General features: G+C 67.4%; 152 protein-coding genes, 2 tRNA genes, 1 pseudogene and 2 riboswitches. Of the genes and pseudogenes, 87 read left to right on the top strand and 68 right to left on the bottom strand.

Features of this window, described 5'->3' with window-relative positions; all coding sequences use genetic code 11:
• The first annotated feature begins 231 nt into the window (after positions 1-231).
• From VSR71_RS24160 to VSR71_RS24215, 12 genes are all read left to right on the top strand, one after another.
• On the top strand, positions 232-1,896 hold the full coding sequence (locus VSR71_RS24160) for a GMC family oxidoreductase (protein WP_342916455.1): 1,665 nt from the start codon (positions 232-234) through the stop codon (positions 1,894-1,896).
• Positions 1,897-2,264: 368 nt separating this feature from the next.
• A complete protein-coding gene (locus VSR71_RS24165) occupies positions 2,265-3,041 on the top strand; it encodes an ABC transporter ATP-binding protein (RefSeq protein WP_342916330.1) in 777 nt (258 codons plus the stop codon).
• A 16-nt stretch (positions 3,042-3,057) separates the two neighbouring features.
• Entirely contained in the window at positions 3,058-3,777 is a 720-nt protein-coding gene (locus VSR71_RS24170; protein ID WP_342913476.1) for an ABC transporter ATP-binding protein, read from the top strand.
• Between the two features lie 88 nt (positions 3,778-3,865).
• Positions 3,866-5,074, top strand: a complete 1,209-nt coding sequence (locus VSR71_RS24175; protein WP_342916331.1) for an ABC transporter substrate-binding protein — start codon at positions 3,866-3,868, stop codon at positions 5,072-5,074.
• Positions 5,075-5,293: 219 nt separating this feature from the next.
• Positions 5,294-6,178, top strand: coding sequence for a branched-chain amino acid ABC transporter permease (locus VSR71_RS24180; RefSeq protein ID WP_342916332.1), 885 nt, complete (start codon positions 5,294-5,296; stop codon positions 6,176-6,178).
• On the top strand, positions 6,178-7,224 hold the full coding sequence (locus VSR71_RS24185) for a branched-chain amino acid ABC transporter permease (protein WP_342916333.1): 1,047 nt from the start codon (positions 6,178-6,180) through the stop codon (positions 7,222-7,224). Before VSR71_RS24180 ends, VSR71_RS24185 begins: the two co-directional genes overlap by 1 nt.
• A 339-nt stretch (positions 7,225-7,563) precedes the next feature.
• On the top strand, positions 7,564-8,118 hold the full coding sequence (locus VSR71_RS24190) for a hypothetical protein (protein ID WP_342916334.1): 555 nt from the start codon (positions 7,564-7,566) through the stop codon (positions 8,116-8,118).
• Positions 8,119-8,186: 68 nt separating this feature from the next.
• Positions 8,187-8,945, top strand: coding sequence for a sulfite exporter TauE/SafE family protein (locus VSR71_RS24195; RefSeq protein ID WP_342916456.1), 759 nt, complete (start codon positions 8,187-8,189; stop codon positions 8,943-8,945).
• A gap of 321 nt (positions 8,946-9,266) precedes the next feature.
• The gene (locus VSR71_RS24200; RefSeq protein WP_342916335.1) at positions 9,267-10,415 is read left to right on the top strand and encodes an ABC transporter substrate-binding protein; all 1,149 of its coding nucleotides are present in this window, start codon (positions 9,267-9,269) and stop codon (positions 10,413-10,415) included.
• Between the two features lie 216 nt (positions 10,416-10,631).
• The gene (locus VSR71_RS24205; RefSeq protein ID WP_342916336.1) at positions 10,632-11,684 is read left to right on the top strand and encodes a branched-chain amino acid ABC transporter permease; all 1,053 of its coding nucleotides are present in this window, start codon (positions 10,632-10,634) and stop codon (positions 11,682-11,684) included.
• A gap of 3 nt (positions 11,685-11,687) precedes the next feature.
• A complete protein-coding gene (locus tag VSR71_RS24210; protein WP_342916337.1) occupies positions 11,688-13,532 on the top strand; it encodes an ABC transporter permease subunit in 1,845 nt (614 codons plus the stop codon).
• A gap of 20 nt (positions 13,533-13,552) precedes the next feature.
• On the top strand, positions 13,553-14,296 hold the full coding sequence (locus tag VSR71_RS24215) for an ABC transporter ATP-binding protein (protein ID WP_342916338.1): 744 nt from the start codon (positions 13,553-13,555) through the stop codon (positions 14,294-14,296).
• A gap of 256 nt (positions 14,297-14,552) precedes the next feature.
• On the opposite strand, the gene VSR71_RS24220 is transcribed toward VSR71_RS24215, so the two are convergent.
• Positions 14,553-15,491, bottom strand: a complete 939-nt coding sequence (locus VSR71_RS24220) for a LysR substrate-binding domain-containing protein (RefSeq protein WP_342916339.1) — start codon at positions 15,489-15,491, stop codon at positions 14,553-14,555.
• A gap of 179 nt (positions 15,492-15,670) precedes the next feature.
• Here VSR71_RS24220 and VSR71_RS24225 point away from each other — a divergent pair, with 179 nt between their 5' ends.
• From VSR71_RS24225 to VSR71_RS24340, 24 genes are all read left to right on the top strand, one after another.
• Positions 15,671-16,666 (top strand): tripartite tricarboxylate transporter substrate binding protein BugE, encoded by a 996-nt coding sequence (locus tag VSR71_RS24225; protein ID WP_342916340.1) that lies wholly within the window; start codon positions 15,671-15,673, stop codon positions 16,664-16,666.
• A gap of 3 nt (positions 16,667-16,669) precedes the next feature.
• Positions 16,670-17,539 carry an N-formylglutamate amidohydrolase gene (locus tag VSR71_RS24230; protein WP_342916341.1) on the top strand — a complete coding sequence of 290 codons (870 nt, stop codon included), beginning with the start codon at positions 16,670-16,672 and terminating at the stop codon, positions 17,537-17,539.
• A gap of 220 nt (positions 17,540-17,759) precedes the next feature.
• Positions 17,760-19,718: a tRNA uridine-5-carboxymethylaminomethyl(34) synthesis enzyme MnmG gene (mnmG, locus tag VSR71_RS24235; protein WP_342916342.1), complete on the top strand. Its 1,959-nt coding sequence runs from the start codon at positions 17,760-17,762 to the stop codon at positions 19,716-19,718.
• Positions 19,719-20,441: a 16S rRNA (guanine(527)-N(7))-methyltransferase RsmG gene (gene rsmG, locus VSR71_RS24240; protein ID WP_342916343.1), complete on the top strand. Its 723-nt coding sequence runs from the start codon at positions 19,719-19,721 to the stop codon at positions 20,439-20,441.
• Positions 20,442-20,526: 85 nt separating this feature from the next.
• Positions 20,527-21,300: a ParA family protein gene (locus tag VSR71_RS24245; RefSeq protein ID WP_342916344.1), complete on the top strand. Its 774-nt coding sequence runs from the start codon at positions 20,527-20,529 to the stop codon at positions 21,298-21,300.
• A 20-nt stretch (positions 21,301-21,320) separates the two neighbouring features.
• Positions 21,321-22,235, top strand: a complete 915-nt coding sequence (locus tag VSR71_RS24250) for a ParB/RepB/Spo0J family partition protein (protein ID WP_342916345.1) — start codon at positions 21,321-21,323, stop codon at positions 22,233-22,235.
• A 321-nt stretch (positions 22,236-22,556) separates the two neighbouring features.
• Positions 22,557-23,060, top strand: a complete 504-nt coding sequence (locus tag VSR71_RS24255) for an ATP synthase subunit I (protein WP_342916346.1) — start codon at positions 22,557-22,559, stop codon at positions 23,058-23,060.
• A 243-nt stretch (positions 23,061-23,303) separates the two neighbouring features.
• The gene (atpB, locus tag VSR71_RS24260; protein ID WP_342916347.1) at positions 23,304-24,170 is read left to right on the top strand and encodes a F0F1 ATP synthase subunit A; all 867 of its coding nucleotides are present in this window, start codon (positions 23,304-23,306) and stop codon (positions 24,168-24,170) included.
• Between the two features lie 78 nt (positions 24,171-24,248).
• A complete protein-coding gene (gene atpE / locus VSR71_RS24265) occupies positions 24,249-24,515 on the top strand; it encodes a F0F1 ATP synthase subunit C (protein ID WP_010811268.1) in 267 nt (88 codons plus the stop codon).
• A gap of 99 nt (positions 24,516-24,614) precedes the next feature.
• The gene (locus VSR71_RS24270) at positions 24,615-25,085 is read left to right on the top strand and encodes a F0F1 ATP synthase subunit B (RefSeq protein ID WP_029046523.1); all 471 of its coding nucleotides are present in this window, start codon (positions 24,615-24,617) and stop codon (positions 25,083-25,085) included.
• Between the two features lie 2 nt (positions 25,086-25,087).
• Positions 25,088-25,633 (top strand): F0F1 ATP synthase subunit delta, encoded by a 546-nt coding sequence (locus VSR71_RS24275; protein WP_342916348.1) that lies wholly within the window; start codon positions 25,088-25,090, stop codon positions 25,631-25,633.
• 38 nt (positions 25,634-25,671) lie between these two features.
• Positions 25,672-27,213, top strand: coding sequence for a F0F1 ATP synthase subunit alpha (gene atpA, locus VSR71_RS24280; RefSeq protein ID WP_115688486.1), 1,542 nt, complete (start codon positions 25,672-25,674; stop codon positions 27,211-27,213).
• A gap of 74 nt (positions 27,214-27,287) precedes the next feature.
• Positions 27,288-28,163, top strand: coding sequence for a F0F1 ATP synthase subunit gamma (gene atpG, locus VSR71_RS24285; protein ID WP_342916349.1), 876 nt, complete (start codon positions 27,288-27,290; stop codon positions 28,161-28,163).
• A gap of 33 nt (positions 28,164-28,196) precedes the next feature.
• Positions 28,197-29,600: a F0F1 ATP synthase subunit beta gene (gene atpD, locus VSR71_RS24290; RefSeq protein ID WP_342916350.1), complete on the top strand. Its 1,404-nt coding sequence runs from the start codon at positions 28,197-28,199 to the stop codon at positions 29,598-29,600.
• A gap of 96 nt (positions 29,601-29,696) precedes the next feature.
• The gene (locus VSR71_RS24295; RefSeq protein ID WP_029046528.1) at positions 29,697-30,113 is read left to right on the top strand and encodes a F0F1 ATP synthase subunit epsilon; all 417 of its coding nucleotides are present in this window, start codon (positions 29,697-29,699) and stop codon (positions 30,111-30,113) included.
• 760 nt (positions 30,114-30,873) lie between these two features.
• Positions 30,874-31,314, top strand: a complete 441-nt coding sequence (locus tag VSR71_RS24300; protein ID WP_342916351.1) for a CoA-binding protein — start codon at positions 30,874-30,876, stop codon at positions 31,312-31,314.
• A gap of 57 nt (positions 31,315-31,371) precedes the next feature.
• Positions 31,372-32,322 (top strand): alpha/beta hydrolase, encoded by a 951-nt coding sequence (locus VSR71_RS24305; protein ID WP_342916352.1) that lies wholly within the window; start codon positions 31,372-31,374, stop codon positions 32,320-32,322.
• A 102-nt stretch (positions 32,323-32,424) separates the two neighbouring features.
• Entirely contained in the window at positions 32,425-33,522 is a 1,098-nt protein-coding gene (gene hemE / locus VSR71_RS24310; RefSeq protein WP_342916353.1) for a uroporphyrinogen decarboxylase, read from the top strand.
• A gap of 521 nt (positions 33,523-34,043) precedes the next feature.
• A complete protein-coding gene (locus tag VSR71_RS24315) occupies positions 34,044-36,341 on the top strand; it encodes a primosomal protein N' (protein ID WP_342916354.1) in 2,298 nt (765 codons plus the stop codon).
• Positions 36,342-36,533: 192 nt separating this feature from the next.
• Positions 36,534-40,523 carry a trifunctional transcriptional regulator/proline dehydrogenase/L-glutamate gamma-semialdehyde dehydrogenase gene (gene putA, locus VSR71_RS24320; RefSeq protein ID WP_342916355.1) on the top strand — a complete coding sequence of 1,330 codons (3,990 nt, stop codon included), beginning with the start codon at positions 36,534-36,536 and terminating at the stop codon, positions 40,521-40,523.
• Positions 40,524-40,702: 179 nt separating this feature from the next.
• Positions 40,703-41,854 carry a branched-chain amino acid ABC transporter substrate-binding protein gene (locus tag VSR71_RS24325; protein WP_342916356.1) on the top strand — a complete coding sequence of 384 codons (1,152 nt, stop codon included), beginning with the start codon at positions 40,703-40,705 and terminating at the stop codon, positions 41,852-41,854.
• Between the two features lie 161 nt (positions 41,855-42,015).
• Positions 42,016-43,974, top strand: coding sequence for a tetratricopeptide repeat protein (locus VSR71_RS24330; RefSeq protein ID WP_342916457.1), 1,959 nt, complete (start codon positions 42,016-42,018; stop codon positions 43,972-43,974).
• 159 nt (positions 43,975-44,133) lie between these two features.
• Positions 44,134-45,357, top strand: a complete 1,224-nt coding sequence (locus tag VSR71_RS24335) for a cation:proton antiporter (RefSeq protein ID WP_342916357.1) — start codon at positions 44,134-44,136, stop codon at positions 45,355-45,357.
• The gene (locus tag VSR71_RS24340) at positions 45,357-46,472 is read left to right on the top strand and encodes a YbdK family carboxylate-amine ligase (RefSeq protein ID WP_342916358.1); all 1,116 of its coding nucleotides are present in this window, start codon (positions 45,357-45,359) and stop codon (positions 46,470-46,472) included. The genes VSR71_RS24335 and VSR71_RS24340 overlap by 1 nt, the downstream gene beginning before the upstream one ends.
• A 102-nt stretch (positions 46,473-46,574) precedes the next feature.
• Here the strand turns inward: VSR71_RS24340 and VSR71_RS24345 are convergent, their stop codons facing one another.
• From VSR71_RS24345 to VSR71_RS24380, 8 genes are all read right to left on the bottom strand, one after another.
• A complete protein-coding gene (locus VSR71_RS24345; protein WP_342916359.1) occupies positions 46,575-47,408 on the bottom strand; it encodes an alpha/beta hydrolase in 834 nt (277 codons plus the stop codon).
• A 10-nt stretch (positions 47,409-47,418) separates the two neighbouring features.
• Positions 47,419-47,892 carry an OsmC family protein gene (locus VSR71_RS24350; RefSeq protein WP_342916360.1) on the bottom strand — a complete coding sequence of 158 codons (474 nt, stop codon included), beginning with the start codon at positions 47,890-47,892 and terminating at the stop codon, positions 47,419-47,421.
• 26 nt (positions 47,893-47,918) lie between these two features.
• A complete protein-coding gene (locus tag VSR71_RS24355) occupies positions 47,919-48,656 on the bottom strand; it encodes an MBL fold metallo-hydrolase (protein ID WP_342916361.1) in 738 nt (245 codons plus the stop codon).
• Between the two features lie 111 nt (positions 48,657-48,767).
• A complete protein-coding gene (locus VSR71_RS24360) occupies positions 48,768-50,144 on the bottom strand; it encodes an L-serine ammonia-lyase (RefSeq protein ID WP_342916362.1) in 1,377 nt (458 codons plus the stop codon).
• Between the two features lie 152 nt (positions 50,145-50,296).
• Complete coding sequence (gene gcvP, locus VSR71_RS24365; RefSeq protein WP_342916363.1) at positions 50,297-53,227, bottom strand: aminomethyl-transferring glycine dehydrogenase; 2,931 nt, start codon at positions 53,225-53,227, stop codon at positions 50,297-50,299.
• 99 nt (positions 53,228-53,326) lie between these two features.
• Positions 53,327-53,707 (bottom strand): glycine cleavage system protein GcvH, encoded by a 381-nt coding sequence (gcvH, locus tag VSR71_RS24370; RefSeq protein WP_133097832.1) that lies wholly within the window; start codon positions 53,705-53,707, stop codon positions 53,327-53,329.
• A gap of 99 nt (positions 53,708-53,806) precedes the next feature.
• Positions 53,807-54,934, bottom strand: a complete 1,128-nt coding sequence (gene gcvT / locus VSR71_RS24375; protein WP_342916364.1) for a glycine cleavage system aminomethyltransferase GcvT — start codon at positions 54,932-54,934, stop codon at positions 53,807-53,809.
• A 94-nt stretch (positions 54,935-55,028) separates the two neighbouring features.
• Positions 55,029-55,153: riboswitch (glycine riboswitch) on the bottom strand.
• 21 nt (positions 55,154-55,174) lie between these two features.
• Positions 55,175-55,261, bottom strand: a riboswitch (glycine riboswitch).
• A 126-nt stretch (positions 55,262-55,387) separates the two neighbouring features.
• Positions 55,388-55,615, bottom strand: coding sequence for a glycine zipper 2TM domain-containing protein (locus tag VSR71_RS24380; protein ID WP_342916365.1), 228 nt, complete (start codon positions 55,613-55,615; stop codon positions 55,388-55,390).
• 275 nt (positions 55,616-55,890) lie between these two features.
• On the opposite strand from VSR71_RS24380, the gene VSR71_RS24385 reads away from it, so the two are divergent.
• The gene (locus tag VSR71_RS24385) at positions 55,891-57,987 is read left to right on the top strand and encodes a UvrD-helicase domain-containing protein (protein WP_342916366.1); all 2,097 of its coding nucleotides are present in this window, start codon (positions 55,891-55,893) and stop codon (positions 57,985-57,987) included.
• Between the two features lie 222 nt (positions 57,988-58,209).
• On the opposite strand, the gene VSR71_RS24390 is transcribed toward VSR71_RS24385, so the two are convergent.
• Positions 58,210-58,713, bottom strand: coding sequence for a hypothetical protein (locus VSR71_RS24390; protein WP_342916367.1), 504 nt, complete (start codon positions 58,711-58,713; stop codon positions 58,210-58,212).
• A gap of 256 nt (positions 58,714-58,969) precedes the next feature.
• On the opposite strand from VSR71_RS24390, the gene VSR71_RS24395 reads away from it, so the two are divergent.
• Both VSR71_RS24395 and VSR71_RS24400 read left to right on the top strand, forming a co-directional pair.
• Entirely contained in the window at positions 58,970-59,725 is a 756-nt protein-coding gene (locus VSR71_RS24395; protein ID WP_342916368.1) for a response regulator transcription factor, read from the top strand.
• 5 nt (positions 59,726-59,730) lie between these two features.
• The gene (locus tag VSR71_RS24400) at positions 59,731-60,852 is read left to right on the top strand and encodes a sensor histidine kinase (protein WP_342916458.1); all 1,122 of its coding nucleotides are present in this window, start codon (positions 59,731-59,733) and stop codon (positions 60,850-60,852) included.
• Here the strand turns inward: VSR71_RS24400 and VSR71_RS24405 are convergent.
• Positions 60,838-61,959: an ABC transporter substrate-binding protein gene (locus VSR71_RS24405; protein ID WP_342916369.1), complete on the bottom strand. Its 1,122-nt coding sequence runs from the start codon at positions 61,957-61,959 to the stop codon at positions 60,838-60,840. The two genes, VSR71_RS24400 and VSR71_RS24405, sit on opposite strands and share 15 nt — an antisense overlap.
• Before the next feature lie 182 nt (positions 61,960-62,141).
• Between VSR71_RS24405 and hemN the strand changes: the two genes are divergently transcribed.
• Complete coding sequence (gene hemN / locus VSR71_RS24410; RefSeq protein ID WP_342916370.1) at positions 62,142-63,638, top strand: oxygen-independent coproporphyrinogen III oxidase; 1,497 nt, start codon at positions 62,142-62,144, stop codon at positions 63,636-63,638.
• Between the two features lie 68 nt (positions 63,639-63,706).
• Here the strand turns inward: hemN and VSR71_RS24415 are convergent, their stop codons facing one another.
• The gene (locus tag VSR71_RS24415) at positions 63,707-64,567 is read right to left on the bottom strand and encodes a c-type cytochrome (RefSeq protein ID WP_342916371.1); all 861 of its coding nucleotides are present in this window, start codon (positions 64,565-64,567) and stop codon (positions 63,707-63,709) included.
• A gap of 455 nt (positions 64,568-65,022) precedes the next feature.
• Between VSR71_RS24415 and VSR71_RS24420 the strand changes: the two genes are divergently transcribed.
• Positions 65,023-65,098 (top strand) — tRNA-Arg (locus VSR71_RS24420).
• A gap of 60 nt (positions 65,099-65,158) precedes the next feature.
• Here the strand turns inward: VSR71_RS24420 and VSR71_RS24425 are convergent.
• Complete coding sequence (locus VSR71_RS24425) at positions 65,159-66,910, bottom strand: diguanylate cyclase (RefSeq protein ID WP_342916372.1); 1,752 nt, start codon at positions 66,908-66,910, stop codon at positions 65,159-65,161.
• Between the two features lie 315 nt (positions 66,911-67,225).
• On the opposite strand from VSR71_RS24425, the gene VSR71_RS24430 reads away from it, so the two are divergent.
• A complete protein-coding gene (locus VSR71_RS24430; RefSeq protein WP_342916373.1) occupies positions 67,226-68,053 on the top strand; it encodes a MipA/OmpV family protein in 828 nt (275 codons plus the stop codon).
• Between the two features lie 38 nt (positions 68,054-68,091).
• Complete coding sequence (arfB, locus tag VSR71_RS24435) at positions 68,092-68,496, top strand: alternative ribosome rescue aminoacyl-tRNA hydrolase ArfB (protein WP_342916374.1); 405 nt, start codon at positions 68,092-68,094, stop codon at positions 68,494-68,496.
• Positions 68,497-68,532: 36 nt separating this feature from the next.
• On the opposite strand, the gene htpX is transcribed toward arfB, so the two are convergent.
• Both htpX and VSR71_RS24445 read right to left on the bottom strand, forming a co-directional pair.
• Positions 68,533-69,411 (bottom strand): protease HtpX, encoded by an 879-nt coding sequence (gene htpX / locus VSR71_RS24440; protein ID WP_135706121.1) that lies wholly within the window; start codon positions 69,409-69,411, stop codon positions 68,533-68,535.
• A 147-nt stretch (positions 69,412-69,558) separates the two neighbouring features.
• Positions 69,559-69,990, bottom strand: a complete 432-nt coding sequence (locus VSR71_RS24445; RefSeq protein WP_342916375.1) for a hypothetical protein — start codon at positions 69,988-69,990, stop codon at positions 69,559-69,561.
• Between the two features lie 111 nt (positions 69,991-70,101).
• On the opposite strand from VSR71_RS24445, the gene VSR71_RS24450 reads away from it, so the two are divergent.
• From VSR71_RS24450 to VSR71_RS24465, 4 genes are all read left to right on the top strand, one after another.
• Complete coding sequence (locus VSR71_RS24450; RefSeq protein WP_342916376.1) at positions 70,102-70,563, top strand: Cd(II)/Pb(II)-responsive transcriptional regulator; 462 nt, start codon at positions 70,102-70,104, stop codon at positions 70,561-70,563.
• 92 nt (positions 70,564-70,655) lie between these two features.
• A complete protein-coding gene (locus VSR71_RS24455; protein WP_342916377.1) occupies positions 70,656-70,853 on the top strand; it encodes a hypothetical protein in 198 nt (65 codons plus the stop codon).
• 199 nt (positions 70,854-71,052) lie between these two features.
• Positions 71,053-71,505, top strand: coding sequence for a nucleoside diphosphate kinase regulator (rnk, locus tag VSR71_RS24460; RefSeq protein ID WP_342916378.1), 453 nt, complete (start codon positions 71,053-71,055; stop codon positions 71,503-71,505).
• Positions 71,506-71,781: 276 nt separating this feature from the next.
• Positions 71,782-72,195 (top strand): hypothetical protein, encoded by a 414-nt coding sequence (locus VSR71_RS24465; protein ID WP_209761404.1) that lies wholly within the window; start codon positions 71,782-71,784, stop codon positions 72,193-72,195.
• 215 nt (positions 72,196-72,410) lie between these two features.
• Here VSR71_RS24465 and VSR71_RS24470 read toward each other — a convergent pair whose 3' ends face one another.
• From VSR71_RS24470 to gcl, 7 genes are all read right to left on the bottom strand, one after another.
• A complete protein-coding gene (locus VSR71_RS24470) occupies positions 72,411-75,593 on the bottom strand; it encodes a multidrug efflux RND transporter permease subunit (RefSeq protein WP_342916379.1) in 3,183 nt (1,060 codons plus the stop codon).
• Positions 75,594-76,032: 439 nt separating this feature from the next.
• Complete coding sequence (gene ypfJ, locus VSR71_RS24475) at positions 76,033-76,902, bottom strand: KPN_02809 family neutral zinc metallopeptidase (RefSeq protein ID WP_342916380.1); 870 nt, start codon at positions 76,900-76,902, stop codon at positions 76,033-76,035.
• Positions 76,903-77,341: 439 nt separating this feature from the next.
• Positions 77,342-78,805 carry a pyruvate kinase gene (gene pyk, locus VSR71_RS24480; protein WP_342916381.1) on the bottom strand — a complete coding sequence of 488 codons (1,464 nt, stop codon included), beginning with the start codon at positions 78,803-78,805 and terminating at the stop codon, positions 77,342-77,344.
• A gap of 74 nt (positions 78,806-78,879) precedes the next feature.
• Complete coding sequence (locus VSR71_RS24485) at positions 78,880-80,202, bottom strand: glycerate kinase (protein WP_342916382.1); 1,323 nt, start codon at positions 80,200-80,202, stop codon at positions 78,880-78,882.
• 67 nt (positions 80,203-80,269) lie between these two features.
• Positions 80,270-81,190: a 2-hydroxy-3-oxopropionate reductase gene (locus VSR71_RS24490; RefSeq protein WP_063240898.1), complete on the bottom strand. Its 921-nt coding sequence runs from the start codon at positions 81,188-81,190 to the stop codon at positions 80,270-80,272.
• Positions 81,191-81,281: 91 nt separating this feature from the next.
• The gene (gene hyi / locus VSR71_RS24495; RefSeq protein WP_342916383.1) at positions 81,282-82,064 is read right to left on the bottom strand and encodes a hydroxypyruvate isomerase; all 783 of its coding nucleotides are present in this window, start codon (positions 82,062-82,064) and stop codon (positions 81,282-81,284) included.
• Between the two features lie 84 nt (positions 82,065-82,148).
• On the bottom strand, positions 82,149-83,933 hold the full coding sequence (gene gcl, locus VSR71_RS24500) for a glyoxylate carboligase (protein ID WP_342916384.1): 1,785 nt from the start codon (positions 83,931-83,933) through the stop codon (positions 82,149-82,151).
• Between the two features lie 285 nt (positions 83,934-84,218).
• Between gcl and VSR71_RS24505 the strand changes: the two genes are divergently transcribed.
• Complete coding sequence (locus VSR71_RS24505) at positions 84,219-84,959, top strand: hypothetical protein (RefSeq protein ID WP_428979457.1); 741 nt, start codon at positions 84,219-84,221, stop codon at positions 84,957-84,959.
• Between the two features lie 14 nt (positions 84,960-84,973).
• Here the strand turns inward: VSR71_RS24505 and VSR71_RS24510 are convergent, their stop codons facing one another.
• Positions 84,974-86,188, bottom strand: a complete 1,215-nt coding sequence (locus VSR71_RS24510; RefSeq protein ID WP_342916385.1) for a M20 aminoacylase family protein — start codon at positions 86,186-86,188, stop codon at positions 84,974-84,976.
• Between the two features lie 43 nt (positions 86,189-86,231).
• Entirely contained in the window at positions 86,232-87,545 is a 1,314-nt protein-coding gene (locus VSR71_RS24515; protein ID WP_342916386.1) for an MFS transporter, read from the bottom strand.
• 374 nt (positions 87,546-87,919) lie between these two features.
• Between VSR71_RS24515 and VSR71_RS24520 the strand changes: the two are divergent.
• The 3 genes and pseudogenes from VSR71_RS24520 to VSR71_RS24530 all read left to right on the top strand — a co-directional run bounded on the left by VSR71_RS24520 (position 87,920) and on the right by VSR71_RS24530 (position 90,248).
• Positions 87,920-88,869, top strand: a pseudogene (locus VSR71_RS24520) (LysR family transcriptional regulator).
• A gap of 63 nt (positions 88,870-88,932) precedes the next feature.
• A complete protein-coding gene (locus VSR71_RS24525) occupies positions 88,933-89,853 on the top strand; it encodes a LysR family transcriptional regulator (RefSeq protein WP_342916387.1) in 921 nt (306 codons plus the stop codon).
• Positions 89,854-89,873: 20 nt separating this feature from the next.
• On the top strand, positions 89,874-90,248 hold the full coding sequence (locus tag VSR71_RS24530) for a DUF2784 domain-containing protein (protein WP_342916388.1): 375 nt from the start codon (positions 89,874-89,876) through the stop codon (positions 90,246-90,248).
• Between the two features lie 10 nt (positions 90,249-90,258).
• Here VSR71_RS24530 and VSR71_RS24535 read toward each other — a convergent pair whose 3' ends face one another.
• The 5 genes from VSR71_RS24535 to VSR71_RS24555 form a co-directional block, all read right to left on the bottom strand.
• On the bottom strand, positions 90,259-91,095 hold the full coding sequence (locus VSR71_RS24535) for a crotonase/enoyl-CoA hydratase family protein (protein ID WP_342916389.1): 837 nt from the start codon (positions 91,093-91,095) through the stop codon (positions 90,259-90,261).
• A gap of 55 nt (positions 91,096-91,150) precedes the next feature.
• Positions 91,151-91,936, bottom strand: coding sequence for an enoyl-CoA hydratase-related protein (locus tag VSR71_RS24540; protein ID WP_342916390.1), 786 nt, complete (start codon positions 91,934-91,936; stop codon positions 91,151-91,153).
• 51 nt (positions 91,937-91,987) lie between these two features.
• Positions 91,988-92,791 carry an SDR family oxidoreductase gene (locus tag VSR71_RS24545; protein ID WP_342916391.1) on the bottom strand — a complete coding sequence of 268 codons (804 nt, stop codon included), beginning with the start codon at positions 92,789-92,791 and terminating at the stop codon, positions 91,988-91,990.
• A gap of 605 nt (positions 92,792-93,396) precedes the next feature.
• Positions 93,397-94,089 carry a GntR family transcriptional regulator gene (locus tag VSR71_RS24550; protein WP_342916392.1) on the bottom strand — a complete coding sequence of 231 codons (693 nt, stop codon included), beginning with the start codon at positions 94,087-94,089 and terminating at the stop codon, positions 93,397-93,399.
• Between the two features lie 47 nt (positions 94,090-94,136).
• Positions 94,137-95,543 carry a C4-dicarboxylate transporter DctA gene (locus VSR71_RS24555; RefSeq protein ID WP_342916393.1) on the bottom strand — a complete coding sequence of 469 codons (1,407 nt, stop codon included), beginning with the start codon at positions 95,541-95,543 and terminating at the stop codon, positions 94,137-94,139.
• 395 nt (positions 95,544-95,938) lie between these two features.
• On the opposite strand from VSR71_RS24555, the gene VSR71_RS24560 reads away from it, so the two are divergent.
• Together VSR71_RS24560 and VSR71_RS24565 are read left to right on the top strand one after the other, a co-directional pair.
• Entirely contained in the window at positions 95,939-97,207 is a 1,269-nt protein-coding gene (locus VSR71_RS24560; RefSeq protein WP_342916394.1) for an allantoate amidohydrolase, read from the top strand.
• Positions 97,208-97,260: 53 nt separating this feature from the next.
• Positions 97,261-98,529, top strand: coding sequence for a M20/M25/M40 family metallo-hydrolase (locus tag VSR71_RS24565; RefSeq protein ID WP_342916395.1), 1,269 nt, complete (start codon positions 97,261-97,263; stop codon positions 98,527-98,529).
• 85 nt (positions 98,530-98,614) lie between these two features.
• On the opposite strand, the gene VSR71_RS24570 is transcribed toward VSR71_RS24565, so the two are convergent.
• Positions 98,615-99,190, bottom strand: a complete 576-nt coding sequence (locus VSR71_RS24570; protein WP_342916396.1) for an N-acetyltransferase family protein — start codon at positions 99,188-99,190, stop codon at positions 98,615-98,617.
• Between the two features lie 179 nt (positions 99,191-99,369).
• On the opposite strand from VSR71_RS24570, the gene arsC reads away from it, so the two are divergent.
• Positions 99,370-99,729 (top strand): arsenate reductase (glutaredoxin), encoded by a 360-nt coding sequence (gene arsC, locus VSR71_RS24575; RefSeq protein WP_209761383.1) that lies wholly within the window; start codon positions 99,370-99,372, stop codon positions 99,727-99,729.
• Between the two features lie 82 nt (positions 99,730-99,811).
• Here arsC and VSR71_RS24580 read toward each other — a convergent pair whose 3' ends face one another.
• From VSR71_RS24580 to VSR71_RS24595, 4 genes are all read right to left on the bottom strand, one after another.
• Complete coding sequence (locus VSR71_RS24580; protein WP_342916397.1) at positions 99,812-100,045, bottom strand: hypothetical protein; 234 nt, start codon at positions 100,043-100,045, stop codon at positions 99,812-99,814.
• A gap of 210 nt (positions 100,046-100,255) precedes the next feature.
• Positions 100,256-100,912 carry an exonuclease gene (locus tag VSR71_RS24585; protein WP_342916398.1) on the bottom strand — a complete coding sequence of 219 codons (657 nt, stop codon included), beginning with the start codon at positions 100,910-100,912 and terminating at the stop codon, positions 100,256-100,258.
• Between the two features lie 4 nt (positions 100,913-100,916).
• Positions 100,917-101,567 (bottom strand): MBL fold metallo-hydrolase, encoded by a 651-nt coding sequence (locus VSR71_RS24590; protein WP_342916399.1) that lies wholly within the window; start codon positions 101,565-101,567, stop codon positions 100,917-100,919.
• Positions 101,564-101,875 carry a hypothetical protein gene (locus tag VSR71_RS24595; RefSeq protein ID WP_342916400.1) on the bottom strand — a complete coding sequence of 104 codons (312 nt, stop codon included), beginning with the start codon at positions 101,873-101,875 and terminating at the stop codon, positions 101,564-101,566. The genes VSR71_RS24590 and VSR71_RS24595 overlap by 4 nt, the downstream gene beginning before the upstream one ends.
• Here VSR71_RS24595 and VSR71_RS24600 point away from each other — a divergent pair.
• Complete coding sequence (locus VSR71_RS24600) at positions 101,862-102,626, top strand: septal ring lytic transglycosylase RlpA family protein (RefSeq protein ID WP_342916401.1); 765 nt, start codon at positions 101,862-101,864, stop codon at positions 102,624-102,626. The genes VSR71_RS24595 and VSR71_RS24600 overlap by 14 nt on opposite strands.
• A 100-nt stretch (positions 102,627-102,726) precedes the next feature.
• On the opposite strand, the gene rsmI is transcribed toward VSR71_RS24600, so the two are convergent.
• Complete coding sequence (gene rsmI, locus VSR71_RS24605) at positions 102,727-103,635, bottom strand: 16S rRNA (cytidine(1402)-2'-O)-methyltransferase (RefSeq protein WP_342916402.1); 909 nt, start codon at positions 103,633-103,635, stop codon at positions 102,727-102,729.
• A gap of 15 nt (positions 103,636-103,650) precedes the next feature.
• On the opposite strand from rsmI, the gene VSR71_RS24610 reads away from it, so the two are divergent.
• The 18 genes from VSR71_RS24610 to VSR71_RS24695 all read left to right on the top strand — a co-directional run bounded on the left by VSR71_RS24610 (position 103,651) and on the right by VSR71_RS24695 (position 117,610).
• Complete coding sequence (locus VSR71_RS24610; protein WP_342916403.1) at positions 103,651-104,046, top strand: YraN family protein; 396 nt, start codon at positions 103,651-103,653, stop codon at positions 104,044-104,046.
• A 53-nt stretch (positions 104,047-104,099) separates the two neighbouring features.
• Complete coding sequence (locus VSR71_RS24615; RefSeq protein ID WP_342916404.1) at positions 104,100-104,687, top strand: phosphoheptose isomerase; 588 nt, start codon at positions 104,100-104,102, stop codon at positions 104,685-104,687.
• Positions 104,688-104,749: 62 nt separating this feature from the next.
• Entirely contained in the window at positions 104,750-105,589 is an 840-nt protein-coding gene (locus VSR71_RS24620) for a BON domain-containing protein (RefSeq protein WP_342916405.1), read from the top strand.
• Positions 105,590-105,750: 161 nt separating this feature from the next.
• The gene (locus tag VSR71_RS24625; protein WP_342916406.1) at positions 105,751-106,158 is read left to right on the top strand and encodes a c-type cytochrome; all 408 of its coding nucleotides are present in this window, start codon (positions 105,751-105,753) and stop codon (positions 106,156-106,158) included.
• Positions 106,159-106,171: 13 nt separating this feature from the next.
• Positions 106,172-107,437 carry an NAD(P)/FAD-dependent oxidoreductase gene (locus VSR71_RS24630; RefSeq protein WP_342916407.1) on the top strand — a complete coding sequence of 422 codons (1,266 nt, stop codon included), beginning with the start codon at positions 106,172-106,174 and terminating at the stop codon, positions 107,435-107,437.
• A gap of 161 nt (positions 107,438-107,598) precedes the next feature.
• Complete coding sequence (locus VSR71_RS24635) at positions 107,599-108,492, top strand: EamA family transporter (protein WP_342916408.1); 894 nt, start codon at positions 107,599-107,601, stop codon at positions 108,490-108,492.
• A 128-nt stretch (positions 108,493-108,620) separates the two neighbouring features.
• Entirely contained in the window at positions 108,621-109,037 is a 417-nt protein-coding gene (locus VSR71_RS24640; protein WP_342916409.1) for a metalloregulator ArsR/SmtB family transcription factor, read from the top strand.
• Between the two features lie 107 nt (positions 109,038-109,144).
• On the top strand, positions 109,145-110,494 hold the full coding sequence (gene soxC / locus VSR71_RS24645; protein ID WP_342916410.1) for a sulfite dehydrogenase: 1,350 nt from the start codon (positions 109,145-109,147) through the stop codon (positions 110,492-110,494).
• Positions 110,478-111,533 carry a c-type cytochrome gene (locus tag VSR71_RS24650; RefSeq protein WP_342916411.1) on the top strand — a complete coding sequence of 352 codons (1,056 nt, stop codon included), beginning with the start codon at positions 110,478-110,480 and terminating at the stop codon, positions 111,531-111,533. The genes soxC and VSR71_RS24650 overlap by 17 nt, the downstream gene beginning before the upstream one ends.
• A gap of 120 nt (positions 111,534-111,653) precedes the next feature.
• The gene (locus VSR71_RS24655; protein ID WP_035826540.1) at positions 111,654-111,980 is read left to right on the top strand and encodes a c-type cytochrome; all 327 of its coding nucleotides are present in this window, start codon (positions 111,654-111,656) and stop codon (positions 111,978-111,980) included.
• 209 nt (positions 111,981-112,189) lie between these two features.
• Positions 112,190-112,645 carry a thiosulfate oxidation carrier protein SoxY gene (soxY, locus tag VSR71_RS24660; protein WP_063240926.1) on the top strand — a complete coding sequence of 152 codons (456 nt, stop codon included), beginning with the start codon at positions 112,190-112,192 and terminating at the stop codon, positions 112,643-112,645.
• 59 nt (positions 112,646-112,704) lie between these two features.
• Positions 112,705-113,016: a thiosulfate oxidation carrier complex protein SoxZ gene (gene soxZ / locus VSR71_RS24665; RefSeq protein WP_209761369.1), complete on the top strand. Its 312-nt coding sequence runs from the start codon at positions 112,705-112,707 to the stop codon at positions 113,014-113,016.
• Between the two features lie 105 nt (positions 113,017-113,121).
• A complete protein-coding gene (locus VSR71_RS24670; protein WP_342916412.1) occupies positions 113,122-113,586 on the top strand; it encodes a DsrE family protein in 465 nt (154 codons plus the stop codon).
• Positions 113,587-113,665: 79 nt separating this feature from the next.
• Positions 113,666-114,493, top strand: a complete 828-nt coding sequence (gene soxA / locus VSR71_RS24675) for a sulfur oxidation c-type cytochrome SoxA (protein ID WP_342916413.1) — start codon at positions 113,666-113,668, stop codon at positions 114,491-114,493.
• Positions 114,494-114,512: 19 nt separating this feature from the next.
• The gene (gene soxX / locus VSR71_RS24680; RefSeq protein ID WP_342916414.1) at positions 114,513-115,175 is read left to right on the top strand and encodes a sulfur oxidation c-type cytochrome SoxX; all 663 of its coding nucleotides are present in this window, start codon (positions 114,513-114,515) and stop codon (positions 115,173-115,175) included.
• 5 nt (positions 115,176-115,180) lie between these two features.
• The gene (locus tag VSR71_RS24685; protein WP_342916415.1) at positions 115,181-115,681 is read left to right on the top strand and encodes a TlpA disulfide reductase family protein; all 501 of its coding nucleotides are present in this window, start codon (positions 115,181-115,183) and stop codon (positions 115,679-115,681) included.
• Between the two features lie 57 nt (positions 115,682-115,738).
• Positions 115,739-117,460 (top strand): thiosulfohydrolase SoxB, encoded by a 1,722-nt coding sequence (gene soxB / locus VSR71_RS24690; RefSeq protein ID WP_342916416.1) that lies wholly within the window; start codon positions 115,739-115,741, stop codon positions 117,458-117,460.
• 74 nt (positions 117,461-117,534) lie between these two features.
• A tRNA-Ala gene (locus VSR71_RS24695) sits at positions 117,535-117,610 on the top strand.
• Positions 117,611-117,698: 88 nt separating this feature from the next.
• Here the strand turns inward: VSR71_RS24695 and VSR71_RS24700 are convergent.
• On the bottom strand, positions 117,699-118,067 hold the full coding sequence (locus VSR71_RS24700; protein ID WP_342916417.1) for a calcium-binding protein: 369 nt from the start codon (positions 118,065-118,067) through the stop codon (positions 117,699-117,701).
• Between the two features lie 232 nt (positions 118,068-118,299).
• Complete coding sequence (locus VSR71_RS24705) at positions 118,300-118,551, bottom strand: hypothetical protein (protein ID WP_063240934.1); 252 nt, start codon at positions 118,549-118,551, stop codon at positions 118,300-118,302.
• A 163-nt stretch (positions 118,552-118,714) separates the two neighbouring features.
• On the opposite strand from VSR71_RS24705, the gene VSR71_RS24710 reads away from it, so the two are divergent.
• Positions 118,715-119,683, top strand: coding sequence for a cation diffusion facilitator family transporter (locus VSR71_RS24710; protein WP_342916418.1), 969 nt, complete (start codon positions 118,715-118,717; stop codon positions 119,681-119,683).
• A 401-nt stretch (positions 119,684-120,084) separates the two neighbouring features.
• On the opposite strand, the gene VSR71_RS24715 is transcribed toward VSR71_RS24710, so the two are convergent.
• Positions 120,085-120,720: a DNA-3-methyladenine glycosylase I gene (locus VSR71_RS24715; protein ID WP_342916419.1), complete on the bottom strand. Its 636-nt coding sequence runs from the start codon at positions 120,718-120,720 to the stop codon at positions 120,085-120,087.
• A gap of 115 nt (positions 120,721-120,835) precedes the next feature.
• Between VSR71_RS24715 and VSR71_RS24720 the strand changes: the two genes are divergently transcribed.
• Complete coding sequence (locus VSR71_RS24720; RefSeq protein ID WP_342916420.1) at positions 120,836-121,192, top strand: DUF2314 domain-containing protein; 357 nt, start codon at positions 120,836-120,838, stop codon at positions 121,190-121,192.
• 22 nt (positions 121,193-121,214) lie between these two features.
• Here the strand turns inward: VSR71_RS24720 and VSR71_RS24725 are convergent, their stop codons facing one another.
• Both VSR71_RS24725 and VSR71_RS24730 read right to left on the bottom strand, forming a co-directional pair.
• A complete protein-coding gene (locus VSR71_RS24725) occupies positions 121,215-122,216 on the bottom strand; it encodes a hypothetical protein (RefSeq protein ID WP_342916421.1) in 1,002 nt (333 codons plus the stop codon).
• Between the two features lie 159 nt (positions 122,217-122,375).
• The gene (locus tag VSR71_RS24730; protein ID WP_342916422.1) at positions 122,376-122,732 is read right to left on the bottom strand and encodes a hypothetical protein; all 357 of its coding nucleotides are present in this window, start codon (positions 122,730-122,732) and stop codon (positions 122,376-122,378) included.
• A 281-nt stretch (positions 122,733-123,013) separates the two neighbouring features.
• On the opposite strand from VSR71_RS24730, the gene VSR71_RS24735 reads away from it, so the two are divergent.
• Entirely contained in the window at positions 123,014-123,898 is an 885-nt protein-coding gene (locus VSR71_RS24735; RefSeq protein ID WP_342916423.1) for a class III extradiol ring-cleavage dioxygenase, read from the top strand.
• Between the two features lie 29 nt (positions 123,899-123,927).
• On the opposite strand, the gene VSR71_RS24740 is transcribed toward VSR71_RS24735, so the two are convergent.
• The 5 genes from VSR71_RS24740 to VSR71_RS24760 form a co-directional block, all read right to left on the bottom strand.
• A complete protein-coding gene (locus tag VSR71_RS24740; protein WP_342916460.1) occupies positions 123,928-125,055 on the bottom strand; it encodes an MFS transporter in 1,128 nt (375 codons plus the stop codon).
• A 205-nt stretch (positions 125,056-125,260) separates the two neighbouring features.
• On the bottom strand, positions 125,261-126,556 hold the full coding sequence (locus tag VSR71_RS24745; protein ID WP_342916424.1) for an MFS transporter: 1,296 nt from the start codon (positions 126,554-126,556) through the stop codon (positions 125,261-125,263).
• Positions 126,557-126,711: 155 nt separating this feature from the next.
• The gene (locus VSR71_RS24750; RefSeq protein ID WP_342916461.1) at positions 126,712-127,119 is read right to left on the bottom strand and encodes a VOC family protein; all 408 of its coding nucleotides are present in this window, start codon (positions 127,117-127,119) and stop codon (positions 126,712-126,714) included.
• A gap of 8 nt (positions 127,120-127,127) precedes the next feature.
• The gene (locus VSR71_RS24755; RefSeq protein WP_209761355.1) at positions 127,128-127,478 is read right to left on the bottom strand and encodes a GFA family protein; all 351 of its coding nucleotides are present in this window, start codon (positions 127,476-127,478) and stop codon (positions 127,128-127,130) included.
• Positions 127,479-127,508: 30 nt separating this feature from the next.
• Complete coding sequence (locus tag VSR71_RS24760; protein WP_342916425.1) at positions 127,509-127,928, bottom strand: GNAT family acetyltransferase; 420 nt, start codon at positions 127,926-127,928, stop codon at positions 127,509-127,511.
• A gap of 131 nt (positions 127,929-128,059) precedes the next feature.
• Between VSR71_RS24760 and VSR71_RS24765 the strand changes: the two genes are divergently transcribed.
• On the top strand, positions 128,060-128,671 hold the full coding sequence (locus tag VSR71_RS24765; RefSeq protein ID WP_342916426.1) for an HD domain-containing protein: 612 nt from the start codon (positions 128,060-128,062) through the stop codon (positions 128,669-128,671).
• 82 nt (positions 128,672-128,753) lie between these two features.
• On the opposite strand, the gene VSR71_RS24770 is transcribed toward VSR71_RS24765, so the two are convergent.
• Positions 128,754-132,359, bottom strand: a complete 3,606-nt coding sequence (locus VSR71_RS24770; protein WP_342916427.1) for an indolepyruvate ferredoxin oxidoreductase family protein — start codon at positions 132,357-132,359, stop codon at positions 128,754-128,756.
• 341 nt (positions 132,360-132,700) lie between these two features.
• Between VSR71_RS24770 and VSR71_RS24775 the strand changes: the two genes are divergently transcribed.
• On the top strand, positions 132,701-134,002 hold the full coding sequence (locus tag VSR71_RS24775) for an NYN domain-containing protein (protein WP_342916428.1): 1,302 nt from the start codon (positions 132,701-132,703) through the stop codon (positions 134,000-134,002).
• A 105-nt stretch (positions 134,003-134,107) separates the two neighbouring features.
• On the opposite strand, the gene gspF is transcribed toward VSR71_RS24775, so the two are convergent.
• From gspF to gspG, 11 genes are all read right to left on the bottom strand, one after another.
• Positions 134,108-135,325 carry a type II secretion system inner membrane protein GspF gene (gene gspF, locus VSR71_RS24780; protein WP_342916429.1) on the bottom strand — a complete coding sequence of 406 codons (1,218 nt, stop codon included), beginning with the start codon at positions 135,323-135,325 and terminating at the stop codon, positions 134,108-134,110.
• Between the two features lie 17 nt (positions 135,326-135,342).
• Positions 135,343-136,884 (bottom strand): type II secretion system ATPase GspE, encoded by a 1,542-nt coding sequence (gspE, locus tag VSR71_RS24785; protein ID WP_342916430.1) that lies wholly within the window; start codon positions 136,882-136,884, stop codon positions 135,343-135,345.
• An 8-nt stretch (positions 136,885-136,892) separates the two neighbouring features.
• Positions 136,893-139,322, bottom strand: a complete 2,430-nt coding sequence (gspD, locus tag VSR71_RS24790) for a type II secretion system secretin GspD (protein WP_342916462.1) — start codon at positions 139,320-139,322, stop codon at positions 136,893-136,895.
• A 34-nt stretch (positions 139,323-139,356) separates the two neighbouring features.
• Positions 139,357-140,199 (bottom strand): type II secretion system protein N, encoded by an 843-nt coding sequence (gene gspN / locus VSR71_RS24795; RefSeq protein WP_342916431.1) that lies wholly within the window; start codon positions 140,197-140,199, stop codon positions 139,357-139,359.
• A complete protein-coding gene (locus VSR71_RS24800) occupies positions 140,199-140,774 on the bottom strand; it encodes a type II secretion system protein M (RefSeq protein ID WP_342916432.1) in 576 nt (191 codons plus the stop codon). The genes gspN and VSR71_RS24800 overlap by 1 nt, the downstream gene beginning before the upstream one ends.
• A 52-nt stretch (positions 140,775-140,826) precedes the next feature.
• Complete coding sequence (gene gspL / locus VSR71_RS24805) at positions 140,827-142,305, bottom strand: type II secretion system protein GspL (RefSeq protein WP_342916433.1); 1,479 nt, start codon at positions 142,303-142,305, stop codon at positions 140,827-140,829.
• 207 nt (positions 142,306-142,512) lie between these two features.
• Positions 142,513-143,556: a type II secretion system minor pseudopilin GspK gene (gene gspK / locus VSR71_RS24810; protein WP_342916434.1), complete on the bottom strand. Its 1,044-nt coding sequence runs from the start codon at positions 143,554-143,556 to the stop codon at positions 142,513-142,515.
• On the bottom strand, positions 143,553-144,260 hold the full coding sequence (locus VSR71_RS24815; RefSeq protein ID WP_342916435.1) for a PulJ/GspJ family protein: 708 nt from the start codon (positions 144,258-144,260) through the stop codon (positions 143,553-143,555). The genes gspK and VSR71_RS24815 overlap by 4 nt, the downstream gene beginning before the upstream one ends.
• Positions 144,238-144,642, bottom strand: coding sequence for a type II secretion system minor pseudopilin GspI (gspI, locus tag VSR71_RS24820; RefSeq protein WP_342916436.1), 405 nt, complete (start codon positions 144,640-144,642; stop codon positions 144,238-144,240). Before gspI ends, VSR71_RS24815 begins: the two co-directional genes overlap by 23 nt.
• On the bottom strand, positions 144,639-145,136 hold the full coding sequence (locus tag VSR71_RS24825; RefSeq protein WP_342916437.1) for a GspH/FimT family pseudopilin: 498 nt from the start codon (positions 145,134-145,136) through the stop codon (positions 144,639-144,641). Before VSR71_RS24825 ends, gspI begins: the two co-directional genes overlap by 4 nt.
• A gap of 27 nt (positions 145,137-145,163) precedes the next feature.
• On the bottom strand, positions 145,164-145,637 hold the full coding sequence (gene gspG, locus VSR71_RS24830) for a type II secretion system major pseudopilin GspG (protein ID WP_342916438.1): 474 nt from the start codon (positions 145,635-145,637) through the stop codon (positions 145,164-145,166).
• Between the two features lie 206 nt (positions 145,638-145,843).
• On the opposite strand from gspG, the gene VSR71_RS24835 reads away from it, so the two are divergent.
• From VSR71_RS24835 to VSR71_RS24855, 5 genes are all read left to right on the top strand, one after another.
• Positions 145,844-146,296: an Rrf2 family transcriptional regulator gene (locus VSR71_RS24835; protein ID WP_342916439.1), complete on the top strand. Its 453-nt coding sequence runs from the start codon at positions 145,844-145,846 to the stop codon at positions 146,294-146,296.
• Positions 146,297-146,390: 94 nt separating this feature from the next.
• A complete protein-coding gene (locus VSR71_RS24840) occupies positions 146,391-147,611 on the top strand; it encodes a globin domain-containing protein (RefSeq protein WP_342916440.1) in 1,221 nt (406 codons plus the stop codon).
• An 88-nt stretch (positions 147,612-147,699) separates the two neighbouring features.
• Positions 147,700-148,419 carry a type II secretion system protein N gene (locus VSR71_RS24845; RefSeq protein ID WP_342916441.1) on the top strand — a complete coding sequence of 240 codons (720 nt, stop codon included), beginning with the start codon at positions 147,700-147,702 and terminating at the stop codon, positions 148,417-148,419.
• Positions 148,420-148,573: 154 nt separating this feature from the next.
• Positions 148,574-149,173 (top strand): EF-hand domain-containing protein, encoded by a 600-nt coding sequence (locus tag VSR71_RS24850; protein ID WP_342916442.1) that lies wholly within the window; start codon positions 148,574-148,576, stop codon positions 149,171-149,173.
• A gap of 418 nt (positions 149,174-149,591) precedes the next feature.
• A complete protein-coding gene (locus VSR71_RS24855) occupies positions 149,592-150,086 on the top strand; it encodes an Lrp/AsnC family transcriptional regulator (protein ID WP_010813460.1) in 495 nt (164 codons plus the stop codon).
• 95 nt (positions 150,087-150,181) lie between these two features.
• Here the strand turns inward: VSR71_RS24855 and VSR71_RS24860 are convergent, their stop codons facing one another.
• A complete protein-coding gene (locus tag VSR71_RS24860) occupies positions 150,182-150,880 on the bottom strand; it encodes a GNAT family N-acetyltransferase (protein WP_133097733.1) in 699 nt (232 codons plus the stop codon).
• Positions 150,881-151,212: 332 nt separating this feature from the next.
• Between VSR71_RS24860 and VSR71_RS24865 the strand changes: the two genes are divergently transcribed.
• Together VSR71_RS24865 and kefC are read left to right on the top strand one after the other, a co-directional pair.
• Positions 151,213-151,767 carry an NAD(P)H-dependent oxidoreductase gene (locus VSR71_RS24865; RefSeq protein ID WP_342916443.1) on the top strand — a complete coding sequence of 185 codons (555 nt, stop codon included), beginning with the start codon at positions 151,213-151,215 and terminating at the stop codon, positions 151,765-151,767.
• On the top strand, positions 151,764-153,578 hold the full coding sequence (gene kefC / locus VSR71_RS24870) for a glutathione-regulated potassium-efflux system protein KefC (protein WP_342916444.1): 1,815 nt from the start codon (positions 151,764-151,766) through the stop codon (positions 153,576-153,578). Before VSR71_RS24865 ends, kefC begins: the two co-directional genes overlap by 4 nt.
• A gap of 36 nt (positions 153,579-153,614) precedes the next feature.
• On the opposite strand, the gene VSR71_RS24875 is transcribed toward kefC, so the two are convergent.
• The 7 genes from VSR71_RS24875 to paaA form a co-directional block, all read right to left on the bottom strand.
• Positions 153,615-154,232: a TetR/AcrR family transcriptional regulator gene (locus VSR71_RS24875; RefSeq protein ID WP_133097731.1), complete on the bottom strand. Its 618-nt coding sequence runs from the start codon at positions 154,230-154,232 to the stop codon at positions 153,615-153,617.
• An 11-nt stretch (positions 154,233-154,243) separates the two neighbouring features.
• Positions 154,244-155,035: a DUF1835 domain-containing protein gene (locus VSR71_RS24880; protein ID WP_342916445.1), complete on the bottom strand. Its 792-nt coding sequence runs from the start codon at positions 155,033-155,035 to the stop codon at positions 154,244-154,246.
• 233 nt (positions 155,036-155,268) lie between these two features.
• Positions 155,269-156,357: a 1,2-phenylacetyl-CoA epoxidase subunit PaaE gene (gene paaE / locus VSR71_RS24885; RefSeq protein WP_342916446.1), complete on the bottom strand. Its 1,089-nt coding sequence runs from the start codon at positions 156,355-156,357 to the stop codon at positions 155,269-155,271.
• A gap of 27 nt (positions 156,358-156,384) precedes the next feature.
• Positions 156,385-156,945 carry a 1,2-phenylacetyl-CoA epoxidase subunit PaaD gene (gene paaD / locus VSR71_RS24890; protein WP_342916447.1) on the bottom strand — a complete coding sequence of 187 codons (561 nt, stop codon included), beginning with the start codon at positions 156,943-156,945 and terminating at the stop codon, positions 156,385-156,387.
• A 31-nt stretch (positions 156,946-156,976) separates the two neighbouring features.
• Positions 156,977-157,822, bottom strand: a complete 846-nt coding sequence (paaC, locus tag VSR71_RS24895; RefSeq protein ID WP_342916448.1) for a 1,2-phenylacetyl-CoA epoxidase subunit PaaC — start codon at positions 157,820-157,822, stop codon at positions 156,977-156,979.
• A 9-nt stretch (positions 157,823-157,831) separates the two neighbouring features.
• Positions 157,832-158,119 (bottom strand): 1,2-phenylacetyl-CoA epoxidase subunit PaaB, encoded by a 288-nt coding sequence (paaB, locus tag VSR71_RS24900; protein ID WP_342916449.1) that lies wholly within the window; start codon positions 158,117-158,119, stop codon positions 157,832-157,834.
• A 52-nt stretch (positions 158,120-158,171) separates the two neighbouring features.
• A complete protein-coding gene (gene paaA / locus VSR71_RS24905) occupies positions 158,172-159,188 on the bottom strand; it encodes a 1,2-phenylacetyl-CoA epoxidase subunit PaaA (protein WP_342916450.1) in 1,017 nt (338 codons plus the stop codon).
• 226 nt (positions 159,189-159,414) lie between these two features.
• Here paaA and VSR71_RS24910 point away from each other — a divergent pair, with 226 nt between their 5' ends.
• The gene (locus VSR71_RS24910) at positions 159,415-159,885 is read left to right on the top strand and encodes a universal stress protein (RefSeq protein WP_342916451.1); all 471 of its coding nucleotides are present in this window, start codon (positions 159,415-159,417) and stop codon (positions 159,883-159,885) included.
• 67 nt (positions 159,886-159,952) lie between these two features.
• Here the strand turns inward: VSR71_RS24910 and VSR71_RS24915 are convergent, their stop codons facing one another.
• From VSR71_RS24915 to VSR71_RS24925, 3 genes are all read right to left on the bottom strand, one after another.
• Positions 159,953-160,231 (bottom strand): DUF1488 domain-containing protein, encoded by a 279-nt coding sequence (locus VSR71_RS24915; RefSeq protein WP_029046679.1) that lies wholly within the window; start codon positions 160,229-160,231, stop codon positions 159,953-159,955.
• Positions 160,232-160,705: 474 nt separating this feature from the next.
• Positions 160,706-161,950: a nucleoside recognition domain-containing protein gene (locus VSR71_RS24920; protein ID WP_342916452.1), complete on the bottom strand. Its 1,245-nt coding sequence runs from the start codon at positions 161,948-161,950 to the stop codon at positions 160,706-160,708.
• A 56-nt stretch (positions 161,951-162,006) separates the two neighbouring features.
• Positions 162,007-162,393 carry a DUF488 domain-containing protein gene (locus tag VSR71_RS24925; RefSeq protein WP_342916453.1) on the bottom strand — a complete coding sequence of 129 codons (387 nt, stop codon included), beginning with the start codon at positions 162,391-162,393 and terminating at the stop codon, positions 162,007-162,009.
• Between the two features lie 336 nt (positions 162,394-162,729).
• Here VSR71_RS24925 and VSR71_RS24930 point away from each other — a divergent pair.
• Positions 162,730-162,998: hypothetical protein (locus VSR71_RS24930; RefSeq protein WP_342916454.1), on the top strand; the 269-nt coding region annotated here is incomplete at its 3' end.

A 162,998-nucleotide genomic window follows, 5' to 3' on the forward strand; every position in this document is an offset into this window, starting at 1 on the left:
CGCGAACGCCCCCATCAGGCCCTGAAATACAAAACGCCCGATGATGTTCATCGGGCGTCTGTTTCCACCGGGCGCTAGCCGCCGAATGGCGCTACCAAAACCTGTCAACCTATGTCAGGACTTGACATGGACAAAAAGTTACCCGCCCTTTAGGGCGGAACCGGGCGCATCCAACACCACCAGATGCCAAGCCGTCAGGCACAGAAGAGCAAAATGCAAACCAAACCCGCCATGGAGACATTCGACTACATCATCGTTGGCGCCGGCTCGGCCGGCTGTGTCCTGGCAAACCGCCTGACCCAGGACCCTGACATCAACGTCCTCCTGCTGGAAGCCGGCGGCAAGGACGACTATCACTGGATCCACATCCCGGTAGGCTACCTGTACTGCATCGGCAACCCGCGCACGGACTGGCTCTACCGCACCGAAGCGGAGGCCGGCCTGAATGGCCGCTCCCTTGGCTACCCCCGCGGCCGCGTGCTGGGCGGATGCTCGTCCATCAACGGCATGATCTACATGCGCGGCCAGCGCGAGGACTACGACGACTGGGCCCGCCTGTCCGGCGACGATGGCTGGAAATGGGACAACGTGCTTCCGCTGTTCAAACGCTGCGAAGACCACCACCGTGGCCCAAGCGAATTCCATGGGGCCCACGGCGAGTGGCGTGTCGAAGCGCAGCGGCTGCGCTGGGACATTCTCGAGCGCTTTGCGGATGCGGCGGAACAAGCCGGCATCCCGCGTACCGAGGACTTCAACCGGGGCGACAACTTCGGCGTCGGATACTTTGAAGTGAACCAGCGCCGCGGCATCCGCTGGAACACCGCCAAGGCCTTCCTGCGCCGCGCGTCGGAGCGCCCGAACCTGACCATCGTCACCGGCGCGCAAGTCAGCGCGCTCACCTTCGACGGGCGCCGCTGCACTGGCGTGCAATACCTCGGCGGCGGGCAGCCGCATGCCGCGGCTGCGCGGCATGAAGTCATCCTCTTCGCTGGCGCGGTCAATACGCCACAGCTGCTGGAGCTGTCCGGAATCGGCCAGCCGGAACGGCTGCGCGCACTCGGCATCGACGTACGCCACGCCTTGCCCGGTGTGGGCGAAAACCTGCAGGACCACCTGCAGCTGCGTACCGTGGTCAAGGTCAACGGCGTGCGCACGCTCAACACGCGCGCCGCCAGCCTGTGGGGCAAGCTGTGCATCGGCGTCGAATACGCCTTCAACCAGAGCGGGCCGATGAGCATGGCGCCGTCGCAGCTGGGGGCCTTCGCGCGCTCGGATCCGTCGCAGGCGCGGCCGAACGTGGAGTATCACGTGCAGCCGCTGTCGCTGGACAAGTTCGGCGATCCGCTGCACGCGTTCAATGCCTTCACCGCCAGCGCCTGCAACCTGCGGCCGACGTCGCGCGGCAGCGTGCACGCGCGCAGCGCCGATTTCCGCGACGCGCCGGTGATTGCGCCAAACTATCTGTCGACCGATGAGGACAGGCGTGTCGCCGCCGATTCGCTGCGGCTGACGCGCCGCATCGTGGCATCGCCTGCGCTGGCGCCGTACCAGCCCGAGGAGTACCTGCCGGGCCCCGCATTCCAGACCGACGAGGAACTGGCCGAAGCCGCCGGCAGCATCGGCACCACCATCTTCCATCCCGTCGGCACCTGCAAGATGGGACGTGGCGACGACGGCATGGGGGTGGTCGATAACCGGCTGCGGGTGTTCGGCATCGAGGGGCTGCGCGTGGTCGATGCCTCGGTGATGCCGCTGATCACGTCGGGAAATACCAACTCGCCCACCATCATGATTGCCGAGCGCGCCAGCGACATGATCCGCGAAGACCGCCGGCGCGGCGCGGGGGCAGCGGATGTGATGGCGCCAGCCCCACAGGCCGCGGCGGAAAGTGCCTGAAAGCGGCAGGCGCAGGCTGTGCAGCATGGGAAATCGGGGCGGGAAAGGGAGCAAGCGCCAGGTGGCGTTTGCTGATCATGTGCGCCTGCAAAAAAACTGACACTTGGTTCATGTTTCATAGTGCAAACCCCGATGTTTTGCGATGCAACAGGCGCACACAATAGACGCCTCGGAGGGTGGGGGCAGCAGCACATTGTGCTGGTCTCGTTCTCCGGCGGGAGCCGCCCCGCAAAACCATAACCAAGACACCGCAGCACGCCGCGACCACGGACGTGCATGACGGATGCGGCACATGGCCTACAGGCCGGTTCGGACCATCAGTCAGTGCCGGGCATCACCCGGCGTACAACGAAGGGCGGGCAGGAGACATGAACCAGCAGGAAACCATCCTGGAAACGCGGAACCTCACCAAGGAGTTCAAGGGGTTCACCGCGGTGAGCGACGTCAACCTCCGGGTGCGTCGCGGCTCGATCCATGCATTGATCGGCCCCAACGGCGCAGGCAAGACCACTTGCTTCAACCTGCTCACCAAATTCCTGGAGCCGACCACCGGCACCATCGTATTCAACGGCATCGACATCACCCGCGAAAAGCCCGCGCAGATCGCGCGCCGCGGCGTGATCCGTTCGTTCCAGATCTCGGCGGTGTTCCCGCACCTGACGGTGATGGAGAACGTGCGCATCGGCCTGCAGCGACAGCTCGGCACCGCTTACCAGTTCTGGCGCAGCGAGCGCTCGCTGAATGTGCTCAACGACCGCGCCATGGAGCTGCTCGAGCAGGTGGGGCTGACCGAGTTCGCGCAGACGCTGACGGTGAACCTGCCATACGGGCGCAAGCGCGCGCTGGAGATCGCCACCACGCTGGCGATGGAGCCTGAATTGATGCTGCTCGACGAGCCCACGCAAGGCATGGGCCACGAGGACGTGGACCGCGTCACGCAGCTGATCAAGAAGGTCTCCGCCGGCCGCACCATCCTGATGGTCGAGCACAACATGAGCGTGGTCTCGTCGATCGCCGACAAGATCACCGTGCTGCAGCGGGGCGCGATCCTGGCCGAGGGGCCCTACGCCGAGGTGTCGAAGGACCCGCGCGTGATGGAGGCCTACATGGGCACGGCCGATGCCGAGCTGCAGGGCGCGCACTGAAGGGGGGGACGATACGATGAGCACGAACAACACTCCCGCACTCGAAATCAAGGGCCTGCAGGCCTGGTACGGCGAATCGCACATCCTGCACGGCGTCGACCTCACGGTGAACCGCGGCGAAGTGGTGACGCTGCTGGGCCGCAACGGCGCCGGGCGCACCACCACGCTGCGCGCGATCATGGGCCTGACCGGCGCGCGCAAGGGCTCGATCAAGGTCAACGGCAACGAGACCATCGGCCTGCCGACGCACAAGATCGCGCACTACGGCATCGGCTACTGCCCCGAAGAGCGCGCGATCTTCTCCAGCCTGTCATGCGAGGAAAACCTGCTGCTGCCGCCGCAGCTCAAGGGAACGGATTCCGGCATGAGCGAGGCCGAGATCTACGACATGTTCCCCAACCTGAAGGAGCGCCGCCAGAGCCAGGGCACGCGCCTGTCGGGCGGCGAGCAGCAGATGCTGGCGGTGGCGCGCATCCTGCGCACCGGCGCCAACCTGCTGCTGCTCGACGAAATCTCGGAAGGGCTGGCGCCGGTGATCGTGCAGGCGCTGGCGCGCATGATCCGGATGCTCAAGCAGAAGGGGTACACGGTGGTGATGGTGGAGCAGAACTTCCGCTTCGCCGCGCCGCTGGCCGACCGCTTCTACGTGATGGAGCACGGCAGCATCGTCGAACGCTTCGATGCCGGCGAACTGCAGGCAAAGATGCCGGTGCTGCATGAACTGCTCGGGGTCTGATCCCGGGATCTGACCGATACCCGGATCGTTGATTGCTGTTTGGCAGGAACGGGTGGCGCATCGCCGCCGCAAATCAGGAGACAAAGAGATGAAAAAGACTCGGCTCGCGGCCGCGATGGCGGCTATTGCCATGGGTGCGGTTTCGTTCGGCGCTGCCGCGCAGGTATCCGGCGACACCGTGAAGATCGGCTATATCAGCGACATGTCGGGCCTGTACGCCGACATCGACGGCCCCGGCGGCCTGGAAGCCATCAAGATGGCGATCGCGGACCACGGCGGCAAGGTGCTGGGCAAGCCCATCGAGATCGTTTCCGCCGACCACCAGAACAAGGCCGACATCGCCGCCTCCAAGGCGCGCGAATGGATGGACCAGCAGGGCCTGGACATGCTGCTGGGCGGCACCAACTCGGGCACCGCGCTGGCGATGAACAAGGTTGCTTCGGAGAAGAAGCGCGTCTACATCAACATCGGCGCCGGCACCGCGCGCCTGACCAATGAAGAGTGCTCGCCGTATACGGTGCACTACGCCTATGACACGGTGGCGCTGGCCAAGGGCACCGGCAGCGCGGTGGTCAAGCAGGGCGGCAAGTCGTGGTTCTTCCTGACCGCCGACTACGCCTTCGGGCACTCGCTGGAAAGCGACACCGCCGCGGTGGTGAAGGCCAATGGCGGCACGGTGGCGGGGCAGGTGCGCCATCCGCTGTCGGCATCGGACTTCTCGTCGTTCCTGCTGCAGGCGCAGTCGTCCAAGGCGCAGATCCTGGGCCTGGCCAACGCCGGTGGCGACACCATCAACTCGATCAAGGCGGCCAAGGAATTCGGCATCACCAAGACGATGAAGATCGCCGGCCTGCTGATGTTCATCAATGACATCCACAGCCTGGGTCTGAAGAACACCGAAGGCCTGCTGATGACCGACAGCTGGTACTGGGACATGAACGACGACACCCGCAAGTTCGCCAACCGCTTCTTCGGCAAGATGAAGAAGATGCCGAGCAGCCTGCAGGCCGCGGATTATTCGGCAGCCAGCAGCTACCTGAAGGCGGTGGAAGCAGCCAAGACCGACGATCCGGACAAGGTCATGGCCGAGCTGAAGAAGATGAAGATCAACGACTTCTACACCAAGGGCTATATCCGCCAGGACGGCCGTGGCATCCACGACATGTACCTGATGCAGGTGAAGGCCGCGGCCGAGTCGAAGAAGCCGTGGGATTACCTGAAGGTGGTGGCGACCATCCCGGGCGACCAGGCGTTCACGACGTTGGCCGAGTCGAAGTGCGCGTTGATCAAGAAGTAACCGTCAGCGGGACTGCGACGGTTTGCTCCCCTCTCTCGCTTGCGGGAGAGGGGCAGGGGGAGAGGGCAGGCGACGGCAGGAGCGATGCCGGCACAAGTGCCGCGGCGTGAAGAGCGCCCGCGCCAGTGTCGAGATTCGTAGCCCCTTCCGCGCCGGCCCTCTCCCCCAACCCCTCTCCCGCGCGCGGGAGAGGGGAGTCACCACCAGCAATTGACGCTCATGGACATCTTCGGAATTCCCCTGCCTGCCATGCTTTCCCAGCTGTTGCTGGGGCTGGTGAACGGCGCTTTCTATGCGATGCTGAGCCTGGGCCTGGCGGTCATCTTCGGCCTGCTCAACGTCATCAATTTCGCGCACGGCGCGCTCTTCATGCTGGGTGCGGTGCTGGCCTGGATGGGCATGGAGTACGCCGGGCTCAACTACTGGATCATGCTGCTGCTGTCGCCGCTGGTCGTTGCCGCCATCGGGGTGGTGATCGAGAAGACCATGCTGCGCTGGATCTACAAGCTCGACCACATCTACGGCCTGCTGCTGACGCTGGGGATCACGCTGGTGATCGAGGGCATCTTCCGCTCGGTCTATGGCGTGTCGGGCCTGCCGTACCAGACGCCTGACCTGCTGCAGGGAGCGACCGACCTGGGCTTCATGATCCTGCCGAACTACCGCGCCTGGGTCGTGGTGGCGTCGCTGGTGGTGTGCTTCGCCACCTGGTACGTGATCGAGAAGACCAAGCTGGGCGCCTACCTGCGCGCCGGCACCGAAAATCCCAAGATGGTCGAGGCCTTCGGCGTCAACGTGCCGCTGATGGTGACACTGACCTACGGTTTCGGCGTGGCGCTGGCTGCGTTTGCCGGGGTGCTGGCCGCGCCGGTGATCCAGATCTCGCCGCTGATGGGCCAGAACCTGATCATCATCGTGTTCGCGGTGGTGGTGATCGGCGGCATGGGCTCGATCATGGGGTCGATCCTGACCGGCCTGGGGCTGGGCGTGGTCGAGGGCCTGACCAAGGTGTTCTATCCTGAAGCATCGTCGACCGTGGTGTTCTTCATCATGGTGATCGTGCTGCTGCTGCGCCCGGCCGGGCTGTTCGGGAAGGAGAAGTGATGAGCGCACCAACCACATCATCGACGCAGCCCTCGGTGGCTGCCAACGCGGGCCAGGCAGGAAAGGGACAGGGCGTGCAGAAGAAACTGTTGTACGGATTGCTGCTCCTGGCGCTGATCGCCGCGCCGCTGGCGGGTGCCTATCCGGTATTCGTGCTCAAGGTGCTGTGCTTCGCGCTGTTTGCGTGCGCGTTCAACCTGCTGATCGGCTATACCGGGCTGCTGTCGTTCGGCCATGCGGCGTTCTTCGGCGGTGCCGGCTACGCGGCCGGCCATGCCATGAAGGTCTGGGGCGTGACGCCCGAGATCGGACTGATCCTGGGCACGGCCACCGGCGCGCTGATCGGCTACGTGGTCGGCTCGCTGGCGATCCGCCGCCAGGGCATCTACTTCTCGATGATCACGCTGGCGCTGGCGCAGATGCTGTTCTTCATCTGCCTGCAGGCGCCGTTCACCGGCGGCGAGGACGGGCTGCAGGGCATCCCGCGCGGCAAGTTGTTCGGCGTGCTGCCGCTGTCGGATGACCTGACGCTGTACTACGTGGCGCTGGTGATCATCGTCGCGGCCTTCGCGCTGATCGTGCGCACGGTGCACTCGCCGTTCGGCCAGATCCTGAAGGCGATCAAGGAGAACGAGCCGCGCGCGATCTCGCTGGGCTACGATGTCGACCGCTTCAAGCTGACCGCCTTTGTGCTGTCGGCGGCGCTGTCGGGGCTGGCCGGCTCGATCAAGGCGCTGGTGCTGGGCTTCGAGACCCTGACCGACGTGCACTGGTCGATGTCGGGCTCGGTGATCCTGATGACGCTGGTCGGCGGCCTGGGCACCTTGTCGGGCCCGATCGTCGGCGCCTTCGTGGTCGTGGCGCTGGAGAACAAGCTGGGTGACATCGGCAGTTTCCTGGCCTCGGCCACCGGCCTGCAGTGGTTCAACACCCTGGGCGAGTCGGTGACGATGGTGACCGGCGTGATCTTCGTGATCTGCGTCCTGACCTTCCGCCGCGGCATCATGGGCGAACTGCTGGCCCGGTTCGGCCGCAAGCACGAGTGATCGTGGGGCGACATGCTCGTTTTTGGGGCTAGGGTTTTTTCTAGCTTGTCCTCGGTGCACCGCTTCGTTACATTCCATATACGGTTTTCGCAGGTTAAATGGAGGCGGAAGCGAGGAGACGACAGGCGCGCACCCGGTGTCGGGTAGCAGCGTTATAAAATAAAGGGCGTTGCCGGGTGATCCTCGGCAACGCTTTTTTCATTGGTGCTTTGCCCGCGGCGGCGAGCCCTGAATCACCCACCTGTGTGGTATTCGCCTTATTTTGAGGCGTCCATGCCGGATCGGCATCACCCCGGTCCCCACCGCATGCGACAATGCGGGCGCTTTCCGTTGCCCGCCATGCCTGCCTATCCCCCCGATTTCCAAGATCCGCCGCATCCGGCCGGCTCGGGTCGTCCCGACGCGACGCCGCAGCTGCCCGCGCCGCAGTTGTGGGTACGCGCAGGCCAGAGTGCCGATGGCGCCATGCTGGAGGCCTGGCTGGCAGCCGTGCAGCCGTTGCCCGTGCCAGCGGCCAGGGCACGGCGGCTGATGCTGGACGAGCTGCTGGCGCAGTCCGGCCGCGGGATCTGCCTGCTGGCCCATGGCGCCGCGCCGGACGATGTGCTGGCTTGCCTGCCGGTGGCACTGATGCCAAGCCTGGAACTGGCCGGTCTGGCCGCCCTGGTCACGGAATGGTGGGTACGCCCCGCCATTGGTGGCGGCATGGTGCGCGCCTGCCTGGACGCCAGCTGCGACACGCTGGCCGACTGGGGGCGCGCCCATGGCATCCGCCATGCGCTGCTCGCCCCGGCGCTGGCCGGCGCGCACGGCGGCGCGCCGCCCGGCTTTGCTCCGCATGCCAGCGGCATGTGGCTGCGCAATCTTGTGCCGACGGCCAAGGTGCTCGGCTGAGCCGGCACTGGCACGCCCCGGCACCCCGTTTTTTCTCCCCCCGTTTTTCTTTCCCCGTTCCTGCAATGATGGAGTTCGCATTCCTGGCGGTTGCCGCCTTTCTCGCCGGCATGATCGACGCGGTCGCCGGCGGCGGCGGCCTGGTCCAGATCCCGGCGCTGTTCTCCGCCTATCCCGGCATGGCACCGGCAACGCTGCTGGGGACCAACAAGGTTGGCTCGATCGCCGGCACCGCCAACGCAGCGCTGCGCTATGGCCGCAGCGTGCGCATCTACTGGGGCGCGACCGCGCCGGCGGTGGTGGCGGCCTTTGTCTTCTCGATGGCCGGCGCGTGGGTGCTGACCATGATCCCGGCCGAGCCGATGCGCAAGGCGCTGCCGTTCATCCTGGTGACGCTGCTGGTGTATACGCTGGCCAGGAAGGACCTGGGTGCGGAGCATGCGCCGACGCTGAAAGGCGGCCGCGAACGATTCGCGGCGTTGCTTGCCGGCGCGGTGCTCGGCTTCTACGACGGCGTATTCGGACCGGGCACGGGCAGCTTCCTGATGATTGTGTTCGTGCGCGTATTCGGCTATGACTTCCTGCACGCCGCGGCGTCGACCAAGCTGGTCAACCTCGCCACCAACCTGGCGGCGTTGCTGCTGCTCGCCAGCAAGGGCCATATCTGGTGGCAGCTGGGGCTGGTGATGGCGGTGGCCAATGTTGCCGGCAGCCAGGTGGGCAGCCGGCTGGCGCTGCGGCATGGCAGCGCGTTCGTGCGCAAGGTGTTTATCGTGGTGGTGAGCGCGTTGATCCTGAAGACGGCTTGGGATGCGTTTGCGCGCTGAGCGGCTGAGCGGCTGAGCGCGGCGCTTGATGCGGGTTAATCCTGCTTTTCGCGTCAAGTCGCTGTGATAGACTCGATTCGCATTCCCGACCGCTCGGTCGGCGAATGACAGAAGCGTCAATTCCGGGGGAAAGGGCCGGTTCGCCAGGGCGAGCGGTTCTCGGCGTGGACGGGAAATGGGGAACGGTTTGTCATCGTTCCTGGCAGTAGCGCAGGTGCCGGCGATGTGCCTGCGCAGACCCGAGGGGTCAAAAAAATAATGGGCATCCGCCGGTGGACGCCGGACGGATGCCTTTCCGTTTCAGGAACCGAAGGAGACAAGATGGATTTCAAGCGCGCCAGCCTGCTGGCAATCGCGGCGGCCTGCCTGGCTGCCGGCGCCGCCCAGGCACAGGTCAAGGTCGGGGTCACGGTGTCGGCAACGGGGCCGGCGGCTTCGCTGGGTATTCCGGAGAAGAACACCTTCACGCTGATGCCGAAGGAAGTCGCGGGCAAGAAGATCGAGTACATCGTCCTGGACGACGCTTCCGATACCACCACCGCGGTCAAGAACACCCGCAAGCTGATCAGCGAAGACAAGGTCGACGTGGTGGTCGGTTCCACCGTGACGCCGAACTCGCTGGCCATGGTCGACGTGGTAGCCGAGAACGATACGCCGATGATCACCATGGCTGCCTCGGCCCGCATCATCGAGCCGATGGATGCCAAGCGCGCCTGGATCTTCAAGACGCCGCAGAACGACTCGCACATGGCTACGGCGATTGCCGAGCACATGGGCAACAACAATGTGAAGACGGTGGCGTTCATCGGCTTCGCGGATGCCTACGGCGACAGCTGGGCGCAGGAATTCGCCAAGGTGGCGGAGATGCGCAAGATCAAGGTGGTCGCCAACGAGCGCTTTGCCCGCACCGATACTTCAGTGACCGGCCAGGTGCTGAAGATGATGAGCGCCAATGCCGACGCGGTGCTGATCGCAGGCTCGGGTACGCCCGCGGCGCTGCCGGCCAAGACGCTGAAGGAGCGCGGCTACAAGGGTAAGGTCTACCAGACTCACGGCGTTGCCAACGCCGACTTCCTGCGCGTGTGCGGCAAGGATTGCGAAGGCACGTTCCTGCCTGCCGGCCCGCTGCTGGTGGCCGAACAGTTGCCCGACAGCAACCCGGTGAAGAAGCCGGCCATGGCCTACAAGACCGCCTACGAGAAAGCCTTCGGCGGCCAGGTCTCGACCTTCGGCGGCCATGCCTGGGATGCGGGCCTGATCCTGCAGCACGCCATCCCCGAGGCGCTCAAGAAGGGGCAGCCCGGCACCAAGGAATTCCGCAAGGCCCTGCGCGACGCCATGGAGCAGACCAGGAACCTGCCGGTGTCGCACGGCATCATGAACATGAGCGCCACTGACCACCTCGGCTTCGACCAGCGCGCACGCGTGATGGTGCAGATCGTCGACGGCAAGTGGAAGCTGCTGAAATAAGCCGCTGCACTAGCTTCCCGAGAGACAGTGAAGCTGGGGTGAAGCAGGGCGCATGGGTGATGCCATGCGCCTTTTTTTCTGCCGCACCGCCATACCTAGGGTTGCCGAGTATTTCCGCAATGGGCAACCCGTTTACCATTTCGTAAATCCCACCGCGCGCAGCACCCTGTCGGCCCCCTTCGAAGCAGGCAGGTATTTCAACGATACGGGGAGACAATGGACCTATCTATCGCCGCCATCCTGGCGCAGGACGGCATCACCTCGGGCGCGATCTATGCGCTGCTGGCACTGGCCCTGGTGCTGGTGTTCTCGGTGACGCGCGTCATCTTCATCCCGCAAGGGGAGTTCGTTGCCTACGGCGCGCTGACGCTGGCCGCGATGCAGGCCGGGCACGCGCCGCAGACGACCTGGCTGCTGCTCGCCATGGGCGCGCTGACGTTCATCTATGAAACCGTGACCGTGCTGCGCAGCGCCGAGCTGCGGCGCACGCTGGGCCAGCGGCTGGCGGTGCTGGCCGGCAAGTACCTGGCGTTCCCGCTGGCGGTGCACTGGGTGGTCCAGCAATACGGCGCGCAGCCGCTGCCGATGCTGGCACAGATCGCGCTGACGCTGCTGGTCATCATCCCGCTCGGGCCGATGCTGTACCGCCTCGCTTACCAGCCGCTGGCCGAGGCCAGCACGCTGGTGCTGCTGATCGTATCGGTCGGCGTGCACTTTGCGCTGGTGGGGCTGGGGCTGGTGATGTTCGGCGCCGAGGGCTCGCGCACCACGGCGTTCTCGGATGCGCGCTTCGAAGTGGGCGCGCTCAGCGTCTCGGGCCAGAGCCTGTGGGTGGTGGGCGTGTCGGCGCTGCTGATCGGGGCGCTGTACTTCTACTTCGAGCGCACGCTGCAAGGCAAGGCGCTGCGCGCGACCGCGGTGAACCGGCTGGGCGCGCGCCTGGTCGGCATCGGCACCACGCAGGCGGGGCGGCTGTCGTTCACGCTGGCCGCGGCAATGGGCGCGCTGTGCGGCGTCCTGATCGCGCCGCTGACCACGGTGTACTACGAGTCGGGCTTCCTGGTGGGTCTGAAAGGCTTTGTCGGCGCGATCGTCGGCGGGCTGGTGAGCTATCCGGTCGCAGCGCTGGGTGCGCTGCTGGTGGGCCTGCTCGAATCCTATTCGTCCTTCTGGGCCAGCGCGTTCAAGGAGGTCATCGTCTTCACACTGATCATTCCGGTGCTGCTGTGGCGCTCGCTGACGAGCAAGCATGTCGAGGAGGAGGAATAAGCCATGACCATGCTGACCGACAAGCAAGCGGCGGCCGTGACCGGCGCCGAGGCCGGCAGCCGCGCGCGGCTGAACCGCAACCGGCTGCTGGTGCTCGCCTTCATCGTGGTGCTGGCGCTGCTGCCGGTGCTGCCGACGCCTGAATTCTGGATCACGCTGGGCAACTACATCGGCCTGTACAGCATCGTCGCGATCGGGCTGGTGCTGCTGACCGGCGTGGGCGGCATGACATCGTTCGGGCAGGCCGCGTTCGTGGGGCTGGGCGCATACAGCACCGCGTACCTGACCACCCAGTTCGGGCTGTCGCCGTGGTTCGGGCTGCTGGTGGGCCTGGTGATCACGGTGGCCTCGGCCTATGTGATCGGGCTGATCACGATGCGCATGTCCGGCCACTACCTGCCGCTGGCGACCATCGCGTGGGGCCTGTCGCTGTTCTTCCTGTTCGGCAACCTGGAGTTCCTGGGCAAGTACGACGGCATCAACGGCATCCCCGTGCTGTCGTTCTTCGGCATCGAACTGCAGTCGGGGCGCTCGATGTTCTACCTGATCTGGGCAGTGGTGCTGCTGGCCGTGCTGGCGATGCAGAACCTGCTGAACTCGCGCCCGGGCCGCGCCATCCGCGCGCTCAAGGGCGGCGGCGTGATGGCCGAGGCGATGGGTGTCAATACCGCGTGGATGAAAGTGGTGATCTTCGTCGTGGCGGCAATCCTGGCGTGCGTGTCAGGCTTCCTCTACGCGCACCTGCAGCGCGCGGTGAACCCGACGCCGTTCGGCCTGAACTACGGCATCGAGTACCTGTTCATGGCGGTGGTCGGCGGCGTTGGCCACGTGTGGGGCGCAGTATTGGGTGCGGGCATCCTGACCATCCTGAAGGACGTGCTGCAGGGCGTGCTGCCGAAGCTGCTCGGCGCCAACGGCAATTTCGAGATCATCGTCTTCGGCGTGCTGCTGGTGCTGTTGCTGCAGTACGCGCGCGATGGCATCTGGCCGTTCCTGCGCCGGCTGTTTCCGTCGGGCCCGGCGGTGCTGGCGCCGGCGCAGGCCGAAGCGCTGGCCGTGCGCCGCAAGCCCGAGGCGGGCGAGCTGATCCTCGACGTGCGCGCCGCGCGCAAGGAGTTCGGCGGGCTGGTCGCGGTCAACGATGTCTGCTTCCAGGTGCGTGCGGGCGAAATCATCGGCCTGATCGGCCCCAACGGTGCCGGCAAGTCCACCACCTTCAACCTGGTGACGGGCGTGCTGCCGGTCACGCGTGGCGAGGTGCGCTATAGGGGCGAGGTAATCTCCGGCCTGCCATCGCGCGAGATCGTCAAGCGCGGCATTGGCCGCACCTTCCAGCATGTGCACCTGCTGCCAACCATGACGGTGCTGGAGAACGTTGCGATCGGCGCGCACCTGCGCGGCGACTTCCGCGCGCAAGGCGGTGTCTCGGCGGCGATCCTGCGCATGAACAAGGCCGAGGAAGAGAAGCTGCTGTTCGAAGCGAAGCGGCAACTGGAACGCGTAGGCCTGGCCGACTGCATGTACATGGAAGCGGGCAGCCTGGCGCTGGGACAGCAGCGCATCCTGGAGATCGCGCGCGCCCTGTGCTGCGACCCCGCGCTGCTGCTGCTCGACGAGCCGGCCGCGGGCCTGCGCTACAAGGAGAAGCAGGCGCTGGCCGACCTGCTGCGCAAGCTCAAGGGCGAAGGCATGAGCGTGCTGCTGGTCGAGCACGACATGGACTTCGTGATGAACCTGACCGACCGGCTGGTGGTGATGGAATTCGGCACGCGCATCGCCGAGGGTGTGCCCGAGGAAGTGCAGAAGAACCCGGCGGTGCTGGAAGCCTACCTCGGTGGCGTGGAATAAGCGTGGAGTAAGGAGCCGATATGAGCCTGATTTTGGAAGTGAAGGACCTCCACGTCCGCTACGGCAAGGTGGAAGCGGTGCACGGCGCCAACCTGAAGGTGGAAGCCGGCAAGATCGTGACGGTGATCGGCCCGAACGGCGCCGGCAAGTCCACGATGCTCAATGCGATCATGGGGGCGCTGCCCGTCAATGGCTCGGCAAGTGGCGCGGTCAGCTATCTTGGCCACGACATGGCGGGCATTCCCGTCGAGGGCCGCGTCGCGCGCGGCATGTGCCTGGTGCCGGAAAAGCGCGAGCTGTTCGCATCGATGACGGTCGAGGACAACCTGTTGCTGGGGGCGTTCCGCCGCAAGCGTGCCGGCGAGAAGAACTACCTGGACCAGATGGACGTGGTCTACGACCTGTTCCCGCGCCTGCGCGAGCGTGCGCGCCAGGATGCCGGGACGCTGTCGGGTGGCGAGCGCCAGATGCTGGCGGTGGGCCGGGCGTTGATGGCCAAGCCGCAGTTGCTGATGCTGGACGAGCCCAGCCTCGGGCTGGCGCCACTGATCGTCAGGGAGATCTTCCACATCATCAGCAACCTGCGCCAGACCGGTGTGGCCACGTTGCTGATCGAGCAGAACGCCCGGGCGGCGCTGCAGGTGGCCGATTATGGCTATGTGATCGAGACCGGGGATATGTCGATGGAGGGCCCGGCAGGCGAGTTGGCGGCCAACCCGAAAGTGATTGAAACTTATCTTGGATTGGCAAAAAAGGCCGCTTAATCCGTAAGGATGATAGCCAGATGAATGAGGGCTCGCTTAGGCGGGCCCTTTTTCATTTCTCGTGTGAATAACTTTGGGGATAAGTGGTCTGGGAGGCCTGTTTTTTGATGTCCAGCGGCGTAGCGCAGGGTTGGGTACGCTTTGATTTTCCGGATGGATGAATGCTGCACCGATTTAGTTTCGATTATTCATCACACCGATGTTTGTCGAAGAACTATTCGGCGGATGGATTTGTCTTCTTCTATTTCAATATCAGTTAGTTTTGCGGCGAATGTTGTTGCGTGTCTTGCATAGCTTCCTTCTGCGCGGTCTCCAACAGCCAATCGCGGAACAGGTTTAACGCCGGATGGTCACGCCGCTCCCGCGGAGCGCACAAGAAATAGCCCCGCTGCAGCGAAATCGGCAAATCAAACGGCGCGAAAACACGTCCTGCAGCAATTTCGTCTCTCACCAGGCATCTCTGCAACACGGCGACGCCCATGTCGGCGCGAACAGCCTGGATCAGGATCGACACCTGGTCGAACGCTGTGGATAACATCGGCGCAGCGGTGGGTACGCCGGCCGCTCGCAGCCAGTTTTGCCAGTTGGCCGGCGCCGACGTGTGGTAGAGCAGGGGCTCCTGCAACAACTCCGCCGGCGTCTGCCAGCGGCCGGCCTCGCGGCGAGCGCGGGCGCGGCCCGGATGGCAGACCGGAACCATTTCACGCCCGATCACGTAGTCGACCTGCAGACCCGGCCACTTGGCCGCTTCGCCCGCCAGGATGGCGGCGTCGGGAGTGGCACCCGAGAGATCCTCATCGCGCTGGTAGGGAACGAAGTCGAGGTGGATTTCCGGATGGCGCCGATGGAAGTCCGGCAGGCGTGGCACCAGCCACACGCTGGCCAGCGTCGGCACGACCGACAGCGTCAGTCGGTGGCGCCGGTCGCCAGCGAGGAGGGCCGCACTGGCGTTTTCGATCGCGGCCAGCGGTTCGGCCACGGCATCCAGCAGTTGCTGGCCGGCATCGGTCAACATCAGCCGATGTGCATTGCGCTGGAGCAGCGGCTGGCCGAAGTGTTCCTCGAGCCGGGCGATTGCCCGGCTGATCGCGCCCTGGGTGACGCACAGCGTGTCCGCGGCACGGGTGAAGCTGCCCAGCCTTGCCGCGGCGGCAAAGGCATGCAACTCGGACATCGACGGGGAACGCAGCCGCATGGCGCAGGGTACAGCGCAGGAGAGGGGAGGGCAGAACCTGCGGTGCGCCACAGTTTTGACCGGGACGTGGGCAGGATGATCTTTGGTAATGCAAACGTGCAATATAGTCGTTTGTGCGCAACCGGTAAACGCCTGACACTCGCTCGGTTCTTTCGCATAAAACAACAGGAGAAAGCCTCATGAACCGAGCCACGATGACGCGCCGCCAGCTGATGCTGTCGGGCGCCGCAGCTGCCGCCACGCTGGTGTTTGCCGGCAGCGCCTTCGCGCAGGCCAACTATCCGACCCGCCCGATCCGTTTGATCGTGCCGTTTGCCGCAGGCGGATCGACCGACCTGTCGGCGCGCCTGGTGGCCGAATTCGCCGGCCGCGAGCTGGGCCAGTCCATCGTGGTCGAGAACAAGGGCGGCGCCGGCGGTTCGCTCGGCATGGAACAGGTGGCCGGCTCGGCACCGGACGGCTATACCATCGGCATGGCCACGGTCAGCACGCACGGTTCCAACCCGGCTGTGTACCCGAAGCTGAAGTACGACCCGATCAAGGACTTCGCCCCGGTGACCAACGTGGTGGCCATCCCTAGCGTGTTTGCCGTGCACCCGAGCGTGCCGGCCAAGACCATGCAGGAGTTCATCGCGCTGGCCAAGGCCAACCCGGGCAAGTACAGCTTTGCCTCGCCGGGTGCCGGCTCGCTCGGCCACGTCAACATCGAGAACTTCATGATGCTGGCCAAGATCGACCTGCTGCACGTGCCGTACAAGGGCGCCGGCCTGGCGCTGAATGACGCCGTGGCGGGGCAGGTCAATGCCATCACCGACAACCTGTCGTCGACGCTGCCCCACGTGAAATCCGGCAAGCTGCGCGCGCTGGCGGTGTTGGGCGCGGCACGTTCGGCCCAGTTGCCGAACGTGCCGACCTATGCCGAGCTGGGCTTCAAGGACATGGGCGAGGGCGGCTGGTTCGGCATCGTCGCCCCGGCCGGCACGCCGCCGGCGATCGTCAACAAGCTGAACCAGGCCATCCACAAGGCGATGCAGAACCCCGAGTTCAAGCGCAAGGTGGAAGAGTCGGGCGGCACGCTGGTGCCGACCACGCCGGATCAGTTCAAGGCGCAGATCCAGCAGGCGATGGCGCGCTATGCCCGCGTGGCCAAGGCGGCCGAGATCAAGCTGGACTGAGGCATGGCTGAAGCGAACAACCAGGGCGCGTTGCCGCCGGTCATCGTGCGGCTGCCAGAAGGGGAGGCACTGCCGCTGGTGTGCGACTCGCCGCATAGCGGCACCGTGTATCCGGCGGATTTCGGCGCCGCGATCCCGACGGCCCGGCTGCGCGGCGGTGAAGACACGCACGTCGATTCGCTGTGGGCCGCGGTGCCGGCCGTCGGCGGCACGCTGCTGGCGGCGACTTTCCCACGTGTCTATATCGACCCGAACCGGATGGCCGACGATATCGACCCGGACCAGCTGGACGGGACGTGGCCCACGGCCCTGGCGCCGGGACCGAAGACCAGCCTGGGCTACGGCCTCGTCTGGAGCCGGATCGATGCGAGCACGCCGATCTACGACCGCCGGCTGTCCGTGGCGGAGGTGCAGGGGCGTCTGGATCGCTATTACCGTCCGTACCATGCGGCACTCGCCGAGGCGGTGGAGGGCGCATACCGGCGCTTTGGCGCGGTATGGCACCTGAACCTGCACTCGATGCCGAACAATGCCTACGAGCGCCTGAAGATCGACAGCCCGCACCCGCTGGCGGATTTCGTGCTGGGGGACCGGGATGGGACCACCTGCGAGCCGGGGCTGGTCGACCTGGTCGAACGCGAACTGCGCGGCATGGGCTACACGGTAGCGCGCAATGACCCGTACAAAGGCGTCCAGTTGATCGCCCAGATCGGTCGGCCGGCCGAGCGGCGCAGCAGCCTGCAGATCGAGATCCGCCGCCCGCTCTATATGGACGAGGCGACGCGGGAGCGGAATGCCGGGTTCGATACCTTGCAGCGTAACCTCGGAAAGCTGGCGGAGCAGGTGGCAGCTTATATCCGCGCGAGCGTCTGAGCAGGTTGTTCCACGTGAAACATTGGCCGGGCCTTGTGCCCGGCCTTTTTGTTTCACGTGGAACATCGTGGCATCTCAGCGTCGCTTGGCGGCCACGCGCAGGTATCGTCCACGCCATGTTTCACGTGAAACATCGTGCCGGCCGAAAAGCCGCCAGTCGAATGCCGCTATAATTTCGCATTCTCGCATTTTCCCGCCAGCCTCCCGGAGGAGGTGTCCCATGCTTTACCCAAAAGAATTCGATGTCATTGTCGTCGGTGGTGGTCACGCCGGCACTGAAGCAGCACTTGCGGCCGCGCGCATGGGCTGCCAGACGCTGCTGCTGACCCACAACATCGAGACGCTGGGCCAGATGAGCTGCAATCCGTCCATCGGCGGCATTGGCAAGGGGCACCTGGTCAAGGAAGTGGATGCGATGGGCGGCGCCATGGCCGCCGCCACGGACGAGTCCGGCATCCAGTTCCGCATCCTCAATTCCAGCAAGGGGCCGGCGGTGCGCGCCACGCGCGCGCAGGCGGATCGTGTGCTGTATCGCAAGGCGATCCGTACCCGCCTGGAAAACCAGCCGAACCTGATGCTGTTCCAGCAGGCAGTGGATGACCTGATGGTCGAAGGCGACCGGGTCGTCGGCGCCATGACGCAGGTCGGCATCGCCTTCCGCGGGCGGGCCGTGGTGCTGACCGCTGGTACTTTCCTGGACGGCAAGATCCACGTCGGCCTGGACAACTACACCGGCGGCCGCGCCGGCGATCCGGCGGCGGTATCGCTGTCGGCGCGCCTGAAGGAGTTGAAGCTGCCGCAGGGCCGCCTGAAGACCGGCACGCCGCCGCGCATCGATGGCCGCACCATCGACTTCTCGGTCATGGAAGAGCAGCCCGGAGACCTGGATCCGGTGCCGGTGTTCTCCTTCCTGGGCCGTCCGGAGCAGCATCCCCAGCAACTACCTTGCTGGATCACCCATACCAACAGCCGTACGCACGACATCATCCGTGGCGGTCTCGACCGTTCGCCGATGTACACCGGCGTGATCGAAGGGGTAGGGCCGCGCTACTGCCCGAGCATCGAGGACAAGATCCATCGCTTTGCCAGCAAGGAAAGCCACCAGATCTTCCTGGAACCGGAAGGTCTGACCACCAACGAGTTCTACCCGAACGGGATCTCGACCAGCCTGCCGTTTGACGTGCAACTGGAACTGGTGCATTCGATCCGCGGCCTGGAGAACGCGCATATCCTGCGCCCGGGTTATGCCATCGAGTACGACTACTTTGATCCTCGCGGCCTGAAGTCATCCCTGGAGAGCAAGGCGATCCGCGGCCTGTTCTTTGCCGGCCAGATCAATGGCACCACCGGCTATGAAGAAGCCGCCGCGCAGGGCCTGCTGGCTGGCATCAATGCTGGCTGCTACGTGCGCGAACGCGATGCCTGGACACCACGCCGCGACCAGGCCTACCTGGGCGTGCTGGTCGACGACCTGATCACGCGCGGCGTGACCGAGCCGTACCGCATGTTCACCAGCCGTGCCGAATTCCGCCTGAGCCTGCGCGAGGACAACGCCGACATGCGGCTGACGGAAATCGGCCGTGAACTGGGTGTCGTTGACGATGCGCGCTGGGATGCTTTCAACCGCAAGCGCGACACTGTTTCACGTGAAACAGAGCGCCTGAAGAGCACGTGGGTGAACCCGGCGATGCTTCCGCCGGAAGACGCCGTGCCGCTGCTGGGGAAGGCGATCGAGCGCGAGTACAGCCTGGCCGACTTGCTGCGCCGGCCGGAAGTCCGCTATGAGTCGCTGATGACGCTGCAGGGCGGCCGTTATGCGCCCGAAGCACCGCTCGACCTTGATGCCATGTTGTCCGAGCAGATCCGTGAGCAGATCGAGATCGGCATCAAGTACCACGGCTATATCGCCCGCCAGGCTGCCGAGGTCGACAAGCTGGAAGCCAATGAATCGACCCGCCTCCCCGAAAATCTCGACTACACCGAGGTACGCGGATTGGGTTTCGAAGTCAGCCAGAAGCTGAACCAGCACCGCCCGGAAACGCTGGGCCAGGCATCGCGCATCTCGGGCGTGACGCCCGCGGCGATCTCGCTGCTGCTGGTACACCTGAAGAAAAAGGGACTCGGCCGCGCGCGCGTCGAGCCGGCTGCCGCTGGCGGCAACTCGGAAGAGGCGGCCTGAGTGGCAGGCGCTCGACACACCACGACGGACGACGCCACCCAGCGTCGTCGCCTCGAGGCCGGCCTCGCCGAGATCGGACTGGTGCTGGCACCGGCACAGATCGACAAGCTGTTCGATTACCTCGCGCTGCTGCGCAAATGGAACGGCGTCTATAACCTGACCGCAATCCGCCATCCTGATGAGATGCTTACGCATCACATGCTGGATTCGCTCGCGGCAGTACCGGCCCTGGCGGCCGCCGCGCGTTCTGCAGAGGTGGGTACGCTCGCGCAGGGCAGGGTGCTGGATGTCGGTTCGGGCGGCGGCATGCCCGGACTGCCGTTGGCAATTGCGTGTCCCGACGTGTCGGTGCTGATGGTCGACATCGTGCAGAAGAAGACCGCGTTCCTGACGCAGTGCCGCGCGCAGCTTGGCCTGGCCAACGCCGCGGCACACTGGGGCCCGGTGGAGAACCTGGAGGACACGGACGGCTTTGCCGTGATCACCTCGCGCGCCTTTGCCGAATTGACCGACTTCGTGAACCTGTCGGGCCAGCTGCTCGCGCCGCGCGGCAAGCTGATCGCCATGAAGGGCGTTTATCCACAGGCCGAGCTGGACCGGATGGAAGCCGCCGGGCTGATGGCCCACTGGCAAGTCGATGACGTACCGCGCCTCACGGTGCCGGGACTGGACGCTGAGCGCCACCTGGTGGTGCTGTCGCGGCGCGCAGGCGCGCACGCATGACTTACGCCGCGGCGCTGCAAGAAGCGTCGCGAACTGCCGGCCACGAGGCTGGCCGGATGATTTGAACCAGGAGCCTCAGGAGCATATGGCCAAGGTATTCGTGATTGCAAACCAGAAGGGCGGGGTGGGCAAGACCACCACCACGGTGAACCTCGCCGCCGGCCTGGCCGCGCAGGACCAGCGCGTGCTGCTGGTCGACCTGGATCCGCAGGGCAATGCCTCGATGGGTTCGGGCATCGACAAGCAGGCGCTGGAACACAGCGTGTACCAGGTGCTGGTTGGCCTGGCCAGCATCCCGCAGGCGCGCCAGAAATCCGAGACCGGCAGGTACGACGTGCTGCCGGCCAACCGCGAGCTGGCCGGCGCCGAAGTCGAACTGGTCGAACTCGATCACCGCGAGCGTCGGCTCAAGCAGGCCATCGATGAAGTCGACGACGAGTACGACTTCGTGCTGATCGACTGCCCGCCGTCGCTGTCGCTGTTGACGCTGAACGGGCTGTGCGCGGCGCATGGCGTGATCGTGCCGATGCAGTGCGAATATTTCGCGCTCGAAGGGCTGTCCGATCTGGTCAACACCATCAAGCAGGTGCACGCCAACCTGAACCGCGAGCTCAAGGTGATCGGCCTGCTGCGCGTGATGTTCGACCCGCGCGTCACGCTGCAGCAGCAGGTGTCGGCGCAGCTCGAATCGCACTTCGGCGACAAGGTGTTCAAGACCCTGATCCCGCGCAACGTGCGCCTGGCCGAGGCGCCGTCTTATGGCATGCCGGGCGTGGCATTCGATCCGTCATCCAAGGGCGCCAAGGCGTACCTGGACTTTGGCGCCGAGATGATCGCGCGCGTCAGGCAGCTGGGCTGAAGCTGAAGGAGGCATCGACCATGAGTACCGCAAAGACGCCGGCAAAGAAGAAGGGCCTGGGCCGTGGCCTGGAAGCGTTGCTGGGCGGTCCCGCCGAGATCGTCGAGACCGCGAAGCAGGAGGGCGCGCCCAGCGTGTTGCACGTGGACCAGTTGCAGCCGGGCAAGTACCAGCCGCGTACGCGCATGGATGAAGGCGCGCTACAGGAGCTTGCCGCAAGCATCCGCGCGCAGGGCCTGATGCAGCCGATCCTGGTGCGGCGCGTGGCCGAGCCGGATCGCTACGAGATCATTGCGGGCGAACGCCGTTACCGCGCGTCGAAGCTCGCGGGCCTGGACAAGGTGCCGGTGCTGGTCAAGGACGTGGCCGACGAAGCCGCGGCCGCGATGGCGCTGATCGAGAACATCCAGCGTGAAGACCTGAACCCGCTGGAAGAAGCGCAGGGCATCATGCGCCTGATCCGCGAGTTCAAGTTTACGCACGAGCAGGCCGCCGAGTCGGTGGGCCGCTCGCGCAGCGCCGTGTCCAACCTGCTGCGCCTGCTGAACCTGGCGGCGCCGGTGCAGACCATGCTGATGGCGGGCGATCTCGATATGGGCCACGCACGCGCGCTGCTCGCTGTCGACGGCGCGAACCAGATCACGCTCGCCAACCAGATCGTCAACAAGCGGTTGTCGGTGCGCGAGACTGAAAAGCTGGTGGCGTCCACGCTCAAGCCGTTCGACCTGAAGTCGCTCAAGCAGAAGGGCGTCAACAATATCCGCGACGTGGCGCGGCTGGAAGAAGAGCTGTCGGATTCGTTGGGGCTGTCGGTGCAGATCAAGCTGGGTGCGCGCGGCAAGGGCCAGCTCACCATCCACTTCAGCGACAACGAAGCGCTCGATGGCGTGCTCGCGCGGCTGCGCGAATCGAGCGAAGGGCAGCAAGCCGCCTGAAATAGCGGGCGATAACCGGCCATTGCAGGGGTAACTGTTGCATCGATGCAGCAGTGGCCGGTGCGATTATCGGTATACGTGAGGCGTAGCCGCTAATCCTCCATCATGCGCAGGGTCCGCTGCGCAATCCAATTACGTCAAACATCATTGCGGCGCAATTTTTGCGAAGCCATCATGCAATCGTGATGGCAACCGTTGTGCACAACGCACTGCAAGCTAACTGTAAGCAGATTGACGCGAATCAGTAGTTCCCCTTAAAATCGTGCGGTTTGAATTCTGGTCGGGCCGATAAGTTCCGGCCTGGAATGAGGCAGGCAGGTAGTGGTTCGAGACCGTCAGCAGCGCAGCGCCAGTTCCCGTCAGGAAGATGACTGGGACGACTGGAAAGAAGGCGCAGACCGTGAAGAGGAAGCTGTCGATCCGCTGTCGCACGCCGATGCGGTGAAGCTGTTTGGCGAACACGCGCTGCGTCCTTCGCGCATGACCCCGGGCAAGGTTGTCCTGGCGCAGGTGATCGTTTCCCTGCTGTCGGCATTGTGCTGGGCGTTGTTCGGGAAAGAGGCAGGGCCGTACGGCTGGTCAGCGTTGTTCGGCGGCATGGTGTGCTTCGTGCCGAGCGGATTCTTCGCATTCCGGCTGTGGGTGGCGCGGGATCGTGCATCGGTCGGCGGGTTGGTCCTCGGCGAGGCGATCAAGGTGTTCGCCACCGTGGTCATGCTGGTGCTGGTGGTGGTGCTGTACCGGGATCTGCGTTGGGTGCCGATGCTGGTCACGTTCCTGCTGGCGCTCAAGACTTACTGGGTGGTGGCCCTCGCGATGCGCTAGGCCGCTGCACAAGACAGGTGCTTCATCCGGAGGTGGGGCACCGAAACGGAATATCAAGATGTTTCCGTGGCGGTTTCACTGTGGTTTCACAGCGGTGACACCGGACACGGTCAAGGTTGGAAGCCCGCTTGCATCGCGGTGACCGGCGAATCCGCCGAAGGCTATGCAAGACGCGTACCGGGCGCCGCACAGGAGTAGCGGCGCGCGGCCCGAAGATTTCGCAATATACCGTTCGATTCGACAATGGCAGAAGCTACCCAAAGCGCGGAACACGTGCTGACACCCTCCGGCTATATCGCCGAACACTTGCAGAACTTGAACTCGGTCGGCGGCAAGCAGGCGTCGGTGGTCGATTTCTCCGTGATCAACTATGACACGGTGTTCTGGTCGGTCCTGTGCGGCGCCATCGCCGTGCTGTTCCTGTATGCCGCCGCGCGCCGCGTCACCTCGGGCGTGCCGGGCCGCTTCCAGGCTTTCGTTGAAATGATCGTCGAGATGGTCGACGACCAGGCCAAGGGCATCATTCACGGCGACCGTTCGTGGATTGCTCCGCTGGCACTGATGGTGTTCTGCTGGATCACCATGATGAACGCGATCGACTTGATCCCGGTGGACTGGGTCACCGGCCTGAATCATGTCCTGGGCATCTTCCACATCCATCTGCCCCACCACCGCGCGGTGGCCACGGCCGACCTGAATGGCACGCTGGGCATGTCCTGCGCCGTGCTGGTGCTGATGATCTACTACAGCTTCAAGATCAAGGGCGCGGGCGGCTTCATGCACGAACTGTTCTCGGCCCCGTTCGGCGCCAAGTGGTACCTGGCCCCGTTCAACCTGGTCCTGAACATCATCGAATTCCTGGCCAAGGCCGTTTCGCTCGGCATGCGGTTGTTCGGCAACATGTACGCCGGTGAACTCGTGTTCCTGCTGATCGCGCTGCTGGGTTCCATCTGGACGTTCAGTGCTGACCTGTCGGCACTGGGCTTTGTCGGCCACGTCCTTGCCGGCGCGGTCTGGGCGATCTTCCACATCCTGATCGTTCTGCTCCAGGCTTTCATTTTCATGATGCTGACGCTGGTGTACATCGGCCAGGCTCACGATCACCACTGATCGCCGCAGGCTTAAAGTTTTAGGTTTTTGGTTTTTTGATTTTTTGGTTCTAAGTCTCTCTAAATTAAAGGAGTCGTCATGCAAGAATTTCTCGCCAACATCCAGGGTCTGACCGCCATCGGTATCGGCATCATCATCGGCCTGGGCGCTATCGGCGCCTGCCTGGGTATCGCCCTGATGGGTGGCAAGTACATCGAAGCCTGCGCACGTCAGCCTGAGCTGATGAACCCGCTGCAAACCAAGATGTTCCTGCTGGCTGGCCTGATCGACGCGGCATTCCTGATCGGCGTGGGTGTTGCAATGCTGTTCGCCTTCGCCAACCCGCTGCTGGCTGTCATCAAGTAATTCTTTTCGGTCTGCATGATGCTGACGGGCGGCGCGGGCCACCAGCCTGGCCGCCTTTTGTGCATTTATCTGTAGTTTGATTACCGAAAGGAACACACCATGAATCTGAACGCAACGTTTTTTGCGCAGATGGTCGTGTTCTTCATCCTGTGGTGGGTTGTTGCCAAATTCATTTGGCCGCCGCTGGTGAAGGCGCTCGACGAACGCGCAACGAAGATCGCCGATGGCCTCGCCGCTGCCGAGAAGGGCAAGGCCGAGCTTGAACTCGCCAACAAGCGTGTGGACCAGGCCATGGCCGAAGCCCGCACCGAAGGCGCTCAACGCGTCGCTGACGCCGAGAAGCGCGCCCAGCTGACGGCCGACGAGATCAAGCAGAACGCCCAGGCAGAAGCCGCACGCATCATTGCCCAGGCCAAGGCCGATGCCGAACAGCAGGTTACCCGCGCGCGCGAAGAACTGCGCGACCAGGTCGCCGTGCTGGCCGTCAAGGGTGCCGAGCAGATCCTCAAGCGTGAAGTGAACGCGCAGGTCCACAGCGACCTGCTCAATCAACTCAAGGCTGAGCTCTAATCATGGCTGAAACCGCAACCATTGCCCGTCCCTACGCTGAGGCGCTGTTCCGCGTCGCCAGTGAATCGAGCGCAGGCAACCTGGGTGCATGGTCCGAGCTGGTGTCGGAAATGGGGCAAGTTGCCGCCAATGCCGACATGAAGGCGGTCGCCGACGATCCGAACGTTCCCGGCGACAAGCTGGCCGAACTGTTCCTGTCGGTGCTGAAGTCCCCGGTCAGCGACGAGGCACGACGCTTCGTCAAGCTGCTGGTGGAGAACGGCCGCCTGTCGGTGATGCCTGACATCGCCGAACAGTTCCATGCGCTCAAGAACGCCCGCGAAGGGTCGTCCGACGTTGAGATCATCAGCGCTTTCCCGCTGGAAGATGGTCAGCTGAACGACCTGGTCGCCGCACTCGAACGCAAGTTCGGCCGCAAGCTGTACGCGCAGGTGGCGGTGGACCCGTCCCTGATCGGCGGCGTCAGCGTCAAGGTTGGCGACGAAGTGCTCGACACCTCCGTGCGTGCGCGCCTGGCAGCCATGCAAACCGCGCTGACCGCCGCTTGAGCGGCCGTCCGACGGATTGAAGAATTAGGAGCATTGTGATGCAACTGAACCCCTCAGAAATCAGCGAGCTGATCAAGACCCGCATCTCGGGTCTTGGCGCCGAAGCTGAAGTGCGCAACACCGGCACGGTGATTTCCGTGACCGACGGTATCTGCCGCGTGCATGGCCTGTCTGGCGTGATGCAGGGCGAGATGCTGGAATTCCCCGGCAACACCTTCGGCCTCGCGCTGAACCTCGAGCGCGACTCGGTCGGCGCCGTGGTGCTGGGCGACTACGAACACATTTCCGAAGGCGACACGGTCAAGTGCACCGGCCGCATTCTGGAAGTGCCGGTGGGCAAGGAACTGCTGGGCCGCGTGGTCAACACGCTGGGCCAGCCGATCGACGGCAAGGGCCCGATCAACGCCAAGGAAACGGACGTGATCGAGAAGGTGGCCCCGGGCGTGATCGCGCGTCAGTCGGTGAGCCAGCCGGTGCAGACCGGCCTGAAGTCGATCGACTCGATGGTGCCGATCGGCCGTGGCCAGCGCGAGCTGATCATCGGCGACCGCCAGACCGGCAAGACCGCCGTCGCTGTCGACGCGATCATCAACCAGAAGGGCAAGGGCATGTACTGCGTGTACGTCGCCATTGGCCAGAAGGCTTCGACGATTGCCAACGTGGTGCGCAAGCTGGAAGAGCACGGCGCGATGGAATACACCGTCGTCGTGGCTGCTGCCGCTTCGGACTCGGCCGCCATGCAGTACCTGGCCGCCTACGCCGGCTGCACGATGGGCGAGTACTTCCGCGACCGCGGCGAAGATGCGCTGATCGTTTATGACGACCTGACCAAGCAAGCCTGGGCCTATCGCCAGGTGTCGCTGCTGCTGCGCCGCCCGCCGGGCCGTGAAGCTTACCCGGGCGACGTGTTCTACCTGCACTCGCGCCTGCTGGAGCGTGCTGCCCGCGTGAACGAAGACTACGTCGAGAAGTTCACCAACGGTGCCGTCAAGGGCAAGACCGGTTCGCTGACCGCGCTGCCGATCATCGAAACGCAGGCCGGCGACGTGTCCGCGTTCGTGCCGACCAACGTGATCTCGATTACCGACGGCCAGATCTTCCTGGAAACCGACCTGTTCAACGCCGGCATCCGTCCCGCTATCAACGCCGGTATCTCGGTGTCGCGCGTGGGTGGTGCTGCACAGACCAAGGTGGTGAAGAACCTGTCCGGCGGTATCCGTACCGACCTGGCCCAGTACCGTGAACTGGCTGCTTTCGCGCAGTTTGCTTCGGACCTGGACGACGCCACCCGCAAGCAGCTCGAGCGCGGCCGCCGCGTGACCGAACTGCTCAAGCAGGCGCAATACCAGCCGCAGCAGGTGTGGCAGCTGGCCGCGTCGCTGTTCGCAGCCAACAACGGCTTCCTCGACAACGTGGAAGTGAAGGACATTCTGCCGTTCGAGAAGGGCCTGCACGACCATCTGAAGACCAAGTACGCCGACCTCGTCAACCGTATCGAAGACACCAAGGTGCTGTCGAAGGAAGACGAGCCCGCCCTGCGTGCCGCGATCGAGGATTTCAGGAAGTCCGCCGCGTTCTAACCGCGCAATTCCCCGACACCGCCGCCGCGCCTGGCTGACGCCGGCGCGGCGCTGGTTCGGACGGAGAGGAAGATATGGCCGGAACGAAAGAAATTCGAACCAAGATCAAGAGCGTGCAAAACACGCGCAAGATCACCAAGGCGATGGAAATGGTCGCCGCATCCAAGATGCGCAAGGCGCAGGAACGGATGCGCAGTGCCCGTCCCTATGCCGAGAAAGTGCGCAACATCGCGGCGCACCTGGCTTCGGCCAACCCCGAGTTCAAGCACCCGTTCATGCAGGAGCGCGAAGTCAAGCGCGTCGGCATGATCGTGGTCACGACCGACAAGGGGCTGTGCGGCGGCCTGAACACGAACGTGCTGCGTGCGGTGACCAACGAGCTGAAGAGCCTGCAAGGCCGCGGCGTGGATGTGCGAGCCACTGCCATCGGCAGCAAGGGCATGCAGTTCCTGAGCCGCATCGGCGCCAAGGTGGCCTCGAATGTGGTGCAGCTCGGCGACACCCCGCACCTGGAAAAGCTGATCGGCGCGATCAAGGTCCAGCTCGACGCATTCACCAACGGTGAAGTCGACGCGGTGTACCTGGCGTACACCAAGTTCATCAACACGATGAAGCAGGAACCGATGGTTGAGCAGCTTCTGCCGCTCGCCGCCGACAAGCTGTCGCAGACGGAAGAAGAGAAGCGCGCCTACTCGTGGGATTACATCTACGAGCCTGACGCGCAGACCGTGGTGGAAGAGCTGTTGGTCCGCTACGTCGAGGCGCTGGTGTACCAGGCCGTGGCCGAGAACATGGCGTCCGAGCAGTCGGCGCGCATGGTGGCCATGAAGGCAGCATCCGACAATGCGAAGAACGTGATCGGCGAACTGCAGCTGGACTACAACAAGACCCGGCAGGCAGCGATCACCAAGGAACTGTCGGAGATCGTCAGCGGCGCGGCAGCGGTCTGAGGCGTCAAGAATTCAAGCTATCGGAGATACGAAATGAGTATCGGAAATATTGTGCAGTGCATCGGCGCCGTGGTGGACATCGAGTTCCCGCGCGACGCGATGCCGAAGGTGTACGACGCGCTGGTGCTGGAAGACAGCGGCGAAACGTCGTTCGCCGAGAAGGGCCTGACGTTCGAAGTCCAGCAGCAGCTGGGCGACGGCGTGGTGCGTACCATTGCCCTCGGTTCGTCGGACGGCCTGCGCCGCGGCATGGCGGTGAAGAACACCGAAGCGCCGATCTCGGTGCCGGTGGGTCAGGGCACGCTGGGTCGCATTATGGACGTGCTGGGTCGCCCCATTGACGAAGCTGGCCCGATCGCTTCCGAAGAGCGGCGCGCGATTCACCAGAAGGCGCCGAAGTTCGACGAACTGTCGCCTTCCACCGACCTGCTCGAAACCGGCATCAAGGTGATCGACCTGATTTGCCCGTTCGCCAAGGGCGGCAAGGTGGGCCTGTTTGGTGGCGCTGGCGTGGGCAAGACCGTCAACATGATGGAGCTCATCAACAACATCGCCAAGCAGCACAGCGGTCTGTCGGTGTTCGCCGGCGTGGGCGAGCGTACCCGTGAAGGGAACGACTTCTACCACGAAATGAAGGAATCCAACGTGCTCGACAAGGTGGCCATGGTGTTCGGCCAGATGAACGAGCCGCCGGGCAACCGTCTGCGCGTGGCACTTTCCGGCCTGACCATGGCCGAGAAGTTCCGCGACGAGGGCCGCGACATCCTGTTCTTCGTCGACAACATCTACCGCTACACGCTGGCCGGTACCGAAGTGTCGGCACTGCTGGGTCGTATGCCTTCCGCCGTGGGCTACCAGCCGACGCTGGCTGAAGAAATGGGCAAGCTGCAGGAGCGCATCACCTCGACCAAGACTGGCTCGATCACCTCGATCCAGGCCGTGTACGTGCCTGCCGATGACCTGACCGACCCGTCGCCGGCAACCACCTTCCTGCATCTGGACTCGACCCTGGTGCTGTCGCGTGACATCGCCGCGCTCGGTATCTACCCTGCAGTGGACCCGCTCGACTCGACCTCGCGTCAGATGGACCCGCAAGTGGTTGGCCAGGAGCACTACAGCGTCGCGCGCGCCGTACAGCAGACGCTGCAGCGCTACAAGGAACTGCGCGACATCATCGCGATTCTGGGCATGGACGAACTGTCGCCGGAAGACAAGATGGCCGTGAACCGCGCGCGTAAGATCCAGCGTTTCCTGTCGCAGCCGTTCCACGTGGCCGAAGTGTTCACGGGTTCGCCGGGCAAGTACGTGCCGCTGAAGGAAACCATCCGTGGTTTCAAGATGCTGGTGGATGGCGAGTGCGATCACCTGCCCGAGCAGGCGTTCTACATGGTCGGCTCGATCGACGAAGCCTTCGAGAAGGCCAAGAAGCTCCAGTAAGCCTTGTTTCGATGCCCCCGCAACCGCGGGGGCGGCGGTGCATCGCGCGAAGCGGTGTAGCCGTCAGAAGCGAAGCGATTGGAGAAAGGATCAGATATGGCAACCATTCTTGTAGACGTCGTCAGCGCGGAAGCGTCGATCTTCTCCGGCCAGGCGAAGTTCGTGGCGCTGCCGGGCGAGTCGGGTGAGCTGGGCATCCTGCCGGGCCACACGCCGCTGATCACGCGCATCCAGCCGGGTGCGGTGCGCATCGAGAAGGAAGACGGCAGCGAAGAGTTCGTGTTCGTTGCCGGCGGCATTCTCGAAGTGCAGCCCAAGCACGTCACCGTGCTGGCCGACACCGCTATCCGCGGTGGCGATCTGGACGAAGCCAAGGCCCAGGAAGCCAAGCGTGCGGCCGAAGAGCTGATGCAGAACCAGAACAGCGACCTCGACCTGGCACGTGCCCAGAGCGAGCTCGCCGTGGCGGCTGCGCAGCTGGCTGCCATTGCCCGCCTGCGTCGTAAGAAGTAAAGAATCAGCAGTCCCGTCGCGTTGTTGTTTTTTCGATGCGACATTTAAAAAAGGCAGCCGCGAGGCTGCCTTTTTTGTGGGCACAGCGATATGCTTTCGTCCTGCTTGGACAAAAAAAAGCGCGCGGGCCGGGGAGGCTCCGCGCGGACGGGAAAATCCCTTCGAGGGGTCAATTCGAAGGAACGGGTTCGGTCCAGGTGACAATCAATGCGCATCGGATACCTGGTATCCGCTACAGGCTGCAAAGGCCACGCGCTAAAACGGTCTTCCTGGTGTTCCGGTCCAGCGGCAATTTTGCTGGATCGGAAAATCGGGTTGCTGCAAGAAACGCTACAAAAAAGGCTTTCTTCACCACGCCCCTTTTAGGTCTGCACAGCAATCTTTGCTGGGGCGCCGCACCCCGAACAGCGGGTGTGTCAATGCATTGTGGGGGAATCTCCCCGGCATGGCAGTAACAAAATGTATCGTTTTGCAAGAAGTTGAAAGCCGCTGCCGCCGACGGCCGCCGTGCGCGCCACTTTTACGCAAATTGCGATCAAGTTCGCCGCTGTAACGTGCCTATAGCGTATCATTCGCGGCTTGTTTTTCGTGTTCGCTCTCGCACCATGTCCATGTGGCGATTCGCGGTTACGATTTGATACGTCCGCGGCGCTAGCCCGCCTCCTGCCGACGGAAGCGCCATGGTTGTCCCCGGTTATCCTGCAGTTGTTCAGCCGTTATCCCAAGACTTATCCCGCAGTTATTCACAGCCGGAGCCGCAATGCACCCAGAGATGCAGCCAGCGATACATGCCATGCTGGCGATGAAGACTGTGGCCGTGGTCGGTCTGTCTGACCGGCCGGAGCGCGCCAGCCATGAGGTGGCGGAGTTCCTGCAGGGCCACGGCTTTCGTATCGTGCCGGTGAATCCAAGCCACGCCGGCGAGCGCATCCTGGGCGAAACCTGTCACGCCAGTCTGCAGCAAGCCGCCGAGGCGATGGCCGCCAGTGGCGCACGCATTGAGTGGGTCGACATCTTCCGCCGTGCCGAGGACACGCCCGGGGTGGTCGATGACGCCATCGCCATCGGTGCGCGCGGGGTCTGGCTACAGCTTGGCATCGTCAATGACGAAGCCGTGGGCCGCGCTGCCGCGGCGGGACTGCTCGCGGTCCAGGACTGCTGCAGCAAGATCGAGCTGACGCGCGCACTGGCGCTGCGCTAAGTTGCGCCAGGCAGCGCCGGCACTGGCCCGTTTTCGTTTTTACAAGCCCTCGCAACCATGGCCATCGATCCCGAACTGACTGCCTACTATCGCCGCCTGGCCGAGCGCTACGCCGGCGTGCCCGCGCCTGCCGACGCCGCAGCGCGCCGTGCCCGCTTCGCCGAGATCGCCGCGGCTTCGCTGCTGCCGGACCCCGAGGGCATCGCCGTACAGGACCTGCAGATTCCTCTGGACGGGCGCACCCTTGGCGCACGACTGTTCCGGCCGCAGGGCGAGGACCGGCAGCGGCTGATCGTGTACTTCCATGGGGGTGGCTGGGTCATCGGCTCGCCGCAGACCCACCAGACCGTGGCGGCATTGCTCGCCGCGGATACCGGCTGCGCGGTGGTCAGCGTCGACTACCGGCTGGCGCCCGAGCATCCATTCCCCGCGCCTTGCGACGACGCGGTGGAGGCAGTGGCGTGGCTCGCGGGCCAGCGGCAGACACTGGATCTGGCGCCAGACTTCCTGGCGCTTGCCGGCGACAGCGCGGGTGGCCATCTGGCCGCGCAGGCCGCACAACAGCTCAACGGCGGCGACGCGGTGCGGGTCGACGCCCAGCTGCTGATCTACCCGGTCGCGGCGCCGGTACTGGCCACGGAAAGCTACCGTGCCTTTGCCGACGGTCCCGGCCTGACGCGCGACGAAATGGCCTGGTTCTGGACCCAGTTCATCGGCGCCGAGGCCCTCGCGCAAGGGGCGGCGCATGCCGACCCGCGCGTGCACCTGATGGCCGCAGCGCCGGTTCGGCCGCCCGCGACGGTGATCCTGGTCGCGGCCCACGACGTGCTGCGCGACGATGGACTGGCCTATGCCGACTTCCTGGTGCGCCACGACGCACCGGTGGTTACCATCGAGGCCAGCGGCATGGTCCATGGCTTCGCACGGCTGCAGCCCGAAGCCCAGCGTGCGCGCGAATGGATGCGGCGTGCCGCCGGTGTCTTCCGCGATCTGCTCGACGACGCCTGAGCGTGGCCACGGCGCATCACGTGCGCGCCAGGAGTACACCCGGAGCGTACCCTGAAGCGCCGGCGCGCGCCGCCCATCCCTTAGAATGGCGGTCTTACGAGGATGACCATGACCGCACTGCAGAACGATACCTTCCTGCGCGCGCTGCGCCGCCAGCCCACCGAATACACGCCGCTGTGGCTGATGCGCCAGGCAGGCCGCTACCTGCCCGAGTACAACGCCACGCGCGCGCGCGCCGGTAGCTTCCTCGGGCTGGCCAAGAACCCGGCCTACGCCACCGAGGTGACCCTGCAGCCGCTTGACCGGTATCCGCTGGACGCGGCCATCCTGTTCTCTGACATCCTGACCGTGCCCGATGCAATGGGCCTCGGCCTCTCGTTTGCCCAGGGCGAAGGCCCGCGCTTCGCGCATCCGCTGCGCACCGAAGCCGACGTGCAGCAGCTGGCCGTGCCCGACATGTCCTCGCTGCAGTACGTGTTCGACGCGGTCAGCGAGATCCGCCGGGCGCTGGTGCAGGATGGCCGCCAGCGCGTGCCGCTGATCGGCTTCTCGGGCAGCCCGTGGACGCTTGCCTGCTACATGGTCGAAGGCGGCGGCTCGGACGACTTCCGCAAGGTCAAGGCGATGATGTATGGCCGCCCGGACCTGATGCACCGCATCCTCGAAATCAATGCGCAGGCCGTCTCGGCATACCTGAACGCCCAGATCGAGGCGGGCGCGCAGGCAGTGATGATCTTTGACACCTGGGGCGGCGCGCTCGCCGACGGCATGTACCAGGCATTCTCGCTGGCCTATATGCGCCGCGTGCTAGTCGGACTGAAGCGCGAGCACGCTGGCGAGCAGGTGCCGGCGATCGTCTTTACCAAGGGCGGCGGACTGTGGCTCGAGGCGCTGGCCGATACCGGCGCCGACGCGATCGGGCTGGACTGGACCGTCAACCTGGCCGAGGCGCGCCGCCGTACCGGCGGGCGCGTGGCCTTGCAGGGCAATATCGACCCCACCGTGCTGTTCGCGCCCGAGGCGGCAATCCGCGAGCAGGTGCGTGGCGTGCTGGACAGCTACGCGGCGGGCGGCGGCAGCGACGGCCACGTGTTCAACCTTGGCCACGGCATCTCGCAGTTCACCCCGCCCGAGCATGTCACCGTGCTGGTCGATGAAGTACACGCCTACAGCCGCAAACTGCGCACCGCGCAGAAGTGACCCGGGTGATATACGCCGAAGCGGCGGGGCTCGCGGCGCCCCGCGCTGCAGCGAAGCGCGCCGGCGCGCGGCCGGTGATCCGGGAGCCGCGCCGTTACGCCTGTCAAGTTAACTTTTTTGCCACCATTCGCCAAAAAGGTGCCCGGAGTTGATTCTCGGGGCTTGACTTATGCACACCGATAGGTTTGCCGCAGTGCAAGGCAGGGTAACGCCTTAACCTATCCGGGGGATGTTTGCAAGGTCTTGATTTTTAAGGATTTGGAAGATTTGCAAAGCGTGGCCCGATGCCAGTGGATCCCTTGATCTTCGGGCCTTCCGGGCGCCCGCGAGCGACTTTTCAACAAAGTTATCCACAGGGGCGGTGTAATTAGTGGAAAACCAGTCATCTATCATCGACTTAGGGCCACATTTGAAGTTTTACTTTAAGTTGATGTTGCGCCGCACCCAAAAACGCCTGTGCCCGCCGGGCTGCCGCCCCATGCACAGCGATTGCGCAATTGGCGTGCACCAGGTCAGGTCCGATGGCGGACGATAGCGGCGCCACCGCCATATTGAGCGGCGACCCCGCCATCGCTCTGCCGATCGTGCGCGTGGCCCTGGATACGCCTGCCGACGATTGTTTCGACTACCTGGCGACGCCGGAGATCGCCCCCGGCGACCTGGTGGTGGTACCTTTTGGCCGCCGCAGCCTGGTTGGCGTAGCCGTAGAGCGCGCTGCCGCCTCCGATGTGCCGCGCGACCGGCTGCGCCCGGTAGCGCAGCGCCTGGACTGGATGCCGCCGCTGCCGCCCGACTGGATCGCGCTGGCCGCGTTTGCAGCGCGCTACTACCAGCGCCGCGTGGGTGAAGTCATGCTGCCGGCGCTGCCGCCGGCGTTGCGCGAAGCCGACAGCTGGCCAGGCCTGGCACAGCGTGCCCGCACCGACGAATACCGCGTGTTGCCCGAGCATGTGGATAACTTGCTGGCCGCCGTGCCGCCGCGCGCCCGCAGTGTGCGGGCGCTGGCGCAGGCGCTCGCCGAACGCGCTGCCGCCGGCACGCCACTGGCGCTGGCCGATGCGCGCGCGCTGTGCGCGGCGGCACCGGCCCGGCTGGCCGAATGGCAGGCCGCCGGCTGGGTCGAAGGCGATCGCGCCGCCCGGCCGTTACTGCCGACCGCGCCGATGCAGGCGCCGTCCGCAGCACCCGCCTTGCACGACGAACAGCGCGCCGCCGTGCAGGCGATTGCAGAAGCGCAAGGTTTCGCTCCGTTCCTGCTGCACGGCGTTACCGGCAGCGGCAAGACCGAGGTCTACCTGCACGCCATGCAGGCCGTGCTGGAGCGCGACCCGCACTCCCAGGTGCTGATGCTGGTCCCCGAAATCAACCTGACGCCGCAGTTGCAGACGCGCATCGCCGCGCGCTTCCCGCACCTGCCGCTGGCAGTGCTGCACAGCGGCCTGGCTGACCAGGAGCGCAGCCTGCAATGGCTGGCCGCGCACCGCGGCGAGGCCCGTATCGTGCTCGGCACGCGCATGGCCGTGATGGCGTCGCTGCCGGGGCTGGCACTGATCGTGGTCGACGAGGAGCACGACACGTCCTACAAGCAGCAGGAAGGGCTGCGCTACTCGGCTCGGGACCTGACGGTGTGGCGCGCCAAGCAGCGTGGCATCGCGGTCGTCCTCGGTTCCGCCACGCCGTCGATGGAAACCTGGTGGCGGGCAGGGCAGGGCGCCTACCGCAAGCTGGTGTTGCGCGAGCGCGCCCAGGCCGATGCCGCGCTGCCCACCGTGCGCCTGGTCGACCTGAACCATGAACGCCAGCGCCAGCGCGCGCTGTTCGAAGGCCTGTCGGTGCCGCTGCTCGAAGCGATCGATGCCCGGCTGGCGCGCGGCGAGCAGAGCCTGCTGTTCCTGAATCGCCGCGGCTACGCGCCGGTGATTGCCTGCGACAGCTGCGGCTGGCTGTCCGGCTGCCCGCGCTGCTCGGCATACCTGGTCCTGCACCGGCCCGAGCGGCGCCTGCGCTGCCACCACTGCGGGCTGGAAGCCCCGGTGCCGCACCACTGCCCGGACTGCGGCAATGTCGATATCGCGCCGCTTGGCCGCGGCACCCAGCGCATCGAGGAAGCGCTGGCGGCGCGCTTCCCGCAGGCGCGCATCGCGCGCATCGACGCCGATTCCACCCGGCGCAAGGGCAGCGCCCAGGCGATGTTCGACGAAGTCCACGCCGGCGAGGTCGACATCCTGGTGGGCACCCAGATGGTCGCGAAGGGCCATGACTTCCAGCGCGTGACGCTGGTTGGCATCGTGCACCCGGACGCCGCCATGTTCAGCCACGATTTCCGCGCCGCGGAGCACCTGTTCGCGTCGCTGATGCAGGTGGCGGGGCGCGCCGGACGCGCCGGGTTGCCGGGCGAGGTGCTGATCCAGACCCGCTACCCGGACACCCCGGCATTGCAGGCGCTGATGCGCCATGACTATGATGGATTCGCGGCCAGCCAGTTGCGAGAGCGGCGCCAGGCCGGGTTGCCCCCGTTCTGCTTCCAGGTGCTGGTCACCGCCGAGCATGGCGAACTGGAGCGGGCCCTGCAGTTCCTGCAGGCAGCGCGGCGGCAAGCCGATATGTGCCAGTTGGCGGCCGAGGTGCAACTGCACGACCCGGTGCCGATGTCGATGGTGCGCATCGCCAACCGCGAGCGCGCCCAGATGCTGGTCGAGGCGACCGCCAGGCCAGCCCTGCAACGGTTTATGGCTGAGTGGGTGCAGACTTTCGCAGAGGTAGGAACGGAGGTGAAAGGGGTGCGCTGGCAGCTGGAAATCGACCCGCTCCGGATATGAGCAGGCGGCGCCGGAACTGCATGGGTGCAACCCGTCTTTCAGGGTTAACTCTAGGGTTGCACTGGGTTGCACCTTGAGGTTTTTCGGGAGTAAGATCGCGCCAGCTCACAGGCTGCGGCCGGTCATGCGTCCATGCCTGCGGCATTGGCGCGGCAGTACCGGCGGCGCCCCAGTTTTCGGAGAACTGCCCGCATGGCCACCACCACTCTCGGCGTCAAGCTCGACGACGCCTCGCGCGATCGCCTCAAGCGAGTCGCCCAATCCATCGACCGCACGCCGCACTGGCTGATCAAGCAGGCTATCTTCACTTACCTGGAGCAAGTCGAGCGGGGGCACCTGCCGCACGAGACCAGTGCCGCCGGCTTGGCCGACACCGATGGGGCCGACGCCTCCGACCCGGTCACCGCCGACGGCGCGCCGCAGCCGTTCCTGGAATTCGCCCAGAGCATCCAGCCCCAATCCGTGCTGCGTGCCGCCATCACCTCCGCCTACCGCCGTCCCGAGACCGACTGCGTGCCGGTGCTGCTGGAACAGGCACGCCTGCCGCAGCAGCAGGCCGAGGCCGCCATCAAGATGGCCAAGACGCTGGCCACGCGGCTGCGCGAGCAGAAGGTCGGCACCGGCCGCGAAGGCCTGGTGCAGGGCCTGATCCAGGAATTCTCGCTTTCGTCGCAGGAAGGCGTGGCGCTGATGTGCCTGGCCGAGGCCCTGCTGCGTATTCCCGACAAGGCCACGCGCGACGCGCTGATCCGCGACAAGATCAGCGGCGCCAACTGGCAGTCGCACCTGGGCCAGAGCCCGTCGCTGTTCGTCAACGCTGCCACCTGGGGCCTGCTGCTGACCGGCAAGCTGGTTGCCACGCATACCGAATCGGGCCTGAGCAAGGCGCTGACTCGCATTATCGGCAAGGGCGGCGAGCCGCTGATCCGCAAGGGCGTGGACATGGCGATGCGCCTGATGGGCGAGCAGTTCGTCACCGGCGAGACCATTTCCGAGGCGCTCGCCAACGCGCGCAAGTACGAGGCGCAGGGCTTCCGCTACTCCTACGACATGCTGGGCGAAGCGGCCATGACCGAGGCTGACGCCGTGCGCTACCTGGCTTCGTACGAGCAGGCCATCCACGCCATCGGCCAGGCCTCGCGCGGCCGTGGCATCTATGAAGGCCCGGGCATCTCCATCAAGCTGTCGGCGCTGCACCCGCGCTACAGCCGCGCCCAGCACGAGCGCGTGATCGGCGAGCTGTACGAGCGCCTGAAGTCGCTGACGCTGCTGGCGCGCCAGTACGACATCGGCATCAACATCGATGCCGAGGAGGCCGACCGCCTGGAGATCTCGCTCGACCTGCTGGAACGCCTGTGCTTCGAGCCCGAGCTGGCCGGCTGGAACGGCATCGGCTTCGTGGTGCAGGGCTACCAGAAGCGCTGCCCGTTCGTGATCGACTACCTGATCGACCTGGCCCGCCGCAGCCGCCACCGCTTGATGATCCGCCTGGTCAAGGGCGCCTACTGGGACAGCGAGATCAAGCGCGGCCAGGTGGAAGGCCTGGAGGGCTATCCGGTCTACACGCGCAAGGTCTACACCGATGTGTCGTACGTGGCGTGCGCGCGCAAGCTGCTGTCGGTGCCGGACGCGATCTATCCGCAGTTCGCGACGCACAACGCGCATACGCTGTCGGCCATCTACCAGATCGCCGGCCACAGCTACTACCCCGGCCAGTACGAGTTCCAGTGCCTGCACGGCATGGGCGAGCCACTGTACGACCAGGTGGTCGGCCCCACCGCCGACGGCAAGTTCAACCGCCCGTGCCGCATCTACGCGCCGGTCGGCACGCATGAGACGCTGCTGGCCTACCTGGTGCGCCGCCTGCTGGAGAACGGCGCCAACACCTCCTTCGTGAACCGCATCGCCGACGACACCATCTCGCTGGACGAACTGGTTGCCGACCCGGTTGCCGTGGTCGAGGCCATGCACCGCGACGAAGGCACGCTGGGCCTGCCGCATCCGCGCATCCCGTCGCCGCGCACGCTGTACGGCAAGAGCCGTCCCAATTCCGCCGGCATCGACCTGGCCAATGAACACCGGCTGGCGTCGCTGTCGTCGGCCTTGCTGGCGGGCACCAGCGAGCGCCAGGTCGCCGAGCCGATGCTGGGCGCCGCGCTGGTCGCCGATTCGCAGCGCTCTGCCGACGCCATCACCACGCCGGTGCTGAACCCCGCCGACCACCGCGACGTGGTCGGCCAGGTCACCGAAGCCAGCCAGTCTGACGTCGACGCCGCGCTGCAGGCCGCCGTCAATGCCGCGCCGATCTGGCAGGCCACGCCGCCGGACGTGCGCGCCGCCGCGCTGGAGCGCGCCGCCGACCTGATGGAAGCCCAGATGCAGTCGCTGATGGGCATCATCATGCGCGAGGCCGGCAAGACCTTCTCCAACGCCATTGCCGAAGTGCGCGAGGCGGTGGACTTCCTGCGCTACTACGCCGCCGAGATCCGCCGAGGCTTCGACAACGAGACCCATCGCCCGCTGGGCCCGGTGGTGTGCATCAGCCCGTGGAACTTCCCGCTGGCGATCTTCACCGGCCAGGTCGCCGCGGCGCTGGCCGCCGGCAACCCGGTACTGGCCAAGCCCGCCGAGCAGACCCCGCTGATCGCCGCCGCCGCGGTGAAGCTGCTGCGCGAAGCCGGCGTGCCAGCCGGCGCGGTGCAGCTGCTGCCGGGCCGCGGCGAGACCGTCGGCGCCGCGCTGGTGGGCGATGCCCGCGTCAAGGGCGTGATGTTCACCGGTTCGACCGAGGTCGCCCGCATCCTGCAACGCAATGTCGCCGGCCGCCTGGACGCCGCCGGCCGCCCGATCCCGCTGATCGCCGAGACCGGCGGCCAGAACGCGATGATCGTCGACTCGTCGGCACTGGCGGAGCAAGTAGTCGGCGACGTGGTCAACTCGGCCTTCGACTCGGCCGGCCAGCGCTGCTCGGCGCTACGCGTGCTGTGCCTGCAGGAGGACGTGGCCGACCGCGTGCTGGAAATGCTCAAGGGCGCGATGCAGGAACTGACCATGGCCAACCCGGACCGCCTGTCGACCGACGTCGGCCCGGTGATCGACGAAGAGGCGCGCGCCAACATCGTGCGCCATATCGACGCCATGCGTGCCAAGGGCCGCCGTGTGCACCAGGCCGATCCCAACGCCGCGCAGGGCGCCAGCTGCCGCAATGGCACCTTCGTGCCGCCGACGCTGATCGAGCTGGACAGCATCGAGGAACTGAAGCGCGAGGTGTTCGGCCCGGTGCTGCACGTGGTGCGCTTCCCGCGCGCGGCGCTCGACACCATGGTCAGCCAGATCAACGGCACCAACTACGGCCTGACGCTGGGGATCCATACCCGCATCGACGAGACCATCTCGTTTATCGTCAGCCGCGCCCATGTGGGCAACCTGTACGTGAACCGCAATATCGTTGGTGCGGTAGTGGGGGTCCAGCCGTTCGGCGGCGAGGCGCTGTCGGGCACCGGCCCCAAGGCGGGCGGCCCGCTGTACCTGCACCGGCTGCTGTCGGTGTGTCCGCAGGACGCGGTGGCACGCAGCGTGCGCGCGGCCGACGGGACCAACCACGCCGAGACGGTTGGCCCGGACGATGAGGCGGTGCGCGCCGCCGACGCCTTCCGCAACTGGGCCGGCACCGAGCTGCCCGCGGTCGCCGACGCCTGCGCGCGCTTTGCCGAGGCATCGCCGTCGGGCCTGGCGGTAACGCTGGCCGGCCCCACCGGCGAGCGCAACACCTACACGCTGCTGCCGCGCGAACACGTGCTGTGCCTGGCCGCGCAGGAAGGCGACCTGGCGCTGCAGCTGGGCGCCGTGCTGACCGTCGGCGCGCGCGCCGTATGGCCGGAAAACCCTGCTGCGCGGGGGCTGTTTGCGCGCCTGCCCAAGGAAGTACAATCGCGCGTCCGCATGGTGGCTGACTGGACCGCCGCGGACATCGCCATCGATGCGGTGCTGCACCACGGCGACTCCGACCAGCTGCGCACGGTGTGCGAGCAGGTGGCGGCGCGCCCGGGGCCGATCATCGGCGTGCAGGGACTGGCGCAAGGCGAGCCGACCGTCGCGCTCGACCGCCTGCTGATCGAGCGCTCGCTGTCGGTCAACACCGCGGCCGCGGGCGGCAATGCAAGTTTGATGACGATCGGCTGAGGCATTCTCGGACGCGCGTCTTGTCGAAGCGCGCACCGGTGGCGGCGATCCCGCCCCGGCGCGCACACCAAGGAGGGCGCGGCACTGCCAGGCCGCGCCTGGAAAAATACGCCGCTCAGGGCGCCATACCGGCACCACCGCGGCACAGAGTGGCACCAATTGGGACCCAAGGAGATCTGATGAGCTCGACATTCCACAAGACGGCACTGACCGTTGCCCTGACCCTGGCCGGCCTGACCGCCGCCTCCGCCGCCTTCGCGCAGGCACAGGAAATCAAGCTGGGCTACGCCGGCCCGATGACCGGCGGCCAGGCCCAGTACGGCAAGGACATGCAGAACGGCATCGTCCTCGCGATCGAGGACATGAACGCCACCAAGCCCAAGATCGCCGGCAAGGAAGTCAAGTTCGTGCTGGTCTCCGAAGATGACCAGGCCGACCCCAAGACCGGTTCGGTGGTCGCGCAGAAGCTGGTCGACGGCGGCATCCAGGGCATGCTCGGCCACTTCAACTCGGGCACCACCATTCCGGCGTCGATGGTCTACAACCGTGCCGGCATTCCGCAGATCGCCATGGCGACCGCGCCGGAATACACCAAGCAGGGTTTCAAGACTACCTTCCGCATGATGACCTCCGACACCCAGCAGGGTTCGGTGATCGGCGCCTTCGTGGTGAAGAAGCTGGGCGCGAAGAACATCGCCATCGTCGATGACCGCACCGCCTACGGCCAGGGCCTGGCCGACGAGTTCGAGAAGGCCGCCAAGGCCGCCGGCGGCAAGATCGTGCGCCGCGAGTTCACCAACGACAAGGCGGTGGACTTCAAGGCCGTGCTGACCAACATCAAGCGCAGCAACCCGGACATCATCTTCTACGGCGGCGCCGAGACCCAGTCCGCGCCGATGGCCAAGCAGGTCAAGGAACTGGGCATCAAGGCCCCGCTGGTGTCGGGCGAAATGTCCAAGACCGACAACTTCCTGAAGCTGGCTGGCCAGGCTGCCGAAGGCACCGTGGTGTCGCTGGCCGGCCTGCCGCTGGACCAGATGCCGGGCGGCGCCAACTACGAGAAGAAGTACGAGAAGCGCTTCGGCTCCAAGGTGCAGACCTACTCGCCGTATTCGTATGACGGCGCCACCGCGATGATGACCGCGATGGTCAAGGCCGGTTCGGCCGATCCGGCGCGCTACCTGCCGGTGCTGGCCGCGACCAGCATGCAGGGCGTGACCACCAAGACGCTGGCCTATGACGCCCGCGGCGACCTGAAGGACGGCGGCATCACCGTCTACAAGGTGGTGGGCGGCAAGTGGACCGTGCTGGAAACGGTTGGCGGCAAGTAAGCAATCCATGCTCGCCAGGCAAGACGCCACCCTCGGGTGGCGTTTTGTTTTTTTGCAAAGGCTTAAGAATGCGGCCACCGTGCCGATGGTTGTCCGGATGCGGATCGCCCTCATGGCGCATAATCCCGCACTCGCTTACCAAAATGCAGAAGGAGCAGTACGTGTCCGTGCCGGAAGTCAGCTACGACCACGCCATCGAGCTTGCCAACCAGGGCCGCTTTGCCGAAGCCCTGCAGATCGCCGACCAGCTCGCGCAGGCCCGGCCCGAGGTGGTCGATTTCGTCACGCTGCGCGCGCGGCTGCACTTTGACAACGGCGATGCCGCCGCGGCGCTCGCCGTGCTGGACGAGGCACTTGGGCGCCTCGACAGCCTGCCGCTGCAGCCGCCGCACCGCTGGGCCTCGCGCGGCGTGATCGCGCACCGCTACGGCGCCATGCTGATGAGCCTGGGCCGCGACGCCGAGGCGCGTCCGTGGCTGCATGAGGCCGCGCAGCGCAGCGGCTTGCTGTCGGGCGAATGGCCGGCGCATTTCCACGCCGGCCTGGCCGCGCTGCGCATGAACGACATGGCTGGTGCGGCGCGCTACTGGCACGATCTGATGTTCCGCAATCCCGACCTGGGCGCGGAGGACATCGCGCCGCTGGTGCGCGACTACATTGCCCGTGCCGAGGCCGCCGGCGTGCCGGTGGAGCCACTGATGCGCGTCTGCCTGGGTCGCGTGGCGCTGGACAACCCGCATTTGCTGCAGCTCGACGCCGATGCCGGCGACGCGCTCGCCGCCGACCAGGCCGCCCGTGTGCTGGCCGAGCATCCTGAGCATCCCGAGGCGCGCCGGCTGCGCGCGCCGCTGCGCTGGGGCGTGGGCGACACGCAGGGCGCGCTCGACGACCTGGCCGTCTACCTGCGCCAGGTGCCGGACCCGCAGGCCCAGGTACGCGAACTGGCCTGGCGCCATCAATTGGCCAAGGCCGGCGCGCAGGATGCCGAACGCGAGCCCTGGCTGCGCTTCGCCATCACTGACAAGTCCGACGACGGCGCCGCTTACTACCGCGCCGCCATGGCGCTGGGCGAGTTCATCGACGAAGTTCCCGCTGCCGAGGCGGCGCTGCGCCCCGCGCTGGTGGCCGCGTGCCGCCGCGGCGTGACGTGCGACGACCAGTATTTCGCCACGGGCCAGGGCGATGCCGCCGGGCACGGCGGCAATGCCGATCCGCACGTGTATTCCTTGTTGTGCCGCCTGCTGGCGCGCAGCCTGCCCGCCGACGCCGCTCACCTGGAAGAGCGCATCGCGCTGCATCGCCAGGGCATGGCCGCCAGCGAGTTCATCGACCACTGGATCGACCTGCTCGACTGCCATGCCGGCGCGGGCCAGCACGGCAAGGTGGTCGAGCTGGCCGGCGAAGTGCTCAACCGCTATCCGCTCGAGCGCAACCCGGCCGATGTCACCTGGGCCTTCAGCCGCCTGATCGCGGCCTGGAAGGCCATGGGTGGCGCCGAACCGGCCGAGGCCGCGCGCGCCGCGATGGCGCACATGGACGCGCGCCTGGATGCGCTGCCGGTGGAGGCCCGCAGCGAGGCCGCCCACCCGATGGCGCACGCGCGTGCGCACTTTGCCGCGCTGCTGCAGGCGCAGATGGCGCGCATGGACGAGCATGACCGTGCCGACGCGCTGGCCGAGATCGAAGCCCAGCAGCGCCGCGCGCTGCTGGTCGAGGATGCCTGGCTGTACAACCGCTTCGGCCTGCTGTGGCGCGAGCTGGGCGATCCGGAGCGCGCGCTGCCGATGTTCGAGCAGGCGGTCGCGCTGACCGAGGGCGATGCCGAGGACCAGGCCGGTCCGCGCGTCCAGCGCGGCCTGGTCCACAACGCCGCGCGGCGCCATGAAGCGGCCATGGCGGACTTCGCCGCCGCCTTTGCCGTGCGCGACGACTGGGATGCCGAGGTTTGCCTGCGCGTGGTCGAGTCGGCACTCGGGGTGCAGCAGCGCGAGACGGCGCTGGCTTATTTCGACAAGGCGCGGGCACGTGGCGCCGCGCAGGGCGCCACGCGCACTTTGTATGCGCAAGTGGAGACGGCGCTGAAGTCCACCCGCCCGCGCTGGAAAGTCTGGGGCGTCTGAAGCGCCGCACGGGGATCCGGACCCGCTGGGTTCCGCACAAAATGTAAAAAACGCCATCCGGAAGATGGCGTTTTTTATGAGAATTTGACCGAAGTTCGCAATGCGTTTGGTGCGGTGTCGGACAATCACTGACATGGATTGTGATGTGCTTACATTACCATGTCGACCATGAACGGACTGAGCCAACTATTTCCTACACTCCCCCTCGCCCCAGGCGGCTTGTTTTGGGTCGGACTCGCGCTGGTGGGCGCGGGCCTGGCGGGGGAGATCAGCCGCCGCTGGCTGCGCTGCCCGCGCATCGTGGGCTATGCCGTGGCGGGGCTCTTCGCCGGCATGCTCGGGCGTGGCGTCGTCGACGAGAACATGATCAACCAGACCCGTATCCTGATCGATATGGCGCTGGCGCTGGCCCTGTTCGAACTCGGGCACCGGCTGTCGCTGACCTGGCTGCGCGCCAACCGCTGGCTGCTTCTGACCAGCGCCTTCGAGAGCCTGCTGACCTGGGGACTGGTGGCGGCGGTGCTGCAATGGATAGGCGCCTCGCCCGGCGTGGCGATCCTGGCCGGCGGCATTGCCGTCAGCACCTCGCCCACCATCGTGCTGCAACTCAAGAACGAACTGCGCGCCGAGGGCCAGGTCACCGAGCGGCTGATGGCAATGGCGGCGCTGAACAGCATCTACGCCGCCGCGATCGTGCAGGTGACCACCGGCTGGCTGCATTCCGAATACGGCAACCTCGGCGCCGCGCTGCTGCACCCCCTCTACCTGCTGGTGGGTTCATGCCTGCTGGCATGGGTGGTGGGCAAGGTCGGCCACGTGATCTATGAGCGCATGTCGGCCGACGACCACTACAGCTTCCTGGTGCTGGTGGGCCTGGTTCTGTTCACGCTGGCGCTGACCCGGGTACTAAAATTGTCGATGCCGCTGACGCTGCTGCTGGCCGGCGTGGTGTTCAAGCACCAGGACAGCCAGCCGCATGTGTGGCCGCCGCACTTCGGCAGTGCCGGCAGCCTGCTGATCATCGTGATGGTGGTGTCGCTGGGCTTGCCGCTGACCGCGCATGACTGGGCCGTGGGCGGCGTCTATGCCATCGTGCTGGTGCTGCTGCGCCACCTCGCCAAGTTTGCCGGCGTGGTGTCGCTGGGATCGTTCTCGGGCCTGAGCATGCGCCAGTGCATGGCACTGGGGCTGGCGCTGGCGCCGATGTCGGGGCTGGCCTACCTGCTGATGAGCGATGTGGCGCGCATCTACCCCGGCACCGGACAGCCGCTGGCCGCCATCATCCTGTGCGCGCTGGCGATCGAACAACTGCTCGGTCCGGTGCTGGCAGCGTGGGCGCTGCGCTTCGCCGGCGAATCCCGGGCCAATGGAGGAGGGCGCTGATGTCGCTCGAATCGTTCAAGCAATCCGAGGCGCTGACCTTCGGCGTGGAGCTGGAGCTGCAGCTGGTCAACCGCCACGACTATGACCTGGCGCCGTTTGCGCCCGACCTGCTGCGCGCGCTCAGGGGCGCCGAGCATGCCGGCGACATCAAGCCGGAGATCAGCCCGTCGATGATCGAGATCAGCACGGGCATCTGCCACAGCTACCAGCAGGCGCTGGACGAGCTCACCACCATGCGCGACCTGATGGTGGCGGCCTCGCGCTCGCTCAACCTGGGCATTTCCGGCGGCGGCACGCATCCTTTCATGCAATGGGCCGACCGCACCATCTCGGACTCGCCGCGCTACCAGTACATTTCCGAGCTGTACGGCTACCTGGCCAAGCAGTTCACCGTGTTCGGCCAGCACGTGCATATCGGCTGCCCGAGCGCGGACGAGTCGCTGTTCCTGTTGCACGCCATCGGCCGCTACGTGCCGCACTTCGTCGCGCTGGCGGCGTCGTCACCGTATGTGCAGGGTGTCGATACCGGCTTTGCCTCGGCGCGCCTGAATTCGGTCGCGGCATTCCCGATGAGCGGGCGCGCGCCGTTCCTGCTGACATGGGACGCCTTCACCGCGTACTTCGAGAAGATGCGCAATACCGGCGTGATCGAGAGCATGAAGGACTTCTACTGGGATATCCGGCCCAAGCCGGAATTCGGCACCATCGAGGTCCGCGTGATGGACACGCCGCTGACGGTGCAGCGCGCCTGCGATATCGCCGCCTATATCCAGATGCTGGCGCGCTACCTGCTGCTGTCGCGTCCGTTCATGCCGCAGGAAGATGATTACCTGGTGTACACCTTCAACCGCTTCCAGGCGTGCCGCTTTGGCCTGGACGGCGAATACGTGCATCCCAACGAGCTGACCCGGATGCCGATCGCGGACCATATCCTGTCGATTTGCGATGCGCTGGTGCCGCATGCCGAGGCGCTCGGTTCGCTGCCGGCGCTGGCCAATATCCGCGCCCTGGCCGAACGTCGCGACGGCGATGCCGAATGGCTGCGCCAGACCGATGCCGATGCGCGCAGCCAGCGCGAGACCGTGCGCAAGGCGTGCGAGCGCTGGGCGGCGTAAGACCGCCCGGCCCCTGCGCTTTCGGCACTTACTTCACGCTGTAGAGCCGGGCAGGCCGGTTTCGATGCGCGCACCGCGGGTGCCCGGCAGCGCACGCGCGGATCAGCGGGACGCGGGCGGCGTCAGCAGGAATGCGAGCGCGTTGCGCCACCATGCCTCGTCGACATATCCGGTCCAGTCGTTGTGCCCCGCGTGGTCGATCACCGCCAGGCGGCGGGGTTCGTCCAGCGATTCATAGAGCGCCTTGCCGAGCCGGGGCGGCACGATGCTGTCGCGCTCGGCCACAACCACCATGACCGGGCGGCCAAAGGCGGCCAGGTGGGTCACGCTGTCGTAACGGTCGCGCAGCAGCCATCCGGTCGGCAGCCATGCATAGTGGTGTGCGGCGACGTGGGCCAGCTTGTCCCACGGCGTGATCAGCAGCACGGCGTCGACCTGCTCGCGCTGGCGCGCCGCGGCGGCGGCCGCAACACCGGCGCCGAGCGATTCGCCGACCAGCAGCAGCGGGCCGTCGAATTGGCGCCGGGCCTGCGCAATCGTCTGCCCGGCATCGTCGACGAAGCTGCGCTCGCCAAGCGCGCCGTCGCGCGGGCCATAGCCGGGGTATTCGGCCAGGATCACACGGATGCCCAGCCGCGTCAGCACGCTGGCGTAGTAGCCGCGATGGCCGGCGTGCCCGGCATTGCCGTGGAAGACGATGGCGGTCGCGCGGACGGGACCGTGCGGCTCGGCGAGCAGGCCGCGAAAATCATCCGGGCCCGGCCATGCGCGCAGTCCGGGCGCGACCATGTCGTCGACCGAGGCCTTGTCGGGAAAGTACAGGAAGCGATCCTGCAGCATCAGGACGGACCCAAGCAGGACCACGCCTGCCAGCAGCCAGCGCAGCAGGCGCCGCGCCGACGCGGGCCGTGCCGCGGACGGCGCGGTTGCCGGCATGGCGGGCGGGCTAGGCGCCGGCGAGCACCGGTTCGCACCGCACCTCGGTCCGGACCGAATTGGCGATAAAGCAGGCATCGTGCGCGGCATGGTGCAGGCGCTCCAGCTCGTCGCCGGTGGGCTCGCGCTCGCCGGAGAATGTGACCTGGGGGCGCAAGGTCACCACGGTCATCGCCATCTGGCCGTCGCGGTTCTTTTCCATCACGCCGGTGGCGGCATCGACATAGCGGTCGACGACAAAGCGCTGTTTCGCCGCCAGCGACAGGAACCACAGCATGTGGCAGCTGGACAGCGATGCGATGAACATCTCTTCCGGATCGACCGCGCTGGCATCCGACATCGGCAACGGCACCACATGGGGCGACGACGAACCCGGGACTTCGGCGCCGCCGTCGAAGCGCAGCACGTGCCTGCGGCTGTAGCGGTTGCCGGTGAATTCCTGCCCCTCGCGTTGCCACAGGACTTCGGCGGTATAGACAGACATGCGGTGACTCCCAAGGTTGGAATGCTTCAGGCGCCGTGCGGCACGCTCTCGCCGTCGCGCAGGCCCAGGCGCTGGTTGGCTGGCACCGCGATATCGATCAGCCTGGGCCGGGGCAGGTTCAGCTTGCGCATCATGTCGATGAACTCCTCGCGCGTGCGGCCGGATACGCGGCTGTTGTGTGCGCGCTCATGGCCGATGGTCGAGGAGGTCTGGCCCTTGTAGTCGTGCGCGGGATAGACCCGGGTGTCGTCGGGCAGCGCGAACAGCTTGCGGGTCAGGCTGTCGTACAGCGTGCCGGCGTCGCCCGACTGGAAATCGGTGCGGCCGCAGCCGTCGATCAGCAGCGCATCGCCGGTAAAGACGCGGCGCACGATGCCATCGGATGTGGGCTCTTCCCACAGGTAGCTCATGCTGCCGGCGGTATGCCCGGGCGTATGGATTGCGCGCAGCACCTGCTTGCCGAATGCGACAGTGTCGCCGTCGATCAGTTGCTTCTGTGCCGGCTTGATATCGCAGCCCGATGGCGCCGCGGTGTGCGCGCCGGTCTGCATGGCGAGATGGCCGGCGGAGGTGATGTGGTCGGCGTGGGCGTGGGTTTCGATGACCCAGGCCAGGTGTGCGCCGGTGTCCTTTACCAGCGCCAGGTCGCGTTCGAGCTGGTGGTCGACCGGGTCGATCAGCAGCGCGTCCTTCGTTTCCGCATCGATCAGCAGATACGTGAAGGTCGACGAGGTATCGTCAAAGAGCTGGTGGAAGGTCTGCATGGCGGGCCCTCTTGTTCTGCAGTCGGGGAATGCCGCCATGATACGCCGCGATGGATGCCCATTGGGTGCGCAATCGGTGCCTTCCGGCACCTCTCACTTGTTTATGGGAGGTCAGCACTCCACGATATTCACCGCCAGTCCGCCGCGCGCCGTTTCCTTATATTTCGTCTTCATGTCGGCCCCGGTCTCGCGCATGGTCTTGATCACCGAATCGAGCGATACGTAATGCGTGCCGTCGCCGCGCAGCGCCATGCGTGCCGCGTTGACCGCCTTGACCGACGCCATCGCATTGCGCTCGATGCACGGAATCTGCACCAGCCCGCCGACCGGGTCGCAGGTCAGGCCGAGGTTGTGTTCCATGCCGATCTCGGCCGCGTTCTCCACCTGCGCCGGACTGCCGCCGAGCACCGCGGCGAGCGCGCCGGCGGCCATCGAGCAGGCCACGCCAACCTCGCCCTGGCAGCCGACTTCGGCCCCGGAGATCGACGCGTTGAGCTTGTACAGCAGCCCGATCGCGCCCGCGGTCAGCAGGAAGTCGACCACGCCCTGCTTGTTCGCACTCGGCACGAAGCGGTCGTAGTAGTGCAGCACGGCGGGGATGATGCCGGCGGCGCCATTGGTCGGCGCTGTCACCACGCGCCCGCCCGCCGCGTTCTCTTCATTGACGGCGATGGCGTACAGGTTGACCCAGTCCATCACCGACAGCGGATCCGACAGCGTGCGCTCGGCGCGCTCGGTCAGGCTGCGGAACAACTCGGGCGCGCGCCGCTTCACCCTGAACGGCCCCGGCAGTTCGCCATCGGTGCGGCAGCCGCGCGCGACACATGCCTGCATCACGTCCCAGATATGCAGCAGGCCGTCAATGACCTCCTGCTCGCTGCGCCACGTCAGTTCGTTTTCCAGCATCAGCCGCGCAATGCTCTTGCCGCTGGCCTGCGCCATTTCCAGCATGTCCTTGCCGCTGCGGAACGGATGCGGCAATTGTTGCGCGGCTGTGAGCACCTGCGTGTTGGGTGCGCCCGCGGTGACCACGAAGCCCCCGCCCACCGACAGGTAGCGCGCTTCGCGCAGGCTTGCGCCGCTGCTGTCGAACGCATGGAACTTCATGCCGTTGGGATGCTCGGCCAGTGCCTCGCGACGGTAGAACGCGATGTGCTCCTTCTCGACGAAGGGCACGATATGGCGTCCCAGCAGCGACAGCTCGCGGCTCTTGCGCAAAGCCGCGAGTCGCTTGTCGATGGAATCGGGGTCGACGGTGTCGGGCGACTCGCCCATCAGGCCGAGGATCACGCCCTTGTCGGTGCCGTGGCCCTTGCCGGTGGCGCCGAGCGAGCCATACAGCTCAACCCGCACGCTGGCCACCTGCGGCAGCAGGCCGTCGCGCTCCAGCCCCTGCGCGAACATCAGGGCCGCGCGCATCGGGCCCACGGTATGCGAGCTCGACGGGCCGATGCCCACCTTGAACAGATCGAAGACGCTGACTGCCACGGAATGTCTCCAGCAATGGGATGGCCTTTGCAGAGGCTCTTTTTAGGCGGTCGGAGTACGGCAACGGACACCGCCGCAGGCGGTCCCGTCATCTTGAGCATAGTGCCACGGCCGGGCCTCCGCGGACGCGGCGGCACCGGCCTGTGTGCGCGTCAGTCGACCACGTAGTCGCTGACCGGCACGCAGCTGCAGAACAGGTTGCGGTCGCCATACACGTTGTCGGCACGGCCGACCGGCGGCCAGTATTTCTGCGTGCGCAGCGACGCCACCGGATAAGCGGCTTCCTCGCGCGTGTACTTGTGGGTCCACTCGTTGGCGGTCACCACCGCGGCGGTGTGCGGCGCGTGCTTGAGCGGATTGTCCTCGCGGTCGAAAGTACCGTCGGCGACGCGGCCGATTTCCTGGCGGATCGCGATCATCGCGTCGATGAAGCGGTCCAGCTCATGCAGCGCTTCGGACTCGGTCGGCTCGATCATCAGCGTGCCCGGCACCGGGAAGCTCATGGTCGGCGCGTGGAAGCCGTAGTCCATCAGGCGCTTGGCCACGTCTTCGTTGCTGATGCCGGTTTCCTTTTGCAGCGGGCGCACGTCCAGGATGCACTCGTGCGCGACCAGGTCGTGCTGGCCGGTGTACAGCACCGGGTAGTACGGCGCCAGGCGCTTGGCCACATAGTTGGCCGCCAGGATGGCGTTCTCGGTGGCGGCGGTCAGGCCGGCCGAACCCATCATCGCGATATACATCCACGAGATCGGCAGGATGCTGGCCGAGCCGAACGGCGCCGCCGACACGCCGCCGATGCCGCGGTCGTCGCGGCGATAGCCGACGCTGTCCTGGTTGGGCAGGAAATCCGCCAGGTGCGCGCCGACCGCAACCGGGCCGACGCCCGGGCCGCCGCCGCCGTGCGGGATGCAGAAGGTCTTGTGCAGGTTCAGGTGCGACACGTCGCCGCCGAACTGCCCCGGCGCGGCGGTGCCGACCATCGCGTTCATGTTGGCGCCGTCGACATAGACCTGGCCGCCGTGCTTGTGCACGATCTCGCAGATCTGCTGCACGCCCTGCTCGAACACGCCATGCGTGGACGGGTAGGTGATCATGATCGCAGCCAGGTTCTTGCTGTGCTGCTCGGCCTTCTTCGCCAGGTCTTCCAGGTCGACGTTGCCGTTTTCATCGCAGGCCACCACCACCACCTTCATGCCGGCCATCTGCGCCGACGCCGGGTTGGTGCCGTGCGCCGACGACGGGATCAGGCAGATGTCGCGATGGCTTTCGCCGCGGCTGGCGTGATACGCATGGATGATCAGCAGGCCCGCGTACTCGCCCTGCGAGCCGGCGTTGGGCTGCAGGCTGACCGCGGCGTAGCCGGTGGCGGCGCACAGCATGGCCTCGAGCTGGTCGATCATCTCGCGGTAGCCCACGGTCTGGTCCAGCGGGGCGAACGGGTGGATCTGGCTGAACTCGGGCCAGGTCACCGGGATCATCTCGCTGGTGGCGTTCAGCTTCATCGTGCACGAGCCCAGCGGGATCATGGTGCGGTCCAGCGCCAGGTCCTTGTCGGCCAGCATGCGCAGGTAGCGCAGCATCTCGTGCTCGGCGTGGTGGGTGTTGAACACCGGGTGGGTCAGGTACTCGCTGGTGCGCGCCAGTGCCGCCGGGAAGGCATCATTGGTGGCTGCTTCGAGCTTGTCGAAATCGAGGCCCGCCGGCAGCGGCTTGCCTTGCGTGAAGATTTCCCACAGCGCAACCACGTCGTCGCGGGTGGCGGTCTCGTCCAGCGAGATGCCGACGCGGGTGGCGCCGGCATGGCGCAGGTTGATGCCGCGCGCGGTGGCGGCGGCGTGGATGGCCTCGGTGTTGAAGCCGGTTTCCAGCGTCAGCGTGTCGAAGAAGGTGGCGTTGGTGCGGGCGAAGCCGAGCTGCTCCAGGCCGGCGGCCAGCGTCGCGGCCAGGCGATGCACGCGCTGCGCGATGCGCTTCAGGCCTTGCGGGCCGTGGTACACGGCGTACATCGACGCCATCACCGCCAGTAGCACCTGCGCGGTACAGATGTTGGAGGTGGCCTTTTCGCGGCGGATATGCTGCTCGCGCGTCTGCAGCGCCAGGCGATACGCCTTGTTGCCTTGCGCGTCGACGGTCACGCCGACCAGGCGGCCCGGCATCGAGCGCTTGAACGCATCCTTCACCGCCATGTAGCCGGCGTGCGGGCCGCCAAAGCCCAGCGGCACGCCGAAGCGCTGCGAGTTGCCCACGGCCACGTCGGCACCCCATTCGCCCGGCGCCGCGATCAGCGTCAGCGCCAGCAGGTCAGCGGCAGCCACCACCAGGCCGCCGGCGGCGTGCACGGCTTGCGCGATGGCGCGGTAGTCATTGATGTCGCCGTTCACGCCCGGGTACTGCAGCAGCACGCCGAATGCGCCCGCGGCTGCGGCGTCGGCGGCGGGGCCGACCTTGACTTCGATTTCCAGCGGCAGCGCGCGCGTGCGTACCACTTCCAGCGTTTGCGGCAGCACGTCGTCGGCGACGAAGAAGATGTTCGAGTCGTGCTTGTTCACGCGCTGCAGCAGCGTCATCGCTTCGGCGGCGGCGGTGCCTTCGTCGAGCATCGACGCATTGGCGATGTCCAGGCCGGTCAGGTCAGTGACCATCTGCTGGAAGTTCAGCATCGCTTCCAGGCGGCCTTGCGAGATTTCCGGCTGGTAGGGCGTGTAGGCGGTGTACCAGGCGGGGTTCTCGAAGATATTGCGCAGCACGACCGCGGGCGTGACGGTGTTGTAGTAGCCCTGGCCGATAAAGCTCTTCAGCACGCGGTTCTTGCGCGCCAGGCCGCGCAGTTTGGCCAGTGCCGCTTCTTCGCTCAGCGGCTCGGTGAATTCGCCCATCGGCATGCCGTCGCGGCGGCGGATGGCGGCGGGGATGACGGCATCGATCAGCGCGGCGCGGCTGTCATAGCCGAGCACCTTCAGCATGTGCTGCTGTTCGGGGGTATCGGGGCCGATATGGCGGGCGGCGAAGGCGTCGCGCGCCTCCAGTTCGGCCAGCGTGGGCCGGTTACCTTGGGCGGCGTTCATGGGAAGCGGGGCGTTCATTGGCAAGAACCTCGTGGGAAGCGCTGCGGCAGGTGGTCAGCCGTGCCGCGGCGCTGCAAATGCTGTGTGTCGATCCCGCGCGCGGGATCGACCGGGCGATCAGGCGCCGACGCTGGCCTTGTACGCGTCGGCCGACATCAGGCCGTTGACGTCGTCGCTGTTGGCCGGCTTGAGCTTGAACAGCCAGGCGTCGAAGGCATTGGCATTGACGCTTTCCGGCTCGGCCGTGGCGGCCTCGTTGACGGCGATCACTTCGCCGGCCACCGGTGCATAGATGTCGGAAGCGGCCTTCACCGATTCCACCACTGCCAGCGCGTCGCCGGCGCCGACCGACTTGCCCACTTCGGGCAGTTCCAGGAAGACGATGTCGCCCAGCGCGTCTTGCGCGTGGTCGGTGATGCCAATGGTGAGCGTGCCGTCGGCTTCGACGCGCACCCACTCATGCGACTCGGTGTATTTGAGGTCGGCGGGGAAATTCATGAAGGTTCTCCGGATTCAGATCTGTTTCTTGTTGGGTGATGCCTGCCCGGCAACGCTGCCGGCAGGCGAGGGCGACCGTTGGGTGAGCGGGTATTTCCCTTAGCTCACGAGTGCCTTGCCATTACGCACAAACGGCAGTTTAACCACAGTCGCGTTGAGTTTGCGGTCACGGATCTCCACCTGCACGGTGTCGCCGACATTCACGCCCTGCGGCAGGCGCGCGAACGCGATCGATTGCGACAGCGAGGGGCTGAAGGTGCCGCTGGTGATCTCACCGTCACCGGCGGGGGTCAGGACCTTCTGGTGGGCGCGGAGGACGCCGCCTTTGTCCCGCAGGATCAGGCCGAGGAATTGCTGGCGCGAACCGGCCGCGGCCAGCGCCGCCTTGCCGGTGAAGTCGCGCTCGCTTTGCAGGTCAACGGTCCAGGCCAGGCCCGCGTCCAGCGGCGAGGTGCTGATATCCATGTCCTGGCCGTACAGGTTCATGCCGGCTTCCAGGCGCAGCGTGTCGCGTGCGCCCAGGCCGGCCGGGCGTACGCCCGCGGCATTCAGTTTTTCCCACAGGCCGGCGACGCTGGCGGCCGGCACGACCAGCTCGAAACCGTCTTCGCCGGTGTAGCCGGTGCGCGCGACCATGACCTCGCCGAGTGCGGGGTCCTGCACCACGACAGCGTTGAAAGGCTTGAGCGCATCGGAAAGTTGGGTCGACGGGAAGGTGCTCCACACCTTGGCGCGGGCGTTGGGTCCCTGCACCGCCACGATCGCCAGCGGCTGCGCGCCCGCGGGCGCAACATCTTCGCGGCGCGGGGTGATGGTCACGCCGCTGCCGGTGGCATCATTGCGCGCGCGGATCCAGTCGATATCGCCGACCGCGGTGCTGGCGTTGACCACCAGGCGGAAACGGTCCTCGGCAAAGAAGTAGACGATCAGGTCGTCGATCACGCCGCCTTTTTCGTCGAGCATGCACGAATAGAGCGCCTTGCCCGGCGTCTGCAACTTGTCGACGTTGTTGGCCAGCAGGCCGCGCAGGAAGGCGCGGGTATTGGGACCGTTGAGATCGACCACGCACATGTGCGACACGTCGAACATGCCCGCGTCGGTGCGCACGGCGTTGTGCTCTTCGATCTGGGAGCCGTAGTTGACCGGCATGTCCCAGCCGCCGAAGTCGACCATGCGGGCGCCGAGGGCGCGGTGGATGGCGTTGAGGGGCGTGGCCTGGAGCGTCATGGAATCCTCGGGGCAATGTCGGGTTGCGAAAACAAAAAAGGGCCATCCGCCGCAACGATCGCTACGCCAATATGGCAAGCAATCCGCTGCGGCGGATGACCCCTCTGTCCTCGATACCTGAGAGATTACGAAGCGGATCCAGTGGACCCTGTCCTCGCGCGCCCCTTCGGTGGGCACGCTCGCCACGAATGGCGGGTGCCGCTCTCCAGAGTGCGGCATGCATCGTGTGCATGTTGCATGCCGATCCGAACGGTCCGTGGTGCCTGAGAGTTTTCGGGTGATACCCCTTCGGCGGCGCAGTTCTGCGCGCTCTCCCGGTCGGATGCGCGCAATTTACGGGAGGCCCCGGCCTTTGTCAAACCAGGCCGGACGGCCGCCCGCGGCTGTACCCATTCCTGCGCCCCGCCGCCAGGGGCGAACTGAAGCAGGGACTGAAGCGAGGTGTCGGAAGACTTACTTTTTCTTGTCGTCGGTCACGACGTTACCAATCACGCCGCCAACGGCCGCGCCACCCAGCGTACCCAGTGCGCTACCCTCGGTCAGGACGGCGCCGCCTACGGCGCCCGCGCCCGCGCCAATGGCGGTATTGCGTTGCTTCGGGGTCATGTCCGCGCAACCGGCGAATGCCGAGACAGTCGCGCCGATCAGGGTCACCTTCATCATTGTCTGCAAGGTTTTCATTGTTGGCTCCGAGTGATGGATATTGCATGTCCTAGACACGCCTGGACATGACAGTTAGAGCCTGGCGCGCGTTCATTGGCTCCGCCCTTTACGAAGTGTTACGCCAGTGACACAAGGAGGGCCGACGATGCGGCAAGCGCTGACTGACCGGCCTGCGGCCAGCGTGTTAACATCGACGGCTTTGCCGCCGGGGGAGTGTGCTGCCTATGTGCTGCCCATAGCGCGCGCCTAGCATTCGCCCCATCTATCCGCCCAATCTCCCGACCGTCCTTCGCATGAGCCACGGCCTGAATTCCGCCCAATCCGAAGCCGTCCGCTACCTGGACGGACCCTGCCTGGTGCTGGCCGGGGCGGGTTCGGGCAAGACCCGCGTGATCACGCAGAAGATCGCGCACCTGATCGAGGACAAGGGCTTCGAGCCGCGCCATATCGCCGCCGTCACCTTCACCAACAAGGCGGCCAAGGAGATGCAGGAACGCATCGGCAAGCTGATGGAAGGCAAGACCACGCGCGAGGGCAAGCGCATCCCGCTCAAGCAGCTGACGGTCTGTACCTTCCACTCGCTGGGCGTGCAGATCCTGCGCATGGAGGCGGAGCATGTGGGCCTGAAGCCGCAGTTCTCGATCATGGATTCGGACGACTGCTTCGGCCTGATCCAGGAGCAGCTGGGCACCACCGACAAGAAGCTGATCCGCGGCGTGCAAAGCACGATCTCGCTGTGGAAGAACGGCATGGTCGATCCCGAGGCCGCGATCGCGCAGGCCGCCAATGCCGACGAGCACCAGGCCGCGCTGGTCTACCGCAACTACGTCGCCACGCTGAATGCATACCAGGCGGTGGATTTCGACGACCTGATCCGCCTGCCCGCGGAACTGTTCGCGCGCAATGAAGCGGTACAGCTCAAGTGGCAGAACCGGCTGCGCTACTTCCTGGTCGACGAATACCAGGACACCAACGCCTGCCAGTACCAACTGCTCAAGCTGCTGGCGGGCGGCTCGCACCTGCGCGCACCGGCCTTCACCGCGGTGGGTGACGACGACCAGGCCATCTACGGCTGGCGCGGCGCCACGCTGGACAACCTGCGCGGGCTGCAGACCGACTTTCCCGACCTCAAGGTGATCAAGCTGGAGCAGAACTACCGCTCCACAGTGCGCATCCTGGAAGCGGCCAACGCGGTCATTGCCAACAATCCCAAGTTGTTCGACAAGAAGCTGTGGAGCGAACACGGCATGGGCGATCCCATCGCCATCCACCCGATGAATGACGAGGAGCACGAGGCCGAGTCGGTGGTGTTCCGCCTGTCGGCGCACAAGTTCGAGCGCCGCGCGCAGTTCCGCGACTACGCCATCCTGTACCGCGGCAACCACCAGGCGCGGCTGTTCGAGCAGATCCTGCGGCGCGAGCGCATCCCCTACGTGCTGTCGGGCGGCCAGAGCTTTTTCGACAAGGCCGAGATCAAGGACATCTGCGCCTATCTGCGCCTGATCGCCAATCCGGACGACGATCCCGCCTTTATCCGCGCGATCACCACGCCGCGCCGCGGCGTCGGCAACACCACGCTCGAAGTGCTGGGCACGTTCGCCGGGCAGGCCAAGGTGTCGCTGTTCGAAGCGGCGATGATGGGCGGCATCGAAGGCAAGCTGCAGCCGCGCCAGCTGGAGCCGCTGCGCGTGTTCTGCGAATCGATGGTGCGGCTGGCCGACCGCGCGGCCAAGGATCCGGCTACCGAAGTGCTTGACGACCTGATGGCCGGCATCCACTACGAGGCCTACCTCTACGACAGTTTCGACGAGCGCCAGGCGCAGTCGCGCTGGACCAACACGCTGGAGTTCCTCGAATGGCTCAAGCGCAAGGGTACCAAGCCGGAAGCGGCCGAGGGCGAGGAAGCCACCGGCTACGACAACGCCGACGGCTTCGGCAGCGAAGGCAAGAATTTGCTCGAACTGACGCAGACCGTGGCGCTGATGAGCATGCTCGAAGGGCGCGAGGAAGATCCCGACGCCGTGCGGCTGTCTACGCTGCATGCCTCCAAGGGGCTGGAATACCCGCACGTGTTCCTGGTCGGCGTGGAAGAGGGCATCCTGCCCCACTGCCGCGAAGACGACGACATGACCGACGAGAAGATCGAGGAAGAGCGCCGGCTGATGTACGTCGGCATCACCCGCGCGCAGCGCAGCCTGCAGATCAGCTGGTGCAAGAAGCGCAAGCGTGCGCGCGAGACCTACTCGTGCCAGCCGTCGCGCTTTATCGGCGAGATGAAGCTGGAAGAAGCGCCGGCGCCCAAGGACGAAACCCCGGCGATGAGTCCCAAGGACCGGCTCGGCGCGCTCAAGGCGCTGCTCGGCGGCCCGGGCAAGACGGCGGCAGGCTGAGGTTCGGTACAAGGCCGATACAAAACCCTACCAGGCCGACAAGACCGCGCGCGCCGCGGTCCTTAGCATGACGGTTGTGCCGCCTGCGCCTTTCACCGCTGTGCGGCTTTTGTGGCGGCACGGTCTGCCCGGGTCGTGCCGCTCCAGACATCACGTCTGGTTTTTCCCTGTAATTGGCCCCCGCCGTGCCAGCGTGCGGGGGCAATTTTTTTGGCGCGGCGCTCAGCGTCCCTGCGGCGGCGGTTCGCCGTGCGGCGGCGCCATCATCGGGTCCGGCGGCAGGCCGAGCCAGCGCGCGCCACCGGGCGCACCACGCAGGCGCTGGCGCTGGGCCGCGTCGAGGCTGTCGTCGAGCGCCAGCCAGCGTTCGCGCACGGCGCGCCGGTCCTGTTCCAGCGCCTGGTGCAGGCGGTCCATGGCTTCGACGCGCGGCCGCAGCGGGCCGTCCGGCGCCGTGTCGGCGGTCTCGCGCAGGAAGCGCGCGCGCAGTTCCAGCGCATGCGCTTGCGCCTCTGCCGCGGCGCTGCGCGCGGCCTGCCAAAGCCTGGCCTGGGCCGCGTTCAGGCCGAGCGACTCGGCCGTGGCCGGGGCAGGCATGGGCGGCGGCATGGCGCTGTGCGGCCCGGGGCCGGCTTGCAGGGCGATGGCCGGCGTGGCCGCCAGGGCGGCGCCGCATAGCGCCAGCCCGCACAGGCTGGTCCGCAGCCGTGAAGTCATGATGGACATGGAGCTCTCCTGTCGTGGTTTCGAAGCCGCTCCATGCTAGGGAAGGCCGCGCTGCATTGCTTGAGCACTTGGTCTGCGCCCGATTGCAATGGCGTACATGGCGGCCCCTTCGGCAACACTGCGTATCAGGCCTGATACAAAGCCGGCATAGTGCCGCCACCCGCCGCTGGTAAAGTGGGGCACCGCACGCCTCCGGCATCGGCACACCGTCGCCTGGTCCGCCCGGCCGCGTCGCCAGATGCCGTTCTCTTCGCTTATGGAATTCACTCCGCCGCTTCCCATCCGCCTGCTGATCGTCGACGACGATCCACAGATCCGCGCCATGCTGGCCGAGTACCTGTCCACCTTCGGCATGCATGCCGACGGGGTCGAGGACGGCACCGCGATGCGCCAGGCGATGGCCGCCACGGCCTATGACCTCGTCATTCTCGACCTGTCGCTGCCGGGCGAGAACGGCCTGACGCTGTGTCGCGAACTGCGCGCGCAGACCCATGTCGCCGTGATCATGCTGACCGCGCGCGCCGAACTGGCAGACCGTGTGGTCGGGCTGGAGGTCGGCGCCGACGACTACGTCACCAAGCCGTTCGAGATGCGCGAACTGGTGGCGCGCATCCATACCGTGCTGCGCCGCAGCCGCGCCCATGGCGGCAGCGCTGGCCCTGGCGTCGATGGCCGCCGCGCCGCTTCGCCGTCGGGCCACGAACTGCGCTTCGGCGACTGGCGCCTGAACACCACGCTGCGCCAGCTGGTCGACCGCGACGAGGTGGTGGTGCCGCTGTCCAATGCCGAATTCCGCCTGTTGCTGGCCTTTGTCGAGCAGCCCAACCGCGTGCTCGACCGCGAGCTGCTGATCAACCAGGCCCGCGGACGCGGACTCGACGTATTCGACCGCAGCATCGACCTGCTGGTCTCGCGGCTGCGCCAGAAGCTGCGCGACGATCCGCGCGACCCGGCGCTGATACGCACCGTGCGCGGCGAAGGCTACGTCTTCAGCGCAACGCCGGAGGGGTGAGCCCGATGCCCGGCAGCGGGCGCCTGGCGCGCTACGACTCGATGTTCCTGCGGCTGTTCGTGGCGATGGCCACGATCATGCTGGTCGTCCACCTGCTCGGCATGACGGTGATCGAAAGCCTGTTCCCGCGGCCGGGCATGGAACGCGTGCTGCGTGATGGTCCCGGGGGGCCGCCGCCGCCCGAAGCCTGGCGCCACGGGCCACCGCCCGACGGCGCTCCGGGCCGGCCGGCGGCGGCGGGCGCTGCGCCACACCGCCCGCCGCCGCCGCGCTGGCCGTGGCCACCGCACCTTGGCATGGTGATCCAGGTGGCGGCGATGGTGGCGGCCGCATGGGTTGGCGCACGGCTGCTGGCGCGCCCGGTGCAGCAGCTCGCCAGCGGCGCCGGCAGGCTGGCGCAGGACGTGCATGCGCCGCCGCTGGACGAGACCGGCGGCCCTGCCGAAGCGCGTGCCGCCGCGCAGGCGCTGAACCTGATGCAGCAGCGCATCCGCACGCAGCTTGCCCAGCAGTCGCGCTTCCTGGCCGCGGTCTCGCACGACCTGCGCACGCCGCTGACGCGCATGAGCCTGCGCATTGAACGCATCGATGCCGGCGAGGTGCGCTACCGCCTGCGCCAGGATCTCGCCGAAATGAACGGCCTGATCGACGCCACGCTCTATTACCTGCGCGACCGCGACGAAGCCAACGGCCCGCGCCAGCGCGTGGACGTGCTCGCCCTGCTGCAGGCGGTGGTCGACGACGCCGCCGACACCGGCCATGAGGTCGCCCTCAGCGGCCAGGCGCAGCCGCTGAGGGCGTGGCCCTCGGAGTTGCGGCGCGCGGTGGTCAACCTGGTCGAGAATGCGCGGCGTTATGGCGGCGCGGCCAGCATCGTGCTGAGCGACAGCCCCGCGCGGGTGCTGATCGATATCTGCGACGACGGTCCCGGCATTCCGGAAGACCAGCTGGCGCGCGTGATGGAGCCGTTCTACCGGCTCGAATCGTCGCGCAGCCGCGCCACCGGCGGAGTCGGCATGGGCCTGTCGATCGCCGCCGACATTGCCGCGCGGCATGGCGGCGAGCTGGTTTTGTCCAACCGTCCCGAAGGCGGCCTGCGCGCGCGCCTGTCGCTACCGCGCGCCTGACACCGCCAGCGTGACGTACTGCGAACCGCGCTGGCCGTGGCTGAAGTCAAGGGTAAAGTCCCCCACGTCGACACGGCCTTGCAGCGCGCGGCGCAGCTCGGCGGCTCCGCTGGCGCGCACGCCGGCCAGCGCCCGCGCCAGCCATGCGGCGCCGATATAACCGGCCAGCGTTGCCGAGGACGGCGGCTCATCCAGGTATTGCTTCATGCGCGCCACGTGCTCCCTGACCACGCGCAGCGTTGCCTGTTGCGGACCGGGCGCGACCTGGGTCAGCACCATGCCGCCTGCGTAGCCGGCGCCCAGGATCTCGCGCGCGGCCGTGGCACTGACCGACGACAGGCCGACCAGGAAGCCATACCAGCCCTGCGCTGCCAGAGCACGGCCCAGGCCGGCATAGGCCAGCGTATCGCCCGCCACGATCACGGCGCCGGGGCGGGCGGCTGCAATGCGTCGTGCCGCGGCGTCGGCACCCGGATCGGCTTTGGGATCGAGCGGCACCGCGCGCGTGCCGGTCTGCGCCTCCAGCCGGGCCAGCGACGGCGTGGCGAAGTCCGGCGCCACGGCCAGCGCCATCGCGCTCAGGCCATAGCTGCGCAACTGCCGCACCGCGGCGTCGAGCTCCGCCTGGTAGTCGGCGCGGGTGAACCAGATGTTGTCCCCGGCCAATGCCAGGCCTGACAGCGGCGCGACAATCTGCACGCCGCGCCGGGCCAGCTCCGTCGATGACGCCAGCGCCGGCAGCAGGCGGTCGCTGGCGCCGAAAAGCAGCTCGGCGTGCTCGCTGTCCGCCAGCGCCACCGCCTGTGCCAGCGCACGACGCGGATCGGGATCGGCGTCGCGCACCACGTGGGTGATCCGTACCGGGCCATTGGCGGCATTGGTCGCGTCGAACAGCACCTTGGCACCGGCCAGGTAGTCGCGCGCCAGGTCCGCCTGCGCACTGCCGCGGTCGATCAGGTGGCCCACCACCACGGTGCGGCGCGCCGGGGATTGGGCCAGCAGCGGTGCAGCGGGCAGCGCCAGGGCCGCTGCACCGGCCGTCAGCAGGCGTCGGCGCAGCGGTAGGTACGGCGGGGAACTCGGGGGCAGGGTGTCCGGCATGGGCATCGCGCAATAGGAAAGGGGCGCAACTCGCGCCGGCGCGCAGCGTATCCGCCACGTATGACAATCGTGTGACGCCGGGCGCCCACGCGAGTGTGCCCTGCCGGCGCTGCGCTTGACGACGGTCAACGCAACGCGCGGCGTGCAGTCCTAGCATGGGCTGTCAAAAACCGTTCCCCCGCGCCCCCATGAACCCGCTTGCCATGACTACCCCTGCGTCCGACCGCCGCGCGCTGTCGGACTTTCGCGCTCTCGCCGGCCGCATCGACGGCAACGGCCCGCGCTACACTTCCTACCCGACTGCCGACCGCTTCAGGAACGGCCCGGACCTGTCGCTGTACCACGACGCGCTGGCCGCCTGCCGTGCCGATGCGCCCGCGCCGTTGTCGCTGTACCTGCATATCCCGTTCTGCGAGAACATCTGCTACTACTGCGGCTGCAACAAGATCATCACGCGTGACCACGGCCGCAGCGCCCGCTACGTCACGTACCTGGGCCGTGAGATGGCGCTGCTGGCCGCTCAGCTCGGCACGCGCCGGCGCGTGCTCCAGTCGCACTGGGGCGGCGGCACGCCGACCTTCCTGGATCCCGCCGAAATGCGCCGCGTGATGGCGCTGCTGCACGAGCATTTCGAACTGGCGCCCGATGGCGAGCACTCGATCGAGATCGACCCGCGCCGCGTCGATGATGCGCGCATGGCGCTGCTGGCCGAACTGGGCTTCAACCGCGTCAGCCTGGGTGTGCAGGATTTCGATCCCGAGGTGCAGCAAGCCATCCACCGGATCCAGCCGTACGAAGAGACCCGTGCCGTGGTCGACGCCGCGCGCCGGCTGGGCTTCCGCTCGGTCAGCCTCGACCTGATCTACGGCCTGCCGCACCAGACCGCCGCGCGCTTCGGCCGCACCATCGACCAGGTGCTGGCGCTGCGGCCCGACCGCCTTTCGGTCTACAGCTATGCGCACCTGCCGCATGTGTTCAAGCCGCAGCGGCGCATCGACGAAAGCGCGCTGCCTGCGGCCGGCGAGAAGCTGGATATCCTGGTTTCCACCATCGAGCGCCTGACCGCCGAGGGCTATATCTATATCGGCATGGACCACTTCGCGCTGCCCGACGACGACCTCGCCGTGGCGCAGCGCGAAGGCCGGCTGCAGCGCAACTTCCAGGGCTACTCCACGCACGCCGGGTACGACCAGCTCGGCCTCGGCATCTCGGCGATCGGCGCGGTGGCGGGCCGCTACGTGCAGAACGCCCGCACGCTGGACGAGTACTACAGCGCGCTCGACCACGGCCGCCTGCCGCTGGCGCGCGGGGTGGCGATGACTGCCGACGATCACCTGCGCCGCGAACTGATCGGCGCGCTGATGTGCAATGGCGTGCTGGATATTCCCGCGCTCGAGCGGCGCCACGGCATTGACTTCAGCGCCGGCTTCGCGCCGGAACTGGCTGAACTTGCCACCCTGGCGGCCGACGGCCTGGTGCAGGTAGAGCCCGCGCGGATCACGGTCACGCCGCTGGGACGCCTGCTGGTGCGCCGCGTGGCGATGGTGTTCGACCGCTACCTGCGCGACGATGCCGCCCGCGCCGCGCTCGCCGGGCCCGAAAACCAGGGCACGCCCCAGGCCGCCAACGACGGCGCGCAACCGATCCGCATCGTGCCGCGGGCGCGCTACTCGCGCGTCGTGTAACCGCCGCCAGGCATAAAAAAAACGCCCGCGAATTTCGCGGGCGTTGTTGTCTGCGGCGCAGTCGTGTCTTACTTGGCAGCGTTTGCCATGTAGTCCGACGCGGCGATCACGTCGGCGTCCGGGCCGGCGTAGCCACCCTTGGGCGGCATCACGCCCTTGCCCTTCAGCGCGTAGTTGTGGACCGTGTCCATGCCTTCCTTCAGGCGCGGCGCCCAAGCGGCCTTGTCGCCGAACTTGGGCGCACCTGCCACGCCGGCGGCGTGGCAGGCGGCACAGACCTGGTCATAGACCTTCTTGCCGACGTCGGCCGACGCAGCAGCCGGCGCGGCAGCGGCTGCGGCCGGTGCCGGCGCAGCCGCAGCAGCCGGCGCGGCAGCGGCCTCGGGCGCCGCGGCGGTGGCCGGTGCCGCGGCAGCCGGTGCGGGCGGCTCGGGGAACTTGGCGCCACCGGCGTCGGCCATGTAGACCACGGCGCGGGCCAGTTCGTAATCGGTGTAGTCGTCAGGCGTGCTGCCGGCGCGCGGCGGCATTGCGCCCTTGCCGGCCAGCACCGACTTCATCAGACCGTCAAAGCCCTGGCCGATACGCGCGCTCCAGTCGCCGGCAGTACCGTACTTGGGCGCACCCGCCGCGCCCGTGGCGTGGCAGGCCGCGCAGATTTCCTTGTAGACCTGTTCGCCGGTCTTGAATACGCGCGGTGCGTTGGGATCCTTGATTTCGAGCGACGCGACCGGCTTGATGCGGTCGTTGACGGCTTCCGCGGTGCTGACAGCGCCGGCACTTTCAGTGGAGCCATGTCCCACAAAGTTGACCAGCAGGGCGATCACGAGGATCGGTACCAGGAAAGCCGCGATCACCACAGCGATCAGCTGCTTGGGTGTCTTGATGGGAGACTCGTGTTCGTGGTGTTCGTTGTGGACGTCGCTCATACAGAACTCTCAGTTTTGCAGGAAACCTTCTGGCCGCTCACCCTCGGCTTGCTTTATCTGGCCCTTGTCTGACCACTACCTGGCCCGCAAGGGGCCCGACAGAAGTCCGCCCCATGCTGCCTCGCGGCCATTGCCTGACTTGGGTCTGTCGCTATTTGCGCACTTCGGACGGTCTCCCGGGCCGGGCCCCGGATTGTCGCCGAATCCAGATCGCAAAGCCTTGATCCTGGTCGACTTCGTGAGGGGCACGATTTGACGCAAATAGCTGGCGATTATAGCCCCATTCCACCCTTCGCCAGTGCCAAAAGCGGCGGTTGCGAGACGTATGGCAGACCCTCCGGAGTGCCCCGCATGGACGGCGCGGGGCAAACGCGGTATCCTATGCGACTTTCCTGCGGCGGCATTCGCGCGCTGCACCGCTGTACCTGCAATACCGGTTGAAAAACCGTCTCTGTGCGCCCGTAGCTCAATGGATAGAGTACTGCCCTCCGAAGGCAGGGGTTGCTGGTTCGATCCCAGCCGGGCGCGCCAATCCCATCCGGATTCCCGCTTTTCCGCGACGAACGAACAGCAGCCATGTTCTCGCGGCACTCAGGCCGTCGGCGCAGGGGCGGTCCCGCTGTCACCCACCGGCTCCGGCACGCGGTCGTCGCTGACTACCCGGTTGCGGCCCGCATTCTTGGCGGTGTAGAGACGCCGGTCCGCCACCATCAGCATGGTGTCGAGGTTGTCGGTGCCGTCGGCGCCCAGATCCGATACGCCGATGGAGACCGTGAACTGGATATTGCCCTTGCCGGTCGCATCCGCTGCGGGCTCGCAGACGGCTTGCCCCAGGATCTTGCGCAGCCGCTCGGCGGCCTCGGCCGCTTCCGCGATGCTGGTGCGCGGCAGCAGCACGGCGAATTCCTCGCCGCCGATGCGCGCCGGCACGTCGATGGCCCGCACGGTCGCGCGCACCACGTCGGCCAGCTTCTTCAGCACGCGGTCGCCGCTGGCGTGGCCCCAGTTATCGTTGATGCGCTTGAAGCGGTCGATATCGATCATCAGCAGCGACATCGGCATCTTGTTGCGCAAGCTGTGGTTGTGCTCGATGGCAAAACGCGCCTCGAACACGCGGCGGTTGGCCAGCCCGGTCAGCGCATCGGTCTCGGCCAGCTCGCGCAGCGCTTCGCCGCGGGCGAGGTAGTGCGAGAACAGCTTGCGGAAGCCCTGCAGCGTGACCCACAGCAGCACCGCCAGCGACAGCGCGCTGGCCGCCAGCACCGCGCTCAGGTGCGAGGCGGTGCGCAGCAGCAGGTCCGGGGCGGAGAAGTAGTCCACCAGCATCAGGTTGCTGCTGCCGATGCGCTGGAACATCAGGCGGCTGCCGTCGCCAAGGCGCAGCGTGCCGGAACCGCGACTGAACATCTCCCTGGGCGTGGCTTCGCGCCAGGAGGGTGGGATGACCGCGGCAAATTTCTCGTCACTGCTGACGTTGCGCGTGCTGGCGCCGACCAGGCGGCCGTCGATATCGATCAGGAAGCTGCGCACGCCCCTGCGCGTGGTGCTGGTCAGGTAGGCATCCAGGCTGCGCTGTGAAATGCCCGAAATCGCCACGCCGCGGAACTGGGCGTGCAGGTAGACCGGCAGGCTGACTGTCAGGTACACGTCGCCGCTGCCATCGGCAGCCGGCACCATCTGCCAGCGCAGGGCGCGATCGGGGTTGTTGTGCGGCAGGTGCTCGCGCATGAAGCCTGCCTCGTCGACGCGACGCAATACGGCGGCTGTGCGCGCAGGCGGCACCGGCGGATGGGCGACAAAAAAGCCATTGGTCGAGACGTACATGAGCTTGCGCGTGACCAGCGGGTTGACCGGCTCGGCGCTGAGCAGATGGCTGAGGCCGCGTGCGACGTACAGCCCCGGCAGCAGGTCTTCATCGCGGCGGTAAAAGCTTTCCATGCCTTCCAGCATCCGGGGGCCGACGCCGAGCAGCACCGCATCGCCTTCCGGTGCCGGCAGCTGCCACAGGTCGTCGTTGCGGTGCGCGTAGGCGGCTTGCAGCGGCGGGTCGGCTTCGACCGCGTGCGGACCCATCTGCAGGCGAATCAAGTGCTGGGCGAAATTGCGCACGCTGCGCAGCCGTTCGGTCTCGACGTTCAGCACCGAACTGATGCTGGCCACCTGCAGTTGTTGCGTTTGCTGCAGGTTCTGCACCTCATGGTCGCGCAGCACCACCAGGCCGCGCGCGAAAATTACCAGCAGCAGCAAGGAAGCGGCGGCAAAGGATAGCACCACGAAGCGTTGCGGCGCGCGCACTGCCTGCTCCCAGAGGCGATCGAGCAGTGCGGAAAGGCGGGGACGCATGAATGACTCCACTCCAGGGGGTTCCTGAATCCGTGCACGCAGCCTACTGCATCAGCGATCGGGTTCGTGGGGCGCGGAATTCAGCGAAAGCTGAACTCATCATGTGCCATCCGGAATAAAAGGCAAAGGACGTCGATGAGTCATTGCTAAATGACGAATGATCGAGGCTGCAAAGCATTGATATCGCCACTGCCGGCATGGATGTCGACGCGCACTTAATTCCCGCCGCGAAAAGTTTCATGACGGTCCCGCCACCCTGGCCCATGGCCATGCTGATAGATTCAGCCGACCAACTTTCGTCCCGAATGCCATGCCATGGTTATCTCGACAAGCCTCCTGCGACGGCTGCGCGGCGCGTTAGCCGGCATTGCGCTGGCAGCGGCTGCGCACTCGGGCGAGGCCGCGCCGGTAAGCCTGCCAGGATCGCTGCCAAACATGGTGGGCCTCGGTGTCGGCTCCACCACCGAATTCGCCGGCGGCAAGGACCGCATGATCGGCGTAGTGCCCGGCGTACGCTACGTGACCCCGGGCGGGCGGTTGCTGGAATGGTACGGGCCGTATGCGCAGTTCAATTTCGGCGGACTGACCGGTTTCCAGTGGGGTCCGGCGGTGGGGCTGCGGCTGGGCCGCAACAACGTCGACGATCCGGTGGTAGCGCAGGTGCACGAGATCGACACGACGGTGGAGGCGGGCGGGTACATCGGCTATGAATACCTGAACCCCGGCAGCGTCCCGTGGCGGCTGCGCGGCGGCATCAACGTGATGACCAATGCGGGAATCGTTTACGGCGGCAGCCGCGTCACCGCCACCGGCACCTTCTGGATGCCGCTGCACCGGCGCGTCTATGCGGGCATGGGTCTCGGCGCGACCTGGGTCAGCGGCAGCTTCAACCGTACCTACTTCGGCGTAACGCCGGCAGACTCGGCAGCCAGCGGCCTGCCCGCCTACAGCCCCGGCGGCGGGCTGGAGCAGTTTACGGGCTGGCTGGCGATGATCTACCAGTTCGACAAGCACTGGTATGGCGGCGCGATGGTCTACGCACAACGGCTGGCCGGCGACGCGGCCGACAGCCCCATCGTCACGCAGCGCGGCACGCGCAACCAGATCACCTATGGCATCGGCCTGGCTTATTCGTGGCGCTAGTGCGGTCCGGCGGGTGGCCGGCTTGCTATGATGCAGCCATGGTCAACGAGTTAGTCATTCCCCACCACGAATACCTGATTACCGCGATCCGCGCGCAAGGCGCGGGCGGGCAAAACATCAACAAGGTATCGAACGCGGTGCACCTGCGTTACGACGTAGGGGCATCCTCGCTGCAGCCTGACCACAAGGAACGCCTTCTGGCCTTGCACGATCACCGCATCACGCGCGACGGCGTGGTGGTGATCAAGGCGCAGCAATTCCGCAGCCTCGAGCAGAACCGCGACGAAGCAGTGCGGCGCCTGCATGAACTGGTGCGCAGCGTGGCCACGCCGCCGCGCGTGCGGCGGGCCACGCGTCCGACGCTGGCATCGCGCCAGCGCAGGCTGGAAGGCAAGAGCCAGCGCAGCCAGGTCAAGGCGCTGCGCGGCAGGGTGTTCGACTAGCCTCGCTTGCGAGGCCAGCCTCAGGTCAGCATCAGGTCAGCGCGCCGACTGCAGCGCAGCAATGCGTTCTTCGATCGGCGGATGGCTGGAGAACAGCGCCATCCACGACTTGCCGCCGGCAATGCCCATGGCCTGCATGTTCTGCGGCAGTCCGTCCGGCTCCAGGCCGCCCAGGCGGCGCAACGCCGAGACCATCGGCGTGGGCGAACCCATCAGGCCCGAGGCGCCGGCATCGGCGCGGAATTCGCGCTGGCGCGAGAACCACGCCACGATGATGCTGGCCAGGATGCCGAACACGATCTCGCAGACGATCACGGTCACCATGTAGCCGATGCCGGGGCCGCTCGATTCCTCGTCGTTCTTGCGCAGCATCGAATCGACGAAGTAGCCGACCACGCGCGCCAGGAAGATGACGAAGGTGTTGACCACGCCCTGGATCAGCGTCAGCGTGACCATGTCACCGTTGGCCACGTGCGCGACCTCGTGCGCCAGTACCGCCTCCACTTCCTCGTGCGACATCGATTGCAGCAAACCGGTGGACACCGCCACCAGAGAGCTGTTTTTGGTCGCGCCGGTGGCGAAGGCGTTGGGTTCGCCATCGTAGATCGCCACCTCGGGCATGGGCAGGCCGGCGCGCTGCGCCAGCTTTTCCACCGTCTGCACCAGCCACAGTTCGGTGCTGGTGCTCGGGTGGGTGATGACCTGCGCGCCGGTGGACCACTTGGCGATGGTCTTGGACATCAGCAGCGAGATAAAGGAGCCCCCAAAGCCCATCAGCGCCGCAAAGGCCAGCAGCATGCCCAGGTTCAGGCCGTTGGCGGTCAGGAACCGGTTCACGCCGAGCACGCTGGCGGTGATGCTGAGGACGATCATGACGGCGATGTTGGTCGCCAGGAAAAGCAGTACGCGTTTCATGTGTGTATGGAATGCAGTCGAGTGCAATCGAAGTGGAGCAACGGTGGAGCAACTACGGCGGGGATGCGGACTAGCCGCAAGCGCGCACCGCACCCTCGGCACGGCGCGCAGGAAACGGCGGACGCGGACAACCGCGGCCGCGCACGCTCAGGCGCGCGGCGGGCGGGGCTGCAGCGGCAGGTCGGGTTCGGGCAGTGGGGCGCCGGCGTAGCGCGGGGGGCCGGCGCGGCCCGCCCACGCTGCAAGGCGCAGCGGAGATGCGGGCAGCAGCTGCTCGGCAAGGTCGGCGCCGGGCTGCGGTTGCGGCTCGGGGGATTCGGAGGCAGGCGCAGAATCTGCCAGGACGAACTGCTCAGCTTGCACGGCATCGCCGGCGACGTCGTCGGCTGCGCTTGCTGCCGTCGTGGTGGCAGACGCCGCCAGTCCGTCGCCGATCGTACCCGCGGCGTGCGCGAGCGCGCCCGCCCAGCCCGGAAGGGGCAGGAAGGCCAGCATCATGACCAGCAGGAGAAGCCGGAGCGAACGCAATTGGGGGACGACTTTTCGGTAGGTGTTGAGGGATTCTACAGGATGCGCCATGACGTCGGCGCCGGTTCGGCACGCCGCTGCAACGTTGCGCAGACTGCCCTACACTAAGCAAAACCCTGAAGCGATTACAGGGATTTGGCCATCCATGACAGGATTTCCACCATGCGTATCGGCGAACTTTCCCGTACCAGCGGCTGCGATGTCGAGACCATCCGCTATTACGAACGCGAGGGGCTGCTCGACGCCCCGCGGCGCGAGGCCAACGGCTACCGGCGCTATGACGACGGCCATCTGGTGCAGCTGAATTTCGTGCGCCATTGCCGCTCGCTCGGCATGAGCCTGTCGGACGTGCGCAGGCTGCGCGAGTTCGAGCGCAACCCGTCGCAGGACTGTGACGACATCAACACGCTGCTGGACCGGCAGATCGCGCAGATCCATGCGCAGCGGGTGGCGCTTGAAGCGCTGGAAGGGCAGCTGCGCGCACTGCGCGAGACCTGCCATCACCACAACCACCAGCCCGCGAGCGAATGCGGCATCCTGCAGAACCTGCAGCAGGCCGCCGCCGGGGCCGCCTGTGAATGCCATGCTGGCGCGCACGACGCCGGGCATGCCGCCAATGGGTGAGGTACGCGGGCCCACCGCTGTGCTACGATGGCTGTCACCGTGATTGCACCACAGCGGTGCACGAGCCCGGGCGGCGCCTTGCATAGTAAGCAATGACTTACCTTGCCGGCCTTACGGCCAAATGGCTGCCGCACACCACTCTTTTCTGCATGACCGTGAACGATCGCCTGACGCCGATGACCGACGCGCCTGTCCGCCTGCAGCGGACCGGCCGCCCGCGCGCGTCCGCGTTCGCCATGTCCCCCCGCCGGATCAGCGCACCGCCTGCATCCGCCCGGTTCCCAGCCTGACTCTCCCCCACAAGGGGCCCGGGCCGAACCGGGCCCGAGCCAGCCTCTCCATGGTTGCCGGCGACTGACACGCCGTCGCCGGCACCGTTGATATTCGCGCTGCTGCGCAAAGCCAAGACCTGACCGCCTCACCGCGCCGTCGCCTGCCACTTGTCATGCGGCCGGGCCGCGCCAACCCATGACTGCCGGAGCATCCGCCATGAAGGCCACCAAGAAGCAATCCGCCAAATCCACACAATCCACCCAGCTGGCGGCACCGTCGCTGTACCTGACCGAACTCGATGTCACGCGCCTGGAGCGCATCGCCAGCCGCGCCGGCTCGACCCAGCTCGAAGACATGCTCGACAGCCTGCTGGCGCGCGCCACGATCGTCGCGCCGGACGAAATCCCGACCGATGTGGTCACCATGAATTCCCGGCTGGTGTGCACGCTACCGGGCGATCCGTCGCCGCGCAGCTGGACCCTGGTCTACCCGGATGCGGCCGATTTCGACGCCGGGCGGCTGTCGGTGCTGTCGCCGGTGGGCCAGGCGTTGCTTGGCGCACGTGCCGGACAGACCGTCGGCTACCGCCTGCCGGACGGCCGCGAGCAGCAGGTGACGATCGGCGAGATCGCTTTCCAGCCGGAAGCCAGCGGCCAGTACACGCTCTGAGGCCGCCGCGCCCGCGCAGGCGCGTACCTGGCGTGCAGCACGGGCCACACGCACGTCGCGCTGCGTGCGTGCAACTGGCGATCCAAGGACACCGTTTATCGGCAAGCGAGTCGTTTCACGACTCGCAACGCACCATTCGTCGCAGCGGCATTTCTGCTTGCCCGCACTTTGACTAATCTTCAGTCCGTGCTCGCATAGCAACATAGATTGCCGGGCGGTCGGAATTTCACCCCGGCCAAGAATAAGACAGACGAAATCAGTTGAAGGAGTCCCGAAATGATCGCCAGACGTATCCTTGGCGGCGCGCTTGTGTTCGCGGCAGTGGCCGCGTCCGCTGCGGCGTTGGCTGCCCCCGCCACCAGCAAGGTCGGCAAGTTTGATGTGTATGCCGATGCGCTGCGCGCCGGCAAGTACGACGTGTACACGGACGGCGCCAAGCAAGGCAAGTTCGATACATATACCGATGGCGCCCGCACGGGCCGCTTCGATGTGTATTCGGAAGGCTCGCGCCAGGGTGGCAAGTTCGACACCTTCACCGAAGGCACGCATAGCTTCAGCGGCGAAATCTCCAAGCAAGGCAAGTTCGATACCTTCAGCGAAGGTACTCACACCTTCAGCGGCGATATCGCTGACCGCGCGCTCGACAACTCGCGCACCGGTGACGGCTCGCTGTACGGCTATCGCGTCTGAGCCGCGCCCGAACGCCTGACCTTTCCGGTCTTCACCCGACCTGAAGCGGCCACCACGGTGGCCGCACGTTTTCTCTCCCGCCTGCCCGGCCGACCTCCTCCTCCTTCTCTCTTCGCCTGGCAGGCGTTTTTCTCCCGCTTTTCTCCCTTCCCCACTTACCCGATTACCCGATTACGCTGATGGCACGCCCACGGCTGCGATAGCCTGCGCGCGTCTCATGCCGTCGGTGGCTGCGTGGCAGCGCCGTCTTGCTGCTCTACGTGCTGGTCCTCGTGCTGGTCCTCGTGCCGGTCCGCCTGCGCCTTCGGCGGCCTGCGCGCGATCGCCGCGTACAACAGCGGCACCGCCAGCGTACCCAGCACCGTCGCGCCCAGCATGCCGCCCAGCACGCCGGTGCCGACCGCCTGCTGCGCGCCGGCACCGGGACCGGTGCTGATGGCCAGCGGCACCACGCCCAGCACGAAGGCCAGCGAGGTCATCACCACCGGCCGCAGGCGCTGGCGTGCCGCGCGCCCGACAGCCTCCACCACGCTCATCGCGCTGGTTCCGCCCTCGCGCCGCAGTTGCTCGGCGTACTCGACGATCAGGATCGCGTTCTTGGCGGCCAGCCCCATGATCACCACCACGCCCACCTTGAAGTAGACATCGTTGGGCATGCCGCGCAGCCAGATCGCCGCGGCGGCTCCCATCAGGCCGGTCGGCACGATCGCAATCACCGCCAGCGGCAGCGTCCAGCTCTCGTACAGCGCCACCAGGCACAGGAAGATAAACAGCAGCGACAGCGCGAACAGCCACGGTGCCTGCGTGCCGGTCTGCTGCTGCTCGAAGGCGCGCCCGGTCCAGCGCACGTCGTACTCCGGCCCGAGCCCGCGCACCAGTTCAGTCAGCCGTGCCATCGCGGCGCCGGTGGTGTGGCCCGGTGCGACTTCGGCATTGATGCGCACCGAGCTGAAGCCGTCGAAGCGCTCCAGCGTGACTTCGCCATGCCCCCATTCGAGCGAGGCAAACGCCGCCAGCGACACCATCGCGCCCTGGGCATTGCGCACATGCACCCGCGCGAGATGCTCCGGATGCATGCGGAACGGCGCATCCGCCTGCAGGATCACCCGGCGCACCCGGCCCTCGCGCGCGATCTCGTCGATATAGCGCGAGCCCAGCGTGGCCGACAGCGTGTGGTGGATCGCCTCGGCCTCGACACCGAAGCTCTCCGCCTTGCGGTAGTCGATCTTCAGGTCGAGCGCGGGTACCGGCTGGCCGGTGGTGGCGCGCACTTCGCCCAGCACCGGGTCGGCCTTGGCACGCTCGATCAGCTTGTCGCGCGCGGCGAACAGCGCTTCGCGGCCGACCGGCTGGCGCGCCACCAGGCGCATGTCCAGGCCGCCGATGCTGCCCAGTTCCGGCAGCGCCGAACTGTTATAGGCGAACAGTTGCGCCGCGCCCCGGCCCGGCCACGCTTCCAGCCCGGCCGACAGCCGCGCCAGCACCGCGTGCGCATTGTCCTTGCGTTCGCGCGCCTTCCAGTCGGTCAGGCTGATGAAGACGCTGGCGCGCTGCTCGCCGCTGCCGCCGCTGGACCAGCCCAGCACGGCGAACGTGGAATGCACCGGGAAGCGCTCCTGCTGCATCCATTGCTCCAGCGATGCCACCAGCCGGCGCGTATCGGCCTGCGTGCTGCCGGCCGGCAGTTCGACGTCGACCACGATCTCGCCGGTGTCTTCCTCGGGCAGGAAGCCGCTCGGCATCTTCCACAACGCATAGCCGCACGCCAGCGTCAGTGCCAGGTACACCGCCAGCCAGCGCATGCGGCGCCGCTGCAGCGCGGCGACCCAGCCGGCATAGCGTTCGGTGAAGGCGGCGAAGCGCGCATCGAACCACGCCAGCGGCCCGCGCGCCGGCGCCGCGCTGTGGCGCAGCAGGCTGGCGCACATCGCCGGCGCCAGCGTCAGCGCAAAGAACAGCGAGAACGCGATCGACACCGCCAGCGTCACGGCGAAATGCCGGTAGATCACGCCCACCGCGCTGCCGAAGAACGCCATCGGCACGAACACCGCGCACAGCACCAGCGTCACCGCCACCAGCGCGCCGGAGACTTCGCGCATCGAGCGCGCCGCGGCCTGCATGGCGTTGACGCCGTCGGTGCGCATGATGCGCTCGACGTTCTCGACCACGACGATGGCATCGTCGACCAGGATGCCGATCGCCAGCACCACGCCGAACAGCGTGATCACGTTCAGCGACAACCCCAGCGCATACAGGCAAGCGACCGTGCCCAGCAGCGACACCGGCACCACGATGCAGGGGATCAGCGTCGCGCGCAGGTTGCCGAGGAACAGGTACAGGATCAGGAATACCAGCACCGTGGCTTCAGCCAGCGTCAGCAGCACGCGCGAGATCGATGCCTGCACGAAGGCCGCGCCGTCGTACGAGATCTGGTAGCGCACGTCGCCCGGGAAGCCGCGGCTGGCCTCGTCCAGCGCCGCGCGCACGGTGCGCGAGGTCTGCAGCACGTTGGCGCCGTCGGCCAGCTTCAGGCCGATCGAGGCGGCGTTGCGCGTGTTCAGCGTCGAGCCGTAGCGATAGTCGCTGGCCGCCAGTTCGACCCGGGCCACGTCGCGCAGCAGCACCGCCGAGCCGTCGGCCGCGGCGCGCACCACGATGCGCTCGAAGGCCTGCGGATCGCTCATCGGCGCGGGCGGACGCACCACCGCCTGGAACGGCTGCCCCGGCACCGCGGGCGCGGCGCCCAGCTGGCCCGGTGTCACGTTGCCGTTGCGCGCGCGGATCGCGGCTTCGACGTCGGCGGTGGTGAGGTTGTAGGCGTTCAGCTTGTCGGGATCGAACCAGATGCGCAGCGCGTACTCCGCCCCGTACGGCTCGGCCTTGCCGATGCCGGGCAGGCGGCGCAGCAGCGGCAGCACCGAGCCCGCGGCGAAGTCGCCCAGCGCGGTCTCGTCGAGCTGCCCGCTGTCCGAGACCAGCGAGACGTACATGAAGGCGCTGCTGCTGGCCTGGTCGACATACACCCCGCCGCGCCGCACCGCCTCGGGCAGAAGCGGCTCGGCCTGCGCCACGCGGTTGCGCACGTTGACCTGCGCCAGCTGCGGGTCGGTGCCCTGGCGGAAGCCGAGCGTCACGGTCGCGGTGCCGCCTTCGCTGCTGGAATCGAGATAGAGCAGGCCGGGGATGCCGTGCATCTGCTGCTCCAGCACGGCGGTCACGCGGTCTTCCACGGTGCGCGCGGACGCGCCCGGGTAATCGGCGTAGATGATCACCGTGGGCGGCGCCACCGCCGGGTACTGGGCGATGGGGATGCGGTTCAGGGCCACCAGGCCGGCGACGACGGTCAGGATGGCCAGCACCCAGGCAAATGCCGGGCGCTTCAGGAAAAACGACGCCATGTCAGGTCAGGGCTTGCACGGGCGCACGGTAGCAACAGATCGGCCGTGGCTCCGGTGCGGTTGGAACGGAACGGCTTTCGGGTGGAGACGCCGCCATCGACAGCATGGGCGGCAAGCGGCAGCGACATGGCGGCGCGGCTTGCCGCGCGGCGGCGGCACTGGCCATGCTGGCCGTGCCGGGTGTCGTGGTGCCGGTTCAGTCAGGGGGCGCCTGGCCCGTAGACCGGGTCCGGCGCGGGCCGCGGCGCATAAGGGGCCCGGCGGAGAGGGCCCGGCGCTGCGGCGCAAGGGGTCAATGAAGCTTCAGAGACCGGCGCCGGCGACTGGCCGTCGTGATGCGGCCTTGGCGGCGATTATAGACACGGAAGCGGGCGCGGGACAACGCAAGCGTCACATCGCCGCACCCCTCCGGCGTTGGGGTGCCCATGGGGCGAGGGCTTCAAGGCTGGCGCGCGGCGAAGGTGTCGCACTTGCGGACGTCGCCCGACTCGATGCCGCGGCGCAGCCAGCGCACTCGCTGCTCGCTGGAGCCGTGGGTAAAGGCCTCCGGCACGACATAGCCTTGCGACTGGCGCTGCAGCCGGTCATCGCCGATGGCGGCGGCGGCCTTCAGGCCTTCCTCGATATCGCCCGGTTCCAGCAGTTGCTGGTTGGCGCGCTGCGCGGTGGCGGCCCAGACGCCGGCCAGGCAGTCGGCCTGCAGTTCCATGCGCACCGATAGCTGGTTGGCCTGCGCCTCGCCCATGCGGCGGCGCGCGGCGTCGACCTTTTCGGACACGCCCAGCAGGTTCTGCACATGGTGGCCGATCTCGTGCGCGATCACGTACGCCTGGGCAAAGTCGCCGCTGGCGCCGAAGCGCTTGCGCAGTTCGTCATAGAAGGCCAGGTCGATATAGACCTTCTGGTCGCCGGGACAGTAGAACGGGCCCATCGCGGACTGGCCGGTGCCGCAAGCGGTCGGCGTGGCGCCGGAGAACAGCACCAGCGTCGGCGGCGCGTAGCGGCGGTTCAGTTCAGTCTCGAAGATGTGTTGCCAGGTGCGCTCGGTATTGCCCAGCACCTTGCGCGTGAAGACCGTCAGCTGGTCAGTGGCGGGCGGGCGGTTGGCCTGCTGTTGCTGTTGTTGCTGGCCCGAGCCTTGCAGCACCGATGCGCCCTGCATGATCAGCATCGGGTCGATGCCGAAGAAGTAAGACGCGGCCAATGCGACGATGACCGTGCCAATGCCGATCGACTTGCCGCCCAGCCCGCCGAATCCGCCGCGGCGGTCTTCTACGTGCTGGCTTTCGGCTTCGTCATCGAGGCGCATGTTGCAGGCTCCTTGTGGGCAAAAGTGATGGGGATCCCGGGGAAAGCCGGGTGGAAGTCAGTATAGCAATGGGCGTGGCGGTGGTTTTCTCCCACTCCCGCGCGCGGGAGTGGGGTCGGGAGGAGGGCGGGGGGGCAAAGGCTTACGCCCCGTGGATTAGAACCGAAGGCCTTGCTTGATGTGGTGCCTTGCTAGCCCACCCCTCACCCCAACCCTCTCCCCATGAGGGGAGAGGGAGAACACCTTGCTTAGGCTAGTTCGGGCGGGCCGGGTGCGCCCAGAACCGCTCGCGCCGTTCTATGTTCCCGGACAAAAAAAACACCACCCGATCACCCTGGAGACGGGCAACGCGGGCGGTGTGCGGCAAATATAAGAAACCGGGCTTGCGCCCGGTCCGGTCACTGCCTGAACGTTCCGGGACGGAACGCTGGTGAGGGGGCTAGGCCAATGCGGCTTCCCGCGTGGACGAAACCGTGGCCACCGCGCTGGCGCCGACTTCCGCCACGCGCAGCAGGTTGGTCGTCCCGCCCTGGCCGAACGGCATGCCGGCCGCGATGGTGACCTGGTCGCCGGGCGCGGCGTAGCCTTCCACCAGCGCCGCGCGCGTCGCGGCTTCGACCATCTCGTCGACACTCTGCACGTCCGGGCTCACGGTGGAATGGATGCCCCACGCGATCGCCAGGCGGCGCGCGATCTCCAGGTTGGGCGTGATGCTGACGATCGGCGCGCACGGCCGCTCGCGCGCGGCGCGCAGCGCGGTGGCGCCCGACGACGTATAGGTCACCGTCGCCGCCGCGCCGATGATCTGCGTGACTTCGCGCAGCGCGGCGCAGATCGCATCCTGGCGCGTGTTCAGCGGGGTCTCGTGCTGTGCGTCGAGCAGGTTGCGGTACAGCGGGTCGCGCTCGACCTCGGTGACGATGCGGTTCATCATCGACACCGCCTGCACCGGGTAGCGGCCGTTGGCCGACTCGGCCGACAGCATCACCGCATCGGCGCCTTCGTAGATCGCGCTGGCCACGTCCGACGCTTCGGCGCGCGTCGGCACCGGCGAGTCGATCATCGATTCCAGCATCTGCGTGGCGATCACCACGGGTTTGCCCAACTGGCGGCACACGCGCAGGATGCGCTTCTGCACGCCGGGCACGCGCTCGGGCGGAAGTTCCACGCCCAGGTCACCGCGCGCCACCATCACCGAATCGGACACGCGCACGATCTCTTCCAGCTCCTGCAGCGCGGCCGGCTTCTCGATCTTGGACAGGATGCCGGCACGGGTGCCGACGATCTCGCGCGCTTCGACGATATCGGACGGACGCTGCACGAACGACAGCCCGATCCAGTCCGCGCCCAGCGACAGCGCGAAGTCCAGGTCCTTGCGGTCCTTCGCCGTCAGCGCGGGGATGGGGATCACCGCGTCGGGCACGTTCACGCCCTTGCGGTCGGACAGCGTGCCGTTGTTGGCCACGCGCGTGGTGATGGTGCCGGTGGTCACCGACTCGATTGCCAGGCGCACCTTGCCGTCGTCGATCAGCAGCGACTGTCCCGGCTGCGCGGCTTCGAACAGCTCGGGGTGCGGCAGGTAGACGCGGGTGCCGTCGCCCGGCGTGGGATCGCTGTCGAGCACGAACACGTCGCCGGTGCGCACCGCGACCTTGCCCGCGGCGAAGGTGCCGATGCGCAGCTTGGGGCCCTGCAGGTCGGCCAGCACGGCGATGGGGCGGCCGGTCTCGGCTTCGACCTGGCGCACCGCGTCGTAGCGCGCGCGGTGGTCGTCATGCGTGCCGTGGCTGAAGTTCAGGCGGAACACGTCCGCGCCGGCCTCGAACAACGCGCGGATCAACGCGATGTCGGTGCTGGCGGGGCCGAGCGTGGCCACGATCTTCGCTTTGCGCTGGCGTCTCATGATGTCTCCTCTTCCATTCTCGGTAGCGGCGCGTCGGCGCCGCGAGTCAGTCGGTACTACGTTGGCGGCGATCGTCAGACGATCAGGATCGCGCGGAAATCGTTCACGTTGGTACGGGTCGGGCCGGTGACGATCAGGTCGTCCATGCCGGCGAAGAAGCCGTAGCCGTCGTTGTTCTCAAGGTGCGCGCGTGCATTCAGTCCGCGCGCGGCGGCGCGGGTCAGGGTGTCGGGAGACAGCAGCGCGCCGGCGTTGTCTTCGGAGCCGTCGATGCCATCGGTATCGCCGGCAATCGCATGCACGCCGGGCAGGCCGTCGAGCGCCACCGCCAGCGATAGCAGGAACTCCGCGTTGCGCCCGCCGCGGCCCTTGCCGCGCACGGTCACGGTGGTTTCGCCGCCGGACAGCAGCACGCACGGCTTGCTGAAGGGCTGGCCGCGCTGGGCGACCTGGCGCGCGATGGCGGCGTGGACTTCGGCCACTTCGCGCGCTTCGCCTTCGATGCAGTCAGACAGGATGTGGGCCTCGAAGCCCAGTTGGCGCGCACGCGCCGCGGCGGCTTCCAGCGATTGCTGCGCGGTGGCCAGGGTCACGCTGCGGTGGCCGCTGAAGCGCGCATCGCCCGGCTTGGGCGTCTCGCCGGCACCGCTCTCCAGGTGCGCGCGCACGTTGGCGGGCACGTCGATGCCGTACTTGGCGATCACGGCCAGCGCATCGGCGCAGGTGGTCGCATCGGGCAGCGTCGGGCCGCTGGCGATGAGGGTCGGGTCATCGCCGGGAATATCGGAAATCAGCAGCGTTTCCACGCGCGCCGGGGCGCAGTGCAGCGCCAGGCGTCCGCCCTTGAGCGCGGACAGGTGCTTGCGCACGCAGTTCATCTCGCCGATGCTCGCGCCGCTCTTGAGCAGCGCCTTGTTCACCGATTGCTTGTCGGCCAGCGACAGGCCCGGCGCGGGCGCGGCAAGCAGCGCGGAACCGCCGCCGGAAATCAGGCACAGCACCAGGTCGTCGGCGGTCAGGCCCTGGACCAGTTCCACCATGCGCTGCGCGGCGCGTGCGCCGGCTTCATCGGGAACGGGGTGGGCGGCTTCGACCACTTCGATCCGCTTGCACTCGGCACCATGGCCATAGCGCGTCACCACCAGGCCCGACAGCTCGCCTTGCCAGTTCGCCTCGACCGCCTGCGCCATCGCGGCGGCGGCCTTGCCCGCGCCGATCACCACGGTACGGCCCTTGGGCGGCGTGGGCAGATGGGGCGGCAGGCAGTGGCTGGCGCTGACGGAAGCGACCGCGGTGTCGAACAGGTCGCGCAGCAGGGCGCGCGGCGCGAGCTGTCCCGGAGTGGCTGCTGCGCGCTGAGGCGACAGCAGGGCGGCTTGTGGTTCGGTGGCAAGCATGAAGAATCCTGGTACTGACGGGGAAAGCGATTCGTCCCCGCTAGGCGGGGACGACGGGGGCAGCTGCTTACTTGGCGTTTGCGATCTGGTGGTTAGACATGATCTCGATCGCGCGGCACAGCGCCGAGTGGTCCTGCTTGCCCAGGCCGTTGGCGGAGCAGGTGTTGAACAGCTCCTGAGCGGTGGCGGTGTTGGGCAGTGCCACGCCCAGCGCCTTGGCACCCTGCAGCGCCAGGTTCAGGTCCTTCTGGTGCAGTTCGATGCGGAAGCCCGGGTCGAAGGTGCGCTTGACCATGCGATCGCCATGCACCTCCAGGATGCGCGAGGCAGCAAAGCCGCCCATCAGCGCCTCGCGGACCTTGGCCGGATCGGCGCCGGCCTTGGAGGCAAAAAGCAGGGCTTCGGACACGGCCTGGATGTTCAGCGCGACGATGATCTGGTTGGCCACCTTGGTGGTCTGGCCGTCGCCATTGCCGCCCACCAGCGTGACGTTCTTGCCCATCAGCTCGAACAGCGGCTTGACCTGGTCAAAGGCCTCTTGCGGGCCGCCGACCATGATCGTCAGCGATGCGGCCTTGGCGCCGACTTCACCGCCCGACACCGGTGCGTCCAGGTACGAAGCCCCCAGCTTGTTGATGCGCGCGGCGAAGTCCTTGGTGGCGATCGGCGAGATCGAGCTCATGTCGACCACGATCTTGCTGTAGCTGGCTTCCTTGCCGGCGGCCTTCAGCGCGGCGGCAACGCCCTTGTCGGCAAACAGCACGGCCTCGACGTGCGGCGTGTCCGGCACCATGATGACGATGATGTCGGCGCGCTTGGCGACTTCCTCGGCGCTGGTGCAGACGGTCACGCCTGCATCGACCAGCGCTTGCGGGGCCGGGTTGACGTCATGCACGAACAGCGTGTGGCCGGCGGCGCGCAGGTGGCCCGCCATCGGTGCGCCCATGATGCCCAGGCCGATGAAGCCGACGTTGCGTTGGTTTGCCATATTGATGTCTCCTTGCTTGAGAGTAAGTCTGTCTTGGTTCGAGTAGGTGGTAACGGGTTACCGCGGGGTTACCGCGAGGTTTCCGCTTGGCTTACTGCACGCCGTGCGCGGCGCGCCAGCCCAGGCCGGCTTCGGTCGTGGTCTTCGGCTTGTATTCGCAGCCGATCCAGCCGGTGTAGCCGATCTCGTCCAGGAACTTGAACAGGTACTGGTAGTTCAGCTCGCCCGTGCCCGGTTCGTTGCGGCCCGGGTTGTCGGCCAGCTGCACGTGCCTGATCTTCGGCAGGTTGGCCTTGATGGTGTTGGCGATCTCGCCTTCCATCCGCTGCATGTGATAGATGTCGTACTGCACGTACAGGTTGGGCGCGTTGACCTGGTTGATCAGGTCGACCGCCTGCTGCGTGCGCGACAGGAAGAAGCCGGGGATGTCGAAGGTGTTGATCGGCTCGACCAGCAGGTCGATATGCTCGGCCGCCAGCGCGCTGGCGGCGAAGCGCAGGTTTTCCACCAGCGTTTCCTGGGCCTGTTCGCGCTTGACGTTCTGCGGCAGGATGCCGACCAGGCAGTTCAGCTGGCGCACGCCCAGCACCTTGGCGTACTTGATGGCTTCGCCCACGCCGTCCTGGAACTCGCCGACGCGGTCCGGGTGGCAGGCAATGCCGCGCTCGCCCGCGTCCCACTTGCCGGCGGGCAGGTTGTGCAGCACCAGGTCGAGCTGGAAGCGGTTCAGGCGGTCAGCGATCTGGTCCGCGTGGAACGCATACGGGAAGAGGAATTCCACGCCGCGGAAGCCCGCGCGCGCGGCTGCTTCGAAGCGGTCGAGAAAGCCCACTTCGTTGAACAGCATGGTGAGGTTGGCCGCAAGTTTGGTCATTTGTCATCTCCTGTGACTTGGTTTTTGTGCGCCATCCCCGCTGGCGCGGGGATGGCGTTCTGGTCCTGCAGGGGCGGGAAGGTCTTACGCCGTTTCCACTTCTTCGGTCAGGATGGCCTCATCAGCGTCCTCGATATCCTCGATCGGCTCGAACTCGTTGATGTTGTCGATCTCGGTGCCCATCGCGATATTGGTCACGCGCTCCAGGATCACCTCGACCACCACCGGCACCGAGAACTCGGCCATCAGGTCGCGCGCCTCGGCGAAGGCGGGGGCGATGTCTTCCGGCTTGAACACGCGGATCGCCTTGCAGCCCAGGCCTTCCACCACCTTGACGTGGTCAACGCCGTAGCCGTTCAGCTCGGGCGAGTTGACGTTGTCGAAGGCCAGCTGCACGCAGTAGTCCATCTCGAAGTTGCGCTGCGCCTGGCGGATCAGGCCGAGGTAGGAGTTGTTCACCACCACGTGGATGTACGGCACCTTGAACTGCGCGGCCACGGCCAGTTCTTCGATCATGAACTGGAAGTCGTAGTCGCCCGAGATCGCCACCACGTCCGAATCCGGCGAAGCGGTCTTCACGCCGATCGCGGCCGGGATGGTCCAGCCCAGCGGGCCGGCCTGGCCGCAGTTGATCCAGTGGCGCGGCTGGTTGACCGACAGGAACTGCGCCGCGGCGATCTGCGACAGGCCGATGGTGCTGACGTAGCGCACGTCGCGCGGGAAGTACTGGTTCATCTCGCGGTACACGCGTTGCGGCTTGACCGGCACGTTGTCGAAGTCGCTCTTGCGCTGCATGGTGCGGCGGCGCTTCTGCACGTCGGCCACCCACGACTTGCGGCACGGCAGGCGGCCGGCCATCTTCATTTCACGGGCGACTTCGACGAACAGCTCCAGCGCGGCCTTGGCGTCGGAGACGATGCCCAGGTCCGGACCGAACACGCGGCCGATCTGGGTGGGCTCGATATCGACGTGCACGAACTTGCGGCCCTTGGTGTAGACATCGACGCTGCCGGTGTGGCGGTTGGCCCAGCGGTTGCCGATGCCCATCACGAAGTCCGAAGCCAGCAGCGTCGCGTTGCCGTAGCGGTGCGAGGTCTGCAGGCCGACCATGCCGGCTTGCAGCGGGTGGTCGTCGGCCAGCACGCCCCAGCCCATCAGCGTCGGCACCACCGGCACGTTGACCAGCTCGGCGAATTCGACCATCAGCTCCGAAGCGTCAGCGTTGATGACGCCACCGCCGCACACGATCAGCGGGCGCTCGGCCGCGTTGAGCATGGCGATGGCCTTTTCGATCTGGGCGCGCGAGGCGGCCGGCTTGTACGGCTGCAGCGGCTGGTAGGTCTCGGGATCGAATTCGATCTCGGCGACCTGCACGTCGAACGGCAGGTCGATCAGCACCGGACCCGGGCGGCCCGAGCGCATGATGTGGAAGGCTTGCTGGAACACTTGCGGCACCAGTGCCGGCTCGCGCACGGTCACGGCCCACTTGGTCACGGGCTTGGCGATCGACTCGATGTCGACGGCCTGGAAGTCTTCCTTGTACAGGCGGGCGCGCGGGGCCTGGCCGGTGATGCAGAGGATGGGGATCGAATCCGCCCAGGCCGAGTACAGGCCGGTGATCATGTCGGTGCCGGCGGGGCCCGAAGTGCCGACGCAGACGCCGATATTGCCCGGCTCGGCACGGGTGTAGCCCTCGGCCATGTGCGAGGCGCCTTCGACGTGGCGGGCCAGCACGTGGCTGATGTTGCCCGACTTGCGCATCGCCGAGTAGAACGGGTTGATCGCCGCGCCCGGCACGCCGAACGCCGTGGTCACGCCTTCCTTCTCCAGAACCGCGATGGCCGCGTCGATTGCTCTCATCTTTGCCATGATCTTGTCTCCAATGGTGGTGGGATTCGCATTGGAGTCGATCCTATTCCCCCAACCCGCCCGGGATAAACAGAAGGACGATCAGTTGATTCGATACTTCGGGTATGGAATGTGGCCTTGGAAGCCTGATGAGACGGTCGTCGATGGGACGCCAGCGTATGCAATTGGATATACGGTGTGATGAAGCGGCCACGCTGCGCAGAGGCAGGTACGCGCCGGCCCCGCCCGTCGCTGTGGCTATCCGGCAGGTGCCTGAGCGGTGAAAATGGCGCCATCCCGTTGCCCATGCCGACCATGTATTCCAGGCTGCCGCCCACCTACGAACTGCTTGAAGCGCTCGGCGCCGCCAGCGCGCCCGCGCCGTCATCGGAAAGCACCGGCGAATCGGCCGGCGGGCTGGCCCGTCTGCTGTGGATCGGATTTATCGTCGCGCTGGTGGCAACCCTGCTCGGCGGCGGGGCGCTTGCCGTGTGGCGGCTATGGCTGAAGCACCCGGTGCCGCCGTGGTCGCTGCGCGCGTTCGAGGCATTCCTGGCCGCGGCGGCAGCCTGCTATGTGGGCGCCGGGCTGGCGCGCACGCCCCCGCTGCTGGCCAGGCTGCGCAACCCGCTGCGCTGGCAAGCCCGGGAAATGGATCGCCAGCGCGCGGCCGAAGACGCGCTGCTGCGGCAACTGGCGCGCATTCCGCCGGCACAGCTGGAAGCGCGCCAGCGGCGCGTGGCCCTGCAACTGCGGCTATGGGAAGGGGCCGCGCGAACCGTGGGCCTGCTGCTGGCGCTGGCGCCCGCCGCGGTGGTGCTGGGCAGCGCCTGGCGCGCCTTGCCGCGTCCGGAGCAGACGGTGCCGACGCTGCTGTGGGGCTATGGCGTGATGCTGGTCGCCGGCGGCGCCAGCTACCTGTACCTGCATGTGCAGTGCAGCCGGCCGCTGCGGCGGCTGGCCTACGTGCTGGGCGAAGCCGCGCGGATGAATGCCGAACTGGATGCGCGGCGCGCGCAACGCGCCGCCGCCCGGCAGGAGGCGTGAGCAAGCGGGCGGGATCAGGCTGCGGCGAGATAGGTCTGCACCAGCCGCACCCAGGCCGCCGCGCCCAGCGGCAGCACCGCGTCGTTGAAGTCGTAGCCGGGGTTGTGCACCATGCAGCCGCCGAATTCGCCTTCGCCGTTGCCAAGGATCAGGTAGCACCCTGGCACTGCATTGAGCATCCACGCGAAGTCCTCGCTGCCGTTGAGTCCCTTCGGGGCCTGCGTGACCACATTGTCGGCGCCGACCAGTTCGGTGCAGACGCGCTGAGCCAGCAGCGTTTCGGCTTCGGCGTTGACCATCGGCGGCGTCAGCTGCCGGTAGTCGATCTCCGCTTCCACGCCGTGCGCCTGCGCGGTCAGTGCAACGATCTCGCGGATGCGCTGCTCGACCAGCGCGCGCGTCTCGGGCCGCGCGGCGCGCACGTTGAGCCCCAGCGTCACGGCTTCGGGAATCACGTTGTGCGTGGCGCCGCCACGGATAAAGCCGACCGATACCACCGCGGTATCGTCCGGCGCGACATTGCGCGCCACCACCGTCTGCAGCGCGGTGACGATGGCCGCCGCCGCTGCGATCGGGTCGCGCGCGCGGTGCGGCATCGCGCCGTGGCCGCCGACGCCGCGCACGGTCACGTCGGCCACGTCCGACGACAGGCTCACCGGCCCCGGCAGCACCCGGAACGAGCCCGCCGCCACGCCCGGCATGTTGTGCAGCGCGAAGATCGCATCGCACGGGAAGCGCTCGAACAACCCGTCCTCGATCATCGCGCGCGCGCCGCACAGGTTCTCTTCGTCGGGCTGGAAGATCAGGTTGAGCGTGCCGTCGAAGTCGGGCTTGCCGGCAATCGCCCTGGCCGCCGCCAGCAGGATCGCGGTATGGCCATCGTGGCCGCACGCATGCATTTTTCCGGGTACCCGGCTGGCATAGGGCAGGCCGGTCGCTTCGGTGATCGGCAGCGCGTCCATGTCGGCGCGGATGCCGAGGCGGCGCGTGCCGCTGCCGCGTTTGAGCTGGCCCACCACGCCGCTCTTGCCAATGCCAGTGTGGACCTCGTAGCCCCATTCGGCCAGCAGCGTCGCCACCAGCTTGCTGGTCGCGCCGACCTCGAAGCCCAGCTCGGGCTGTGCATGGATCTGGCGGCGGATGCCGACGAAGGTTTCGGCGTCGATGCCGATGGCCGGCAGCAGGTGCGGCAGGTACTGGAATGGCTGGAGCGTCGGTGCGCGGGTCATGGGATCGGTCTCCGGAAAATGTGCAGGGTTCAGTGGGCGCGGCTCAGTGGATGCGGTTCTCGCGGATGCGCAGCACCGCGAGCAGCGTGATCACGCCGCAGACCAGCATGTAGAGGGCGGGCGACATCGGGTTACCGGTGCGGGCCAGCATCCACGTGACGATAAATTGCGACGAGCCGCCGAACACAGTCACACCCACGCTGTAGATCACCGACAGGCCGCTGGCGCGCACGCCGGCGGGCAGCATCTCCAGCATCATCAGGAACATCGGCGTGGTGCCCAGGTTGACCAGCGCGGTCAGCAGCGCCGACACGCACAGCACCAGCGGCACGCTCGGATAGGCATTGATCAGCCAGAACGCCGGATACACCGCCAGCATGCTGAGCACCAGCGATGCGACCACCAGCGGCTTGCGCGCGACCAGGCGGTCAGCAAGGCGGCCGGCGAACAGCGACACCACCGTCAGCGTCAGCCCGGTGACACAGCCCGACAGGAACGACAGCGACGCCGGCATATGCAGCACGCGGATCATGTAGGTCGGCATGAAGAACACCACCAGGTACATCGTCGCGGTGCCGGCCGTGGTCGCCAGAATGCCTTTGAGCACGGTGGACCAGTGGTTGCGGAACAGTTCGCCGAGCGGGCTCGGCGCGTGGGCGTCGGCCTGGTGGGTTTCGTCGAGGTGCGCGCGGATATACAGCCCCACCGGCGCGATCAGCAGGCCGGCCAGGAAGGGCAGGCGCCAGCCCCAGCTTTCCAGCGACGCGGCCGGCAGCACGGCATACAGCGTGGCGCCGGTCAGCGCGCCCAGCAGCGCCGAAATGCCCTGGCTGCCGAGCTGCCAGCTGACGCGCCAGCCGCGGCCCTTGACCCCGCCCGCCTCCATCAGCATCGCGGTCGAGGCACCGATCTCGCCGCCGAGCGAAAAGCCCTGCAGCAAGCGGCCCGCGACGATCATCAGCGAGCCGGCGATGCCGGCCGACGCATACGGCGGCGCGAGCGCGATGCACAACGTGCCCAGCACCATCAGGCCGATGGTCAGCGTCATTGCCGCCTTGCGGCCGCGTCGGTCGGCGTAGCTGCCGATCACCACGCCGCCGAGCGGGCGCATCACGAAGCCGATGCCGAAGGTGGCCACCGCCAGCAGCAGCGAGCCGTAAGGACTGTCGGAGGGAAAGAACAGCTTGCCGATCAGCAGCGAAAAGAAGCTGTAGACGGTGAAGTCGAACATCTCCAGCGCATTGCCCAGCGAGCACGCCGCGATCAGGCGGAACTGGCTCTGGTTGCGAGGTGTGCTGGCGGTGCTGGCGGGGGCGGTCGTTACGCTGGCAGGCGTCGCAAGGGTGGCGTCGTTCATGCAAGGTCTCCACGAACTGGTGGGGGGCTGCACGCACGGCGGACCGGTGTTGTCGGGGCCCGGTGAGCAGGAGCGGCTCGCGCGGCAGTCAGGTTGGCAACCTGTGGCGCTGAGTATTCAGGCAAACGGCCCGGGACAAAAAATCATATATTTTCATCCTGATAACCAGATCGAATCACCGTCATAACCGGTGTCGTCACGGTATCGGGAAAACTACTGAAGGATGCCGGCAAAGCCTTGGCCGGAGCGGGGAATGGCCGGAAGTGCGGCCCGCGACGCGCGTCGGCGATTGCGCCCGCGGATGGGGCGTGTTGCCCCGCGCCGGGGCCTCCGGCACGGCAATGCACGGCATCCTGAAACAGGAAACGGAAACGATGAAGCTGCACCAACTGCGGGTCCTGCTGGCCGTGGCCGAGCACGGCAGCATTCATGAAGCGGCGCGCGCGCTGCATATCTCGCAGCCGGCGCTGTCCAAGGCCATCGCCGAGCTGGAGCGTGAGTTGGGCGTGACGCTGCTGTCGCGCTCGGTGCGCGGCGTCAGCCTGACGCCTACGGCCTGGCGCTGGTCAAGCGCGCCAGCGTGGTCGAGCAGGAGCTGCGGCACGCATTGGAAGATATCGAATCGATCCGCGGCCATGCCGAGGCCGAGCTGAACATCGGCTTTACCGCGGTGGCTTCGAGCGGCCCGCTGCCCGCGGCCATGGCGGCGTTCCGGCAGCGCTTCCCCAACGTTGCGCTGCGCGGCTTCGAGCTGCGCCCCCAGCAGATCCAGGAAGGCCTGCGCGAAGGGCGGCTCGACCTGGGGCTGATCTCCACCAACAGCGGCCCCGGCTCGGCCTCGCTGCAGTGGGAGCCGCTGTTTTCGGTCGGCATGAAGCTGGCGGTGCGCGCCGGCCATCCGCTGCGCCGCACGCGCCGGCTGCGGCCGCTGCTGGACGCCGACTGGCTGGTGCTCGACCCGGTCGACGACGCCGGCAGCCCGCTCGCCAGCCTGATGCGGCTGCACCGGATGGAGATGCCGCGCCGCGTGGTGCAGAGCGCATCGAACCTGCTCGGCCTGCAGCTGGCCACGCGCACCGACCTGATCAGCATGTGGTCGGACTTTGTCTTCCACGGCACCGGCGGCCCGCTGCAGCTGGCCAGCGACCAGCTGGTGCCGCTGCCGATCCAGGACGAGCTGCCGGATTTCCGCGTGTTCCTGGTCTATCGCTCGGTCGACCTGATGACGCACGCGTGTGCCGAATTCAGCCGTGAAGTGCGGCATTGTGCCCGCGAGCGCCGCGATGCGCCGCCCGCCATGCGCCGGGCCCGATCCGCTTCATAAGCGCCGCCGGGATGCCACGGCGGCGCCGATGCCGCACAATGGCGCCCGGGAGACTGATATCCGATGGACAAACTCAAGCAAATCGAAGCCTTTATCGCCGTGGTGGAGCACGGCAGCATGGCGGCCGCGGCGCTGACGCAGAACGTCACGCCGGTGATGATCGGCCGCCGCATCAACGCGCTGGAAGCGCGTATCGGCGTCAAGCTGCTGCACCGCTCCACGCGCCGCATCGCCGTGACCGAGCAGGGCGCGGTGTTCATGGAGCAATGCAAGAAGGCGCTCGCCGACCTGGACCGCGCCGAGATGCTGATCGCCGAAGGCAAGCACAAGGCCACCGGCCACCTGATCGTGTCGGCGCCGGCCGCGTTCGGCCGCAAGCACGTGGCGCCGCACGCGCCGGCCTTCCTGGCCGCGAACCCGGAAGTGCAGATCTCGTTCAACCTGACCGACCGCGTGGTCGACCTGGTGCGCGAGGGCTATGACGTGGGCATCCGCATCGGCGGCGCGATCGACCCCAACTTCGTCGCGATCAAGCTGGCGTCGAACAAGCGCGTGGTGTGCGGCACGCCCGCGTACTTCGCCAAGCATGGCGTGCCGCAGACGCTGGACGACCTCGAGCACCACAACTGCCTGGCGTTCAACCTGCAGGGCGGCCAGCAGCGCGGCTGGTACTTCAGCCAGAACGGCAAGGCCGTGACGGTGCGCGTCAACGGCAACCTCGACTGCAATGACGGCGAGCTGCTGCACCGCTGGACCGGCGAGGGACTCGGGCTGGGCTGGCGCTCGACCTGGGAAATCCTGCCGCAGCTGGAGAGCGGCGAGCTGATTACCGTGCTCGACGAATACGCGCTGCCCGACTACGACATCCTCGCGGTGTACCCGCAGCAGCGCCCGGTGCCGGCCAAGATCCGCTTCTTTATCGAACACCTGAAAGCGCAGTTCGCGCGTCCCGGCTACTGGATGGCCGGCGGCAACGGCGACTGAGGGCCATTGCGCGCGATGCCATGGCAGCCTGGCTGGCCGATCTCGTCGTCATCGTGCACGGGCTGTTTATCGTGTTCGTGGTGGCCGGCGGCCTGCTGGTGCTGCGCTGGCCGCGGCTGGCATGGGTACACCTGCCGGCCGCGGCGTGGGGCGTGATGATCGAGTGGTCCGGCTGGATCTGCCCGCTGACGCCGCTGGAGAATGCGCTGCGCCGTGCCGCGGGGGAGGCGGGCTACGGCGGGGGCTTTGTCGAGCGCTACCTGTTGCCGCTGATCTATCCGCCGGGCCTGACGCCTGCCGTGCAACTTTGGCTTGGCCTGATTGTGCTGGTGGTCAACGTGGCGGTCTACGCGGCGGTCTACGCGAGGTGGTGGCGCGGCCGGCGCCACCGTTGAGCGGAAGGCTTCAATGCGCCGGGTCAAAACGCGGCGCGCGTTTCTCCATGTTGGCCAGCACCGCCTCGCGCTGGTTGGGCGAGCCGACCAGGCGGTCCTGCTCGTCCGACTCGGCCTGCAGGATGGCGGCATTGTCGCCGCGCTCGACCACTGCCATCAGCCGCTTGGCGGCGCGGATCGCATCGGGATTTTTCTGCGCGACCTGGCGCGCCGCTGCCAGCGCCGCGGCGCGCGGGTCGTCGGCGACACAGGTGGCGAGTCCCAGCTCGCACGCTTCGGTGCCGCTGAGGACGCGCGCGCTGTAGATCAGCTCGCGCAGCACGTCGGGGCGCACCAGCCCGCGCGTCAGCACCATGCCGGCCATGTCGGGCACGAGGCCCCACTTCATCTCCATCACCGACAGCTTTGCATCGGGCGCGACGTAGCGCACATCCGCGCCCAGCGCCACCTGCAGGCCGCCGCCGAAGGCCACGCCGTGCACCGCCGCGAACACCGGCACCGGCAGCTCGCGCCACACCATGCAGGCATATTGCGGGCGATTGGAAATGCCATTGGTGCGCTTGCCGAGCCGTCCGCCGCCGATGCTGTCGCTTTCGCTGCCGCCACCATCGCCGGACAGCATGCCGGCCATGCGGCCCATGTCCAGGCCCGCGCAGAAGGCGCGGCCTTCGCCCGACAGCACCACGGCACGCAGCTCCTGCGTGCGCGCCAGTTGCTCGCCGGTCTCGATCAGCGCGTCGAACATCTCCTGGTCGAGCGCATTCATCTTGTCGGGACGGTTCAGGCGGACGTCGGCGACGCCGCCTTCGATGGTGACGATGATCCGTTCATTGCTGCTGGCGCTCATGCGCGGGCTCCTTGGGTTGGCGTGCAGGGTGTGCTGCAAACGGCGAGGACGCGGGTCAACGACCCTTGAACAGCGGCTTGCGCTTCTCCATGAAGGCGGCGACGCCTTCCTTGCAGTCTTCGCTGCGGCTGGCGCGCGACTGCAACGTGGCTTCGACTTCCAGCTGCGCGGCGAGGTCGTTGCCGAAGCTCTGGTTCAGCGCTTCCTTGATCATGCCGTAGGCGAGCGTCGGCATGCCGGCGAGATGGTGCGCGAGCTTGCCGGCTTCGTCCTGCAGCGCGGCATCGTCATGGACCTTCCACACCAGGCCGATGCGGTGCGCTTCCTCGGCATCGATCTTCTCGGCCAGGATGGCCAGCGCGCGGGCGCGCATCTCGCCGGCATAGCGCGGCAGGAAGTAAGTGCTGCCGGCATCGGGGATCAGGCCGATCTTGGAGAACGCCTGCAGGAAGGTGGCCGAACGGCCCGCCAGCACCACGTCGCCGGCCAGCGCCAGGCTCATGCCCGCACCGGCGGCCACGCCGTTGACCGCGGTGATGACCGGCTTGGGCATCTGGCGCAGCGCCAGGATGATGGGGTGATAGCGCTCGCGCAGCATCTGGCCGGAATCCTGCAGGCCGTTGCCGCCACCCTGGCGCGCGGCCAGGTCGGCGCCGGCGCAGAAGCCGCGCCCGGCGCCGGTGATCAGCACCGCGCGCACTTCGGCATCCGCCGCGGCGCGGTCCACGCCTTCGCGCAGTTCGCGCATCAGGTCGGCGTTCATCGCGTTGAGCACGTCCGGGCGGTTCAGGGTCAGCGTCGCCACGCCTGCGCCGGATTGGTAAAGCACGGATGCTGTCATCGTCGGATCTCCATGAATCGTTGTAGTTGCTTCTGTGGTTTGGGTCTTGTATCAGCGCATGGGCTTGAGCGCATCGGCCGACGCGTCACCCAGCTTGCTGCCACCGTCGCAGTCAAGGATGGTGCCGGTGACGAAGTGCGCGTTGTCGCTGCTCAGGTACATGGCGGCATCGGCGATATCGTCCTTGGTGCCGTAGTCGCGCAGCGCCAGGCGGGCCTTGTAGCGCGCCTCCACCTCCGGCGTCGGCGCCAGCCGCGCCATGCCTTCGGTATCCGCGATCGGGCCGGGCGAGATGCCGTTGACGCGCACGCCGGCCGGGCCCCACTCCATTGCCAGGCACTTGATCAGCATGTTGATGCCGGCCTTGGCGGCACAGGCGTGGGCCTGGAACATCATGGCGTTGACGCCCTGCGGCGCGGTGATGGCGATCAGCGACGCGCCGGGCTTGCTCAGGTAGTCGAAGCTGGCGCGGAATACGTTGAAGGTGCCGAGCAGGTCGATGTCGACCACGGTCTTGAACGCATTGGCCGACATGCCGACCACCGGCGCGAGGAAGTTGCCGGCGGCGCCGGAGATCACCACGTCGATCGGGCCGAGCTCCTGGCGCGTGCGCGCCAGTGCGGCCTCCACCGCGGCATAGTCGCGCACGTCGGCCGCCATGCCGATCGCGGTGCCGCCCGCGGCGGCGATGCCGTCGGCGGCAGCCTGGATGCGGTCCTCGGTGCGGCTGATCAGAGCCAGCTTCGCGCCGGCGCGGGCGAAGCCGTGCGCGATGCCGAGGTTGATGCCGGATGAAGCGCCGGCGATGAAAACGGTTTTGCCGGCAAAGGCGTCTGCGCGAAAGGCACTGGGCATGGGTCGTCCTCTTGGTCGTTGGTCAGGCAATGCGAAGGGTGGCCGCATCCGCAGGCAGGGGCCTGCGGATGCGGCGCTCAGGAAACGAAAACCGGCAGAGGGGGCGAACGCAGGCCGGACGGCCGCGCTGGGGCGGTGCGATCACGCATGATGGGTCTCCATGACGGTTGTTCTGGTGCGCGTCCGCGGCGATGTCGCGGCGCAGGCCTCTGTGTTGGGCCCTCGCGATCCTAACCCGAAGCACGCATTCGGTTATTGCCGCTTTTCGTCGGCGAAGGGAGTGCGTCAATGTGCGCGACCCCGCACGGCATCGTGGCCGCGGGCGGTTGCGCAAGTGATTGGCCGGAAAGGGAAATTGCCGCACCGCGGCATCGTCCGCGAGGGCCCGCGGGGCAACGATGCTCGGCGCCGCAAAAGCCAGCCCTCGGAAAAAAGAAAGCCCGCACACCGTTGCAGCGTGCGGGCGGCCTTCCGGCGATGATGCGCGAAAGGCGGAGTGCTCATGAAGTGCGCCCCCGCGTCTTCATGGCGAGGACAAGTGTGCCCGGAGGCGGCGCAAGCCGCTTTGACTCACGTCAAGCGCTGGCCAACGGCCAGCGCTGGTCCTACGCCAGCAGCGCCGCGACCAGGTCCTTGCCTCGCGCCGCCGGCGCGGTTTCCTCGAAATGCAGCGCGCTTTCGACATGGCTGAGGTGGTCCACCATCAGCGTGACGGCGCGCTCGGCATCGCCCGCGCGCGCCGCCTCGATGAATTCGCGGTGCTCGTCCGACGAGCACGCCGCATCGCGCCGGGACTGGTACAGCATGGTGATGACCGCGCTGCGTGCGGACAGCTCGCGCATCATCTCGGTCAGCACGCCGTTGCCGACCACCTCGGCCAGCACGATATGGAAATCGCCGAGCAGCCGCGTACGGATCTGCGCGTCGTTGCCGCCGAGTGACTTGCGCTCGGCGGCCAGGTGTTTGTCGATGCGCTTGTAGTCGGCCGCGGTTGCCCTGGCGACGAACTCGCGCGCCAGCGCCGCTTCCAGGATGCGCCGCACGGCGAAGACCTCGCGCGCTTCTTCCGCGCTGGGCTTGGCGACGAACGCCCCCTTGTCCGGCACGATCTGGATGACCTTGTCCTTGCTCAGCATCAGCAGCGCCGCGCGCACCTTGGTGCGGCTGACGCGGTAGACGCTGGCCAGCGCCTCCTCGCGCAGCTTGGTGCCGGGCGGGAGGCGGTGCGAGACGATCGCGGCGACGATGTCGTCGGCGATCGCTTCAGCGGTCATGTCGGGATCGATATGCTCGGGCATGGCAGCGCACTTGCGCAGGGGCTGCGCGTTGGGGAGATGCCGTGATTCTAGCGTCCCGCGACAGTCCCCGGCACGGCGGCAGGCGAACCGGCCACGGCGTTGTCATCCGCCATGGCGGCAAGGCCGGCGTCCAGGTCGGTCGCCTCGATCGTGCCGTTGAGCACGCCGCGCGCCCGTTCGCGGTCGATATCCTTTTCCCATGCCGCCACCACCACGGTCGCCACGCAGTTGCCGATCAGGTTGCCGAGCGCGCGCGCGATGCCGATGAACCAGTCCACCGACAGCACCAGCACCAGGCCGATTGCCGGGATTGCCGGATGCGCCGACAGCGTCGCCGCCAGGATCACGATGGCCGAGCCCGGGATGCCGTGCGCGCCCTTGGAGGTGACCAGCGCCACCGCCAGGATGCCGAGCAGGTCGCCCATCGCCAGCGGCGTGTTGGTGGCCTGGGCGATGAATACCGCGGCCAGCGTCAGGTAGATCGAGAACGCATCCAGGTTGAATGAATAGCCGGTCGGGATCACCAGGCCCACCACCGACTTCTTGATACCCATGAACTCGAGCTTCTTCATCACCTGCGGCAGCACGCTGTCGGACGAGGCCGTGCCCAGCACCACCAGCAGCTCGGCGCGCAGGTAGCGGATCAGCTTGATCACCGAGAAACCGCACACGCGCATGATGGTGCCCAGCACCACCAGCACGAACACGATCACCGCGCCGTAGAACAGGAACACCAGGAAGCCCAGCTGCTTGAGCGAGCCGATACCGTACTTGCCGACGGTGAAGGCCACCGCGCCCAGCACGCCCAGCGGCGCCAGCTTGATGATGAAGCCCATCATCTTGAACAGCGTGTGCGAGAACGTGTCGATCAGCCTGACCAGCGGCCGGCCCGGCTCGCCCACCAGCGACAGCGCGCAGCCGAACAGGATAGACACCAGCAGCACCTGCAGCACGTCGCCGTTGGCAAAGGCGCCGAACACGGTATTGGGAATCAGCTTGAGCAGGAAGTCGACCGTGCCCTGGTCCTTGACCTTGGTGGCGTTGTCGATAAAGCCGGCAATCGCCGACGCGTCGAGCGAGCGCGGATCCACGTTCATGCCGACGCCGGGCTGGAACACATAAGCCAGCACGATGCCCAGCGCGAGGGCGATGGTGGTGACGATCTCGAAATACACCACCGCCTTGATGCCGACGCGGCCAACCTTCTTCAGCTCGCCGGCGCCGCAGATGCCGGCCACCACTACGCAGAATACGATCGGGCCGATCAGCATCTTGATCAGCTTGATAAAGGCGTCGCCGAGCGGCTTGAGCTTGGCGGCGAATTCGGGGAAGGCGAGGCCGAGTGCCGTGCCGATCACCAGGGCGATCAGCACCTGGCCGAACAGCGAGCGGGTAAAGCGGGTGTGCAGGCGTGGGGTGCCCGGGCGTTGCTGCGAGGGAACTGCGTGCTGCATGGTTGTCTCCGTGCCGGGCCGGTCCTGCGCATGTGCGCTGGCTGGCCCATTTCGATCCAGGAATCACCGGCGGCCCCGTACTGCTCTGACGGCTGGGTGGGCTGCCGGCCTTACGTTCTCGGGCAGAGCTCAGGGTCGGGAGCGCGCCACCGCGCGGACGGCCCCCCTGTTGGGGCGGAATCCACGCAATCCGCTGTCCGGACCGGATTGTCCGCAGAGGATTGTCTGAACGTGGAACCGAATATAGTGCATATCATTTTTGTATGCAATTTTTGAATTCACTGTGCTACCATGAATCGCACAGAATAGAGCTTCGGCCACGGGCGCCCCGCCCGCACTGGCACCCCGCCAGCCACGCCGCCGCGGCTTTCACGCACATCCAGCAGGAGACACGTATGGCAGCAAATCCGTCGTCGGCCAGCATGCCGGCAGCCGCAGAGGTAGGCACGCGCATCATGGCCTGGGCCGATGCCCTGGCCGTCCACACCGAGCAGCCCGGCATGCTCACCCGCACCTACCTGACCGAGGCCCACCACGGCGCCGCCGCCCAGCTGACCGAATGGATGCAGCAGGCCGGCATGACGGTGCGGCGCGATGCCGCCGGCAACGTGATCGGCCGCTACGAAGGCACCACGCCCGACGCGCCGGCGCTGCTGACCGGCTCGCACTTCGACACCGTGCGCGACGCCGGCCGCTATGACGGCAACCTGGGCGTGATCCTGCCGATCGCGTGCGTGGCCGAATGGAATCGCCAGGGCAAGCGCTTTCCGTTCGCGCTCGAGGTGGTCGGCTTTGCGGAGGAAGAGGGCGTGCGCTTCAAGGCCACGCTGCTGGGCAGCCGCGCCATTGCCGGCACCTTCGACAACAAGGTGCTGGACAACGTCGACGACAGCGGCAAGACCATGCGCGAAGTGATGCGCGAGGCCGGTTTCGACGCCGCCGACCTGCCTGCCGCCAGGCATGAGCGCAGCAAGGTCGCAGCCTTTATCGAGGTGCATATCGAGCAAGGCCCGGTGCTGCTGAACGAGGGCCTGCCGGTCGGCGTGGTCACCGCGATTTCCGGCGCCACGCGCTTTATCGTCGAGCTGGAAGGCCTGGCAGGCCACGCCGGCACGGTGCCGATGGACATGCGCCGCGATGCCGCCATGGCCGGTGCCGAAATCGGCCTGTTCATCGAGAAGCGCTGCGGCGGCAAGCCGGGCCTGGTCGGCACCGTCGGCCAGTTCAACGTGCCCAATGGCGCCACCAACGTGGTACCGGGCCACGCGGTGTTCTCGATCGACATTCGCTCGGGCATCGACGCCGAGCGCGAGGCCGCCGTCAACGACGTGCTGGCTGAGATAGAACGCGTGTGCGCGCGCCGCAACGTGCGCGTGCAGGTGCGCAAGACCCACGAGGCGAACAGCGTGCCGTGCGCCCCGTGGCTGCAAGAGCAATGGGCCGCCGCCATCGCCCGTCAGGGCGTGCCGGTGCGCCATCTGCCGTCCGGTGCCGGCCATGACTCCATGGCCATTGCCGCCATTGCCGATGTCGCCATGCTGTTCGTGCGCTGCGGCAACGGCGGCATCAGCCACCATCCCACCGAAACCATGACCGCCGAGGACGCAGCACTGTCCGCGCGTGTGTTCAGCGATTTCGTCGAGCATTTCCGGCTGCAGCAGTAAGCCAGCGCCCGGAAGCCCACCCGAACCCTCCTGAGAAGTTACGAGAACAAGTCATGACCGCACGAGACAATATGAACCCCATCGAAACCACGCTGACGCAGTTCATCGACCAGCACCGCCCGCAGCAGGAAGCCTTCCTGGCCGAGCTGGTCAAGGTGCCTTCGGACAACCCGGCCGGCGATTGCGATGCCCACGGCAAGCGCGCCAAGGAACTGCTGGAGGGCCTGGGCTTCACGGTGGAGGCGCACAAGGTGCCCGACGCGCAGGTGAAGGCCGCCGGCATGATCAGCGCCACCAACCTGATCGTGCGCAAGCAGTTCGGCACGGGTGGCCCGACCATCGCCATGAACGCCCACGGCGACGTGGTGCCCCCGGGCCTGGGCTGGACCAAGGACCCGTACGGCGGCGAGATTGCCGACAGCGAACATGGCCCGGTCATATACGGCCGCGGCGTGGCGGTGTCCAAGTCGGACTTCGCCACCTACACCTACGCCGTGCTGGCGCTGATGGAAGCCGAGAAGCAGGGCGCGAAGATCAACGGCGCGGTCGAGCTGCAGTTCACCTATGACGAGGAAACCGGCGGCGACATCGGTCCCAAGTTCCTGCTCGACAACAACCTGAGCAAGGCCGACTACGCCATCTCGGCCGGCTTCTCGTACGGCATCACCTCGTCGCACAACGGCTGCCTGCACGTCGAAGTGACGGTCAAGGGCAAGCAGGGCCACGCCGCCATGCCGCACACCGGCGTCGACGCGATCGAGGCCGCCACCCACATCCTGCAGGCGATCTACGGCCTGCGCGCCGAGCTGGCCACGCGCAAGTCGAAGGTGCCGGGCATCGACACCGCGACGCTGAACGTCGGCCTGATCAAGGGCGGCATCAACACCAACGTGGTGCCGGATCTGGTGACCTTCCGCGTCGACCGCCGCATGATCCCCGAGGAAATCGGCTTCGACGCCGAAGGCGAGATCCGCGCCGTGGTCGAGAAGGCCGCCAAGGACCGCCCGGGCATCGAAGTGAAGGTCGAGCGCATCATCCTGGCCGAGCCGCTGTCGGAACTGCCGGGCGTGGAAAAGCTGATCGGCGCGCTGAAGAGCCGTGCCGAGTCGGTGTTCGGCGTGGAAATCCCGGTGCAGGGCGTGCCGCTCTACACCGACGCCCGCCACTACACCAAGCGCGGCATCCCGACCGTGCTGTACGGTGCCGGCCCGCGCACGCTGATGGAAGCGCGCGGCCATAACTCGGACGAGAACCTGCGCCTGAACGACCTGAACCGTGCGACCAAGGTGGTGGCACTGGCGTTGTCGGATCTGATGAAGTAAGCGGACGGGAATCTCCGCGCCGGTGACGGATCGGCGACAGAAACGCCACGGCTAGAGTCGTGGCGTTTTTTTTTGGCCCTTCCGCCTATTCCGGCAGCGTATCCGCCCCCGCCCCCAGCATCCGCTGCATCAACACCGTATCGATCCACTGCCCATGCTTGAAGCCGACCGCTTCCAGCCGGCCCACGGTGCGAAAGCCCAGCCGCTCATGCACGGCCAGCGAGCCGGCGCCTTCGCCGCTGGCAGTACAGGCGATCACCGCGACCATCTGGCGCCACGGCCCGGTTTCGCAACGCGCCACTAATTCGGCGAGCAGCGCCTGGCCCAGACCCTCGCCAACGCAGCGGTGGTCGATATAGATCGAGTCCTCGATGGCGAAGCGATAGGCGCTGCGGGTGCGGTAGGCCGATGCATAGGCGTAGCCCAGCACGGCGCCATCGCGCTCGGCGATCAGGTAGGGCAGGTTCTTGCGGCGCACCTCGGCGAAGCGCAGCTGCATGTCGTCGACGGTCGGCGGCATTTCCTCGAAGGAAGCGCGGCCGTGCAGGACATGGTGCACATAGATGGCGTGGATTGCCGGAACATCAGAGGCGGTGGCGTCGCGCAGCGTGAACGGCTTGCGATCGGCAACGGGTCGGAGGGATGCGGTGGCGGAGGTCATCGGGAACGCGGGCCAGTGGCTGGATGCATGGACCTGGGGCAACGCAGGATGCGTGCCCGGCACTTGCTCCCTTGTACCTGCCCGCAGCCCGATGCGTTGTATATAGTGCCGTTGGATTTGCACCGCATTAGTGCCACGCCCCAGCGTGGGGCGACATCAACAAGAAAGGACCACCTGCCATGATCACGATCTACCACAACCCCCGCTGCTCCAAGTCGCGCGAGACGCTTGCCATGGTCGAGGAAGCCGCCGGGCGCCTGGGCGAGCCGGTGGAAATCGTCGAGTACCTGAAGAACCCGCCGTCCGTGGCGACGCTGCGCCAGCTCAACACGATGCTGGGCGTGCCGGTGCGCGAGATGATTCGCGACAACGAGGCGCCGTACGCGGAACTGGGCCTGGCCGACCCCGGCCTGACCGATGCCGAACTGCTGGCCGCCGTGGCCGACAACCCGATCCTGCTGCAGCGCCCCGTGGTCGTCCGCAACCGCCGCGCCGCCATCGGCCGCCCGCCCGAGAACGTGGTGCCGCTGCTGGCCTGAACCGGACGCCTGAATAAAACCGGCCCCCACGAACCGTGGGGGCCGGCCGGTCTGCGAGACAAACAGCTTCAGGCGGGTCGTCTTAATGAACACCCAGCCAGTGCATGGCCTCCTGACCGAAAGCAATGGCCGCGAGCACGACCAGCAGTACCACCAGCGTCACCGTGCTGACGTACAGCGTGGCCTTGGCGACTTCGGCGTCTTCATCCGAGGTGTGGTGATGGGTGACGGGCGTGGTGCCCTTCGCGTGCGACGCATGCGGCCAGTGAATCCGGCCGGCGATGTCCTTCAAGTGCAGGTCGGTAGGAAAACGCATGATCGACACCTCCTCGGCGGGGCGCCGCGCGGCTCCGGGCAACATCGGTCAGGCGGATGATGGCGGGTTTGCGCAAGTGCGCCGAATAGTCAGTTGGCTCGTTTCGCCCGGTGCGCCACATCCACTTCTACTATAGGCGGGCTGGCGCCGGATGCGAGCGCGCGGCCTGCAAGGGGCGTGCCGTGGCTCACGCTGCGCCGCAGCAGTGGATCAGGGTTCCGGCTCAGATTGTGAGGGCTCGCTTGCGCCAGGAGCCTCGGCTGGCGCCAGGCTTGCCAGCGCCGCTTCCCGCTCGCGCAGCGTTGCCAGCATGTTGCAGAACAGCGCGCCCTGTTCCAGGGCATCGTCAAGCGCCACATGGGTGTGAGGCAGCGGATCCAGCCATTCCGCCGGGAACGCCGCTTTCACGGTCTTGCGGTAGGGGCGCCCCGTCAGGGCAAAGCCAAGCGTCTTGATGTCCAGCGCGGCCCAGCCAAAGGGCGAGCGGCCGGCAAAGCGCATCATGTACCAGAACATCCAGGTGAAATCGAAGCCGGCCGGGAACGCCACGAAGACCGGCTTGCCCGGCAGGCTCTCGACCCACTCCACGTAGCGCACCATCGCGTCTTGCGGGCGCTGCAGGTCGCGCCGGCAGGCGCTCCAGGCCTCGGGCTGGGTTTGCCACCACTGCATCTGCACGGGGTGACCGGCGGCGCCTGGGAGCGTCTCCAGATTCGCCGAAAACGTGCTGACCACAGTCTTGTCCGCCAGCATGGCCGCGGACGCGAACGACAGCATCGAATGCGGACCCGGGATCGGGCCGTCGGCCTCGACGTCGGTGCTGACGTAGATTTCCGGCCGGGTGTCGGGCAGCTGTCGCTTGGCCATGGCGTCAGCCCGCGTCGATCAGGTGGTCGGCCACGAAGGGATTGTTGCGGCGCTCCTCGCCGAAGGTCGAAACCGGGCCGTGGCCGGGAATGAAGGTCACGTCCTCGCCCAGCGGCCACAGCCGCGTGCGGATCGAGCGGATCAGGTCGGCATGGTTGCCGCGCGGGAAATCGGTACGGCCGATCGAGCCGGCGAACAGCACGTCGCCCACCACCGCGAGCTGGTTGGCGCGCGAGAAGAACACCACGTGACCGGGCGTGTGGCCCGGGCAGTGGTAGACCTCCAGCGTTTCATTGCCGAACTGCACGGTGTCGCCGTTTTCAAGCCAGCGGTCAGGCTCAAAGCTCTCCGCATGGCCAAAGCCGAAGCGCCGCGTCTGTTCGGGCAGTTGCTCGATCCAGAAGCGCTCATCCTGCTGCGGCCCTTCGATGGGAATGCCGAATTCCCGCGCCAGCGCCGCGGCACCGGCGCAGTGGTCGACGTGACCGTGCGTCAGGAAGATCTTCTGCAGCGTGACCCCTTGCTCCCGGACCGCTTCGCGGATGCGCTCGAGGTCGCCGCCCGGGTCGCAGACGGCGGCTGTGCCGGTGCTTTCGTCGATCAGCAACGAACAGTTCTGCTGGAAGGGCGTGACTGGGATAAGGAGGACTTTCATCGGTGGATTTTTGTGATCGATACGGCATTGGCAACAGGCGCCGTACGCGCGGGGACGGTGTCGAAAAACCACCCGGCATTCATGCTTTGCATTGTAGCGCCGGGCGGAAAATTGTTGCGGCGCATATCCATATATGCCTCTTGCGCCTCTTCGTTACAAAATCGCCGGATCGCCCGCAATCCCTTGTCACACCGACGATCGCGGGCGAGATCGCCCTCGTTCGTGCGAGATCGAACAGATTTCGTAACAAAATGAAAGAGATAGTCATCATTAGTGGATGCTAGACTCGCGCCCATGATCAATTTCACCGCCCTCACCACGCGCTGGCAACGGCTGGCCAAGCTCGGGGCATGCTCTGCATGCGCCCTGGTGCTGGCCGCTTGTGCCACGCCCCCCGGGGGCGACGATGCGGACGTCGCCGATACGTCGAACGCGGTGCCCACGCGCGCCGCGAAGAACGCAGGCAGGTCCGCCCGCAACGACGCGGGCAAGAGCGCCCGCGCATCGTCGGAAGGCGGCAGCTGGAACCTGTTCGGCTACGACCCGGACGATGGCCGCGGCAGCTCGCTTGACGGGCTGCGAGCGGACATCGGCACGTTCGAGCAGCGCGGCGTCGCTTCGTGGTACGGCAAGGGCTTCCATGGCCGCAAGACCGCCAACGGCGAGCGCTTCGACATGCGCGCGATGACCGCCGCACATCCTTCGCTGCCGCTCGACAGCTGGGTCCTGGTGCGCAACCTTCGCAACAACAAGGTCGCGGTGCTGCGCATCAACGACCGCGGTCCGTACCACGGCAACCGTGTGCTGGACGTGTCCATGGGCGCCGCCCGCCGGCTTGGCTTCATCGAACGCGGCGCCACCAACGTCGAGATCCGCCGGCTGACGCGCACCGAAGTCGCGGCGCTGGGCCCGCAGATGGATGCCGGCGGCACCGAGGCCGGCGATGGCAGTGGTGACGACGATGTCTCCGTGCCCGAACTCGCCAACTCGCTGGCGCCCGCCAAGGCGCGCAAGGCAGCCAAGGCCAGCGGCAAGACGGTCAAGCGCAAGCGCCGCTGAGACCGGCAGCGCCCGATGCATGCCACCGCGCGCTGACACCTCTCCGTTACTTTCCCCGCACCGGCTCGGCGTCGTCGCCCTGGCGGCTTCAGGGGCAATTTCAGTCCCCGCTCTCGCCGGAACGCTGCGCCAGCGCCAGCTGGTAGAGCGCGCTGGTGCTGGCCCCCGTGATCGCGGCCGCCAGCTTGGCGGCGCGCTTGGCCGGCAGTTCCGCCAGCAACAGCCCGAGCACGCGCTGCGCCTCGGCATCGGGCGCACCGTCCGCGGCCGCGTCGCCGCCGGCGCCTTCCACCACCAGCACGAATTCACCCTTGACGCGGTTCGGGTCGGCCGCCAGCCATGCCGGTGCCTGCGCCGCGGTCACCACCGCGATGTCCTCGAACAGCTTGGTCAGCTCGCGCCCGATCAGCAGCCGGCGCTCGCCCGGCAGGCCGGCCGCAAGCGCGGCCAGCGTATCGGCAATGCGGTGCGGCGCCTCGTAGCAGACCCAGGCGTGGTCCAGCGCGGCGAGCCGGGCGATGGCCTCGCCGCGCGCCTTGGGCTTGCTCGGCAGGAAGCCGGCAAAGGTGAAGCGGCCTTCGCCGGTATCGAGCATGTCGCCCGCCACCGACAGCGCGGCCACCGCCGCGCTCGGGCCGGGCAGCGGCACCACCGGGTGGCCGGCGGCGCGCACCGCCTCGACCAGCCTCGCGCCCGGATCCGAAATGCCCGGCGTGCCGGCGTCCGAGACATAGGCGATGCGCTCGCCAGCGGCCAGCCGCGCGGCGATGCGGCCCGCGGCCTCGCGCTCGTTGTGCTCGTGCACGGCCACCAGCGGCCGCTGCAGGCCCACGCGCGACAGCAGCTGGGCGGTATTGCGGGTGTCTTCGCAGGCCACCGCGTCGGCCAGGCCGAGCACATGCAGCGCCCGCAGCGACAGGTCCGCGACATTGCCGATGGGCGTGGCCACGACATACAGCGTGCCGCCCGGGTACGACTGGCTGGCCGCCAGCGAGATCCAGTCACTCATTGAGAACTTCCGTCGATGCCATCATTCAAATCCACCACGCAGCCCGGCAGCGCACAGGCGCGCGGGATGCGGGCGGAGGACCGGGCGCTGGCGCACCTGCGGCGCCAGGGCCTGCAGCCCGTGGTCCGCAATTATCGCTGCAAAGGCGGCGAGATCGACCTTGTGATGCGCGCGCCGGACGGCACGCTGGTGTTCGTGGAGGTGCGTCAGCGCAGCGGACGCAGTTTCGGCGGCGCCGCGGCCAGCGTCACGCCGGCCAAGCAGCGCCGCGTGCTGCTGGCCGCCGCTCACTACCTCGCCACGCTGGCGCAGCTGCCGCCGTGCCGCTTCGACGTGGTGGCGCTGGAGCCGGGGCGTCTGGACTGGCTGCAGCACGCGTTTGACCTGGACGCCGCCGAGGCTGGTTCATAATGCGCGCTGGCGCGCGACCGAGCGTGCAACTGCCAATGAAAGGCCACAGAGCCATGAGTATCGAGAGTATCCAGCAACAATTCCTAGACAGCGCCGAGACCAAGCAACAGGCCGCGGCGGTAATGGCCCCCTATATCGACGCCGCCGTGGAACGCATGGTGGGCGCGCTCACCAGCGGCAACAAGATCCTGGCGTGCGGCAACGGCGGCTCGGCGGCCGACGCGCAGCATTTCGCCGCCGAGCTGGTGGGGCGCTTCGAGCGCGAGCGCCCGGGCCTGGCGGCAATCGCGCTGACCACCGACAGCTCGATCCTGACCGCGATCGGCAACGACTATGACTTCAGCAAGGTGTTTTCCAAGCAGGTCGAAGCCCTGGGCGTGCCCGGCGACATCCTGCTGGCGATTTCCACATCGGGCAACTCCGCCAATGTGATTGCCGCGATCGAGGCGACGCGCCAGCGCGAGATGGCCGTGATTGCGCTGACCGGCAAGGGCGGCGGCGTCGTCGGCGGCCTGCTCGACGAATTCGATATCCATCTGTGCGTGCCGAGCGAGCGCACCGCGCGCATCCAGGAAGTGCACCTGCTGACGCTGCACTGCCTGTGCGACGGCATTGACGAGGCATTGCTCGGGGAAGCCTGAGCCCGCCCGTCCGCTTCCTTAATTCCGCCCCCTTTCCAACATCCAGCCACAGCAAGGACCGCATGACCAACCTGCTCACTACGCCTGAAACCCGGACCAGCGCCGCCGGCGCGGGCCGCATCTTTCGCGCCACGCTGACCGCGGCTGCGGTGCTGGTTTCCGCCACCCAGCTGGCCGGCTGCTTCCCCGTGATCGCCGGCGCCATGGGCACCGGCGTGGCCATGGCCACCGACCGGCGCCCGACCGCCACCCAGACCGTTGACCGCGGCCTGCAGCTGGAAGCGGAAAGCACCATCAACTCGCGCTTCAGCGGCCAGGCCCGCGTCAACGTCACGGTATTCAACCGCAAGGTGCTGCTTACCGGCGAGGCCAGCAATGACAGCGTCAAGCAGCAGATCGAGCAGTACGTGCGCGGCCTGCAGAATGCGCGCGTGGTGATCAACGAGCTCGAGGTGGTCAATTCGCCCGGCTTCATGACGCAGAGCCAGGACGCGTACCTGACCAGCAAGGTCAAGACGCTGCTGATGACCGCGGATGGCGTGCCGTCGAACTCGATCAAGATCACCACCGAGAAAAGCGTGGTCTACCTGCTCGGCGTAGTGACGCAGCAGGAAGGCGACCGCGCCACCGACGTGGCGCGCAATGCCTCGGGCGTGACCAAGGTGGTCAAGGCGTTCGACTACGTCAATGACGCCGAGCGCGCGCGCCTGGATACGGCCTCGACCTCGCAGAACCCGTCGGTCGACGGCAACGTCGGCACGCCGGCGCCGGTGCAGTCGGTGCCGGGCGTGGGCGGTCCGGTCGATGCGCCGGCCAGCACGCCCAGCCAGGCGACTACCAGCCCGGTGAACTCGCCGGCTGCCTCGCCGGTTGCCCTGCCTCCGGGCCGAAGCCTGCCCTGAGCGGGCTGGCTCGCCGCTGCGCCACGGCGTCCGCACATGCGGGCGCCGTTTTTCTTTCTGCGGTTTTCACCGCACACCGTCCGCTTCCGATGTGATACGGTTGCCACGCCCGCCGGATTCTTGCCGCTGCCGGCGCCCCGCACCCTACACGGAGCGAGACCATGACAACCATCCCCCGGCCCGCTGTGTACGTGCGGCTGGCATTGCTGGCCTCGGCGCTGTGCGGCGCCCAGGCCGCGCTGTCGGCCGACCTTGCGGCCTCCGCCCTCCCGGCGGCACCTGCCGCAGCACCCGCTGCCCCCGCCGCCTCTGCTGCCTCTGCTGCCTCTGCTGCCCAGTACGTGCGGGTCCATGCCGCAGCCTGCACCAGTTGCCACGGCCCGTCTGGCCGCCCGCCTGAAGGCAGCACCATCCCGTCGCTGGCAGGACGCCAGCAGGTGGAACTGATGGCGCAGATGCAGGCGTTCCGTTCCGGGGCCCGCCCGGCCACGGTGATGCACCAGATCGCCAAGGGCTACACCGACGAGCAGCTCGCCGCGATCGCGGCGTGGTTCGCCGACGTGCGTTGAGGGGGAGAGCACAATGCAACGACGACATTTCCTGGGCGCCGCCGGCGCCGCGGTGCTGGGCTCGATCGGCATGCGCGCGGCGCGGGCCGCGGCGCCGGCCAAAGTGGTGGTGGTCGGCGGCGGCTACGGCGGTGCCACCGCCGCGCGCTACCTGCGCGAGTGGAGCGGCAACGCCATCGAGGTCACGCTGGTCGAACCCAATCCTGCGTTCATTTCCTGCCCGCTGTCCAACCTGGTGATCGGCGGGAGCCGGCAGATGGCCGACATCACGCTGTCGTACGACCAGCTGGTGCGGCGCCACGGCGTCAAGCTGGTGCGCGACAGCGCCGCCGCCATCGATCCCGGCAAGCGCACGGTGCGGCTGGCCGGCGGCGGCACGCTGTCCTACGATCGCCTGCTGCTGTCGCCCGGCATCGAGCTGATGAGCGATGCGCTGCCCGGCCTGAAGCGGCCCGGCGGCGACCAGGTGCTGCACGCCTGGAAAGCCGGCGCGCAGACCCTGGCGCTGCGCCGCCAGCTGGAGGCGATGCCCGACGGCGGCACCTACGCCATCACTGTCCCCACGGCGCCGTACCGCTGCCCGCCCGGTCCGTACGAGCGTGCCTGCCAGGTGGCGCACTATTTCAAGCAGCACAAGCCGCGCAGCAAGGTGCTGATCCTGGACGCCAACCCGGACATCACCTCCAAGGCCGGCTTGTTCCGCAAGGTATGGACCGGGCAGTACGCCGGCATGGTCGAATACCGGCCGCAGTACGACACAGTCGATGTCGACCCGGCCACGCGCACCCTCAAGTTCGAGGTGCAGGACGATGTGCGCGCGGACGTGCTCAACGTGCTGCCGCCGCAGCGCGCGGGCGCGATCGCGGTGGCGACAGGGCTGGCCACGGCCAATGCCAGGTGGTGCGATGTCGATTTCGTCACGTTCGAATCGCGCGCGGCGCCCAACATCCATGTGATCGGCGACGCCATCCAGATCGCGCCGCTGATGCCCAAGTCCGGGCATATGGCCAACCAGCATGGCAAGGTGGCGGCCGCGGCGATCGTGGCGCTGCTGTCGGGCCGGGCGCCGGACCCGCAGCCTCTCTATAACAACACCTGCTACAGCTTCACCTCGGACCGCGAGGCGGTGCATGTGGCAAGCGTGCACCGCTACGATGCCGCGCAGAGGACCATGCTGACCGTGCCGGGCTCGGGCGGGCTGTCGGAGGCGCCCAATACGCTGGAAGGCGTGTACGCGCTGTCGTGGGCCAGGAGCATCTGGTCGGAGATGCTGGGATAGGGCATAGGGCACTGGCAACTCGGGGGGTTATCAGGGCGCCCCATAACAAAACCGCAAGAACGTGCAATGCCCCGTGCGGGGCGGCTGGTAGGCTGGGAGTTAGATCGCACCCCCGTCGCACCCCCGTCGCAACCCCATCCGCCACCCCGGCCGCCCCCGCCATGCAAGCCAGAGACCGTCTCCTCGCCCTCGCCATCGTCTGCGTCTGGGGTGTCAACTTCGTCGTCATCAAGGTAGGGCTGGCGGGCGTGCCGCCGATGCTGCTCGGTGCGCTGCGCTTCCTGCTGGTGGCATTCCCCGCCATCTTCTTCGTGCCGCGCCCGCGCGTGCCGTGGCGCCTGCTGCTGGCGTACGGCGTGACCATCAGCCTGGGCCAGTTTGCCTTCCTGTTCTACGCGATGGCGGTCGGCATGCCGGCCGGGCTGGCGTCGCTGGTGCTGCAGTCGCAGGCGTTCTTCACGCTGGCGATCGCCGCGCTGTGGCTGGGCGAGCCGGTGCGCTGGCACAACATCGCCGGCATGGCGGTGGCCGCGGCCGGGCTGGCGCTGATCGGCTCGGGGGCCGCCGCCAGCGCCGGCGGCATGAGCGTGGCCGGCTTCGTGCTGACGCTGTGCGCGGCGTTGTGCTGGGCCAGCGGCAATATCGTCAGCAAGAAGATCGGGCCGGTCGACCTGCTGGGCCTGGTGATCTGGGGCGCGCTGGTGCCGATCGTGCCGTTTGCGCTGCTGTCGCTGTGGGTGGAGGGTCCGGCGCGCATCGTGCAAAGCGTCGCGCATGTGTCGACCGCGGGCGTGTTCGCCGTGGCGTACCTGGCCTTTGCCGCCACCGTGTTCGGCTACACCATGTGGGGCCGGTTGCTGACGCGCTATCCCGCCAGCCAGGTGGCGCCGCTGACGCTGCTGGTGCCGGTGGTGGGGCTGGTGTCGGCGCATGTGCTGCTGGGCGAAGACCTGTCGCCGGCGCAATGGACCGGCGCGGCCGTGGTCATGGCGGGGCTGCTGCTCAATGTATTCGGCCAGCGCCTGTGGGCGGGCAGGGTGCTGCTGCGCCGATAGGCCACCACGGGGCATCCCGAGGCCATCACGAAGCCATCGCCGCGCGCCACCGCTGGCAAACCATGATTGGTGCCGCGCAGCCATGCCGGGCACAATGATGCTGTTCTGCATCATTGGGTAAACACTATATGCGCATTCACGCATATACGAATATATTGAACGGCATGGAAGAGCTGGATCGCGTATTCGAGAAGGTGTCGGGCTACTTCAGCCTGCTGGCGGAGCCAACGCGGCTGAAGATCCTGCACGCCTTGTGCGATGGCGAGAAGCCGGTCAGCACGGTGGTCGAGACGGTGGGTTCGTCGCAGACCAACGTGTCGCGGCATCTCAACGCGATGTACCGCTCGGGCGTGCTGTCGCGCCGCAAGGAAGCCAACCTGGTGTTCTACGCGATCGCGGACGAAAGCGTGATCGAGCTGTGCCGCACCGTGTGCGTGCAGGTGGCCAGCCGGCTGGAGGACAACGCCTTGCCCTCCGGCGCGGTCGACCGCTTCATGGCGCAGCCCGAGCCGGCGCCCGCGCGCAGGCGCCGGGCGGCAGGCTGAGCGCGATCCGGCTCTTCCGGACCATCGATCGCTGTCGCGCGAGCGCGCGGCGGCTCGAATAACAGGCGGCGCGGCCCCACGGACGCAAGCTGCCGGAGGAGACGGCATTGCAGGAACGGAACCGGCCCGGGCGCATCGTGCCCGCGCCCGAGCACTTCGTCAGCGCATCGCTGCAGCAGGACATCGGCCGGCACGGCCTGGACGCGCCGCGCCGGGACTTCCTGCGCAAGAGCTTCCTGGGCGCCGCGGCAGGCATCGCCGCCGCCACCGCCGGCCGGCGCGCGCTGGCGGCGGACGGCGATGCCGCCATCCTGGAGCCCCAGCCCTGGGCCACTTCGCTCGGCCAGCCGGTCGCGGCCCGGCCCTATGGCCAGCCTTCGGTCCATGAGAAAAACCTGATCCGCCGCGAGTCGCCGGGCCTGACGCGCGTGGCGGCGGCGTCGGTCGCGTTCGCGCCGCTGCAGGGCTTCTTCGGCATCATCACGCCCAACGGCCTGCATTTCGAGCGCCACCACCAGGGCTGGCACGATATCGACCCGGCCCGCCACCGCCTGATGATCAACGGCCTGGTGCGCGCGCCGCGCGTCTACACCATGGACGACCTGATGCGCCTGCCGGCGGTGTCGCGCATGCATTTCATCGAATGCGGCGCCAACACCGGCATGGAGTGGGGCAACGTCGCCGTGCCGACGGTGCAGTACACACACGGCATGCTGTCGTGCTGCGAGTTTACCGGCGTGCCGCTGCGCGTGCTGCTGGACGACGCCGGAGCCGATCTGCGCCGCGGCCGCTACCTGCTGGCCGAGGGCGGCGACGGCTCGTCGATGACCCGCACCATCCCGATGGAGCTGGCCGACGAGATCATCGTCGCCTGGGGCATGAACGGCGAGATGCTGCGCCCCGAGAACGGCTACCCTCTGCGGCTGGTCGTGCCGGGCGTGCAGGGTGTGTCGTGGGTCAAGTGGCTGCGCCGGCTGGAACTGGGCGACCAGCCGTGGAACGCCAAGGACGAAACCCTCCACTACGTGGACATGATGCCGGACGGCAAGCTGCGCCAGTACACCTCGATCCAGGAGTGCAAGTCGGTCATCACCACGCCGTCGGGCGGCCAGCAGCTGGTGGGCAAGGGGTTCTACAACATCAGCGGGCTGGCATGGTCGGGGCGCGGGCGCATTACGCGGGTCGATGTCTCGGCCGACGGCGGCCGCAACTGGCGCACCGCGCGGCTGGAATCGCCGGTGCTGTCCAAGTGCCTGACGCGCTTCAACCTGGACTGGGTCTGGGACGGCAGTCCCGCGATCCTGCAGAGCCGCGCCATCGACGAGACCGGCTACGTGCAGCCGAAGATGGCCCAGTTGCGCGCCGTGCGCGGCACGCGCTCGATCTATCACAACAACGCGATCCAGAGCTGGCAGGTGGCGGCGGGCGGGGAGGTGTCCAATGTCCACGTGGGCTGAACGCTGCGCCGCCACGCTGGCGCTGGCCGCCGCCTGCGTGGCGCCATCCTGGGCCGCCGCCGCCGCCTCCGCCGACAACGCCGCCGACGCCCGTGCGGCAGTTGGCCGCATCGCCACCCCGGCCGAAGTGGCCGCCTGGGATATCGACGTGCGCCCGGATTTCAAGGGCCTGCCCAAAGGCAGCGGCACCGTCGCGCAAGGGCAGCAGGTGTGGGACGGAAAGTGCGCATCCTGCCACGGCGATTTCGGCGAGTCCAACGAGGTCTTCACGCCGCTCGTAGGCGGCACCACGGCCGAGGACATCAGGCGCGGCCGGGTCGCCGCCATGACCGGCAACCAGCCGTATCGCACCACGCTGATGAAGGTCAGCACGGTCAGCACGCTGTGGGACTACATCCACCGCGCCATGCCGTGGAACGCACCCAAGAGCCTGTCCGCAGACGAGGTCTATGCCGTCACCGCCTACCTGCTGAACCTGGGCGAGATCGTGCCGGCCGACTTCACGCTGTCCGACGCCAATATCGCGGCCGTGCAGCGGCGCATGCCCAACCGCGACGGCATGACCACCGACCACGGCCTGTGGCCCGGCCGCGGCCGCCCGGACACGCGCAATACCGCGTGCATGAAGGACTGCTCCGGGCAGGTTTCGATCGCCTCGGCGATGCCTGACCATGCCCGCGGCGCGCACGGCGACCTGGCGCAGCAGCAGCGCGCCTTTGGCCCGGTACGCGGCGTGACAGCAAGCGCGGCAGCGCCTGCAGGTGCCGCATCCGACGCTTCAGCGCCCGCGCCGGCCGGCGCCAGGCTGGCCAGCCAGTACCAGTGCGTGGCCTGCCATGCGATGGACAGGAAGCTGGTCGGCCCGTCGTTCGCGGATATCGCCGGCAAGTACAAGGGCCAGGACGCGCACGCCGCGCTGGCCAGAAAGGTCAAGGCAGGCGGGCAGGGTGCCTGGGGCAGCGTGCCGATGCCGCCGCAGCCGCAGATCCCCGATTCGGACGTCCATGCCATGGTGGGGTGGATTCTTGAGGCAAAATAGCGGGCTGGCCGCCGCAGTGCCCCCGAGGCGGCGGCCGGTGTATGCCGCGAAGCAGCTTGCAGTACTTGCCGCGCGGCCTTTGCCGTCCCCACGGCTTTACAGAGCTTGGAGAGCTTAACAATGAAGCAGTTTGTCATCGCAGCGCTGATGCTGGGCGCCGCCGCATCGGCTCACGCGGTCGATGCCGCCAAGGCACAGGAGATCGCCAACAAGAACGCCTGCATGGGTTGCCACCAGGTCGACAAGAAGCTGGTCGGTCCTTCCTACAAGGAAGTCGCCACCAAGTACAAGGGCGACAAGAACGCCCTCGCGACCCTGAGCAAGAAGGTCAAGAGCGGTGGTTCGGGCGTCTGGGGCCCGGTGCCGATGCCGGCCAACGCCGCCATCAGCGACGCCGACCTGAAGACCGTGGTCGAGTGGGTGCTCGCAGGCGCGCCCGCCAAGTAAGGCCTGACCGCCCCCAGGGGCAGTCCACCGATGCAACGGGCCGGACGGCGCAAGCCGAACCCGACCTGGACAGATCCAGCGGCCGGCAATGTACCGGCCGCGAGCAGGACACACGCAGTACAGGCAGGGCACAAGCACGGACACACCAACGAGTACCGCCAAAGCGGTCACGCAAACCGATTGGGACGGAGTAGCCGGAGAGCAAAAACATGAATTCGAAACGACGAGAAGTGCTGCGGGTCACCGCCGTCCTGTCGCTGATGGCCGCCACCGGCCTGATCAGCGAAGCGCAGGCGGCCGAATGGAACAAGACCGCCTTTGACGGCAAGAGCGTTGCCGACGTGATCAAGGCGCTCGGCGGCAGCGGCACCGAGAAAAGCACCGCCATCACCTTCAACGCCCCCGACATCGCCGAGAATGGCGCCGTGGTGCCGGTGGCTGTGACCAGCACCATCCCGGATACCGAGCAGATCGCGATCCTGGTGGAAAAGAACCCCAATACCCTGGCCGCCGACTTCATCATCCCGGCCGGCACCGAACCGTTCGTCTCCACGCGCGTGAAGATGGGCCAGACCTCGGTGGTGCACGCCGCGGTCAAGGCCGGCGGCAAGTGGTACGTGGCATCGAAGGAAATCAAGGTCACGCTGGGCGGCTGCGGCGGCTGACGCCGGCACGCCCTCACCCCCGTTACCGAGATTTCCGCCAACTGCAACCGGAGAAACACATGGCAGACCCGATGCGCGTACGCGCCACCGAGAACGGCGGCGTGGTTGATGTAAAGATCCTGATGAAGCACGACATGGAGACCGGCCAGCGCAAGGATGCGTCCGGCAAGGTCATCCCGGCCTGGCATATCCAGACCGTGACCGCCCAGTGCAAGGGCAAGGAAGTGTTCCGCGCCCAGTTCGGGCCGGCGGTGTCCAAGGACCCGTTCCTGAACTTCAAGTTCAAGGGCGGAGCCAAGGGCGACAAGGTTGCCGTGACCTGGGTCGACAACAAGGGCGACAAGCGCACCGACGAAGCGACCATCGCCTGAGGCCGCGCGATCCCGGCCGTTGCCCGACATGTGCCGGCACGCCGCGCCGTCCTCTGCTAAGGTTCGGGGCGGAATGCCGGGACGAACCCGGCCGGAAGGAGCATTATGCGGCGAGCATTTATTCGAGCATCGGCGGCCCTGGCCGCCATCGGCCTGGCGGCCAGGGCCTCTGCACAGTCCGGCCAGTCGGCGCCGGCCGGTGCCGGCAAGGGCGGGCGCGTGAAGGTGGTGTACCAGCTGTCGGAAGGCATCGACCAGGCGGTGCGCGCGATGGGCAACCTGCGCAACCACCTGAATGGCGCCCCCGGCACCAAGATCGTGGTGGTCGCGTTCGGCTACGGTATCGATTTCCTGGTCGAAGGCGCCAAGGATGCGCGCGGCAACAGTTTCGAAAGCCCGGTGGGCGCGCTGGCCGCAGAAGGCGTGGAGTTCCGCGTGTGCCGCAATACGCTGACCGCGCGCAGGATTACCGAATCGCAGCTGTTGATGGAAGCAAAAGTAGTACAGGCCGGCGTGGTCGAGATCGCCCGCCTGCAGGCCGAGGAAGGCTACGCCTATATCAAGCCCTGAGCCGGGCTGGCGCGGCCTGACGGCAACACAAGAGAAGAAACGGCCCGTCCCGAAAGGCGCGGCCGCGAGGAGAAGCCCCATGAAACCGATCCGAAGCCTGGCCCGGCGCGCTGCGCTGGCCCTGGCCGCCACCGCGGCGGCCGCGGGCGCCGCCGCCGTGCATGCGCAGGGCAGCACCGCCGACGAAATCGCCAAGTACCGCCAGATGCTGGCCGAAGGCAATCCCGCCGAGTTGTGGGAGGCCGCCGGCGAAGAGCTGTGGAAGAAGCCGGCCGGCCCCAGGAACGTCTCGCTCGAGCAATGCGACCTGGGCAAGGGCCCGGGCGTGACCAAGGGCGCCTACGCCGAGCTGCCGCGCTACTTCAAGGACGCCAACAAGGTGATGGACCTGGAGCAGCGCCTGGCCTGGTGCCGCGTGACGCTGCAGGGTCTGAGCAAGGAAGAGGCGACGAAGAACCCGTTCTCGGCCTCGGGCAAGCCGTCCGACATCGAACGCCTGGTTGCCTACCTGACGGGCGAATCGCGCGGCGTGAAGATGAACGTGCAGCTCAACCATCCGGAAGAGAAGCGCACCTACGCCCTCGGCCAGAAGATGTTCTTCTACCGCGGCGGGGCCTATGACTTTGCGTGCGCCACCTGCCACGCGGTCGACGGCCAGCGTATCCGCCTGCAGGACCTGCCCAACCTGCTGACCGACAAGGGCGCGCAGGCTGCCTACACCACGTGGCCGGCGTATCGCGTGTCGCAGGGCGAGGTTCGCTCGATGCAGCACCGCCTGTACGACTGCCTGCGCCAGCAACGCTTTCCCGAACCCGCCTACGGCTCGGACGTGATCACCGCGCTGACCATGTTCCTGGCGAAGAACGCCAACGGCGGCACCTACGACGGCCCGGCGATGAAGCGCTGACCAGTACGGGAGAGACAACATGCAACGACAATACAAGGCACTCGCCATCGCGGCGCTGGCCACCCTGCTGGCAACCGGCGCGCACGCGCAGGACAACGCCAAGGCCCTCCCCGCCAAGGGCAAGCCCGCCGCCGTCAGCAGCGCCGACATGAAGCACCTGATCGAGGACTCGTTTTCGTCCAGGGGCCCGGCCACCGTGGAAGGCGTGCTGAACCAGGACACCATGCAGCAGGCCTGCAGCCAGTACCCGGACCGCAGCAAGGTGCCGGACAAGCTGGCGAAGAAGATCGAGGCCGCCGAGCTCAAGCAGGTGAAATATCCCGCCGACAGCAACTGGCTCGGCGACTGGAAGGAAGGCGAGAAGGTCGCCCAGAACGGCCGCGGCATGCAGTTCACCGACCAGGTCGGCGGCACCAACGGCGGCAACTGCTACGCCTGCCACCAGATGACCAAGGCCGAGATCTCGTTCGGCAATATCGGCCCGTCGCTGTACCAGTACGGCAAGCTGCGCGGCAACTCGCAGGAAGTCATCAGGTACACCTGGGGCAAGATCTGGGATTCGAACGCCTATTCCGCCTGCTCCAACATGCCGCGCTTCGGCCACAAGGGCATCCTGACCGAGGCCCAGATCCGCGACGTGATGGCGCTGCTGCTCGACCCGGCCTCGCCGGTCAACCAGTAAGCCCCATGCTTGCGGGCGCGCGTGCCGTCCTGCTGCGCTGGCTGCTGGCCGCCGGCCTGGCCGGCGCCGTTGGGAGTGCAGCGGCGCTCGAAGTGGGCGACACCGTGCGCCTGCCCGACGTGCAGACGCTCGACGGCCGCACGCTGCGCGCCGCCGCGCTGGCCGGCAAGCCGCTGGTAGTCGAGTACTGGGCCACGTGGTGCCCGTTCTGCGCGATGCAGAACCCGCGCCTGCAGAAGCTGTATGAGCGCACGCGCGACACGCCGCTGCAGGTGCTGGCCATCAGCATCGACAAGGACCCGCGCGAGGCCATCGACTACATGAAGAAGCGCGGCTACACCTTCCCCGCGACGATGGATTCCGCCGCGCTCCAGGCCGTATTCGGCAAGCGCAAGGGCCTGCCCGAGCTGTACGTGATCGACGCGCGCGGGCGCGTGGTGCAGAAAGAAGTGGGCGAGATGCTCGAAGACGACGTGGCCGCGCTGGAGCGTTACGCAAAGCCATAGCGATGCGATGCCGGACGCCACGCGCCCACCGGCACGCACTTATCCACAGGACGAGACATGAACCGACGCGAGTTCCTGCAGGTGCTGGCCATCGCCGGCGCCGGCGGCATGACTTTCTCCCACCAGGATGCGCACGCCGCGCAGGCCGCCGAGTCGATGTACGACCTGCCGCGCTTCGGCAACGTCCACCTGCTGCATTTCACCGACTGCCACGCGCAGCTGCGGCCGGTGCATTTCCGCGAACCCAGCGTCAACCTCGGCATCGGCGACTACGCCGGCAAGCCACCGCACCTGGTCGGCGAGGCGCTGCTGCGCCACTACGGCATCCGCGCCGGCACGCCGCAGGCGCATGCCTTCACCTACCTCGATTTCAACGAGGCCGCGCGCCGCTACGGCAAGGTCGGCGGGTTTGCGCACCTCGCCACGCTGGTCAAGCGGCTCAAGGCGGGCCGGCCGGGCGCGCTGCTGCTCGACGGCGGCGATACCTGGCAGGGCTCGGCCACGGCGCTCTGGACCAAGGGGCAGGACATGGTCGATGCGGCGCTGGCGCTCGGCGTCGACGTGATGACGCCGCACTGGGAAATGACGCTCGGCGCGGACCGCGTCAGGGAAATCGTCGACAAGGATTTCAAGGGCAAGGTCGCCTTCCTGGCGCAGAACATCAAGACCAACGATTTCGGCGACCCGGTCTTCGATCCGTACGTGATCCGCGAGATCAACGGTGTGCCGGTGGCCATCATCGGCCAGGCCTTCCCGTACACGCCGATTGCCAATCCGCGCTATTTCGTGCCGGACTGGACCTTCGGCATCCAGGAAGAAAACCTGCAGCAGGTCATCGACGCGGCGCGCGGCAAGGGCGCGCAGGCGGTGGTGCTGCTGTCGCACAACGGCATGGACGTCGACCTGAAGCTGGCCTCGCGCGTGCGCGGGCTAGACGCCATCCTCGGCGGCCACACCCATGACGGCGTGCCCGCGCCGGTGGCGGTGAAGAACGCCGGCGGCACCACGCTGGTGACCAATGCCGGCTCCAACGGCAAGTTCCTCGGCGTGCTGGATTTCGACGTGAAAGGCGGCAAGGTCGCCGATTTCCGCTACCGGCTGCTGCCGGTGTTCGCCAATTACCTGCCGGCCGACCCGGCCATGGAGGCGCTCATCAGGAAGGTTCGCGCACCGTACGAACAGAAGCTCGGCGAAGTCCTCGCCGTCAACCGCGGCCTGCTGTACCGCCGCGGCAATTTCAACGGCACCTTCGACCAGCTGATCCTCGACGGCCTGATGCAGGTGCAGGGCGCGCAGATCGCGTTCTCGCCGGGTTTCCGCTGGGGCACCACGCTGCTGCCGGGCCAGGCCATCACCATGGAACACCTGATGGACCAGACTGCCATCACCTACCCGTACACGACCGTGACGGCGATGAGCGGCGAGACCATCAAGACCATTCTCGAAGACGTGGCCGACAACCTGTTCAACCCCGACCCGTACTACCAGCAGGGCGGCGACATGGTGCGCGTCGGCGGCCTGCAGTACACCATCGATCCCACCGCCGGCATGGGCAAGCGCATCACCGACATGCGCCTCGCGGGCAAGCCGCTGGAGGCGGGCAAGACCTACAAGGTGGCGGGCTGGGCGCCGGTGGCAGAAGAAGCGCGGGAAGCCGGCGGGGCACCGGTCTGGGACGTGATGGCGCAGTGGCTGCGCAGCACCAAGGAGGTCACGGCGCGGCCGCTGAACGAACCCAGAGTGCGCGGGATGAACGGCAACCCGGGCATTGCTGCCTGATGTTGTGCGGCATCCTCATGCCAGCCGGGGAGGATTGAAGGCCGCTGCCGAAGTAGGCTACAATCGTCCGCGACGGGCCGATAGCTCAGCTGGGAGAGCGCTGCGTTCGCAATGCAGAGGTCGGGAGTTCGATCCTCCTTCGGTCCACCAGAATTTCCAGCAAAAAACGCACGGCATCGCGAGATGCCGTGCGTTTTTGCTTTTGGGTGTTCCCTCAAGGAACCGGGGTCGGCCGTCTTCAGTTCAGCGAGCTGGGGTCCTGAGCCGTCTTGCGCTGCTTGGCCTTGGCGACAGCATAAGAGCCCACCTGCTTCTGCGTGACATAGCCGGTCTTCTTGCGGTCGATCTTGTCGAAGTTCTTCGCTACCTCGGGCATGCCGGCTTCGGCTTCCTGGCGGGTCAGCTTGCCGTCGCTGTCGGTATCGGCTGACTTGAATTTTTCTGCGAACGCCGCCTTCATCTCCTGGGCCGTCATCGGCTTCTGTGGCTGCGCCGCTTGTGCCGGTGCCGGTTGTCCAGGTTGTGCCTGCGGCTGCTGGGCGCCGGCCTGCCCGGCGACGAACATGGCAGCCAACAGGGCGCCGGTCACCAGTACGCGTTTCGTCATCAAAGTCTCCTCGCTTGTGTCTTGGAATAGCCAGCCCGTATCGATGGCCTGGCTTCTGGCCCGGGTGGCAAAGGGCACTCTAGCAGCGCAGACTGGCGGGCAGAATTCAATCTTTTCTCAAGCCGATTGAATCGTTTGATGACGGTGCGCCGCATGACTGGCACGCAATCGGGGTGCGCCTGCGGCGGTCAACCGTGCCGGGCCGAAGCAGACGCCCGCGGCGCGCGCTGTCCTACGCCGCCCGTGTCGGCCGCCGGGCCTTCATCGCCGAGGGCCGTACCTGTTGCAGCGCGCGCAGCGACTGCAGCGCGTCTTCCACGGCCTCGATGCCATCGCGCAGCCGCGCGGTGGCGTAGCCGAGCCGGCTTTGCGCATCGGCATCGGGAGTGGACAGTTGTTCCAGTGCGTCGACTTCCGCCTGCATCTGGCCGACCAGGCGGCGCAGTTGTGACGTGCTGTGCGAGGCAAGCGACCGAATCGCCATCGTTTGGGCCCTCCTTGCAGTGACCGGCAGGCCGGTCACTGACTACGGTAAGGGCGACGCAGGAACTTCGCCAGCGCTGTTACGAAATCGGCACGATGCAGGCGGCGCGGGGCCGTCGGGCAATGCGGTGGGGCGCCGGCGTATCTTGGGCTATAGTCGCCCGATGGAACCGGAATCCGAAAAACGCTTTGGCTTCGGCCCCGGCCTGCCGGACGACGCCGCCGCGGCGACCGCGGCAGAAGCCGACGCACGCCACCGCGCGGGCCGGCGCAGCACGCTGGTCAGCGTGGCGGTCAATATCGGGCTGACCGCGGCGCAGGGCATCGCGGGCGTGGTCGCCGGCTCGCAGGCGCTGCTGGCCGACGCGGCGCACTCGCTGTCCGATCTGCTCTCCGATTTCGTGGTGCTGCTGGCCGCGTGGCAAAGCCGCAAGGATCCCGACGCGGACCACCAATACGGCCACCTGCGCTTTGAAACCGCTGCGTCGCTGGCGCTGGGCGGACTGCTGCTGGCGGTCGGCGCGGGCATGTTGTGGGCCGCGGTCGGCAAGCTGCAGCACCCCGGCGGCGCCCAGCCGGTGCAGGCGCTGGCGCTGTGGGTGGCGCTGGCCACGCTGGTTTCCAAGGAACTGCTGTTCCGCTACATGCTGGCGGCGGCGCGGCGCGTGCGCTCCGGCATGCTGGTCGCCAATGCCTGGCATGCGCGTTCCGACGCGGCTTCGTCGCTGGTGGTGGCGCTGGGCATCGGCGGCAACCTGCTCGGCTACCACGTGCTGGATCCCGTGGCCGCGATCGTGGTCGGGCTGATGGTGGCGCGCATGGGCCTGCGCTTTGGCTGGGATGCGCTCAATGACCTGATGGACCGTGCCGCGGACGAGGAAACCGTCGCGGCGATCGAGGCGACCCTGCTCGGCACGCCGGGCGTGCAGGGCCTGCATGCCTTGCGCACGCGCAAGATGGGCGACCAGGTGCTGGTCGATGTGCACCTGGAGATCGACGGCTCCCTGACCGTGGCGCAGGGCCATGCGATCGCCGTCGAGGCACGGCGCCGCGCACTCGAGCACCATCACGTGCTCAACGTGATGACGCACGTCGATCCGGTATACGCCGCCAGGATGACCGCCGCCGGCTAGGCGGCTGCGGACATCTGCGCCCGCGCCTGGGGATAACTCGCCGGACAAGCTGTGCCCCGCCTGGGGGCGCGCTGTGGGACGTATACGGATAACCGCAATGCCGTTGCCGCTTAGGTATACGCAGGGGCGGGGCTATCCACGTATACGGGTGCGCTGACACCGCAGTTATCTTTCTCGCAAGTCCTTGAGGCGAAAGAGGAAAGGTGACTTATCCACGGCGCAGCGGCAGGTTTACCTACTACTACTATGTTTACATACGTAAACAATGTAAGAACCAACATCAAGACCGTTGCAGCGATCGCAGCGGTCAGGCGCTGAACAAGGCACCGATCACAAGCGGGCGCCGGGACGCGGAGGACGTATACGGTGCGTCGTCAGCACCCGGACAAACCGGGCGGCCGTTAACGCGGCACCTTGAACGCCTTGCGCGCCCGTATCACCTCGGCCCGCGTCGCGCAGCCCTCCTGGTGGTCGTTGACCAGGCCCATTGCCTGCATCAGCGCGTACATGGTGGTCGGTCCGACAAAGCGCCAGCCGCGCTTCTTCAGGTCCTTGGACAGCGCCGTCGATTCAGGCGAGATCGCCATGGTGCGCAGCACCTCGGGCGTCAGCACCTTGGGCCGGCTGGCATGATCGGGCTCGAAGCGCCAGAAATAGGCGGCCAGCGACGATTCGGTTTCGAGCAACTCGCGCGCCCGCTGGGCATTGTTGATGGCGGCCTCGATCTTGCCGCGGTGGCGGACGATGCCGGCATCGCCGAGCAGGCGCTGGATATCGCGCTCGCCGAAGCGCGCCACCTTGTCGATGTCGAAGTTGGCAAAGGCCTTGCGGAAGGCCTCGCGCTTGCGCAGGATGGTCAGCCAGCTCAGGCCCGACTGAAAGCCCTCCAGGCACAGCTTCTCGAACAGGCGCCGGTCATCCGCGACCGGGAAGCCCCACTCGTGGTCGTGGTAATGGCAGTAGTCTTCCAGCGTGCCGCACCATCCGCAGCGCACCGGCGCCGCCGGGGCTGTCTGCGCTTCCTTCTTGCTTGTCATGCCTAACCTTTCTCCCATTTTCGGTGGATCCGGTGCGGTGGCCGCTCAACCCGCTCGCAGCGCGCCGCATTTGCTGCGATCATGCCCGCACCCGAGACATTGCGGAAGGCTGAAAATGGACATGCGATTGACGACCCTGGATGAAGACGGCTGGGAGCTGGATGACGGCGAGCCCATCGCCGCCGCCCATCCCGACACTTTCTGGATGCCGCCCCGCGAGGAACGCGACGCGCTGGTCCCCGGCCAGCAGGTCAAGCTGATCTTCCGCATCCTGGTTGCCGACGAAGACGGCGGCGAGGAGGTCCATGTCGAGCGGATGTGGGTGATCGTGACCGGGCGCGAGGGCGGCCTCTATACCGGCGAACTGGACAACCAGCCGTATTGCACCGACGAGATGGCGCCAGGCATGCCGCTGTGCTTCGAGGCGCGGCATGTGATCAATATCTACAGGGAAGGGGACGAGGAGAACTGAGCGGCCCGCGCCGCTGCGGGTATCAGAAGCTCGCCGCCAGTCCCAGCGATACCCCCGACACATTGTTGCCGAACACATAGCGCACCACCGCCCGGATGCGCGTGACGAAGACCTCGTGCGCACTGGTATCCAGCTCCAGCCCGGTGCCGACCGTGGTCAGGTAGTTGAAGCCCAAGATGCCGGCCTGGCTGCCGAAATAGTGCGAATGCGACAGCTCCAGCACATAGCGCACCGGCCGGTCGAGGGCGCGCAGGCCTGTTGGCGCCCGCCAGCGCGCCCACAGGTTGGCGGTCTGCGCGGTCGCCGAACCGCTCACCGCGCTGGAGGAGCCGCCGAAGCTCTGCAGGTGGATGCTGGTGTAGCGCAGTTCGATGTCGACTTCGTAGTTCTCGCGGTAGTGCTCCCAGTCCAGCATCAGCGAGCCGCCCAGGCCGTAGGCGTTCAGGCTGCCGCCATCGAGAAAGTCGATCTGCCGGTCGGTGACCTGCTCAACCGCGAACTTGCCGATCGACAGGTCGCTCGAGACGTTGCCCAGCGAAAAATTGAAGATCGGCCGGATCACCAGTTCCTTGTTGGCGGTGATCGGGAAATCCCAGCCGATGCCGATGGTGCCGGAGAACGTGTTCCACCGGGTCGGGATGGAGCGCGAATCGGTGCCGTTGCTGGCAACAAAGGTGGGGTCGTAGCGGCTGTAGGCGATCGCGCCTTCCAGATAGAGCGGGAACGACTTGCTGATGGTGAAGCCGCCGCCGAGCTGCGACATGACGACGCCGGGGTCGTCGGTGGTGGCGTTGTTGATCGACAGCGAGCTGGAAGTCAGGTCAGGCACCACGGAATATGCCATCAGCGACAGCACCGCGTTGGCGTGCCGCTGCACATTGGCACCGACCAGCTGCAGCCCGTTGCCGGCCTGGCCGTGCGCGGTCCCGGCGCCCAGCAGGCCGAGCGCCGCCGCCGCGGCGCGCCAGCGGCCAGCGCGGCGCCGGCCGGCGCGAAGTCGGTCAGTCGGCAGGCGTACGGACATGGGTGTTCCCCTTGCACACGGCTTACGCGGCGCCGTGAGGCGGCAGCCGTCCGACGCATTCTAGCCATGCGGGCAAGCGTGCGAACGGTGCGCAAAAGTTTTCAGATCGGTTTGCCGAGGCTTTGAATCGGGCGCGGAAGCGGCGGCTAGGCCCTAGTATCAGGCTGCCGGATGGCGGCTTGGTGTCCGCTGCGCGCCCGCATCGCCCGCATTGTCGCTATCGACTGCCGCGCACTTTTCGGCCCCTGCGGATCCGGCAGCCGGGGCAGGCCGGCGGCGTCCCAGCCACAGCATCAGCGCGCTGCCGGCCCAGCCAGCAACGAACACCGTATCGCCCGCCTGGTTCAGCCACTCGCCGGCATCCGGCTGGCCGGCGAGCGACCACAGCCACTGCGCCGGCAGCCTCGCCGCGATCCACAGCGCGACCGCCGGCGCGCTGCCATAGACGCCCGGCTGCCACCAGTGGGCGGGAAGGGGGAAGCGCCGCCCGGGGCGGCGCAGCGGGTTGGGTACCACGAACTCTCCGGCTATCCGGCACGCGTAGCGTGCGCGCGGCGTCATGCGTTGGCCGAGGGGCTTGCCGGGTACGGCACTTGCCCTCGGCTGCATCATAGGGCGCAGTGCCCGTCAGAGTCCCGGCACGGCTGCGGCGGTGTGTGGCCCAGCCCACGCGGCGCGCGCCGGTTCAGTTTTTTTGCACGAAAGATGCGCAAAAGCGGGGCGTGCCGGGGGCCGATCTTTGCCAAACTCAATGGCAAGCACACAAATCAATGAGCAGATCAATGAGACACGACGCCATGCTTCCCGCACTGTTCATCTCGCACGGTTCGCCCATGCTCGCCATCGACCCCGGTCCCACCGGCGCAGCCTTCGATGCACTTGGCGAGCGCCTGCGCGCGCAGCCACCACGCGCGGTGCTGGTGGTATCGGCGCACTGGATCTACAGCACGCTGGCGGTGAGCAGCCGCGAGCGCCAGGAAGCCTGGCACGATTTCGGCGGCTTCCCGCGCGAGCTGTACGCGCTGCGCTACGACGCCCCGGGCTCGCCGGCGCTGGCCGCGCGCGTCAAGGCGCTGGTAGAGGCCGCCGCCATTCCCGGCGCCGGGTTTGTCGGCGAGGACGATGAGCGGCCGCTCGACCACGGCGCCTGGATGCCGATGCGGCACTTCTTTCCGGACGCCGACGTGCCGGTGGTGCAACTGGCACTGAATCCTTACCTGTCGCCCGCCATCCAGATCGAGATCGGCCGCGCCCTGGCGCCGCTGCGCGAGGAAGGCGTGCTGGTGCTGGCTTCGGGCAGCTTCACCCACAACCTGCAAGAGGTGTTCGGCAGCGGCAGCCGCCGCGACCAGCACGGACCGCAGGCCGAGCCGTACGTCGAGGCCTTCCGCGGCTGGATGCGCGACGCGCTGGACGAGGCCCTGGCCAGCGGCGACATCGGCCGCATTGCCGACTACCGCGCCCAGGCCCCTTACGCCCGCCGCGCGCACCCGACCGACGAGCACCTGCTGCCGTTCTACGTGGCGCTGGGCGCGGCGCTGGGGCCGCGGGCCGCAGGTGCGGGTACGCCGGCGGCCAGCGTGGCCCGGGTGGCAGATGAGGTCACTTACGGCGTGCTGGCGATGGACAGCTTCGTGTTCGAGGGGATAGGCGCCGGCACGCCGCTGCGCGCGGCCGCCTGAGTCGCCTTCAGCCGCACCTCAGCCGCACCTCAGCGGCCCCCCTTGCGCGGCGGCAGGTAGCGCCGCGCCGAGCGCGCGCCGGCCAGCGCGATCCAGCCCATGGTGAGCGCCACCACGGCCAGCCCCACGCGCAGGTCGGCCAGGTGCGCCACGCCGCCGATCAGTACCGGCCCCAGCAGCAGCCCCAGGTAGGCGAAGCGCGCCACGCGCGAGATCGCCTCGGCCGGCGCCACCCCGGGCAGCCGCGACGCGGCCACGAAGAAGATCGGCACCATGTTGGCCGCCCCCAGTCCCATCAGCGTGAAGCCCGCCAGCGCCGCCAGCGGCAGCGGCACCACCAGCGCCAGCACGATGCCGGCAAAGCCCAGCCAGGCGCTGCCGGCCAGCGTGGTGCCATCGCCGAGGCGCGCGCGCAGGCGGTCGCCACCGAAGCGCCCGCACGCCATGCCGCCGGAGAAGGCCGCGTAGCCCAGGCTGATCCAGCCCGCCGGCGCCGCGGTCACATCGCGCATGTAGACGCTGGTCCAGTCATACATCGCGCCTTCGCCGATCAGACCCAGGAAGGCCAGCAGGCCGAGCAGCCACAGCGCGCGCACCGCGTGGTCGCGATGGTGCGCGGCGCCAGGCATCACCGGGTGGTCAGGCAGCAGGCCGGGCATGGCCGCGAGCGCGGCCAGCGCGGTCACGCCCGCCATCATCGCCGCGTGCGCGAGTGGCGCCACCTCCAGCGCCAGCATCAGTCCGCCGAAGGCCGCGCCGGCCATGCCGCCCAGGCTGAACATGCCATGCAGCGCCGACATCACCGGACGCGGGCGGCTGGCCTCCACCGTCGCGGCCTGCGCGTTCATGGCCACGTCGAAGCCGGCATTGGCCACGCCGAACGCCACCAGCGCGGGCAGCAGCCACCAGAACGAAGGCATGGCGAGAATGGCCACCGTGGCCAGCGCGAAAACCAGGCCGCTGGCCGTGGCCGCGCGTGCGCTGCCGACGCGCGCGACCCAGCGCCCGACCGGCCCCATCGCCAGTAGGGCGCCGCCGGCGACGGCGAGCATCGCCAGCGACAGCATCGCGTCGGACAGGCCGAAACGTGCCTTGATGGTCGGGATATGCACGCCCCAGGTGGCAAAGGTGGCACCGTTGACGAAGAACAGCGCCATGGTGCCGCGTGTGGCGCGCGCGAGCGCGCCAGGCGTGGACGGGGCGATGGCGAGCGGGGCGGTGCCGGGTGGCGGGTTGGAATCGGACATCGTGATGCGGAAGCACGGCCGGCGCCGTCGGCCCGGCCGCTAAAGCCCTTATTGTCGTGCATCCGGGCGACAGGGGCAGCGCTGGGGCAGCGCTGGGGCAGCGCCAGGGGCAGCGCTACGGCGCGGTACCCGCCAGGCGCAGCAGCCCGCGCCGGTGCAGCGCGTAGCCGAACGCCAGCAGCGCGGCCAGGGCCAGCGCCAGCATGACCCACAGCATCAGCCAGTAGCCGCCCGCGGCGCGCCACAGCAGCGCGCCCAGCCACGGCGCGACGGCCTGCATCAGCAGCACCGGCGTCATCATCAGGCCGTTCAGCGTGGCGTAGTGGTGGCGCGAGATCAGTTCGGGCATGGCCATTGCGCGCAGCATCGTGTTGACGCCGTTGGCGCAGCCATACAGCACCGCGGCCACCATCAGCCAGGCGCCATGACCCAGCGCGAAGCAGAGCAGTCCAGCGCTCATCAGCAGGTAGACCGGCAGCGACAGCCGCACCGGGTGGCGCACTGCCGCGCGCATCATCAGCATGCGGCCCGCCACCTGCGCCGGGCCGATCAGCGCGGCCACCGCCAGCTGCTGCGACACCGGCAGGCCTTTCTCGGTCAGCATCGGGATCAGGTGCGCGCCCAGTAGCGAGGCCACCACCGCGGTCGCGGTGAAGGCCAGTACCACGGCCCAGAACACCGGCTGGCGCAGCGTGGTCCGCGCGATGCCGGCGCTGCCCGCGTCGGCGCCGGCGGTCGGCGTGCCGCTGTAGGTGGGATGCATGGCGTAGCGCATGCGCGCGTGCAGCGGCGCGCAGACCAGCAGGTTCAGCGCGGCAAAGCCGACCAGCGTCGGCCGCCAGCCGACATGCAGCACCAGCCATTGCGCCAGCGGCACGAAGATCGTGCTGGCAAAGCCGGCCATCAGCGTGACGATCATGATCGGCTTCTGGTACTGGTCGCCATAGGCCTGGCGCAGCACCACGAAGGCAGGCTCATACAGCGTGGTGGACATGGCCAGCCCGATCGGCACCCACATCAGCAGGAACATGGCGGGGGAGGGCGACCATGCCCATAGCAGCAGCCCGATACCGGCCAGCACCGAACCGGCGCCCATCACTTTGCGCGCCGGCGCACGGTCGAGCAGCCGGCCCACCGCGAACGAGCACATCGCCCACACCAGCAGCCCCAGCGAATAGCCGCCCGCGAGGAATGGCCTGGACCAGCCAGTGCTGCGGATCATCGGCTCGATGAAGACGGTGAAGGCGAAAAAAAGCGTGCCCCAGGAGATGGTCTCGGTCAGGCCGAGGATCCAGACCAGCCGGCGTGGCGGCGTGACCGGCTGCGCGGGGCCGGCGCGTGCCGGACTGGCGTCTGCGGAAGAATCGGTACTGGCGGCGTCCGCGTCGGAGCTGGCTTCTAGCGATGTCATGGCGGGCCCCGGCGAGGAGTGACGCCATGGCTGGCGGCGCGCGGGACCAGTGGGAAATTGTAGCGATCCTGCGCGCACGCGGCGCAGCCGCTCGGCTGCGGCAGCGCGTTACTGTGCGGTCACCGGCGCGGAAAGCGGAGAGCTGAGCGGCGTGGTCACCCGAGCGGCGGACCCTTCAGTTCCACCACGTTGCCGTCCGGGTCGCTGACGTAGAGCGACGGGCCCTTGCCTTCGGCGCCGAAGCGCTGCGCCACCTCGCTGGCCTGTACGCCGTGCCGGGACAGCCAGGCGCGCAGCGCGGGCTCGTCGAACGGTTCGATGCGCAGGCAGAAGTGGTCGAGGTTGCGCCCCTCCGCGCCCGGTCCCGCGCCGCCGGCGCGGCCCAGCGGGCCGTCCAGCGAAACCAGGTCGATCAGCGCGCTGCCCGCGCGCAGCTGCGTCAGGCCGAAGTCGGGCTGCTCGCGCTCGACGCTGCAGCCCAGCACGTCGACGTAGAAGCGCCGCAACGCGTCCACGTCGGCGGTGCGCAGTACCAGGTGGTCGAGATCGAGGATGCGGAACATGGCGGGCATCAGTGGTGCAGGCCGTCGTAGTCGATCACCTTCAGGCTGTCCAGGTCGACATTGTCCAGGCAGCGCACATTCACCGCCGCCATCGGCTTGCCGTCCTTGTCCTGGCCATCGGCGTAAGGGCCGCAGCCGCACACCGGGCAGAAGCGGTGCGCGATCTTCATGGTGTTGAAGCGGTACGTCGACGCATTGCTGTCCGGCGTTTCCAGCTTGAATGTCGCACGCGGCACGAACCACAGCAGGTGGCCGCGGCGGCGGCAGATCGAGCAATTGCAGCGGATCACGCTCGGGATGCTTTCGGCCTCGACTTCGAAGGCAATGTTGCCGCAGTGGCAGCTTCCGTGGAACGTCATGTCGTCTCCTTGTTCGTCAGTCTGTGGCTGCTAGATATCCGGGATCAGCCGCTTGCCCAGGCTGACCGCTTCGTCGGGCGCGTAGCCCAGCTTGTCGTAGAAATCGATCACCGCGCGGTTGCCGGTGCGCACCAGCAGGTTGATCTTGGGACAGCCGCGTTCGATCAGCAGCTGTTCGGCGTGCGCCATCAGCATGCGGCCGTAGCCGCGGCCCTGCAGCTCGGGCTGTACGGCCACATAGTAGACCCAGCCGCGGTGGCCGTCGAACCCCACCATCGCAGTGGCCACGGGTTGCCCGTCGCCTTCACCGACCAGGAACAGCTCGGGCTGCTCGGTGAGCTTGCGCGCGATATCGCGACGCGGGTCGTTCCACGGACGGGTGAGGCCGCAGGCCAGCCACAAGGCAATGACGGAGGGTTCGTCTTCAGGTCGGAAGGGACGGATCAGCATGGACAGGTGGTGCGCTGCAATATGCCGGCACATTGTTAGCTTTTTGACAGTGTAGCGCCGCTAGGGGTGCCACAATGCCAGCACAACATGACGCGCCGACGTTCGGTACGCGACCACAAAAGGAGACCAGCATGAGCGACACCCACGCGCCCGCGCACGCGAGCTTCAGCCACATGGAACACGGCACCCGGGAGGACTGGGCGGCGATTTCCGCCGAGTTCATGCCGTATGCGCGGGCACTGCCAGACCGCGTGCTGGCGCACCTGCGCCTGCTCGATGGCGATTGCGGCGGCTTCCCGGTGGACCGGCTCACGCATTCGCTGCAGACCGCGACGCTGGCGCACCGGGACGGGCAGGACGAGGAATACGTGGTCTGCGCGCTGCTGCACGATATCGGCGATACGCTCGGCAGCTTCAACCATCCCGATATCGCGGCGGCGATCCTGAAGCCGTTTGTCAGTGCCGAGAACCTGTGGATGGTGGAAAAGCATGGCGTATTCCAGGGCTACTACTTCTTCCATCACCTCGGGCTCGATCGCAACCTGCGCGAGCAGTATCGCAATCAGCCGGAGCTGTTCGAGCGCACTGCCGAGTTCTGCCGCAAGTACGATGCGGCGGCGTTCATGACGGACTACGACACGCTGCCGCTGTCGTTCTTCGAGCCGATGGTGCGCCGGGTGCTGTCGCAGCCGAAAAACTCGATGTATGTGAAGCCGGGGGAGAAGGAGCTGGCGCAGCCGTAGTGCGACGCCGCGAGCGGACCGCCTGTGTTCGCTCTCACCCTAGCCCTCTCCCGCAAGCGGGAGAGGGCGGGAACAGCGCCCCTTACGCGGCTTGCTGTGCCGTTTCCGGATGCCTGAACTGCTCCAGCAGTTTTTGCCAGCGCCCGCGCACCGCCTTCAGGTTGTTTTCCTTCACGTGCCCGAAGCCCCGGATATCGTCCGGCAGGTTGGCCAGCGCGACGGCGGTGTCGTAGTTGGCGGCATTCAGGCCCGCCACCAGCTCATCCAGCAGAGCGCGGTATTCGCCGATCAGTGCGCGCTCGGTGCGGCGCTCCCCGGTCTTGCCAAAGACATCGAACATGCCGCCGCGCAGGCCCTTCATCTTCGCCAGCACGCGGAACAGCGTCATCGTCGACGGACCGAACCTGCGCTTGACCAGATGACCCTTGTCGTCGCGCTTGGCCGTCGTCGGCGGCGCCAGCCAGAAATTGAGCTGGTAGTCCTTGCCCGGTTCGCCTTCGAACTGCGCGCGCAGCTTGTCGAGGAAGACGGGATCGGTATAGAGCCGCGCCACCTCGTACTCGTCCTTGTACGCCATCAGCTTGGCCAGGTTGCGCGCCGCCGCCTCGGTCAGCGGCAGCGGCTTGCCGCTCCCCGCCAGCACGGTTTCGGCCGCGCGCACGCGGTCGATCGCTTCGCGGAAGGTGCGCGCGTAAGCGGCGTCCTGGTAGGCGGTCAGGTGGTCCATGCGGCGGGCGATCAGCTTCTCCAGCATCGCGCCGGTCGAGGTAGGCAGCTTGACCACTTCCGCGCCTTCGGCGGTGGCCTGCAGCTTGCCGGTCAGCGACAGCACGTGCTCCGGGTCGTGCGCCATGTGGCGGCCCCAGTCGAACGCGGCCTTGTTCTTCTCGACGGCCACGCCGTTGAGTTCGATGGCGCGTTCCAGTGCCTGCAGCGTCAGCGGGATCCAGCCCTTTTGCCACGCATACCCCAGTACCAGCGGGTTGGTGTAGATGGCATCGCCCAGCAGCGCCACGGCGAGGCCGCTGGCGTTGATGAAGTCGCACTTCTCGCCGACGGCGTTGCGCACGTCCTGCTCGGCCGACACGCCCGGGAACTGCCACTTCGGGTTCTTGATGAACTCGGCGGTTGGCGTCTGCGCAGTATTGACCACGGCGCGCGTGCGGCCCGCCTGGGTCTTGGAGATGACTTCGTCGGTGGCCGACACGATGGCGTCGCAGCCGATCACCAGGTCGGCTTCTCCCATCGCGATGCGCGTTGCGTGCAGGTCATCGGGGCGCGCGGCCAGTTGCACGTGCGACAGCACCGCGCCGCCTTTCTGCGCCAGGCCCGCCATGTCGAGCACGGTCACGCCCTTGTTCTCCAGGTGCGCCGCCATTCCTAGCAGGCCGCCGATGGTCACCACGCCGGTGCCGCCCACGCCGGTCACCAGGATGCCGTAGGCACGGCGGATCGGCGGCAGCTCCGGCGCAGGCAGCGCGGGCAGGCTGTCCATCGACACGCCGTGCTGCTCGGGCTTGCGCACCTGTGCGCCTTCGGCCGAGACAAAGCTCGGGCAGAAGCCGTTCAGGCACGAGAAGTCCTTGTTGCACGACGACTGGTTGATCTGGCGCTTGGTACCGAAGTCCGTCTCCAGCGGCTCCACTGACAGGCAGTTCGACTTGACCGAGCAATCGCCGCAGCCTTCGCACACCGCGTCGTTGATGAAGACGCGGCGTGCCGGGTCTTCCATCGTGCCGCGCTTGCGGCGGCGGCGCTTTTCGGTGGCGCAGGTCTGGTCGTAGATCAGGATGGTGCAGCCCGGCACATCGCGCAGCTCGCGCTGCACGCTGTCGAGCTGGTCGCGGTGATGGATATCGATGCCCTGCGGCAGCTTGATCGCCGCGTTGTACTTCTCCGGCTGGTCGCTGACGATGACGATCTTCTTCGCGCCCTCGCTGTGCACCTGCCAGGCGATGTCCTGCACCGACAGCTGGCCGTCCACCGGCTGGCCGCCGGTCATCGCCACCGCATCGTTGTACAGGATCTTGTAGGTGATGTTGACGCCCGCGGCGATCGACGCGCGGATCGCCAGCAGGCCAGAATGGAAGTAGGTGCCGTCGCCCAGGTTGGCGAACACATGCTTGTCGCCCGCGAACGGTGCCTGGCCGATCCAGGCCACGCCTTCGCCGCCCATCTGGCTGAAGGTGCTGGTATTGCGGTCCATCCACACCGTCATGTAGTGGCAGCCGATGCCGGCCAGCGCGCGCGAGCCCTCCGGCACGTTGGTCGAGGTGTTGTGCGGGCAGCCCGAGCAGAACCAGGGCTTGCGCTCGGCCTTTTCCTGTCCGACCACGCGCGGCGTGGCCAATGCCTTTTCCTTGGCCTCGATGATGGCCAGGCGCGCGGTGATGCGCGCGCGCACGTCCATCGGCAGCTCGAACTTGTCCAGCCGCGTGGCGATGGCCTTGGCGATGATCGCCGGCGACAGTTCATAGTGCGCCGGCAGCAGCCAGTTGCTCTGCGGGATCGACCATTCGCCACCGGCGTTGTCCTTCTCGTCGAACTTGCCGTAGACCTTGGGGCGGACATCGTCACGCCAGTTGTACAGCTCTTCCTTGAGCGCGTACTCCATGATCTGGCGCTTCTCTTCGACCACCAGGATTTCCTGCAGGCCCTCGGCAAACGCGCGAGCGCCATGCGCTTCCAGCGGCCACACGCAGCCGACCTTGTACAGGCGGATGCCGATCTGCGCGCAGGTGGCATCGTCCAGGCCCAGGTCGGCCAGCGCCTGGCGCGTATCCAGGTAGGCCTTGCCGCCGGTCATGATGCCGAAGCGCGCGTGCGGCGAATCGATCTCGATGCGGTCCAGCCTGTTGGCGCGCACATAGGCAAGGCCGGCGTACCACTTGTAGTCGAGCAGGCGCGCTTCCTGTTCCAGCGGCGGATCGGGCCAGCGGATATTCAGGCCGCCCGGCGGCATGATGAAATCGTCCGGCAGCGCGATCTGCACGCGGTGCGGGTCAAGCTCGACCGAAGCCGACGATTCCACCACGTCGGTCACGCACTTCATCGCCACCCACAGGCCGGAATAGCGGCTCATGGCCCAGCCGTGCAGGCCGTAGTCCAGATACTCCTGCACGTTCGACGGATACAGCACCGGCAGGCCGCAGGCCTTGAAGATGTGCTCGGACTGGTGCGCCAGCGTCGACGACTTGGCCGAGTGGTCGTCGCCAGCCAGCACCAGCACGCCGCCGTGCCGCGACGAGCCGGCCGAGTTGGCGTGCTTGAACACATCGCCGGTGCGGTCCACCCCCGGCCCCTTGCCGTACCACATGCCGAACACGCCATCGAATTTGGCATCGGGGTACATGTTGACCTGCTGCGAGCCCCACACCGCGGTCGCGGCGAGGTCTTCGTTCAGCCCGGCCTGGAACACGATGTTGTGCGCGGCCAGGTGCTTCTTGGCCTTCCACAGCGACTGGTCCAGCGCGCCCAGGGGCGACCCCCGGTAGCCGGAGATAAAGCCGGCGGTGTTCAGCCCGGCGGCGCGATCGCGCTCCTGCTGCAGCATGGGCAGGCGTACCAGCGCCTGCGTGCCGCTGATGTAGATGCGGCCACGCTCCAGCGTGTATTTGTCGTCGAGGGAAACATTGGCGAGCGCGTGGCGGATGGCGTCGCTGACCGGGGTGGTCAGGGGGGCATTCATAGGTGCTCCTTCCTCTATGGGGCGTGTTGTCGGGATCACCGACACCTGCAGTTGTGGGCAATCGCCTCGCGGCCTCTTGTGGAGGCGTTGGGCGGCTGTGTCTCTGCGCGGCATGGTAGCACCGCCGTGCGGTCGGCGGTACCTTGCAGCGCAGCACGAAACGCGTCCGTGGCAACGGTGATTTCCCGTATGGATGGGGGTTCGCGTGTACACTGCGTTGCATCGATAACGCCGGCGCTGCCGCCCCGCGGTCTTCGATGCACCACATCTGCCGCGCCAGCCTGGTGCAACCATTTCCGATTGCCCGTCGCCTGCATGGGCAAACCAGCGAATACCCGAACATGACCAATTCCCCCCGCCAGGGCACCGCGACCCTGGCCGTGCTGATCGACGCCGACAACGCGGCGCCCGCCATTGTCGAAGGCCTGCTGGCCGAAGTCGCCAAGTACGGCGTCGCGGCCGTCAAGCGCATCTACGGCGACTGGACCCGGCCCAACCTGGCCGGCTGGAAGGAGCGGCTGCTGTCGCATTCGATCCAGCCGATCCAGCAGTTCCGCTACACCGTCGGCAAGAACGCCACCGACAGCGCCATGATCATCGACGCCATGGACCTGCTGTACACCGGGCGCTTCGACGGCTTCTGCATCGTCTCCAGCGACAGCGACTTCACCCGGCTGGCCTCGCGCATCCGCGAGCAGGGGCTGATCGTCTACGGCTTCGGCGAGCGCAAGACGCCCAAGCCCTTCGTCACCGCCTGCGACAAGTTCATTTACTCCGACGTGCTGCGCGCCGAGGCCGACACCGAAGGCGCTGAAGGTATCGATGGGGCCGCCGCGCCCACGCGCAAGCGCAGCACCGGCGAGCTGCGCCAGGACTCGCGCCTGGTGCGCCTGCTGCAGAGCGCGGCGCAGGCCGTGTCCGACGAGGACGGCTGGCTGACGCTGGGCGGCATGGGCAACCACATCGCCAAGCAGGCGCCGGAATTCGACTCGCGCAACTATGGCTACGGCAAGCTCTCCGAGCTGGTGGCGGCTACGGGCCTGTTCGAGGTCGAGACCCGCAACGGCGGCAACAACAAGACCATCTGGGTACGCCTGAAGAAGCGGAGCAAGGGTGGCGGCGAGCAGCAACAGCGGTCGTCGCCGCAGCAGTCGACTCCCCAGCCTGCTCCTCAGCCCGCTTCCCAGTTTGCTTCCCAGTCCGAACCGGTGCGCCGCAACCCCGCCCCGTCTGTGGTTGAAATCCCCGAGGCGGCGCCGGAACCCGTCGCAGTCCAGCCGGAACCCCAGGCAGAGGAAGAGCCGCCCTTTGTCGCGGCAGATGCGGTGCAGCCCGAGCCGGAACCGGTTCCGCCGCTGGAAGCGGCGCCACAGCCGGATCCCGAGCCCAAGGCCGATGCCGAGCCCAAGCCGCGCGGCCGCAAGCGCTCCGCGCGCCGTCCGGAGGTGACCCTGAGCGAGACGCCGTGGCCGATCGACCAGGCGGTGTTTGCCGCGCCGGGGGCGACGGTGTTGACGGCGAAGGTGGAGGCGGAGGCTGATGTGCCGGCTCCGCAGGAAACGCCAGTTGCCGAGGCAGCGCCTGCGGCGGCGCGTAAGCCGCGCAGGCGCCCTGCCAAGAAGCCCGAACCGGCCACTGAATAACGCACCGAGCCGGGTTGCTCCCCTCTCCCACTTCGCGGGAGAGGGGAGCCTTCACCAGGGGCGCCAGTTTATGCGAGCGTTGTTGGTTTGCAAGCGCTACGAAACCTACCGCACCAGCTGATTGATCTCGATAATCGGCATCAGCACCGCCAGCACGATCAACAGCACCACGACCCCCATCGTCAGGATCAGCAGCGGCTCCAGCAAGCTGGTCAGGAACAGTGTGCGCCGTTCCAGCTCCTGCGCCTCGCCCTGCGCAGCCCGGTCCAGCATCACCGGCAGATTGCCGGTCGCCTCGCCTGACCGGATCAAATGCACCAGCACCGGCGGAAACTGGTTCTGCGCCGCCAGCGCGCGCGCCAGCGACGCCCCTTCACGCACGCGCGTATTGGCGTCTTCCACGTTGGCACGCAACGCTTCGTTGGTCAGCGTCTCGCCGGCCGCCTGCAGGCTGCGCAGGATCGGCACTCCCGCCGACACCAGAATCGCCAGCGTGCCGGCAAAGCGTGCGGTGTTATAGCCGCGGATCAGCTTGCCGAACAGCGGCGCGGTCAGCAGCCACCGGTGCCATTCCAGCCGTACCGCAGGCTGCTTCAGCAGGCTGCGGATCGCCAGTGCAACCACGGCGATGAACGCCAGCGCCGCCCACCACCAGTTGCGCACGAAATCCGACAGCCACAGCATGACGATGGTGAGCGTCGGCAGCTTCTGCTTGGTGTTCGCAAACACGCTCACCACCTGCGGCACGACATAGGACAGCAGGAAGATGACGATCGCGAACGCGACCACCGTGACGATAGCCGGATAGGTGAACGCAAGCCGGATCTTCGACGTCAGCGTATTGCGTGACTCGATATAGCCCGCGAGCCGCTCCAGCACCAGCCCGAGATGGCCCGAATGTTCGCCGGCGGAAACCAGCGCGCGGTAGATGTCCGGAAAGTCGCGCGGATGCTGCGCCAGCGCCACCGACAGCGAGCTGCCGCCCATCACCTCGGCGCGGATGCCGGCCAGCAGTTCGTGCACATGCGGCCGTTCGGCCTGGTCGGCCAGCGCGCCGAGCGCTTCATCCAGCGGCAGGCCGGCCACGATCAGGCTGGCCAGCTGGCGCGTGAACAGCGCCTGCTCCTGCGTCGACAGCTTGCGCGCGAACAGCTGGCTGCCGCTGCGCGGCGCCAGCCCGGCACCGGCCAGCGCATCGACGGTCAGCGGTGTCAGCCCGCGCGCACGCAGCTGCGAGCGCGCCTGGCGCGGGCTGTCGGCCTCGATGACGCCGCGGTCGGTCTTGCCGGCGGCGTCGGCGGCTTCATAGCGGAAGGCTGGCATCCGGTGTCTGCTCCGCCTCAGTCGCGCGTCACGCGCAGCACTTCCTCGAGCGAGGTCGCGCCGCTGTCGATCCAGCGCTGCGCGTCGCCGCGCATGGTGTGCATGCCGTGCGCCAGCGCCACCTGCTTGATCTCCGATTCCGGCGCCTGCCGGTGGATCATGGTGCGGATCTCGTCGCCGACGGTCAGCAGCTCGTAGACCCCCATGCGGCCCTGGTAGCCCGACTGTCCGCACTTGTCGCAGCCGACCGGATGCCACACATGCTGCAGCGGCTTGCCCTGCGCCGGCAGCGCTTCGGCATCGGCCGCGGCTGTTTCGTCAGGCAGCTCGATCACTTCCTCGCGCTTGCAGTGCGGGCACAGGCGCCGTACCAGCCGCTGCGCCAGCACGCCCAGCAGCGACGACGACAGCAGGAACGGCTCGATTCCCATGTCGACCAGACGCGTCACCGCCGAGGCCGAATCGTTGGTGTGCAGCGTCGCCAGCACCAGGTGGCCGGTCAGCGAGGCCTGCACCGCGATCTGCGCGGTTTCCAGGTCGCGGATCTCGCCGATCATCACCACGTCCGGGTCCTGGCGCAGGATCGCGCGCAGGGCCTTGCCGAAGGTCATGTCGATGCGCGCATTGACCTGGGTCTGGCCGATGCCGTCGAGGTCGTACTCGACCGGGTCTTCCACCGTCATGATGTTGGTGGTGCGCGCATCCAGCCGCGACAGCGCGGCATACAGCGTGGTGGTCTTGCCCGAGCCGGTCGGCCCGGTCACCAGCACGATGCCGTGCGGCTGGCGGATCAGGTGGTCGAAGCCGCGCAGCGTGCCGGGCGACATGCCCAGCCTGGCCAAGTCGAGCCGGCCCGCTTCCTTGTCGAGCAGGCGCAGCACCGCGCGTTCGCCATGGCCGGTCGGCAGCGTCGACACGCGCACATCCACCGGGCGCCCGCCCACGCGCAGCGTGATGCGGCCGTCCTGCGGCAGGCGTTTCTCGGCGATATCGAGCTGCGCCATGATCTTGATGCGCGAGATCAGCGCGCCGTGCAGCGCCTTCTTGGGCCGCACCACGTCGCGCAGCGTGCCGTCGACGCGGAAGCGCACCACCGACGACGACTCGAACGGCTCGATGTGGATATCCGATGCGCCTTCGCGCGCCGCCTGCGTCAGCAGCGCGTTGATCATGCGGATGATCGGCGCGTCGTCCTCGGACTCGAGCAGGTCTTCCACGGCGGGAATGTCCTGCATCAGTCGCGACAGGTCGACCTCGCCCTCGACTTCACCCACCACCTGCGCGGCGCTGCCGTCCTGGCGGTTGTAGGCATCTGACATGGCGCGCTCGAGCGCCTCGGGCTCGAGCACGCGCAGTCGCAGTGCGCCGTGCACCCGGGCGATCTCCGCCAGCGCCGTCGGGGAGGTGGCGCGGCTGACCCATACCTCCAGCCCGTCGGGACGCTGGTGCGCGATCAGCAGCGGCGCTTCGCGCGCAAAGCCGTACGAAACCAGCCGCGCCGCCATCGGCGAGGGCGGCTCGAGTGTGTCGGGGGGAGGGATCTGGACTTCGCTCGCCATGGCAGGCCTCAGTTCTGGACAGCGCCCGGCGTGGCGGTTTCGCCGCGCTGGCTCAGCGGCTGCTGCAGGGCCGCGGGCGGCACCGGTTGCGGCTGTGCTGGCATGCCGGGCTGCTGCGGATTTTGCGGCAGCGTCTGCGGCAGCGGCAGCGGTGTTGGCACCGGGCCGTTCGCGCGCGGATCGATGAACGGCGTGGTCGGCGCATCCGCCGGCGGCAGCAGCGGCGTGTTGGTGTCACGCACCATGATGTTAGGCGATACAAAGCCCTGCTGCTGCGCGCGCATATAGTCGTAGCGGTCCGCGGTCAGGCGGTCGGCGGCGCCCGTCGTGCGCATCACATACGGGCGCAGGAACACCAGCAGGTTGGTCTTGGAGCGGTTCTTGTTCTCGTAGCGGAACAGGCCGCCGATCAGCGGGATGTCGCCCAGCAGCGGCACCTTCTGCACGCCGTCGCCGTATGAATCCTCGATCAGGCCGCCGAGCACGATGATCTGGCCGTCGTCGACCAGCACGTTGGTCTCGATCGAGCGCACATTGGTGGTCGGGCCCTGCACCTGCGCCAGCGTGCCAGCCACCACCGACGACGACTCCTGGAAGATCTGCATCTTGACCAGCCCGCCGTCGGTGATCTGGGGCTTCACCCGCAGCGTGATGCCGACGTCCTTGCGGTCAAAGGTCTGGAACGGTGTCACCGAGGCCGCGCCGCCGGTCTGCGCATACGAGCCGGTGGTGATCGGGATGTTCTGGCCGATCAGGATCTTGGCTTCCTCGTTCTCCAGCGTGATCAGGTTCGGCGTGGACAGCAGGTTGACGCTGCCGTTGCTGCCGAGTGCGCGCAGCAGCGCGCCCAGCCCCAGCGCCTTGTTGACGACGCCAAGGTTCAGGCCGCCCACGTCAGGCACCAGCTGCTGCGCCGCGGCGATGCCGGCGGTGCGGTTGCTGTCAAACAGCGCGCCGGCCAGGGTCAGGTTCAGGATGTTCTGGCCGCCGGTGCCGAAGTTGGTGCCGGCAAAGACGTTGTTGTTGCCGCTCGAGGAACTGATCAGGCCTTGCCACTGGATGCCGAGCTCGCTCGCCTGCGTCGCGGTGACTTCAACGATCATCGATTCGATGTAGACCTGCGCGCGGCGCGCGTCGAGGTCGTCGATCACCCCGCGCAGGTTGCGGTAGACCGGCTCGCTGGCGGTGATGATCAGCGAGTTGGTCGACGGGTCGGCCTGGATGATGCCGCCGGTGGTCGGCTGCGTACTGGTGCCGAACGACGCGGCAAATGCCGAGTTGCCATAAGCGCCGCCGCCCGTGCCCGAAGTGCCGCTGCGCATGCCGGTCTGCGTGCCCGTGGTGCCCCCGGTGAACTGGCCGCCGGCCGGCGTCGAGACACTGGTCATGCCGCCCGCGCCGGCGATGCCGGCTGCGCCACCGGCGCCGCCGGGCTGGGTCGCGGAGGCAAAACTGCTGTCGGCCGCGACGATGGCGCGCAGCGTGGCGGCCAGCTTGACCGCGTCGGCATTCCTCAGCGGCACCACCCAGATGTTGCCGGGGCGGGCGTAGGGCTGGTCGAGCTTTTCGATCAGCTGGCGTGCCTGCTGCAGCCGCGCCCGGCTGGAGGCGCGGATCATCAGCGCGTTGCTGCGCGGCTCGGCTACCACGGACGTGCGCAGCGTGGCGTCGGCGCCCGGCGCGCCGCCGCCGCCGGCCGCACCCGCGGCGGCGGGGTCGAGCAGCTTCTGCAGCACCTGCGCGGTGTCGCTGGCCAGCGCATGGCGCAGCGGTATCAGTTCGACCTCGCCCGATGCGGGCGCGTCGATCGCGGCGATGATGCGCGCCAGCCGGCGCAGGTTGTCGGCGTAGTCGGTGATGACCAGCGTGTTGTTGGCCGGGTAGGCGGTGATGGTGTTGTTGGGCGCGATCATCGGCCGCAGCACCGGCACCAGGTTGTTGGCCGACTCGTAGTTGAGGCGGAACACCTGCGTCACCACCTGGTCGCCGCGGCTCGGCGCCGCGCCGATCACGGTGGGCGAGCCCTGCAGCTTGGCGTCGGCCTCGGGCACGACCTTGGTAAAGCCGTTGCTCTCGACCATCGAGTAGCCCTGCATGCGCAGCACCGAGCCCAGCGTCTGCAGCGCCTGCGCGCGCGACACCGGCTGCTCGGTGACCAGGTTCACCGTGCCCTTCACGCGCGGATCGATCACGAAGTTCTTGCCGGTGGCCTGCCCGACCGCCTTGATCACCGAGTCCAGGTCGGCATTGACGAAGTTGAGCACCACCTGGTCGCGGTTGGCCGGCGTGACGTCGGGCGGCGCCGGCGGCGTGCCCGTGGTGCGTGCCCCCGGCTGGGCCCACAGCGGCGCGGGCGCCAGCAGCGAGAGCCCGCACAGCAGGGCCACGGCGCGGGCGCAGGCGGTCTGGAAAACAGGTCGGGTGGCATGGGTTGTCATAGTCATTTCCGTACGCTCCTGGCGCTGCCTGGCATCAGAAGCGCAGCCTTGTCACGTTGTTGTCTCGTCGTCCCAGCAGGCTCAGCAAGCTGGTCAGTTGCGTTTCCGCCTCGGGCTCGGCATGGGCGGTGCCCTCGAAGCGCGCCTGCCGGCCAAGCGAGCCGCTGCCCTCCAGGTGCAGCGGCCCGGCGATAGTACTCAGTTGCAGCTTGCCGCCGCCGGCGCCGCTCCAGTCGATCTCGGCGCGATAGCTGCCGAGCGGGCGCAGCCGGCTGACCGCGGACGACACCTGCTCGATGCGCAGCGTGACATGGCCGCGCATGCCATTGCCATTTCCGCTGCCCCCGCCGTCGCCTTTCTGGCCGGAAAAGCTGCCTTGCAGGGTCGACCAGTCCGCGCGCATCAGGCCATCCGGGCGCAGTGTATTGAATGGCGCGCCGATGCCTTCCAGCAGCGACGCCGGCAGCCGCATCGCGCCGGACTGCACGGTCCAGCCGCCCGGCGTCGCGGTGATCGCCACCGGCGCGGCCATGGCTTCGGTGTGCGTCACCACCGCGCGCGCGGTGCCGGTCAGCAGCGGCCAGAAGGCCAGCGTCCACTGCAGCCGGCCCGGCAGCACCGTGGCGGTCTGGCTGCCGGCGCCGGCGGACAGCGCCAGCGTGGCGCTGCCGCGCCACAGCGAGCCGCTGGCGTCGGCCAGCAGTACGCGTCCCTGCGTCTGCGTGGCCACGCGCTCGGCGATCCACGCTGCCGGCAGCATCGCCACCACCGTTGCCGCAGCGCTGGCCAGTCCCAGCGCGAGCCAGCGCAGGCCGCGCCATGCACCCGGCTGGCGCTGCTTGCGGCGCGGCAGCCGCAGCGTTTCCAGCCGTACCATCAGCTGCGGCCGCCCGGACCCTGCAGGGTCGCGCTGACATTGACCAGCGCCGTGGCGCCGACATAGACGATGCGGGCGTCGATCACTTTCATGCGCTGCTGCTGGCGCACGTCCTGCAGCCAGCTGCTGAACGCGCCGAAGGGCACCTTGTCGAGTTGCACCTGGACGTTGTTGTCGGCGCCGGCGGCCAGCCGGGTCGCCTTCAGGCCATGCTGGCCCAGGCTGTCCTGAAGCGCCTGCGTCAGCGCGTCGCCGCGTAGCGCCGGTGCCGGCGTGGCCTTGAGGCCGCGCGCTTCCTGCGCCAGCGACTCCATTTCGGCGAGGTCGGCGCGCATCTGGGGCAGGTTGCGCGCCAGGCGCTGGCGGCCTTCGGCGGCCGGCTCCCACAGCAGCGTATAGCCGATCACCAGCACCATCACCGCGGCGCCGCCGGCCAGGATGGCCTGCTCGCGCGGGTTGCGCGCCGACCAGAACGCGTTGAAGCGATCCTGCCAGGCCTGCGGCACGCTCGGGCGCAGCCGCGCCAGGCGCGCGCGCAGGGCGGTGGTGCTTGCGGGCCGGGCGGGGCGGGACATCTGGTTTCGGGCGGAATCTTTCATGGCATCCATGCGTATCGTGCTGCCGCGCTCACAGGCCCGGCCTGACGGCCCAGCGCGAGCCCGGCGTCACCGGCGTGGCGCTGCCCGTCGCGCCGCCTGCCGCACTGCCTGTTGCGCTACCTGCAGCGCCACCGGTCTTGTCCTCTTCCATCTGCAGGCCGGCCTGGCGCGCGGCATTGCGCAGACTGGCAATGTCCGTGCCCGGCTTGAGCGTCACCACCAGCATGCGGCCGCGGTATTCCAGCGCCTGCAGCGCATCGGGAGGCAGCCGGCGCGCGGCCTGGGCAAAGCGGTCGGCCAGCGGCAGGAAGTCTTCCGGCGTGCTGCGGCCGCTGGCGATGCGCAGCTGCTCGACCTGGCGCCGCATCTGCAGCGGCGCGTCGAGGATGGTCTGGGTCTGCGGAAAGGCGCTGCGCAAGGCCTGCTGCTGCGCGGTTTCCACGCGCTGCTGCTCGTTGCGCAGCAGCAGCCAGTGGATGTTCATGCCCAGCACCTGCACCAGCACGATGCCGGCCAGCAGCGCCAGTGGAAGCCGCCATGCAGCCAAATTCCAGCGGTCGGCGCGGCCCTGCGCGAACTCGAACTGCGCCAGGTCCAGTGCCGGCTCGCGCAGGCACGCCTGCGCGCCTTCGATCCACAGCGGCCAGCCGGCGCGGGCGGCGCCGCGCAGTGCGGGAACCGGCGCCGCGGCGGCGGCATCGGCGTCGGCGTACCAGGCGCCGTCGGGCGCCAGCGCCTGCCAGGCCGCGAGGGCGTCGTCGCCCAGCAGCAGGCCGTAGCCGGCGTGTGCGCCGGTGCGCACGGTCAGTTGCCACTGGCTGGCCAGCGCAGGCGCAGGTTCGATGGCGCCGACGGCGGCGCCATCGAGCAGTTCGCCGCCGTCGGCCAAGGCGCTCGCGGCTGCCTCGACCACCAGCGTGGCCGGCTCGTCCTGTGCGGTGTTCTCCGCCGGGCCCAGCGTGGGCTCGGCGCCCGGCACCTGCGCGGGCGCCTCGGCGGCGGCCCCTGCCGCTGCCAGCGGCACGCACAGCTGCGCCGGCAACACGTGGCGGCGGCGATGGCGGTGTTCGGCAAAGGCGTCGAGCACGGCCCGCAGCCAGGCGCGGTCGGCCACCATCAGCAGCCGCCGGCGTGGGCCGCGCACCGCGGCGCTGCCGTCGAGCGCGGGCCCCACGCCGATATGGCAGGGCTGGGCGTCGGTCGCGAGCGCGTCTTCGATCAGGTTGGGCAGCGCCTGTTTCAAACGCGCCGGCGGCAGCGGCGGCACGCTGGCGGTAGTCAGCAGTACGTCGCTGGCCGCCAGGATCAGCACCAGGCGTTCGGCAGCGGGCAGGTCGGCGATGCGGGCGTGGCCTTCGCGCAACACTTCAGGATCCGTGCCGCCGGGCGCGCGCCGTGCGGCGTCGGTGCCGGCGCGCACAAGCGCGAACGGCAGGGCGCCGAACTGCCAGGGTTGCGGCTGATCGTGCGGCCGGTGCGGCAGGCGGACATACAGGGTGGTGCTCAAGTTTTCCTTAACGTGGCGTCAGTGGCGTCTGGCGGGACGTGGGAAAGGATCCAGGAAGGCGCATTGCCGCGTGGCGCCTCGCTCGCGCCAGCGTCGCAGCATACCTTGCCTGTGTGACTAAACCGCGTCAATACCATTCCTCCCCGGTTGCCAACGCCTGCGAATCGCGCCGCCCATGCATGGCCCGGTGCGACTTGTATCAGACATTCAGCGCAGGTCCGGCAGCCGGTCTGCGTCCTGTATCCAGACCACCCTTGTCGTATTGGTGGCGCCCAGCGGCTCGCCACGGAAGATCAGTGAGACCTGCAGCCGGCTGGCGCGTTCGTGGCGAACCAGTCCGTAGACCAGGAAATAGTGCGAGCGCACGTCGATCATGTTGGACAGGCTGGCGCTGTCCGCCTGCGGCGCGACCGCTGCCAGCTGGGTCTGCACGTTGCCGATGTTGTTGAAATAGGCGCGGTCGCGCTGGCGTACCAGTTCGCGGGCGCGCTCCAGCGGCAGCTTGTCGATCACGGCGGCCAGCACCTCGGCCTCGGCGGTATTGGCGTTGACCAGGGTACGCTCGGGCAGCACGGTGACGAATGGCTCCAGCACGGCGACCATTTCCGGCGTATAGCCGGGCAGGGACAGCAGTCCCTGCACGCTGTCGAGCGGGCGCGGCGCCGCGCGGCCGCCGCCGCTGTCCCCGCCGCTGCCGCCGCCACCTTGCGCTGCCTGCAGCATGGCGCGCGCGGTGGACTCGGCCAGTTGCGGGTTCAGGCCCACGGTCTGCAGCAGGCGGCGGTAGGCGGCCTGGGCCGCGGGATCGACCGAAGCGGCGCGCCCCTGGCCGGCGGTGGCGGTCCAGATCACCAGGTTGGCGAGGTTGAAGCGGGCCTGCGCATCGAGGATGCGGCCCGACAGGAACGAGGTTTCGCCGGCCGCGTCGGTGCGCAGCGAAGCACCGAGGAAATCCGACAGCCGGGTTTCCGCGATCGGCACCGCCCAGGGCTCGCCGAGCTGGTCGACGTTGGTGCGGCGCTGGTCGTCGCGCAGGATCAACCGCGCCCAGTCGACCGCGGCGCGCTCGATCCAGGTCGCCTGCGCCAGCAGCCGCTGGTTCTCGATCGCACGGATCTGCACCTGCTGGCGCCACAGCATGCCCGACACGACCACCACGGCCAGCGTCACCATCAGCAGCGCGGTGACCACGGCGGCGCCGCGGGCGCGGCGCCGCGTGCAGGCCGGGGAGCGGAGGTGCGCGCGCCTCATAGCCCGGTCATGCAGATCTTCTGGAACTGCCGCGGTGCGTCGCCGTCGCCCATGCGCGCGAACACGGTCAGTTCGACCGCGCGCACCGCGGTGTTGGGCAGCGCAGTGCCGACGTCCGAGGCCGCCACCGCGCTGGCGGCGTTGCCGGCAAAGAGCACGTTGCGGATGCGGCCGGTATCGGCCTGCCAGCCGCCAGGCTCTACCCAGGCGCGCGCGCTCATGCCGGCGACGTCGGGCAGCACGCGCCGCACCTGCGCCGCATTGCTGCCGCCCTGGCGCAGCGACAGCAGCGCCGACTGCAGCCCGGCCCGGTCCGCCACCGGCGGCGCGGCCACCCGCACCAGCGTATTGCCGTCGATCTGGTACGAGAGCACCTGCCACGCCGGCGGCTGGCCCTCGTCGCGGCGGTCGCGCACCAGCAGCAGCCGGTTCTGGCCGACCTCGACCGGGCTGCCCTGCAGCAGCGTGGGGTTGGCCAGGTGCTCGCAGTCGGCCTGGAACTGGCCGTAGAGAATCTTCAGCGCATCCAGCCGCGCATCGTGGTCGGTCAGGCGCTCGCGGCTGCGTGTCAGGCTGTCGAGCGCGCGCCAGCCGATCACGGCCATCACCGCCAGCAGCGTGATCGCGACCAGCATCTCCAGCAGCGTGAAGCCGCGGGTGCGCCGGCCTGGGCGTTGACGCTCAGAGCACGTTGCGGGCTTCATTGGGAACGATGGTGACCAGCCACGCCAGCCGCACGGACTTGTCGGTGGCGGACGGGTAGACCGCGATCTCGACGCGGCGGAAAACCGGATTTGGCGTGGCAGACACCGACTGCTCGCAGTGCAGCGGGGTGCCCCCTTGCGGGCAGGCATAACCGCTGACGCCGGGCTCGGGCCAGGTCTTGGCCAGGCGCAGCGCGGCCAGGTGGTTTTCGGCGCTCCATTCGGCCAGCATGCGGGTCTGCAGCGCGGCGCCGGCGTCGACCATCGAGCTCATGGCGCGCATGGCGGCGGTCAGCGCCACCGCCAGGATGGTCAGCGCGACCAGTACCTCGATCAGCGTGAAGCCGGCGCGGCGCCGACCGTGCAGGGGAGTGCGGGTCATGGCGTGCTGGCGAAATAACGGCCGCTGCCGTCGCCGGTGACGTCCACGCGGATATCGCCGCGCACCAGGACCAGCCGCTGCGGCATATCGATCAGCTCGCGCCCGAATACCAGCCGCAGCGGGCCGCCGGTGCCGGTGGGCCGGCCGCCTTCGGCAACCACCACCTGGTCCAGCGCCAGCCGCCAACGGCCCGGCGCGAACACATCGGTACGCATGGGGATCCAGCCGTTCGGGCTCGATTCCAGGAAGCGCCAGCCGCCTGCGTCGCCCTCCCAGGCAATCGGGCGGGCGCCGAGTTGCGCCTCTTCCTGCGCCAGCTCGAACAGCCGCGCGATGCGCTGGCCGTCATCCAGCACGCGGCCGCGCTCGTTGGGCGAGGCGTTGACCGCCACCAGCGAGATCACGATGCCGGCGATCACCATGACCACCAGCAGCTCGAGCAGGGTAAAGCCCCGGCGCCGCAAGGGCGCGCTGAGGCGCGGCGCCGTGGTCATGGTCAGAAGATGCGGGCGCGCCGGGATTTATTCCCAGTTGCCGATATCGGCGTCGTTGCCGTTGCCGCCGGCCTGGCCATCGGCGCCGAAGCTGAACACGTCGATCTCGCCGCGCACGCCCGGGTTCAGGTACTGGTACGGATGGCCCCAGGGATCCTTGGGCAGCTTCTCCAGGTAACCTCCGCCCTTCCAGTTGTTCGGCACCGGCTCGGTGGCGGGCTTGGTCACCAGCGCGGCCAGGCCTTGCTCGGTGGTCGGGTAGCGGCTGTTGTCGAGCCGGTACAGCTTGAGCGCCTGCATGATCGACGAGATGTCCTGGCGCGCCGCGACGATGCGCGCTTCGTCCGGACGGCTCATGATCTTTGGCACTACCAGCGCCGCCAGCACGCCAAGGATCACGATCACCACCATGATTTCGATCAGGGTGAAGCCGCGTGCGCGGCGAGCGCGTGCGGGCCGGGAACGGGCAGGGCTGGCGGAACGGGTAGTGAAAATGCGCATCGTCTGTGAACCTCGTTGCTGGAATGGCTGGGCCCGCGGCCAGGCTGGCGGCGGGCCGGTTTCGCCAGTCAGTATAACCGGCGCCACATGACTGTTTTACGGGGGTGGCGTCGGCGCCGCGGCAATGTGTGATGCAAAGCACAGCCGACACGCCTGTCCCGATTTAACTTGCATCCGGGATGCATATTTTTTATGATGGCGTCACGATGCAACTGACCCGCTTTTCCGACTATGCACTCCGCCTGCTGATGTACGTCGCCCGTGGCGACGGCAGCCGGCCTATCACCATTGCGGAAGTGGGCCAGCAGTTCGATATCTCGCACAACCACCTGGTCAAGGTGGCGGCGCGGCTGTCGAAGCTGGGCTGGATCACCGCCACGCGCGGCCGCCACGGCGGCCTGCAGCTGGGACCGGGGGCCGAACAGCTGACCGTCGGCACGATCCTGCGCGAGCTGGAGGGCCACAAGGCCATCATCGACTGCGACAACCCGCCCTGCGCGCTGAACGGCAACTGCCGCCTGAAACGCGCGCTGGATGTGGCCGAGCAGGCGTTCTACCGCGCGCTGGACGAGGTCACGCTTGCCGACGTTACCGGCAGCAAGACCGCCGAGTCGATCATCCAGCTGCATCGAGATTTCCTGAACCGGCGTTCGGCCTGAGTGGACAGGGTCCGCGCAGGCGCTGACGAGCGCCGGTTTTATTGTGCGAAAAAACATGCATATTACATGCATGAATTAAACGGAGTGTTATCTGATGCTGTCCGCCGCTTCCCGCCCCTATATCGATGCGAGCGTCCCGGTGCTGCGCGAGCATGGCCTGGCCATCACCACCCACTTTTACGGCGAGATGTTCGCCGACCGGCCTGAGCTCACGAATTTGTTCAACATGGGCAACCAGGCCAATGGTACCCAGCAGCAATCGCTGGCGTCGGCCGTGTTCGCCTACGCCGCCAATATCGACAATGGTGCCGCGCTGGCGCCGGTGGTCGACCGCATCGTGCACAAGCATGCGGCAGTGGGCCTGACCGCCTCCCATTACCCGATCGTCGGCCGCCATCTGCTGGGCGCGATCAAGGCGGTGCTGGGCGATGCAGCCACGCCGCCGCTGATGGCGGCCTGGGACGAAGCCTACTGGCTGCTGGCCGGCGAGCTGATCGCCGCCGAGGCACGGCTGTACCAGCGCACCGGCATTGCCGCCGGCGAGCTGACGGCGGTGCGCGTGATACGCCGCGAAGCGCAGGGCGAGCAGGTGGTGTCGCTGACGCTGGCCGCCGCCGACGGCGGCCAGCTGCGCGACTTCCGTCCCGGCCAGTACATCACCGTCGAGGCGGATCTCGATGACGGCACGCGCCAGCTGCGCCAGTATTCGCTATCGGGCGAGACCGGCCTGCCGACCTGGCGCATTTCGGTCAAGCGTGAACCCGGCGATCAGTCGACGCCGGCCGGCGCGGTCTCCAACTGGCTGCATGCCAACGCGCAGGAAGGCACCGAGCTGAAGGTGAGTGCGCCGTTCGGCGACTTCACCCCGGCGCTCGACGCGCATCGCCCGCTGGTGCTGCTGTCGGCCGGTATCGGCATCACGCCGATGCTGTCGGTGCTGCGCACGCTGGCCGTCCAGGGCTCCCAGCGTCCGATCCTGTTCGCCCACGCCGCCCGCAGCGGCCGCCACCATGCGCATCGCGCTGACCTGCAGTGGGCGCGCGAGCGGTTGCCGCAACTGGTGACGCATATCAGCTACGAAGCACCCGAAGCCGCCGACGCCATCGGCCGCGACTACGACCACGCCGGCACCATGCCGACGGCCGAGTTGCTGGCCCGGCCGGAGCTGCAGCGCTTCATCGATGGCCGCTTCTACCTGTGCGGCCCGCTGGGCTTCATGCAGGCGCAGCGCCATGCGCTGGTCAGCGCCGGCGTGCCGGTGGCGCACATCGACCGCGAAGTCTTCGGCCCCGACCTGCTCGACGACCTGCTCTGAGTCCGGCCTGCCGCGAGAGTGGCGACAGTGTCATGTGGCTCTGGTACGCTTGGCGCGATCGTTCATTTGCGTCAGGGGTACCGTTCCCGTGCAACTTTCCCTTCGGCCTGTCCTTCGCTTCAATGCCGCTGCGCCGTGGCTGCCACGCCTGGCAAGCGTGGCGCTGTTTGTTGCGCTGTGCGCGCTGGCCACGTACTGGGTGCTGACCTTCAGCGCGATGCGCACCCTCCCGGTGCCGCAGAGCGCGCGCGTGGCCCAGACCGAGGCGGTCGAGACCGGCGCCGTGGCAACGCTGTTCGGCGGCTCGGCCCAGGGCGGTCCGAGAGATGTGCAGCTGCTCGGCGTGGTGGCCGAGGTCGATGGCGGCGCCGGCGCGGCGATCGTGTCGCTGGACGGCGGGCCGCCCAAGGCGGTGCGATCCGGTGCCGAACTGTCGCAGCAGATCCGGCTGGTGGAGATCCGCCAGCGCTCGGTGGTGATCGATCGCAGCGGCGTGCGCCAGGAAATCGCCTTGCCGGTGCAGCCTGGCGCCGCGCGCGCACCTGCCGCCGGTGCGCCGGGTTCCGCGCTGCCGACGCCGCCCGCTGGCGCCGCCGCGCCGATGGCAACGCCGATGCCGCCGCCGGCTCCACCGGCCCCGGTGACCAGCCAGCCTGCCCAACCGCTCCAACCGGCTCCGGGCCAGCCCCCGCAGCCCCAAGTCCAGCCCCAGGTTCAGGCCCAACCCCAGGCGCAGCCTGCCGCACAGCACCAGCCCATGATGGCGCCGCCACCCAGCCAGGACGGGATGCTGGTCCCCAAGAATTAAGCTGGCAAGACCGCGAATATTCGCGTCCCGTTGCGTTCCCTTACGCGGCGCCAGCCTTTCTGTGAGGCGGGTAACATCGTATTAAAAGCGCCAACCTCCCTGCATCGTCTGCGTTCTAATCCGTACATGCCAACGTGATGACAAGGAGCAAGACATGCAACGCAATCACAAGCAGCAGATCCTGAAGCAATTCCTGGCCGCCTCGGCCGCCCTGCTGGTTGCTGGCGGCGCTTTCGCCCAGGCTAGCGCCCCCGCCGCACCGGCTGGCAAGGCCGGCCCCGGCCACCACCATCATATGGGCCATGGCGGCGGCTGGATGAAGGCGGTCGATACCGACAACGACGGTGCAATCTCGAAGGCGGAGGCGGACGCCTACTTCAACAAGCTCGACACCAACCGCGACGGCAAGATCGACAAGGCCGAGATGGACGCGCACCGCAAGGCCGTCATGGCCGAGCGCCACGCCCGCATGCAGGCCGCCTTCGATGAGAAATTCAAGGCTGCCGACAAGAACGGCGACGGTGCCCTGACCAAGGCCGAGGCCAATGCCGGCATGCCGCGCCTGGGCAAGCGATTCGACCAGCTCGACGCCAACCGCGACGGCAAGCTGACCCGCGATGAAATCCGCGCCGGCATGGAGAAGATGCACCGCGAGCACCATCGCCGTGGTCCGCAGGGCCAGGGTGCTCCGGGCAGCCAGCCAGCGCCTGCGAACCCGTCGGCACCGGGTGCTCCGTCCAGCAGCGGCGGCTGATGCACGTCGGGACGGCCATGGCCGTCCTGCCTGAAAACCGCTGTGCAGCGCGCGTGCCCCGGGCCGCGCGCTTTTGCTTTTGGCGCGATCCGTCATTGCGCCGGCGCGCGAGTTGACCAGGAAGTATCTGACCCCGGCGCCAAACGCCCGTAGAATGCCGCTTCCCTGTGCGGCCGGCCTTGGCACCATCCTTGCCTTCTTCCGGTCGCCGCGGGTGCGACCGCAACCCCCGCGGCCGTGCCACCAGACAGGTTGCCCAGCCCGACCGGCTGCAGCACGAGTGACCCAAAAGGCTGCCGATTCGTCAGAATTCCAGCCTGCAGCGGGCGCAACCACACAAAAAATTGCGTACTTGTGCACGGCTTGCTAAATTTGCGCAAAAAAATTGCCAATAAACATATTGCGGAGCAACAATATCGTGAGCAAGGTGGAGTTGGACAAGATCGACCGGAAGATCCTGGAAGTGCTGCAGACCAACGGCCGGTTGACCAACCTGGAGGTGGCCGAGCGCGTCAACCTGTCGCCCAGCCCCTGCCTGCGCCGCATCCGGCGGCTGGAGGAGATCGGCGTGATCCGGCAGTACGCGGCGCTGCTTGAGCCGAACAAGATCGGGCTCGGGCTGCTGGCCTATATCAATGTCCGGCTGGAGAAGCACGGCGGCGCGCCCAAGGGCAAGGCGCCGCTGGACCTGTTCCGCGCCTCTATCGCGGTATGGCCCGAGGTGGCGGCCTGCCATGCCATGACCGGCGAAATGGACCTGCTGCTCAAGGTCTATGTCGAGGACATGGAGCACTTCGCGCGCTTCATGCAGGAACAACTGCTGGCCCATCCGTCGGTGATCGACGTGCGCTCCAGCTTTGCACTGGAAAGCATCAAGGACACCACGGCGCTGCCGGTCGGCGGCGCCGCCTGACGGCTATCCGGGGGCACATGCAAAAACGGCGCATCGTTGCGATGCGCCGTAGTGGCCGTGGGCGGCGAAGTGGGCGAGCAGGGCGAGCAGCCCGCTCAGGCAGTGTGCTTTTGCGGCACCATCGAGCGCCAGAAGCGCAGGCCGAAGCGGCGTGCGTCGCGCAGGTTGCGGCGCACCGCATAGTCCAGGTCGGCCATCTGTTCGTCCAGCGCCTCGGTCAGGCGGCTGACGGTGTCCGCCGGCGGCAGTTCCAGGTAGGCGTCGGCCTCGCCGTAGGCGTACTGGACCTTCATGCCGGCCTTCTTGGCGATGTGCATCATCGCGGCGTTGCGCGACAGGCAGTGCATGTACAGCGTGCGCACGCTGGTGTTGCGGCCATGCATGGCCGCACGCTCGAACAGCGCGCTGCCGATACCGCGGCCGCGGGCGCTGCGCGACACCGACACGCCGAACTCCGCGACGCGGCCCTGGGCATTGTCGCGCAGGTTGGCGAAGTGGCCCACGCCGATCAGCTCGAGCTTGTCGTCGTAGACGCCGAACACGGTGTCGTGGTCGAAGTCGATGCTGTCCACGTAGGCTTCGATCACGTGGTCGCCCACCGACTGGCCGAAACGGAGCAGGCGATCGTCCTCGCCCAGGGCAAGGAAATGCTTCAGCAGGCGCGAGCGATGATGGGCGGCCAGCTCGCGCACCAGAACGGTGGCACGGTGGGCGGCCTGCGTCGCTGCAGCTGCCTTGCGCAGATCTTCGTCGGTCAGTGCGCCGACAGCCTTGCTCAGTTCGAGCGGGTTCACGTTAATTCCTTCCTGGTGCAGTAAGAGATAAAAATAGGCACTGCGGTGGTGTTGCGCCAGGCGCTTTTTCCCTGGTCCGGTGCGTGATTCGGGGAAACACCATCTTGATGCAGCGTGAAAAGTATTGTAGTGGAATTGTCAGTCTGGCGTAAGCTTCCTGCGCCGCAGCACCCGGCCGCACCGCCGCATCGCTTCGAAAAATGCAATAAAATCAATAGCCTAAAAAAATGTGATGAATTGTTGCGCGGGATCAACTGTGGATATGTTGCAACGCCGCAAGCGAGCCATGTCGCCACGATCCCGCCTTCCCTGGCCAAGCCGCCCCGTCATCGATGACCGAGTCTCCCATTGCAGTGATCTACGCGCATCCCACGCCCAGCCGATCGCGCGTCAACCGGCCGCTTGCCGATGCCCTGGCCTCGTTGCCGCAGGTTCAGGTACGCGATCTTTACGGCTTCTATGTGGATTACGACATCGATGTCGTCGCCGAGCAGCGCGTGCTGGCTGTCGCGGACACTGTCGTGTTGCAGTTTCCGGTGCGCTGGTACAGCGTGCCCGCGTTGCTCAAGCTATGGCTGGATGAGGTGCTCGAACACGGGTGGGCCTACGGCCCCGGCGGCACGGCGCTGCGCGGCAAGTCGATGCTGGCGGTGGTCAGTACCGGCGGCAGCGCCGACGCCTACGGCCCCGATGGCAACCATGGCCATCCGATTGGCGACTTCCTGTTGCCGCTGGAGCAGACCGCGCTTCTGTGCGGCATGACCTGGCTGCCGCCGGTGGTGCTGCATGACGCCGACAACGCCGATGCGCAGGCGCTGGCCGACCATATCGCGCACGTCTGCGGGCGCCTGGGCGCCGACGCCATGCCCGCGGAGGTGCGCGCATGAACCAGCATGGCTTCCTGATTGCGTTGCTGGTGTTCCTGGTGGCGGCGGTGGTAGCGGTGCCGCTGGCGCGGCGCAGCGGCCTCGGCGCCGTGCTGGGCTACCTGCTGGCGGGTGCGGCGATCGGGCCGTTTGCGCTGCGGCTGGTCTCCGACGTCGAGTCGATCCTGCATTTCTCCGAGTTCGGCGTGGTGCTGATGATGTTCGTCATCGGCCTGGAACTGGAGCCGCGCAAGCTGTGGGCGTTGCGGCGGAGCATCTTTGGCTACGGCGGCGCCCAGCTTGCCGCCTGCGCGCTGGTGATCGGCGGGGCGGCCGCGCTGGCGGGGGCGTCGTGGCAGGTGGCGCTGGTGGCGGGCCTGGGCCTGGCGCTGTCGTCCACCGCGATCGCGCTGGCAACGCTGACCGAGCGCAACCTGTTCGGCACGCCGGCCGGCGCGGCCAGCTTCGGCATCCTGCTGTTCCAGGACATTGCCGCCATCCCGATGATCGCGCTGTTGCCGCTGCTCGCCGTCGAGGGCGCCGAAGGTGCCGGTGCGGGCGCCACCGGCTGGATGGCCGGCGTAAAGGCGGTGGCGGTGATCGGCGCGGTGGTGGTCGGCGGCCGCTACCTGGTGCGGCCGGCGCTGCGCTTTATCGCGCGCACCGACATGCGCGAGATGTTCACCGCGTTTGCGCTGTTGCTGGTGGTGGGTATCGCGCTGATGATGGACGCGGTCGGACTGTCGATGGCGCTGGGGACTTTCCTGGCCGGCGTGTTGCTGGCCGATTCGGAATACCGCCATGCGCTGGAGGCCGACCTGGAGCCGTTCAAGGGGCTGCTGCTGGGCCTGTTCTTCATGGCGGTCGGCATGTCCATCGATTTTGCCGTGCTGGCACGCTCGCCGTGGCTGGTGCTCGGCCTGGTGGTCGCCTTCGTGGTGGCCAAGACCGGGATGCTGGTGCTGCTGGCGCGCAGGTTCGGAATAGCGCGCGGCCAGCGGTTGCTGTTTGCGCTGCTGATCTCGCAGGGCGGCGAGTTTGCCTTCGTGGTATTCGGTGTCGCTGGCGGCGCGGGCTTGCTGCCGCACGCGACCGAGGCCTTGCTGGTGCTGGTGGTGGCGCTGTCGATGGTGGCTACGCCATTGCTGTTGCTGGCCTATGACCAACTCGTGGCACCGCGGCTGGGCCGCGCCAGGGCGCGTCCGGACGAGGCCATCACGCCGCAGGACAACCCGGTGCTGATCGCCGGCTTCGGCCGCTTCGGACAGATCATCGGGCGGCTGCTGTACAGCCAGGGCATCGGCGTCACGGTGCTGGACCACGATCCGGACCAGATCGAGTTCCTGCGCCAGTACGGCTTCAAGATCTTCTATGGCGATGCCACGCGGCTGGACCTGCTCGAAGCCGCCGGTATCGCCCGCGCGCGCATCCTGGTGGTGGCGATCGACGGCATGGACGAGAGCCTGCAGCTGATCGACCGCGTGCGCGAGTGCTATCCGGAACTGCGGATCTATGCGCGGGCGCGCCATGTGTCGCACATCTACCAGCTCAAGGACCGCGGTGTGCAATTGTTCGAGCGCGAGATGTTCGAGGGGTCGCTGACGATGGGGCGGCGCGTGCTGGAAGGGCTGGGCTTCGACCCGGCCGAGGCACGCAACGTGGCGCTGCGCTTCCGCCGGCACAACATCCAGGCGATCGACCGCTTCTATCCACACTACACCGACCAGAAGAAGCTGGTCTCGCTGGCGCGCCAGGCTCGCGACGAGCTGGAGGAAATGTTCAGGCAGGACCGCGAGCAGCGGCGGCAGCGCGAAGAGGCAGGGTGGTCCTGACGATGGCCCGCGCAGGTCGTGGCGGGCCAGCCTTCCTCAGCGGATCGCGGCCGCGCGGCCCGGCAGCCCGCCTTCGAGGAGGTCGAGCACCGTCTCGGCAAAGTCGGCGTACGACAGCCGGCCGCCAGGCTTGAGCCAGGTGAAAGTCCAGTTGATCATGCCGAACACGGTCATGGTCAGCGCGGTCTGGTTATCGCGCGTGACGCGCTCCGGGTAGGCCCGGCGCAGCAGGCGCGAAAAGGCCGCCACCACGTCGCGCTCGCGGCCAAGGATCACGTCGCGCTGGCCTTCGGCGAGGAACTTAACGTCGTTGATCAGCGCGATATGGCGCGTCTGCGAGGTTTCGTACTCGGCCAGGAAGGCGCGGATCAGGTTGGCGAACGCGTCCTTGTCGGTGCGCGCATGGCGTTCGGCATCGGCTTCCACCTCGGTGACCAGCAGCATCAGCCGCCGCGTGTAGCGGTCCAGCAGGTCGAACAGGATCGCTTCCTTGCTCTCGTAATAGTGGTAGAGGCGAGCCTTGGACGTGCCGCAGGCGGCGGCAAGGTCGGCCATCGAGGTGCTGGGGTAGCTGCTGTTGGCGAAGGCGGCCGCGGCCAGGTCCAGGATCTGTTCGCGCTGCGCCTCGAAATCGGGTGCCTTGGTACGGGCCATGTGTATCGGGGTTACTCGCCACCGCCAGCGTGGCGGCGCAGCTCGCAGGTCTCGAGCGAGTCGGAGTTGCCGCGCAGCACCATCTGGCCGGAGGCGATCAGCTCGCGGCAGCGCCAGAACACGAACCAGTCGCTGGCCAGCAGGCCTTCGATCGCGCCCATCACGCTGCCCACCACCTGCGCCGCGGGAGTCCATTCGACCGGCGCGCGATCCATGATGATGTCGTCGATGGTGTGGTAGGCGGCGGGAACCAGCGTGTTGCCTTTCCACAGGCGGACGTCGGCATTTTCCTTGACGTTCTGTTGCCACTCGTAGCCGAGCCGTCCCAGCCGCAGCACCGAAACCGGCGCGATGGTGGAGAAGCGCCGCGCCAGCCGCGCCGGCGAATACATGCCGATGGCGGCCAGGTTGCCTTGCGCGGGCATTTCGAGCTCGCGCAGGTCCATCGCGACTTCATTGATCCGCTGCGGCGCCTGGTACAGGTGGAACACGACCCGGCGCAGCATCAGCTGGTCGGCCGCGCTCTGGCCGTGCCAGATGGCGACTTCCATGTCGTCCTGGCGCAGCCCCTGGAGCTGGTCCAGCGCCTGGCGCATCTCGGCGGCGAAATCGATGTCGGTGTGCGGGGCGACCCGCTGCCAGAAGCCGGAACGGATCAGCCCGGTGCTGTCGATGTCGGCCAGCGGTCCCACGGCCAGGTCATCGCGCAGCACCACGACAGGGTCCGGCCGCGCGGCCTGCGCCAGCGCCTGGCGCAGGGTCGTGCCTGCTACATCACCGTTGACGACGTGGATATATTGCATGGCCGTGATTGTATATGGGTGGGACGGTTCGCTGGCACCGCGCGGCGCCGGCGCGACAGTCGGCGGGCGCTGCCGTGCAAGGCCATGCGCCACCGCCGTTTACCGTCCCCGCAAGCATCGCGCCAGGCCCGCTGCCGGCATGGCGCCATTGTAATCATGGCCCGGCCCGGCCAATGGCGGTGAATGTCGGCACGCGTACGCGGCGCTGGCAGTCCCTGCGCCGCGTACCTGGATCAGCGCTCGTCGTAGCTGACCACGACCCGCGAAGTCAGCGCGCGCGCCTGGCAGGTGAGGACGAAACCCTTCTCCATCTCCCACGGCTCGAGCGTGTAGTTCTTCTCCATCTCGACCTGCCCTTCCAGCACCTTGGCGCGGCAGGTGCAACAGACGCCGCCCTTGCAGGCGTACGGCAGGTCGAGCCCGGCGGCCAGCGCGGTATCGAGCACGTTGGCGTCTTCCAGCGGCAGGCGCATGCTGTGCTGCTTGCCGTCGAGCACGACCACCAGCTCGGCGGTGCCCGCATGGTCGGCGTGCGTGGGCGACGGCTTGGGCCTGGCCTGCGCGAGCGGCACGCCGAAGCGCTCGGCGTGGATGCGGCGCGGATCCACGCCAGCGTCGCGCAGTGCCGCCTCGACTTCGTCGATCATCGACGCCGGTCCGCAGACGAAGGCCGCATCGATGTCGTCCACCGGGATGAGAGTTTGGAGGAAGGAGGTGACGCGGTCGTGGTCAAGCCGGCCGTGCAGCAGGTCGACCTCCTGCGGCTGGCGCGACAGCACGTGGTACAGCGTGAAGCGCGACAGGTACTGGTTCTTCAGGTCTTCCAGCGTCTCGGAAAAGATGATGCTGTCGACATTGCGGTTGCCGTAGACCAGCGTGAAGCGGCTGCGCGGCTCGGCCTGCAGCGTGGTGCGGATCAGCGACAGCACCGGGGTGATGCCGCTGCCCGCGGCGAAGGCGACATAATGGCGCGCCGCGGCCGGGTCCAGCGGCACGTGAAAGCGGCCGTCTGGCGTCATCACGTCGATCACCTGGCCGGGGGCGATGGTGTCGTGGAGGTGGGACGAGAACAGCCCGTCCTCCACCAGCTTCACCGCCACGCGCAGTTCGCCCTGTGCGTCGTAGTCCTGCACCGCCGAGCAGATCGAATACGAGCGCCGCAAGTCCTTGCCGTCGACCGGCGCCTTCAGCGTCAGGAACTGGCCCTGGGTGAAGCGGTAGGCGTCGCGCAGCGTTTCCGGCACCTCGAACGCGATCGAGATGGTGTCGGCAGTCTCGGGGCGCACCTGCGCCACGCGCAGCGGGTGGAACTGTGGAGTCATGGCAGCCTGGCTTCGGCCCGGCGGGGCTCAGTAGGGTTTGAAATAGTCGAACGGCTCGCGGCAATCCAGGCAGCGATACAGCGCCTTGCACGCCGTCGAGGCGAAGCGCGAGATTTCCTGCGTGTGCACGCTGCCGCAGCGCGGGCAGGCGACTCGGTCCGGCGCGCCTGCCTGCGCGGCACGCGGGACGAAGCGCAACGGTTGGTCCGCCGCCGGCGCGCCGCACTGGCTGGGCGGCGCGATGCCGAATTCGCGCAAGCGCTCACGCGCGGCGGGAGTGATCCAGTCGGTGGTCCACGCCGGCGCCAGCACGGTGCGCAGCCGCCACGGCGCCAGGCCTGCGGCGTCGAGCGCATGGCCGATGTCCTCGGCGATCTGCGACATCGCCGGGCAGCCGGAGTAAGTGGGCGTGATGGTCACCTCCAGCGTGCCGTCGGCATCGGCGGCGATCCCGCGCAGGATACCGAGGTCGCGAATCGACACCACCGGGATCTCCGGATCGGGGACCGCTTCCAGCGCCGCCCATGCGTGTGCGACGCGCGCATCGGCGGCGGCGTTCGCTGAGCGGGGAAGGGAGGTGACGTTCATGCCAGTCAGTCCTTTGCGGCGAAGCGGGTACTTACCATTGCGCGCCCGGATGGGCCCGCGCCAGCCCTTGCATCTCGCCCAGGAGGTAGCTCATGTGCTCGGAATGCACCCCAAGCTTGCCGGTCGAGACAAAGCTGCTCGCGGGCGGCAGCGCCAGCGTGGCGGCTTGCAGGGTCTCGGCGATGGTCGAGTCCCAGGCAGCTCGCAGCGAGGCGGTGGCGACGCCGATTCCTTGCGCCGCGGCTTCCGCTTCCACCGGGTCTTCGGCAAAGCACTCATTCATATAGGGCAGCAGGTGGTCCAGGGACCGCTGCATGCGGGCGTGCGAGGCTTCGGTGCCGTCGCCAAGGCGCACCACCCAGCCGGCGGCATGGTGCAGGTGGTAGCGCGCCTCCTTGACCGACTTGGCGGCGATGGCGGCGAGTTGCGCGTCGCTGCTGGACTGCAGCGCTTGCCACAGTTCGACCATCAGCGCGCTGTACAGGAAATTGCGCATGATGGTCACCGCGTAGTCGCGCTCCGCGGAGGCGGTGCCGGCCAGGGGGCCGCGGTGAGGCAGTTCCACCAGCGTCCAGTTGCGGAAGTCGCGCTCGGCGCGCCAGTAGGCATAGTCGTCTTCATGGCGCGGCAGGCCGGTCAGCTCGCCTTCCAGTTCGCCGGCGCGCCCGTACAGCAGGCGTGCCTGGCCGATCAGGTCGAGGCTGATGTTGGCCAGCGCAATGTCTTCTTCCAGCACCGGGCCGTGGCCGCACCATTCGGCATTGCGCTGGCCGAGCACCAGCGCGTTGTCGGCCAGGCGCAGCACGTAGCGCAGCGCGGCGGTGCGGGCCGGCGGCAGGTGATCCAGCGAGGCGGGTTGCAGTGACGCGGTCGTCATACGTGGCCCTTACATATGGTTGACTTCGTCGGGCAGCTGGTAGAACGTCGGATGCCGGTAGATCTTGTCGGCCATAGGGTCGAACAGCTCCTGCTTTTCTTCCGGCACGCTCGCCGTGATGGCGGCGGACGGTACCACCCAGATCGACACGCCTTCCTGACGCCGCGTGTAGACATCGCGCGCCATGTGCAGCGCCTGCTGCGCGTCGGCGGCGTGCAGGCTGCCGCAGTGCTTGTGCTCCAGGCCCTGCTTGCTGCGCACGAACACCTCCCACAGCGGCCATTCCTTGCGGTTCATCGTTGTCTCCTCAGTGCTTGCGTGCTGGCGGCGCTATGTGTTCTGGCAAGGGTCAGGCAGCGGCGCGGCGCTCGCCAGCTTCGCGCTCGGCCTGCTTGGCGGCGTGGGCCAGTGCGGCTTCGCGGACCCAGGCGCCGTCCTCATGCGCCTTGACGCGCGTGGCCAGGCGCTCCCTGTTGCAGGGCCCGTCGCCGTTGATCACGCGCCAGAACTCGTCCCAGTCCAGCGGGCTGTAGTCATAGTGGGCGCGCTCGGCGTTCCATTGCAGTCCCGGGTCGGGCAGGGTCACGCCCAGCACCCGCGCCTGTTCTACCGTGGCATCGACGAACTTCTGGCGCAGGTCGTCATTCGAGATGCGCTTGATGCCCCAGGCCATGGTCTGCGCGCTGTTGGTCGAGGCCGCGTCGGGCGGGCCGAACATCATCAGCACCGGGAACCACCAGCGGTCGACCGCGTCCTGCACCATCGCGCGCTGGGCGTCGGTGCCGCGCATCATCGCGAGCAGCGCGTCGAACCCCTGGCGCTGGTGAAACGACTCTTCCTTGCAGATGCGGATCATGGCACGCGCATACGGGCCATACGAGCAGCGGCACAGCGGGATCTGGTTCATGATCGCGGCGCCGTCCACCAGCCAGCCGATCACGCCCACGTCGGCCCAGGTCAGCGTCGGATAGTTGAAGATCGACGAATACTTGGCCTTGCCGCTGTGCAGCGCGTCCACCAACTCGTCGCGGGAGGCGTCCAGCGTTTCGGCCGCGGAGTACAGGTACAGGCCGTGGCCGCCTTCGTCCTGCACCTTGGCCAGCAGGATCGCCTTGCGCTTGAGTGAGGGCGCACGGCTGATCCAGTTGCCCTCGGGCAGCATGCCGACGATCTCGGAGTGCGCGTGCTGGGAAATCTGCCGCACCAGTGTCTTGCGGTAGGCCGCCGGCATCCAGTCCTGCGGCTCGATCTTGCCGTCGGCGGACATGCGTGCGTCGAAAGCGGCCTGGCGGACGTCCTCGTCCTGAGGGGCGGCGATCTGAGCGGAGTCAGCGTGGCCGGGAACGTCCAGGCTTTGGGTGTACATAGCGCCTCCTCTGGCGGGGGCCGCGGCCGGTGGGAACCGTTGGCGCGGCGGCTGGCCCTATTATATATAAGCCGACCGGTCGGTCAATTTAAGCCCGGCCGGGTTTGTCGTTGACTGTCGCCAGGGCAGCGCTGCCACGTGACGACTTTTGCACGTGTAGTATCGAAGGCGGAACGGCCCCCTGCCGTCCATCCCCTATTTCCCTTTGTCTACGGAGGTAACGCAAATGGCAAGCGCGGCGTACAGCAAGATTGTGGTAGCGGTGGATGGCAGCAGCACGTCCGCTCTGGCACTGGCCGAAGCCATCCGCGTAGCGGCGCCGGGCGGCGCCACTGTGCTGGCGCTCTATGTCGTCGACACAGGTACGCCGATGTTCGACGTCGGCTACTACGATCCGAGCCAGCTGCAGAGGGCATTCGAGGAAAGCGGCCAGCGCGCGCTGCAGGACGCCGCGCAGCAACTGTCCGCGGCCGGCGTGCCGCATGAAACCCGGCTGGTCAGCGAGGCGCCGGTGCCCGGCGATATCGGTGCGTCGATCAACGAAGCCGCGCGCCAGTGGGGTGCGGACCTGCTGGTAATCGGCACGCATGGTCGGCGCGGTGTGCGCCGGCTGGTACTAGGCAGCGTGGCGGAAGCCGTGATCCGGCAGTCGACCATGCCGGTACTGCTGGTGCGCGGCGAAGCGAAGGCCGACTGAGCATGCGAAGACGCCGGGCTGGCCCCGGCGTCTCAAACTGGATGCAGTGGTCGGGCGCGGCAGGGGTTCATCCGGCGAAGCGGAAATGGCCGCTGCGCAGCACGATCTCGCGCGCCTGGGTCAGCTCGAACAGGCTTTCGGCGAGGCTTTCTATACGCTGGCGATTACTGGTGAAGGCGGCAACCAGGTCTTCCTCGCGCGGCGAGCGCGCACCGAAGTGAGCCTCAAGGGCTTCCGCGGTGACGGAATACTGAGTCGGACTGCCATTGACCGTAGCGGGGCAGGACAGCGTGAGGCTGGCTGCGCAGTAGGTTGGGACGCTGCGAGGGAACGTTATCTCAGGCATGGCGTACCTCGTGCTGGCGACGGACGTATTCAGTAATTCTAGGTCATCGCGGCTTTCCGTAAAGGATGCGAAAAGGTCTTCGGCGCACCGGCTGCCGGCGCCATTTGGAGTTTTGGTTGGCGTGACCCTGGTTGTGCACTCACGACATCGATGTTGCGCAGCAACAAGGGCGGACGGGTGGAGCGCGCTTCCATGCGAGCGCTGAGCAGGCGCGTCAAAAAGCTCTGGCGCTGCGCCGTGTGTCCAACGTGTGAGCGTTGCCTGGGCTTTGTTGGGCACGAGTTGTCCCAATAGCTGGCTTCAAGGCAAAAAAAACCCACGCAGGTTGTGCGTGGGTTGGAATCCACCGAGGTGGTGGAGGAGACAGACTTCACTATACATGGTTTGCTGCGTCGCACCAAGCGCAGTTGTGTCAATGTCTGGCGATGCACACAATGCTGTTGCGCTCGTACAACAAAGTTGGAATCGCCGGGATTAGCGGAACAAATAAGCGGCGCTGACAGCACAAAAAATGCCGGCGACATCTGCCACCAGCGCGCAGCCAAGCGCATGCCGGGTATTTCTTACATTGATGCTGCCGAAGTAGACCGCGAGCACATAGAAGGTGGTTTCGGTCGACCCCTGGATGATGGCCGCAAGGCGACCCTGGAACGAGTCGACGCCATAAGTCGTCATCACATCGACCATCAGCCCCCGGGCACCGGCGCCTGACAGGATCTTCATCAGGCCCACCGGCAAGGCTGGCACAAAATCGGTATTGATGCCGAGATGCGCAAAGCCCAGCGTCAGCCAGCCCATCAGCACGTCCATGCAGCCGGTCGCCCGGAACAAACCGATTGCAACCAGGATGGCGACAAGATAAGGAATGATCTGCACTGCCACGGCAAAACCTTCCTTGGCGCCATCGATAAAGGCCTCATAGACGTTGACCCGCCGCAGGGCGCCGCAGACCAGGAACAGCGTGATCAGCGACAGGATAAAGCCCGCGCCTGCCAAAGCCGTCACGCTGCCGACCTGCTCGGGCGGCGCATGCTTCAGCCAGGCAAACATGCCGGCGAGCGCCGCGGCAACCATGCCGAATGCAACCAGCACGGCGGGTCGCAGCAGATTGAGCCGCTGTACCCAGGCAACAGCCAGCAGACCCGCAAGGCACGAGCCCCCGGTAGCCAGCAGCGTCGGCAGGAAAATATCTGCCGCATTGAAGCCAACCAGCCCCTGTTTGACGGCAATTGCCTGCCGGATCGCGATGACCGAGGTCGGGATCAGGGTCAGTCCGGCCGTGTTCAGCACGATGAACATGATCTGCGCATCGGTGGCCACGTCCGGACGACGGTTCAGCGTCTGCAGCTCGCGCATGGCGTTCAGCCCGAGAGGTGTCGCAGCGTTATCCAGGCCCAGCAGGTTAGCCGACACATTCATCATCATGGCGCCTTGCGCCGGATGGCCCTGCGGCACGCCGGGAAAGAAATGCCGCAGCAACGGATTCACCAGGCGTGCAAAGGCGTCGACCACTCCGGCGCGCTCGCCGATGCGCATGATGCCCAGCCACAGGCTCATAACGCCGGCAAGCCCGAGCGCAATCTCGAACGCCGTGCGGGCACTGTCGAACAGGCTCGACAGCATCGCAGGGAAGACTGTCAGGTCGCCGCTGGCGAGGCGGATGCATGCGGCGACAAAGGAAACCAGGAAAAAGCCGAGCCAGACAACGTTCAGGGCCATCGGATTGCGCAAGCGAAAAGGTCAAAGCGGGTTCTCTCCCGCCAGGCAGGGGCAGCTCAGGCGATTCTGGCGCCGCGTTCGGCCAGCAGCTCGCGCAGCACCGACCTGTGGCAGTGCGCCTCGTCTTCGCAATAGCAGCCAAGCGAAAAATTGGTCTGGTGCGACAGCGCAGCCAGGAGGTCGAGCGTGCGGCTCGGCTCCGGCTCGCCCATTTCCTTGCGGAAATGTCGGACGAATGCTCGCCATGCCTTGTCGTCCGTTGCGGCCTGCGCTTGCGCAACCAGCTCCGGGGTAGGGGACAGGTCGGGGTACCAAACATCGTAATAGTCGCGGCTGGCGAACTCAGACTTCGGCACGCCGCGTGGCGGCCGCCGCACTGTACCGATACGCAGGCCTTCGTCAGCTGCTCGTGGCGTTCCCAGTCTTACGATTCGGATGGTCATGAAGGATCCCGCGGTCCGGATTGCCTGCGCGGCTGCGCCAGGCTGAAGACCAGATCATGAATCAACGGGTCGTGCATGACAAACATCTGCACCTTTCTGTGACGTCTATAAAGACAGGCACTGAACCGCCGTGTAAGAGCAGTCAACGTCGCTTTGGTGATCGATTCGAAATATTTCCTGAAACCCCTTGCCAAGCACCTCGGCGCCCCTTAATATTCGCCCCCTCGCAACACAACGCGGCGCTGCAAGGCAGACGCAGCAAGGGTTGCGGGGACGACCGGAAGGTTGGCGCGGCGAGGTTTGCAGCGCTGACCGCAGCAAAAAAAGATTGCTGAAATGGTTGACGAAACGAAGAAAGCTCTGCATAATTTCGTTTCTCTGCTGCAGACAACGCAGCGCGCTGAACGGCAAAGCCGGCCAGCGAAGTTCTTTAACAAACAAACAACCGATAAGTGTGGGCGCTGGGTAGCGGACGCCGCTGTCTTCGGACAGTGTGGCTTCACAAGTTATACAGTGCTCGCACAGCAAAACGTGACTGGGTCTTCGGATCTGGTCAGTCAGTTTTCTGAGAGTGAGCGACCGCTCGAAAGAGCGAGACCCGCGAG

Source organism: Cupriavidus oxalaticus (assembly GCF_038900635.1).
Taxonomy (GTDB): Bacteria; Pseudomonadota; Gammaproteobacteria; order Burkholderiales; family Burkholderiaceae; genus Cupriavidus; species Cupriavidus oxalaticus_B.

Bases quoted from the DNA above. Each gene is read 5' to 3' on its own strand.
- VSR71_RS24920 (WP_342916452.1), bottom strand. From the start codon at position 161,950: ATGGCCCTGAACGTTGTCTGGCTCGGCTTTTTCCTGGTTTCCTTTGTC.
- atpD (WP_342916350.1), top strand. From the start codon at position 28,197: ATGAGTATCGGAAATATTGTGCAGTGCATCGGCGCCGTGGTGGACATC.
- VSR71_RS24650 (WP_342916411.1), top strand. From the start codon at position 110,478: ATGTCCACGTGGGCTGAACGCTGCGCCGCCACGCTGGCGCTGGCCGCC.
- gspF (WP_342916429.1), bottom strand. From the start codon at position 135,325: ATGCCAGCCTTCCGCTATGAAGCCGCCGACGCCGCCGGCAAGACCGAC.
- soxY (WP_063240926.1), top strand. From the start codon at position 112,190: ATGAATTCGAAACGACGAGAAGTGCTGCGGGTCACCGCCGTCCTGTCG.
- VSR71_RS24345 (WP_342916359.1), bottom strand. From the start codon at position 47,408: ATGCCGGCAACCGCGCCGTCCGCGGCACGGCCCGCGTCGGCGCGGCGC.
- VSR71_RS24335 (WP_342916357.1), top strand. From the start codon at position 44,134: ATGTCGACCATGAACGGACTGAGCCAACTATTTCCTACACTCCCCCTC.
- VSR71_RS24455 (WP_342916377.1), top strand. From the start codon at position 70,656: ATGACTTACCTTGCCGGCCTTACGGCCAAATGGCTGCCGCACACCACT.
- VSR71_RS24565 (WP_342916395.1), top strand. From the start codon at position 97,261: ATGACCGCACGAGACAATATGAACCCCATCGAAACCACGCTGACGCAG.
- hemE (WP_342916353.1), top strand. From the start codon at position 32,425: ATGACCATGACCGCACTGCAGAACGATACCTTCCTGCGCGCGCTGCGC.
- VSR71_RS24270 (WP_029046523.1), top strand. From the start codon at position 24,615: ATGAATCTGAACGCAACGTTTTTTGCGCAGATGGTCGTGTTCTTCATC.
- VSR71_RS24610 (WP_342916403.1), top strand. From the start codon at position 103,651: ATGCCATCATTCAAATCCACCACGCAGCCCGGCAGCGCACAGGCGCGC.
- gspI (WP_342916436.1), bottom strand. From the start codon at position 144,642: ATGACCCGCACTCCCCTGCACGGTCGGCGCCGCGCCGGCTTCACGCTG.
- paaD (WP_342916447.1), bottom strand. From the start codon at position 156,945: ATGAACGTCACCTCCCTTCCCCGCTCAGCGAACGCCGCCGCCGATGCG.
- VSR71_RS24560 (WP_342916394.1), top strand. From the start codon at position 95,939: ATGGCAGCAAATCCGTCGTCGGCCAGCATGCCGGCAGCCGCAGAGGTA.
- VSR71_RS24450 (WP_342916376.1), top strand. From the start codon at position 70,102: ATGCGTATCGGCGAACTTTCCCGTACCAGCGGCTGCGATGTCGAGACC.
- soxX (WP_342916414.1), top strand. From the start codon at position 114,513: ATGCAACGACAATACAAGGCACTCGCCATCGCGGCGCTGGCCACCCTG.
- VSR71_RS24915 (WP_029046679.1), bottom strand. From the start codon at position 160,231: ATGCCTGAGATAACGTTCCCTCGCAGCGTCCCAACCTACTGCGCAGCC.
- VSR71_RS24740 (WP_342916460.1), bottom strand. From the start codon at position 125,055: ATGGCGCTGTTCTTCGTCAACGGTGCCACCTTTGCCACCTGGGGCGTG.
- VSR71_RS24490 (WP_063240898.1), bottom strand. From the start codon at position 81,190: ATGGCAAACCAACGCAACGTCGGCTTCATCGGCCTGGGCATCATGGGC.
- soxA (WP_342916413.1), top strand. From the start codon at position 113,666: ATGAAACCGATCCGAAGCCTGGCCCGGCGCGCTGCGCTGGCCCTGGCC.
- htpX (WP_135706121.1), bottom strand. From the start codon at position 69,411: ATGAAACGCGTACTGCTTTTCCTGGCGACCAACATCGCCGTCATGATC.
- VSR71_RS24200 (WP_342916335.1), top strand. From the start codon at position 9,267: ATGGATTTCAAGCGCGCCAGCCTGCTGGCAATCGCGGCGGCCTGCCTG.
- VSR71_RS24465 (WP_209761404.1), top strand. From the start codon at position 71,782: ATGATCGCCAGACGTATCCTTGGCGGCGCGCTTGTGTTCGCGGCAGTG.
- paaA (WP_342916450.1), bottom strand. From the start codon at position 159,188: ATGTACACCCAAAGCCTGGACGTTCCCGGCCACGCTGACTCCGCTCAG.
- VSR71_RS24215 (WP_342916338.1), top strand. From the start codon at position 13,553: ATGAGCCTGATTTTGGAAGTGAAGGACCTCCACGTCCGCTACGGCAAG.
- VSR71_RS24735 (WP_342916423.1), top strand. From the start codon at position 123,014: ATGCTTCCCGCACTGTTCATCTCGCACGGTTCGCCCATGCTCGCCATC.
- VSR71_RS24815 (WP_342916435.1), bottom strand. From the start codon at position 144,260: ATGAAGCCCGCAACGTGCTCTGAGCGTCAACGCCCAGGCCGGCGCACC.
- gspD (WP_342916462.1), bottom strand. From the start codon at position 139,322: ATGACAACCCATGCCACCCGACCTGTTTTCCAGACCGCCTGCGCCCGC.
- gspK (WP_342916434.1), bottom strand. From the start codon at position 143,556: ATGAGGCGCGCGCACCTCCGCTCCCCGGCCTGCACGCGGCGCCGCGCC.
- ypfJ (WP_342916380.1), bottom strand. From the start codon at position 76,902: ATGCGCCTCGATGACGAAGCCGAAAGCCAGCACGTAGAAGACCGCCGC.
- kefC (WP_342916444.1), top strand. From the start codon at position 151,764: ATGAACCAGCATGGCTTCCTGATTGCGTTGCTGGTGTTCCTGGTGGCG.
- VSR71_RS24425 (WP_342916372.1), bottom strand. From the start codon at position 66,910: ATGCGTCCCCGCCTTTCCGCACTGCTCGATCGCCTCTGGGAGCAGGCA.
- VSR71_RS24850 (WP_342916442.1), top strand. From the start codon at position 148,574: ATGCAACGCAATCACAAGCAGCAGATCCTGAAGCAATTCCTGGCCGCC.
- arfB (WP_342916374.1), top strand. From the start codon at position 68,092: ATGGTCAACGAGTTAGTCATTCCCCACCACGAATACCTGATTACCGCG.
- VSR71_RS24400 (WP_342916458.1), top strand. From the start codon at position 59,731: ATGCCCGGCAGCGGGCGCCTGGCGCGCTACGACTCGATGTTCCTGCGG.
- VSR71_RS24580 (WP_342916397.1), bottom strand. From the start codon at position 100,045: ATGCGTTTTCCTACCGACCTGCACTTGAAGGACATCGCCGGCCGGATT.
- VSR71_RS24205 (WP_342916336.1), top strand. From the start codon at position 10,632: ATGGACCTATCTATCGCCGCCATCCTGGCGCAGGACGGCATCACCTCG.
- VSR71_RS24775 (WP_342916428.1), top strand. From the start codon at position 132,701: ATGACCAATTCCCCCCGCCAGGGCACCGCGACCCTGGCCGTGCTGATC.
- putA (WP_342916355.1), top strand. From the start codon at position 36,534: ATGGCCACCACCACTCTCGGCGTCAAGCTCGACGACGCCTCGCGCGAT.
- gcvT (WP_342916364.1), bottom strand. From the start codon at position 54,934: ATGACGCTCCAGGCCACGCCCCTCAACGCCATCCACCGCGCCCTCGGC.
- gspG (WP_342916438.1), bottom strand. From the start codon at position 145,637: ATGCGCATTTTCACTACCCGTTCCGCCAGCCCTGCCCGTTCCCGGCCC.
- VSR71_RS24445 (WP_342916375.1), bottom strand. From the start codon at position 69,990: ATGGCGCATCCTGTAGAATCCCTCAACACCTACCGAAAAGTCGTCCCC.
- mnmG (WP_342916342.1), top strand. From the start codon at position 17,760: ATGCTTTACCCAAAAGAATTCGATGTCATTGTCGTCGGTGGTGGTCAC.
- VSR71_RS24175 (WP_342916331.1), top strand. From the start codon at position 3,866: ATGAAAAAGACTCGGCTCGCGGCCGCGATGGCGGCTATTGCCATGGGT.
- atpB (WP_342916347.1), top strand. From the start codon at position 23,304: ATGGCAGAAGCTACCCAAAGCGCGGAACACGTGCTGACACCCTCCGGC.
- VSR71_RS24380 (WP_342916365.1), bottom strand. From the start codon at position 55,615: ATGAAAACCTTGCAGACAATGATGAAGGTGACCCTGATCGGCGCGACT.
- paaB (WP_342916449.1), bottom strand. From the start codon at position 158,119: ATGAACCGCAAGGAATGGCCGCTGTGGGAGGTGTTCGTGCGCAGCAAG.
- VSR71_RS24245 (WP_342916344.1), top strand. From the start codon at position 20,527: ATGGCCAAGGTATTCGTGATTGCAAACCAGAAGGGCGGGGTGGGCAAG.
- VSR71_RS24615 (WP_342916404.1), top strand. From the start codon at position 104,100: ATGAGTATCGAGAGTATCCAGCAACAATTCCTAGACAGCGCCGAGACC.
- VSR71_RS24880 (WP_342916445.1), bottom strand. From the start codon at position 155,035: ATGCAATATATCCACGTCGTCAACGGTGATGTAGCAGGCACGACCCTG.
- VSR71_RS24315 (WP_342916354.1), top strand. From the start codon at position 34,044: ATGGCGGACGATAGCGGCGCCACCGCCATATTGAGCGGCGACCCCGCC.
- VSR71_RS24160 (WP_342916455.1), top strand. From the start codon at position 232: ATGGAGACATTCGACTACATCATCGTTGGCGCCGGCTCGGCCGGCTGT.
- rsmI (WP_342916402.1), bottom strand. From the start codon at position 103,635: ATGAGTGACTGGATCTCGCTGGCGGCCAGCCAGTCGTACCCGGGCGGC.
- VSR71_RS24720 (WP_342916420.1), top strand. From the start codon at position 120,836: ATGGACATGCGATTGACGACCCTGGATGAAGACGGCTGGGAGCTGGAT.
- soxB (WP_342916416.1), top strand. From the start codon at position 115,739: ATGAACCGACGCGAGTTCCTGCAGGTGCTGGCCATCGCCGGCGCCGGC.
- VSR71_RS24190 (WP_342916334.1), top strand. From the start codon at position 7,564: ATGCCTGCCTATCCCCCCGATTTCCAAGATCCGCCGCATCCGGCCGGC.
- VSR71_RS24745 (WP_342916424.1), bottom strand. From the start codon at position 126,556: ATGACATCGCTAGAAGCCAGCTCCGACGCGGACGCCGCCAGTACCGAT.
- VSR71_RS24180 (WP_342916332.1), top strand. From the start codon at position 5,294: ATGGACATCTTCGGAATTCCCCTGCCTGCCATGCTTTCCCAGCTGTTG.
- VSR71_RS24705 (WP_063240934.1), bottom strand. From the start codon at position 118,551: ATGGCGATTCGGTCGCTTGCCTCGCACAGCACGTCACAACTGCGCCGC.
- VSR71_RS24275 (WP_342916348.1), top strand. From the start codon at position 25,088: ATGGCTGAAACCGCAACCATTGCCCGTCCCTACGCTGAGGCGCTGTTC.
- VSR71_RS24725 (WP_342916421.1), bottom strand. From the start codon at position 122,216: ATGTCCGTACGCCTGCCGACTGACCGACTTCGCGCCGGCCGGCGCCGC.
- hemN (WP_342916370.1), top strand. From the start codon at position 62,142: ATGAACCCGCTTGCCATGACTACCCCTGCGTCCGACCGCCGCGCGCTG.
- VSR71_RS24515 (WP_342916386.1), bottom strand. From the start codon at position 87,545: ATGAACGACGCCACCCTTGCGACGCCTGCCAGCGTAACGACCGCCCCC.
- VSR71_RS24825 (WP_342916437.1), bottom strand. From the start codon at position 145,136: ATGACCACGGCGCCGCGCCTCAGCGCGCCCTTGCGGCGCCGGGGCTTT.
- VSR71_RS24570 (WP_342916396.1), bottom strand. From the start codon at position 99,190: ATGACCTCCGCCACCGCATCCCTCCGACCCGTTGCCGATCGCAAGCCG.
- VSR71_RS24800 (WP_342916432.1), bottom strand. From the start codon at position 140,774: ATGTCCCGCCCCGCCCGGCCCGCAAGCACCACCGCCCTGCGCGCGCGC.
- VSR71_RS24755 (WP_209761355.1), bottom strand. From the start codon at position 127,478: ATGACGTTCCACGGAAGCTGCCACTGCGGCAACATTGCCTTCGAAGTC.
- atpG (WP_342916349.1), top strand. From the start codon at position 27,288: ATGGCCGGAACGAAAGAAATTCGAACCAAGATCAAGAGCGTGCAAAAC.
- VSR71_RS24760 (WP_342916425.1), bottom strand. From the start codon at position 127,928: ATGCTGATCCGTCCCTTCCGACCTGAAGACGAACCCTCCGTCATTGCC.
- VSR71_RS24765 (WP_342916426.1), top strand. From the start codon at position 128,060: ATGAGCGACACCCACGCGCCCGCGCACGCGAGCTTCAGCCACATGGAA.
- VSR71_RS24635 (WP_342916408.1), top strand. From the start codon at position 107,599: ATGCAAGCCAGAGACCGTCTCCTCGCCCTCGCCATCGTCTGCGTCTGG.
- VSR71_RS24170 (WP_342913476.1), top strand. From the start codon at position 3,058: ATGAGCACGAACAACACTCCCGCACTCGAAATCAAGGGCCTGCAGGCC.
- VSR71_RS24910 (WP_342916451.1), top strand. From the start codon at position 159,415: ATGGCAAGCGCGGCGTACAGCAAGATTGTGGTAGCGGTGGATGGCAGC.
- VSR71_RS24355 (WP_342916361.1), bottom strand. From the start codon at position 48,656: ATGCAGACCTTCCACCAGCTCTTTGACGATACCTCGTCGACCTTCACG.
- VSR71_RS24840 (WP_342916440.1), top strand. From the start codon at position 146,391: ATGCTGTCCGCCGCTTCCCGCCCCTATATCGATGCGAGCGTCCCGGTG.
- VSR71_RS24630 (WP_342916407.1), top strand. From the start codon at position 106,172: ATGCAACGACGACATTTCCTGGGCGCCGCCGGCGCCGCGGTGCTGGGC.
- VSR71_RS24340 (WP_342916358.1), top strand. From the start codon at position 45,357: ATGTCGCTCGAATCGTTCAAGCAATCCGAGGCGCTGACCTTCGGCGTG.
- VSR71_RS24600 (WP_342916401.1), top strand. From the start codon at position 101,862: ATGATCAATTTCACCGCCCTCACCACGCGCTGGCAACGGCTGGCCAAG.
- VSR71_RS24220 (WP_342916339.1), bottom strand. From the start codon at position 15,491: ATGCGGCTGCGTTCCCCGTCGATGTCCGAGTTGCATGCCTTTGCCGCC.
- VSR71_RS24640 (WP_342916409.1), top strand. From the start codon at position 108,621: ATGCGCATTCACGCATATACGAATATATTGAACGGCATGGAAGAGCTG.
- soxZ (WP_209761369.1), top strand. From the start codon at position 112,705: ATGGCAGACCCGATGCGCGTACGCGCCACCGAGAACGGCGGCGTGGTT.
- VSR71_RS24865 (WP_342916443.1), top strand. From the start codon at position 151,213: ATGACCGAGTCTCCCATTGCAGTGATCTACGCGCATCCCACGCCCAGC.
- gcvH (WP_133097832.1), bottom strand. From the start codon at position 53,707: ATGAATTTCCCCGCCGACCTCAAATACACCGAGTCGCATGAGTGGGTG.
- gspE (WP_342916430.1), bottom strand. From the start codon at position 136,884: ATGGCGAGCGAAGTCCAGATCCCTCCCCCCGACACACTCGAGCCGCCC.
- VSR71_RS24535 (WP_342916389.1), bottom strand. From the start codon at position 91,095: ATGAGCGCCAGCAGCAATGAACGGATCATCGTCACCATCGAAGGCGGC.
- VSR71_RS24325 (WP_342916356.1), top strand. From the start codon at position 40,703: ATGAGCTCGACATTCCACAAGACGGCACTGACCGTTGCCCTGACCCTG.
- VSR71_RS24305 (WP_342916352.1), top strand. From the start codon at position 31,372: ATGGCCATCGATCCCGAACTGACTGCCTACTATCGCCGCCTGGCCGAG.
- VSR71_RS24685 (WP_342916415.1), top strand. From the start codon at position 115,181: ATGCTTGCGGGCGCGCGTGCCGTCCTGCTGCGCTGGCTGCTGGCCGCC.
- VSR71_RS24875 (WP_133097731.1), bottom strand. From the start codon at position 154,232: ATGGCCCGTACCAAGGCACCCGATTTCGAGGCGCAGCGCGAACAGATC.
- VSR71_RS24470 (WP_342916379.1), bottom strand. From the start codon at position 75,593: ATGGCGTCGTTTTTCCTGAAGCGCCCGGCATTTGCCTGGGTGCTGGCC.
- VSR71_RS24555 (WP_342916393.1), bottom strand. From the start codon at position 95,543: ATGCAGCACGCAGTTCCCTCGCAGCAACGCCCGGGCACCCCACGCCTG.
- VSR71_RS24655 (WP_035826540.1), top strand. From the start codon at position 111,654: ATGAAGCAGTTTGTCATCGCAGCGCTGATGCTGGGCGCCGCCGCATCG.
- VSR71_RS24550 (WP_342916392.1), bottom strand. From the start codon at position 94,089: ATGCCCGAGCATATCGATCCCGACATGACCGCTGAAGCGATCGCCGAC.
- VSR71_RS24835 (WP_342916439.1), top strand. From the start codon at position 145,844: ATGCAACTGACCCGCTTTTCCGACTATGCACTCCGCCTGCTGATGTAC.
- VSR71_RS24510 (WP_342916385.1), bottom strand. From the start codon at position 86,188: ATGACCCGCGCACCGACGCTCCAGCCATTCCAGTACCTGCCGCACCTG.
- gcvP (WP_342916363.1), bottom strand. From the start codon at position 53,227: ATGAACGCCCCGCTTCCCATGAACGCCGCCCAAGGTAACCGGCCCACG.
- VSR71_RS24430 (WP_342916373.1), top strand. From the start codon at position 67,226: ATGGTTATCTCGACAAGCCTCCTGCGACGGCTGCGCGGCGCGTTAGCC.
- atpE (WP_010811268.1), top strand. From the start codon at position 24,249: ATGCAAGAATTTCTCGCCAACATCCAGGGTCTGACCGCCATCGGTATC.
- VSR71_RS24710 (WP_342916418.1), top strand. From the start codon at position 118,715: ATGGAACCGGAATCCGAAAAACGCTTTGGCTTCGGCCCCGGCCTGCCG.
- VSR71_RS24700 (WP_342916417.1), bottom strand. From the start codon at position 118,067: ATGACGAAACGCGTACTGGTGACCGGCGCCCTGTTGGCTGCCATGTTC.
- VSR71_RS24540 (WP_342916390.1), bottom strand. From the start codon at position 91,936: ATGACAGCATCCGTGCTTTACCAATCCGGCGCAGGCGTGGCGACGCTG.
- VSR71_RS24590 (WP_342916399.1), bottom strand. From the start codon at position 101,567: ATGAAAGTCCTCCTTATCCCAGTCACGCCCTTCCAGCAGAACTGTTCG.
- paaE (WP_342916446.1), bottom strand. From the start codon at position 156,357: ATGACTCCACAGTTCCACCCGCTGCGCGTGGCGCAGGTGCGCCCCGAG.
- VSR71_RS24185 (WP_342916333.1), top strand. From the start codon at position 6,178: ATGAGCGCACCAACCACATCATCGACGCAGCCCTCGGTGGCTGCCAAC.
- VSR71_RS24195 (WP_342916456.1), top strand. From the start codon at position 8,187: ATGGAGTTCGCATTCCTGGCGGTTGCCGCCTTTCTCGCCGGCATGATC.
- VSR71_RS24350 (WP_342916360.1), bottom strand. From the start codon at position 47,892: ATGTCTGTCTATACCGCCGAAGTCCTGTGGCAACGCGAGGGGCAGGAA.
- VSR71_RS24385 (WP_342916366.1), top strand. From the start codon at position 55,891: ATGAGCCACGGCCTGAATTCCGCCCAATCCGAAGCCGTCCGCTACCTG.
- VSR71_RS24670 (WP_342916412.1), top strand. From the start codon at position 113,122: ATGCGGCGAGCATTTATTCGAGCATCGGCGGCCCTGGCCGCCATCGGC.
- VSR71_RS24300 (WP_342916351.1), top strand. From the start codon at position 30,874: ATGCACCCAGAGATGCAGCCAGCGATACATGCCATGCTGGCGATGAAG.
- VSR71_RS24525 (WP_342916387.1), top strand. From the start codon at position 88,933: ATGGACAAACTCAAGCAAATCGAAGCCTTTATCGCCGTGGTGGAGCAC.
- VSR71_RS24395 (WP_342916368.1), top strand. From the start codon at position 58,970: ATGGAATTCACTCCGCCGCTTCCCATCCGCCTGCTGATCGTCGACGAC.
- VSR71_RS24230 (WP_342916341.1), top strand. From the start codon at position 16,670: ATGGCTGAAGCGAACAACCAGGGCGCGTTGCCGCCGGTCATCGTGCGG.
- VSR71_RS24485 (WP_342916382.1), bottom strand. From the start codon at position 80,202: ATGCTTGCCACCGAACCACAAGCCGCCCTGCTGTCGCCTCAGCGCGCA.
- VSR71_RS24545 (WP_342916391.1), bottom strand. From the start codon at position 92,791: ATGCCCAGTGCCTTTCGCGCAGACGCCTTTGCCGGCAAAACCGTTTTC.
- pyk (WP_342916381.1), bottom strand. From the start codon at position 78,805: ATGAGACGCCAGCGCAAAGCGAAGATCGTGGCCACGCTCGGCCCCGCC.
- VSR71_RS24750 (WP_342916461.1), bottom strand. From the start codon at position 127,119: ATGTTCCGCATCCTCGATCTCGACCACCTGGTACTGCGCACCGCCGAC.
- VSR71_RS24585 (WP_342916398.1), bottom strand. From the start codon at position 100,912: ATGGCCAAGCGACAGCTGCCCGACACCCGGCCGGAAATCTACGTCAGC.
- VSR71_RS24505 (WP_428979457.1), top strand. From the start codon at position 84,219: ATGCCGACCATGTATTCCAGGCTGCCGCCCACCTACGAACTGCTTGAA.
- VSR71_RS24295 (WP_029046528.1), top strand. From the start codon at position 29,697: ATGGCAACCATTCTTGTAGACGTCGTCAGCGCGGAAGCGTCGATCTTC.
- arsC (WP_209761383.1), top strand. From the start codon at position 99,370: ATGATCACGATCTACCACAACCCCCGCTGCTCCAAGTCGCGCGAGACG.
- VSR71_RS24530 (WP_342916388.1), top strand. From the start codon at position 89,874: ATGGCAGCCTGGCTGGCCGATCTCGTCGTCATCGTGCACGGGCTGTTT.
- VSR71_RS24770 (WP_342916427.1), bottom strand. From the start codon at position 132,359: ATGAATGCCCCCCTGACCACCCCGGTCAGCGACGCCATCCGCCACGCG.
- atpA (WP_115688486.1), top strand. From the start codon at position 25,672: ATGCAACTGAACCCCTCAGAAATCAGCGAGCTGATCAAGACCCGCATC.
- VSR71_RS24210 (WP_342916337.1), top strand. From the start codon at position 11,688: ATGACCATGCTGACCGACAAGCAAGCGGCGGCCGTGACCGGCGCCGAG.
- gspN (WP_342916431.1), bottom strand. From the start codon at position 140,199: ATGGTACGGCTGGAAACGCTGCGGCTGCCGCGCCGCAAGCAGCGCCAG.
- VSR71_RS24925 (WP_342916453.1), bottom strand. From the start codon at position 162,393: ATGACCATCCGAATCGTAAGACTGGGAACGCCACGAGCAGCTGACGAA.
- VSR71_RS24625 (WP_342916406.1), top strand. From the start codon at position 105,751: ATGACAACCATCCCCCGGCCCGCTGTGTACGTGCGGCTGGCATTGCTG.
- VSR71_RS24250 (WP_342916345.1), top strand. From the start codon at position 21,321: ATGAGTACCGCAAAGACGCCGGCAAAGAAGAAGGGCCTGGGCCGTGGC.
- VSR71_RS24405 (WP_342916369.1), bottom strand. From the start codon at position 61,959: ATGCCCATGCCGGACACCCTGCCCCCGAGTTCCCCGCCGTACCTACCG.
- paaC (WP_342916448.1), bottom strand. From the start codon at position 157,822: ATGACGACCGCGTCACTGCAACCCGCCTCGCTGGATCACCTGCCGCCG.
- VSR71_RS24225 (WP_342916340.1), top strand. From the start codon at position 15,671: ATGAACCGAGCCACGATGACGCGCCGCCAGCTGATGCTGTCGGGCGCC.
- VSR71_RS24415 (WP_342916371.1), bottom strand. From the start codon at position 64,567: ATGAGCGACGTCCACAACGAACACCACGAACACGAGTCTCCCATCAAG.
- VSR71_RS24620 (WP_342916405.1), top strand. From the start codon at position 104,750: ATGACCAACCTGCTCACTACGCCTGAAACCCGGACCAGCGCCGCCGGC.
- hyi (WP_342916383.1), bottom strand. From the start codon at position 82,064: ATGACCAAACTTGCGGCCAACCTCACCATGCTGTTCAACGAAGTGGGC.
- VSR71_RS24715 (WP_342916419.1), bottom strand. From the start codon at position 120,720: ATGACAAGCAAGAAGGAAGCGCAGACAGCCCCGGCGGCGCCGGTGCGC.
- VSR71_RS24165 (WP_342916330.1), top strand. From the start codon at position 2,265: ATGAACCAGCAGGAAACCATCCTGGAAACGCGGAACCTCACCAAGGAG.
- VSR71_RS24390 (WP_342916367.1), bottom strand. From the start codon at position 58,713: ATGTCCATCATGACTTCACGGCTGCGGACCAGCCTGTGCGGGCTGGCG.
- rnk (WP_342916378.1), top strand. From the start codon at position 71,053: ATGAAGGCCACCAAGAAGCAATCCGCCAAATCCACACAATCCACCCAG.
- gcl (WP_342916384.1), bottom strand. From the start codon at position 83,933: ATGGCAAAGATGAGAGCAATCGACGCGGCCATCGCGGTTCTGGAGAAG.